Here is a 230686-nt window from a genome sequence, read left to right as displayed (position 1 = left end):
CAGCGGCTGCTGCTCCAGACCGCGTGGGAGACGTTCGAACGGGCCGGCGTCGACCCGGGCACCCTCCGCGGCAGCTCCACCGGTGTGTTCACCGGTGTGATGTACAGCGACTACGGCTCCCGCGCCCTGCTGCCGCCGGACGGCTTCGAGGGCTACCTCTTCAGCGGCAGCGCCGGCAGCATCGCCGCCGGGCGCCTGGCCTACACGTTCGGTCTGGAGGGTCCGGCGGTGACGGTGGACACGGCGTGCTCGTCGTCGCTGGTCGCCCTGCACCTGGCGGCGCAGGCGCTGCGCGGCGGCGAGTGCGACCTCGCGCTGGCGGGCGGTGTCACCGTGATGTCCACCCCCGTGGCGTTCATCGAGTTCTCGCGGCTGCGTGGTCTCGCGCCGGATGGCCGGTGCAAGTCGTTCTCGGCTGCCGCGGACGGTACGGGGTGGTCGGAGGGTGTGGGGCTGCTGCTGGTGGAGCGGTTGTCGGATGCGCGTCGCAGGGGTCATCGGGTGCTGGCGGTGGTGCGTGGGTCGGCGGTGAACCAGGACGGTGCGTCGAACGGTCTGACGGCTCCGAACGGTCCCTCGCAGGAGCGGGTGATCCGCCAGGCCCTGGCGAACGCGGGGCTCCAGCCGGGGGACGTGGACGCGGTGGAGGGCCACGGCACCGGCACCACCCTGGGTGACCCGATCGAGGCACATGCCCTGCTGGCCACCTACGGGCAGGGGCGGTCGGAGGATCGTCCGTTGTGGCTGGGGTCGTTGAAGTCGAACATCGGTCATGCGCAGGCGGCTGCGGGTGTGGGCGGGATCATCAAGATGGTGGAGGCGATGCGGCACGGTGTGCTGCCGCGGACGCTGCATGCCGATGAGCCGTCGGAGCACATCGACTGGGATGCGGGTGCGGTGCGGTTGCTGACCGAGGCGCGGGAGTGGCCGGAGGCCGGCGCCCCCCGGCGCGCCGGTGTGTCCTCGTTCGGCTTCGGCGGCACCAACGCCCACGTCATCGTGGAACAGGCGCCGGCCGGGGAACCGGCCGACGACCCGGCCGAGGAGCCCTCCGCGGCACCGGCGGATCCGGTCAGGCGGCCGTCCGTGCTCGCGTGGACGGTGTCGGGTCGGGACGAGGAGGGTCTGCGGGCGCAGGCGGGGCGGTTGGCGGAGTTCCTGGCCGGTCGGCCGGACGCGGATCCGGTGGACCCGGTGGACGTGGGGTTCTCGCTGGCGACCACGCGCGCTGCTCTGGACCACCGCGCCGTGGTGGTCGGTGCCACTCGTGAGGAGCTGCTTGCCGGGTTGGCGGGGTTGGCCCGGGGTGAGCTGGGCTCTGGTGTGGTGGCCGGTGGTGTGGTGCGTGGTGGCCGGGTGGGGTTCGTCTTCACCGGTCAGGGTGCGCAGCGGGTGGGTATGGGTGAGGAGTTGTATGGGGCGTTTCCGGTGTTCGCGGAGGCGTTCGATGCGGTGTGTGCGGTGTTGGATCCGTTGTTGTCGCGTCCGTTGCGTGAGGTGATCGCTTCGGGGGGTGGGCTGGATGAGACGGGGTTCACTCAGCCTGCGTTGTTTGCGGTTGAGGTGGCGTTGTTCCGGCTTGTGGAGTCGTGGGGGGTGCGGCCGGACTTTGTTGGGGGGCATTCGATCGGTGAGGTGGCGGCTGCGTTTGTGGCGGGGGTGTGGTCGCTTGAGGATGCGTGCCGGTTGGTGGCTGCTCGTGCGGGGTTGATGCAGGAGTTGCCGTCGGGTGGTGCGATGGTGGCGGTGGAGGCTGCCGAGGATGAGGTGAGCGCCCTGTTGGTGGGGCGTGGTGGGGTGGGGATCGCGGCGGTGAACGGGCCGCGTGCGGTTGTGGTGTCCGGAGAGCGGTCGGTCGTGGAGGAGGTTGCTGCGGCGTTCTCGGAGCGGGGGCGGCGTACGCGTCGTCTGTCGGTGTCGCATGCGTTCCACTCGCCGTTGATGGAGCCGATGCTCGCCGGGTTCCGGGAGGTGGCGGCGGGGCTGGAGTACCGGGAGCCGGTGATTCCGCTGGTGTCGGCACTGACCGGTGCTCTCGTGGAGCCGTCGGAGGTGACGGATGCCGAGTACTGGGTCCGCCACGTCCGCGAACCCGTCCACTACGCCCAGGCCGTACGCACCCTGGCGGCCGAGGGCGTCACCACCCTGCTGGAACTGGGCCCGGACGGCATCCTCACCGCGATGACCGCGAACGCCGTCGAGAACCCGGACGCGATCCTGGCCGTCCCCGCGCTCCGCGCCACCCAGCCGGAGCCGAGGACGCTGCTCACCGCGCTGGCCCACCTGTACACCCGGGGCGTCCGGGTGGACTGGGCGGCGTTCCACGCCGGAACCGGCGGACACCGTATCGACCTGCCCACCTATGCCTTCCGGCGCGACCGCTACTGGCTGAGCCCGGCCGTCCCGGCCACCGACGCGGCAGGCCTGGGCCTGACCCCGACCGGTCACCCGCTGCTGGGCGCGGCCGTGCGGCGGGCCGACGGCGCCCACACCCTCTTCACCGGCCGTCTGTCGCTCGCCACCCACCCGTGGCTGGCGGACCACGCGCTGCACGGTGTGGTGGTGCTGCCGGGCACGGCTCTGCTGGAGCTGGCGGTCCGGGCGGGGCAGGAGCTGGGCTGCGCGCGGGTGACCGAGCTGACCCTCGCCGCGCCGCTGGTGCTTCCCGAGCGCGGCGGTGTGCAGGTGCAGGCCGTGGTCGGCGCACCGGAGCCGGACGGCCGCCGCAAGATCGACGTGTACGGACGCACCGAGGCGGACACCGGCCTCGAACAGCCGTGGACCGCGCATGCGACGGGATGGCTGGCGGCCGGGGCCCCCGAGGGACCCGAGGCCCCCGACGCGCCCGCCGCCCCCGGTGCCCATGACCTCCCCGACGACCTGGTGGCCTGGCCGCCGGCCGGGGCGGCGGAAGTGCCACTGGACGACGCCTACCCACGCCTCGCGGACGACGGCTACCAGTACGGGCCGGCGTTCCAAGGGCTCCTGCGGCTGTGGCAGGACGCGGGAGGGAACCTGTACGCGGAGGTGGCCCTGCCGGAGGACCAGCGCACGGCGGCGTCCGGCTTCGCCCTGCACCCCGCGCTGCTGGACGCGGCACTGCACCCGTTGCTGCCCGGCATCCTGGCCGAGGACACGCCCAGCCGACTGCCGTTCGCCTGGTCGGACGTGGACGTCAGCGCCACCGGCGCCACCGGTCTGCGGGTCCGGATCGCCCCGACCGGGCCCGATACGGTGTCGCTGACCGTCGCCGACGACACGGGCACGCCCGTGGCCGCCGTCGGGTCCCTGACGCTCCGGCCACTGTCGCAGGACGCACTGCGCGCCGCCGGCGGCGCCACGCCCGACCGGCTGCTGCGGGTCGACTGGTCGCAGCTCCAGGGCCCCGGGACGCCGGGCCCCGGCCCCGACGCGACGTGGGCCGTGCTCGGCGACGACACCCTGGGCCTCCCCGGCGCCCAGGCCGTCCCGAGCCTTGCCGCGCTCCCGCAGGAACCGCCGGCCACGGTGGTCGTGCCCATGCTGCCGCCCACCGACGCCGGTTCGGACGCCGGCGCAGACGCCCAGGCGGACACCGACGTTGCGCTGGCCGCGCACACCGCGCTCAGCGAGCTGCTGGCGCTGGTGCAGGGGTGGTTGGCGGAGGAGCGGTTCGCCGGTGCGCGGTTGGTGGTGGTGACGCGTGGCGCGGTGGGTGTGGGTGTCGAGGGTGCGGGCGTCGAGGGTGCGGGTGTCGAGGGTGCGTGGGGTGGCCTGTCGGATCTGGCTCATGCGGGTGTGTGGGGTCTGATCCGGTCGGCGCAGACCGAGCATCCCGGTCGCTTTGTGCTGGTGGATGTGGAGGAGAGGGCGTCCGCGGATCTGCTGGTCCGGGCCGTGGTGTCCGGTGAGTCGCAGGTGGCGGTGCGTGGTGGGCGGTTGTGGGTGCCTCGGTTGGCGCCGGTGCCGGTGCCGGTGCCGGTTTCTGTGGGTGGTGAGGTGCCGTCGTGGGGTGAGGGGACGGTGCTGGTGACGGGTGCGACGGGTGCGCTGGGTGGGGTTCTGGTGCGGCATCTCGTTGCGCGGTATGGGGTGCGCCGGTTGTTGTTGGTGAGTCGTCGGGGTGCGGAGGCGTCGGGGGCGGCGGTACTGCGGGATGAGCTGGCGGGGTTGGGTGTGGAGGTCTCGTTCGCGGCGTGTGATGTGGCGGATCGGGATGCTCTGGCTGGGGTGTTGGCGGGTGTTCCGGAGGAGTTTCCGTTGCGTGTGGTGGTGCATGCGGCGGGGGTGGTGGATGACGTGGTGGTGTCTGCGTTGTCGGGGGAGCGGTTGGAGCGGGTGCTTCGGCCGAAGGTGGATGCGGCGTGGAATCTGCATGCGTTGACGTGTGGGGGTGAGCTGTCGGCGTTTGTGTTGTATTCGTCGTTGGCCGGGTTGTTGGGTACGGCGGGTCAGGCGAACTATGCGGCGGGTAATGCGTTCCTGGACGGGTTGGCTGCGTACCGGCGTGGGCTGGGGTTGCCTGCGGTGTCGGTGGCGTGGGGCCTGTGGGAACAGGCCAGCGATCTCTCCGGGCATCTGGGGGAGACGGATCTGCGGCGGTTGTCGCGGCTGGGTCTGCGTCCGTTGGCGTCCGATGACGCGATGCGCCTGTTCGACGCGGCGCAGACCGCCGACGAGCCCGTCCTCGCCGCCACCGGCCTGGACACCGCCGGTCTGCGCACCGGTGACCCCGCGCCGATGATGCGCGGCCTGGTGCCCGCGGCCCCGCGCACCGCGCGGTCCGCCGCCCCGGCCCCGGCCGACGGCACACCCCTGGCCCGCCGCCTGTCGGCGCTCCCCCCGGAGGAGCGGGAGCGAGCGGTGACAGAACTGGTGCGCACCCAGGTGGCCGACGTCCTCGGGCACACCGGGCCGGGCGCTCTCGACGCCGAGCGGCCCTTCCAGGACATGGGCTTCGACTCCCTGACCGCCGTCGAGCTGCGCAACCGCCTCGGCACCGCCACCGGACTGCGGCTGACGACCACGCTCGTCTTCGACCACCCGTCGCCGGCCGCCCTCACCGGCCACCTGCTGGAGCGGATCTCCGGGGAACAGGCCGCGTCGGCGGCCGTGCGGGCGGTCGCCGGTCCGTCGGACGAGCCGATCGCGATCGTCGGGATGGCGTGCCGTTTTCCGGGTGGTGTGTCCTCGCCGGATGATCTGTGGCGGTTGGTGGCGGACGGTGTGGACGCGGTGGGGGAGTTCCCGGCGAACCGGGGTTGGGACCTGGAGGCGCTGTACGACCCGGACCCGGAGCACCTGGGTACGTCGTACGCGCGGCATGGCGGGTTCCTGTACGACGCGGACGAGTTCGACCCCGGCTTCTTCGGGATGTCCCCGCGCGAGGCCCTGGCGACCGACCCGCAGCAGCGGCTGCTGCTCCGGACCGCCTGGGAGACGCTGGAGAACGCCGGCGTCGTGCCCGCCACCCTGCGCGGCAGCCGCACCGGCGTGTTCACCGGTGTGATGTACCACGACTACGGCTCGGGCCCCGGCCATGTCCCCCAGGACCTGGAGGGCTACCGGGCAGGGGGCAGCGCGGGCAGCGTCGCCTCGGGACGCGTCTCCTACACGCTCGGTCTCGAAGGTCCGGCGGTGACGGTGGACACGGCGTGCTCGTCGTCGCTGGTCGCCCTGCACCTGGCGGCGCAGGCGCTGCGGCAGGGCGAGTGCGACCTCGCGCTCGCCGGTGGCGTCACCGTGATGTCCACCCCCCAGGCGTTCGTGGAGTTCTCGCGGCAGCGGGGTCTCGCGCCCGATGGCCGGTGCAAGTCGTTCTCGTCGTCGGCGGACGGCACCGGCTGGTCGGAGGGCGTGGGCCTGCTGCTCGTGGAACGGCTGTCGGACGCCCGGCGCAACGGTCACCGGGTGCTCGCGGTGCTGCGCGGGTCCGCGGTGAACCAGGACGGCGCGTCCAACGGCCTCACCGCACCCAACGGCACCGCACAGGAACGCGTCATCCGGCAGGCACTGGCCAACGCCCGCCTCCAGCCCACCGACATCGACGCCGTCGAGGCACACGGCACCGGTACGACGCTCGGTGATCCGATCGAGGCGAATGCGCTGCTGGCCACGTATGGCCGGGGGCGGTCGGAGGATCGTCCGTTGTGGTTGGGGTCGTTGAAGTCGAACATCGGTCATGCGCAGGCGGCTGCGGGTGTGGGCGGGATCATCAAGATGGTGGAGGCGATGCGGCATGGTGTGCTGCCGCGGACGCTGCATGTGGATGAGCCGTCGGAGCACATCGACTGGGATGCGGGTGCGGTGCGGTTGCTGACCGAGGCGCGGGAGTGGCCGGAGTCGGGGGTGGGGCGGCCGCGCCGGGCCGGTGTGTCCTCGTTCGGGATCAGTGGCACCAACGCGCATGTGATCGTCGAGCAGGGCGATCCCGAGCCCGCCCCCACCGCCACGCCCATCCCCGACGAGCCGTTCCCCGTCCCGTGGACGGTGTCGGGCCGGGACGAGGAGGGCCTGCGGGCGCAGGCGGGGCGGTTGGCGGAGTTCCTGGCCGGTCGGCCGGACGCGGATCCGGTGGACCCGGTGGACGTCGGCTACTCACTGGCGACCACGCGTGCCGCTCTGGACCACCGCGCCGTGGTCCTCGGCACCACCCGGGACGACCTGCTCGCCGGTCTCACGGCGCTGGCCCGGGGCGAGCAGCCCACGGGCGTCGGCGCCGGCCTGGTGGCGGGCGAGGTGGTGCGTGGTGGCCGGGTGGGGTTCGTCTTCACCGGTCAGGGTGCGCAGCGGGTGGGTATGGGTGAGGAGTTGTATGGGGCGTTTCCGGTGTTCGCGGAGGCGTTCGATGCGGTGTGTGCGGTGTTGGATCCGTTGCTGTCGCGTCCGTTGCGTGAGGTGATCGCTTCGGGGGGTGGGCTGGATGAGACGGGGTTCACTCAGCCTGCGTTGTTTGCGGTTGAGGTGGCGTTGTTCCGGCTTGTGGAGTCGTGGGGGGTGCGGCCGGACTTTGTTGGGGGGCATTCGATCGGTGAGGTGGCGGCTGCGTTTGTGGCGGGGGTGTGGTCGCTTGAGGATGCGTGCCGGTTGGTGGCTGCTCGTGCGGGGTTGATGCAGGAGTTGCCGTCGGGTGGTGCGATGGTGGCGGTGGAGGCTGCCGAGGATGAGGTGAGCGCCCTGTTGGTGGGGCGTGGTGGGGTGGGGATCGCGGCGGTGAACGGGCCGCGTGCGGTTGTGGTGTCCGGAGAGCGGTCGGTCGTGGAGGAGGTTGCTGCGGCGTTCTCGGAGCGGGGGCGGCGTACGCGTCGTCTGTCGGTGTCGCATGCGTTCCACTCGCCGTTGATGGAGCCGATGCTCGCCGGGTTCCGGGAGGTGGCGGCGGGGCTGGAGTACCGGGAGCCGGTGATTCCGCTGGTGTCGGCACTGACCGGTGCTCTCGTGGAGCCGTCGGAGGTGACGGATGCCGAGTACTGGGTCCGCCACGTCCGCGAACCCGTCCACTACGCCCAGGCCCTGCGCACCCTGGCCGGGCACGGTGTCACGACCTTCGTCGAGATCGGCCCCGACGCCGTACTCAGCGCGCTGGCCGCCGGCACCCTCGACCCCGGCGACGACGGCACCGAGCACCTGGCGGTGCCGCTGCTCCGCCGCGAACGCCCCGAGCCCGGCACCCTCCTGCACGCACTGGCGCTCCTGCACACGCGCGGCGTGCCGGTCGACTGGGCGGCGTTCTACGCGCCCACCGGCGCCCGGCGCGTCCCCCTGCCCACCTATGCCTTCCGGCGCGACAGCTACTGGCTGACCCCGACCGCCGGCACCGCGGCGGGACCGGGGCTGAGCCCCACCGGCCACCCACTGCTGGGAGCGGCACTCCCCCTCGCCGGCAGCGACGACCTGGTGTTCACCGGGGTGGTCTCGGCGAGCACGCACCCGTGGCTGGAGCGGCACACCGTGCTCGGCAACGTCGTCCTGTCCGCCGCCGCCCTCGTCGAGACGGCCGTACGGGCCGGTGACGAGGTGGGCTCCACCGTGCTGGAGGAACTGTCGCTGAGCGCGCCGCTCGTCGTGCCCCCGCAGGGGGCGGTGCAGCTCCAGGTCAGGGTGGGCGCGCCGGACCCCGAAGGGCGGCGCTCCCTCACCATGCACGCCCGTCCCGGCGCGGCACAGGGCGAGGCGCCCTGGACCGAGTACGCACGGGGCCTTCTCGGCGCCCCCACGACGGCCGGGCACGACCACGCCACGGCCGGGGATGACGACGCCATGGCCGGACACGACGACGCCGCGGCCGGGGACGACCACATCACGGCCGGGCACGCCGGCCCTGCGGACGGCACCGTCCGCGAGGTGCGGCTGCCCGCCGAACTCGCCGAGCAGGTGGGCCTGTTCGGGCTGCACCCGGCGCTGCTGGACGCCGTGCTCCTCGGCCACCCGTTCGACGCGGCCGCGGGGACCGTGGCCGTGCCCGCGGCCTGGCGCGGCGTACGGCTGCACGCCACCGGCGCCACCGCGGTGCGGGCCGTGCTGACCGGGACCGGTGAGCGCACCATCGCGCTCCGGCTGACCGACGACCGCGGCCGGCCGGTCGCCACCGTGGACTCCGTGACCTACCGGGACGTTCCCGAGAAGGAGTTCGTCGCGGCGGGCGGCGGTGCCGACGCCCCGGCGCGGACCGCGCACCGGCCCGTGCTCGACCGGGCGGAGGCGGACCCGGGCCCGGCGGACGGCGCCGGCTCCCTGGCGCGGCGGTTGGCGGGCCTGGACGACGACGCGCGGCACCAGGTCGTCCGTGACCTGGTCCGCACGGAGCTGGCCGCCGTCCTCGGGCACGCCGACCCCTCCGCCGTCAGCCTCCGGCACGCCTTCCAGGACGCGGGGCTCGACTCCATCACCGGTGTGGAGCTGCGGAACCGGCTGGGCGCGGCCACCGGGATGCGGCTGCCCGCCACGGTCGTCTTCGACCACCCGACACCCGCGGCGCTCATCACGTACCTGCTCGCGGAGGCCGCCGCCGGGCAGGACCCGGGCGGCCCCGGGGGCACGCAGGCCCGGCCACCGCTCCTCGCCCAGCTCGACTGGCTGGAGGCGACCGTCGCCGAACTGCCCGAGGAGGCGCCCGACCTGGACCGCACCATGATCGGCGCACGGCTCCAGACGATTCTGCACAGGCTGGCCCCGCCCGGGGCCGAGGAGGGGCCGGGGTCCGGCTCCGCGGACGCGGCGAGCCGGCTCGCCGCCGCGTCGGCCGACGAGATCTTCGACTTCATCGACACCGAGCTCGGCCGCGGGTCGGGCCGATGACGGCTCACCGGAAGGAGAGCGGGCAGCACATGTCCAGCGGGGAGAACAGGACCAGCGGGGGCCACGAGTCCGGCGGGGAGCGCATGTCCAAGGAAGAGAAGCTGGTCGAGTACCTGAAATGGGTCACCGCCGACCTGGAGAAGACCCGCAGGCGCGTCGCGGAACTGGAGGGGAGCGCGCAGGAGCCCGTCGCCATCGTCGGCATGTCCTGCCGGTTCCCCGGCGCGTCGAGCCCCGACGAGCTGTGGCAGGTCGCCGTCCAGGGGCGGGACGAGATCTCCGACTTCCCCACCGACCGCGGCTGGGACCTGGACGCCCTCTACGACCCGGACCCGGCACGGCCCGGCAGCATCTACATCCGCCAGGCCGGCTTCGTGGACTCCGCCACCCGTTTCGACGCCGCCTTCTTCGGTATCTCGCCCCGCGAGGCGCTCGCGATGGACCCCCAGCAGCGGGTGCTGCTGGAGACCGCCTGGGAGGCGCTGGAGCACGCCGGCATCGACCCGCTCTCCCTCAAGGGCAGCCGCACCGGCGTCTTCGCGGGCCTCGTCGAGCAGAGCTACCTGGACCTGGACTGCCCCGAGGAGTTCGAGGGCTACCAGATGACCAGCAAGCTCAGCAGCATGGCGTCCGGGCGGATCTCCTACGTGCTCGGCTTCGAGGGCCCCGCCATCTCCGTCGACACCGCCTGCTCGTCCGCGCTGGTGGCGCTGCACCTGGCCGCGCACTCGCTGCGCTCCGGCGAGTCCACGCTCGCGCTCGCCGGCGCCTCGTACATCGCCGCACACCCCGGCGGCTACATCGACGGCTCCCGGCAGCGGGGGCTGGCCGTGGACGGCCGCTGCAAGCCGTTCTCCGCGGCCGCCGACGGCATCGGCTGGTCCGAGGGCGCCGGGCTGCTCGTCCTGGAGCGGCTCTCCGACGCGCGGCGCAACGGCCACCGGGTGCTGGCGGTCGTCCGCGGCAGCGCCATCAACCAGGACGGCGCGTCCAACGGCCTGACCGCGCCCAACGGCCCCTCGCAGGAGCGCGTCATCCGGCAGGCGCTGGCCGACGCCGGGCTCACCGCCGGGGAGGTCGACGCCGTGGAGGCGCACGGCACCGGCACCCGGCTCGGCGACCCCATCGAGGCGCAGGCCCTGCTCGCCACCTACGGCCAGGCGCGGCCCGAGGGCCGTCCGCTGCTGGTCGGCTCGCTGAAGTCCAACATCGGCCACGCGCAGGCCGCCGCGGGCGTCGGCGGCCTGGTGAAGATGGTGCAGGCCATCCGGCACGCCACGCTGCCGAGGACGCTGCACCTGGACGAGCCCACGCCGCTCGTCGACTGGTCGGCGGGCGACGTCGAACTGCTCACCGAGAACCGTCCGTGGCCCGAGACGGGAGCGCCCCGGCGCGGCGCGGTGTCCGCGTTCGGGGCGAGCGGCACCAACGCCCACGTCATCCTGGAGCAGGCCCCGCCACAGGACGCGCCGCGGGCCCCGGCACCGGACGCGCCGCAGAACGCGCCGCAGAACGCGCCGCAGGCACCGGCGCAGCGGGCGGCGCAGACCCCGCCGCAGGACGCGGCCGGGTCCGCCGGGCCGCCCGCCACGGGCACCGTCCCCGCGGCAGGCGCCGCGCCCACCGGCACCACGGCCGCCGCGCCCGGCCGTCCGGCCCTGCCTACCACCGCCCTCCCGTGGCTCCTGTCGGCCCGGTCCCCCCAGGCCCTGGCGGCGCAGGCGGCGCGCCTGGCCGCACACCTCCGCACCGGCGCCGACGACGGCCCCGCCCGGGACCGGCCGGACGGACAGGCCGACGACCGGCCGGACGGACAGGCCGACGACCGGCCGGACGCCACCGCCCAGGACCGGCCGGACGCCACGGCCCAGGACCGGCCGGACGCCACGGCCCAGGACCGGCCGGACGCCACGGCCCAGGACCGGCCGGACGCCACGGCCCAGGACCGGCCGGACGCCACCGCCCACGCCCCGTCGGACGCCACCGCCCACGACCGGCGGGCCGACTCCGCCCGCGACCGGCGGGCCGACTCCGCCCGCGACCTCCTGGACGTCTCCTTCTCGCTGGCCACCACGCGCGCCGCGCTGGAGCACCGGGCCGTCGTCGTCGGCGGTGACCGCGCGGACGTCCTCGCGGGGCTCGACGCCCTGGCCGCGGACGAGCCCGCGGAGCACGTCGTGCGGGGCGCCGCCCGCGAGGTCGGCAGAACGGTGTTCGTCTTCCCCGGCCAGGGCAGCCAGTGGGCCGGCATGGCGACCGAGCTGATGGCCGCCTCCGAGGTGTTCGCGGCCGGCATCGCCGAGTGCGCCGCGGCCCTCGCGCCGTACGTGGACTGGTCCCTGGAGGATGTGCTGTCCGGCGCCGAGGGCGCGCCCTCGCTCGACCGTCTCGACGTCGTCCAGCCCGCGCTGTTCGCCGTCCATGTGTCCCTCGCCGCGCTCTGGCGCTCCTGCGGGCTCCGGCCCGCCGCGGTCGTCGGGCACTCCCAGGGCGAGATCGCCGCGGCCTGCGTCGCGGGCGGGCTGAGCCTCGCGGACGCCGCACGCGTGGTGGCGCTGCGCAGCCGGATCGCCCTGAAGCTCCAGGGCACCGGGGGCATGGGCGCGGTCGCGCTGCCGCGCGCCGAGGTGGCGGAGCGCCTTGAGAAGTGGGACGGCCGGCTCTGCGTCGCGGTCGAGAACGGGCCGACGTCCGTGCTCGTCGCCGGTGAGCGGGACGCCCTGGGCGAGTTCATCGCCGAGTGCGCGGCCGACGGCGCACGGACGAAGCGGTTCCCCACCGACTTCGCCTCCCACTCACCTCAGGTCGAGGCCGTCAGGGACGAGATGCTGGCCGCGCTCGCCCCGATACGCCCCCGGGCGGGCTCGGTGCCGTTCTTCTCGACGGTGACCGGCGACTGGCTCGACACCGAGCGCCTCGACGCCGCCTACTGGTACGCCAACATGCGGCAGCCGGTGGAGTTCGCACGCTCCGTACGGGCCCTGGCCGCCCAGGACTTCGGGGTGTTCACCGAGGTCAGCGCGCACCCGGTGCTCACCTCCTCGCTCCAGGAGAACCTGGGCGACGGCCCCGTCGTCACCGGCACGCTCCGCCGTGACGAGGGCGGTGCCGGCCGCTTCCTCGCCTCCCTCGCCGAGCTCCAGGTGAACGGTGTGGCCATCGACTGGGACGCCGCCTTCGCCGGTTCCGGGGCGCGGCGCGTCCCGCTGCCCACCTACGCCTTCCAGCACGAGCGCTTCTGGTTCTCCGCGGGCCCCCGGACGCTGGACGCCGCGGGGCTCGGCATGGCGGCGACGGACCACCCGTTGCTGGGTGCCGCGGTCGCGGTGGCGGGCTCCGACGAGACCCTGTTCAGCAGCCGGGTGTCGCTGCGGACCCACCCGTGGCTGGCCGGCCACACCCTCGCGGGCGGCGCGGTGCTGCCGCCGTCGGCGCTGGTCGGCATCGCGCTGCGGGCCGGCGACGAGACCGGCTGCACCACCGTGGACGAACTGGACGTCAGGACGCCGCTGGTGCTGCCCGCGCAGGGCGGGGTGCAGGTGCAGGTCAGGGTCGGCCCACCCGGTGAGCACGGGCGCGCCTTCGCCGTGCACGCCAGGCCGGAGGAGAGCGACGCGGAGTGGACCGAGCACGCCACGGGCCGGCTCAGCCTGCGTGGCCCCGCCGCCACCGAGCCGCTCACCCCGTGGCCGCCGGCCCACGCGACAGCGGTGGACCCCGCCGCCGGGTACGAGGAACTGGCCGGCGCGGGCCTGGAGTACGGGCCGCACCTGCGGGGGCTGACGGGCCTGTGGACCGCGGCCGCTCCGGACGGGCACGGGGAGAACCCGTCCGGGGAGAAACCGTCCGGGGTGGCCGGTTCTGCGGCGACCGGTTCTGCGGCGACCGCGTCCGCGGCGACCGGGTCCGAGGCGGTCGGCCAGGTGGCTGCCGGGCCCGAGGGCGTCGGTACCGAGGTGTTCGCCGAGGTGTCGCTGGACGAGCAGACCGCGGGCGACGCGGCCCACTACGGGCTGCACCCGGCGCTGCTGGAGGGCGCGGTGCAGGCGGCCCTGCTGACCGGCTCGGGCACCGGCACCGGCACCGGCTCGGGCACCGGCACCGGCGACGCCCCCGGGGCCCGGCTCGCGACCCGGTGGGCCGGTGTGCAGCTGCACGCCACGGGCGCCACGGCCGTACGGGCGCGGCTCGTCCGGGCGGGCGACGGAACGTTCTCGGTGCTGCTGACCGACCGCACCGGGCAGCCCGTCGCGACCGTCCGCTCCCTCACCCTCACCCCGGTCGCGACCGGGGCGCTCGACCGCGCCCGCGCCAGGAGCCACGACGCCGTCTTCCACACCGACTGGACGCCCATCGCCCTCGACGCGCCGCAAGCCCCCGTCCGCTGGGCGGCCCTGGGCACCGGCGGGTACGGCGACATCGCCGAACTCGCCAAGGCGGTCGAGGCGGGCACCCCGGTGGACGCGGTCCGCCACGACATCGGCTCGCCCGCCGTGTCCGCGGCCGCCGGTCCCAGCGGATCCGCCGACGGCACCGATCACGTGGCCGCCGCCCACCGGCACACCCAGCGTGTCCTCGCGCTGGCCCAGGACTGGCTCGCCGACGAGCGGCTGGCCGGGGTTCCGCTGGTGCTGGTCACCCGGGGCGCGGTGGCCGCCGGCGGCCGGCCGGTGACCGACCCGGCGGCCGCCGCCGTGTGGGGCCAGATCCGCTCCGCGCAGTCCGAGAACCCGGACCGCTTCGTCCTGGTGGACCTGCCGGAGGACGCACCGGCCGCGTCGGCCGCGTCGGCCGCGCCGAACGCACCCGGCGCACCGGACACCCCGTCCGCGTCGTCCACACCAGCCGCCCCGCCCGCCCCCGTTCCCCTGGACGCGATCGTCCGCTCCGGCGAGCCGCAGGCCGCCGTCCGCGCCGGGCGGGTGCTGGTGCCCCGGCTGCGCAGGCTCCCCACCGCCCCCGCCGCGACGCCGTCCGGCCGCTGGCGGCCCGGCGGGACCGTGCTGATCACCGGCGGCACCGGCACCCTCGGCGCGCTCTTCGCGCGCCACCTGGTGACCGAACACGGCGTGACGGACCTGCTGCTCACCAGCCGCCGCGGCCCCGACGCGCCCGGCGCCGACCGACTGGTGGCGGAGCTGTCCGCGCTCGGCGCCCGGGTCACCGTCGCCGCCTGCGACGCCGCCGACCGCGCCGCGCTGGCCGGGGTGCTGGCGGCCGTCCCGGCCGACCGGCCGCTGTCCGGCGTCATCCACGCGGCGGGCATCATCGACGACGGGCTGATCACCGGCGTCACCCCCGAGCGGCTGGCCGGGGTGCTGCGGCCGAAGGTCGACGCGGCCTGGCACCTGCACGAGCTGACCCGCGACCTGGACGTGTCGGCGTTCGTGCTGTTCTCCTCGCTCGCGGGCACCATCGGCGGTGCGGGACAGTCCAGTTACGCCGCCGCCAACACCTTCCTGGACGGCCTCGCCGAGTACCGGGCCGGACTGGGGCTCGCCGCCACCTCGGTGGCCTGGGGCCTGTGGGCGCAGAGCGGCACGACCGGCGAGTTGAGCGAGGCCGACATGGAGCGCATCGCCCGCGCCGGCTATCCGCCCATCCCGTCCGACGAGGGGCCCGCGATGCTGGACGCCGCGCTCGCCTCCGACCGGGCCGGCGTGGTCGCCGCGCCCCTCGCGCTCCCCGCGCTGCGCGAGCAGGCCCGTCTCGCGCCGGCGGTGCTGCGCTCCCTGCTGCGGGTGGCCGTCCGCCCCGCCGCCCGCAACTCCGGTGCGGCCGTGGACTCGTTCACCGCGGGCCTCGCGGGGCTGCCGGAGGAGGAGCAGCGCGAGCGGGTGCTGGAGGTGGTCCGCGCGGAGGCCGGCGCCGTCCTCGGGCACGGCGACCCCGGCACCATCGACGTCGACCAGCGCTTCTCCGACATGGGCTTCGACTCCCTGACGGGCGTGGAGTTCCGCAACCGCCTCGGCGCCCTCACCGGCCTGCGCCTGCCCACCACGCTCGTGTTCGACCACCCCACCCTGGCGGACCTCGCCGGATTCCTGGTCGCGGGGCTGCGCGGGAGCGCACCGGACGGCGCGGCCGACGGCACCGCCGTGGACTTCGCCGCCGAGACCCGCCTCGCCGACGACATCGTGCCCGCGGACGAGGTGCACCGCCTCGCCGCGGACCCGCGCGAGGTGCTGCTCACCGGAGCCACCGGCTTCCTCGGTGCCTACCTGCTGCGCGACCTGATGCGCGAGACCACGGCACGGGTGCACTGCCTGGTCCGCGGCCGCGACGAGTCGGACGCCCGCACGAGGCTCCGCGCCAACCTGGACTGGTACGGCATCGGGGACCAGATCGACGAGGACCGTCTCACCGTCGTCGTCGGCGACCTCGCGGAGCCGGCTCTCGGCCTGGCCGACGAGCACTTCGACACCCTGGCCCGGACGGTCGACGCCGTGTACCACGTGGGGGCCGCCGTCAACTGGGTCCAGCCGTACGCCACGGTACGGGCGGCCAACGTCGGCGGCACGGAGGAGATCCTGCGCCTCGCGGCCCGGCACCGCACCGTGCCCGTCCACTACGTGTCCACGCTGGGCGTGTACGTGGGCCGGGACACCGGCGGGGTGCCGCTGCGCACCACGGACCCGACCGGACCCGGCGACACGCTGCCCACCGGCTACACCCAGAGCAAGTGGGTGGCCGAGCAGCTCATCGAGCGGGCCCGGGAGAGGGGCCTGCCGGTGTCCGTCTACCGGATCGACCTGATCGCGGGCGACGCGGAGACGGGCGCCTGCCAGACCCGTGACTTCGTGTGGCTCAGCCTGAAGGGCATGCTGCAGGCGGGCGCGGTGCCCGGCGACATCCCCGTCACCTTCCGCCTGATGCCGGTCGGCTACACCAGCGCGGCCGTCCTGTACATCTCCCGGGCCGGCGCTGCCGGGGGTACGTTCCACGTGTGCAACCACGACGGCCTGACCCTCGGGGAGATGATCGACGAACTGCGGGCCGCCGGGCACCCGCTGCCCGAGCGCGACTGGGACACCTGGCGCGACCTGGTGTCCGGCGACCCCGACAACGCGCTCCTGCCGCTGCTCGACGCCTTCGAGGTGATGGCGGCCCGCCCCGACTCGTTCTACCCGCCCGTCGACGACACGGAGACGGCGGCGGCGCTGGCCGGCAGCGGCATCAGCTGCCCGCCCGCGGACCGTGCGCTGTTCCGCAGGCACGTCGACTTCTTCACCCGCGCCGGGTACTTCGAGCGCCCGCCGGCCGCGTGACCCCTTCGCGGGCCGCTCCCACCCCGGGAGCGGCCCGCGCCCACCGGAACGGAACCCTTCCGCCCCCCGTGAAAGGTCAGCGAATGCACTCCAACGCCCCGACCAGTGAGTGGATCCGGCGTTTCCACCCGGCGCCCGAGGCCCGGCGGCGCCTGGTCCTCCTGCCCCACGCCGGGGGCTCCGCCAGCTTCTTCTTCCCCACCTCCCGCGCGCTCTCACCGGCGGTGGACGTGCTCGCGGTCCAGTACCCGGGCCGGCAGGACAGGCGCGACGAGGCGCTGGTGGACGACCTGGAGAGGCTGGCGGACGCGGTGACCGCGGAACTGGTGCCCTGGACGGACCGGCCACTGGCGCTGTTCGGGCACAGCCTCGGGGCCCTGCTCGCCTTCGAGGTGGCCCGGCGGCTCGAGGCCAAGGGGGTCGTGCCGCACAAGGTGTTCGTCTCGGGCCGCAGGGCCCCGGCCGACCTGCGCGACGAGCGGGTGCACCTGCTCGACGACGACGCCCTCGTCAAGGCCGTGCGGGACCTGGCGGGCACCGAGCTGGAGGTCCCGGACGACGAGCTGCTCAGGCTGCTGCTGCCGCCGGTGCGCGGCGACTACAAGGCGCTGGAGACCTACACGTACCGCCCCGGTCCGCCGCTCGCGGCGCCCGTGATGGCCCTGACCGGGGACCGGGACCCGAAGGTGACCACCCGGGAGGTCGGCAAGTGGGCCGAGTACACCACCGGGGGGTTCGAGCTGCGGGTCTTCGACGGCGCCCACTTCTACCTCGTCGACAAGGCGGACGAGGTCGTGGCCCTGCTCCGGGAGCAGTGCGCCTGAGCCACGCCGCACCCGCGCGGCCGACGGCCTCTCCCGCCGCCTCGGCGCACACCCCGGTCCGCCCGGCCCACGCCGGCCGCCCATCCCCAGCCCCGAGAGGACAGACCCGTGTCCGTGCCCGATCTGCTCCAGGCCGTCATCGCCGGTGCCGAGCCCGAGGAGTTACTCTCGCTCGACCTGCCGTCCCGCTACCGGGCCGCCTACCTGCGCAAGGACGAGACCGGCATGTTCGACGGCCGGAGTGAGAAGGACGTGCGCGCGTCGCTGCACGTCGGCGAGGTCGCCATGCCGGAGCCGGCGCCCGACGAGTGCGTCGTCGCCGTCATGGCGGCCGCGATCAACTTCAACACCGTCTGGTCGGCGATCTTCGAGCCGGTGCCGACGTTCGCGTTCCTGGAGAAGCTGGGCAAGCAGGGCTGGCACGGCGGGCGGCACGACCTGCCGTACCACCAGGTCGGCTCGGACGGCTCCGGGGTGGTCGTGCGGGTCGGGTCCGGGGTGCGGAACTGGAACGTCGGCGACAGGGTCGTCATCTCGCCGTCCTACGTGGACGAGGAGGACCACGCGTCCTACGACGACGGCATGATGACGGAGACCCAGCTGGCCTGGGGGTACGAGACGAACTTCGGCTCCCTCGGGGAGTTCTGCCTCGTCAAGTCCAACCAGCTGATCAGGAAGCCCGCGCACCTCTCCTGGGAGGAGGCGGCCTCCAACACCCTGTGTGCGGCGACGGCCTACCGGATGCTCGTCGGCGACCACGGCGCGCGGATGCGGCAGGGGGACGTCGTCCTGGTCTGGGGCGGCACCGGCGGGCTCGGCTCGTACGCGGTGCAGTTCGTCAGGAACGGCGGGGGCATCCCCGTGGCGGTGGTCGGCTCCGAGGCGAAGGCGCGGCTGGCGCGCGAACAGGGCTGCGAGCACGTCGTCAACCGCTCGGAGCTGGACCTGCCGGAGGGCGGCTTCCGGCATCCCGGGGCGGGACGGGTGCTCGGCGCGGCGATCCGGTCACTGGTCGGCGAAGACCCCAGGATCGTCTTCGAGTACCTCGGCGCGGAGACGTTCGGCACCTCCGTGTACGTGGCGGCGCGCGGCGGAAAGGTCGTCACCTGCGGCTCGTCCACGGGCTACCGGCACGAGTACGACAACCGGTACCTGTGGATGCGGCTGAAGCAGATCATCGGCTCGCACGGCTTCAACTACCACGAGGCGGTCGAGACGAACCGGCTGATCGCCCGGGGCATGATCCACCCGACCGTCTCGGCGGTCTACCCCCTCGCCGAGGCCGCGGAGGCGACCCGCGCCGTTCAGACCAACCAGCACATCGGCAAGGTGGCGGTGCTGTGCGCGGCCCCCACGGAACACCTGGGCATCGAGGACCCGGCCCGCCGCGCCCGTATCGGCGAACACCGACTCAACCTCTACCGAGGGTAGTCCGGCAGCCCGCCCGGTCGGCCGCGAGGCCCGGCCGGGCAGGGCCTCACACCCGCACGGGCACGTGCTTGCGGCCCCACGCCCCGAGCGGCTTGAGCGCCTCGTTGAGCGCGAGCCCGGGTGGCGTCAACGAGTACTCCACACGCATGGGCGTCACGTCGTGGATCTCCCGGTGCACGATGCCGTCCGCCTCCAGTTCGCGCAGATGCTGGACGAGGACCTTCTCGCTGACGTCCGGAATGGCACGCTTCAACTCACCGAAACGGCGGTGCTGCTCGGAGAGCGCCCACAGGATGACGACTTTCCACTTGCCGCTGATGACTTCCATCGCAGCATCGAGACCGCAGTGCGTCGGTCTGGTCCGCACGCTCACGATTCCACCCCCGCCGTTTTCACGAGCATCTCTTTCCCCGTCCGTGTGTCACGGCGCCATGCTAATCAGTGGCGAAGGTGGCGGCATAGCCCGGTTATCGGCCAACCGAGCAGGAATTATGCCATGGCGCGCACAGGGCCGGTGCTCAGCTGCGATGCAGGAAGAACGCTTCCGCCCGGGCTTTCGGAGGCCGACCGGAGCGGATTTCCGGGAAAGCCGGGTGCGCACTTCGCGGTAAGTACTTGAGGAGGAATCGGGCCCCGGGTTAGGTTGCCGGGAAATTCATGGGCGAGGGTCATCGTGCGGGTGGTACCCGGATCGTGTCCGCCCGTATTCCGATATGTGCCGGGGAGTGAGATCGTGGTGCCCGAGAACGAGCGTGCGCCCGTGACGGTGATCGGCCTGGGGATGATGGGGGCGGCACTCGCCGGCGCCTTCCTGGGGGCCGGGCATCCGACGACGGTGTGGAACCGCTCCGCGGACAAGGCCGACGCGCTCGTGGCGCAGGGCGCGACCCGCGCCGCGGACGTCGCCGAGGCGGTGGCGGCCTCCGACATCCTGGTGGTCTGCCTCGTCGACTACGAGGCCGCGCACGCCGTCCTCGACCCGGTGAGCGACGCCCTCGCGGGCAAGGTCATCGTCAACCTCACCTCCGGCCTGCCCGAGGACGCCCGCGGGGCGGCCACGTGGGCCGAGGGCGTCGGCGCCCAGTACCTGGACGGCTGCATCATGACGGTGCCGCCGGCCGTCGGCCTGCCGCAGACGCTGCTGTTCTACGGCGGGTCCAAGGGCACCTTCGACGCCCATGTGGACACCCTGAAGGTGCTCGGCGGCAACAGTGTCTACCTCGGCCCGGACGCCGGCATCGCCGCGCTGTACGACCTGGCCCTGCTCGGCATTCTCTGGTCCACGCTGACCAGCGCCCTGCACGGCTTCGCGCTGGTCGGCAGCGAGAAGGTGCCGGCGGCGGCGCTGCTGCCGTTCGCCGAGGCGTGGATCACGCACGTCGCGCTGCCCAGCATCAAGGGCGCGGCCCAGCAGGTGGACGCCGGTGAGTTCGGCACCAACATCTCCACCGTCGGCCTGAACGCCGTCGGCCTCGCCAAGATGGTCAAGGCCAGCGAGGCCCAGGGCATCCGGCCCGACCTCATGGTGCCGATCAGGGACCTCATGCGGCAGCGGGTCGCCGACGGACACGGCGCCGACGCGCTCGCCAGCCTGATCGAGGTCATCCGCAACCCCGGGTAGCCGGCGCACCTGCGCTGAGGGCACCTCGGCCCGCCCCTTCGGGTCGCCACCGGCCCGAACGGGGCGGTTTCCGCTGTGGCCGCGGGGCCCGGCCCATGGCCGGTAATCAGCCAGGCCCGTGACTCCATCTCGTCTCTTGAGACTTAAATTACTAGCCAGTACAGTCGGGCGGACCCGGCACGCCCCCGTCGGCCGGTGCCCCTGGGGGCCGGCGTGTCCGCCCCGTGCGTCGAGAGAGAGGTTTGTCATGTCCTCGCCAGATCGTCCGGTTCTTCCCACCGTGTTCATGGACGACCGGGCACTCGGCGAGTTCCTGACCGCAGCCATCTGCGAGTACCGGCTGATCACCGAGGACACGCCGCTGCCCTGTTTCGCGCTGGTCATGGGGACCTCGCAGCCGGACACGGTGCATATCCGGCGGGTGGCCTTCGCCCGCAACGCACGCGCCTACGATCCGGCGGCCCGCCGGGAGTTCGCCGAGTCGATCGTGCCGACCTTCGGCCGCGCCTACGAGAACGAGACCCGGGGCTGGTGGATCGACTCCGGTGACCTGCTGCGGTTATGGCGCGAGGCCGAGGCCGAGGGGATGGACATCGTGGGCTCCATTCACATGCACCCCGACTGGCACCGGCTGGGTCCGCCCCGGGAACGCACGGTGGTGCTGAACGAGCGCCCCACCCCGATGGACCGTCACCTCTACCGCAACACGGCCTGGCCGATCAACGTCATCTGCTATCTGGAGCGGCGCGCCGGGGACTTTTACCACACCCTGGCGGCATGGGCGCCCCCGCCCCTCGACCGGCCGGACGCCGACTGTGCCGAACTGCCCATCCGCATCCGCACCACCGACCGGGTGGGCGTGAGCGTGAAAGCCGGAGGTAAGCGATGACCACGCACGACGAACAGATCCGCGCCCTGTGGGACACGATGGCGGACGCCTGGGCCGAGGGCGACGCCGCGCGCTTCGGCACGGCCTTCGCCCCGGACTGCGACTTCACCACGGTACGCGGCGACCGATCGGCCGGCCGCGCCGGAATCGTGGCGCGGCACGACCACCTCTTCCGCACCGCCTACCGGTCCACCCGGCTCCGGGTGCGCATCGACGGCATCCGCTGTCCGGCGGCCGACCTGGCCGTCGTCCATGCCGGGTCCACCATCACCACGGCCGACGGAGCCGCGCTCGCCGACACCGACGCCCTCGCCCTGGTCCAGCGGGACCCGCAGGACGGGCAGTGGCGTATCGCGGCCTTCCACAACATGGTCCCGGCGACCGGTGCGACCGGTGCGACTGGTGCGACTGGTGCGACTGGTGCGACCGACCGGCCGGCCGAGGACGACGCCTCGCAGGAGGCGGCGCCCCCCTCCCGCCTGCGCCATCTGGCGATCGTCGTCCGCGACCCCGGCGGTCTCGCGGCGTTCTACCGGGACGTGTTCGGCATGGAGGTGTTCCACCGGGACCCCGACGGCAGCCACTTCCTCAGCGACGGATACCTCACGCTGGCCCTCATCCAGCACCGGCTCGACGGCGAGACGCCCCTGGGCATGAACCACTTCGGCTTCCACATCGCCGACACGGACGCCGTGACGGCCCTGCTGGTCGCCCGCGGCCTGCCGAAGCCGGCGGAGCGCTCCACCGGCCGACCGTTCGCGGAGTACCGCGCCATGGACCCCGAGGGCAACTGGTTCGACCTCTCCGAGCACGGCTTCGGCGGCCCGGCCCCCCGCCCGACGGCATAGGGCCGGCCCCGGCCCACCCGGCGGCCGGGGGAACCGCGCGACCGGCCACGACGGGACCGTCAGGTCGTCACCGGCCCGCAGGGGCGGTCTCCGCCGTCGCCCGACCACCGGGCCGGTGGGTGGTTGCTCGCGCAGTTCCCCGCGCCCCTTTGAGGCGGGGCCGCGCCCCGGCCTGCCCAGGGGCGGCAGCCCCGCGGCGTCAGGACGGCAAGTCCGCCCGGGCGGCGGCCTCCAGCACCGTGCGCCGCTGAGCGGCCGTCAGCCCGCCCGCGGCCACGCGGGCGTCCGCGACGCGGGTGACCGCGGCCACCAGGCCGCCCCGGTCCCGGAAGGGACCGAGATCCCAGACCTCGTCGAGGAACGTGCGCCCGTCCGCACCAGGACGGTTCTCCACCCCCGTGCCCGTCGCACCGAACACGATCTCCGGCTCGGCCCGCTTGAAGTACATGTGGTACGGCTCGGTCGTGTCGACGTAGAACGGCGCCAGCGTCAGCCCGCCCACGGTGAAGGTCATGGGTGAGCCGGCCGGCCGGAAGACCTTGCCCAGGTCGCGGCTGAGCGGGTAGTCCCGGTACAGCGTCAGGCTGCGGTAGGACGTCTCCGAGCTGCGGATCACCAGCGGCACGGGCCCGTACGCGACGCCCTGGGTGGCCGGGTCGTCCAGGGCGCGCTCGATGCGCAGGGTGAACGGGGCCGCGATCTCCACCCGGTCCCCGTCCCGCCAGCGCCGCCGCAGCGAGACGTACCGGCCGGGCGTGGCGTCCACCCGCTGCGGCACGCCGTTGAGCCGGACGGTGAAGCCCCGCTCCGCCCAGTACGGCACCCGCAGCCTGAGGTCCAGGTCCCCGCTGCCGGTGACGGTGAGCGTGCTGGTGCCGGACGGGTCGGTCGGGTACCGCGTGTCCTGGGTGACCGTCAGGCCCCGCTCCGGCCAGTGCAGGGTGGACGGCAGGTAGAGGTTCACATAGAGGGCCGAGCCGTCCGTGCTGCTGAAGTAGATCGAGTCCTGGAACTTCGCGTGGGTCTCCAGGCCGGTGCCGCCGCAGCAGGTGCCCAGGTTGCCGTACGAGCGGTGCGCGCCGGGGTTCACCGGCACGAAGTACGTCAGGAGCGGGTCGGTGTCACTGGAGGTGTTCCGCCGCGAGGCGAGGATCTGGCCGTACAGGGCCCGCTCGTAGTACTGCATGTACTTGGGGTCCGCGGTGTGGAAGAACAGGCTCCGGCTGAGCTTGAGCATGTTGTAGACGCAGCAGGTCTCCGCGTTGTCCTTCTGGATGGTCCTGGCGATGACGTCCCGCGCGCCGAAGATCTCCCCGGACCCGGCCATGCCGCCGTCCAGGTAGGTGCGGTGCGGCACCACCATGTCCCAGAAGTTCTTCGCGGCCGTGAAGTACTTCTCGTCCCCGGTCTGCTCGTAGATCTCCAGGTAGCCCTGGTACTGGGGGATGTGCTGGTTGGCGTGCTCGCCGTCGAGCGTGTCCTCGTTCGCGACGGCGGCCTCGAACAGGTAGGTGTTGTCGAAGCACTCCGCCGTCGTCAGGTACTTCTCGTCGCCGGTGAGCGCGTACAGGTCGGCCATGACCACCGGCATCGCGTTGTACTCGCCCGCGATGTAGATCTTCCACATCCGGTCGAGCTGGGTCCTGGGCAGGTGGCCGAGCCTGCTGTACGCCCAGTCGCCCATGCCGAGCACGATGTGCAGGGCCTTCTCGTTGCCGGTGTGCTCGTAGGCGTCGAGCAGCCCCCGCATGATCATGTGGCAGGTGTACCAGGGCGCCCAGATCGTCGGATAGGTCGCGTACTGCTCCAGCTTGACGAACTGCGTCTCCGGGTACGCCGCCAGGTAGCCGGCGTGGCTCGGCGCGGCCGGGTCGTCCGTGCCGACGAGCGCGGCGAGCGCGTCCTGGCACTCGCCGAGCGCGGTGACCATGTAGTCGGCCTTCTCCTTGTACGCCTGCTCGCCGGTGCCGGCGTGGGCGAGGCAGAGGGCGCTCAGGAAGTGCCCGGCGTAGTGGCCTCTGAGGTTGCCGTCCGCGGTCTCCCAGCCGCCGGGCGGCTGCGCGCCGTGCGTGTCGAGCCCCGCGTTGGTGCGGAAGACCGCCAGCATCCGGTCGGCGGAGTAGGCGCCGAGGAAGTTCAGCACCCGGTCGCGGTTGGCCGTGAACAGGCTGGGCGCGAGCGCCACTCGGGTGTTGTCGAACGGCCTGACCACCCAGGACTCGGGGACGGGCGGGGCGGCGCCCGCGGCCGCGCCCAAGACGGCACCCGCCCCGGCCGCCCCGGCCTCCGCCGGTGTCGCCGCCCCGGCCGCCGCCGGGAACATCGTCTGGAACGCCGGGATCGCGGTGGCCAGCGCGGTCAGCCGCAGCGCGGCGCGGCGCGAGAACCGTGCGGACCGCGAAGAGCGCGGAGTGCGTGAGGAGGGCTCAGAGGGTGAAGTGGGCTCAGAGGGCGCAGTGGGCCAGGAATCGGGCATGGTGATCTCCTCTGTGACGACGGAAGGCCGCGGTGGCCCGGACCGGCTCGGCCCGGCGTGGCGGGGGACGGGCCGCGGGGCGGGCGGTGCGTGTGCTGCCCGCCGGATCCCCGGTCGGGGCGGCGGGAGCGTGGCGTTCCGGCGAGTGCGTGCGGGGCGGGTACGGACGGGTGCGGGCGGGTCCGCGCAGGTACCCGCCGCACCGGTGGCGGCCCCTGGGTTCGGAAGCCCCCACAACGTTCGGTATTTCGACACACGTTCGAGATGCTGAGTGACAGTATGTGGGCGGTTTCCGGGGTGTCAATGGGAACGGAACCGGCGCCCCGGCGCGCCGGAAGGTCGCGCACGGTGTTCGTCCTGACGAACGACTTCGTACGGTATAGGGAACGCTACGGCCTGCGTACGACACCGCTCCCATCACGGCCTCGCGGCGCGCCGCCCGAGCGGCCTTAACGTCCCCGACCCGCCCGGGTAACAGGATGCGGCCAGGCTTTCTGCCGAACCTCCACCGCGCGGGCACGACCCGGACGACATCCGGAAGAGCGCACGGCAAACTCCCGATGGCGTGACCATTGACACGCCTCCGGAGCGGTCCTAGCCTCGCCGTGTTCGATCTACGGAACGGATGGTTCGTTTCCGTGTACCGCACTGAGAGGCTGATCCCGTATGGCCGAACGACGATCCGGGGAGCGGCCCGCGATACCGGCGGACACGACCGTGCGAGCACGGCGACGCGGACGCGTGCGGCGGCGCGCCGGGAGCGCGGGGGCCGCCGCGGCGGCGGCACTGCTGCTCGCGTCCTGTTCCACCCCGGGCTCCTCCGGATCCGACGCCTCCCCGAACACCCTGGTCGTCTCCACCCCCACCGAGCCCGACAGCCTCGACCCGACGCTGGCCAACACCTTCGCCGCGCGGCTGGTCTTCACCAGCTTCTGCGAGAAGCTCTACGACGTCGACGCCAAGCTCAGGATCGTCCCCCAGCTGGCCGCCGCCCTTCCCAGGGTCTCCAAGGACGGCAGGACGATGGACATCACCGTGCGCAAGGGCGTGCGGTTCAACGACGGCACCCCGCTCACCGCCGCCGCCGTCAAGACCACGCTCGACCGCGACCTCACCATGAAGGCGTCCGCACGCGCCGGTGAGCTGTCCGCGGTCTCCCGGGTCCAGGTCCGGGGCCCGCTGACGGTGCGTCTGGTGCTCAAGCACCCCTCGGCGCCGCTGCTCGCCCAGCTCGCCGACCGGTCGGGACTGGTGATGTCGCCGACGGCCCTGAAGAAGCTCGGCGACGACTTCGGCACGGCACCGGTGTGCGTGGGCCCGTTCAAGTTCCAGGACCGGGTCTCCGGCAACGAGATGGACTTCGTGAAGTCCCCGCTCTACTACGACGCCGACAAGGTCAGGCTCGACGGCATCCGGTACAAGTTCATCACCAACTCGTCCGTGGCCACCGCCAACCTGGAGTCGGGGGACGTCGACGCGGCCGAGCACATCGACGCCAACGACGCCATCACCCTCAAGGGGGAGTCCGGCACCCGGGTGCTGCACTCCGACACCATCGCCTACCAGTCGATCTCCATCAACGTCCGCAAGAACGCCGGCACCGCGCTGAGCCGCTCCGCCGACCTGCGCAAGGCGTTCGAGATGAGCATCGACCGCAAGGCCCTCAACACCGCGGTCTGGAAGTCCCAGAACGTGCCCGACTGCGGGCCGCTGCCCGCGCAGAGCCCGCTGCGCACCAAGCCGGTGTGCACGCCCTTCGACCCGGAGGCCGCCCGGGCCCTGGTGAGGAAGTCCGGCATCAAGTCCCCCGCCGTGGAGCTGATGGTCCCCACCGGGGCCGCGACCCAGCGCGAGGCGCAGGTCGTCCAGTCGATGGCGCAGGACGTCGGGTTCAAGGTCTCGGTGCGGCCCATCGACCTGGTCTCCGGGCTCGACCTCGCCCGCAACGGCAAGTTCGACGCGTTCCTGGAGGGGTGGTCCGGCCGGGTCGATCCGGACGGCGACACCAACGACATCATCACCACCGGAGGCTCCAACAACTTCTCCGGCTACTCCGACAAGACCGTCGACTCGCTGGTCGCACGCGCCGCGGGCACCAGCGACAACCGGCAGAGGGCGCGCTACTACGCCCAGGCGGTCGAGCGGGTCGGCGAGGCGCGGCCGCTGCTGTACCTGTACCACAACCGCTGGTTCCTCGGGACGACCACCAAGCTGCACGGCGTCGTCTACCAGCCGGACGGCCTGCCCCGCTTCAAGACGGCGTACCTCTCGCGGTGAGTCCAGTGAGTCTCGTGAGCCCGGTGAGTCCTGTGAGTCCCGTGAGCCCGGTGAGTCTCGTGAGCCCGGTGAGTCCCGTGAGCCCGGTGAGTTCCATGAGCCCGCCGCCCGCCCCGCGGCCCCCGTACCCCGCCCCGCCGGACGGTCGCCCCGTACCGGCCGCCCGTACCGGCCGGACCGCCCGGCCCAACCGTCCCCGGAAGATCCGGCAGGTCTCATGATTTGGTTCCTACTCCGACGCACGGGCACCGCGGTGGTGACGCTCTTCCTCGCCAGCATCGCCGTGTTCCTGGGGGTGCGCGCGCTGCCCGGCGACCCGGCCACCGTGCTGGCCGGCGAGAGCCCCACGCCCGAGGCGGTGGCGGCGATCAGGCAGCAGTTCGGCCTGGACCAGCCGCTGCCCGTGCAGTACGTCCACTACGTCACCCAGGCCCTCCAGGGCAACCTCGGCTCCTCGACACAGGACAAGGCGCCCGTCACGCACATCCTCGCCGAGCGTCTGCCGGTGACGCTGGAACTGACGGTGCTCGCGATGCTCGTCGGCATCGTCGTCGGAATGCTCGCCGGCATCGTCGCGGCCGTGCGCCGCGGCACCGCCCTGGACTACGCGGCCAACGCCTTCGGCCTCTTCGGCCTGTCCATCCCGCACTTCTGGCTCGGGCTGCTCGGCATCGTCGTCTTCTCCGTGCACTGGCACGTCCTGCCGGCCTCCGGGTTCGTCGGGTTCGCGGACGACCCCGCCGGCAACGTCGAGCGCATGATCATGCCGGTGCTCGTGCTGGGCCTCGGGCTGGCCGCGGTGATCATGCGGCAGACCCGGTCGTCGCTGCTCGGCCAGCTCTCCGCCGACTATGTGCGCACCGCGCGCTCCAAGGGCGTCAGCGGCGTCCGGCAGCTCGGGCACGCGCTCCGCAACAGCCTCACCACCGTCACCACCGTGGTCGGGCTCCAGCTCGCCGGGCTGATCAGCGGCGCCGTCATCACCGAGCAGATCTTCGTCATCCCGGGCTTCGGCAAGCTCATCGTGGACGGCGTCTCGTCCCGCAACTACCCGGTGATCCAGGGCGCGGTCCTCGTCACCGTCACCGGCTATGTGCTCGTCAACCTGCTGGTGGACGTCGCCTACGCCTATCTCGATCCCCGACTGCGCACGGCTGGAGCAGCGGAATGAAGAACGCGGACGCCTCCCTGGAGGGCGTGGCCCCGGCCGGCGGACCGCCGGCCGCGCAGGACCCGGGCGCCGAGGCACCGGCGGCCGTGCCGCAGTGGCGGCGCACCGTCCGGCGGCTGCTGCGGCGGAAGATGGCGGTGGCCGGCGCGGTCCTCGTCGTGCTGTTCCTGCTGCTCGCCCTGGTCGGCCCGCTGGTCACCGGCAGCCAGACCAGGCTCGGCCTCACCCATCTCCTCGCCGGGCCCTCGGGCGCCCACCCGCTCGGCACCGACGACCTCGGGCGCGACGTGCTCGCCCGGATCACCGGCGGCGCCCGGGTGTCGCTGCTCGCGGGTGTCGTCTCGACGGCGCTCGCGCTGGTGGTGGGCATCCCGCTCGGCCTCGCCGCCGGCTACTACCGCGGCTGGACGGACTCCGTCCTGATGCGCCTCACCGACCTGGTGCTCTCCTTCCCCTACCTGGTCTTCGCGGTGGGCATGGCGGCCATCCTCGGCCCCTCGCTGCGGAACGTGATCATCGCGCTGGCGGTGGCCGAGGTGCCCTCGGTGGTGCGGATCGTGCGCGGCGAGACGCTGGTGCTGCGGGGCCAGGACTTCGTGGCGGCCGCCGTCGCGGACGGCGCGCGGGACGCCGCCATCATGTGGCGGGCGATCCTGCCGAACATGACCAACACGCTGATAGTGAAGGCCACCGTGGCCATCCCGGCCGGCATCCTCGGCGAGGCCGCGCTCAGCTTCCTCGGGCTCGGCGTCCAGCCGCCGCAGGCGTCCTGGGGCGTGATGCTCACCAGCGCCCAGCAGTTCCTGTCCCAGGACCCGCTGCTCGCGGTCTTCCCCGGCGTCGCCATCGCCCTCACCACGCTCGGTTTCAACCTGCTCGGCGACGGGCTGCGCGACGTGCTCGATCCCAGGGAGCTGATGTGAGTCCTTCCCTCCGCCCCGTCCTCCAGGTATCCGGTCTGCGCGTCACGTACCAGACCGAGGACGGCCCCGTGTTCGCCGCCAAGGACGTCTCGTTCACCCTCGGGCGCGGCGAGATCCTGGCGCTCGTCGGCGAGTCCGGCTGCGGCAAGACCGCCACCGCCATGGCGATACCCCGGCTGCTCGACACCTCCCGGGCCGGCATCGGCGGCTCCGTGCTGCTCGACGGGGTCGAGCTGACCGGGCTCTCCGAGAAGCGCATGCGGCAGGTGCGCGGCAAGGACATCTCCGTCGTCTTCCAGGAGCCGATGACCTCGCTCAACCCGGCCTTCACGGTGGGCCGGCAGATCGCCGAGGTGATCCGGCAGCACACCACGCTCACCCGGCGGCAGGTGCGCGAGCGGGTCGTGGAGCTGCTCGACCTCGTCGGCGTCCCCGACGCCCGCCGCCGCGCCGGCTCCTACCCGCACGAGCTGTCCGGCGGCATGCGGCAGCGCGTGATGATCGCCACGGCGGTGGCCTGCGACCCGAAGGTGCTGATCGCCGACGAGCCCACCACCGCGCTGGACGTCACCATCCAGGCGGGCGTGCTCGACGTCATCCGCGACCTGCGTGAGCAGCTCGGCACCGCCGTCATCCTGATCACCCACGACCTGGGCGTGGTCGCGGAGATCGCCGACCGTGTCGTGGTGATGTACGCCGGGCGGCACGTCGAGCACTCGCCCACCGCCGCCGTCTTCGACCAGCCCCAGCACCCGTACACCATCGGCCTGCTGGAGGCCCTGCCCGCCCGGGCCGCGCTGCGCGGCGGACGGCGCCGGCTCACCGAGATACCCGGGCTCGTGCCGTCGCCCGCGTCCGACCCCGACGCGTGCCAGTTCGCCCCCCGCTGCCCCCGGGCCACCGGCGACTGCACGACGGCCCGCCCCGCCCTGAAGGCCCCGGCTTCCGCCGCGGACCACCTGGTGGCGTGCTACCACCCCGGACCCCGGGGGAAGATGTGAGCGGCGGGGCGGGCTTGTGCGTGGGGGTGGCCCCGGCTGACCTGAGGGGCGCGGGGAGCTGCGCGCGCGACCGAGGCGAAACTGTCGGATCGTCACCGTCGCGAAGGGGTGGTTTCTGTCGGTGCCGGGCCGCCGGCGGGTGGTGGGTTGCGCGCGCAGTTCCCCGCGCCCCTTTCGGGGTGGGCCCGTACGTGCGGCTGGCCCCGACTGGCCTCAGGGGCGCGGGGAACTGCGCGACCGGCCACGACGATGCCCGCGCGTCGTCACCGTCCCGAAGGGGCAGTCGCGTCCGTTTCCGGCCCACCGGCCGCCGGCACATACGGGCCCCTAGAGATCACACCGGTCCCAGGAGGGACACATGACCGACGACACCCCCGTCCTCGAAGTCGAGGGCCTCGTCAAGCACTACCGGGGCAGGCCGGGCACCGGCACCGGCACCGGCACCGTCCACGCCGTGAACGGCGTGGACCTCACCATCGGCCGCGGCGAGATCCTCGGCCTCGTCGGCGAGTCCGGCAGCGGCAAGTCCACCATCGGCCGGTGCGTGTCCCGGCTGACCACCCCCACCGCGGGGCGGGTCCGGCTGCTCGGCCGGGACATCTCCACCATGAGCCGCCGCGAGCTGCGCCCGCTGCGCCGGGACGTGCACGTGGTGTTCCAGGACGCCTACTCGTCCCTCAACCCCCGCGTGAAGATCGGCGACATCGTGGCGGGCCCGCTGCGCCAGCACGGCGAGGGCGACGCCCGGGAGCGGCGCGCCCGCGCCGCCGAGATGCTGGAAAGGGTCGGTCTTGGCACCCGCACGGCCACCCGCTACCCGCACGAGCTCTCCGGCGGCCAGCGCCAGCGCGTCGCCCTCGCCCGGGCGCTGATCATGCGGCCCCGCCTGGTGGTGGCCGACGAGCCGGTCTCCGCGCTCGACGTCTCCGTGCAGGCGTCCATCCTGAACCTGCTCCTGGACCTCCGCACCGACCTCGGCTTCTCCTGCCTGTTCATCACGCACGACCTGTCCGTGGTGGAGTTCGTCGGCGACCGGGTCGCCGTGATGTACCTCGGCAGGATCGTGGAGACCGCCACCCGCGAGGAGCTCTTCGCGCACCCCCAGCACCCCTACACCCAGGCCCTGCTGTCCGCGGCGCCCGTGCCCGACCCGGCGACGACCCGGAGCAGGGAACGGGTCGTGCTCCGCGGCGACCTGCCGAGCCAGACGAGCCGGGTCCCCGGGTGCGCGTTCCACACCCGCTGCCCGGTCGCCACGGACCGGTGCCGCACCGACGAACCCGTGCTCACCGGCGTCACCGCACCCGACCACCCGGTGGCCTGCCACCTCGTCACCCCCGAGACCGGCGGCCCCGACATCACCCAGGGAGAAGGCGGCATTGTTCACCACGCGTCCTGAGCTGACCGGCGACTTCGGCATGGTCGCCAGCACCCACTGGCTGGCCTCGGCGACCGGCATGAGCGTGCTGGAGCGGGGCGGCAACGCGGCGGACGCCGCCGTCGCCGCCGGCTTCGTCCTCCAGGTCGTCGAACCGCACCTCAACGGCCCCGGCGGCGAGGTGCCCGTCCTGCTGTGGGACCCGGCTGAGGAGAAGGTGTCGGTGCTGTGCGGCCAGGGCGTGGCGCCCGCCGCCGCCGGCGGGGAGAAGCTGGCCGCGCTGGGCCTCGACCTGGTGCCCGGCACCGGCCTGCTGCCCGCCGTCGTCCCCGGCTCCTTCGGCGCCTGGCTCCTGCTGCTGGAACGCTGGGGCACCTGGTCCCTCGCGGACGTGCTGGCGCCCGCCATCCACTACGCCGACCAGGGCCACCCGCTGCTCGGCCGGGTCTCCGGCGCCCTGGAGACGGTCGCGGAGATGTTCCGCGCCCACTGGCCCACCTCGGCCGAGACCTGGCTGCCCGGCGGGGCGGTGCCCGCGGCCGGCAGCCACTTCACCAACCCGGTGCTGGCCGGCACCTGGCGCCGCCTCGTCGCCGAGGGCGAGGCCGCGGGCGGCTCCCGGGAGAAGCGGATAGCGGCCGCCCGGGACGCCTGGTACCGGGGCTTCGTCGCCGAGGCCATCGGCGGCTACTGCGCCACCGCGGAGGTCATGGACACCTCGGGCCGCCCGCACGGCGGGCTGCTCACCGCGGACGACCTGGCGGCGTGGCGGCCGACCGTGGAGGACCCGGTCACCTACGACTACCACGGGCACACCGTGTGCAAGACGGGACCCTGGGGCCAGGGCCCGGTCTTCCTCCAGCAACTCGCCCTCCTGGAGGACTTCGACCTGGCCGCGATGGGCCCCGGCTCCGCGGACTGGGTGCACACCGTGATCGAGGCGGGCAAGCTCGCCTTCGCGGACCGCGAGGCCTGGTACGGCGACCCGAACCACACCGACGTCCCCCTCGACGACCTGCTCGACCCCGCGTACACGGCCGAGCGGCGCCGCCTGATCGGGGACACCGCGTCCCTGGAGCTGCGCCCCGGCGCGCCCGGCGGCCGGGCGCCCCGGCTGCCCCGCTACCCGGACGGACCCGGTGCGCCCGGCGCGGCCGCCGGTGACGGCGTCGTCGGCAGCACCGGCGCCGGTGAGCCGACCGTCGCCGCGGACCACCGGTCCGGCGCGGGCGAGCCGACCGTCGCCGCCTCCGGCGAGGTGCGCGGCGACACCTGCCACCTGGACGTCGTCGACAGCCGCGGCATGATGATCTCCGCGACGCCCAGCGGCGGCTGGTTCCAGTCCTCGCCCACCGTGCCCGGCCTCGGCTTCTGCCTGAGCACCCGCGGCCAGATGTTCTGGGTCGAGCAGGGCCTGCCCAACTCGCTGCGCCCCGGCGCCCGCCCCCGCACCACGCTCACCCCCTCCTTCGCCCTGCGCGACGGCAAACCGTGGCTGGCGTTCGGCACACCGGGCGGCGACTTCCAGGACCAGTGGTCGCTGCACTTCTTCCTGAACGCGGTGCACGGCGGGATGAACCTCCAGGAGGCCGTCGACGCACCGGAGTTCCTCACCAAGGCCGTACCGAACTCCTTCTACCCGCGCGACACCCACCCCGGCCACCTCCTCCTGGAGGACCGCTTCGACCCGGCCGTGGTCGCCGAGCTGCGCCGCCGCGGACACCGCGTGGAGACCGGCGACGCCTGGTCGCTGGGCCACGTCAGCGCGGTGGCCCGCGAGGACGGCTGGCTGCGGGCCGCGGCCAACCCCCGCGGCAACCAGGGCTACGCGGTGGGCAGGTGAACGGGAACATGATCACAGCCGAATACACCCTGCCCGGTATCCACGTGCGCGACCACGTGGTGCCCGTCCCGCTCGACTGGTCCGAGGCCACCGGCACCGCCGCGGGGAACCCCGCCTGGGCCCCCGCGGGGAACCCGGCCGGCACGCCCGCGCCGGCCCACGCGGGCGGCGGCCGGGAGCTCTCCCTCTTCGCCCGCGAACTGGTCGACCCGGCCCGCCGGGACGAGGACCTGCCCTGCCTGCTCTACCTCCAGGGCGGCCCCGGCGGAAAGTCCCCCAGGCCGCTCGGCCCCACAGCCGGCGGCTGGATCGGCCCGGCGCTGAAGGACTTCCGGGTGGTCCTGCTCGACCAGCGCGGCACCGGCCGCAGCTCACCCGTCGACGGCCACGTGATGGAGACCTTCGAGTCGGGCGCACAGGGCGCCGACTACCTCTGCCACTTCCGCGCCGACTCCATCGTGGCCGACGCGGAGTACCTGCGGCGCACCGTCTTCGGCGGCCGCCCCTGGGTCACGCTGGGCACGAGCTACGGCGGCTTCCTCACCCTGACGTACCTCTCGCGGGCGCCCGAGGGCCTGGCCGCCTGCCTGGTGGCCGGCGGGCTCGCGGCGATCCACCCGTCCGCCGAGGAGGTCTACCGCCGCACCTATCCCCGGGTCGAGGCCAAGAACCGCGTCTACCAGCGGCGTTACCCGGCGGACGCCGACGTGCTGCACCGCGTGGCCGACCTGCTGGCGGCCGGGGACGTGCGCCTCCCGGACGGCGACGTGCTCACGGTGCGCCGCCTCCAGCTGCTCGGCCTGGACTTCGGCATGAAGCCCGGCTTCGAGCGGGTGCACTGGATACTCGACGAGGCCTTCGCGGACGGGACGCGGGAACGCCTCACGGACACCTTCCTCGGCGCCGTGTGGGCGGCCACGTCGTTCGCCGACCGCCCCCTGTTCACCGTGCTCCAGGAATCCATCTACGGCAGCGGGCCGGGCGCCCCCACGGCGTGGGCCGCCGAACGGGAACGGGCGCGCCACCCGCAGTTCGACCCGTCCGCACGGCCCCTGCTGTTCACCGGCGAGATGATCTACCCCTGGATGTTCGAGGAGATCCGGGCGCTGCGCCCGTTCGCCCCCGCCGCCGAGGAGCTGGCGTCCCGCGAGGGGTGGACCGAGCTGTACGCCCCCGACCGCCTCGCCGCCAACGAGGTGCCGGTCGCCGCGGTCGTCTACCACGACGACATGTACGTGGACGCCGGTCTCCAACTGGACACGGCGGCCGCCGTCGGCAACGTCCACACCTGGATCACCAACGAGTACGAGCACGACGGCCTGTCCCAGGACTCCCGCGTCTTCGCACACCTCCTGGCGCACCTCCGGGACGAGGGCCACCTCCCGCGCTAGGACTGCGCCAGGACAGCACGGCCAGGTCCTGTCGCCGCCGCCCCCGGCGCCCCGCACCGCCGGGGCGGCGGGGGAGACGCACGTCACACACGCACTCCTGTCACATTCCGCCGAGTCGTTTCGTCAGGTTGGTGTAACCACCGGCAGCGGCGAAGGACAGGGAGTTCACCATGGACGCACGCTTGAACCTCTTCGGTAACCCGGTCGGAGCCACGTTCCTGCGGCACATCAACTCGGCGGGCAGGCCGCTTACGGATTCGACGCTTCCGGCCGCGACCCAGGAACTGGTGAAGATCCGCGCCAGCCAGATCAACGGCTGCGGTTTCTGCACCGACATGCACACCAAGGACGCCGCGCAGGCCGGGGAGACCCCGGTGCGCCTGGGCCTGGTCGCTGCCTGGCGGGAGGCCACGGTGTTCACCGACGCCGAGCGCGCCGCCCTGGAGCTGGCGGAGCAGGGCACCCGCCTCGCCGACGCGGCCGGCGGCGTCACGGACGAGGCCTGGGCGAACGCCGCCAAGCACTACGACGAGGACCAACTCGCCGCCCTGGTCTCCCTCATCGCCCTCATCAACACCTACAACCGCCTGAACGTCATCGTCCGGCAGCCCGCCGGCGACTACCAGCCCGGCCAGTTCGGCTGACGGCACGGCCGGCTCCTCGGCCGACAGATCGGCCGACAGATCGGCCGACCGTTCGGCTGACGAGGAGTACCCGGCCCGACTACCGCACAACCCGCGCCCACCCGCCCCACCGGACGGGTGGGCGCGCGCGTTCCCGACGGGGACCGCAAGCCGCCGGAGCTGAAGCGATTCCTCCGCTCATATCCCGGGAACCGCACTGTCCCACAGTGCGTTACCTCAGAACCGACTCCGCCCCGGAGGAGCCATGAGCAGACGGAGGCCACGCCCCCGAGCCCGTCGTCCCAGGGGCAGCCCGGACCGGCCCGCCCCGAAGGCGAACGTGCCTGTCGGCGAGAGCGCGCACGCGAGCGCCACCGCGCGTGCCACGGTGAACGCCGAAACGCCCGCGCCCGCGCCTGCGGATGCGCCCGTGCCCGCGTCCGTGTCCATGCCCGCGCCCGCGCCCGCGTCCACCACGGAAGGCCCGCTCTCCCGTTGGCTGCTCCCGCTCGCGTTCGTCGCCGCGATCCTCTTCGCCCTCTCCTCCTACCTCTGGAACGACTGGAGCACCCCCGAAGAGCGCGCCACCTACGGCACCGCCAGCCTCACCGTCGCCGGCGTCCTGCTGGGCATGCTGGTGGGCAAGGCCACGAACCTCACCGTCGGGTTCGTGGCCTCTCTCGTCCTCGCCCTGGCCCTCGTCTTCACCGCCGGCGGCCTGGCCGTCGCCTACTGGCGGAACCACCAGCCCATCGACGTGACCGACAAGGTCGTCCTCTCCGGTGGCGCGCACACCGTCACCGCCGGCCCCGGGGACGTCTTCGACGTCGTCGTGCCGCTCCCCGACGAGCGCGACACCCTGACGCTGACCTTCAGCGGGACGGATCTCGACCCGGACACCGGCTCGGACTGCGTCCCGGGCAGCAGTCTCACCCTCACGGGGCCCCCTCTCGCGGACGAGGTGGGTGTCCGGCTGGGCCGGAGCGTGTCCGTGCCGATCAGCCGGCGGCACGACACGGTACGGCTCCACGCCGAACTGGACACGGGCCCCGAGTGCCGGGTCCGCATCACCCCCGACCGCGTGGTCATCGACTCCTGACACCGCGGTCACCGGCTCCCGACAGTCCGAACCCGTACGCACCACTCGGATCCGAGCGAAGGAACAGCCGATGCAGCCCATGCCCTTCCTGACGCGCACGCGCCTCACCCCCTTGCTCCTCACCGCGTCCGCCGTGGCGTTCTGCGGCTGCGGCCCCACGTCGGAAGACCCGCCGGAGCCGGCCACGTCCACCGCCTCCGCGGCACCGGCCCCGGCGCCGGTGCCGAGCCGGAGCGGCCGGGTCTTCCCCAGGACGCTCGACATCGGCGTCAAGATCGAGCAGCCGGGCTTCAACGTGTTCGACCCGGCGGAGCACGCGTACGCCGGGTTCGAGAAGGAACTGGCCGACTACCTCGCCCAGAACCTCGGATTCCGGGCCGACTTCGAGGACGTGCCGTCGGAGGAACGCGAGGACAGCATCCTGCACGGCTCCGTCGACATGGTGATCGCGACCTACACCATCACGGACGAACGCCTCAGGAAGATCGACTTCGCGGGACCCTACCTCCAGACGAGGCAGGGCCTGCTGGTGCGGGACGACGACACGAGGATCAGGACGAGAAAGGACACGGTGGGCAGGTACGTCTGCACCGTGCGGGGCTCGACATCCAAGCCCGGCAAGGACAATCCGCTGGACAGCGGGGCGCACATCACCACGGAGAAGGACTACAACGCCTGCGTCAAGGCGCTCAGGGACGGCAACGTGGACGCTGTCTGGACGGATCTCGCGATCCTCTACGGCTTCACCGAGATCTACAAGGACGTCCGTGTGGTGGACAAGATCAAGGTCGGAAAGGTCCAGATGTACGGCATCGGTCTGCCCAAGCACCACAGGGAGCAGTGCCTCCGGCTGGCGGACCGGCTCAAGCAGTTCCTGAAGACGGAGTGGTACCCCACCTTCAAGCCCCGCTTCACCCGCCTCACCGAGGCCGACCCCAAGTTCGAGACGTCCTACAAGCCACAGGAGGCCGACATCGACCGGTACACCCGGTGCACGCCCTAGCCGTGCGGCTCCAGGGGAGGGGGCGCGGGGTGGGGTTCGCGGGGCGCGGGGTGCGCCGCGGGGCGCGTGGTCAGGTCCGGGGCCCGGTGAACGGGCCGTCCGCGGCGAAGGCCAGGGCGGCGAAGCGCTCGCCCATGCGGCGGTGCGTGGCGGCGTCCGGGTGGATGCCGTCGGGCAGCGGCAGCTCGGCGGAGTCGGCCTCGCCGTACAGGTCGCGGCCGTCCAGGTAGTGCAGGTTGGGGTCCTCGGCTGCCCGCCCCGCCACGATCCGGGCCAGCTCGTCCCGGATGACGGTGAGGGTCAGTTTCCCGCTCGCGCGCTCCGCGGGGTCGCCCATGGCCCGGAACCGCAGCTTCCCGGCGCCGACGTCGCCGAAGTCCGGGGCGGCCGGCCCGGGCGTGTCCTCGTGGACGGGGCACAGGATCGGCGAGACGACCAGCAGCGGCGTCGTGGGCCGGCCCTCGCGGATGGTGTCGAGGAACCCGTGCACGGCCGGGGTGAAGGCGCGCAGCCGCATCACGTCGGCGTTGACGATATTGATCCCGATCTTGACGCTGATCAGGTCGGCGGGGGTGTCCCGCAGGGCGCGGGCCGTGAACGGGTCCAGCAGGGCGCCGCCGCCCAGGCCGAGGTTGACCAGCTCCACACCGCCGAGGGAGGCGGCCACGGCCGGCCACGTCCCGGTGGGGCTGGTGGCGTCCGAGCCGTGGCTGATCGAGCTGCCGTGGTGCAGCCACACCCGCCGGCCCGCCGGCGGCAGCGGCTCGACGGGGGCGTCGGTGCGCAGGGCGATCAGCTCGGTGGTCTCGTTGTGCGGCAGCCAGATCTCGACGTCCTTGACGCGGCCGGGCAGGTCCGTGAAGCGGGCGGTGCCGGCCGGTCCCGGTTCCGTACCGGCGGTTCCGGCGGCCATGTCGATGGTGACGGTGTTGCCGCCGGGCACGAAGGTCCGTCCCGCGGGCCGGCCGTCGACGAGCAGGTCGTACAGGCCGTCCGGGCGCGGCGGGACGCCCACGTAGACCCGCTTGGTGGGCAGGGTGTCCAGTTCGACGACGGTGGCCCGGGTGCGGAAGGCCAGCCGCACGCCGGAGGGCTGGGACTCCGCCATGGCGAGCTGGGGGTCCGCGTACTGGGCGCGGGCCCGGGCGGGCAGCCGGTGCGGCAGCACGCCGTGCGCGGTGCGCTCCAGGTCGAGGGCGCCGCGCAGCAGGTCCGCGGTGATGGGCGTGGTGATCCAGTCGTGCTCGGTGTGCATGGTCTCAGCCTGTCGGTGGGTGTGTCGGTGTCACGGCGCGGGCCAGGTGCGCAGCAGCGCGTCGAGGGCGTCCACGATCCGCGTCCAGCTCTCCTCCGTGTCCGGGGCGCTGTGGCTGAACGCTCCCGCCGTCTCCAGGGAGACGTAGCCGTGGAAGACGCTGCCGAGCAGCCGGACCGCGTGCGTCTGGTCCGGCTCCGCCAGGTCGTAGCCGCGCAGGATGGCCCGCGTCATCTGTGCGTGTCGGACGCCGGCGCTGGCTGCGGCCGTCTGGGGGCTGAGCCTGAGCCGCGTCGCGGCGTACCGTCCGGGGTGCTCCCGGGCGTAGTCGCGGTAGACGTCCGCGAAGGCGGCCAGGGCGTCCTTGCCGGCCCGCCCCGCCAGGGCGTCGGCGGCCCGGTCGGCGAGTTCCTCCAGCGCGAGCAGCGCGATCCGCGTCCTGAGGTCCTGGGAGTTCTTCAGGTGCGAGTAGAGGCTGGCGACCTTGACGTCGAACCGCCTGGCCAGCGCCGAGACGGTCACCTGGTCGAAGCCGACCTCGTCGGCCAGCTCGGCCCCCGCCCGCGTCAGACGTTCCGCGGTCAGCCCCGCACGCGCCATGCCCCTCCTCCTTACGCTGTAGGAATGTGCCTAATAGCTTTAGGCAAATACCATACACGTATACCAGGTGCCGGGCACAGAAGAACGCGGCCACCGGCATGCTGCCGGTGGCCGCGTGGGCCGCGTGGGACGAGTCCGTCGGCGTCCGTCGCGTCCGTCGCGTCCGTGGGACCCGAAAGGGATCGTCAGGAGGTGAGGAGGACCGTACGGATGTTGGCCTTGCTCTGGTTCTGGTAGGCCTGCTCGGCGTCCTCCAGCGGGAAGGTCTCGACGATCGGGCGTACCCCCTTCAGGACCGCGAAGTTCAGCGTGTCCTCGCTGTCCTGCGCGACGCCGCTGTACCAGCCGGAGACGCTCAGCCGGTCGTCCGCGAGGGCGTGGCCGGTCACCCGGATCGGGTCCTGGCCCTCCAGCACGATCAGGCGTCCGTTCGGCCGAAGGCCCTTGACCAGGTCGGACTGGAGCTCGGCGCGGGAGACCGTGGCCAGGATGACCGCGGCGCCGCCCAGCTCGCGCAGCGCCTCGCCGGCGCTGCCCTCGTTGCTGTCGATGTACTCGTTCGCGCCGAGCCGGCGGGCCAGCTCCTCCTTGCCGCGCCCGCGGTTGATCGCGACCGTGCGGAAGCCCATCTTGTCGGCGAACTGGACGGCCAGGTGCCCGACCCCGCCGACGCCCTGGATCGCGACCGTGTCGCCGGGGCCCGCGCCCGAGTGCCGCAGGGCGTTGAACGCGGTGATGCCGGCACACATCAGCGGAGCGGCCTCCTCGAACGAGAGGCCGTCCGGTATGCGGGCGACCGCGTCCTGCGGTGCCACCATGTACTCGGCGTAGCCGCCGTCGTACGAGGTGCCGACGATCGTCCGCTCGACGCAGTTGGTGAAGTCGCCGCGCCGGCAGAACTCGCAGGTGAAGTCGCTGCCGCCGGACCAGCCGACGCCGACCCGGTCGCCGACCTGCCAGGTCCGCACGCCCTCGCCGACCGCGTCGACGACGCCCGCGATCTCGTGGCCGGGCACCCGCGGCAGCACCGTGCCGAACAGGCCGTTGCGCGGGATCGCGTCGCCGCCGCAGATCCCGCACGCGTGCACCTTCACGCGCACCTGGCCGGGCTTCGGCTCCGGTACCGGGATGTCGGTCATCACGAAGGGGCCGCCGGCCTCCTGGACCTGGGCGGCACGCATGGTCGCTGTCATGTTCTCCTGCTCTCTCAGTGCATGCCGCCGTCGGCTACGAGCTGCTGTCCGGTGATCAGCGCGGCCTCGTCGCTCGCGAGGAACGCCGTGACGGCCGCCACGTCCTGCGGTGTGCCGAGCCGTCCGATCGGCACCATCTCGATCAGGCTCTGCTTGTACGCGTCGTTGGCGGGGTCACTGAAGATGCCCGCGCCGTCGATCGGTCCGGGCACCACCGTGTTGACGGTGATGCCCCGGGGGCCGAGTTCCAGCGCCATGACGCGGGCGAGATAGCCCGTGGCGACCTTGCTGGTGCCGTAGAGGCCGACGCCCACCTGGGGAACGGTCGTCGTGTTGGACGAGATCGTGATGATCCGGCCGCCCTCGGCGACCCGCCGGGCGGCCTCGCGCAGCACGAAGTACGGGCCCTTGGTGTTGACCCGGAACAGCAGGTCGAAGTCCTCCTCGGTGACCTCGGCGACCGGCACGTTCACCTTCTCCATGCCGGCGTTGGCCACCACGACGTCGATCCGGCCGAACTCGGTGACCGCCGCGTCGTACAGCCGCTGGATCTCCTCCACCCGGGACACGTCGGCCCGGACGGCGATCGCCCGGACGCCCTCCGCTTCGGCGGCCTTTTGAACTTCTGCGGCGGCTGCCTCGTCTCTGGAGTAGTTGACGACGACGTTCGCACCCTGCGCTGCCAGGCGCAGCAGGATCGCGCGGCCCAGACCCTTGGAGGATCCGGTGACCAGCGCGGTCTTCCCCTTCAGTGACATACCCTCTCCAAACGGATGGTTGGACTTATGGTCAGACGAAACTCACCGGTAGGGGAAACAGAGACTTATTGGGGGGACACAAGTGACCGTTGTGGCCGGATCGGTCGTGGTGGCAGGATCAGTCGGGTGAACCTGAACCTGCGGCTGCTCGACGCCCTCGCCGTGGTCGCCGGAGAGGGCAGCATGACCCGTGCCGCGGGGCTGCTCAACATGACCCAGCAGGCGGTCAGCGGGCAGATCCGGCAACTGGAGCGGATCGTGGGGACACCGCTGGTACGCCGGCTGCCGTCCGGCGTGGAACTCACCGAAGCCGGGCATGTCGTGCTGAAACAGGGCGCGGCGTTGCTCACGGCGGCAGAGGTCATGGTCAGCGAGGCGCGGGTGGTCGGCTCTGGCCGCCCCGGCCCGCTGCGGATCGCCTTCAAGGCGCAGAGCACCGCGCACTTCATGCCGGAGATCGAGGCCGCGCTGCGCCGCGACGCGCCGGACCTGGAGGTCAGGCCGGTCGCCGTGCACACGCTGCCGGACGAGATCGAGGCCCTGGTCGACGGCACGGCCGACGCGGCGTTCCTGTGGCTGCCGATCGGCGACGACCCGCGTTTCGTCATCCACCCGCTGATCGACGAGCCGCGCTGGGTCGCGCTCCCGCCCGGGCACCCGCTCGCCACCCGCTCGTCCCTGACCGTCGCCGACCTCGCCACCGAGCCGGTCGTGGGCCCGCGCGACGGCATGCCGGAGGCGGTCGTCCGCTTCTGGTTCATCGACCCGCGCCCGGACGGCACCCGCGCGGTCTACGGCCCCCAGGGCCGCACGCCCGAGGAGTGCCTGCACCTCGTCGCCGCCGGCCACGGCTGCTGGATCGCCCCGTCGTCGACGGTCGCCTACTTCCCGTACCCCCGCCTGACCTGGCTCCCGCTGGAGGACGCGGAACCCCTCCGCCTCGCCCTCATCTGGCCCCGGCAGAGCACGCACCCCCTGCTCCACCTGCTGCTCCAGGAGAGCCGGAGGGTGGTGCGGCCTTCGCTGCCGGTGCGCTCGTGAGGCACGGGCGGCCGGTCCGGTCCCGGCCGCCCGTGCTGCCGCGGGCCCGGCTTCACACGCTTCGCCAGGCTGGACGCGCCCTCAGCCGGCGGCAGCGGTACCGGCGTCCGGCGCGTGGCGGACGCCCCACCGCGCGCGCTCGACGACACCGTTCGGCGTTGCCGAAACCTTTTCCCGCCGCGATCGGCGGACTGCCTGCCGTCCGCTATCCCCTCAGCCGGGTCGCGATCCGCGTGGCCTCGTCGGCGTCCAGGGGATAGGGGCTGCCGTACAGCAGCGGGCCGGTGATGACGGCCGGGCCGGTGACCGGCGGCGAACCGTGCTCGGCGGCGAGCCGGCTCGCCACGGCGTTGGGCTGGCCCGGCCGGGGCCGGCCGGGGCTCTCCTCGGCGTGCCACAGGGTCAGGTCGGTGCCGAGCTTGGTGGACCGTATGTGCTCCGAGCGCAGCAGGCGGGCCACCTCCTGTACGAGGTCCATCCCGAACGAGGCCGTCGCCACCTGCCGGACGCCGTTGTCGGTCACGAGCAGCAGCCCGGATGTGCCGCCGGTTGCCTCGCCGGTCGCCTTGCGGCGTTTGAAAAATGCCATGCCGAATCGTATGGGCGTGATCGCGTCACCGCTACGGCAGGACCGCACCCATCTCCCTCGCCGGGCCGCTTCGATGGAGCTGTTCCTGTCTCTGTCGCCACCTGAACGTGTGGCAGGACGGTATCCGGGCCGGTCGGCGGCCATGGGCGTGCTGGGCTGGTTGCCGTGAGCGAGCGCAAGCCCCGCACGACTTCCCGTCGGCCGGCGCGGTGAAGTACTACTTCTACACCTGGCGCGATGACGGTACCGACCAGACCATTCACGACCTGCTGCCCTGGCAGGTGCGTGAGAAGGTGCGTCGGAAGGCGGACCCGAGCCTGGTGGTGCTCGACACCAGAGCGTGCACGTGGCGGCCGGGGTGCCCGCGCGGACGACGGGGCGTGATGCGGCAAAAAGGGGTACCGGGCCGCAAGCGCGGCCTGGTCGTTGACGTGTTGGGCCCCGGATGTGCCGCCACGGGGAGGTGGCGGCACATCCGACAGGCGGGCCGCCGGCTCAGGCCGGTGTGAGCGGCCATTGCTGGTTGGCGCCGTTGTTGGCGGTCCACTGCACGACGGCGGCTCCGTCGTTCGTCGACTGGCCGTGCACATCGGCCGCCAGGCCGCTGTCGTGGCTGACGGTGGTGAAGTACCCGTCGCCGGTGGGCCGCAGGTACCACTGCTGGTTGGTGCCGCCGGTGGCGGTCCACTGCTGGAGCTGGAGACCTGCGGTCGAGGAGAAGCCGTTGACGTCGAGCACCTTGCCGGTGGGGTTGTAGCGCAGGGTGAAGGCGCTGCCCGAGGCGCTGAGGGTCCAGGTCCCGCCGCCGGTCTGCTGGACGGCCTTGGCGCCGTCGGCGGTGGAGTTGCCGGCGGTGGCCAGCGGCTTGCCGCTGTTGCGGTTGACGAGCCGTTAGGTGCCCGGCGCGGGGCTCGTGGAGCTGCCCAGGGTGAAGTACTCGACCGCGTCGCTGAACACGGTCGTCCCGGCTTTGCTGGTGGACAGGACGAGGTAGACCCGAGAGCCCCTGGACGGCGCGGTGAACGACACGGTCTGCGTCGCCTTCGAGCCGAGCGGGACGGTGAGGGTGGTGTTCCCGGAGGCGATCACCGGGCCGGTGGCGCTGTTGAGGTGGGCGCTCCAGGCGAAGCCCACGGCGGTGCCGGTGAAGTCGTCGTTGAACACCGAGATCGTACGGTTCACGGTGCTGTTGGCGGCGTATCCGGGGACCGCTTGCGGGAGCGGGAAGGTGCCGTTGGAGTCCGACACACCGGAGGCCGACCAGTAGGGCAGGTCGATCGCGGCGACCGGGTTGAACGCGGCCTGGACGCGCTGGATCTGCGGATTGCTCCACGGGTCGGAGAGGTTGTCGGCGCCGTAGACGGGGTGGCCGCCCTCTTCGGGGGTGAAGTCGGTGGTGCGGACGCCGGGTATGACGCCCGCCCAGGCGGACAGCAGGGTGTAGGGGCGCAAGTCGCTGGCGTCCTTGCCGCGCTTGGCCACCATCGTGGTGGCGAACCACTCGAAGCCCTGCTTGGTGTTGCACTTCGGCCAGATGTACTCGCCCTCGCCGTCGGGCCGGCCGGGCACCGACACGACCTTCTCGCCGTAGGCGCCGAAACCGTCCAAGTAGTGCCCGAAGACGTCGAAGTTGGCGTACGTCATGGTGGGGTAGGGGTTGGCCGGAGCGCCGACCCACGCGTCGACGCTGACCGGCCGGGTGCCGTCGTTGCCGTTCATCGCCGCGTACAGGTCCTTCTCAAACTGCTCCGAGTCCATACCGCTGCTGCCGGGCTCGTTGCTCTGGCTCCAGCGGATCACGGCCGGGTGGTTGCGGTCGCGCAGGGTCAGCGCGCGGGCGTGGTCGACCATGTTGTCGTGCCCGGCGACGAAGTCCTGAAGGCTGTTGGAGCCGCGGATGCCGGTCTCGTCGATGATCATCAGGCCCATCTCGTCGGCCACGTCGAGCATGTAGGGGCTGGCCGGCTCCTGATGAATGCGGACCACGTTGTAGTTCAGCCGCTGGTAGTTGTCGACCGCCTGCGGCCAGCCGCCGTTGCCCGAGGAGGGCGGGAGGAAGCCGGGCAGGGTGTCGTAGGCGTCGCCCTTGCCGCCGTTGTTGATGCGGTCGAAGTCCGCGCCCTGGAGGTTGTCGCCGCGGAAGTTCACCCGCACGCCGTTGAGGTAGTAGTACTCGCCGTTCTGGCTGCTCTCCCGGAATCCGAAGCGGTAGGTCGCGTCGCTGGTGCGGCCGTCGTCGGTCGCCGCGTGGACCGTCAGGCGGTGCAGTTGGGCGCGATACCCCTGCCGGTAGGGGACGTTGGGCCACCAGTACGAGGAGGAGCCCAGGTTCCACGTCACCGGCCCGACCGTCACCTTGGCCGTCGAATGGGCGGCCACGGTCACCGTGCGGCTGGGCAGCGCCGGGTAGTTGAACGACGCGCCGTTGTCCGATGCGAGCGAACCGGCCAGCGTCACCTTCCGCGCGGCGCCGGAGGTGTTGGTCACCGACACGTCGTAGGTGAGGGTCTGCTTGGCCACGGACGTACGGACGAACGTGTCGCTGACGTACACCGCCGGATACACGCGCAGGAACGCCGAACGGAAGATGCCCTGCGGTACGGCCTCGGCCCAGTCGGCCGCGTCGGGAATCAGGTACCTGCCGTTCGCGGGGTTCTTCAGGGCGCCCCTGCCCTTCACATCGACTGTGATGGTGTGCGTGGTACCGGGTGCCGCGTACGCGCTGATGTCGAAGTTCGACGGTGTGAAGGCGGTGGTCCTGGTCGCCACCGTCCGCCCGTCGACCGACAGGGTCGCCTGGTGGTTCACCGCGCCGAACTCGATCCACGTGGACTGCGGCTGCCCGGAGTCCGGCACGGTGATGGTGCGGGAGTACACCGCCTCGTTCACATCGGTGAAGCCCTGCTTGTACCAGCCGCCGCCGGGCACCGTGATCGACGTCGCCGACCGGCCCGCCGGGGTGAAGCCCCACGTGCCGGCCAGGTCGACCGAGGCGATCGCGGCGTTGCCCGCGGTGAAGCCGTCGACGTCCGCCGCCGACGCGGCGGGGACGGCCGCCGTGGACGCCGTGGGTCTCGGACCGGCCGCCGTGGCCGGGTGCATGCCCACTACAGCGGTGAGCAGCACCGCGGCGGCCGCTGTCACCGGCCTGAAGCGTCGACGGCTCCACAGCCGAATGTGTTGTCGCATGACGCGAGCTCCTTCGTTGAAGGGTGGGGAACCGTTGCTTTCTTCGTGCTGTTCGCGGTGCGACCTGGCCGAGGTGCGCGCCCGAGGTCGATGAGGGTGTTGTCGGAGTCCGGGACGTCGCACGGCACGGGGCAGGCGGTCGGGGTCGAGCGTTCAGGGAACCTTGACCCGCCAGGTGACCCGACCACGGGGTGACCTGATGGTCACCGGAAGGAACGTGGCCGGCGATGGCGTTGTGCCGGCCGGGGAGCAGGGTCCGGCCGGCCGCGGGGCCGTCGGGCCACGGGGTCATCGGTGCGACCGAGGTGCGGCTGCCAGGGGCGGCGAAGGTACTCGTCAGAACGCGGGCCGCCGCCGGCGACACGACACGCCCGCGGCCCCGACACCATCCCGCCACACCGAACACAGCCGTCGCCTGCCATTAGCTACTCCACTACGTTGTGGCGCCCGCCGGCCGGAGCTGGACGAGCTGGTGGCTCATGATGTGTCTGACTCATCAGTGGGACCAATCTGGCCGGTCAAGCGTCAGGCGACAACGCAAGCCGGTTTCAACCTCCGTAGCCCTGCGGCCATTCCGACTCCCCATGACAGCGCTCGGCCCTGCTGGACGTCAAGGGCAAGGGATCTGCCTATTTCAAGATCTTCGCCGCTGCAGACCCATCGGAGTCCAGGGGGCGGCTGATTTGCCTTAAATGAACCAACGGAGGCGCCAGATGAGTACGACTCATCGCCGCTTGACGCTCGGCATGAGTGGACGTTGCTGTCGGTCTGAGTACTACGATCGGGCCCGCGTGCCCGGCAACGCGGCCCGCACGACCGGGAGGTTGGTGCCAGATCTTCCGCGCCCCACCGGCGCTCGGCGTAGTCGTGGGCCTCGTAGGCGGGTGGGGCTCGAAGCCAGCCTGCTTCAGCAGTTCGACGTCGACGTCCCGGGGGGCCAGTGGGACGTTCACTATGACGGCGGCGACAACAGGTACTTCACCATCGCTCAACTCAACGGCTCCGAGACCACGCGGGCGGTGGTCTCGGTGGACAGGGTCTACGTGGATACAACGAAGGCCGACTGAGCGTCTTGGTGGTCGTGACGTGATCCAGGCCGGGAGGCGCCACGTGTGCCTCCCGGCCCTGCCCCTGTTCGAGAACGGTGTCTGACTGTTGAATCTCCGAGCCCGCTTACGTACCACTCCGGCTCTGTGGACCGCGCCCTTGTGGGCTGGCCTGGTCGTCTTCTACTTCTTTCACGCCCTCCACCTTGAAGACCCGTACGACGAGGTCATCGCGGGTCCCCTGTGGGCGCCTCAGCAAGTGGCGGAGTCCCTGTTCTACTTTTATGCCTTCGCCTATGCCATCACCTGCGGCCTCGCCGTGTGGGAGAGCGGGCGGCTCAAACGTGACGACGTGTGGGCACTGGCTCCGGGACGCTCTCGGTTCCGGGTCGCCACCGACGCCCTCGCCCCGGTGGTCGTTGCCGGGTGGCTGATCCTCGTCCTGCCAGTCGTGATGCGCCTGATCGAAACGCGCCTGGTCCCCACACCACAAGCGCTCGCGCCTCTCCTGCTCGGCATGGGACTGGTGGTCGCGTGGGCCGTGATCGGCTGTGCCCTCGGCCACCTCACGCCACGGCTGATCTCCGCGCCGCTGTCCGCCGTCTTCCTTTATTACCTGATCACGAAGACAGGTCAGGTGGAGCCGGTGTGGCTGCGCCATGTGGCCGGCGCCCCGGACACGTCCGTGGACTTCGGTGAGCAGTACAAGGCGCTCACTCTCCTCGTCCCGTTCCTGTTCACCGCAGTCGCCGCAGGGGCCGTGGCCGTGTGCTGGCTGCCGGCCGCACGTATGGCGCGGCGCGGTGTCCGTGTGGCAGCGGGGACGTCAGCCGTGGTGGTGATGGCCCTGTGCGCCCACACCGCCTCCGGCTGGGATTACGGCAACGGGCCGATCAGCGCTGGTCACGCTCCCGCCCGATGCACCGGCACCGCTCCGCGTGCGTGTATCGCGGAGACCGGGGGCGCGGTGGACCGGCTGAAGGAGGTGCGTACTGAGATCACCAGGTCCGTGACGAGGCTTCGCGAGGCCGGGGTGGAGGTCGTCATGCCCCGGACGGTGTCGGACAGCCTCCTCACCGGACGCCGGAAGAAGCCTTCGACTCAGCGCACCTGGTGGCTGCCGCTGTCGCAGCAGGCGGGAAAGAACGGCCAGGGCATGGTCGGGGTCCGCTACGGCGTCCTGCTCACCTCCGTGGAGTTCCCCTGCGCCTTCCCCGCGTCGTTCGCGGCCGGCCAGGGGGCGGACTGGGTGGTCAATCACGACGCGGCCATGCTGTGGGCCGCCCGACTCATCGCCGCCGACAAGCCCTACCTGGCCTGGCGCCGGGGTGAGTACGGCGGCGCCTTCCAGAACGCCGGCCAGGTGATGGCGGAAGTCGAGCAGCGAGCCGCGGACGCTCGCAGTCTCTCGCCGGACGGACAGCGGGCCTGGTTCCGGGCGGAACAGGAAAAGGCGTGCCGCCTCCTCCAGGAGGCCAGGCGGTGACCCTGTGGTTCAAGGTCCGTCGCGTGCAGGCCGTTCTCGCCCCGTCGCTGGCGGCGTTCGTGGTGATCGTTGCCGTAGGGCACGCCCAGTACGTCCAACTGCCGAGTCTGCTCGCTGCCGGGGCGAACCAGGTGTTCCTCATGCAGTTGGCGCCGCTCGTCATCACCTCCACGCTCGCGTACTGCCTTGCCCAGGCGGATCCCGAGGTCGAGGCGACCGCGCTACGCAGGGTGCGTTCCCTGGACGCGGTTCTGATCACTGCCCTGGTCGCGGTGGCTGCCCTGGCGGCCTTCGTCACCGGAGCACTCACCGGCTCGCAGGAGGCGACCATGGCGGGTCGCAATGTCGTGTTCCTCGTCGGACTCATGTTGGTGGCCCGTGCGGTGCACGAGCAGGCGGCCACCGCCCTCCCCGTCGGCTGGGTGTTCGCCGTCATGTTCGTCGGCTACCGCGATTTCCACCGCCCGTGGCCGTGGGCCGTCACCCTCCACCCCGCCGACTACCTGCCCACGCTCTGTTTCTGCCTCCTGGTCTGCGCTGCCGGACTCGCCGTCCACGTCCGCGCCCGCCGTTTCTGAAAGGGCCTGCCATGTCGATCCGCCTGGAGTCCTGCACCTTCGGGTACGGACGCAACAAGCCTCCGATCCTCAACGACCTCACCTACATCGTCCCCGACGGATTCACCGTCCTCCTCGGCCCGAACGGAGCCGGCAAGTCGACGCTGCTGAAGCTGGCAAGCGGCCTGCGCCAACCCCGCTCGGGTTCCGTCCGCCTGGGACGCCTGACGTCCCGCGATTCCGCCTACCTCAAGCAGGTCGCCTGGATGCCGCAGACCATCACTCCCATGACCGGGCTCACAGCCCGTGAACAGGTGGCCTACATCGGCTGGCTGAAGGGCATGGAAAAACCCGACGCCTGGCAGGCGGCGTTCACCGTCCTGGAGCGGGTCGACATGGCGGACCGAGCCGACGTCAGAGCAAAGGAACTCTCAGGCGGCCAGCTCCGCCGCGTCGGCGTTGCCTCCGCTCTCGTCCACGGAGCCGGTGTGCTGCTCCTGGACGAGTCGACCGCGGGCATGGACCCGACCCAACGGCGTGTGTTCCGTGACCTGATCGTCGGCCTCGCCACGGCTGAGGTGCGCGTGTTGATGTCCACCCACGACGTCGCCGACCTCGCGGAGGAGGCCCACCACGTCACCGTTCTCCAGGCGGGCCGGATCGCCTTCACCGGCCCCACCCGGGAGTTCCTTGCTCACGCTCCGCACGAAACTCCCGAGGCACGCCGCGCGGAGGCGGCCTACGCCGCGGTCTCCGGGCGGCTCAGCTCGGCAGGTTCGCCGCGTTCGCCGCGTGCGCGGTGAAGGCCGACCAGGCGGTGGGGGTGACGGTGAGGGGGCGGCGGGTGGTGTCCTTGGAGTCGCGGATGTGGACGGTGGTGGGGTGGAGGGCTACCTCTACGCAGTTGTCGCCGCCTCCGCCGCTGTAGCTGCTCTTGCGCCAGCTCAGGGCGATCTCGACGCAGTTGCCGCCGCCACCACCGCTGTAAGTGCTCTTGAACCAGTGGAGTTCGGTGCTCATAGCGCTCCTCGCATCTGCTCAAGCAGGCTGGCCGTGGCCGCGTGGCTCAGCGCCTGCGAGCGCATCTTCCCATAGCGCTGGAGCATGGCACTCACCCTTTTGGGGTCGGTGATGAGCATGCTGTTGTCGTGTCCCTCGACATAGCCGAGCCACTGGTTCGCAGTGTTCTCGGCAAGGTACTCCTGTCCCTCGAAGCCGGAATGATCCTCCTGCTGCAACGGCATGACTAGGATTTCGACGTTCCGTCGCCTGCCTTGAGCCAGGAGGTTGTCGATGACTTCGCGCGCCACGGACGGCCCACCCAGTCGCCGTTCCAGCACGGCTTGCTCGATCACGAACGAGAACGACGTGTTCGGACGTGTTTCCAGGAGCCGTTGTCGGTCTAGTCGAGCAGCAACGCGCTCGTCGATCTGTTCCTCTCTCAGAGGAGGAAGCTCACGGTCAGAGATGGCCCGCATGTAGGTCTCCGGCTGCAACAGGCCAGGTACCACCCTGCACTCGTACGCGTACAAGGAGATCGCTTCCTCCTCGATCCCCACCCACTGCTGGAACCAGGACGCCAGCCCAGGCCTGCGCCGCAGGCTGCGTACCGCCGCCGCGAGCACCTTGCGCGCCGTGGCACCGAGTACCGGCTCCACCCGCTCGGGCAAATCCTCCGGAGGAAACCGCTTCCCCTGCTCGAACTTGGCGATGTACGCCGTCGAGTACCCCAGCCGCCGCGCCAAGTCCTCCTGTGTCAGGCCCGCTGCCTCCCGAAGCGCCTTCAGGACCGCCCCGAACGTCTTGAGAGAGTCCGAGACTTCGGGTTCGCTGGTCGTACCGTCTCCGCAGTGGTCTGCTGCCATCGCCGCCCCCTTCATACCGAGCACCCCATCGTTACCCGCTGTCACCCCGCCGGTCCAGAGCGTGCACTGATACAACGTGTCCTGTATCGGCGTCGTTCCTGTTGAGGCCCCTGGCCGCCCGGAACGCTGGGCGCATGCCAGTCTCACGGGCCCAAGAGGCCGTTACCGTAAGTGTGTTCGTACAGCGGTTCTCGGCGACGCGCCGTGGCGCGCGGCTCGCGCGCCGGCTCGCCGTGCACCGGCTCGACCGGTGGGGCCTGCCGTACGGCTCCGACGTCTCGGACGCCGTCGCGCTGGTCGTGGCCGAGCTGAGCGCCAACGCCGTGCTGCACGGACGCGTCCCCGGGCGGGACTTCGAGCTGCGGCTGAGCCACGACCGGGCGGCCGGGGTGGTGCGCGTGGAGGTGTCCGACACGCACCCGGGGCGGCCGGAGGAGGCGCTGCGCCCGGCCGCGATGGCCGAGAGCGGGCGCGGCCTGCTGGTGGTCGAGGCCGTCGCCGAGCGCTGGGGCGTGAGCGGGCGGGAGGGGCCGGGCAAGACGATCTGGGCGGAGCTGGCGTGCCGTCCGGGCGGGCACCCCGATGTGACCTAGGGACCGCCGGTCCTCCGGCAGACCGGGCGGGTCCGGCGGCGTCACCAGTGCCCGCCCGACAATGGCGGGAGGCCATTACGGGAGTCGGCCAGGACAGGGGAGTGGAACGCATGGCACCAAGAGCCCACGAGGTGGGGGTTCTCGTCTTCGACGGCATGAAGATGCTCGACCTGTCGGGCCCGGCGGAGGTCTTCAGTGAGGCCAACCGGTTCGGCACCCACTACCGGCTGAGCATCGTCTCGGTGGATGGCGCACCGGTCCGTTCGTCCATCGGCATGCGGGTACCGGTCGACGGGACGGTGTCCGCCGCCGCGGCCTACGACACGCTGCTCGTGGCGGGCGGCGACGTGCTGCCCGGGTCCTACGTCGCCCCGGAGCTGAGCGCCGCCGCGAAAACGCTTGCCGAGGGGGCCGGGCGGGTGGCCTCGGTCTGTACCGGGGCCTTCATCCTGGGAGCGGCCGGTCTGCTGGAGGGCAAGCGTGCCACGACCCACTGGGAGCACACAGCGGTACTGGCCCGCCGCTGCCCCTCGACACGGGTGGAGCCCGACGCGATCTTCGTCAAGGACGGCACCACCTACACCTCGGCGGGGGTCACCGCCGGCATCGACTTGGCCCTTGCCCTGGTGGAGGAGGACCACGGGCCGGACCTGGCGCGGCAGGTCGCCCGCTCATTGGTGGTGTACATGCAACGGGCCGGCGGGCAGTCGCAGTTCTCCGCCTCGCTCCAGGGCCCGGCCCCGCAGACACCCGTACTGCGCCTTGTCCAGACCGCGGTCCAGTCCGATCCGACCGCCGACCACAGCCTGAAGGAGCTGGCCGCGCGGGTGCGGGTCAGCCCGAGACACCTGACGCGGATGTTCCGTGCCGAACTGGACACCACCCCCATGAAGTATGTGGAACTGATCCGCTTCGACATGGCGAAATCCCTGCTCGACGCCGGGCACAACGCCACGGAGGCCGCCGCGCTGTCGGGTTTTCCCAGTTACGAGAGCCTGCGCCGCGCCTTCGCACGCCACCTGGGGCTGTCCCCCACCCGGTACCGGCAACGTTTCGCCACCACCGAGCCCCGCTCCCGCACGGAAGCGGCCGCCCGTGAAACGGCATCCCGGGGCATGGCCGTCTCCTAGTGCCCCTCAGCGGACCCGACGGCCCTGCAAGCCTGTTCCTGCTGGTGGTAGGCAGCGCGGGGAGGGGGTGGGAGGCATATACGGCGGGCCCCGGCCGGTTGGCAGACAGTGCCTTGGTGGCGGCGAGCGCAGGACTGGATCGAGCCCCATCCCACCCGGCCGCGTTTCGCGGGGGATCCGACGTAAGGGCGTAGGGCGAGCGTTGGGTTCCCGCGAGGTTCTCCGGCGGCCGGTGGGGCCCGGGCCCCGGTCGAACGGGCCATCAGCGCCGGGCTTCCCGGGCGCTTCTGATGGGCTTGAGTGGTCCCTCCTCAGTGTGCGCAGGGCAGATGGAGGCGAGGACATGGAGGCGAGGACTGCTTGGACGAGGCTGGTGATGCCGGTTGTGCTGCACCACAGCTCGCGAAGCAGCGTCCTGTAGTTCCCTGCCCGGGGCACGAGGTAGCTCCGCCATCTCCGGGCGCGACCGCCCGCTGGCGTGCTCGCGTCGCTCTGGGGTCCGCAGAATTCAACTCCAGTTCACAGTGTGAAGAGGTCACGGCCCGACGCGTGATGAGTGTGGCGTTCGCGGCGGGCCTGTGAGGGCGTTACGGCGGATCACTGATAAATAGCTTCATATGGTTACATGTGCCTGGCACACGTTTCTTGATGGCTCGCTCACAAGAGATCGCCCAACGGGGTCCTGTAGATGGGTACAGGCGTAGCTGCCCGGCATGCCGGTGCGAGAGTACGCCGACGCGCCACCGCCGAGCCGATGGGCTCGCCTGATCCAGAGGATGACAGCAACGCGATGTCCGATTCCGAGAGGCGTTTGGCCCGGGGTGTACTCACAACCGCTGACTCCATCGCCATTTCCGTCACAGTCCTCGCGCCCGGCATGGCGATGCTACTCAATGTCCCCGGTGTGGCCGCGGTCGCGGGCGGCTCCACACCACTCGCCTTTCTCCTGGGCGGGGTCGCGTGTCTCGCTCTCGCCTTCGTCGTCGTGGGATTCACCCGGCGTATGACGTCGGCCGGTTACGCCTACACCTACGCAAGTCGTACGCTCGGCAGTACCGCTGGGTTCATGGCGGGCTGGCTCTACGCGTTCGGGCTGGTCTGCTTCGTACCCATGACCATGGCGGCGGTGGCCTACCTCGCCTGCGATCTCCTGCACATTCCGATGCACCGGTGGTTCTGGCTGTTCCTCGTCGGGATGGCGTTGCTGTTCTTGATGTCGGTCACCCATGTCAGGGTCACCACGAGGCTCCAGATGCTGGTTGGCCTGGTCACGGTGTTGGTCATCACCATCGTCAACGTCACCGTGACTGCCAAGGGAGGCGCGCAGGGGAACAGCCTGGCCCCCTTCACCTTCGATCACACCGAGAAGGGCGGGTTCTCGGGCGTCTTCTACGGGATCATCCTCGGCGTAACCTCCTACATAGGGTTCGAGACCGCGGCCGACTTCGGTGAGGAGACCGCCAGGCCGCGCCGTTCCGTTCCGATGGCGATCACCGCCTCCATCGTCTTCGCGACCGTGTTCTACCTATGGACCACCTACAGCCTCGCCATCGGTTTCGGAGTGACGAAGGGAAGTGCCTTCGCCACCGACCCCTTTGCTCTGAGGACGATCGCGGGCAGGTACGTGGGCTCATGGCTCGGCACGTCGGTGGAGGTGGGCGCCCTGTTGTCGGCGTTCTTCGTGTGCGTGGGCTGCGCGACGGCCGGCACCCGCACCCTTTACGCGATGGGCCGGGAAGGGGCGCTGCCGAGGTGGCTGGGCACCACCCACCGGAAGTTTCGGACGCCCGTCAACGCCACAGCGATCGTCGCCGTCTTCTCCACCGCGGTGGCCGCAGCGGTCGGTTTCGGTCTGGGCTCGGATGCTCTGGGCGGCCAGCCCACCACCGTGTACTACTTCTTCGCCACGCTCGGCACCCTCGCCGTCATCATCGTCTACGCGGGGCTCTGTGTAGGCGGAGCCGTCTTTTTCCGACGTACGCACCCTGAGTACAGTGTCATCCTGCACCTCGCGCTGCCGACGGCGGGCGTTGTGCTATTCGGCGCCGCCCTGTACGGGTCGGTCTATCCCACTCCGGTTCATCCCCTGAACCTGCCTGTCTACCTGACCGTCGGTTGGCTGGTGTTGGGACTCGTCGTCGTAACCGTGCTGCGGGCCAGAAGGCCCGACGCGGTACACCGCATCGGGTCCATTCTCGGCGAGGAAGGCGGAGAAACCGTGCTGGAGACGGCCCCACCCGCGAGGTGACGCAGTAACAGGTGGAAGCTCCCGGCGGACGGTTGGTCGATAGTGATCAACCTGTCCACCTGGAGCTTCGTGTGCTTGTTTACGCATCGGCGCTGGATCTGCCCAGCTCTGCCCTCCGGTCCCTGCCCGCTGCTGGCCGTCACACGTATGCCCCGCGTCGGCTTCCCTATGGAATGTGAATGTGCGGTGCGCGGCACCCTCACCTAGGTCGTTCTTTGTTCCGGCTGGAGCCGGACAACCCCCTTCGCGGCCGGCGGCACCGCCGGCCGAGCCGCATCTCGGCCCCACGTGCGGCGTGCGGCCGAGACGCACTCGGCGTGCGGGATGTCAGCGGCGTGTCCTCACCTGGCATCGGTACGAATCTCAAAGGGTTCTGTCCGGAGGTGCGGCGGATATCCGGCCGCCGGCCTCTGTAAGGTCGTCACCGGCCGGTGAGGACACCCCATGCCGAAGGGACAGCCGGAGCGGGGTCACCGCTCACAGCACGAACCCGTGGGGGAAGGGATCCGTGGGATCGAGGAGGTACGTCGCCGTCCCGGTGATCCACGCGCGCCCCGAGAACTCGGGGACCACCGCGGGCACGCCCGCGACCTCCGACGTGCCGAGGAGGCGCCCGGTGAACCGCGTCCCGATGAAGGACTCGTTCACGAACTCGGCCCCCACGGCGAGTTCCCCGCGCGCATGCAGCTGAGCCATGCGCGCACACGTGCCGGTGCCGCACGGCGAGCGGTCGAACCAGCCCGGCTGGATCGCCATCGCGTTGCGCGAGTGCCGCGCGTTCGAACCGGGCGCCAGGAACTGCACGTGCTTGCAGCCCTGGATGCCCGGGTCGGCGGGGTGCCGCGGCAGGTTCTGCTCGTTGACCGCCCGCGAGATCGCGAGGCCCGCGGCGAGGATGTCGTCCTTGCGGGCCCGGTCGAAGGGCAGGCCGACGCCGTCCAGGTCCACGATCGCGTAGAAGTTGCCGCCGTACGCCATGTCGTAGGTGACCTCGCCGAGGCCCGGCACGGACACCTTCGCGTCCAGTTCCAGCGCGAAGGCGTCCACGTTGCGGAGCGTGACCTGCTCGGCGACGCCGTCGCGCACCGCGACCCTGGCCTCCACGAGACCGGCGGGCGTGTCGAGCCGCACCACGGTCTCCGGCTCGGTCACCGCGACCATCCCGGTCTCCACCAGGACCGTCGCGACGCCCACCGTGCCGTGCCCGCACATCGGCAGGAAGCCGCTGACCTCGATGTAGACGACGCCCCAGTCCGCGTCGGGGCGGGCCGGCGGCTGGAGCAGCGCGCCGCTCATCGCCGGGTGCCCGCGCGGCTCGTCCATCAGGAACCGCCGCAGCCCGTCCAGGTGCTCGATGGCGTACGCGCGGCGCTCGGCCATCGTGGCACCGGGGATCGGCGGCACCCCGCCGGTGACGACCCGGGTGGGCATGCCCTCCGTGTGCGAGTCGACGGCGCTGATCGCGCGGGCGCTGCGCATCAGGCGGCCTGTCCCGCGGTCCGCGCCTTGATGGCGTCGATCGCGCGCCGCATCTCCGCCGTCACCTGCTCGCGGTGCTCGGGCACCAGCGGGCCGCGCGGCGGCCGGCACGGGCCGCCGAACCGGCCCACCATCTCCATGCCCAGCTTGATGGCCTGAACGAACTCGGTGCGGGAGTCCCAGCGGAACGCGGCCACCAGCGGCTCGTACAGCGCACGCGCCTCGGCGACGCGGCCCTCGCGGGCCAGCCGGAACAACTCGGCGGACTGAGCCGGGAAGACGTTGGGGAAGCCGGCGAACCAGCCCGTGGCGCCCATCAGCAGGCTCTCCAGGACGACGTCGTCGGCGCCCCCGATGACGTCCAGCGAGGGCGCCTTCTCCTTGATCTCCAGCACCCGGCGCACGTCGCCGGAGAACTCCTTGACCGCCTGGACGTTGTCGATGGCGGCGATCTCGGCGAGCAGGTCGGGCGTCAGGTCGACCTTGGTGTCGAACGGGTTGTTGTAGACCATCACGGGCAGCCCGACCGCGGCCACCGCCTCGAAGTGCGCGATGACCTCGCCCCGGTTGGCGCGGTACATCGTCGGCGGCAGGCAGAGCACCCCGTCGGCGCCGTCCTCCGCGGCGGCCTCCGCCCACCGCGCGGCGTGGTGCGAGCCGACGCCGTGCACGCCGACGATCACCTTGCCGCGCCCGGCGACCGCCGCTATCGCGGTACGGGCCACCCGGCGCCGCTCCTCGTCGGTGAGGGACGAGTACTCGCCGAGCGAGCCGTTGGGGCCGACGCCGTCGCACCCGTTCTCCACCAGCCAGGCGCAGTGCTCGGCATAGCGGTCGTAGTCCACGGCGAGCCCGGCCGGTGCCTTCGGGTCCTCCTGGTAGGGCAGCGCCGTCGCGACGACGACACCGGTCAGGGCGTGCTCCGTGGGTGTACTTGTGCTCATGAACGGCTCTCCTCAGCGGGAAGGTCCGGCCGGTGCGGTCGGTCACCGGCCGGTGGGTCGGGACGGTCGCCGGCCGGCGGCACCGGCGGCCGGGCGAGTTCGCCGAGCCTGATGGGGACGGCGAGGGGTCGGTGGTGGGGGCCGGGGGCGGCCGGTCCGGCGGGGCGGGCCGGTTGGGCCGGTTCGGCGGGGCGGGCCGGTTGGGCCGGTTGGGCTGGTTCGGTGGGGCGGGCCGCTTGGGCTGGTTCGGTGGGGCGGGCCGGTTGGGCCGGTCCGGCGGTTTCGGTGGGCTCCCCGGCCGCGGTCGTGGGCTCCGCGGGGTGACCGGGGCGCCCCGGGTGCGCGGGGCTGCCCGAGCGCGCGGAAGCGACGGCGCCGCGGTGACGCAGCTCGGCGATGGTGGGCCCGCAGACGCGGCCCTGGCACGGGCCGAGGCCCGCACGGGTCGCCAGCTTGGCCACCCCCGCCTCCGTGGCCGTCGGATCCCCGGCCGCCGCGCACACGCTCGCGTAGTCCGTCTCCTCGCACCGGCAGACGACGGTGTCCGGGCGGAGCCACCCGGGCCACGCGGTTCCCACGGGGTGCGCGAGGGCGAGCCGGCGGGCGAACGCGCGGCCCTGGTCGCGGCGCCTGCGCAGGGCGGCGAGCGGGCGCGCGCGGGGGCTGCCGCCCGCCGCGAGCCAGCCCGCGAGCACGCCCTCGGTACGGGCGGCGGGCGCCCCGGCGACGCCGGTGATCTCCCCGCACGCGAACACCCCGGGCGCGCTCGTGGCCTGGTCGTCGTCCACGTCGACGAAGACGTCCGCGGGGGCCCCGCCGGGGCCGGGGCGCAGGGCGCAGCCGGCGGCGACGGCGAGTTCCAGGCGGGGCGTGAAGCCGTGCCCGACGCACACCGCGTCCACTGGCACGGTCCGCTCGGTGCCGGGCAGCACGGACCAGTCGGCGCGCACCGCCGCGGTCACCACCTCCTCCACGCGGCCGTCTCCGCGCGCCGCCACCACGGCCCTGCCGAACCGGTACGGCACCCGGTGGCGGGCGAGCGCGGCCGCCAGGGCGAGGAGTTCGCCGCCCTTGCCGGCCTGCGCGCCCAGTTCCCAGGGGCGCCCCAGCCAGCCGCGCGCCACCCGGGCGCGCCCGCCCGCCTCGACCACCTCGGTCACGGTGGACCCGGCCTCCAGGAGCGAGACGGCGACCGGCAGCAGGAACGGGCCGGTGCCCGCGACGACCACCCGGTCCCCGACGGCAAGCCGCTCACCCTTGGCCAGCGCCTGCGCGGCGCCCGCGGTGACCACGCCCGGCAGGTCCCAGCCCGGGAAGGGCAGGACGCGGTCGTGGGCGCCGGTGGCCAGCACCAGCGCGTCCGGTTCGAGGACGTGGCGCTGCCGGGGGCCGCCGGGGGCCGGGGCGAGGACGTGCACCCTGGGGGGCGCGGGCCTGGCCGGTGTGCGCGGTGCGGCTGACGTCGTGGCGTGCGGGGCCGCCTCCGGGGCCGCGGTGGCGGGGTCGCGGCGCTCCAGCGCCCAGACCTCGGCGCCCGCCCACCAGGAGCAGCGCGGGTGACCGAGCACCCGGCGGACGCGGCGCTCGAAGGACGGGTAACCGTGCTGGACGGCCTCCGGGGCGCGGGCCTCGTAGGCCTCGGGCAGCATGCGGTGGTACTGGCCGCCGGGCCGGTCGGCGGAGTCGATCAGCGTGACGTCGGCGCCGGCCGCCAGCGCGCCCTCCGCGGCGGCGAGCCCGGCGGGCCCGGCGCCCACCACGACCACGGTGCGGCGCGTCACGACCGCTCCCGGGGGGTGGGGGTGCCGGGGGCGGCAGGGGTGTGCGGGGTGCCCGGGGTGTCAGGGGCGTGCGGGATGGCGGAGGTGTCAGGGGTGTCGTGCGTGTGGTCTGCGGCGTGGGGTGTGTCGGGGGCGGCGGGTGTGTCGGAGGAGTCGGAGGAGGTGGGTGTGGCGTGGGGTGTGTCGGGAGAGACAGGGGTGTCGGGGGAGGTGGGTGTGGCGTTGGGTGCGTCGGGGGAGGCAGGGGTGTCGGGGGCGGCGGGCGCGTCGAGCGTGGCGGGCGCGTCGGCGGGGGCGGGGGCGGTGCCCGTGGTGCCGTCGGCGCGCGACTGGGTGGTCACCGTGTCGCCGTCCCGGGCGCGGCGGGTGCACGCGCGCACGTCGCGCTCGCCGTTCACGGTGACCAGGCAGTCGAAGCAGACGCCGATCCCGCAGAACACTCCGCGCGGCGCGCCGGTGCGCCCGGTGCGCCAGGAGGTGCGGCCCGCGGCGAGCAGCACCCCGGCCAGGCTCTGGCCCGCGACGCCGCGTACCGGGGTGCCGTCCACGGTGACGGTCAGCGGGTGGTCCGTGCGGCGCACGGAGTCGTCCCGCGCGGGGACGAGCCTCGGGCTCATGCTCCCTCCTCGGGGGTGGGGGCCGGCGCGCCGGTGCGGTCCGGTGTGCCGGCGGGGGTGCCGTCCGCCGTGCCGGGCGCCATGCCGTCCGCCGTGCCCAGGACGGCCGGCCGGTCCACCCGGAACGGGTCCGGGTCGAGGCTCGGTTCCGCCCCGAGCAGCAGCTCCCGCAGCAGTCGCGCGGTGCCCACGGACAGTCCGATGCCGGCGCCCTCGTGGCCGCCCGCGTGCCACAGCCCGGCGAGCCGCGGGTCGGGTCCGATGACGGGCAGGTGGTCGGGCACATAGGGGCGGAAGCCGCCGTAGGCCCGCATCACCGGGACGTCCGCGAGCGACGGGAAGAGCCGCAGGGCGGTGGCGGCGACCGCGGACAGCACCTCGGGGCGCAGCCGGTCGTCGAAGCCGGTGTGCCGCCGGGAGGAGCCGAGCAGGACGCTGCCGCCGCGGGTGGCCTCCACCACGGCCGACGTCTGGAGCCCGGTGTCGTCGCTGCCGACGGCGCCCACGTAGTCGGCGTCGTACACCTTGTGGAAGACGGTGGGCGGCAGCGGCGTGGTCACCAGGATCTCGCCGCGGCGCGGCCGGACGTCCACCGGCGCGCCGAGGCGCGTGGACACCTCGCCCGACCAGGGCCCGGTCGCGTTGACGAACACGTCCCCGCCGACCGTCCCGCGGGTGGTGCGCACCGCGACGAGCCGTCCGCCGCGGGTGACGGCGCCCAGCACCTCGTGCCCGGTGCGGAGCCCGGCGCCGCGCGCCAGGGCGTCGCCGAGCAGCACCGTGGCGGCGCCGGCCGGCTGCACCTGGGCGTCGTCGGGGTAGTGCACGGCGGCGGTGTGGTGCTCGGTGAGGAAGGGCTCGGCGGCGCGCACCTCGTGGGGCTCCATCGGCTCGGCGCGCACGCCTGCGGCGCGCTGCGCGGCGGCGAACGCGGCCAGCCCCTCGGCGCCCTCCGGGGTGGTGGCCACGACGATGCCGCCCTTGGGGTCCCACTCGGCGGCGCGGGTCGCGTCCCCGGGGGTGCGGGTCGGGCGCGCGGCGCGGGCGGCGCCCGCGGTGGCGCGGTGCGCGTGCTCGGGGGCATGGCCCGAGTGGTCCGCGCTCGTGCAGTCCGCGCTCGTGTCGCTCGTGTGGTCCGCACTCGTGTGGTCCGCACTCGTGTGGTCCGCGCCGCGGGTGGCGTCCGACGCGGCGATCTCGGCCAGCACCTCGAGCCAGAGCCGCCGGGACAGCAGGGCGAGGTCCAGCTCGGGGCCCGGGCCCTTGTCGGAGACGAGGATGTTGCCCTCGCCGTGCGACGTCGTGCCCCCGGCGGCGCCGCCCCGGTCGAGCACGAGGACGTCGAGCCCCGCAACGGCGAGTTCGCGGGCACAGGCGGCGCCGATGATCCCCGCGCCCAGCACCACGACCCTCGTTCGGTGCACCCGCCCGCCTCCGTTCTGTATAGCGAACGATTTCAGGCTAGGGACCGTGGGCACGGGGTGTCAACGGCCGGGCGGGGAACCGTCCGGCGCGCGGGGTGCCGGGTGGGGGCGCGCGCCGGGCGCGCCCGGGCGGGGTCCGCGGGTGGCGCCGGCGGCCTAGTGCGGCGGATTCGGCGGTTCCTGGGGCTCGTTGCGCCCGGAGCGGTAGTGCAGCACCAGGACGGAGCGCACGGGTCCGTCGGGCGCGGAGTAGCTGTGCGGTAGCCATCCGTCGAAGGCGACGTAGTCGCCCGGGCCCAGCTCGACCCGCTGCCCGTCGACCTCGGCGAGCAGCGTGCCGGACTGCACGACGGTGTGCTCGGTGCCCGCGTGGCCGAGCGAGTGCTGCGCGCAGCCGGCACGAACCTGCTGGTCGTAGAGCTCCATGATGACGCCCCCGGACTCGATCCTGTTCAGCGCGCGCAGGTCGACCCCCTCGCCGCTGAGCACCTCGGTCTCCGCGCCGCGCACCACCGTCACGGCGTTCGAGTACTGGGTGTCCATCAGGTCGGAGATCGGCACCTCCAGGGCGCGCGAGAGGCTGAAAACCGTCTCGATGGTGGGGTTTCCGGTCGCCGACTCCAGTTGGGAGAGGGTCGCCTTACCGATCTTGGACAGCTGCGAGAGCTTGGAGAGCGACAGCCCGCGCCGGGCCCGCTCCCGCTTGAGATTGGCCGCAAGAACGTCCCGGATGGAACTGCTGGGGGACTTCACTCGGGACTCCTTCACCCGCCGATGCCGTTCGGTTCAGCGTACGACCTGCCGGCTTTTTTCGTTCGGAATACTGAACGTACACGGGGGGTGCGGGGAACGGAAACCGCGCCGGTGCGGAACGCCGGGCTCCGCCCGCCCGGCTGTCCGGCTGCCAGATCATTGGCGTCTTTGTAGTGAATAACGCTATTAACGATCATTACTGGTCATATGGTGGATGTGTGTGCGACAACATGACACTGGACCACTTCCGTGCCGCCGAGTACGGATACCTCGACGAGCAGCGCCATGTGTATCTCGACCACACGGGTGCCGGGCTCCCCGCGCGATTCCAACTGGCGCGGCAGGCGGAGCGAATAACCACCGGCTGCTTCGGCAACCCGCACTCCGACAACCCCACGTCGGCCGCGTCCGGAGAACTCCTCGACCGCACCAGGCGCGCGGTGTTGCGGCACTTCAACGCCGACCCGCGGCAGTACGCCGTCGTCTTCACGCCCAACGCCACCGGTGCGTTACGCCTCGTCGGCGAGGCGTACCCCTTCGGCAGGCACAGCAGTCTCGTCCTGACCGCGGACAACCACAACTCCGTCAACGGCCTGCGCGAGTACGCGCGGGCCCGGGGCGCGCGGACCGTCTACGTCCCGCTGGACACCCCCGGGCTGAGGGTGTCCGACGCCGCCGTGCACACCGCCCTCGCGGGGCCGGCGCGACGGCGCCCCTATCCCTGGGCCAGGACTCCGCGCCCGGCGGGCGGCGGTCGGGCGGCCTCCTCCCGGGGCCTGTTCGCGTATCCGGCCCAGAGCAACTTCACCGGGGTGCAGCACCCCCTGGACTGGATCGGGACGGCCCACTCCCTCGGCTACGACGTGCTGCTCGACGCCGCCGCCCACGTGCCCGCCAACCGGCTCGACCTCGGCGCCGTGCAACCCGACTTCGTGGCCGTCAGCTGGTACAAGGTCTTCGGCTACCCCACCGGCGTCGGCTGCCTCGTCGCGCGCCGCGCGGCGCTGGCACGGCTGCGCCGGCCGTGGTTCGCCGGCGGCACCATCCACGTCGTCAGCGCGCAGGGCCAGTGGCACCGCATGGCGGACGACGAGACCGCCTTCGAGGACGGCACCGTCAACTTCCTGAGCATTCCCGACGTCGAGGTCGGCCTCGACTGGATCGGGCGCGTCGGCATCGAGGCCGTGCACGACCACGTCACCGCACTGACCGGGTACCTGCTGGACGGCCTGCGGGAACTCAGGCATCCGTCCGGCGCGCCCATGGTCCGGCTGTACGGGCCCGCCGGCACCGAGCGGCGCGGCGGCACGGTCGCCCTCAACTTCCTCGACGCGCGGGGGCACGTCGTCGACGAGCGGATCGTGGCCCGTGACAGCGCCGCCCGCAATATCTCCGTGCGGACCGGCTGTTTCTGCAACCCCGGGGCCGGGGAGGCGGCGTTCGGCATCGGCATGCCGGCGCTGCGGCGCGCCGCGCGCGGCGGGAACGGGACCATCGACGAGTACCTGAGCGGGCTCGACCTGCCGTCCGGCGGTGCGGTGCGGGTCTCCCTGGGGCTGCCCTCCAACCGGGCGGACGTGGACGCGTTCCTGTCGTTCGCGGCGGAGTCGTACCGGGACCGGGTCCCGGGGGCCCGCGGCCTGCCGCCGCGACTGCGCTGTTGACGGTCGGCCGTCGGCTCCGGGCCACCGGCCGGTGGGTGGCCGCGCGCGCCCACGCGGCGGAGCCTCCCCGACTGCCTCAAGGGCGTGGGAGGCACCCCCACGACACAGCCCCGCGCCCCTGAGGCGGGCCCGGGGCCGGGGCCCACCGCACGGGCCCTAGCGGGGCGCGGCCCGGCACCTGCGGGCCAGTACCGCCCATGTCCCGGCCAGCAGAGCCACCGTGAAACCGGCGAGGACCAGCCAGCCCAGGGCGGCCGGGTGGCTGAAGCTGTCGCCGTAGGAGGCCAGCAGCGGGGGGCCGAGGGGCGCGCCGCCGTGCGCCCACAGGTCCGGCAGGCCCGCACCGCTGCCGAGCGCCTCGTAGGCCCAGCGGTTCGTCATCGCGAAGCTGATCACCGCGCCCGGCCACGCCATCTGCGGAACGGGCACGAACGCCCCCGAGAACAGCACCTGCGGGAAGCAGAGCAGCGGCAGCAGCAGCGTGGCCTGACCGGGTGCGGACACCGCCGCGGAACAGAGCAGCCCCAGCGCCAGCGCCGCGGCCGAGGACAGCAAGGTGGTGGTGAACAGGGAGCCGTACACGCCCCAGCCCGCCGCGGGCAGCCGGTCCAGCGCCCGCAGCACCGCGAGCAGCAGCGCGTCGGCCGCCGCGAGCACCGGCAGCAGCACGGTGAGCTTGGACAGCACATACGGGCCGACGCGGAGCACCGTCAGCCGCTCCCGGCGCACCACGGCCAGTTCGGTGCAGATCTGCAACAGGCCGTAGGTCAGGCCGAAGAAGAAGCCGCCGAACGCTATCCAGAACAGGATCATCGCGGACGAGCCCGGGTTGGGCGACCCCGGGTCGAAGGCGCCGGGGCGGAACAGCACCGCGAACATCGCCACGATCATCACCGGCGACCCGGCGAGCACGGCGAGACCGAGCCGGTCCCGGAGCAGGATCTCCGCGTTGCGGCGGGTGAGCAGCGCCCACTGGCGCACGGGGCCGAGACCGCGGGCTCCCCGCGCGGGGCCGGGCGGGCGGCCGGTCCGCGGTCCGCCGGCCGGGGGCGCGTCGGGCCGGCCGGACGGCCCGCCGCTCGGCTGGTCGGTCGGCAGGCCGCTCGGCTGGTCGGTCGGCGGGCCGGCCAGCCGAGCGGTCGGCGGGGCGCTTGGCGGATCGGACGGCGGGGCGCCCGTGGCTCCGCCGGCCACCGCGCCGTACGCCTCCTCGACCGTCCCGACTCCGAGCGCCGCGCACAGCCCTCCGGGAGGGCCGGCGTAGGCCGCCGTGCCGTGCGGTGACAGGAACAGCACCTGGTCGCAGCGGAGCAGGTCGGACGGGGTGTGGGTGGTCAGGACGACGGTCGTGCCCGCGGCGGCCACGTCGCGCAGCACCGACATCAACTCGGCGCCCGCGGCCGGGTCCAGGCCCGACGTGGGCTCGTCCAGGAACAGGACGCCTGGTCTGGTGAGCAGTTCGACGGCGATGCTGACCCGCTTGCGCTCGCCGCCGCTGAGGACTCCGACCGGTTGTCCTGCGCGCTCCCTCAGGCTGAGGGCGGCGAGGACGCGTGCGACGGCCGTGTGCACCTCCGTGGGCGGGGTGCCCGCGGGCATGCGCAGGCGGGCCGCGTACTCCAGCGTGCGCTGCACCGGCAGCCGGCGGTGGATGATGTCGTCCTGCGGCACGAACCCCATGCCGGGGTGGCTTCCGTCGGTTTCCGTCTGCCGGACGGTGGGGGGCTGGTCGCGCAGTTCCCCGCGCCCCTTGGAGGGCGCTTCGCGCCCCCGGGGCGTGGCGGGGTGGCTTCCGTCGGTTTCCGTCTGCCGGTCGGTGGGTGGTTGCTCGCGCAGTTCCCCGCGCCCCTTCAAGGGCGCTGCGCGCCCATCGGCCGGACCCGGCGGGCGCGCAGCGCCCGCTAAGGGGCGCGGGGAACTGGGGGCACCTTCCACGCCCTTGAGGCAGAGGGGGAGCGACCGTCCACGGTCGGAGGGGCAGGGCCCCGCACCCCCGTACCGGATCCATCCCTCCGCGGGCACGCGGACCCCCGCGAGCGTCTCCAGCAGGAGTGTCTTCCCCGCACCGCTGCTGCCCGCTATCACCGTCAACTCGCCGGGTCCGGCCCGCAGCGAGATCCCCCGCAGCACGGCGCGCCCCGCGTGCCCTCCGCGCGTCCGTACCTCTATGCCCTCGGCCGCTATGTGCAGCCCGGTCTCCTCGCCCGCCCCCATGGCTGTACGCACCGTGTCAGCATGCCATGCGGGTCCGTGCGCGCGTTCGGGTTTGGCGCGGCGTGCCGGGAACGTCCGGGCGTGACGTGGCAGCCTCCGGTGAGTCACTCATACACTGGCAAAGTGGACAGGGATCCTGCTTCCCGCCGGCTCGAAGCGGATCTGCGGGCCGAGCTCCCCACGGTCATGGCGCTCGGCGGGATGGGCGGCATCGTCTGTGACCTGCCGTCGGGACGGGCGTTCCTGGATCCGGGCGCGCTGGGGGTCTTCCAGCTGGAACCGTCCGCGTTCGACGGGCGTATGTCGACCCTCTGCGAGCGGATCCCCCCGAGCGAGTCGCAGAGGATCCGGCAGATCCTGGCGAGCCCGGCCCCTCAGGGGCCCGGCCGCCCCGCCGGGCCGCCCGAGTCCTCCTACGGCTTCCACTTCCAGCTCCGCTCGGCCACCGGCAAGGCGGACCGCTGGGCGTACGCCCACCTCCGGGTGGCGCGGGACGGCTCCGGGGCGGTGCGGCGGCTCGTCGGCGTCGTACGGGACGTGACCGCGGAACTCCAGCTGACCACCGACCGGGCGGCTCTGGATGCCGACCGCAGGCGTCAGAACGATGTGGTCTACACGACCACCACCGCCCTCGCCCACGCGCTGACCTCCGAGGACGTGCTGACCGCCCTCACCGGTGACGAGATCCTGCGCGCCGTCGACGCCGTCGGAGTGGCCCTCAGCGCGGTCAAGGAGGACGAGAGCCGGCTGCTCGCCACCAAGGGCCTGCCGGCGGCTTTGTTCGAGGACTTCCTGGTGATGGACGTGCAGGAGGCCCTGCCCATTCCGGAGGCGATCCGCGCGCAGCGGCCGCTCTTCCTGCGCAGGGCCGAGCTGGTGGCGGACTATCCGGCGCTCAGGTCCTATATCGAGGAGACGCGCCTCACCTCCGTGGCCATCATGCCCCTGGTGGTCCAGGGCCGGTCGACCGGCGCGCTGACCCTGCTCTACGAGGGCAGGGCCGGCTTCACCCCGGAGGAACGGAACCTGCTGCTGGCCCTCGGCGCGGCCGTGGCACAGTCCCTTGAGCGCGCCCGCCTGTACGACCAGGAGCACGCGGTGGCCATCGGCCTCCAGCGGGCGATGCTGCCGGCGCGCATCCCCCAGGTGGCGGGCGTGACGACGGCGGTCTGCTACCGGCCCGCCGGTGACAGCAGGATGATCGGGGGAGACTGGTACGACGTCGTCGCACTGCCGAACGGCCACATCGGCCTGGTGGTCGGGGATGTCGAGGGGCACGACATCGACGCCTCCGCCGTGATGGGGCAGCTCCGCACGGCCCTGCGCGCCTACGCCTCCGAGGGCCACCCGCCGGCGAGCGTCATGGCGCGGGCCTCCGCCTTCCTCCGCGACCTGGACACCGAGCGCCTCGCGACCTGCGTCTACGTCGCACTGGACCCGCGCACCGGGAACGCGCTGATCACCCGGGCCGGGCATCCGGGACCGCTGGTCCGGCACGCCGACCGGAGCGTCAGCCGGGTCGCCGTCGAGGGCGGGCTGCCCCTCGGCGTTCCGCGGCCCTGGAGCGAGTCGTTCCCGGCGACCCGGCACCGCATGCGGCACGGGGACACGCTCCTGCTCTGCACCGACGGGCTGCTGGAGACGCGCCACCTCGACCTCGCCGCCGGTGAGCGGCAGGTGGCGGAGATCCTGCGCACCGGTCCCGGCGACCTGGACGAGCTGGCACGCCACATCGCGGCCACCGTCGCGGGCCGCCACGCGCAGGAGGACGACATCGCCCTCCTCCTGGCGGCGCTGCCCGGCCCCGGCGGCTGACCCGGGAGCGCTGTCCGGCTCGGGCGGCTGACCCGGGGGCGCCGTCCGGCTCGGGTGGCTGACCTCGGCCGCTGTCCGGCTCGGGCGGCTGAGCGACCCGCAGCCCCCGGGCCCTTCGCGCCGGCTAGATGCGCCAGTGGTACCCGAGCGCGAAGTCCACCGCGACCGCGTACGTCAGGTACATGAGCCACAGGCCCGTGGCGATCCGCATCAGGCCGAGCGCGCGCTCCGCGAGGTTGATGCCCACGGTGGTGAAGAACTCGAAGAAGTAGACGGCGAACAGGCCCAGGAACACCAGGCCGACGGGCCAGTCCTTGGCCTTGAAGAACACCGTCGCGCCGATCGCCGAGATCACCATGTAGGCCACCGAGAGGCCGAAGTTGAGGCGCGGGTCGTTGCCGCGGTAGCGGTTCCAGCCGATCGCGAACCAGTGGACGCCGTACGCCGTGAAGGCGAGGGCGGCCATGTACATCGGTGGCTCCTTGAAGACCTCGAACCACGTCAGCCCCACGAAGAGGATGATGCCGGCGACGAACTGGCAGAACCCCGGCATCCAGATGCCCCACACGCCGAGCGCCCGGTCCACCCGCTCGTCCCGTCTGGGCCAGCCCACCAGCTCCGGGGGACCCCAGATCAGGTAGCCCGTGCCCAGGCCGAAGAAGCCGAGGGCCAGCGGGGGGAAGGTCGAGGGGGAGAACATTATTTCCATCTCGTCTCATCTCCTTCGGACGAGGGTGGTTCCCTTCGGACACGGGCGAGGGCGAGACGGGCGACGCACACCGGCATCCATACGGAACATAAGTCCCCCATGCTCCTTTCGCTCGTCCGGGTGTGCCGGTCGGAGCTGCGCGGTTGCGGCCGGACGGCCACCCGGTACCGTCGGGATCAGGCACGTGCCGCGTACGGTCCCGGACCCCCGCACGTGCCCCGTACCGTCCGGATCAGGCAGTGCCACCGCACCGAGGAGCAGGCGGATGGGCGTCAAACGGTGGATCCGCGCATGGCCCGTGTACCGGCAGCTCACCGGGCCCGACCCGCTGGGGCGGGGCAAGGCGGCCGAGTCCGCGCGGTCGGCCGGCCTCCAGCCCAGGACCGAGCGCGCCGATCGGGTGACGGACTCCGTCTGCCCGTACTGCGCGGTGGGCTGCGCACAGCGCGTCTTCGTGCGCGACGAGCGGGTCGTCCAGATCGAGGGCAACCCGCACAGCCCCATCTCCCGCGGCCGGCTCTGCCCGAAGGGCTCCGCGAGCAAGCAGCTCGTCACCGGGCCGCAGCGGGTGCGGACGGTGCGGTACCGGCCGCCGTACGGAACCGAGTGGCAGGACCTCGACCTGGACACCGCCATGGACATGGTGGCCGACCGGGTGCTCCAGGCACGGCGCAAGGGCTGGCAGGACACCGACGCGCAGGGCAACACCCTGCGGCGCACCATGGGCATCGCGAGCCTCGGCGGCGCCACGCTGGACAACGAGGAGAACTACCTGATCAAGAAGTTGTTCACGGCCCTCGGCGCCCTCCAGGTGGAGAACCAGGCGCGCATTTGACACTCCGCCACGGTTCCCGGTCTGGGAGCCTCGTTCGGCCGCGGCGGTGCCACGGACTACCAGCAGGACCTGGCCAACGCCGACTTCATCGTCATCATGGGCTCCAACATGGCCGAGGCCCACCCGGTCGGGTTCCAGTGGGTGATGGAGGCCAAGGCGCGCGGCGCCCGGGTCGTCCACATCGACCCGCGGTTCACCCGCACCAGTGCGCTGGCCGACCAGCACGTGACGCTGCGCGCCGGCACCGACATCGCCTTCCTCGGCGGCGTGATCAACCACATCCTCACCAACGACCTGTGCTTCCGGGAGTACGTGCGGGCGTACACCAACGCCTCGTTCCTGCTCAGCGAGCGCTTCAAGGACACCGAGGACCTGGACGGCCTGTTCAGCGGCTACGACCCGGCCACCGCCGCGTACGACGCGTCCAGCTGGGCGTACGAGAGCGTCACCGCCGAGGAGCGGCCGGGCCACCGCGCCAAGGAGCAGGCCGCGCCCGACCAGCACGGCTCCGGAGGGCCGGTCGTCGAGGGACCCCCGGGCGACATCGCCGCCGACCCCACCCTGGAGCACCCCCGGTGCGTGTACCAGGTGCTCAAACGGCATTTCTCCCGGTACACCCCCGAGATGGTCGAGCGGATCTGCGGGGTGCCCCAGGACCTGTTCCTGGACGTGTGCCGCGCCTGGACGGAGAACTCGGGCCGGGAGCGCACCGCCGCCCTGGTGTACAGCGTCGGCTGGACGCAGCACTCCGTGGGTGCCCAGTTCATCCGCACCGGGTCGATCATCCAGCTGCTGCTGGGCAACATCGGCCGCCCCGGCGGCGGGGTGTTCGCCCTGCGCGGGCACGCCAGCATCCAGGGCTCCACGGACGTCCCGACCCTGTTCAACCTGCTGCCCGGCTACCTGCCGATGCCGGACGTCACCCACCGGGACCTCGCCGCCTACCTGGGCAGCATCCGCAGCCGCAACCAGAAGGGCTTCTGGGGCAACGCCGACGCGTACACCGTCTCCCTGCTCAAGGAGTACTGGGGCGAGAAGGCGACCGCGGAGAACGACTACTGCTTCGACTACCTGCCGCGGATCAACGGCGACCACGGCACCTACCGCACCGTGATGGACATGGTCGACGGAAAGGTCTTCGGCTACTTCCTGCTCGGCCAGAACCCGGCGGTCGGCTCGGCCCACGGCCGCCTGCAACGCCTCGGCATGGCCAACCTGGACTGGCTGGTCGTCCGCGACCTGGCCATGATCGAGAGCGCCACGTTCTGGAAGGACGCCCCCGAGATCGAGACCGGCGAGATCGTCACCGAGCGGTGCCGCACGGAGGTGTTCTTCTTCCCCGCCGCCTCGCACGTCGAGAAGTCCGGCACGTTCACCCAGACACAGCGGATGCTCCAGTGGCGGGACAAGGCCGTCGAACCGGTCGGCGACCAGCGCTCCGAGCTGTGGTTCTTCCACGAGCTCGGGCTGCGCCTGAAGCGGAGGCTGGCCGGCTCCACCGACGAGCGCGACCGCCCCCTGCTCGACCTGGCCTGGGACTACGCGATGGAGGAGGGCGAGCCGTCAGCCGCGGACGTGCTGCGCCACATCAACGGCATCGACCTCGCCACCGGCCGCACCCTCAGCGGCTACACCGACCTGAAGGCCGACGGCAGCACCGCCTGCGGCTGCTGGATCTACAGCGGCGTGTACGCGGACGAGGTCAACCAGGCCCGGCGCCGCACATCCCGCTTCGAGTCGGGCCCGTACGACGCCGAGTGGGGCTGGACCTGGCCCATGAACCGGCGGGTGCTCTACAACCGCGCCTCCGCCGACCCCCAGGGCCGGCCCTGGAGCGAGCGGAAGAAGCTGGTCTGGTGGGACGCGGAACGCGGCGAGTGGACCGGGCACGACACCCCGGACTTCGAGCGGACCAAGCCGCCCGACTACCTGCCGCCCGCGGGGGCGTCCGGCCCCGCGGCGCTGCGCGGCGACGACCCGTTCGTCATGATGTCCGACGGCAAGGGCTGGCTGTTCGCGCCCGCCGGACTCGCCGACGGCCCGCTGCCCACCCACTACGAGCCGCACGAGTCGCCCCTGCGCAACCTCCTGTACGGGCAGCAGTCCAGCCCGGTGCGGAAGGTGTACGGGCGGCCCGACAACCCCTCCAACCCGGCGCCGCCCGAGCTGCATGGCGACGTGTTCCCGTATGTCTTCACCGCGGCCCGGCTCACCGAGCACCACACCGCGGGCGGCATGAGCCGGCAGCTCCCGTACCTGTCGGAGCTCCAGCCCGAGCTGTTCGTGGAGGTCTCCCCGGAGCTGGCGGCCGAGCGCGGCCTCAGGCACCTGGCCCCCGCGCATGTGATCACCAGCAGGACCGCGGTGGACGCCCGCGTCGTCGTCACCGACCGGATGGCGCCGCTGCGCGTCGACGGCCGCGTCGTCCACCAGGTGTGGATGCCCTACCACTGGGGTGGCACCGGGCTGACCGCCGGGGACGTGGTCAACGACCTGATCGGGGTCGTCGCCGACCCCAACGTGCTCATCCAGGAGAGCAAGGTGCTGACCTGCGACATCCGCCCCGGGCACCGGCCACGCGGCCGGGACCTGCTCGACTACGTCGAGGACTACCGCCGCCGGGCCGGGATCACCCCGCACACCGGCACCCGTATCGTCACGGTCGGCGAGCCGGAGGGCCCCGTCCACACGGAATCCGACCCGCCGGAGGGACCGTCATGAGCCACGAGCACAGCTTTCACGGGCCGCTCGCGGATCCCGCCGCCGACGCCGGTCACCTCGGCCACCCGCCGCGGACGGGCTTCTTCACGGACACCTCGCTCTGCATCGGCTGCAAGGCCTGCGAGGTGGCCTGCAAGGAGTGGAACAACGTGCCCGAGGACGGCATCGACCTGCTCGGCATGTCCTTCGACAACACCGGCATGCTCGGCGCGAGCTCCTGGCGGCACGTCGCCTTCGTCGAGCAGGAACGGCCGCTGGGCCGGCAGGACGCGGGACTCGCCGGCCTGCCCACCGGCTACTCGGGCACCGGCGCCGCGGTCGAGGCGGTGTCCCGCGCGCTGCCCGCCGCCGAGCGCGGCGGCGGCGACCTCGGCACCGCGCCCGTCCACCTCGGGTTCCCCTCCTTCGAGCTGCCCGGCGCCGCCACCGGCGCGGAGGGCCGCAGCGAGTTCCGCTGGCTGATGTCGTCCGACGTCTGCAAGCACTGCACGCACGCCGGATGCCTCGACGTCTGCCCCACCGGGGCGCTGTTCCGCACCGAGTTCAGCACGGTCGTCGTCCAGGAGGACATCTGCAACGGCTGCGGCTACTGCGTCTCGGGATGCCCCTACGGCGTCATCGACCGGCGCCCCGGCGACGGGCGCGCCTGGAAGTGCACCCTCTGCTACGACCGCCTGCGCGGCGGCCTCGAACCGGCCTGCGCGCAGGCCTGCCCGACCGACTCCATCCAGTTCGGCCCGCTGGACGAACTGCGCGAGCGCGCCGCGCTGCGGGTGGCCGAGCTGCACGACGCCGGGGTGCCCGAGGCCCGGCTGTACGGCCACGACCCCGACGACGGCGTGGGCGGCGACGGGGCGTTCTTCCTGCTCCTCGACGAGCCGGAGGTGTACGGGCTGCCGCCCGATCCGGTGGTGCCCACCCGGGACCTGGCGGAGATGTGGCGGTACGCGGGCATGGCCGCGGCGGGACTGCTGGCCGCGTCGGCGGCGGCGTTCCTGGGGGGAGCGCGGTGAGGGGGCGGCGGCGGGACCACGGGGTGCTGCGGCAGCCGGCGAGCGACGCGGACGCGGCCGACCGCGGGGCGCGTGTCTTCGGCGGGGGGCGTGGGGGTGGGCGTGGCGAGCGCGGGGGCCCGGGACGTGGGAGGTCCGGTGGGCCGGGCGGGTCCGGCACCGGGGGATCGGGTGGCCCGGGGGATGACGGGAGCCGGGAGCGGGCCGTCGTGCCGCCCGCCGAGTTCCGCTCCTACTACGGGCGGCCCGTGCTGAAGCCGCCCGTGTGGGAGTGGAAGGTCCCCGCCTACTTCTTCACCGGCGGCCTCTCGGCGGGCGCCGCCCTGCTCGCCGCCGGCGCCGACGTGACCGGGCGTCCGGTGCTGTGCCGGACGGGCCGTCTCGCCGGCTTCGGCGCGCTGCTCGCCAGCACCTACCTGCTGATCGCGGACCTGGGCAGGCCGGAGCGGTTCCACCACATGCTGCGGGTCGCCAAGCCCAGTTCGCCGATGTCCGTGGGCACATGGATCCTCGTCGCCTATGGGCCGGGCAGCGGGCTCGCCGCCGCGGCGGAGCTGCTGCCCGCCGCCGCCCGCGCCACCCGGCCGGGGCGCCTGCTGCGGGCGGCCGCCCGCCCGGCCGGGCTCTGCGCGGCGGCACTCGCCCCGGCCCTCGCCTCCTACACGGCGGTGCTGCTCTCCCAGACGGCCGCGCCGGCCTGGCACGACGTCCGCAGGGAGCTGCCGTTCGTCTTCACGGGGTCCGCGGCGGCCAGCGGGGGCGGAGTGGGGATGCTGCTGGCACCGGTGGCCGAGGCGGGGCCCGCGCGGCGGCTCGGCGCGGCGGGGGCCGCGGCCGAACTTCTCGCGTCCCGGCTGATCGAACGGCGCCCCGGCCTGGTGACCACGGCGTACACCACAGGGCGGGCGCACCGGCTGCGCAGGGCGGCGGAACTCCTCACGGTGGGCGGCGCGGTGGCGGCGGTCACCGTGGCCCGCCGCAGCCGGCCGGGTGCCGCGGCGGCCGGTCTCGCGCTGCTCGCGGGGAGCGTCCTGCAGCGCTTCGGTGCCTTCGAGGCGGGGGTCGCCTCCACGCGGGACCCCGCGTACGTGGTGGTGCCGCAGCGCGAGCGGTTGGCGCGGCGGTCGTGAGCGGTGCGCCCGGAAGGGGCGCGGGGCCGGGTTCGACATGCTCCGCCGCGTGGGCGCCCCCGCCGGCCGGTGGTCCGGGACGTCACGGCGCGGGGCCGGCTCAGTAGGGCCGGGGCCGGCGCTGGGCGTAGCCCTTGCCGATGAGGTACCACAGGACGCTTCCCAGGAAGGGTGCGACCACCACGAAGACGCACCACACGAACTTCATGCCCGCCGTGAAGCGCGACCTGAGGATGCCGACGAAGGCGCCGACGACGAAGAGGACGTACGCCACCGCCAGGGCGATGAAGAGGCCGGCTGCCACGAGGCCCAGACCGTTGTGCACGAGGTTCACCCGCTGTTCGTTTCCGCAGGCTGTCAGGGCTCCGCCCTGCTTGCACCCACGAGGCTAGGAGCGGGGCCGGGCACCGGGCGCCCGCCTCCGGCAGCATCTTCGGCGGCCCTGGCGTCGTACCGAGGGGGGATGCGTGTACCTCTCAGGTATATGTCCCGGCGGGGCTGCGCCGGCCGTCCGGCCACGTCGCACAGGCGGTCAACGCCGCGTCGCACAGGCGGTCAACGCCGCGTCGCACAGGCGGTCAACGCCGCGTCGCACAGGCGGTCAACGCCGCGTCGCACAGGCGGTCAACGCCGCGTCGCACAGGCGGTCAACGCCGCGTCACACAGGCGGTCAACGCCGCGTCACACTGGCCGTCAGGCCACCGCAGGGGGGTGAGCCCGCGGCCGCCGGGACCTGATCGTGTGCAGGCCGCGCCCGGTGCCGGGCGGGGCGTGGCCGTCCGGGGCCGTCAGCGGACGGGCCGTCGGGGGCCGGGTCAGCGGACGGGCCGTCCGGGGCCGGATCAGCGGACGACGAGCCGGTGCTCGCCCGCCGGTACGAGTTCGCCGATGACCGGGGCCCCGGGGACCTCCCCGGCGACCAGCAGCCCGCCGGAGGTCTGGGCGTCGGCCAGCAGCAGCCGGGTCGGCTCGTCCGCGCCGCCGAAGTCGGTGTGGGGGGCGACCCACGCCAGGTTGCGGCGGGTGCCGCCGCTGACGTAACCGTCCCGCACGGCCTGACGCGCCCCGTCGAGGAGCGGCACCGCGGAGGCGTCGACCACGGCGGTCACCCCCGAGGCGCGGGCCAGCTTGAACAGGTGACCCAGCAGGCCGAACCCGGTGACGTCCGTCGCGCAGACCGCGCCCGCCGCCAGGGCGGCCGCCGCCGCGCCGCGGTTGAGCGCCACCATGGTGGCCACGGCCTCCGGGAAGACCTCGCCGGTCGCCTTGTGCCGGTTGTTCAGGACACCGAGGCCCAGCGGCTTGGTCAGCGAGAGCGGTACGCCGGGCTTGCCGGTGTCGTTGCGCAGCAGCCGCCCGGGGTCGGCGGTGCCGGTCACCGCCATGCCGTACTTGGGCTCCGGATCGTCCACGCTGTGGCCGCCCGCCACATGGCAGCCCGCCTCGGCCGCGATGTCGAGCCCGCCGCGCAGCACCTGACCGGCCAGCTCGAACGGGAGCGCCTCCCGGGGCCACGCCAGCAGGTTCACGGCCACCACGGGGGAGCCGCCCATGGCGTAGACGTCCGACAGGGCGTTGGCGGCGGCGATCCGGCCCCAGTCGTAGGGGTCGTCCACGACCGGTGTGAAGAAGTCCGCGGTGGCGACGACGGCGGGGGCGCCCGGGCCGCCCGGCAGCCGGACGACGGCGGCGTCGTCGCCGCTGTCCAGGCCGACGAGCAGGTCCCCGGCCGGGGCCGTGGGCCCGGCGGCGAGGCCCGCCACGACCTCTTCGAGGTCCCCGGGAGGGATCTTGCAGGCGCAGCCGCCGCCGTGGGCGTACTGGGTCAGCCGGATGCCGTCCCGCCGGGGCGTGGCCGCCATCGTGGTCTCCTTTCCGCAGGGGGTCCGACGTCGTGTTGTCCAACGTCGTGTCGCCTGACGTCGTGTCGCCTGACGAGTTGTCGCCTGACGAGGGGTGTCGCCTGACGAGGTGTCGTCAGACGACATGTCGCCTGACGACGTGACCAACGCGCGCGACCCGCCCGGGGGAGTGGGAGGGGCCCCGGACGGCGTATCGCCGAGGCGCGCGGGGGTGTGTACTTGCGCGCCGGGGCGCGGCGCGTTGACTCCCGCACGCCCCCCGGTTTCGATGATGCTCGTCCGGGCCGGCGGGCTCGCCGCTCCGGCCCGGCGGGGAGACGTAAGGGTGCCTGGTGGCCCTCCCGGTCTTCAAAACCGAGGTGCCCGAGCAACTCGGGCAGGCGGGTTCGATTCCCGTCCGTCTCCGCGAGAGGCAGGCGCCGCCCCGCCGCGGCGCGCGAGCCGTGCCCCGGCGGACGGGCGCCGGTCACACCGGGCGCTCGCCCATCGCGGCGTACAGCCAGCCGAGGGGCCGCTGCCCGAGCAGCACGTCCGCGAGCCGCCGTCCCGTCGCGGTGACCAGCCGCTCGCGGCTGCTGTCGATCCACCGCTGTGCGCCCTCGTACCCCTGCGCCCGGTACTCGACGCCCTGCAACAGGCACTCCAGTTTGTCCGCGTCACGGGCGCAGACCGCCTCGGGCGACTCCTTCGCCTCGTACTCGGCGACCACGTCCCGGAGCGTCGCGGCCAGGGCTTCCGGCATCCCGGCCGTCTGGTCCGCGGTCACCTTCCCCGGATCCGCGGGAGGCGTGTACCGCTTGCCGAGATGGTTCACGTCACCCGTGCGGCTCTCCTGCGTGTCGTGCCACACGGCGAGGAGCGCGGCGCGTGCCGGGTCGGCCCCTTCGAGCCGGGCGATGACCGACGCGATCAGCGAGGTGCGCCACGAGTGCTCGGCGATGCTCTCCGGGTCCCTGACGCCTGCCAACCACCACCCGGTGCGGCGGGCGTTCTTCAGCGTGCCCGCCTCGTACAGCAGGCGCGCCACCGCGGACAGGTCGTCGGCCACGTCCGTCTCCTCTCCCTTCGCCGCCCGGGCAGCCTGCCCGCCGCTTCAGCCCGCCGCTTCAGCCCGCCGCTTCAGCCCGTCGCTTCAGCCCGCCGCACCGGCGCGTCCCTCAGGTGCCGGGGCCCTCACTCCCGCCGCCCCCGGTGGGCAGTGGCGCAACGCCCCGTCCAGACGCACCGTCCAGCCCCGCCGGTCCAGGTGCTCCAGCAACGGGATCGTGACCCGGCGGGTGGTGTCCAGGGCCCGCCTCGCCTCGCTCGCCGTGAAGGGCTGGGGCAGCCGGGACAGGAGGGCGGCGGCCTGCGTGTCGGCGCCGGGGAGGAGGACGATGCCGTCCGCGATCCTCAGCAGGGAGCCCGCCGCGGCCGCCGCGGCCAGCAGCCGGGGGGTGAGGCCGAGCTGCGCCAGCCGTTCGGCCTCGGGGGCGCGGAACGGGGCGCGGGACAGGTCGGCGCGCACGGCCGCGACGGCGGCCTCCGCGGCGGGCGGCAGCGCGGGGCGGGACCGGCTGCCGTAGAGGCGGCCGTCGCGCTGCCGCAGGGCCGGGTCCGCCGCGAGCAGGGCCTCGACGAGGCGGCGTTCGGGCAGGCCGAGCGCCTGACGGGCGGTCTCCAGCGGGAGGCCCGGCTCCAGGGGGTGCCGGACGGCGTGCTCCTCGACCGCGGCACGCAGCCGGTCGCGCAGACCGGCCCAGTGGGACGGGTCGGCCAGCCACTCGCCGGCCACCGGCCCGGACGGCGGGCTCGCCCCCATGGCCAGCAGGTCCGCGCGGCGCACCAGGCCGCGGCGGCGCAGCTCCGCGGCACCGTCCGCCCGGCCGGTCACCGCCGCGAGGTCCCGGGCCCGGGCGGCGGCGGCGCCGCGCCGGACGAGCGCGGGCGGGCGGACGTCCAGCACGGTCACCCCGGCCGGGACGCGGTGCCGTCCCGGGTCCCGCAGCAGTGCCCGGTCGCCGATCCTGAGCGGCAGCGCGGCGGCCAGCCGCAGGCGGGCGGTGTCCTCGCCCAGCGGACGGACCGTCACCGGCACGGCCGCGGAACCGGCGTGCAGGGTCAGCCGCCGCGGCAGGTCGCGGGCCGGGTCGCCGGTCAGCCGGACGTCCACGGTGTCGGTGGTGAGCCAGCGCCCCGGGGTGAGCAGCGCGTCCCCGCGGCGGAGGGCGTCCGAGCCCGGACCGTGCACGTTGACCGCGACCCGGGCCAGGGCGACCACCTCCCGCCGCGGCTCCTTGAGCGTCTGGAGGCCGCGCACCCGCAACGGCCGCCCGTCCCGGCCGCACGCGAGGTGGTCGCCCACCCGCAGGGTGCCCGCGCCGAGGGTGCCGGTGACGACCGTCCCCCGGCCGCGCACCGTGAACACGCGGTCGATCCACAGCCGTACGTCCGCGCCGGGGTCGGGCGCCGGCAGCGCGCCCGCCGCCCGCGCCAGCGCCGTCCGCAGCTCGTCGAGGCCCGCACCGGTCACCGCGCTGACGGCCACGGACGGCACCGTCCCGAGACAGGACTCCGCGATCCGGTCCAGCGCCTCCTTCCGCGCCGCCGCCGGGTCCGCCAGGTCGCTGCGGGAGACGGCGAGGAGACCGTGCCGCACGCCGAGCGCGTCCAGCACCGTCAGGTGCTCCTCCGACTGCGGCTGCCAGCCCTGGTCCGCGGCGACCACGAACAGCACGGCGGGGGCGGGCCCGGCACCGGCGAGCATGGTGCCCACCAGCCGCTCGTGTCCCGGCACGTCGACGAAGGCCACCATCCCGGCGCCGGCCAGCCGTGTCCACACGAAGCCCAGGTCCAGCGTCATGCCCCGGCGCCGCTCCTCCGCCCAGCGGTCCGGCTCCATCCCGGTCAGCGCCCGCAGCAGCGCGGACTTGCCGTGGTCGACGTGTCCGGCGGTGGCGAAGACGTGCACGGTCACCTGCCGGGGGTGGTGGGGGGTGTGGGTGCGGTGGGGGGTGCGGAGGCGTTGGCGGTGGTCCGGGTTGTGGGGGCTGTGGGGGCTGTGGGGGTTGCTGGGGCGCTTTGGGCGGTCGGGGCGGTCTGTGGGGCGGTCGGGGCGGTTGACGGGGGCTGTGGGGCGGTTGGCGGCTCGGCCGGCGGGGGCTGCGGGGCGGTCGGCGCCACCTGCGTGGTCCGTGTGGCGGGGGAGGCCGTGGCGGTCGGCTGGACGGGGGAGGCCGCGGCGGGCTGCTGGACGGGTGCGTGGCCGGCCACGGCGGGCGGTTGGGCGGGGGGCGTCGTAGTGGTCGCAACGGTCGGCTGGACGCGGGCCGTCGCGGCGGTTGGCCCGGAGGCGCCCCGGCCGTGGGTCCCGGAGGCGCCCCGGCCGTGGGTCCCTGAGGCGCGGCCACGGAAGGGGGCGCACGTCTGCCGGACGGCCGCCGCCAGCTCCGCGTCCGCCCCCTCCGGGACCGCCCGCAGATCCAGCAGGCAGCGCCCCTGCTCCACCCTGCCCATGACCGCGGGCGCCGCGCCCCTGAGCGGTCCCGCGCAGGACGCCGGCAGGGACACCGCCGCGCTCGGCAGCGTGACCCCGGGGGCGCCGCCGCCGCCGATCACGGCCTCGCTGTCCACCGCCCGGCTGTCGAGACCCAGCCCGCGCAGCTGTGCCGCGAGGCGTTCGGCGCGGGCGCGCAACCGCTCCGGGTCGGCGTGCAGCGCCGTGTGCACCGGGGTGGCGGGGCCCCGCAGGGTGGCCTCCAGGGCGGCGAGCGTCAGCTTGTCCACGCGCAGGGCCCGCGCGAGGGGGTGGCGGGCGAGCCGCCGCACCACGTCGGCGCGGCCGAGCAGCAGCCCGCACTGCGGGCCGCCCAGCAGCTTGTCGCCGCTGGCCGTCACCAGCCGGGCGCCGGCGCGCAGCCAGGTCGCCGCGTCCGGCTCGTCCGGCAGCACCGGGTCGGGGGCGAGCAGCCCGGAGCCGAGGTCCGCGACCACGGGGGCGCCCAGCCGCGCCAGGTCCGCGACGCCGACCTGGCGGGTGAACCCGGTGACGCGGAAGTTGGACGGGTGCACCTTGAGGACGAATCCGGTGTCCGGGCCCACGGCCGAGGCGTAGTCGGCGAGCGCGGTGCGGTTGGTCGTGCCGACCTCGCGGAGCCGGGCGCCGGTGGACACCAGCAGGTCGGGCAGCCGGAAGCCGTCGCCGATCTCCACCATCTCGCCTCGGCTCACCACGATCTCCCTACCCCGGGCCAGCGCGGTCGCCGCCAGCGCCAGGGCCGCCGCCCCGTTGCCCACGACGTGCGCGGCCGCGGCGGCCGGCACCCGCTCCAGCAGGGCCGCGACCACCGAGCGGCCCCGCCGGGCCCGCAGCCCCGTGGCGAGGTCCAGTTCGACGTCCGTGGTGCCGGCCGCGGCGAGCAGGGCCTCGCGGGCGGCGGCGGAGAGGGGGGCACGGCCCAGGTTGGTGTGGAGGAGTACGCCGGTGGCGTTGACGACCGGCCGGAGCCCGGAGGCGGTGGGGGGCAGCGCGGCGACGGCGCGTTCGGCGATCTCCGCGACGGGGATGTCCCCGGCGCGCGCCCGCGCCAGGACGCCGGCGACCACCCCCTTCACCACCCCCCGCCCCAGCCGCTCCACGGCGGCGGCCAGCCGGGGTTCGGCGAGCAGGACGTCCGTCCGGGGGAGACGGCGGCGGGGGTCGGCCGAAGCGGGACGGCGGTCGTCCGGTACGGGGTGGTGGTCCTCCCGTACGGCGCGGTGGCCGTCCGGTGCGGGACGGTGGTCGCCCGGCGCGGCGGGGGCGCCGCCCGGGGCGGGGTCGCCTTCCATCTGCCGCACCGTACGTCCGGCCCACCGCGCACGGCGCACGCCACACGGCCCGGTAGCGCGCATGCCTGGAACGATCCCCCGAACGCACCAGCACGCCGGTGCACGCACAGCGGACGGGCCGTACCCGGCACCCGCACAGGGGAGCCCTCCCGAAGCCGTCGGGCTAGCTTCTCCGGCCATGAGACGCATGGGAGGAACGGACGTGTCACTCAGGAGAACCCTGCTCGGCTGCGCCGCCGCGCTGGCCCTGCTCAGCCTGCCACTCGCGGCGCAGGCGGCAGGCCCGGGGAAACACGCGACCGCGGCAGGGGCGCCGGAACACGCGAGCGCGGCAGGGCCGGCGGAACACGCTCACGCGGTGGGCGCGGCGACCGCGGCACCCGCCCAAGGCCCCGGCGCCCACCCCGACGCGGCGCCGGCCTGCACCCGGCACATCACCGACCGGCGCTCGGCCACCGCGATCCAGCCGGGCGACGTCGTCTGCATGGACGATGTCGGGGACGACGACCGGCTGGAGATCGACAAGGGCGGCACCGCGGACAAACCGGTGACCTACTCGGGCGACGGCCGGCGGGTCGGCGGCATCGACATCGACGCCGACCACGTCGTCGTGGACGGCTACACGATGGACGAGCCGTCCGCCCCGGGCATCGAGATCCACGGCGACGACGTCACCGTGCGGAACAACACCGTCACGGCGCCGCGGGGCGGCGACGGCGACGGCCTGCGCTTCTTCGGCGACGACATCACCATCGCGCACAACACCATCTCCAGCACCGACAACGGCACCGGAGCGCACGCCGACTGCATGCAGACCTTCGCCACCGACGACGAGGACGTGGCCAGCCGGCACGTCGTCATCGACGGCAACCGGTGCCAGAAGATCGACAACATGTGCCTGATGGCGGAGGGCCCCGACTCCGAGGCCGGCGACGGCAGCGGCGAGGGCGTCTCCGAGGACTGGACGTTCAGCAACAACGACTGCCGGACCCGGGAGGCGTCCCAGGCCCTCATGGTCGACGACGTCCAGCACCTGACCGTCACGGGAAACACCTGGCAGGCCGGCCCCGACCACGCCATCGGCCTCCAGAACCACTCGACCGACGCCCACGTGAAGGACAACGAACTCGACCCGTCCATCGCCTGCGAGGTCGGCATCGACGACTCCTCAAGGCCCGGCTACGAGGGCCCCGAGCCGGGCTGCGACCCCTGAACACCTGGCGGGCGGGCCGCCTGCACACCGGGGCCCGGCGCGTGCACGCGCCGGGCCCCGGACTCCCGGTGAACCTCCGCCGGGGCCCTTCGAGGCTCTGCCGGAGGATCGAGCGGGCGGGCCCGCCGCCGGCTAGGACAGCGTGGGCGTCGTCCAGTCGCGCCACTGGGACAGGTTGCCCGCCTTGCTGGGGGCGATCCTGAAGACGGCGGGCGGACTGCCCGTGCCGAGCAGGAACTTCTGGATGCTCTGCTGCAACGGGGTCCGCCACTCGGACCGGACGGCGCAGTGGGTGCCGTCCTGGACGTCGGACCAGTAGCTGATGTTGCTGCCGGCGCCGAGGGCCTTGTAGACCTCGGCGCCGCCCAGCGCCGCCACGCTTCCCGACCTGGCGCCCAGCCAGTCCACGTGCGGGTTCTCCATGACGAACAGGCCGCGTGGCGCGACCATCGCCACGATCTCGTGGGTGTCCACGGGCAGCGAGTTCGGGTTGCCCGTGAAGGAGCCGAACGCGTCACCCAGCCACGGCTGCTCGCCGTAGGCGCTGCTCAGCGGCTGGGAGCCGGTCTCCCCGGGGATCCCGCGGAAGACGGGGGCGCCGCCGGTGCCGGACTCGATCGGCATGGTGAGCGCGATGCGCTGGTCGAACGCACCGGTGACGAACGCGCCCTTGCCGAACCGCGAGCACCCGGTGACGCCGGTCGCACCCGCCTTGAGGACGCTGCCGTCCGACTGCTCGATGACGTCGATGATCCGGCTCACGCCCCAGGCCCACGCCATCAGCAGGCCCGTGCTGCTGGAGGAGCCGTAGACGCTGTAGTACGCGCCCTGCTTGTTGGTCCGGGACGTGCCCTCTTTCCCGACCGCGTAGGGGTCGTAGGTGATGACGGCGGCGCCGGCCGCCTTGATGGTGTTCGTGTCGGCGCCGAACCCTCCGAAGACGACGACGGCGGGGAACGGGCCCGTGCCGCTCGGCAGGCTGACCGAGGCCGAGAAGCCGGCGCTCCTGCCCTGGTCCGACACGTTCACGGTGATGCCGGTCCTGGAGACCGTGCCCGTGACGCTCGCCGGCTTCGTGTGCTTCTCGCCGTAGACGTACTTCTCCGCGGCCTTCTTGATCTCGGCCCGGCGGCACCGCCAGTCCGACTTGGCCGTGATCCGGGTGCCGTTCAGCCGGGTGAAGGGGTCGGGGAGCCTTGAGTTCGCGGGTCCGGTGCCGGGGTCGGGCACGGCGCAGTCGGCGCCGTCGTCCTCGCCGCCGGCCTGGACCTGCGGGGCGGCCCGTAAGCCGCCCGCGGTGACCGCCCCCGCGCCGGGGGCGGCGGCCACGAGGCTCGCCACGGCCACGAAGACCGCGGCCGCCCACACCCGGGGCCGGTATCGGTGGAAGCGCATGCTGGGGACCTCCATAGGGAGGCGCGCAGACGACAGCGGCGGCCCCCGCCGGACGGCATGGAGTCACCTGACTGCCGGTACACGCCACATCGTGGGAAACACGCCGGGCCACGATGGCGTCGAAGCTGCCCCCAGGCCGCACGGTCGTCGGGGATGCCCCGGGCCCCGACCGTCGACGAACCTGCCCCAGGCCTCAACCGCGGCCCAGTACAGAGGAACCGTAGAAGGGCCGCGGTCGAACCCGCAACCCCGCCTCGAACGCCCGCACTTGAGACGGGGGACGTACACCCCGTCGCCGGACGGCCCGGCGGCCCCCCGGGACGACCCGGGGAACCGCCCAGGAGAAACGATCACGCTGCTGCCGCGCCGAGGACCACGGGAACGCGCTGGTGGCCGTTGGAGATGAGGCTCGGCAGCGGGCGGAGCTCGCCGGGCGCGACGGCCAGGCGCAGGTCGGGGAAGCGGGTGAAGAGCGCGGCGAGGGCGATGCACGCCTCGATACGGGCGAGTTCCGCCCCCACGCACAGATGCACGCCGTGCCCGAACGCGAGGTGCTCGCGGGCGGTGGCGCGGGTGACGTCGAAGGCGTCGGCGTCCTCGCCGTGCACCCCCGGATCGCGGCCCGCGGCGGCGAAGTTGATGGCGAGGGCGTCGCCCCGGGCGAAGACCAGGCCGGTGGGCTCGTCCACCACGTCGTGGACGGCGAAACGCAGGATGATGGTCGCGATGGGCGCCTGGTGGCGCAGCGCCTCCTCGACGACCTGCTCCCAGCGCACCCGGCCGCCGGTGGCCAGGGCGAGCTGGTCGGGGTGGGTCAGGAGGTCGACCACGGCGTGGTCGAGGAGGTTGACCGTGGTCTCGTGGCCGGCGCCGATGAGGAGCATCAGGCTGTCGGCGAGCTCCTGGTCGGTCAGCTCGCCCGCGGCGTGCGAGGCGATGAGCGCCGACGTCACGTCGTCCACGGGGTGGTCGTGCCTGTGCGCGATCAGCTCGCCGATGAGCCCGTAGAGCCGCACCGGTGCCGTGGCCGCCACCTCGGGGGAGAGGTCGGTGCGGAAGACGTCCCCGATCGCGTCGCGGAAGGCGTCGTGCAGGTGGTCGGGGACGCCCAGCACGCTGTTGACGACGAGCAGCGGCAGGCGCCAGGCGAACCGGGCCCGCAGATCCACGGTCTCGTCCGGGCCGGCCGCCGCCAGCTCGTCCAGCAGGTCCCGGGTGATCTGCTCGATCCGGGGGACCAGCGCGCGGACCCGGCGGGTGCTGAACGCGGCGGCCAGCGGGCGCCGCAGGCGCCGGTGCTCATCCCCGTAGGACCCGAGGGCGTTGCGGACGTCGACCCAGATCCGCAGCGGCCAGTCCTCCGGTATCTCGCCTTCGATGAAGGCGGGCCAGTGCTGGTGCGCGTCCCTGGAGATGCCGGGGTGCACCAGCAGGCGGCGTATCAGGTGCGGGTCGGTCACCGACCAGGCGGGCACCCCGCCGGGGAGCGTCACGCGGGTGGCCGGGCCGCGCGCCCGCAGGGCGGACGCCTCGGCGTGGATGTCGGAGCCGGCGGAATCGAGGTGATAAGGGCATGTGCTGTCCGGGGAGTTGACGGAGCCGGCGGTCATGGCGGTTCACCTTCCGGTAGCGACCATTCTGGTGTCGGGGCGGAACACCACGGGCAGCGCGGTCAGGCCGGTGAGGAACGTGCCGGGCCTGTTGCGCAACTCGGTGTCGGGTATGGCGAGGTCGAGGCCCGGTAGCCGGTCGAGGGCGCGCTCCAGGGCCGTCTCGGCGATGACGCGGGCCAGGTCGGGCGCCGGGCAGGCGTGCACCCCGGCCGAGAAGCCGAGGTGACCGCGGTTGCCGGCCCGCGCGGCGGGCGGCACCTTCAGGGCGGGATCGCCGTTGGCACCGGCGAAACTCACGAGGATGGGATAACCCGGCGCCAGGTGGACGCCTTCGAAGCTCTGTGGTCCGAGCGCGTAGAGAGGCGAGAGGTTGGAGACGGGAGGGTTCTCCCACAGAACCTCCTCCAGGGCGTCGGAGACCGGCCTGACGCCGTCGTGGACGCTCCCGGCGAAGCTCGGGTCGGTGAGGACCCGGCGCAGGCCGTAGCCGATGTGACTGCTGGTCGGAGGCGCGGCGGCGCCGATGACCATCAGGATCGTCTGGACCATCTCCGCGTCGGTGAGGCCCGCCTCGATCAGGTGGCTGGTGACGTCCCGCGCCGGGTGATCCCTCTTGAGCCCGGTCAGCTCCAGGCAGGCGGACTCCACCTCGGCGTTGGCCCGGGCGGCGTCCGCGCCGGCGTCCTGCACCCGGACGACGGCGTGCACGATGCGCTCGCCGAGCTCGGGCGGGCACCCGAACAGGTGGATCACGGTGAGCATCGCCAGCGGGTCCGCGTACTGCGCGACCAGGTCGGCCTCCCCGTCCGCGCCGAAGACGTCGATGAGGTGGTCCGCGATCATGGACACCGCCTCGACCAGGGCGTGGGTGTCGACGCGCGCCAGGCTGCCGGTGATCGCCTGGCGCAGCCGGGCGTGCTCGGCGCCGTCCTTGCACAGCGCGTTGTCGCGCGGCTGCATCATCATCACGGCCGGGCTGTCGGCCGGCACTTCGCCCTTCCGCAGGGCCTCCCAGTTGGTGGGGTCCTTGGCGAACCGCGCCGGGGTGTTGCGCAGGAGGTACACGGCCGCCCGATAGCTGACGGCCAGGTACCCGTACACGCCCGGGGAGATCTCCACGGGCGCGATGGGGCCCCGCGCCCGCAGCCGGTCGTAGGTGGCGTGCGGGTCGGCGCTGAAGGCCTCCCCGTGGATCGGCACCGGGTCGGCGGCCTCGGGCGGTGTACTGCGGGGTGGGGTCTGCGTGGTCACTGAGCCGACTCCGTCGTGAGGGTGAGCAGATGGGTGATGAGGACGATCAGCGCGTCGCGTGAACTGGCCCGGTCCCGGGCGTCACAGGTCACCAGCGGCGTGTCGGCGGCGAGGTCCATGACCTCGCGCAGGCGCCGCTCGGGGACGACGGGCGCGCCGTCGAAGAGGTTGACGGCGACGGTGTAGGGCAGACCGAGGTCCTCGACGAGTTGCAGGATGGGATACGTCTCGGCGAGCCGCCGGGTGTCCACGAGGACCAGCGCACCGAGCGCGCCGACGGCGAGGTCCTCCAGGACGGGGTAGAAGCGCGGCTGGCCCGGCGCGCCGAACAGGTACAGGACGAGGTCGTCGGTCAGCGACAGGCGGCCGAAGTCCATGGCCACCGTGGTCGTGGTCTTGTCCGGCAGGTCGGTGCTGTCGATGCCGGCGCCCGCGCTCGTCATCACCTCCTCGGTGCTGACGGGCGCTATCTGCGACAGGCAGTGGACCAGTGTGGTCTTCCCGGCGCCGAAGTGCCCGGCGACGAGGATCTTCGCGGTCCGCTCGTCGCCGCGCAGGACCGGCGGGGCTTCAGAGGCGGCGAAGGCCGGCAAGGACATCCTCCAGCAGCGTGCGGCGGTCGTGTTCGGGAGTGTCGGTGATGCGCGGCCCGGTGGTGATGTGCCCGGAGTCCATCAGATCGGCCAGCAGGATCCGGACCACGCTCACCGGCAGGCGCAGCAGCGCGGCCAGCTCGGCCACCGACTGGGCACCGTCGGCCAGCACCTGAAGGATCCGGGTGTGCTCCGGAGTGTGCTGGGCACGGCCGAGGTGGGAGGCGGCACCGGAGAGCGAGACGAGCGTGACGTGGTCGAAGTGGTTCCGGCTGGCGTGCGACCGGCCACCGGTGATGACATAGGTCCGCACCAGCCGGTCGCCGCCGCGCCGTGCCGCGCTCATGCGTGCTCGGCCTGCGGCTCACGGGGTGCGACCGCGAGTTCGGACCCGAGGCGTTCCACCATCTTGGCCATGTCGTACGAGAACGCGGAGACGTCGACCTCGGGCCCCGCGGACGCCACCAGGTAGGCCCCGTCGGCGGCGGCGATGACGAACAGGAAGCCGTCCTCGAACTGCACCATCGTCTGCTGCCAGGCGGTCGGCTCCTCGCTGACGAAGTCGCCGCCGTTGCGGCTGAGGGACTGCATGCCCGAGGCGATCGCCGAGACCCGGTCGGCCAGGTCCTGCTGCACGCCCGCGGAGGCCGCCCGCTGTAGCCCGTCGGCGGACAACAGCACCGCGTGGCGGGCGTGCGGCGCCTTGACCAGCTCGTCGAGGATCCAGCTCACGTCAGGGTTCTTGGTCACGATGTCTCCTCATCAGGGGTGCGGGCGGACTTGGTGGCGCGGACGAACGCGGCAAGGTTCTGGCCGGAGCCGGGGGACGGCGGTACGGCCGCCGGGCGGCTGGGGCGGGTGCCCTTGGTGCGGGAGCGGCGGCGCACCGGCAGGCCGTCCTCCGCGACCGGGTACTCGTCCGCGGTGGGCGCCACCACCGGGTCGTCCGCGGCCGGTGCCGGCGGCGGGGCGGTCTCGGCGGCCGGCACGGCGGGCTGCCGTGGCGTGGCCGGCGTGGCCGGCGCGGTCTGCTCGGGCGCCCCGTCGGGGTGCGGCGTGGTGAGCAGCGCACGGGGCAGATGCAGCACGGCACGCACCCCGCCGTGCACCGAGTGCTCCTCGTCGATGGAAGCGCGGAACCCGTACTTGGCGGCGAGCCGGCCCACCCCGAGGTGGCCGAAGCTCGGCGGCACCCGCAGCTCGGTCAGCCTGACCGGGTCCTTGCCGGCCAGCCGGCGCGCCGCCAGCTCGCGGGCCTCGGGGGCCATGCCGGGCCCGGCGTCGTGGATCTCGATGCTGACGCCGTGGTGGGCCTCCAGGAAGCTGACCTCCACGGGAGTGGTGGGGGCGCTGTGCCGGGCGGCGTTGTCCAGCAACTCCGCGACGGCCAGCACCACCGGCTCGACGTACCGGCTGGCGACCCAGTACGGCGATTCGTTGGGAACCTTGATCCGCTGGAAGTCGCGGATCCTGGAGACACCGCCGCGCACCGCGTCCAGCAGGGGCACGTCGTCACGCTGCCGGCCGGGCCACATGTCCGTCAGCACGCCCAGGATCTGCAGACGGCGGGCCAGTTGGTTGCCGGTGTGGTCGATGGGCTGGACCAGTTCGAGCAGCCGCTCGTCGTGCTCCGTGTCCAGCAGCTTGGTGATGGCAGCCTGCTGCTCGTAGACGAGGGCCTGGACGGAGCGTGTGACGGCCTGCACGGCGGCGCGGGCCGCCGCCTCGGCGCGCTCGGTGGCCGCCGCCGTCAGCGAGTTCACCTGCTCCAGCACGGCCAGGTACGCCTTGCCCGTCGTGGTGTCGGCCAGCTCCGGGTGGCGCGGGCCGCCGGTGGAGGAGAGGTCGCCGATGCCGTGCTGAAGCGTGTACACGAGGGCGGGCAGGCGGGACTCGGCCAGGTGTGCGGCCTCCTCGTCCCGCGCGGCCACCTGCCGCTCCGCCTCGGCCGCCCGCTGCTCGGCCGCCGCCGCTCTGGCCTCCGTCGTGGTCAGGAGGCCGGCGCGCACGACCGCTGTCCTGCGGTAGCGCAGCGCGGCCGCGGCGGTGGCGATCAGGCCGCCGGTCGGCACCCACAGCAGCACGTCGTGTATCAGAGGGGTCATCAGGTCCTCATGGGCTTGGGGGGATGGGGGGAGGGAGACGTCGGGGGATTGAGGAGGGGAGGGGAGAGAAGGTCGGCGGGCGTGGTGGGGGCCGCGTCGGCGGGGTGTCAGGAGTGGTGGGGGGAGGCGGGGTGGTGTCTGCGGGGGGACGCGGGGTGGTGTCTGAGGGCCGGTGAGGGTCCGGGCGGGCCCCCGGTGTCCCCGACGGCTCCGGTGTCTGCGGTGTCTCCTGTATCCCGGGCGTCTCCGGTATCCCGGGCGTCTCCGGCGGGGCCGGGTCCGGTCCGGCTGCCCGGTGTTCCGTGCGCCGGTCTCCGCGCCGGGTCCGGCGGAGCGCCGCGGCGGCCGGGGCGCCGGTGGGGCGCCGCCGCTTCCTGGCCGGCCCGCGCCCGGGCCGCATCGTCGTGTCCGGGCAGCGCATTCGGTTCGCCCTGGACGGGCCTCAGCTCGCCGGCGATGCCGTACATGATCTGCCGTTCCTCCGGTTGCCCGCACGGGCCGCAGCAGCGCAGCAGCCGGTTGCGCCGCGTGCACGTCTCGTCACGGTAACCGGTGTGCGCTCCTGAGGATAGCGTGGCCGCTGTGATCCGCAGCCGGGTGTGGCGGTACGTCCGCTTCGGCCCTCACGAACGGTGTGTCCGCGGTGCGGTGCGCCCCGGCAGGGGCGCGGGGAACTGCGCGCGCAACCCGCCACGGGCCGGTGGTCCGGCGACGGCGGGGACTGCCCCTTTGGGTCGGTGGCGACCTGCGGGTTGTGCCGTGGTTGGTCGCGCGGTTCCCCGCGCCCCTTCGGGTGCCGCCGCTGGAAGGGTGACCGCGGTGGTCGGGGCCGCGTGGGCGGGGGTGGACGGGTGGGGCGTACTGGTTGAATTCGCGCATGTCGCACCACCTCGACTCGCCCTTGGCCCGCCAGGACGTCCGCCTGGACATCACCGACCTGTACGTCTTCCGGGGCGAGACCGGCACCGTCCTGGTCCTGGACGTCTGCCCGTCCGCGGCCGGACCGGACGCCCCCACGGGCTTCCACCCGGAAGCGCGGTACGAGTTCAAGATCGATGCGGACGGTGACGGGGTCGAGGACGTCACCTACCGGTTCACCTACGGCGCCCCGGACGCGGCGGACCGTCAGGAGCTGCGGCTGCACCGCCTCGTCGGTGCCGAGGCCGCCGACGCCGCGGCCGAGGGCGTGCTGATCGTCAAGGGCGCCACCGGCACGGAGACGGCCGGCGAGGGCGGCCTGCGGCTCTGGGCGGGCCGGGCCCACGACCCGTTCTGGATCGAGCCCACCGTGCTGGGGGCCATCGGCGACGCGTTCGCGAACGGCACCCGGGTGGACCTGTCCGACTGGGACCCGCGCCGCGCGCAGAACGCCTTCGCCGAGAACGAGATCTACGCGACGGTGCTGGAGATCCCCGACCGCGAGCTGATCGACGCGACCGGGGGCGAGCGGCGCATCGGGGTGTGGGCCCTCGCCAGCCTCGCCACCGACTCCGGCGGCTGGCGCCCCGTCAACCGCGCCGGCGTCCCGATGGTCCACCCGCTCTTCACCCAGCACGACGAGGATCTCGGCGACCGGCTCAACGTCACGCTGCCCGCCGACGACATGGACCGCTACGGCACCTCCGTCACCGACATGGTCGCCGCCGTCGTCGCCGCCCACGGCAGCGCCCAGGACCCCCGGGCGCACGGCAGGGCCGTCGCCGAGCGGATCTGCCCCAACCAACTGCCGTACACGATCGGCACCCCCGCCGAGTTCGGCTTCGCCGGGTGGAACGGCCGCGCCCTCACCGACAACGCCCCCGAGGTGATGTTCTCCTTCGCCACCAACACGGCGTGCTCCCTCGGCATCGACCACACCGCGGTCCCCGTGCCTCCGACGACCGCCTTCCCCTACGTGCACCCCACGAGCTGACCCGCACGCAGACCCCGGGCGCCGCTCGCGCGAGCGCCCCGCTCCGCGCACCGGCGGCGCGGCCGCCCAGGGCAGACGGAGAGAGGGAGCGATGAAGGGCCCACACGTCCCAGGCGGCGGCTGGTCGGAGTGCGGCGGCTGGTCGGAGTGCGGCGGCTGGTCGGAGTGCGGCCGCCGGTCGCAGGGCCACGGCCGGTGGGAGGGCGACCGCCGGCCCGGGGACCGCGGCCTGCCCGGAGACGCCGACCCGCCGGGCGGCCCGCCGGGGGACGCCGTCCCGCCGGGGGATGCCGGCCAACCGGAGAACGCCGATCCGCCGGGAGGCGTCGGCCCATCGGGGGACCTCGACCCATCGGGGCACGCCGGCCAACCGGGTGACGCCAACCCGCCGGGTGACGCCGGCCCGCCGGAGAGCGTCGGGCGGTCCGAGGGGGTGGGGAGGGTGCCATCGGGGCTTGCGGCCGCGCTCCGCGGCGCCCTGCTGGAGGCCTCCCCCGTGGCCTTCGCCGTCTGGGACACCGACCTCCGCTGCGTCTGGCTGAACACCGCCGCCGCCGAGCAGTCCGGCGCCACCTGGGAGCGCGACGAGGCGGTCTCGCTCGGCGAGGCGGTGCGGGAGTTCGCCTCCGCCGAGGTCGAGCCCGTGCTCCGGCGGGTGCTCGACGACGGACGGCCGATCATCGACCACCAGTTCGTCAGGACGCCCCGCGACGGCGGTCCCCCGCGGACGTTCTCGGTCTCCCTCTTCCGCCTCGACGCCGCCGACGGCACCCCGCTCGGCGTCGCCACCGTCGGCTTCGACATCAGCGACAGCAGGACGCTGCAGCGGCTCGGCCTGCTCAACCGGGCGAGCCGGCGGGTCGGCACCACCCTGGACGTCATGACCACCGCCCAGGAACTCGCCGACGCCGCCGTGCCAGGCCTCGCCGACTTCGTCACCGTGGACCTGCGCGAGGACGTCGCGCACGGCGAGGTGCCGCGCGAACGCGCCGGCTCCGCTGCCTTCGGGGAGCCGGTGTTCCTGCGCGGCGGCCTCGCCTCGGTCACCCCGGGCGCGCCCGAGGCGGTCTTCGCGCCGGGGGAGCGGGTGTTCCTGCCGCCCGGCTCGCCCATCTCCCGGCCGCTTCGGACCAAGCGGTCCCACCTGGAGGCCGACCTCGACCACGGCACGCCCTGGCTGGCGGCCGACCCCGCCCGGGCGCGCGCCGTCCGGGCGGCGGGCATGCACTCCGCCATGTTCGTGCCGCTCGTCGCGAGGGGGTCGGTCCTCGGGGTGGCCGTCTTCGCGCGCACGGCGCACAACCCGGCGCCCTTCACACCGGAGGACGTGGCGCTGGCCGAGGAGGCGGTGAGCCGGGCCGCGCTCGCCATCGACAACGCCAGCCGCTACGCCCGTGAGCACGGCACCGCCCTCGCGCTCCAGCGCACCCTCCTGCCGCACCGGCTCGACGCCGGGAGCGCCGCCGACGTCGCCTTCCGCTACCTGCCCAGCGGGCGGCACGAGGGCGTGGGCGGCGACTGGTGCGACGTCATCCCGGGCAGGGGCGGCAAGGTCGCCTTCGTGGTCGGGGACGTCATGGGCCACGGCATCAACGCGGCGGCGGCCATGGGGCAGATGCGCACGGCCGTGCACACCCTCACCGCCCTGGACATGGCGCCGGAAGACCTCCTCGCGGGGCTCGACGTGGCGGCGCTGAGCCTGGACGGCCGGACCCACCTCCCGGACTCCCTCGAATCGGCCGTGCACTTCGCCACCTGCGTCTACGCCCTCTACCACCCGTCGGCGCGGACGATCACCATCGCGCGGGCGGGCCACCCGCCGCCCATCGTCGTCGCGCCCGACGGCACGCCCTCGATCCTGGAGCTGCCCGCGGACACCCCGCTCGGCCTCGGCCTCCGCTCCGCCTACACGTCCACCATGCTGCCGCTTCCCGCCGGCAGCGTCCTCGCGCTGTTCACGGACGGCCTGGTGGAGACCAGGTCCGCGGACATCGACACCGGGCTGCGGCGGCTCGCCACCGTCCTGCGGCGGCGCATGGACGACGACCTGGACGCCATGTGCGCACACGTCGTGGACGACCTGCGGGTGGGCGGCAGGAACGACGACGACGTGGCCCTGCTGCTCGCCAGGCCCCGCCCGGCCGGCGGCGGCGATCGAGCCGGTCTGGACGGTTGATCCAATCTGGACGTACAGTCCAGCCCATGGAGACCGCGGAGGAGGACGCCGACCCCCGGGTGCGCATGTGGGCGCCCGTGGGCCAGGCCGTCGCGCTTTTGCTCAGCCCGTACGCCGAGGTGGTGCTGCACGACCCGGACACGGACCGGATCCTGGCGGTCTGGAACCCGACGTCCGCGCGCGGCCCCGGCGACCCGTCGCTGCTCGGCGATCTCGACGCCCTCGATCCGGCGGCGCGGGACGTCTTCGGGCCGTACGAGAAGCTGCTCGCGGACGGCCGGCGCCTGTCGTCCGTGAGCGCCGTCCTGCGCACGGCGGACGGGACGGCCTCGGCGGTGCTGTGCGTCAACCTCGACCGGACGCCGTTCGAGCAGGCCGCGGCCGTGCTGTCCGCGTTCGGCGCACCCACCGAGGCACGCCCCGAGCCGCTGTTCGAGCGGGACTGGACCGAGCGCGTGCAGCACATCGTCGGCGCGTACGTGCGCGAGTGCGGCCGCCCGGTGGAGCGGCTGACCCGGGCCGACCGGCTGGCCGTGCTCGGCCGTCTGGAGGAGGCCGGGGTGTTCGCCGTGCGCCGCGCGGCCCCCGCCGTCGCCGCCGCCCTGAAGGTCTCCCGGTCCACCCTCTACGGCCTGCTCGCCGCGTGCAGAGCGGCGGGCGCGAAGGAGCACACGCGATGACATGGCTGCCCGACTTCCGGCTGGAGAGCTTCTTCTCCCGGTGGGAGTTCACCGCGCGTCACCACCTGACCGCCTCCGACGCCCAGACCATGACCCTCCCGGAACTGCTCGCCCTCGCCGACGCCGAGGACCGCGCCGCGTTCGAGGGCATGTCCCTGGGCTACACCCGGACGTACGGCGACCCGGCGCTGCGCGCGGCCATCGCCGCGACGTACGAGCGTGCGGACGCCGCCGACGTGCTCTGCTTCGCGGGCGCGGAAGAGGGCCTCTACCTGACGATGAACGTCCTGCTGGACGCGGGCGACCACGCGGTCGTGGTCACCCCCAACTACCAGGCCGCGGAGACCGTCCCGCGCTCGCTGTGCGAGGTCACCGGCGTCGCCCTGGACGCCGGGAGCGACTGGGCGCTGGACCTGGACGCGGTACGGGCGGCGCTCCGGCCGAACACCCGGGTCGTGTCGGTGAACTTCCCCAACAACCCCACCGGCAAGGTCGTCGGCGCCGCCGACTTCGCCGCGCTCGCGCGGCTCTGCGACGAACGGGGCATCCACCTCTTCAGCGACGAGGTCTACCGCGGCCTGGAACGCGACCCGAGCCGCACCCTGCCGCAGGCCGCGGACCTGTCGGAGCGTGCCCTGTCGCTGAACGTGACCTCCAAGGCCCTGGGCCTGCCGGGCCTCAGGATCGGCTGGATCGTCTGCCGCGACCGGGCCCTGCTGGGCCGCCTGGAACGGGCCAAGCACTACACCACCATCTGCAACGCCGGACCCAGCGAGATCCTGGCCCGTATCGCGCTCAGGGCCCGCGACACGATCCTGGACCGCAACCGGGCGCTGATCGCCCGGAACCTCCCGCTCTTCGACGCGTTCTTCGCGGAGCACGCCGACCTGTTCGAGTGGCGGGCCCCGGACGGCGGCTGCGTGGCCTTTCCCCGCTACCTCGGCCAGGAAGGGGTGGAGGAGTTCTGCGGCCGCCTGGTGGCGGAGGCGGGTGTCCTGCTCCTCCCGAGCGGCGTCTACCGCTCCGAGCTCACCCCGACCCCCACGGACCGCTTCCGCGTGGGCATCGGCCGAGCGAACCCGGAGGAGGGTCTGGCGGCGTTCGGAGGGTGGCTGCGTACGGCTCGCTGATCCCCCCGGTGTCCCGGACGGTGGGCCGCGCCCCCCTGGGGGCGGGGGGAACCGCGCGAGGAACCACGACGAGACCCCCGGATCGCGGCCGGCCGAAACGGGCGGCTCCCGTCGGACCGGGGCCGGGGCGGCAGCCGCACCCTCAGCGGCCCACCGCCCTGCTGAGCTGCGCCTTGGTCATGGAGGACCGCCCCTTCACGTTCTTCCTCCTGGCCTCCTGGTAGAGCTGGTCCTTCGTCGGGCTCTGCGGCCCGCGACGGGACCGCTCACCGCCCCGCTGGGACGCGGACTTGGGATCCCGGGTGGACGTCCTGCTCGCGGAGCGGGCCTCGCCGGTGCGGGCCCGTTCCTTGTTCACCGTCCGGGCCGCGATCTCCCGGGCCCGCCCCCTGGACGTGCCCCGGCGCTCGGCGCCCTCCTTGACGTGCTCGTACTGTCGCTCGCGTTTGCTGCTGGAGCCTGCAGGCATCGGAACCTCCTCGATCACGGAACGTCGCATCGTCAGCCGTCCGGATGCCCCATTTGCTCCCGGTCATTCCGCGGAACCGCCTTCCGCGGACGAGAAGCGCCCTACCGACCGTGACGGTAGCCGAAAATGACGGACTGATCGCTCAGAGTGCGCGTCGCTGCCGGGGCACCGTTTGCGCCGGTCGGCGGGGGGTACGCGGCGCCGCAGGCCGGCCCCCGGGGGGCCGTGCGCCGCACGGTGACGGGCGCCGGCACGGACGGTGAACACAGAGTCAGGAGGACGCGGACCATGCAGCAGCGCAGCACCCCATCCGCCCAGGCGGCCGAGGCACCCCAGGTCGCCGTGGAACCGGTGCCGCCGTACCCGAAGCAGCGCCAGCCGCATCCGGGCCTGGAGTCGCTGATGGAGCCCAGGCCCCGGTACCGGGCCGAGCGGTACCGGCCCGCCGGCAAACTCACCGGGAAGAACGCACTGATCACGGGCGGGGACTCCGGAATCGGCCGGGCCGTGGCGCTGCTGTACGCCCGCGAGGGCGCCGACGTGGCCATCGTCTACCTCCCTCAGGAGCAGAGCGACGCGGACGAGACCCGGCGCGAGGTGGAGGCGGTGGGCCGCACCTGCCTGCTGCTCCCCGGCGACCTGTGCGACCCGGACTTCTGCCGGCAGGCCGTCACCCGCACCGTCGAGACGCTCGGCGGGCTGAACGTCCTCGTCAGCAACGCCGCGTACCTCAACAGCAAGCAGGAGCTTCAGCAGCTCACGTACGAGGACTGGGACCGTACGTTCAAGACGAACGTGTACGCCTACTTCCACCTCGTCATGGCGGCGCTGCCGTACCTGGGCGAGGGCGACGCCATCATCGCCACGGGGACGGAGGAGGCCCTCAAGGGCAACGACATCATGATCGACTACGCGGCGTCCAAGGCGGCGCTCGTGGTCTTCACGAAGTCGATCGTGCCGCACCTCGCGAAGAAGGGGGTACGGGCGAACGTGGTCGCCCCGGGCCCGACGTGGACGGTGCTCAACATCGCCGACCAGCGCATGCCCGAGGACATGATCGCCCAGCTCGGCGCCGACGCGCCGATGGGACGGGTGGCCCAGCCCGAGGAGATCGCTCCCGCCTATGTGTACCTCGCCTCGGACGCCGACTCCAGCTTCACCACCGGTGAGATCGTCGCCGTGACGGGCGGCCTGACGGACACGCGCTGAGCGGCGGGTGAGCGGGCCCGCCGCCCCGCCGGCCCCCGGGATCCTCTCAGGGCCCGCCGCTCAGGGCCGCCGGCCGACCCCGGTCATGACCTCGCCCGCCCGTCCGCCGGGGATGCGCGGGGCGAGGGGCGCCGTGGGCAGGCCGGCGCTCTCCCTGAGTCCCGCCAGGAACTCCCCGAGCGCCTCTTCGGAGGAGTGGCGCGGCTGCCAGCCCAGCTCCCCCCGGGCGCGGCCGGTGTCCATCAGGGGCAGGCGCAGCACGGCGTCGAAGAGGTGCGGGGACGCGGGCACGAGGTGCAGGCGCCACACCGCCGACAGGGCCCGCCGCAGCGGCTGCACCGCGAGCGGTACGCGGCGGGCGCCCAGCAGCCCCGACAGCAGGCGGGCGTCCACGACGGGCTCGGCCGCGAGGTTGAACGCGCCGCGCACCTGCCGCACCACGGCGAGCCGGTAGGCCTCCGCGGCGTCCTCGGCGTGCAGCACCTGGAAGCGCAGGCCGGGCAGGTCGGGCACGGCCGGCACCGTCGCCGGCCGGACCAGCGCGTTCGGCACCAGCGGCCCCGCGAACAGCCGCCGCTGCTGAGACGCCGAACCACGCTGGAAGATGAATCCGGGACGCATGCGCACCACCCGCGTGCCGGGGTGGTCGCGCTCCAGTGTGTCCAGGACCCGCTCCAGGTAGGCCTTCTCCCGGCAGTAGGCGGCGTCCGGCCAGCCGTGGGTGGGCCATCCCTCGTCCACCGGCCGGTCCTTCGGACCGGGGGAGTAGGCGCCGACGGACGACGCGTACACGAGCGCCGGCACCCCCGCCGCCACGGCCGCGTCGAACACGCGGATGCTGCCGAGCACGTTGGTGCGCCACGTCGTCACCGGTTCGTGCGTCGGCTGGAAGAGCCAGGCGAGGTGGACCACCGCGTCCGCGCCCTCGAAGTGCCGGGCGAGTTCCTCCTCGGGTGCCTCGGCGACGTCGACGCCCGACCACCGGGTCCTCGGCGGGGCCCACCGGGGCACCCGGCGGGCCAGCCCGAGGATCGAACCCACCCGCGGGTCCTCGCCCAGCGCCGTGACGACGGCGGTCCCCACGTTGCCCGTGGCGCCGACGACGACCACGCGCAGGCCGGCGTTCTCCCTGTCGCTTGCCATGAGCGACCTCCCAGACGTGCCCTGCGCCCGGGCCGCTGGCGGGCACCAGATCCGCGCCGCCGGCGCCCGGAACGCGCCGGACGGCCGGGTGCCCGGCGGCGCGGGACACGAAACGGCACCACCCGCCCCGGTGCGGCGGCGGTCGCTTCGCCTGTTTCCCGGCGCCCGGCGTGGGAACTGCGGAGGTGAACGGCAGGCCGGTGCACGCGGCGGCAGGCCGGACACCGGGACGTGCAGCGAAGGAGGTGATCGCGATGCCGGCACGTGAGGAGTTGCCGTCGACGTTGCGGCGCTCGCCGCGGGAGGCGCAGCGCACCTGGATCAAGGCGCACGATTCGGCGGTGGACCAGTACGGCGAGGGTGAGCGGGCCCACCGCGTGGCCTACGGTGCCCTGAAGCACACGCACGAGAAGGTGGGCGACCACTGGGAGCGCAAGGAGAGGGGCCGCAAGGCACCCTCCGACCCCCGCTCGGCGCGGCCCCGCCAGCAGGGCGGACGCAGCGGCGAAGGGGTGGACGAGCGCGCGACCAAGCAGCGCCTGTACGACGTGGCCCGCCGGCTGGACGTCGAGGGCCGTTCCCGGATGAGCAAACCGGAACTGATCAAGGCGATCCGCAAGGCGAACCGCTCACGGACCCGCAGGGCGCGCGCCGGCTGAGCCCCCGGCGCCGGAACTCCCGGCCGCCCCGCACCCGGCGCCCCGCACCCGGCGCCCCGCACCCGGCGCCCGGCCGCACCGGCCGGGCGCCGGCGCGTGCGCGGGAACTCCGCCGTACCGGGACCCTGCTGGACCCCGCTCTACCGGGAGCCCGTGCCGTATGCCCGCAACCCGGGTGGTCGCGTGCACCCGGGTGGTCCGTGCACCCGGTGGTCCCGGCCCCCGGCCGGGTGCGCGCCGTGCCGCCGGGGGAGCGCCGCGCCACCCGGCGGCGACCCGCGTGAGCCCCCTTGCCCGGCACCGCCCCTGACGACACGTCAAGCGCCCTCGTCCGTCGGCCATCTCCTTATGCGGAACCGGTCGAGGACCCGTGAGCGCGATTCTCCGGGGGTCGGCAGGGTAGGCCGGGAACATGAGAGTCAGCGTGGTTGATGCAGGGTCGAACACCGTACGGCTGGTCGTGGCGGACGCGGAGGGCGGCGTGCTGCTGCCCGTGCACACGGTCAAGTGGAAGCTACGGCTGTCCGAGCGCACCGAGGCCGACGGCACCATCGGCGACGACGCCCTGCACCACCTCGTCAAGGCGGTGGCGGAGGCCGACGGCGCGGCCCGGCAGTGGGGCGCCGCGGGCCCGCTGGCGTTCGCGACCGCCGTGGTGCGCAACGCCCCCAACCGCCAGCGGGTCCTGGACGCGGTGCGGGAGGGCACCGGCATCCGGATGTGCACCATGCCGGGCGAGACGGAGGCGGAGCTGACGTTCCTCGCGGCCCGCCGCTGGATGGGCTGGCGCGCGGGCCCCCTCGCCCTGCTCGACATCGGCGGCGGCTCGCTGGAAGTGGCCTTCGGCCGTGGGCGGCTGCCCGACTTCGCAGCCTCCCTCCCGCTCGGCGCGAACCGGCTCACCACCGAGTGCTTCGGCGCCGACGACCCTCCGGCGCGTGCACAGGTGAAGGCACTGCGCCGCCGGGTGCGGCACGACCTGCGGGATGTCGCGGCCCGGATCCGCTGGGAGGACCCGCGCACCGCGGTCGTCACCTCCCGCACCTTCCAGCAGCTCGCCCGGCTGTGCGGTGCCGCGCCCGGCCGCCAGGGCCCGTTCACCGAGCGCCGTATGCGCCGCAAGGACCTGCGCAAGGCCATCGGCACGCTCGCCGCCCTGCCCGCGGCCGAACGCGCCCAGATGCCGGGCATCTCCGCGCCGCGCGCGGCCCAGAGCCTGGCCGGAGCGGTCGTCGGCCACACCGCGATGAAGCTCATGGGCCTGCGCCTCGTCACCGTCTGCCCCTGGGCCATCCGCGAGGGCGTCCTGCTGCGCTACATGGAGGACGGCGCCGACTGGTGGGCCGACCTCACCCGGGACACCGGCCCCGCCCCGGCCTCCGCCGAGCGCCTGCACGCCGCGGCATCACCGGCCTAGTACTGCAAACACCGTTGCAGTACCAGCGGGCTCCGCGGGCCCGACCGGGCCACCATCCGCCCGCACGTGGCGAGCCGTCCGGCCGACGCCCCGTCACCGGCCGTCTTCGCCACCGGGGGCCGGGGACATGCCCCGACCTGCCCGGGGTACCCGGCGGCGCATGACCACAGGAACAGGGGTGGCGAGCGGGTCGCGGGCGAGTCGGGAGCGGGGACACGGGGCCGTGGGACGGGCGTTGTTGCGCTGGGCGAACACCACCGATCACAAGGTGATCGGCGGCCTCTACATGGCGACCGCGTTCGGTTTCTTCCTCTTCGCGGGCGTGCTGGCCCTGCTGATGCGGGCCGAACTCGCCCGCCCCGGACTCCAGTTCCTCTCCACGGACCAGTACGACCAGCTCTTCACCCTGCACGGCACCGTGATGATGCTGCTGTTCGCGACGCCGATGTTCGCCGGGTTCGCCAACGCGGTGATGCCGCTGCAGATCGGCGCGCCGGACGTGGCCTTCCCGAGGCTGAACGCGCTGTCCTACTGGATGTATCTCTTCGGGGGCCTGATGGTGGTCTCCGGGCTGGTCGTGCCGGGCGGCGCGGCGTCGTTCGGATGGTTCGCGTACGCGCCGCTGAACAGCGCCGTGCGCTCGCCGGGCGCGGGCGGGGACCTGTGGACGATGGGGCTGGTCGTCACCGGTGTGAGCACCACCCTCGGCGCGGTCAACTTCATCACCACGATCCTCTGCCTGCGCGCCCCCGGCATGACCATGTTCCGGATGCCGATCTTCACCTGGAACGTGCTCTTCACCTCCGTCCTGGTGCTGCCGGCCTTCCCGGTGCTGACGGCGGCGCTGCTGGCGCTGGAGGCGGACCGCAAGTTCGGGGCGCACGTCTTCGACGCGGCGAACGGCGGCGCCATCCTCTGGCAGCACCTCTTCTGGTTCTTCGGCCACCCCGAGGTGTACATCGTCGCGCTGCCGTTCTTCGGCATCGTCACCGAGATCGTCCCGGTCTTCAGCAGGCGGCCGGTCTTCGGCTACGTGGGCATGGTGGGCGCGACCATCGCCATCACCATGCTCTCCACGGTGGTCTGGGCCCACCACATGTTCGCCACCGGCGCGGTGCTGCTGCCGTTCTTCTCACTGATGTCGTTCCTGATCGCGGTGCCCACCGGAGTGAAGTTCTTCAACTGGATCGGCACCATGTGGCACGGCTCGCTCTCCTTCGAGACCCCGATGCTGTGGGCGCTGGGCTTCATGGTGTCGTTCCTGCTGGGCGGCATGAGCGGCGTGCTCATCGCCTCCCCGCCGCTCGACCTGCACCTCACCGACTCGTACTTCATCGTGGCCCACCTGCACTACGTGCTGTTCGGCACCGTGGTCTTCGCGATGTTCGGCGGCTTCTACTTCTGGTGGCCGAAGTTCACCGGCCGGATGCTCGACGAGCGGCTCGGCAAGGTGCACTTCTGGACGCTGTTCCTCGGGTTCCACCTCACCTTCCTCGTGCAGCACTGGCTCGGCGAGTCGGGCATGCCCCGCCGGTACGCCGACTACCTGGCGGCCGACGGCTTCACCCTGCTCAACACCGTCTCGTCGGTGGGCGCCGCGCTGCTGGGCCTGTCCACGCTGCCGTTCCTGTACAACATGTGGCACACCGCGCGGTACGGGCGGCGGGTGCGGGACGACGACCCGTGGGGCTTCGGCCGCTCGCTGGAGTGGGCCACGTCCTGCCCGCCGCCCCGCCACAACTTCCACGCCCTGCCCCGGGTCCGCTCCGACTCCCCGGCGTTCGACCTGCACCATCCGGAGTTCCCGCGCACGGGCGGCGGTGCGGGGTCCGGCGGTGCGGGGCGGTCCGGCGGCGGGGCGTACGGCTCCGCCGGGGGCGCCGCGGGGTCCGGTGGCGGGGCGCCGCCCGCCGCGAGGGCGCGGGGTCAGTCGCAGGCGCACGGAGAGGAGTCGTCCCGCACATGAGGACCGAGGCCGTCCTGTTCGCCGGCGTCGCCGGCTTCTTCGCCGTCACCGGCACCGTCTACGGCTGGCTCTCCGCCGACCCGGCCGGCACCTGCGCGCTCGGCATCGCGTTCCTGATGGCGGCCCTGGTCGCCGGCTTCCTCGGCGCGCAGTACCGGCGCCGCGGCCGGCGCCCGCAGGACCGCCCGGACGCCGAGGTCGCGGACGCCGCGGGGCCGGTGGAGTTCTTCCCGCCGCACAGCCCCTGGCCGATCACCGCCGCGGCGGGCTTCACCCTGGCCTGCCTCGGCGTGGTCTACGGCCTGTGGCTCTTCCTGATCGGCCTGGGACTCGTCAGCCACGGGGTGTGCGGCATGGTGTTCCAGTACGCCGACCGCTCGGCACCGCGGTAGACCTGGTCCGGCCACGTGCCGGGCCACGCCGGTGCCCGGGGGCACCGTCCGCGCAGTTCCCCGCGCCCCTTCCGGGGGCCAGGGGGGTGCTCCGGCCCCCCGGAAGGGGCGCGGGGAACTGCGCGACCGGCCCAGGCCGGTCGTCAGTCCGAAGCGAGACCGCAGGGGGCAGGACGAGCCCGGAAAAGGGGCGCCGTAGGTGCATCAGGGGCGCGGGGAACTGCGCGAACAAGCGCCACCGGCCCGCGGGCCGAAACGAACCGCACGGGGCAGAACGTCCCGGCCCGCCGCAGGCGCGTGGCACGGAGTGCCGTACAAACCCCCCGCACCGAACCCGCGCGGTGAGCGCGCCTCACTGCTCGCGGAAGATCGCCTTGCTCACCTCGGCCGGCCCATCGAACTGCTCCCGCTTGTGCTGTTCGAGCTCCTGCGTGAGTTCCCTGGACGCACCGTTCTCCCGGGCGCACTCGGCCAGCTGCTCGCCGTTGGCCGGGTACCCGGCGCCGGACAGTGCCTGCTGAAGGTCGACGGGGCTGAAGGACGCCATGGTGTCCTCCCTGCGTGTAGGGGGTGCCGTTCGCCCGCCGGGTAACCACGCGGGGCCCGCCCATGCCCACCCCGCGCCGGGCACCCCCTTGCATGGTGCAAACATGGGTACCCGCCCGGACCAGGGCGCTGAACGGGCGTCCCGGTCTGTGTGCGAAGGGGTGACCCAGGTGGCCGGGGAACTGGTTCAGGGGCGGCGCGCGGCGGCCACGGTGGACGTGGCCGACCTGGCGGCGGCCCTGCGGGAAGCGGTGGACGGCGAGGTGCGGTTCGACGCGGGCAGCAGAGGCGCGTACAGCACGGACGCCTCGAACTACCGCCAGGTCCCGCTGGGCGTCGTGGTGCCGCGCGGTGTCGAGGAGGGCGCGGCCGCGGCCCGGGTGTGCGCCCGCTTCGGCGCGCCGCTGCTGTCCCGCGGCGGCGGCACCAGCCTCGCCGGCCAGTCCGCGAACGCCGCCGTCGTGATCGACTGGAGCAAGTACTGCGACGCCCTGGTCTCCGTCGACCCCGCCGGGCGCACCTGCGTCGTGGAGCCGGGGCTCGTCCTGGACGAGCTCGACCGGCGACTGGCCCCGCACGGCCTGCAGTTCGGCCCGAAGCCGTCCACGCACAGCCACTGCACGCTGGGCGGCATGATCGGCAACAACTCGTGCGGCGCGTCGGCGCAGGCGTACGGCAAGACCGTGGACAGCGTGCGCCGCCTGGAGGTGCTCACCTACGACGGGACGCGGATGTGGGTGGGGCCGACGACGGAGGACGAACGGGCCCGGATCGCCGCGGAGGGCGGCCGCCGGGCCGAGATCTACGCCGGCCTGGACCGTATCGCCACCGAGTACCTGGCGGACGTGCGGCGCGGCTACCCGAAGATCCCGCGCCGGGTCTCCGGCTACAACCTGGACGCACTGCTGCCGGAGAACGGCTTCGACGTGGCCAAGGCCCTCGTCGGCAGCGAAGGCACCCTGGCGACCGTGCTCCGCGCCGAACTCGACCTGGTGCCCGTGCCCGCCCGGCAGTCGCTGCTCGTGCTCGGCTACGACGACATCTGCCGCGCCGCCGACGACGTCCCCCACCTGCTGGAACACTGCTCCCCCAGCCAGCTGGAGGCGCTCGACGAGCGGATGGCGCAGCTGCTCCGCGAGGAGCACACCCACCTCGAATCGCTCGCATCCCTGCCGGAGGGCGGCAGCTGGCTGCTGGTGCAGTTCGGCGGCGACAGCCGGGAGGACGTCGACGAGCAGGCGCACGCGCTGCTGCGCGCCGTCGGCCGGAGCGAGCGGGACGCCACGGTCGCGTTCTCCGACGACCCCGAGCGCGAGCAGCGGATGCTGGGCGCCCGCGAGGCGGGCCTCGGCGTCACCGCGCGCCCGCCGGACGACCGGGAGACCTGGGAGGGCTGGGAGGACTCGGCCGTCCCGCCCGAGCGCCTGGGCGCCTACCTGCGGGACCTGAAGCGGCTGTTCGCCGAGTTCGACTACGACCACCCCTCCCTCTACGGGCACTTCGGGCAGGGCTGTGTGCACACCCGGATCCCGTTCGCGCTGCGCACCGCGGACGGCGTGGCCGACTTCCGGCGCTTCGTCGAACGCGCCGCCGACCTCGTGGTCTCCCACGGCGGCTCCCTCTCCGGCGAGCACGGCGACGGGCAGTCCCGCAGCGAGCTGCTGACCCGGATGTTCGGCGAGCGGCTGGTGGCCGCCTTCGGCGAGCTGAAGGCCGTGTTCGACCCGGCGGGCCGGATGAACCCCGGCAAGGTCGTCGACCCCCATCCGGTGGACGGGCAGCTGCGCCTGGGCTCCGCATGGCGGCCCGCCGACGCGGCGACCCACTTCGGCTACCCGGACGACGAGCACTCCTTCACCCGCGCGGTGCTGCGCTGCGTCGGCATCGGCAACTGCCGCAGCCGGCACGGCGGCGTGATGTGCCCGTCGTACCGGGCCACCAAGGAGGAGGAGCACTCCACGCGCGGCCGGGCCCGGCTGCTGTTCGAGATGCTCGGCGGCCACGACGACTCCCCGGTGACCGGCGGCTGGCGCTCCACCGAGGTCCGCGACGCGCTCGACCTCTGCCTGGCCTGCAAGGGGTGCAGGTCGGACTGTCCGACGGGGGTCGACATGGCCACGTACAAGGCCGAGTTCCTCGCCCACCACTATGCCGGCCGGCCGCGCCCCGCGGCGCACTACGCGCTGGGCTGGCTGCCGCTGTGGGCCAGGCTGTCGCGGCTCGCCCCCGCGCTGGCCAACACCGTCCTGCACGCGCCGGGACTGGCCCGGGCGGGCAAGCGGCTGGCCGGCGTGGACGGCGGCTACGAGGCGCCGCTGTTCGCCAGGGAGTCGTTCCTCCAGTGGTGGCGGGCCCGTGGCGGTGCCGCGCCCGACCCCGCCGACCCCCGGACGGTGCTGCTCTGGCCGGACACCTTCAGCACCTACTTCCACCCGTCCGTCGCCACCTCGGCCGTCCGGGTGCTGGAGGACGCCGGCTTCCGGGTCGCGGTGCCCACCGAACCCGTCTGCTGCGGCCTGACCTGGATCTCCACGGGCCAGCTCGACATCGCCAAGCGGGTGCTGCGCCGCACCACGGGCGTCCTGCGCCCCTACCTGGCGGCGGGCACACCGGTCGTCGGGCTCGAACCGTCCTGCACGGCCGTCTTCCGCGCCGACGCGCCCGAGCTGCTGCCCGACGACCAGGACGTGGCGCGGCTCGCCGGGCAGGTGCGCACCTTCGCCGAGCAGCTCGCGCGGCACGCCCCGGACGGCTGGCGGCCGCCCGCGCTGGGCCGCCGGGCCACCGTCCAGACCCACTGCCACCAGCACGCGATCATGCGGGACGACGCCGACCGGGAGCTGATGCGCGCCGCCCGTATCGACGCCGGCGTCCTGGACGAGGGCTGCTGCGGCCTGGCCGGCAACTTCGGCTTCGAGCGCGGCCACCACGAGATCGCGATGGCGGTCGGGGAACAGGGCGTGCTGCCCGCCGTACGCGCCGCCGACCCGGACACCCTGCTGCTCGCGGACGGCTTCAGCTGCCGCACCCAGATCGAGCAGGGCGGCACGGGACGCCGCGCCCTGCACCTCGCCGAGGCACTGGCCCTCGGCCTGGACGGCGCCCTCCCCGCCGAGCGGCCCGAACGCCTCGCCCGGCGGCCCGCCCCGCCCCCACGCGCCGCCCGCTGGGCGGCCACCGCGGGCGCCGCCGCCCTCACGGCGGTGACGGCGAGCGCCGCGGCAGCCGCCGGCCGCGGGGCGGCACGCCGCACGACCCTTCGGCGGTAGCGCCCCGCGCACGCCGCGCGGCCGGCCCGCGCCCTCATGAGAACGGCCCCGGCAGGGGAACGGCCCGTACGGGCCCGGCCCCCTCCCCGTACGGGCACGCCCCCCGTACGGGCCCGGCCCCTCCCCGTACGGGAGCGGCCCGCCCCCGTAACTGAACGGCCACCCCGTCCCGACGGAGAAGGTTCACGATGCAGAGGAAGGTCTCCGACAGCGAACCGCTCGTGGCGCGCGTGGAGAGCGCCGCCTACACGGTGCCCACCGACGTGCCCGAGGCGGACGGCACCCTGAGCTGGGACAGCACCACGCTGGTCCTCGCCACCGTGCACTGCGGCGAGGTCACCGGCCTCGGCTACACCTACGCCCCCGCGGCCACCGCGCGGATCGTCGACGACCTGCTGGCCGGCGTGGTCACGGGCGCCCCGGCACTCGACGTGCCGCGCCTGAACGAGGCCATGCGGCGTGCCGTGCGCAACGCGGGACTGCCCGGCGTGGCCGCCCAGGCGGTCTCCGCCGTGGACATCGCCCTGTGGGACGCCAAGGCCCGCCTCCTCGGCCTGCCGCTCGTGCGGCTGCTGGGAGCGGCCGGTCCCCCGGGCGGGGACGTGCCCGTCTACGGCAGCGGCGGCTTCACCACGTACGACGCGCGGCGGCAGGAGCGGCAGCTGCGCGGCTGGGTGGAGGAACAGGGCATCCCGCGCGTCAAGATCAAGATCGGTGAGTCGTGGGGGCGGTGCGAGGCGCGGGACCGCGAGCGCGTCGCCCGCGCCCGCGCCGCCATCGGGCCGGACGCCGAGCTGTATGTGGACGCCAACGGTGCCTACCGCGCCAAGCAGGCCGTCCGCGTCGCCGACGCGCTCGCCGGTGCGGGCGTGACGTGGTTCGAGGAGCCGGTCTCCTCGGACCACCTCGACGCACTCGCCGGGATCCGCGCCCAGGTCCCCATGGACGTCACGGCCGGCGAGTACGGCTACACCCTGCCGTACTTCGCGCACATGCTCGCCGCCGGGGCGGTGGACTGCCTCCAGGCGGACGTCACCCGGTGCGGCGGTATCACCGTCTGGCTGCGCGCCGCCGCGCTGGCCGAGGCCCGGGGCATCGGCATCTCAGGGCACTGCGCCCCGGCCGCCCACGCGCACGCCGCCGCGGCGGTGCCCAACCTGCGCCACCTGGAGTGGTTCCACGACCACGTCCGGGTGGAGCGGCTGCTCTTCGACGGCGTCCCGGACCCCGAGGGCGGCACCGTCACCCCCGGACCGGGCGGTGCGCCGGGCCTCGGTCTGACCCTGAACGCCGAGCGCGCCCGGCCGTACCGCGTGGCGGGGCCGGGAGGCGGGCACCCATGAGCGTGTCCTTCCCCCCGCACCCGCTGCACGACTACGCGCTGCTGGCCGACGGGGAACGCGGCGCGCTGGTCGACCCCGACGGCGCCATCGTCTGGCTGTCCGCGCCCACCTGGCACGACGAAGCCGTCTTCGCCGCCCTCGTCGGCGGCCGGGGCGGCTACGCCGTCACCCCGCGGGAGACGCACGTCACCGGCGGCTACTACGAGGAGGGCACCCTGATCTGGCGCAGCCGGTGGGTGACGGCCGGCGGGATCGTCGAGTGCCGTGAGGCGCTGGCCTTCCCCGGCGACCCCGACCGGCTGGTGCTGCTGCGGCAGCTGCGGGCCGTGGACGGACCGGCGTGCCTCGACGTCGTGCTCGACCCGCACGGCGGCTACGGCTGTGCGCCGCTCGACTGCGCCCGGCAGGGCGACGACGGCACGTGGCGGCTGCGTACCGGCCGCCACCGGCTGCGCTGGCAGGGGGCGCCGACCGCCCGCGCCGGCGAGCAGGGGCTGACGGCGACCGTCGAGCTGAAGCAGGGCGAGCGGCACGACCTGGTCCTGGAGTGCGCCGCCGGCCCCCTGCCCCGCGACCTGCCCCGCGCCGCGGAGCTGTGGGCCGCCACCGAGGACGCGTGGCGGCGGGCGGTGCCGGCGCTGGAGCACACCGCCACGCCCGGGGACGCCCGCAGTGCCTACGCCGTGCTGCGCGGCCTGACCACCCGCCGCGGCGGCATGGTCGCGGCCGCCACCACCAGCCTCCCCGAACGCGCCGAGGAGGGCCGCAACTACGACTACCGGTACGTGTGGATCCGCGACCAGAGCTACGCGGGCCAGGCCGCGGCCGCCGCCGGCGCGTACGACCTGCTGGACGCCGCCGTCCGGTTCACCACCGAGCGGCTGCTCGCCGACGGGCCCCGCCTCGCCCCCGCCTACACCGTGCACGGCTCGGAGGTCCCCGCCCAGCGGGAACTGGACCTGCCCGGCTACCCGGGCGGCTTCGACCGCGTCGGCAACCAGGTGCGCAGGCAGTTCCAGCTCGACTGCTTCGGCGAGGCCCTGCTGCTGTTCGCGGCGGCCGAGCGGCACCACCGTCTGGACGGCGCCGCCTGGCAGGCCGCCGCCGTCGCCGTGCGGGCCGTCGCGGAGCGCTGGCGGGAGCCCGACGCCGGGGTGTGGGAGCTGGACGCCCGGCTGTGGACGCACAGCAGGCTGGCCTGCGTCGCCGGGCTGCGCGCGATGGCCGCCGCGGCGCCCCGCCACCCGCTCGCCGCGGGCTGCGCCCGGCTGGCCGACACCATCCTCGCCGGCACGTCCGCCTGGGGCCTCAACCCCGACGGCCACTGGCAGCGCGCCCCCGACGACCCCGGGACGGACGCCGCGCTGCTGCTGCCCGCCGTCCGCGGCGCCCTGCCCGCCGACGACCCCCGCACCCGCGCCACCCTGGCCGCCTGCCGGCGCGAGCTGGCCCGCGACCACTTCGTGTACCGCTTCCGCCACGACGAGCGGCCGCTGGAGCAGGCCGAGGGCGCGTTCCTGCTGTGCGGGTTCGTGATGGCGCTGGCCGAGCACCGGCAGGGCGACCTGGTCGCGGCGCACCGCTGGTTCGAGCGGAACCGCAGTGCCTGCGGGGCCTCCGGTCTGTACGCGGAGGAGTTCGACATCGCCCAGCGGCAGCTGCGCGGCAACCTCCCGCAGGCCTTCGTGCACGCCCTCCTGCTGGAGACCACCGCCCGCCTCGCCCAGGAGCCGGGCCGGGACCACCCGGGCCACCCGGGTGGTCCGGGCCACCCGGGACACCAGGGCCACCCGGGACACCAGGGCCACCAGGGACACCCGGGCCACCCGGGCCACCCGGGCCACCCACATCCCCGAGAGCACCGGAAGAGGAGCTGACCATGGCCGTCACCGTCGTGATCACCGGCGCCAGTGCCGGCATCGGCCGGGCCACCGCCCGCCTGTACGCCCGGCGCGGCGCCGACGTCGTGCTGGTCGCCCGCGGCAGGGCCGGGCTCGACGCCGCCGCGCGCGAGGTCGAGTCCCTCGGCGGCCGCGCGCTCGTCCAGGTCGCCGACACCGCGGACGCGGAGCAGGTCGAGGCCGCGGCCGAGGCGGCCGAGCAGCGTTTCGGGCCCGTCGACGTGTGGATCAACTCCGCCTTCACCGGTGTCTTCGCCCCGTTCGACGAGATCACGGCCGAGGAGTACCGGAGGGTCACCGAGGTGACCTACCTCGGCTTCGTGAACGGCACCCGCGCCGCCCTGCGCAGGATGCTGCCCCGCGACCGCGGCACCGTCGTGCAGGTGGGCTCCGCGCTGGGCGAGCGCGCCATCCCGCTCCAGTCGGTGTACTGCGGCGCGAAGCACGCCGTCAACGGCTTCACCTCGTCGCTCCGCACCGAGCTGCTGCACCGCGGCAGCAAGGTGCGGGTGACCGTCGCGCAGCTGCCCGCGGTGAACACCCCGCAGTTCTCGTGGGTGCGCTCCCGCCTGCCCCGCCACCCGAGCCCCGTCCCGCCGATCTACCAGCCGGAGGTCGCCGCCCGCGGTGTGCTGCGCGCCGCGGACCACCCCGGCCGCAAGCAGTACTACGTCGGGGCCTCCACCCTGGCGACCGTCTGGGCCAACCGGCTCGCCCCCGCCCTGCTCGACCGCTACCTCGCCCGCACCGGCTTCGACGCGCAGCAGACGGACGGCGCGCCGCCGGCCGGCGCCGGCAACCTCTTCCACCCGGTGGACCGGATGGCGGGCGACGACCACGGCGCGCACGGGGCCTTCGACGACTCGGCGCACGCCCGCTCCTTCGAGGCCGCCGTCGCCCGGCACCCGGCCGCCGCGTCCGCCCTGGTGGCCGGGCTCGCCGCCGCGGCGACGGCGGCCCTGCGCCTCCGGTCGCTCCGCGCCCGGTCGCGGCGGTAGGGGGCCCCGGGCCGTGGAGCCCACCGGCCACCGGCCACCGGCCACCGCGGGCGGCCGACGTGCCCGACCGGCGGCATCGGCTTCCGGGGGAGGGGTACGCGGCACGTGAGCACAGGACCATCGAGACCCGACGGAGGGAAGTGCCATGGCCACCGAGACCCGGATGGGCGTCCAGGACAGGACGTACAACCTCGTCAGCATGCTGTACCACACGCTGAAGGAGTCGTCGACGCTGGAGTCGTACATCGAGGACGCGCGCGCGATGGGCGACGACGAGCTCTCCGACTTCATCCGGACCATCCAGGAGCAGGACCGGGAGCGGGCGCAGCGGGCCAAGCGGATGCTCGAAGGCCGCCTCGCCGAGGGCGGCGGCTGACCGCCACCTTCCTGTGCGGCCACGCCCCGGCCCATTTCGGGGGGCCGGGGCCGAGCCTCGCCCGCCCAGTGGGGAGGCTCCGCCGCGTGGGCGCGAGCAACCCACCGGCGGCGGGTGCTCCCGCTGCGACGGAGACTGCCCCTGCGAGGCGTCCCCCACCGCTTTGATGGCGCGGAAGGTGCGCGCGGAAGGTGCGCGCGGAAGGTGCCCCCGGAGGGGATGCGGCCCGTGAGGGCTCTGCGACCCGGGGCGGGCCGGCGCCTGGTCCGTGGTGGTGACGGGTGCGGCGTCGTGCCTCGGGCACGCCTGCACCAGCGGCGGAGGCACAGAGGCCACGCTCCGGCTTCGGCCCGTTCGCGGCCGGGGGGTGGCCCGCCGCGGTGGGCCGGGACACTCCTTGTGGCTGTAGTTCGTGGTACCGGCGATGCCGGCCCCGTGTGGATGTGGGACTCGTAGGGCTCACCGAACACATCCAGGAGGCCCTGGACCTGCGCGGTCCGAGAACGGCCGCAGCTACGCCCTGGACAGCACCGGCCTCGCCGAACGCCACTTCCTCATGGGTGATGCGACAGGTGCCGTCGGCTACGCCCGGCACGCCGTCGAGGCGGCAGCCCGAACCAGGTCCAGCCGTGTGCGGGCCCAGCTCAGCCAGCTCTATCCCTACACCCTCGGCCGAGGGGCCGCACAGGGGTGGTTTTCGGCGGTCAGGTAGGGGTCACCGACGTTGCGGCCGCAGGCATAGTCGGCGCCGTTGGTGGGCGTGGCCCCTTGTCGCTGGCCTTCTTCCCGCATACCCGGCGGCTGATGCCCGGCGGCCGCAGTGGCCGATGGAGAATGGCGCGGGGAGTTTCACCCGGAGGAGAGGAACGCTGACGTGACGGAGATATCGGGCGGGAGCGCGCCGCGAACCGCCGGGGATTGGCCTGGCTACTTGGTCGAGTACGGCGGCTTGTACGTGCAGACCGCAAATGAGTACGTGCGCCCACGCCTGACCGCCAAGCAGATCGAGACCCACTGGCTGGGCGCCGAGCCCGCGGACGAGCAGACCGTTGTAGCCACCGAGCAGCGCCTGGGCATCCGGTTCCCGCCCAGCCTGCGAGCCTTCCTGACCGTCACCAACGGCTGGCACGGCGTCGGCGGGTGGATCGACCAGGTCAGTTCATGTGCCGAGATCGACTGGCTGCGGAACACCGGCATTGGCACCGACCTGATCGAGATCTACACCGAGGAAGAGGTCGACGAGTTGGTCACGCTGTTCCAGCGTGCTCTGGTGATCGCCAGCGGCGAGGATCTATGGCTGCTTGATCCCGTCAAAGCTCACCCGGACGGCGAGTGGACCGCATACGAGTTCGCGCCCAAATATGGGGAGTCCTCGGAGTACGCCAGCTTCGCCGAGCTGTTCCACGCGAGCAAGGGGCTGATGATCAGGCTTGCCGAATCCAAGAAGTAAGTGGGCCCTGCCCGCCGGCAGTCCCACGGGAACCCCCGCAGACGTACTCGACTGCGCCTGCCTACTCCACCTCGCCGCACCTGACACCTGACACCTGACCAGACATCAACCGGAGCAGCGCCCCCGACGTCAACCCCCGAAGGACTTACGGAGCGGACCACCAAGGAAGCACCGTGGTCACCATCGCCGTCACCGGGCACATGGACCTGACAGAAGACAGCATCCCTCTTGTCCGCGACGGCCTGCGGGAGGCACTCAAGCCCTATGCGGAAGACCTCACCGGCGTCTCATGCATCGCTGCCGGTGCCGACTCACCGTTCGCAGAGACCGTGCTGGAACTCGGCGGGCGGCTCATCGCAGTGATCCCCCCAGGACTACCGTCAGAGGAAGGTGAAGCCAGAACACGCCGAGACCTTCGACCGGCTCGTCCGGCTTGTCGAGGGCGCCGCGGAGGCTGTCGTCCTGGAACACGAGAAGCGGAAGAGCAGGGCGACCACACCGGTGGTGCCGACCTCACCGGCGGGCGCCGCGAACCGGGTGGGCCGGCGCGCAGCCCTGCTCAGTGGCGGCTCGCATGTGGGCCGAGGGGCCGGGGGCGCGGGACTCGACATAGCCCCCCGTGACCGACTGCCGTACCTCACCGGTCTCCTCGCCCTCCGTGAGCCGTTCGTGGCCGGACGCCCGCAGGGCGTGGCAGAGCCCCCGGGTGACCGCGAACGCGACCGGCGGCAGCACCACGAAGGCGATCCGGAACACCCAGGTCAGCGCGTTCAGCGAGAGGTGGAGCGCGTGGGCGATCACGTCGTTGCCGCCGGCGGCGAGGAGCACCGCGTAGCACGCGAGGCCCGCCACGCCGAGGCCGGTGCGCACGGGCCGGTCCCGGGGCCGGTCGCACAGATGGTGCTCGCCCGTGTCGCCGGTGAGCCACCGCTCGGCGAACGGGTACGCGTAGAGCACCGCGAACAGCCCGAGCGGCAGCACCACCGCGGGCAGCAGGACGTTCCACATCAGCGTGTGCCCGGCGACCGTGGTCTCCCACGGCGGCACCAGGCGCAGTGAGCCCTCCAGGAACCCCACGTACCAGTCCGGCTGGGAACCCGTCGAGACCTGGTCGGGACGGTAGGGCCCGTACACCCACACCGGATTGACCTGGCCGACCGCGGCGAGCAGCGTCAGCACGCCGGAGGTGGCCAGCATCAGCCCGAGGGAGGAGGCCATGAACTGCGGGAACAGCGGCTTGCCGACCACGTTCCGCTCGGTCCTGCCGGGGCCCGCCCACTGGGTGTGCTTCAGGTAGAAGACGAGGATCAGATGCGCCGTCAGCAGCGCGAGCAGCAGCCCCGGCAGCAGCAGGACGTGCAGGGAGTACAGGCGCGGCACGATGTCCTGCCCGGGGAACTGAGCCCCGAACACGCCCATGCTGAGATAGGTGCCCACCACCGGCACGGACAGCATGATGCCCTGCGCGATCCGCAGTCCGGTGCCCGACAGCAGGTCGTCCGGCAGGGAGTACCCGGCGAACCCCTCCGCCAGCGCCAGCGCGAACAGCGTGACGCCCAGCACCCAGTTGATCTCCCGCGGCCTGCGGAAGGCCCCCGTGAAGAACACCCGCAGCAGGTGCAGCCCGATCGCGGCCACGAAGACCAGTGCCGCCCAGTGGTGCACCTGCCGGATCAGCAGTCCGCCGCGCACGTCGAAGCTGATGTGCAGCGTCGAGCGGTACGCCTCCGACATCCGGGCGCCGTCCAGCGGCCGGTACCGCCCGTGGTAGACGACCTCCGTCATGGCGGGGTGGAAGAACAGCGTCAGCCAGACGCCCGTGACCAGCAGCACCACGAAGCTGTACAGCGCCAACTCGCCGAGCAGGAACGACCAGTGCTCGGGGAACGCCTTGCGCAGCAGGCCCCCGCCCTCGGACGCCGGGAACCGCCGGTCCAGGGCGTCGGCGAGGCGCGTCGCGGTGCCGTTCCGCGCCGCCGCGCCGCCGTCCCCCGGGGACCTCCGCCCAGCTCCCGTGCCCGGGGCCGCACCGGGTCCGGTGCCCGGGGCCGTCCCGGTGCCCGCCGCCGCACCGCCCGCCGCCGCACCGTCCGCCGGACCGCTCGCACCCGCCGCCTTCCACGCACGAGCAGCCGCCCGGGCCCGCTTCATAGGAGAGAACACCGGGCACGGGTGCCCCGCCCGCGGGAGGGGGAAACCGAGGGTCACCGAGCGGCGACGCGCGTACGGGGGCGGACACCTGGCACCGGCTCCGCGCCCCCGGTTCCCCGGCGTCTTGGACCGGAGCCCCCGTACCGCGGCCCGTACCCGGACGGTCGCGTGCCGGAGCCCCCGTACCGCGGCCCGTACCCGGACGGTCGTGTGCCGGAGCCGCCGCACCGCGGCCCGTACCCGGACGGTCGTGTGCCGGAGCCGCCGCACCGCGGCCCGTACCCCGGACGGTCGTGTTTCGCCCGGCCGTGTGCGGCAAGGCGCATCTGCACCGAGGCGGACGGGGGGAACTCAGGCGGCGGACGGAGGCGGCGTGGCCGACGGAACGACCAGCGAGCCCAGGGGACGGCATGCGCGGCAAGGGCGCCGGGCCGAGGCGGGCGACCGCCCCGCACCGAGCCGGCGGAGCATCCTCGCCGCGGCGGTACCGGCGGCGCTCGGCACGGCCGGCCTGCTCACCGGGTGCGGCGGTACCGGCGAAGCGCAGGGGTCGCCGGGCGGTACGGCCAGTCGTTCCCAGGGGCACCGCCCCTCGTCGCCCTCGCCCTCGCCCTCGCCGACCCGCACCCGGCGGCCGCCGGAACTGCCCCGCGGCGGGCGGACGCTGTTCCCCGCCCACCGGCTCTTCGGCTACTGCGGCCTGCCCGGCGCCACCGCGCTCGGCCGGCTCGGCACGGGCGACCCCGAGGAGCGGGCCGGCGAGATAGCGGAGAGGTCCCACGCCTACGCCGGCGGCCGGGCGCCGCTGCCGGTGTTCGAGCTGCTGGCCTGCGTGGCCGACGCCGTCCCCGGCCCGGACGGCACCTACCGCACCCGGACGCCGTCCGCCACCATCGCCCGTTTCCACGACCTCGCCCGCCGGCACAGGGCGATGCTCCTGCTGAACATCCAGCCCGGCAGGGCGTCCGTGCTCGACGAGGTCAGGGCGCTGCACCGCTGGCTGGTGCACCCCGACGTGGGCGTGGCGCTCGACCCGGAGTGGGAGATGGGCCCGGGCCAGGTGCCCGGCCGCACGTACGGGCACACCGACGGCCGTGAACTGGGCGCCGTCGCCCGCTATCTGTCGGGCGTCGTCGCCGGCCACGACCTGCCCGAGAAGCCGCTCGTCTTCCACGAGGTGGCGCCGTCCGTGGTCGGCGACAGGGCCGCCCTGCGGACGTATCCGGGCGTCGTGCCCGTCATGAGCGCGGACGGCATCGGCTCGCCCGCCCTGAAGCGGGCCACGTGGCACCGCCTGGTGCGGGACATGCCCGCCGGGCTGCACACCGGCTTCAAGCTCTTCTACGACGAGGACACCAGGGGCAGTCGTCTGATGTCCCCGAAGGAGGTGCTGGCCCTCAGGCCGCAACCCGAGTACGTGATGTACGAGTAGGCCGGGGCACGGGCTTGTGCCCGGCCGGGGCCGCTTCCCGGCTGCCGCGGCCGGTGGGGGTGTGTTGCGCGGGTCCCCGTGCCCCGTGCCGGGTTGTGGTGGGGTCCTCGTGGGTTCGTTGCGGGCTGTCGGCCGGTGGGGGTGTGGCGCGCGGGTCCCCGCGCCCCTTGTCGGGTTGTGGTGAGGCTCTTGTGGGTCCGTTGCGGGCCGACGGCCGGTGGCTCCGCCGGGATCCGGGCGGCCGCCTGTCCGGCGGGGGCGCCGGAAGCCGTGATTCTGGTCGGTCCCGCCGGGGCACGCTGTGTTACGTTCCGGGAATGAAACCTTTCATACCCGAGGCGGGGCACGCGTTCCTGACGGTGCGTCCTTCTCCTTCCACAGCGGGCCGGTTCCGGGCCTCGGGGGTCTGGCGCGACGGTGACTACCTCGCCGATCTGGACCACTGGCGCAGCACCACACCCGACGCCCCCGCCGTCTTCGCGTACACGGCCGCGACGGGCACGACGACACGCGTGAGCTACGCGGAGTACGGCGGATACGTCGAGCGGTGCGCCGACGTGCTGCGCGGGCTGGGCGTAGGACCGGGCCAGGTGGTGGCCGTCCAGCTGCCGAACTGGTGGCAGGGCAGCGCGCTGATGCTCGCATGCCTCCGGGTGGGTGCCGTCATCGCGCCCGTGTCGCCCACCCTTCGGCAGCGGGAGCTGGAGCGCGTCCTGCGCGTGCTGCGGGCCACGGTGTGCGCCGTCCCGGACACCTGGGCGGGCTTCGGCCACGCGGCCGCGCTCGCGGAACTGGCCCCGCGCCTGCCGGATCTGCGGCACAGACTGGTACTCGGGCGGCAGCTCTCCGAGGGGGACGTCGACTTCTTCCGCCGCGTCGCGGCGGCTCCCGGGAACGGGACCCGCCCGGCGGCCTTCGCGGAGCCCCCGGTCGATCCGGACCGGGTCGCCCTCGTGCTGTTCACCTCCGGCACCACCGGAGAGCCCAAGGCCGCGCTGCACACCCTCAACATCCACTACTCCACATGCCGTCCCTATGTCCGCTCCGAGAACTACGGCCCGCGGGACGCGTTCTTCACCCCTCACGCGCTCACGCGCAGCGCCGGCCTGTGGGCCGGCATCGGCCTGCCGCTGCTCACCGGCGGGGCGGCCGTCCTCATGGACGTCTGGGAGCCGCGCGCGGCGCTCGGTCTGATGGCCGAGTCGGGGTGCGGCATGCTGACGGCGGCGCCCCCCTTCCTCACCGCGCTGGCCGCCGAGGCCCGCCGGCACGATGTGCCGCTGCCGGCGCTGAGGACGGTGATGACGACGGGCGCGGCGGTCTCCGCGGAGCTGCTGCGGGACGTCGCCGAGGTGTTCGGCCTGACGCTGCGGGCGATCTGGGGGATGACGGAGGCGTCCGGCACCGTCACCGGAGCCGGCGACCCGCCCGACTGGGCCCTGCACAGTGTGGGCCGACCCGTGCCGGGCACGGAGCTCGACCTGCGTTCCGACCGGGAGGTGACCGACGAGCGGCCCGGTCGGCTGCACATCCGCGGCGGCTCTGTCTGCCTCGCGACGCTCGGCCGGGACACCGGCGAGCTGACCGTGGTCGCCGACCACGACGACGGCTGGTTCGACACGGGCGACCTGGCCGTCCCGGACGGCCGCGGCGGTATCCGCCTGGTCGGCAGGGCCGCCGACCGCGTCGGCAGCAAGTTCATGATCCCCGTCCTCGACGTCGAGCAGGCACTGCTCGAACTGGAGGGCATCAAGGACGTCGCCGTCGTCGGATACCAGGACGGGACCGGCGCCGAACTCGCCTGCGCCATCACCGTCCAGGACGGCGTCCCCCTCGACCTCCGCGCGGTCCGCGACCACCTGCGGACCATCGGCATGACGGAGTGGTACTGGCCGAGCCGCCTGGAAACGGTCCCCCGCCTTCCGAGGAACTCCTTCGGCAAGGTCAGAAAGGAACTCCTCAGGAAGTGGCTCAGGGGAGAGGCGGACCTGACGGAGGAGGACTGACGCTGGAACCGGCCTAGGCGGCCGGGGCCGGATCTGGCCGAGGAGGACTGATCCGGAACGGGCCGAGGAGGACGTGACGGATCCGGCCGAGGTGGACTGAGGCTGGAATCGGCCGAGGAGGACGTGACGGATCCGGCCGAGGGGCCGGGGCGGATCCGACCGAGGGGACCCGTGTTGGAACGGGCCGAGGGGCCGGGGCGGACCTGACCGAGGGGTCCCGGGCTGGAACGGGCCGGGGAGCCGGGGCGGATCCGGCCGAGGTGGGCCGAAGCAGGCCGGGGGGCCCGAAGCGGCTGCCCCCCACCGTCCCGGCCCGACCTCATGACGGCCCGCGTCCCCGCAGGTCAGCGGCCGGGACGTCCCCACATACCGTCACCTGGCTCCGTTCCGTGGCACCGCCGGCCGCCCGGCTCGCACGATGGCCTCACCGCGGGCCGGACACGCAGAGCCCGGCCCTCGTACGGAAGGAACCCGGCAATGGTGACGCACTCTCTGAAACGATCCGGCGCGCTCGGCGGCGCCCTCCTCATGGGCGCCGCGCTCGCCGTGGCGGGCGCCGTCCCCGCGTCGGCCTCGGCCGCGACGGACGACAGCTTCCCCGTCTTCACGGGCCCGTCGCCGCGCTGTGCCCACTACGGCGGCGCCTCGTTCATCGACTACGACTCCCAGTACGGCGACGACACCGTCGGTGTCTTCGACACGTGCCACGACGGCGTCGGCATCAAGGCCTGGATCTGGATCAACGGCAAACTGAAGGGCGCCCAGCGCAGCGGCAGCGGCGGCGCGGTGTACGTCGACATCAGTGTGAAGGCCCACGACTCCGTGGGAATCAAGGTGTGCGCCCAGGACGGCCCGAACGGCACGCCGTTCGCCTGCGGCTCCGACACCGAGGAGAGCGCGGACGGCTGAGCGCCGGCGCCGCACGGTGAGCGGGCGGCACACCGTCGTCCGCACCGCACCACACCACGGCACGGGAAGGAGACCGGCTCGCGCGCGGGCGGCCGCCACGGGGGTGCGGCCGGGCGCGGGCCGGCTCATGGTGGTGGTGCACACCACGGTCGCGTGCGGCGGCGCCGGCACCCCCTGCGGGACGGTGACCGGGTGGCGCGCGGGCGAGCTGCGGAAGGCGGGCGGAGATGCCGAAGAGCGGTCCGGAAGAGGAACGGCACGGTGGCCGGGTGCCCCGCGCCGACTACCGGGCCGAGCTGCGGCGGCTCCAGGTCGAGCTGGTCAGGATGCAGGAGTGGGTGCGGGCCGAGGGCGCACGGCTGGTGGTCCTCTTCGAGGGCAGGGACGCGGCGGGCAAGGGCGGCGTGATCAAGCGGGTCACCGAGCGCCTCAACCCGCGGCTCGCCCGGATCGTGGCCCTGCCCAGGCCCACCGACCGGCAGCGCGGCCAGTGGTACTTCCAGCGGTACGCGGAGCAGTTGCCCACCGCGGGCGAGATCGTGCTGTTCGACCGGAGCTGGTACAACCGGGCGGGAGTCGAGCACGTCATGGGCTTCTGCACCCAGGAGGAGTACGAACGGTTCCTGCGGCAGTGCCCGGTGTTCGAGCGGATGCTCGTCGAGGACGGCATCCTGCTCCGCAAGTACTGGTTCTCGGTCAGCGACGCCGTCCAGGAGCAGCGGCTGCGCAGCCGCCTGGAGGATCCCGTGCGGCGCTGGAAGCTGTCCCCTCTGGACCTGGAGTCCATCACGCGCTGGGAGGCGTACTCGCGCGCCAAGGACGTGATGTTCGCGCACACGGACATCCCGGAGGCGCCGTGGTACGTGGTCGAGAGCGACGACAAGCGCGCGGCCCGGCTCAACATGATCGCCCACCTGCTCTCCACCGTGCCCTACCGCGAGGTCACGGCCCCGGCCCTCGCGGTCCCGTCCCGGCCGCCCGCCACCGGGTACCGGCGGCCGCCCCGCGACACCCAGACGTACGTGCCCGATCACGCCGCCCGGGTACGGGGCGCGCCCGGGTAGGGCCGCCTCGGATCCCGCGCCGCCCGACTCGCCGGATGGCGGTGGGCGGGTGAGGATCGGGACAGCGGGGCCGGGCGGCGGTGCCGGGCCCCGGGCGGCCCGCGCGACCCGCGAGGGGTGCGCCACACGCGCACGAGGGGTGCGAGAGGTGACAGGCCGGTGGACGGACGGCAGGCCGGTGGTGGTCGGGACCGACGGGTCCGCCGCCGCGTGCGCGGCGGCGGACTGGGCCGTGGACGAGGCCGCCCTGCGCGGCCTGCCGCTGCGCATCGTGCACGCGGCCGTGTGGGCGCACTACGAGGGCCCCGCGCTGCCGCTCGCCGACCGCGTCACGCACGAGGCGGAAGCACGGGCCCGCGCCCGCCGGCCCGAGGTCCCCGTCTCGACGGAGGTCCTGCTGCGCGATCCGGTGCCCGGCCTGCTGGCCGAGGGGGAGTCGGCCGCCCTGCTCGTGCTGGGCCGCAGGGCGCTGGGGCCGCTCGCCGGGGCGCTGCTCGGGTCCGTGAGCCTGCCGGTGGTGACCCGGGCGCCCTGCCCCGTCGTGGTGGCCCGCGAGCTACCCCCGCCCGCGGGCGGAGGCGGGGCCGGGGGCGGGGGCGGGGGCGGTCCGATCGTGCTCGGCGTCGGCGACCACGGCGACGCCCTCGCCGCGGCCTCGTTCGCCCTGACGTCGGCCGTCGCGCACGGGTGCGCCGTACGGGCCGTGCACGCGTGGCGGGTGCCCAGGGCGGAGGAGGCCGCGGCGCACACCGGGCAGCCGGACGGCGCCCGGCTCGCCCGGCGTGCGCAGGCCCGGCGGCGCCTGGACGCCGTCATGGCCGCCGTGCGGGGGGCGACTCCCCGGATCGAGACGTCCTGCGTCCTCGCCGAGGGACGGGCCGCCGACGTCCTGCTGGCGGCCGCCGCCGACGGTGCCCTGCTCGTCGTCGGCACCCACCGCGACGGCCACCACCGGGGGCACCGCCTCGGCCCCGTGCTCAGGGCCGCGCTCCGCCACGCACCCTGCCCCGTCGCGGCCGTCCCGCACGTCTGAGCGTCCACGTCGTCCACGTCGTCCACGTGGTTGCCGCCGCGGTCCGCCCGGTGGCCGGGCACGGCGAGGAGCCTCACCAGCCCACCGCCGAGCCGTCCTTGCGGTGGTCGGAGGCCGCGCGGTAGACGCCGTTCACGGGGCCGTCGGGACCGGTCGGTGCGGGGTGGTCGCCCTCGTGCTCCGGGGTGAAGAGGACGGCCTGGTAGCCGCCCATGGAGGAGGTGTCGGGGTCGGTGAGGTGGTGACCGAGTGCCTTCAGGCCCGCGCCCACCAGGTCGTACAACTCGGGCTCCAGGCCGAGGGAGTTCTCGTACTGGTTGTGGGCGAAGCGGGCCGCGTCGGCGGCGGCCTGCGGGTTCATGCCGAGGTCGATCATGTTGACCAGCTCGGTGGCCTGGGCCTGCGGCTGCTCGGCGCCGCCCATGTTGCCGAAGGAGAGGACGGGGCGGCCGTCCTTCATCACGAAGGCCGGTATCAGGGTGTGGTACGGGCGCTTGTGCGGGGCCACGATGTTGGGCGAGGCGGGATCGAGGTTGAAGAGGGCGCCGCGGTTCTGGAGCGGGAAGCCGTACCCCGGCACGGTCACGCCGGAGCCGAAGGTGTCGAAGATGCTGTAGATGAACGACGTCATGTTGCCCCACCGGTCCGCGGTGGTGAGGTAGACGGTGCCGGAGATCACCGAGCCGGGGTAGCGGGGGGTGCCCGCCTTGTCCGGGTCGATCCGGGCGCACAGCTCCTTGGCGTAGGCCTTGGACAGCAGCCTCTCCAGGGGCACGTCGGTGAAGCGGGGGTCGCCCTGGTAGCGGTTGAGGTCGTCGTAGGCGAGCTTCTTCGCCTCCACCAGCAGGTGCCAGAACTGCGGGGAGCGCGGGCCCAGTCCGGCCAGGTCGTAGCCGAGGACGGGGCCGATCTGCTCGATGATGTTGAGCATGAGCAGGGTGGCGAAGCCCTGGGTGTTGGGCGGCAGTTCACAGACGTCGTAGCCGTGGTAGTTCACCGTGATGGGGTCGACCCACTCGGCCTCGAAGTCCGCGAGGTCGGCGGGGTCCATGGCGCCGCCGGCGGCGCGTATCTTCCGTATGACGGCGTCGGCTATCGCGCCGCTGTACATGGCGTCCCGGCCCTCGCGCGCGATCAGGCGGTACGCGGCGGCGAGGTCGGGGTTGCGGAAGATGCCGTACAGCTCGGGGGCCTTGCCGCCGGTGAGGAAGACCCTGGCCGAGTCGGGGTCCTTCGCCAGCAGGTCGACGGCGCCGCTCCACTGGTGGTGGATGCGCTCGGTGAGGCCGAAGCCCTGCTCCGCCAGGTCGATGGAGGGCTTCAGCAGGGTGCCCAGGTCCCGGGTGCCGAAGCGGTCGACCAGCCGGTGCCAGCCCTCGACGGCGCCGGGCACGGTGATGGTGTGGACGCCGTGGTCCGGCATGCCGGTCTGCTGTGTGTAGCCGTGGTCGCGGAAGTAGCCGGGGGTCCAGGCCGAGGGGGCCCAGCCGCTGGAGTTGAGGCCGTAGAGCCTGCGGCCGGCGGCGTGGTAGTGGATGGCGAAGGAGTCGCCGCCGATGCCCGCGCTGTTGGGCTCGACGAGGCCGAGCATGGCGGCCGTCGCCACGGCGGCGTCGGCGGAGTTGCCGCCCTCCTGGAGGATGCGCAGCCCGGCCTGGGCGGCGACGGACTGGCTGGTGGCCACCACTCCGTGCCGGGCCAGCACCTCGGCGCGGGTCTGGCCGCCCCAGCCGCCGTCCCTGCTGCCGCGCACGGCCTTGATGGCGACGCCCGGCTCGGCCGCCGACGCGGTGGGCCGGCCGAAGGGGGTGGCGCTGGCCTTCGTCGTCACGGGCCCCCGGGCGGCGGTGCTCGCCGCGGCACGCGGCGCGGCGCCCGTCGTGGCGGCGCGGGCCGGGGCGGGGATCGCGAACTGCGCGCCACCGAGGGCGGCGGCGGCCACGGCTCCGTTCAGCACGGTTCTGCGGGCCGGGCCCGGGGCGGGGGTGGCGGCAGAGGCGGGGGTGGCGGCGGGGGTGGCGGGGGCGCTGTCCCGGGGGGTGTCCTGGGAGGGGGTGGGTGCGTCACTCACGGTACGGACCTTCCTGTCGACGGACTTTCGACAGACGGGGACTTACCGGGGGCGCCCGACCCGGATGCGGCTCCGGGACGGGCGCAGAAGCAGCCACGGGTCTACCACTTGGCTATTACACCTACAAGACCGCGCTGTCCGAAAACGCTCTGCCGCTCCCCTTGACACGACGCATCACGGCACGTCAGACGGGTACGGCGAGGACATCCTTCGCCGTGTCCGCACCATGTGAAAGATGGGCCGCCCGCACGCAACTGCGGCGGTTCGAGCGGCCCCCGGCCTGGGCCTGCGCGAAGTCCCGCACCCCGGAAGCGGCCGGCGGATGGACCCGGCTGGTCCGTGCTGTCTACACGCAGTAACGTCCGGGGCGACCGCCGGCGGCCGACCGGCACCACCTATGAGACAATCCCAGCCCACCGAGCCGGTCCTCCGGCTCGCGTCCGACGCAACCCTCGGCACGTTCGCCCACAGGCTGGCCTGTCCCGGCCGAGCAGCTCACAGGCTGCCCGCCCGCGTATCCGGAACCCCCCACCCCGCTTCCGGACGACCATCAGGCCGAAGAACGCCCTTCCCGCCCCATGCCGCGATAGGCGCACAGTCTGCGCACCGGACACGGCGGAACGGCGAACGGGAAGAATCCACCACCCCCAGAACCCCGCTGCACCGGCAGAGAACCAAGTAGGGGTGGCTCCGCACGGATTTCCCTTCTTCTCGCCTTCATGTAAACCCGGATGAAAGAACAATTTGCGATGTCACAGGCCACGATCGCGCGAGCCGTTCCGCCCCCAGAGGTGGAAGCGACGCCAGGCGAGAGCAGGGTGCGTGCAACGGCCCTCGGACTCATAGTCGCGCTGTCCGCCATGCTTTACCTGTGGAACATAGACTCCACGGGACATGGCGACGCCTTCTACGCCGCTGCCGTGAAGTCGATGTCCAAGAACGCGACCAATTTCCTCTTCGGGGCCTTCGACCCACTCGGACTCGTCAGCATAGACAAACCACCCATGGCCTTGTGGCCGCAGGTACTCTCCACCGCGGTCTTCGGGTACCACGGATGGAGCCTGCTGTTGCCGCAGGCGCTGGAGGGGGCCGCCTCGGTTTTCCTGCTGCACCGGATCGTGCGGCGTTGGATGGGCGACAACGTCGCTCTGCTGGCCGCGTTGATCCTCTGCCTCACGCCGATCACCGTCGCCGTCGATCGGGACAACAGCACGGACACCCTGCTCGTCCTGTGGTGCCTGGCCGCCGTCTACGCGTTCACCCGGTCGGTGGAGGCTCATATCGAGCCCCGGAAGGCCACGGCATGGCTGATGTTGGCGGCGTTCTTCATCGGCTGCGGCTTCGTCACCAAGTTCCTGGCGGCGTGGCTGATCGTGCCGTCACTCTGCATCGCCTACCTCGTCGGCCGCCGCGCGGGGTGGGGTCGGCGACTGCTCGACCTGTTGGGCTCCGCCGTGGTCCTCATCGTGTCATCGCTGTGGTGGGTTGCCCTGACCACGTGGTGGCCCGGTAAGAAGCCCTATATCGCGAGCACCACCGACAACTCCACCTGGGACCTCGCGTTCGGATACAACGGTTTCAGCCGCCTTCTGGGCCAGGAGACGGCCGCCGGCGGGAGCGGCGGCGGGCACGGAGGCTTCCACGGTCCCCCGCCGTCCGCCGCGGAGATGCACCTCATCTCCCTGGGCAAGGCCATCGGCAGCGCTTTCGCGGGGGGACCCGCCGGCATCGGCCGTCTGTTCGCGGAGACGGTCGCCCCGCAGATCGGCTGGCTGATGCCCTGGACCGCTCTCGTACTGATCACGGCCGCGACCGTCGGCGTCGTGGCGTGGCGTCGTAAGCTGCCCGTCGACCGCGTCCGCAGCGCCGGCTGGGTGCTGTGGAGCACATGGCTTGTCACCATGGCGGTGATCTTCACCTACGAACAGGGCACCTTCCACGCGTATTACACCACCGAGATGGCCCCGGCGATCGCCGTCCTTTCGGCCGCCGGCCTGCCCCTGCTGTGGCGCCTGCGCCGCGCGTCGGACGCCGCCTGGCTGCTGCCGGCCCTGGGGGTCGTCGCCACCGGGGTGTGGGCCTGGTTCCTGGTCTCCCGCGACACCACGTACAACGGGTGGCTGCGGTACGCCGTCGCTGTTCTCACCGTGGTCACCGTCGCCGGCCTGGCCGTGCACCGGTACCGGCCCTCCTGCCCCCGACGCTTCACCTACGCGCTGGCGGCGTGCGGAACAGCCGCCGCCCTCGTAGCACCCGCCGTGTGGTCGGTGAACACCGCGCTCACCTCGATGTCGAACGGCGTCAAGGGCTACATCCCCAGTGCCGGGCCCGTCAGCGCGTCGTTCGGCGGCGGCGCGAGGGTTCCCGGCTCACTGCGTGAGTTCCTGCTCTACGGCCAGCTGCCGGGCGGCAGCCTGATCGGAACTGACCGGCTGGCCCCCAAGCAGGCGAAGATGCTGGACTACGTCACCCGGCATGCCGGCGGCACCGAGGTCGCTCTGGCCGTCGAAGGCGGCGCGCTGCGCTCCGCGCAGTACACACTGAGCACTGACGCCACCGTCATTGGCCTGGGCGGCTTCAAGGGGGATGACCCCGCGCCAAGCGTCAGGGAACTCTCCACCTTGGCACACCACCATGAGCTGGCGTTCGTGCTGAGCACGCCGGCGCATGGCGGTGCCTTCCCCGGCGGCTTCGGTTCCTCCCCCGGTGCCCTGGAACGCCGGAAGTGGGTGCAGAGCACGTGCACCCCGGTCTCTCCGGGCGCCTACGGCGTACCGGAGGCGGCGCCGTCCGCCGCGGCAGGGCTCGCCTCGCAGATCGGCCTCGGCGAACAGACTCTGTACGACTGCAGGGGGTGACGCCCGGCACGCTGCCCGACCGGCATGCCGTTCCTCAGTGCCAAGTGCGCGTGTCGTCGCGTGGTCGGTGCGTTCGGGGATGACAGCCCGGATGCCCCGGCCCCGCAGGCCGGCGCGGGGCCGGCCGGCGGGGCCGGCCGGCGCGGGCCGGGGCCCCGCAGGCCGGCGCGGATGCCCGGGTGGATTCGCCTTGTCTCCCAGGACCCGTACGGGCCGGGTCCCGGGCCCGCCCACACGTGATCACTGTCACCAACCTCAGTGGACAGAACAGCTAGGCCCACGGCAGGCCGGACCGGTGCCGCCAGTACGCGGGGGCCGGCTCGGCCAGCGTCGACAGGCGGGCGGCGTCGGCGTCGGTGAGGTGGACCTCCGACGCCGAGACGTTGCCGGCGAGCTGGGCGGTGGTGGCGGCGCCGGAGAGGACGACGTCCGCCCACGGCTCGCGCAGCACGGCCGCCAGGGCCAGGGCGTCGGGGGGCCTGCCGGTCTCGTCCGAGAGGCGGCCGAGGGGGGAGCCGGCCGCCTCGTACACCAGGCGGCCGTTGGCCAGTGCCTCCTTGACGATGACGGTGCGTCCCGCGTCGTGCGCCTCCGCGAGGGCGGGGCCCGCCGAGGGCTCCAGGAGGTTGTAGGTGGCCTGCACGCTGGAGAAGAGCGGGACGCCCGCCACGGTGACCGAGAGCGCGGCGCGGATCGCGTCCGGCTGCCCGGGGCCGCTCGTGCTCACGCCGATGGTGACGCCCTCGGCGGCGAGCGAGGCCAGCCCGTCCTGCAGCGCGCGATCCGTGAGGACGGGGCTCTCGGGCGTCACGGAGTGCACCTGGTACAGGTCGAGGCGGTCGCCGAGGAGGCGGCGCGTCTCGGCACGCTGCCGGTCGAAGGTGGCCCGGCTGTGGTCCTTGACCTCCTGCACCTTCGCGTCGACGCGCCAGTCGGCCGTGTACGTGTAGCCCCACTTGCTGCCGACCACGACATCGTGGGTCTCCGGGCGGCCGCGCAGCCAGTCGGCGAGGAACTCCTCCGCCCTCCCGTACGAGCGGGCGACGTCGAAGTACCGCACTCCGTGCGCGTACGCCGCGTCGAGCACCTCGTGGGCTCGGGCCTCCATCGCGGCGACGGTCCGCTCGGCGGGCAGGTCACGGTCCCGGCCGAGGGTGATGTAGGCGGGCCGCCCGAGGGCGGCGAGGCCGAGCCCGATCCGGCCGGCCGGACCGGCGGGGAGACGTTCGAACGGCACGGTCACATCCTCCGGCGAGCTGGGCTTCGGCCGTACGGCGTCACCGTACAGGGTGACCGACGGGGGCGCCTCGCGGAGGGAGGCGGGGTCTCGGTGGGGACGGCGGGTGCCTCATGCCCCCCGGAAGGCGCCCCGCGGTGAGGCGCGGGGCCCGGCGCGGCCCCGTCCGCCCCGGCCCCGACCGCCCGGTTTGAGCCCGGCCCCGGGGGTACTCAGCACACGGTCCCGGGCCAGCGGGCGGAGCAGCTAGCGGCGGAGGCACCCATGGCGGGAACGGAGACGGCCGGCATGCAGTTCGGCATCTTCACCGTCGGTGACGTGACCCCCGACCCGACCACCGGCCGCGTCCCCACCGAGGCGGAGCGCATCCAGGGCACGGTCGCGATCGCCAGGAAGGCCGAGGAGGTCGGCCTCGACGTCTTCGCGACCGGTGAGCACCACAACCCGCCGTTCGTGCCCTCGTCCCCCACGACCCTGCTCGGCCATGTCGCCGCGCAGACCGAGCGGCTCATCCTCTCGACGTCGACCACGCTGATCACCACCAACGACCCGGTCAAGATCGCCGAGGACTTCAGCGTGCTCCAGCACCTGTCCGGCGGCCGCACCGACGTGATGCTCGGCCGCGGGAACACCGGCCCGGTCTACCCGTGGTTCGGCCAGGACATCCGCAACGCGGTGCCGCTGACCGTGGAGCACTACGGCCTGCTGCGCCGGCTGTGGCGCGAGGAGGCGGTGGACTGGGAGGGGAAGCTGCGCACCCCGTTGCAGGGCTTCACCCTCGTGCCCCGCCCGCTGGACGGCGTCCCGCCGTTCGTGTGGCACGGCTCCATCCGCACCCCCGAGGTCGCCGAGCTGGCCGCGTACTACGGCGACGGGTTCTTCGCCAACCACATCTTCTGGCCGCCCTCCCACACCCGGAGCACGGTGGAGCTGTACCGCAGGCGGTTCGAGCACTACGGCCACGGCACCGCCGCCCAGGGCATCGTCGGCCTCGGCGGGCAGGTCTTCATGCGCCGCAACAGCCAGGACGCGGTGTCCGAGTTCCGGCCGTACTTCGACAACGCGCCCGTCTACGGGCACGGCCCCTCGCTGGAGGAGTTCACCTCCCTGACACCGCTCACGGTCGGCTCCCCGGCCGAGGTGATCGAGAAGACGCTGGGGTTCCGCGCCTACGCCGGCGACTACCAGCGGCAGTTGTTCCTGATCGACCACGCCGGCCTGCCGCTCAAGACCGTGCTGGAGCAGCTGGACCTGCTCGGCGAGGAGGTGGTGCCGGTGCTCCGCAAGGAGTTCGCCGTGGGCCGTCCCGACGAGGTGCCCGACGCGCCCACCCACCGGTCACTGCGCGCCGCCGCGGCCGCCGAGGCCGCCGGACCCGGGGCCGGGACACCGCCGCGGGCGTCGGGCGAGCACGACGAAGGGGGGCCGGTGACGCCATGACGAAGCTGACGGTCATCACCGGCGGCCTGCGCGAACCGTCCTCGACCAGGCTCCTCGCCAACCGCCTCGAAGCCGCCGTCCGCGCGGACCTCGGCGCGCTGGGGCACGGCGTCGAGTCGTCCTTCGTGGAGCTGCGTCCGCTGGGCCGCGCCATCATGGACGCCCTGCTGACCGGGTTCGCCACCACACCCCTGGAGGAGGCCTTCGAGACGGTCGCCGACGCCGACGGCGTCATCGCGGTCACGCCCGCCTTCAACGCCTCCTACAGCGGGCTCTTCAAGTCGTTCTTCGACGTGCTGCCGGAGGAGACGCTCTCGGACATGCCCGTGCTCATCGCCGCGACCGGCGGCACGGAGCGGCACTCCCTCGTCCTCGAACACGCGCTGCGGCCGATGTTCTCCTACCTGCACGCCATCGTCTCCCCGCGGGGCGTCTACGCCGCCACCGACGACTTCGGCTCCGAGGGCGCCCGGGGTGCCGGGGACGCCGGGGGCACCGGGACCGGGGAGGCCGCGGAGGGCTCCGTCCTCGGCCGGCGCATCAGGGACGCCGCGGCCGACTACGCCCGCCTGGTGCACGGCTGCGGAAGCCGCGAGCGGCGCGACGCCTTCGCCGACGACCTGGAGTCGATGCAGCGGCTGCTCGGCGAGGCGCCCTGAGGCGAGGCGCCCTGAGGCGAGGCGCCCATGAGGCGAGGCGCCATGAGACGGGTGCGTCCGGCGCACCGCGGGCCACCGCGCTCAGCCGTGGGTCACCCGGGCCTGGAGGCGCACGAGTCCCACCACTCCGAACTGGAGCACGATCGGCAGCGTGCCCTGCCGCGTCACGCCATGGCTGCGGGTGACGCCGATGCGCGGTCCGCCGCGGGTGCCGAAGCCGGTGCTGCCGCCCGGCAGGATCTGGATGCCGGAACTCGTCATGGCGCCGTCCCTCTCGCCCGCCCCACCGGTCAGGGTGCCCCGGCCGCCGCCGGGCGTTCCGACCATGTCCAGGTGCTCCGTGACGCTGCCGGAGTTCCGGACGGTCATGGACAGGCTTCCCGAGCCCGAGGCGTCCAGGTGTGCTTCCGCACGGTTGATCCGGAGATCCACCCCGTTCGCCTCGACGTGTATCCCGCCCCGTGGGCCCTGCCCGGTGTCGGGCGGCTGGGGGGAGGGCGCGCTGGTCGGGTGCCCGCAGCCGGCCAGCAGGGCGGCCAGAGAGGTCGCGGCCGCCATGGCCGCCACGGCCTGCCGGGCGCGGGTGAAGCCGTTTCCGTTCATTGCTGCATGATTCACCAACGCCTGCCGCGGCCTGCACGCAGGTGGCCGCACGGCCGGCGGGGCGGGTCGCCGCACGCCGGGGGGACACGGCGCCGCGCGAGGAGGGGACACGGCGCCGCGCGAGGAGCACGAGGAGGGGACAGGGCACCGCGCAGGGTGGCTCCCCGGGCGTCCGCCTGCCGCTGGGGCACGGTGTCTCCCCCCAGACCGAGGACCAGGCGGGCGGGCAGGGACCCGGGGCGGTGCGGCCCGGGAGTCGCAGGCGCCGTGGGGAGGGCCGCCGGCCCGGCCCGCCCCGGTGGTCTGATGATTATCATCGGCATGGTGTGAGCGATCCACGTTCGGCGTAGGAGCCGCAGGCCGGCCCGGGCCGTGCCGGGCCCGGCCCACCGACCGCAGGACCCAGGAGTGTGCCCGTGAGCGACATCGAGTTCCGCGACGACCGGGAGGCCGGCCGCCTGGACGCGGTCGAGGACGGCGAGGTGGTCGGCCACATCGAGTACTTCGTGCTGGAGTCACCCGAGCGCGCGCTCGTCCCCGTCCACACGATCGTGGAACCGGACCACCGGGGAAAGGGCATCGCCGGCTCCCTGGCCCGCGAGCTGTACGGCATCGCCCGTGGGGAGGGCGAGGCCGTGGTCCCGCTCTGCCCCTACGTCGCGAAGTGGGCCCACCGCCACCGGGAGGAGGCCCCGCCGGCCACGCCCGAACTCCGCCACGCCGCCGAGCGGTGGCTGGCGGCGCACCCCGGGCGGCTCTGAGGGTCGGATCCACCTCCGTCACGCCTCTCCCGGCGAAGATGACGAAGGGACATGTCGCACGAGGTGTCCCGGAGGAGACGGAGGGCCCCGTGGAGCTGGACGCTGTCGCCGACGAACTGTACGGACTGCCGCCCGGGGAGTTCACCGCGGCCCGTGACGAGCGGGCCGGGGCGGCGCGCGCCGCGGGGGACCGGGCGCTGGCCGAGCGGATCCGTCGCCTGCGCCGCCCGACGCTCGCGGCGTGGGCGAGCAACCTCCTGGTCCGCGAGCTGCCCGAGGAGACCGACGCCCTCCTCCGGCTGGGCGAGGCGCTGCGCCAGGCCCACCGCGAGCTGGACGGCCGGCAGCTGCGGGAACTGTCGGCCAGGCAGCGGCAGATGATCTCCGCGCTGGCCCGGCAGGCCGGGCAGCTGACCGACCGGGCGGGACAGCGCATCGGCGAGGACGCCCGGCGGGCCGTCGAGCAGACCCTCCACGCGGTGCTGGCCGACCCGCAGGCGGCACGCGCGTGGGCACGGGGCCGGCTGACGAAGCCGCTGGCCGCTCCCGCCGGCTTCCCCGCCGTCGCCCCGGCCGAAGAGACCCGGCAGGCGGAACGGGCCGGACAGCCCCGGCGGGTCGGACGCGCCGCCCCGGCCGAACGGGCCGCCCCGGCCGCGCGCCGGGGCAGGAAGGGTGCCGGTGAGGAGGTCGCCGACCTCGACGCCGCTCGCGCCCGCCGCCGCGAGCAGCAGGAGGCGGCGCGGCGGAGGGCCGCGGAAGCCGAGGACGAGCTGCGCGCCGGCGAGGCCGAGCTGGCCGCGGCCCAGGACGACCAGCGCAGGTCGGAGGACGAGCGGCAGCGGGCGGAGCGGCGGGTGGCCGAGCTGACCCGGCAGCTGGAGGAGGCGGAGAGCGAGCGGCGGCAGGCCGGGAGCGCCGCCAGGCAGGCCCGTGACCGCACACGGAAGGCCGACCAGGCCCTGGGCAGGGCCCGGCGCCGGGCCCAGGACGCCGCGGCGGACGTCCGGGACGCCACCGGCAGCGGAGGACCGGCCCGGCGCACCCGGCATCAGGGCCGGCGCCCGGCCCCTGAGTGACATCGGCCCCGGACCGCCGGGCCGCGCGAAGGCGCCGGCCTCCGGCCACGCGGGCGCGGGCCCGTGAGTCACATCGGCCCCGGAACCACGCGAAGGTCTCGGCCTCCGGCCGGACCGGCCGCGGAAACGCCGGCGTCCGGCCGCGGAGGCACGAAGACGTCGGCCTTCGGTCACGCGGGAACGCCGACGTCCGACCAGGCCGCCGAGGACGTCGGCCCCCGATCACGTCGAGGCGCCGGCCTCCGTCACCCGCAACCGCACGAAGCCGCCTACGCGCAGGACGGGCAGAGCCCCCGGTAGGTGACCTCCACCTGGGAGACCGTGAAGCCGAAGCGTTCCTCCGCGGGGAGGTCACGGAGCGGATCGCCGGCGGGGTGGACGTCGCGGATGGTGCCGCAGCCGGAGCACACGAGGTGCTGGTGCGGCTGGTGGGCGTTGGGGTCGTAGCGCTTGGCGCGGCCGTCGGTGGAGACCTCTATGACCTCACCGAGCAGCACCAGCTCGCCCAGGGTGTTGTAGACGGTCGCCCGGGAGATCTCGGGCAGCCGCTGCGTCGCGCGGGCGTGCACCTCGTCGGCCGTGAGGTGTACGTGGTGGCCGTCGAGGACCTCGGCAACGACACGCCGCTGGGAGGTCATCCGCCAGCCACGCCCTCGCAGTCGCTCCAGCAGGTCACTCATTTCGGTTCACCTATTCAGGTTCGGTGGGATACCCGAAGTTTACTCGTGGACGTCCGGGTTCCGATTCAGATAGGGATTTGGCGGACTTCTTGACCTGGACTCTGTCCATCGTAAGATCGCTTCCGGCGATAGCCAAGGGACAGGAAGACTCCAGCACGGCAGGAGACAGAGACGTGACGGGACCACCGCCGAGGGGTTGCGCGGTGCCGGCCCGGTGGGTGTACGGCCGCCCGCGTCACGCCGTCCGAGAGCGTCCGGGACGGTGACCGTCCCGATGCCGGGGCGCTCGCCCGCGGGGTACGCGACCGCGTGGGCCAGGTCTGTCTGCGCGCCGTGGGGGAGGCACGCCGGGTGTGCACCGCGGCGGGGGCCGTTCGCCGTGCCGAACCGGCCGGCGGTCCGGCCCCGTTCGGGGCCGGGGGTCCGTGCCCCGGCCGTTCCGTCTCCCCATGGGTCTCATTCGCCCCGATTCCCCCGTTTCCCCCATACCCCGCAGCTCCTGAGCAGCGTGACCGCATAGTCCGGAAGGATTCCCCATGTCCGAGAACCACGACGCAATCGTCACAGACGCGAAAACGGAGGGCGGAGGTGGCTGCCCGGTCGCGCACGGGCGGGCCCCGCACCCGACGCAGGGCGGCGGGAACCGCCAGTGGTGGCCGAACCGGCTCAACCTGAAGATCCTCGCCAAGAACCCCCCGGTGGCCAACCCCCTCGGCGCGGAGTTCGACTACGCCGAGGCGTTCAAGTCCCTCGACCTCCCGGCGGTGAAGCGGGACATCGCCGAGGTGCTGACGACCTCGCAGGACTGGTGGCCCGCGGACTTCGGCCACTACGGCCCGTTCATCATCCGGATGGCGTGGCACAGCGCGGGCACGTACCGGATCAGCGACGGCCGCGGTGGCGCCGGCGCGGGGCAGCAGCGCTTCGCGCCCCTCAACAGCTGGCCGGACAACGGCAACCTCGACAAGGCCCGCCGCCTGCTGTGGCCGGTCAAGAAGAAGTACGGCCAGAGCCTGTCGTGGGCCGACCTCCTGATCCTCGCGGGCAACGTCGCCCTGGAGTCGATGGGCTTCGAGACCTTCGGCTTCGCCGGCGGCCGTGAGGACGTCTGGGAGCCCGAGGAGGACGTCTACTGGGGCCCCGAGACCACCTGGCTCGGCGACCAGCGCTACACCGGCGACCGCGAGCTGGAGAACCCCCTCGGCGCCGTCCAGATGGGACTGATCTACGTCAACCCTGAGGGCCCCAACGGCACCCCGGACCCGCTCGCCGCGGCCCGCGACATCCGCGAGACGTTCCGCCGGATGGCGATGAACGACGAGGAGACCGTCGCCCTGATCGCGGGCGGCCACACCTTCGGCAAGACGCACGGCGCCGGCCCGGCGGAGAGCGTCGGCCCCGACCCCGAGGCCGCCCCGATCGAGGAGCAGGGCCTCGGCTGGCGGAACTCGTACGGCACCGGCAAGGGCGCGGACGCCATCACCTCCGGCCTCGAGGTCACCTGGACCGCCACGCCCACCCGGTGGAGCATGGCCTTCTTCGACAACCTCTTCGGCTACGAGTGGGAGCTGACCCAGAGCCCGGCCGGCGCCCACCAGTGGAAGCCGAAGGACGGTGCGGGCGAGGGCACGGTGCCGCACGCCCACGACTCCTCGAAGAAGATCGCCCCGGGCATGCTCACCACGGACCTGGCGCTGCGCTTCGACCCGGTCTACGAGCAGATCTCCCGCCGCTTCCACCAGAACCCCCAGGAGTTCGCGGACGCCTTCGCGCGGGCCTGGTACAAGCTGACGCACCGTGACATGGGCCCGAAGTCGCTGTTCCTCGGCCCGGAGGTCCCGCAGGAGACCCTGCTGTGGCAGGACCCGCTGCCGGAGCCGGAGGGCGAGGCCATCGGCGCCGCGGACGTCGCGGCCCTCAAGGCCAGGATCCTGGACTCGGGCCTGACCGTCGCGCAGCTGGTCTCTACCGCCTGGGCGTCGGCCTCGACGTTCCGCGGCAGCGACAAGCGCGGCGGCGCCAACGGCGCGCGCATTCGCCTGGAGCCGCAGCGCGGGTGGGAGGTCAACGACCCCGACCAGCTCACGGCGGTGCTGGGCGTCCTCGAGAGCATCCAGCGGGAGTTCAACACCGGCGCCAAGAAGGTCTCCCTGGCCGACCTGATCGTGCTCGGCGGCTCCGCGGCCGTCGAGAAGGCCGCCAAGGACGCCGGCTTCGACGTCGAGGTGCCCTTCACGCCGGGCCGCGTGGACGCGACGGAGGAGCACACCGACGCGGAGTCGTTCGCCGCGCTGGAGCCCTCCTGTGACGGGTTCCGCAACTACCTCGGGAAGGGCAGCCGGCTGCCGGCCGAGTACCTGCTGATCGACCGGGCGAACCTGCTGACCCTGAGCGCCCCCGAGATGACGGTCCTCGTCGGCGGTCTGCGCGTCCTGGGCGCGAACCACCAGCAGTCGCCGCTCGGCGTCTTCACGTCGAACCCCGGCACCCTGACGAACGACTTCTTCGTCAACCTGCTCGACCTGGGCACGACGTGGAAGGCGACGTCCGAGGACGCGACCACGTTCGAGGGCCGCGACGCCGCCACCGGCGAGGTCAAGTGGACCGGCAGCCGTGCGGACCTGGTCTTCGGGTCGAACTCCGAGCTGCGGGCGCTCGCGGAGGTCTACGCGAGCGACGACGCGAAGGAGAAGTTCGTGACGGACTTCGTCGCGGCGTGGGACAAGGTGATGAACCTCGACCGGTTCGACCTCGTCTGACCGCGCCGCTCGGCCTCGTCCGAGCACGGCGTCCGGGCGCCGCCCGACCACGTCGTCGGGCGGCGTCCAGCCACGGCGCCGGGCGTCGTCCAAGGACGACGCCCGGCGCCGTGCGCGCATGACACCGCCTCCGGGCCGGCCCGCGCCGGCCGGCCCGGACGTGCCCCCTCCTGTCGGGCGACCGCCCCGAAGGGGCCACTCCCGCGCACGTCTGCGTACTCCCGCGCTCGCGCGTACCCCGGCGCGCTCCTGACGTCCCGTGGCCGATCCCGCCGGCGCCTGTTTGGGGTGGCCGCGAGCGGGCACAGGGGATGCGTTCCGTCCGGTGGCCCGGCCGTATGGCCGGCCCGCCACTCGACGCACTCGTTCGTCAAGGAGGTACCGCGGTGTTGCTCGCCCATCCAGCAGTTCTCCACGACCTCGTCGAGCAATACGTCACGCTGCGCGCGCTGCACGCCGAGAACGGCTCACCGGAGGCGCGTCAGCGGATGGACGACGTCGCCTACACCCTGTGCATCTCCACCGGTACCGGGGACGTCGACGCGGCCATCATCGCCGCGCGGGAGCGCCTGCCCGGCGCGCGGCCGCTCGACGACTCCCTGCTCGCCGGGTGAGACGGCCCTCCGGGACGAGACGGCCCTCCGCCCTCCGGCACGAGACGGTCCTCCGCGTGAAGCGGCTCTCCCTCCCGCACCCGCACCGCTGCCCCCGCCCCGCGCACCGCATGCGCCGTGCGCGGGGCGGGGGCCTGCCGGTGAGTGCCGGGGCACGGCCGGCGTTCCCGTTCAGCGGTTGGGCTCTGCGGCGCTGATGTCCGCCAGTGCGCTGCGCGAGTCCTGCTCGACGGCGAGGTCACCGATGCTGACCACGCCGACCAGCTTGTCGTTCTGGACCACGGGCAGCCGCCGCACGGCGTGCTCGCTCATGGCCCGGACCGCGTCGCCGATGGGGGAGTCGGGCGAGCAGGTCACCAGGTCGCTGCTGCACACCTCCCGGGCGGCCGTCTGCTGCGGGTCGCGCGCGTCGGCCATGACGCGCACCACCAGGTCGCGGTCGGTGATCATACCGCGCAGCCGGTCGTTCTCGGCGACGATCACCTGACCGATGTCCTCCTCACGCATCAACTGTGCGATCTCGGCCGCCGGGGTCTGCGGCGAGACGGACATCGGGTCGGCCGTCATGACTTCGCTGACCTGCTCGGCCATGGTCGGACCTCCTTCGCTGCCGGCGCCGCGGGGCGCCGGCTCTCGACGTTCACGACCAGCACCGAGTACCCAGTGACGTCCGGAAAGTCCCGGAACGGGCAGGGTTTTCATCGGTCCGGCCGCCCCTGCGGCCCCGGCGTCGTCCGGGCCCGGCGCCCGCTGGCCCGCCGGGGCGCCGGGGCGCCCACCGGGCGCCCGCCGGACGGCGGCGCGGGGCGCCGGGCGGCCGAGTGCCCAGGTCGCGCCCGTGCGAAACGGGACCGCCGTGCCGTGCCCGGCGGACGGCGGCGTGCCCACGCCCGTGCCGTGGCGCGGGAGAAGGCGGCCGATGGGGTGGCGCGGTGTGGCAGACGGGCGGGTTCGCCGCCGGCGGCGGTGGTGCCGTGGAGGCGACGGATATCCATCGGGCCGATGGCCGTGAGTACCGCCGCCGAACGGAGTCGTGATGGGGTTCAATCCGCTGGAGCACCGAGGCATTCCGCTGGAGCGGCAGGTGCGGTCGTGGCGTGAGCTGAACGTGGCGCCGATCGATCCGGACCACTGCGATCCGTATACGCGGTGCCGGATCATCACCATGAACGGCATCGAGGTCGAGGCGATCCTCTTCAACCACCACCTCGCCCGGCACTGCCCCGACCTGAACCTCAAACGGCAGCTCGCGCAGGTCCGCTACAGCGAGGCGCAGCAGCAGAAGGCGGTGAACTGGCTGCTGCCCGGTGTCGCCTCGGTGCTGGAGACGACGATCGCGTACGAGCAGGTGGCCGTCGACCTGACGGCGTGGGTGGCGCGGATGGAGCCGGATCCGTACCTGGCGCAGGCCTACCGGTTCGGTGTGCTGGAGGACTTCGACCATCTGTACCGGTACGCGAACCTGTTCGAGATGATCGAGCACCGCAAGGCCGAGTCGATCGTGGACGGCCTCACCGAGGTGATGCCCGGCCGTCCCACGCCCCGGCACCACCGCCACCCGGTGGACAACGTCCGCGAGCCCTACGACCGGCGCGGTGCGAACCCGCTGTCGAAGCTGCACGCGCTGACGATCATGTCGGCCGAGCAGCAGACGATGAACTTCTACATGAACACCGGACCCACCTATGTGGAGCCCATCGCCCGGCAGCTCTACCAGGAGATCGGTCTGATCGAGGAGGAGCACGTCACCCACTACGAGTCCCTGGTCGACCCGGGCGAGACCTGGTGGGAGATGCTCGTCAACCACGAGTACAACGAGTGCTACCTCTACCACTCCTTCATGGAGCAGGAGAGCGACTCCAGGGTCAGGGCCATCTGGGAGCTGCACCTGAACATGGAGCTGGAACACCTGCGCCTGGCGTGCGACCTGCTGCGCAGCAAGGACGGCCGGGAGCCGCAGGAGATCCTGGCCCCCGAACTGCCCAACGTGCTCACCTTCGAGCCGAACAAGGCCTGGCTGCGGGACGTGATCGCCGACGAGCTGGACCTGACCACGCTGGGCACGGGCTACGTCCGGGAGGCCCACGAGCGGTTCCAGCAGATGCAGGACGCCCTGATGGGCGGGCAGACCGCACCGAGCGACCAGGTCATCGACATGCACCGGGACATGCTCGGCCGCGAGTACCGGATGGAGACCGAGGGCCCTCATCCGGTGGCCGCCCTGCGCGAGCGCTGACCTGACGCCCGTACCCCTCCCACGGCACCGCGAGCAAGCGAGGCACCATGACCGGAACAGCCACTCCCGACGTCGACGCGGGACTGGGGATGCCCTCTCCCGACGAGGACGTCGTGGCCCTGCTGATGGCCCAGCACGGCGAGATCCGCAACCTCTTCGACGCGGTCGAGCACAGTGCCGGCGACGAGCGCCGCGCCGCCTTCCGGGAGCTGGTGCGGATGCTGGCCGTGCACGAGACCGCCGAGGAGGAGGTGGTCCACCCCTACGCACGGCGCTCCGTGGAGGGCGGCCCCGAGATCGTCGCCGAGCGTCTGGAGGAGGAGCGGAAGGCGAAGGAACTCCTCGCCCGCCTCGACGGCATGGACCCCTCGGACGAGCAGTTCATGCCGCTGCTGCTGGACCTGCGCACCGCCGTGACGGAGCACGCCCGCGCCGAGGAGCGCTACGAGTTCGCGCAGCTGCGCCGCATCCACGACCGGCAGGCCCTGGCGACCATGGCGCAGGCCGTCAAGGCGGCCGAGGCCACCGCTCCCACCCGGCCCCACCCGGGTGTGGAGAGCGGAGCGAAGAACGTCGCCGTCGGCCCCCTCGCCGCCATCGCCGACCGCGCCCGTGACGCGATCCGCAGGGCCACCGGCAGGGGCCGCTGACCCGGAAGGACGGCGGCCGGGACCCGCGTCCGAGCGGGGACCGCGGCCGGTCACGAGCCGCAGCAGCCGCCTGGGGCAGCCGGCTCGGTGGCCGCCTCGGCGGCCGCCGCGGGAGGCTCCCCCGCGGCCGCCACCGCGGCCGGGGCGCCGAGCGGGACGAGCCGGGGCGCCGGGGCGCAGCAGCCGCCGTCCGCGGGCTGCCCGGCCCCCGGGTCGTCGAACAGGCCCGAGCCTCCGCACACGCCGGTCTCCGGCAGGGTGAGCTCGACGCGGTCGGCGGAGGCGAGGTCGCCGGCGATCGCGGCGGCGACGGAGCGGACCTGCTCGTGTCCGGTCATGGCCAGGAAGGTCGGCGCACGGCCGTAGGACTTCATGCCGACGAGGTAGATCCCCTGCTCGGGGTGGGCCAGCTCGCGGTGGCCGTGCGGCGGGACGGTGCCGCAGGAGTGCTGGTTGGGGTCGATCAGCGGGGCCAGGGCGGCGGGTGCCTGGAGGCGCTCGTCGAGGCCGAGGCGGAGCTCGGACAGGAACGACAGGTCCGGGCGGAAGCCGGCCAGCACGATCACCTCGTCGACCGCGCCGAGGCGGCGGCCGTCCTCGGCGACCAGGACGAGCCGGCCGTCCGCGTCCCGCTCGACGGCCTCGGTGCGGAAGCCGGTGACCGCTTCCGCGCGGCCGTCCGCGACGGCGGCCCGGGCCGCGAGGCCCAGCGCGCCGCGGGCGGGCAGCTGGTCCGCGGTGCCGCCGCCGAAGGTGGCCTCGGAGATGCCCCGGCGCAGGATCCACACCGCCTGCGTGCCGGCGCCGTCCCGCGCCTCGGCGAGGTCGGCGAGGTGGGCCAGCGCGGTGAAGGCGGAGGCGCCCGAGCCGAGCACCGCGGTGCGCTTCCCGGCGAAGCGGGAGCGGACGGCCGGGTCCCTGAGGTCCGGGACGCGGTAGGTGACCCGGTCCGCGGCGGCGCGCTCGCCGAGCGCCGGCAGGCCGTTGCCGCCGGCCGGGGCCGGCGTGCCCCAGGTGCCGGAGGCGTCGATGACCGCGCGGGCGAGGATCCGCTCCTCGTGGCCGCCGGCGTACGCGACGTGGACGACGAAGGGCTGCTGCTCCCGGCCGGCGTCCACGACCCGGTCCCGTCCGCGGCGCGAGACGCCGGTGACGGTGGCACCGAGGCGCACGCGCGCACCGAGGACGTCGGCGAGCGGCCGGAGGTAGCGCGCGACCCAGTCCCCGCCGGACGGGTGGACCGCCGGGTCGGGCCTGGTCCAGCCGGTCGGGGCGAGGAGCTTCTCGGCGGCCGGGTCGACGACCTCTGCCCAGGGTGAGAAGAGCTTCACGTGTGACCAGGCGCGCACCGCGGCGCCGGCGGCCGGGCCCGCCTCCAGGACCAGCGGCTCGATGCCGCGGTCGACCAGGTGGGCGGCGGCGGCCAGGCCGACGGGCCCGGCCCCGACCACGACGACGGGCAGCTCGGTGGTGGCGGGCGGGTGCGGGGCGACTCCCACGGTGACTCCTAGCTTGTTTCGACATCTGTCGATGGCCTTGTGTCTGCCAGCATGGCACCTGCTTTGATGAGCGTCAACATAGACATTCATCGAATTATCGAACTGCCGGCCGTCAGTGCAGACGGTCATCGACTGATGTGCGGGCGGGCGTCGAGGCGGGGCCGGCGGGGGCGGGGCGTGCGCCTTCCTGGGGATGTGTGCCCTGCTGGGGCCCGCACCTGGTTCGACATATGTCAACATAGATGCATGTCGAACATCTCCGGCGCGAACGTGCTGCCGCTGCTCCAGCCCGCCGACGGCCCGTCCGTGGTGCCGTGCTGCCCACCGCTGACCGAGCGCCCGATGACCGCGGAGGAGGCCGAGACGGCCGCGCGGATGTTCAAGGCGCTCGGCGATCCGGTCCGGCTGCGGCTGTTCTCCCTGGTGGCCTCGCACGAGGGCGGGGAGGCGTGCGTGTGCGACATCTCCGACGTCGGCGTCTCCCAGCCGACGGTCTCCCACCACCTGAAGAAGCTGAAGGAGGCCGGGCTGCTGAGCTCCGAGCGGCGCGGGACGTGGGTGTACTACCGCGTGGAGCCGTCCGTGCTCGCCGCCATGGGCCGGCTGCTGACCACCGCGCCCACGGCGGCCTGACGCCGCCCCGCGGCGGCCCGCTCACCGCAACGGGCGCTCCGCGGCGGCCCGCTCACCGCAACGGGCGCTCCGCGGCGGCCCGCTCACCGCAACGGGCGCCCCGCGGCGACCCGCTCACCGGAGCGCGCCCGCGGCCCGTTGCCACGCCCTCTCGCGCAGCAGGCGCAGGCCGTTGAGGCCCACGACGACGGTGGAGCCCTCGTGGCCGAGGACGCCCAGCGGCAGCGGAAGGTGTCCCACCAGGTCCCAGACGACCAGGACGGAGAGGAACGCCGAGGCGATCACCAGGTTCTGCACGACCAGCCCCCGCGCCCGGCGGGAGAGGGCGACCACGGCGGGGACGGCGGCCAGTTCGTCGCGGACGACGACCCCGTCCGCGGTCTGCAGGGCCAGGTCGGAGCCGGCGCGGCCCATGGCGACACCGCTGTGCGCGGCGGCCAGCGCCGGGGCGTCGTTGACCCCGTCGCCGAGCACCAGCACCCTGCGGCCGCCGCGCTGCAGGGCGTGGACCCGATCGGCCTTGTCCTGCGGCAGGAGCCCCGCGTGCACGTCCTCCTCGGCGATCCGGGCCTCGGCGGCCAGCCGGGCGGCGGCGCGCGGGTTGTCGCCGGTCAGCAGCAGCGGGCGGGAGCCCGTCAGCGCGGCCAGCGACGTGACCGCGGCGGCGGCGTCGGGCCGCAGCCGGTCGTCGACGCCCAGCACGCCCACCGGCACCCCGTCGCGCGCGACGAGCACGGCCGTGCGCCCCTCGTCCTCCAGCTCCGCGGCCACCCGCAGGGCCGCACGGCTCCCGGCGTCCCCGCGCCCGGCCGCCAGCCGCGCCGGCGCGCCCACCGCGAGGGCGTGCCCGGCCGCGGTGGCGGTCACGCCCACGCCTGGGGTGGCGGCGAAGTCCTCGGCGGCCGGCGGCTCCAGGGCGCGCTCGCGGGCCGCGGCCACGATCGCGCGGGCCAGCGGGTGCTCGCTGGGGTGCTCGGCGGCGGCCGCCAGCGCCAGCAGCCCGTCCTCGTCCAGGCCGCTGCCGGGCAGCGGGCGGACGCCGGTGACGCGCGGGGTGCCCTCGGTCAGCGTGCCGGTCTTGTCCAGCGCGACGGCGTCGACCCGGCCCAGGCGCTCCATCACCACGGCGGACTTCACCAGCACCCCGTGGCGTCCGGCGTTGGCGATCGCGGACAGCAGCGGCGGCATGGTGGCCAGCACCACCGCGCACGGCGAGGCGACGATCATGAACGTCATCGCCCGCAGCAGCGAGTCGGCGAGCCCCGCGCCGAGGGCCGGCGGCACCGCGAACACCGCGAGCGTGGCGGCGACCATGCCGAGGCTGTACCGCTGCTCGACCTTCTCGATGAACAGCTGGGTCGGGGCCTTGGTCCGCGATGCCTCCTCGACCATGGCGACGATGCGCGCGAGCACCGAGTCCGACGGATCGCGTGTCACCTTCACCCGCAGGGCACCGGTGCCGTTCAGGGTGCCGGAGAACACCTCGTCGCCCGGCTGCTTGGCGGCGGGCAGCGGCTCGCCGGTGATGGTGGCCTGGTCCACCTCGCTCACGCCGTCCAGCACGCGGCCGTCCGCGCCGACCCGCTCCCCGGGCCGGATCAGGATCACCTCGCCCACCCGCAGCTCCCCGGCGGGCACCGTCTCCTCGTCACCGGCGTCGCCGAGGCGGGTGGCCGTGGCGGGCGCGAGGTCCAGCAGGCCGCGCACCGAGTCCCGGGTGCGGGCGGTCGCCAGCGCCTCCAGCGCCCCGGAGACGGCGAAGATGACGATCAGCAGCGCCCCGTCCATCACCTGCCCGATCGACGCCGCGCCCAGGGCCGCGACGATCATCAGCAGGTCCACGTCCAGGGACTTCTCCCGCAGCGCCCGCAGGCCGGCCAGGGCGGGCTCCCAGCCGCCGGCGGCATAGGCGAGCGCGAACAGCGGGCCCCACGCCCACACCGGGGCTCCCAGCAGATACGGCGGCAGGGCGGGCAGGAACAGCAGCAGGGCGGCGAGCGCCCAGCGGGCCTCGGGCAGCGCCAAGGCCCGCAGCGGAGCCGGCGCCCGGCGCCGCGCGGATCCCGTGGCCTCCCGCTGCGCCGGGGTGCCGAGTGCGGTGGTGGACATGCGGAGCCTCTCTCACGCGGGCATCAGAGCGACCCGACCACTATAGGGGAATGAGTGAACAGTAATTCACGCATTCTCGGTAGACTGGTGTCATGGGCCATGGAACGACGACCGGCAGCAGCGTGCGCGAACGTCTGGACGTGGTCGGCGCGGACAGGGTCGCCACCACCCTCCAGGCCCTGGCGACCCCGTCACGGTTGCTGATCCTGGCCAGGCTGCACGAGGGGCCGTGCGCGGCCACCGAACTCGCCGACGCGGTCGGCATGGAGCGCTCCGCCTGCTCCCACCAGTTGCGGCTGCTGAAGAACCTCGGCCTGGTCACCGCGGAACGCCGCGGCCGCTCGATCGTCTACTCCCTCTACGACAAGCACGTCGCCGACCTCATCGACCAGGCCCTCGGCCACATCGAGCACCTGAGCTCCGGCCTGATCGACGATCCCGAGTCCCCCGCGGCCACCCCGGCCCCCTGACCGCCGCGAGGTCCGCGTCGCCGAGTGGGAGGCCGGGCGGACGGCGCGAACTGATCACCCGTCAGGCGTGCGTTCGGTGTGTCCGGCGCCTTCGCGATGGCCGACGAGCGTGCGAGGACCGGTCACAAGTGCGGGTCCACCAAGATCGAAACCACTCTTTCGGGTGAATAAACGATCTGAAGTGGAGTGATGACGCCGAGTGAGAAAATATGACGGCGTCAAAGCCGTGGCGATCGCGCTGTTCCCGGCGGCGGCGCTCACGGCCCCATGCCAGGAGGGGTTTTCCCATTTTGCACAACTCGCACAGTCTCCGCTCCCGCGTGCCCGCGTTCCGGGCCTCCGCCATCGGCGCCGCGGTGGCCCTCGCCGCGGGAACGCTCGCCCTCGGGCCGGCGTCGCTCGCGAGCGCGACGCCCGCCGCGGGCCAGGGTACGGGTACGGCCGACGCGGTCGTCCTGAAGACCGGCCTCGGCGTCTCGCTGGTGAACAAGACGGCGGAGCTTCCCCTGCAGGTGTCCCTCGACGAGGTGCACGCCCCGGCCGACGCGGCCAAGTCGCTGCTGACCGCCAAGCTCGACGGCGTCGACAGCGGCCGGCCCTTCAGCGTCCTGCGCGCCGACGTGGCCACCTCGAAGGCCACCGCGGACAAGACCAAGTCCGAGGGCTACGCGAACGTCGCGAAGGCGACCGTCCACGTCCCGGGCCTGCTCGGCCTGCTGAAGGTCGACGAGGTCACCTCCAAGGCGACCTGCGCCGTGGGCGAGGCGCCCACCGCGAGCACCAACTTCGTCGGTGACGTCACCGTCCTCGGCAAGAAGGTCTCGGTGCGCGCCGGCGGCACCAGCAAGGTGAACGTCTCCGGTGTCGGCGAGGTCAGCCTGGAGCTCGCCAAGACGGTCAAGACGTCCAGCACGGCCGCGTCGACCGCTCTGGAGCTGAAGATCGACGTCAACCCGGGCAAGCTCAACGTCGCCCAGGTCACCGGTGACATCACGCTGGCCAAGGCGAGCTGCGAGACGCCGGGCGGCGGCGACGGCGGCACGTCGGGCGGCGCGTCGTCCGGCGGTGGCGACAACGGCGGCCAGGCCAACGGCGGCTCGTCGAGCGGCGGTTCGTCCACGGGCGGCGCGTCGAACGGCGGGACGACCGGCGGCGACACCTCGGGCGCCACGTCCGGCAACGGCGGCGGCACCGAGCCTCAGAGCGGCTCCGGTCACGACCTGGCCGAGACCGGCGGCAGCTCCGCCACCCCGTACATCGCCGGCGCCGCGGCCGTCCTGGTCGTCGCGGGCGGCGGCGCCGTCTACCTGAGCCGGCGCAAGAAGGCGCAGGCGTGACGCGCCGGCGCGGCGCACAGGCGTGAGACACCGGCGGGACACGTGGGTGTGGCGCCCGGGTGTGACGCACCGGTGTGACGCGCGGGTGTAGCGCACCGGTGTGACGCGCGGGTGTGACGCACCGGTGTGACGCGCAGGTGTGGCGCACGGGCTTAACGGCCCCAGGTGTGGCGCACGGGCGCGGCGCCCGGGTACGCAGTGCGGCCGAGAGTCGCTGCCGTGGGTGCCGGCCGCTGAGGCGGTCGGCACCCACTCGCGTGTCCGGCCCCGGGTCCCGGTGCCGCGCCAGGGCGAGGAGAAGCAGGGCGGGTTGCTTAAAACTTTGACCAAATCCTGCGCACGAGCCTCTCCCGTCCCGCCTCTCGTGATCAGGTCTTCCCGAATGACCCGACGCTGTACTCACCTTCGGGGAGGGAACACTTGTCAGCATCGAGACAGGGAAGACGGTGGCTCGCGGTCTGCGCCGTCGCCGCCTCGGGTGTGCTGGCGGCCGTGCCCGCGGTCGCCGCGCCCGGCGGCAAGGCGAGTCCGTTCGGCGCACGCGAGATGAAGGCGCAGGCCCACGAGCGGGCGTCCTCCGCCGACCGGCTCAGCGCCGACGTGGACGGCGACGATGACGACGGCAACGAGTCCGAGGAGATCGCCGAGGGCGCCGCGCAGTACGCCGAGGCCCGCACGGCCCCCGGTGTGGTCGCGCCCGGCGCCTTCGGGGCCGCCTGGCAGAGCCTTACGGACCTGCCGAGCGCCGGCGGCACCTGGAAGAACATCACGAACCTGCCGTACGACTCGGACGACCCCCGCTACCGCGACACCGACTCCAACTCCGGTGGCGGCTCCGGCCTGGTGACCGGCCGTATGGCGGCGATGGCCGCCGACGACGACGGCTATGTGTACGCGGGCAGCGCGGGCGGCGGCGTCTGGCGGTCGAGCACCGGCGGTGGGCACTGGACGCCCATCAGCGACACGCTGCCCACCCAGTCCACCGGCGCCCTGGCGCTCGACGGGGCGGGCCGGCTGTGGCTCGGCACCGGCGAGGCGACCACCAACGCGGACGCCTATCTCGGCAGCGGCGTCTATGTGCTGTCCGACCCGCACCGCGGGGCGTTCTCGCCGCGCACCCGGGTCGGCGGGGACGAGCTGGAGAGCACCACCATCCACGAGCTGCGGTTCGGCGCCGGCAAGGTGTGGGCGGCCACCAGCGAGGGCGTGTGGAGCCACTCCACCAGGGACCTGTCGGGCCACTGGAAGCTGGAGTACGCCCCCAACCCCGACTACCTGCCCGGCCACCCGAAGGCGAACGAGCCCGAGGCCGCGTACAAGAACATCACTAACGACATCGCCGTCGACCCCAAGGACCCCGGCAGGGTCCTGCTCGCGGTCGGCTGGCGCAGCGGTGACGACTACAACGGTTTCTACGCCAAGAAGGACGGCACCTGGCAGAAGGTGACGACCGGCCTCGGCGCGCTGCCCTCGGACCCGGACCAGATCGGCGAGGTCACCTTCGCCCCTTCCGCCGACGGCTCGCGCTACTACGCGATCGACCAGTCGCCCGAGGAACTGGAGGCCAACCCGGACAGCTCGCTGGAGGGCGTCTACGTCTCCAAGTCCGGCTCCCCCTTCGGCCCCTGGACGAAGATCGCCACCTACAAGCAGTTCGCCGCCTCGGGATCCGCGCTGACGGAACCGGGCTACATGCCGGGCGTGCAGGCCTGGTACAACCAGTTCCTCGCCGTGGACCCGGCGGACGCCGACCATGTGTACGCCGGCCTCGAAGAGGTGTACGAGAGCAAGGACGGCGGCGCCAAGTGGTCCACCGTCGGCCCGTACTGGAACTTCGACTTCCCCTGCTGGAGCATCGACCCGAGCAAGCAGACCGGTGACTGCCACCCGACCACCCACTCCGACCAGCACGGTGTGGCGATCGGGCGCTACCACGGCAAGACGTACGTGTACGTCGGCAACGACGGCGGCGTCTACAAGCGCCCCGTGGCCGGCTCCCAGGACGCCGACGGGCACGCCACCGACTGGACGTCGCTGAACGACGGCACCATCGACACCCTCCAGTACTACTCGGTGGGGGTCGGCAAGGACCTCGACAACGGCGGGGTCTCGGTCACCGGCGGCCTCCAGGACAACGGCCAGTCGGAGCTGCGCGGCAACGACACCGTGATGGGCTCCAACTTCGGCGGCGACGGCACCACGACGATCACGGATCCCGCCAACGGCTGCAACATCGCCCAGGCGTACGTCTACCTCCAGATCCAGGTCACCCAGAACTGCGCCGTCAACGACGGCTCCTGGGTGGACGACCCGAGCAAGGCCACCTCGTACTCCGTCGCCCCGCCGGACAACGAGACCGGTGAGGCCCGCTTCGTCGCGCCGATGTCGGCCGACATCAAGGACGGCTCGACGTGGGTCGCGGGCGGCCGGCACGTGTGGGTGCAGACCCACGGCTACGCCATCCGCAGCGGCGACGAGTGGACCGACGCGTTCGACCTCGGCGAGGGCCACACCGCCACCGCGGTCGCGGCCTCCGGCGGCAAGGTGTACGCCGCGTGGTGCGGTCCCTGCGACAGCCAGGGCTTCGCGCGCGGCATCGCGGTCGGCAACGCGGACGGCACCGGCTGGCACCAGATCGGCCTGCCGGCCGACGCCACCGTGCCCAACCGCTACCTGAGCGGCTTCGCCATCGACCCCGGGAACGCCGATCACGTCTACCTCACCGTGGGCGGCTTCTCGCGGCAGTGGACGGAGGGCCCTGGCGCCGGCGTCGGCCACGTCTTCGAGTCCACCGACGCAGGCACCACCTGGAAGGACATCTCCGGCAACTTCCCGGACGTGCCCGCGGACTCCGCGGTCGTCACGCCGGACGGCGGCCTGGCGGTCGCCACGGACCTCGGCGTCGTGTACCGCGCCGCGCACTCCGCCACCTGGAAGCGGGTCGGCACGCTGCCGGCGGTGGCCGTGCTCCAGCTTCAGACCGGCCCCGACGGCAAGCTGTACGCGGCCACGCACGGCCGCGGCATCTACACCGTGCGCCTCGGCGACCTGCGGTGACGCGGACGGCCTGAGCCGACACGGCCCGTGCCCGGCGCCCCGCCCTTGGGCGGGGCCGCCGGGCACGGGCCGTTCCCGGAAGGCAACGACCGGTTTGCGGACGCGGTGGACGTCATCGTGTATCTCCTGGCCGGCGGACTCGGCTGGGCGGTCACCCCGGCCATCGCACTGGCGGTCTTCCTCCTCCTGCCTCTCTTCTACGTCGCCACCAGCGAAGGCATCCCCCGCCCTCACCGGCGCACGCCGAGACGGTGACTGCGGCCCGTCCTGCACGCTCCCGATACGTACTTCGCCGTCCAGACATGAGAACCGGAGACTTAGTGTGTGCGGAGGGAAGAGGCAGCCGGAATTCCGGCGAAGTTGCGGAAGTCGGGCGGGACGCTAGCATCAGTTCCAGACATCACCGGTCGACTCGCAGACCGCGCCCCAGAGCCTCTCATCCCGCCGGAGGCCCGGTTCATGCCCTCCACCGGCCCGCCCAGGGCGACCACACCTTCGGTGATCCTCCGCAACAGCCTCCTGGAGTTCGTCCTGGCCTTAGGGGGCTTCTGATGGATCTCCGTGGCGTCGCGACGCCCGGCACGCTCCCCCACGCTCGGCTGCTCCCCCACGCTCGAACGGGCTCGCGCGGGGGCACCCCCACGCGCGGGGGCACCCCCACTCGCCGCACCGGGCACAAGCCCACGTACGCCCAGTACGAGGACGTGCACCCGGCACTCCCCCAAGCTCTTCGAGCAGGGGGCACCCCCAGAGCACGCACTGGGGGCACCTCCCACGCCTTTGAGGCAGTGGGGGAGCCGCTCCTTCTCCCACGGAGATCCATCAGAAGCCCCCTAGTCCTGCTCTTCGGCGTGACCACGATCGTGCGATGGGTGGTGGGTCCCTCGCCCATCTCCGCGGCGATTCCGCTCCTGGGAACGCAACTGTTCATCGTCGGCGCGGGAGTCGGGGTACTGCTCTCAGGACTGATCCTCAGCCCGGCCGGCCGGGCCTCCGGAGGTCACGTCAACCCTGCCATCACCCTCACCATGTGGCGCTTCCGGGTCTTCCCCGGGGGTGTCCGTGGTGCCGTACATCGTGGCCCAACTGGTCGGGTCGCTGCTCGGCGTGCTGGTTGCCCGCGGTGTGTGGGGCGCCGTGGTAGACAGCCCTCCCGTGAGCGACGCCGCGTTGCGCCCCGGTTCCGGTTGGACGGGTCTTGCCCTCTTCCCGGCGGAGGCGGCCACCATGGCCGTCATCGTGCTGCTCGTCGGCTGGTTCCTGTCGGTGCCGAAACTGGCTCCCTTCGTACCCGGCCTGGTCGGATTGCTCGTCGGCCTGGCCATCGCCCTGCTGGGCACGATCACCGGAGGCTGCGCCAACCCGGCCCGGCAGTTCGGTCCGGCGCTTGTCTCGGGCCGGCTGGAATTCCTCTGGGTCTACCTGGTCGCCCCGATGGTCGGCGCATTTGTGGCAGCCGCCCTGCGCGGGCTCGTCGCCGGGCGCCGGGTCCTCACCCACCGGCTCTGCGGGACCCATGCGGACAAGTCACCGCTGCGATGAGCGTCGGCGTCGGCGGACGGCCGGCGGAGCGGACCGGCCCGGGAGTGAGAAGTGCGGTTGCCGGGCCGGTCGTGGTCACCGGCGGTGTGTGGTGGTTCCGCGGGGTGGACGCCCGCGGTGTGTCACCGCGGGTACGGGGCCGCCCCGCGGTGTGCCGTCAGGTGGTGCGGTAGGCGTTGAGGATGGTCTGGGTGAGGGTGGCTCCCCGCCGTCCGTCACCCGGGCGCGGAGCGACACCGTGCCGCCCTCGGCCGGGTTGGCGACGCTGATCCGGCCGTCGGTGACGGGCGCCTCGGACCAGGTGCCGCCGCCGTCCGTGGACACCCAGACGGCCGGTGACCCGGCGCCGTCCCCGCCCTCCACGCCGACCGGTATCCGCACCGTCCGGCCCGCCGGGGACGCGCTGTCCAGGGTGAGCTTCGGGGCGAAGCGCACGGAGGCCGAGGCCAGGGGGAGCGGCTCACCGCCGGAGACGGACGCGGAGGTGAACGTGTACGAGGACGTGACCTCGGTGCTCACCGCCGTGGCCGTGGAGCCGCGGTCGAGCGTGGTCACCAGCTCGTAGCCGGACTCGTCCGGTGGCACCGTGAACCGGGCGCCGTTCAGGTACCCGTCGTACGCGGCGTACTCCTCGCCGTCGCGGTAGAGGGTGGTGTGAGCGGTCTCGGAGATGACGTTGCCCAGGTGACCGGCGCCGTCCCGCACCCGCAGGCCCTTGCCGTAGAGGGTGTCACCCTGCCGGAACACCCCCTCGCCCGCGCCGGTCCTGGGACCGAACACGGGTGTGCTGAACCTCTCCTCGTACGTCCTGCCCGACTCGACGTCCCGCCCCGGGGACCAGAAGGCCGCCACGGTGGAGTCGCGGCCCTCCAGGAACTCCTGACTCCACGCGCCGGCCGCCGCCTGCACGTACACCTCCCGGGTCGCGGGCAGGTCCAGCGGGAGGTCGGCGAGCACCGCGGACTGGTACGGGGAGGGCGTGACCAGGAAGCCCACCTGGTCCGGCACGGACGTGCCCAGGCGTGTGGTGATGCGGGCCAGGCCGCTCCTCGGCACCCGCTCGTCGAGCCCGGAGAAGAGCGCGCCCTCCTGGCTGCGTGCCAGGTGGTACTCGGTGTCGCCGGCGACCGACACGGACGTCACGGTGCTGTGCAACGCCAGCCCCGCGGGCACGGAACCGAGTTGTGCGGTGCGCAGTCCCCCGGGCAGGCGTCCCACGTACCACTCGGCGCCCCAGCCGACCCCCGTGCTCTCGTCGGTCATCCCGTACGCGAGGTCGGTGCTGAGGGTCTCGGCCCGTTCGTCGGGGACCGGTCAGGCTGAACGGCTTCGCCTCCCCGGCGTCGAAGACCACCGTGGTGTCCTTCGTCATCGCCACCTCCGGCTGGAGGAAGGCGTCCATGGTGTCCGTGCCGGTCCGGGAGTTGGTCGTGAGGGTGGCCTGCACGGTGTAGTCGCCCCTGGGCACCCGGACGGTGAGCGCGCCGTCCGGCGACGTGCTGATGAGCTGTACGTACCGGCCCGTCTGCTGGTCGAACACATAGCCGAGCCAGCCGACCTTGGGGTTCCCCTCGCGGTCGAGCGTCTTGACGGTGAGTTCGTACTCCTCCTCCTCGCGTACCACGGAGCCGGCGGTGCGGACCGTCTGGCCGCCGCCCGTCGCGGTGAAGGCGGCGGCGTAGGCGCCGCGGTCCCCGCCCGCGCTGCCGACGTCGGCCGTGGCGTGCACGGTCGCGGTGCCCCCGGCGGGGACGGTGACCTCGTCGGCGTCGAGGGTGAACATGCCGTCCGGGGCCGCGTTCCCCTGCGGGCCCGTACCGGTCACCGACAGGCCCAGTGTGACGTCCGCGGTGCCGAGGTTGCGGTACGTCAGCTCCCTGACCACCGGAGACTCGTCGTCCCCGACCGCGAACCGCCCGAAGGCCAGCGACGGCGTCTCGGCGATCACGGTCTGGGCGAGCGCGTGCCCAGAGGACGGCCCGCGAAGTAAACGGATCGAACACGTCCAGTCGCCGGCCGCCGAGCACCGCCGCCGAGCCGTCCACTCGCCGGCCGCCGCCGACCGCCGTCCCGTCACCCCCACCGCCGTCCGTCCGGTCACCGCCCACCGCCGTCCGTCCGGTCACCGCTCACCGCCGTCCGTCCGTCCGCCCACCGCCGCCGCGCCGTTCGGGTGGACGCCCGCGCGTGGACAGTGCGGTCGGCCGCGCGGGGCGGAAGATGGTCCTCATGGCGGTCCGGGGCAGCCCCGACGCCGGCACCGCGCCCGGCGTGCCGTCCGGGCGGGGCGTGCGGGCCGGCCGACGGTGCCGCCCCCCGGTCGGGTCACCAGGGTGAGGACGAGGAGTTCGACATGCCCGGAGCAGACGCCGAGGTGCCGGTCCTGATCGTCGGAGGCGGGCCGGTCGGGCTCACCGCCCGGGCGCTCCTGGAGCGCTGGGGCGTGCGGTCCCTGCTGGTCGAGCGGCACACCGAGTTGTCCCCCTTCCCCCGGGCCCGGCTGGTCAATGTGCGCTCGATGGAGATCTACCGGCAGCTCGGGATCGCCGACGGGATCACGGCCGGCGCGTTCCCGCCGGAGTACGGCCGCATCCGCTTCCGCGACACCCTGCGGGACCGCGACTTCGCCACGGCGGCGATGGTCGGGGTCAACGCACCGGTGCCCGAGAGCCCCATGCTCGGCGTGGCCACCTCGCAGGACCGGCTGGAACCCATCCTGCTCGGCGCGGCGGACGCGCAGGTGCGCTTCGGGGTCGAACTCGTCGGCTTGGCCGAGGAGGACGAGGCCGTCGTGGCCGTCCTCGCCGACCGCCGAAGTGGTGCGCGGAGTCGCGTCCGTGCCCGCCGCGTACTCGCCGCCGACGGGGCGAACTCCACCGTCCGGCAGCTGCTGGGGGTCGGCACGGCCGGCCCCGGGGCGATGGCGGGCTTCACCACCGTCGTGTTCGACGCCGATCTCAGCCGCTGGTGCGCCGACCGGCCCGCCGGGGTCTACTTCACCGCGCACGGACTGTTCGCCCCGCTCTACCCCGAAGGGGGCTGGGCCTGGTTCGTACCCACCCCCGAGGGCGCCGCGGGCGCCGACTGGCCCGGCCTCGTCTCGCGTGCCCTCGGCCCGGGCGTCGGCGTGCACGTCGATGTGCTGCGGGTGCAGCACTGGGTGATGAACGCGTTCGTCGCCGAACGGTTCGGCCACGGCCGGATCCTGCTGGCCGGCGACGCGGCGCACGCGATCCCCATCGTCGGCGGCCTGGGCATGAACGCCGGCATCGCCGATGTCCACAACCTCTGCTGGAAAGTGGCGGGTGTCCTCCAGGGGTGGGCCGGACCGGGCCTGCTGGACACCTATGAGACGGAACGGCACCCGGTCGCCCACCGGACCCTCCGCCAGGCGGTGACCAACACCGAGCTCATGCTCGACGTCCAGAACCGGCGGCGTGCCCAGCTCCGGACCGGCGAAGCCGTGCGGGACCGGATCGAACTGCCCTGGTCGGACCGGTACTTCGCACAACTCGGTCTCGTGCTCGGCGTCGCCTACCGCTCCGCAGCCGTCCGCAGCGGCGACGGCACCCCGCCCGAGCCGTCCGACGGGGGCACGGACTACGTCCCCACCGCGGAGCCGGGCCACCGCATGCCCCACCTCCGGCTCGCCCGCCGCCGCTCCACGCTCGATACCTTCGGCGAGTGGTTCACCCTGCTCACCCCCGACCCCGCCCGCTGGGAGCGACAGGCCACCGGGGCCTGGCCGCTGCACATCGAGACGCTTCCCGACGAACACCTCGGCCTCTGCGGCCTCGGCCCGCACGGCGCACTGCTCGTCCGGCCCGACGGCCACATCGGCGCCCGCTGGCGCGAGGGCCCGCCCGGCGCCGCCGCCCTCCCCGACGCCCTCGCCGCGATCACCCGCCCGCCCCCGGACCCCACCGGCCGCCGGCCGGACGCCGGCGCCCGGTAGCGTGCCGGACGGCGCGGTGCGGCTCGGCGGCGGGCCGGGCGGGCGCGGGGGCGGCCGGGCGGGCGCGGGGGCGGAGCCGCTCGGGCCCCGCAACCTGCCGGCGTGGGGCACCGCGCCACGTGCACCGGGGCGGCGGGAGGTCAGAGCGTGCCGAAGGCGGTGAGGACGTGTTCGGCGCGGGCGATCTCCTCGGTGAGGGGGTGGTCCTCGGCGATCATCGGGATTGCCTCGCCGGCGATGCGGAAGGCCTCGGCGACGGCGGCGCCGCGGAGTTCGGCGCCGCCCATCCTGAGGGCGCGGACGGCGCCGATGAGTTCGCAGGCGAGCACCGTGCGGTAGGCGTCGACGGCGGCCGTGGTGCTGCGTGCCGCCTGGGTGGAGAAGCTGGCGTGGTCTTCGAGGCCGCGCGAGATGACGGCCGTGCCCAGCGTCACCGGCGCGGCGGCGTGGCGGAGCTGGCTGAGGGCGTCATGGGCGACGTATTCGAGGATCATGATGCCGGAGCTGCCCGACGGGCCCTTCGCGAGGAACGGGCTGAGGCCGGTGAGGTCGGGTTCGACGAGGTCGCCCAGGCGTGCCGCGGAGAGTTCCGCGACGTGGTGCAGCGCGGCCCGCAGGTGGTCGAGGGCGAGCGCCAGGTAGGCGGTGGAGAAGTGGCCGTGGTGGTAGGCGTCCTTGGTCTCGATGTCGATGAACGGGTTCTCCGCGGCCGCGTTGAGGTCGATGGTGAGGATGCCCTCCAGCGTGTCCACGGCGTCCAGCGCGGGGCCCTGGACCTGGGGGAAGGCGCGTAGCCCGAACGGGTCCTGGAGCCGGCTGCCGGGTGCGGGCTCCCCGTCGCCCCACAGGATACGGCGCATCTCGGCGGCACACCGCAGGGCGCCGGGGTGGGGGCGCTGGGCGTGGACGCGTTCGGAGAGGGCCTCGGGCGAGCCGTGCAGCGCGCAGTAGGACAGGGCGGCCACCGCATGGCTGGCGTAGAGGAGTTCGCGCAGGTCGTGCCAGGCGAGGACGGCTTCGGCGAGGGTCGCGGCGTTGCTGGAGATGAACGCCAGGGCGTCCCCGGGGCTGATGGGCACCGGCTCCACCGAGCCGACCTCCCAGGGGTGGTGTCCCGCGAGGGTGAGGGCGATGTCGGCGAGCGCGGTGAGGTCGCCGGTGCCGATGGCCCCGCGGGTGTGCATGCGGGGGACCGCGCCGACCCGGAGTGCGGTCTCCAGGGCGCGCAGCAGGCGGGGGTGGACGCCGCTGCCGCCGGCGGCGAGTTGGTTGAGCCGGATGAGGAGGGTGGAGCGCACGAGACCGGCGGGGGCGGCCGGCCCGGTGCCTCCCGCGTGGCTGCGCAGCAGGCGCAGGCCGTGCTGGTCGGCCGCGTCGGGGTCGACGACATGGTGCCGGTTGGCGCCGACGCCCGTGGTGCGGCCGTACACGGCTCGTTTGGCGCCGATGTCCGCGGCGACGGCGTACGCCTCGTGGGCGCGCCGGAGCGCCGCCGGATCGAGTCGCGCCGAGGCGCTGAACCGGGCCACGCAGACGACGTCCCGGCAGCTCAGCCGGCGGCCGTCCACGTGGACGTGGCTGCTGTCGGTCATCTCCCTCCCCTTGACAGCCATCTATTCACTTCTGAGGCTGCATGAAACACGTCATTCAGCCGGGTCGCAAGGGGTCCGGAGAAGACCGGAGAAGAGGGGACCGGTCGCGTCCAGGGCCCCCGGCGTACGGATCCTCCGTGTCGGTGATCGCGCCGGCCGCGCTGCTTCCCCGCGCCCCTGCGGGGCGCGGCCCACGCGAGGCAGGCCTGCGGGGTGCGGGGCTGTGCGTGGGGGGCTGACTTTATGTGGCGGAGGCGTCCAGGGAGGCGGCCAGGCCTCGCAGGGCGCGCTGGAGAGCCGTTGCCTGCTCCGGGGTCAGGCCGGCCGCCGCGTGGATCCGTGCGGGGACGTCCTTCGCCCTCTCCCGCAGCTCCCTGCCCTGGGGCGTCGGGCGGACGATGACGGAGCGTTCGTCGGCGAGGCTGCGGGTCCGGGACAGCAGGCCCGCGGACTCCATGCGCTTCAGCAGCGGGGAGAGCGTGCCCGAGTCGAGCCGGAGGAGTTGCGATATGCGCTTGACCGGCAGCTCCTCGTGCTCCCACAGGGTGATCATCACCAGGTACTGGGGGTAGGTCAGCCCGGTGTCGCGCAGCACTCTCCGGTACACGTCTCCGAAGGCCCGGGAGGCGTTCTGCAGGTCGAAACAGAGGTGGAGGTCGAGGCGGAGCAGGTCGTCCTCCGCCTCGACCTCTTCAGGTGTGGTGCGTGAACCGTCGGACATGGATTCAGCGTACTACTGAATTGTGCGCAATCTTCTTGCCCGTGTAGCGCCCCTGGTGTGGACGGGTTCACTTCACCGTGGCGCGAGCTGCCTGCTCGATCACCCTGGTCACGACGTCCGGGTGCGACACGGACACGGCGTGCGAGGATGCCACCGTGGTGACGTGGGCGTGGGCCCGCTCCGCCATGAACCGCTGGGCGGCCGGCGGGATGTTGAGGTCCTGCGTGGTGATCAGGTCCCAGCTCGGCTTGGTCTGCCACGCGGCCGACGTCGCCTTCTCGTCGAGGGCCGCCTGGGTGATGGGGCGCTGGGTGGCCGCCATCAGGGCCGCCTGGTTGGCGGGCACGTCGGCCGCGAACTGGTGGCGGAACTTGTCCGCCTGGATGTACAGGTCGGTGCCCTTGGTTCCGTCGGGCAGGGTGTACGGGACCGGGTCCAGGGCGTCGCCGAGCGTGCTGCCGGGGAACTTGCCGGACAGTTCGCCCGCGCTCTCCCCGGGGGCCGGCAGGAAGGCCGCCGCGTAGACCAGCGCCTTGACCTTGGGGTCGTTCACGGCGGCCTCGCTGATGACGGACCCGCCGTACGAGTGGCCCACGAGGACGACCGGGCCGTCTATGTGGTCCACCACACCGCGCAGGTAGGCGGCGTCACCGGCGACTGAGCGCAGCGGGTTGGCGGCCGCGACGACCGGGTATCCGTCGCTCTCCAGCCGTCGGACCACGCCGTTCCAGCTCGATGCGTCGGCGAAGGCGCCGTGCTCCAGCACGATCGTGGGCTTCTTCTGGACGGGGTGCGGGTCGGTGGCCGACGCGGTGGTGCCGAGGGTGAGGACTCCGGCGGCTGCGAGGGCCACGAGACCCGCGCCCGCGGCGGCGGCCCGGCGGAGGGGCGTGGAGTGCTTCAGCGACGCGACGTTCATGGTGCGTTCCTTCCCGCGGTGTGACGGACGGGTGCCGGGCCGGGGCCGGCGTGTGGCCGCCCTGTCTCGGTTGCAGGCATTAAAGTAGCGCACAATTGAGTTGTGTACAACTAAAGAACCGCGTTGTTCGGTGCGGGCTGGGTGTCTGAGCGGTGCCGGCGGCGTGGTCGTCCTGTTGACGCTGTTTCATGCCGCGCGTGGGGGCGAATTCATGCCGCGCGCGGGGGCGAAAGTTCCCCCTGTCCGAAGCTCGCGGGTGTCCGCGGACCTGACGGTCTCGTCGTGGCTCGTCGCGCTGTTCCCCGCGCCTCTTCGCCGCGGGGCCGCGCCCCGACGGGGGTGCGGGGGTCGTGCCGGTACGGGGCTCCGCCGTGGGGGTGTGGGCGACCGCCCGTCGGCCTGCCGGCGGAGAGGGCGGGCTGGGGTCGGTCAGTGGGCGTCCGCGGTCTGGACGCGCTTCTTGCGGGCGCGGTACGCGGCGGCCTTGATCTTGTTCCCGCAGGACTCCATGCCGCACCACTGCCGGCGCATACCGCGCGAGCGGTCGATGTAGACGCGGGTGCACTCGGGGTTGCCGCACTCCTTGAGCAGCGGCACGTCCGGGCCGCTCAGCAGTTCCACGGCGTGCCGCGCCACGGTGGACAGCGCCTCGTCCTGCGTCGCCTTCGTCCACCGCCCTGACGGGGTGAGCTGGGGCGCCGCGGGAGGCTTGCGTGCCGCGGCGTTCAGTACGGTCAGCGCCTCGTCGTCGTACGCCTCGCCGCGCCGGCGTGCCGTGACCAGCTGGTAGACGGCCTCCCGCAGGGCCGTCGCCCGCTCGACGTCGGACGGCCCGCCGGGTGAAACCGCGTCGACGATGCCGGACTCCAGGTACCAGGCGTCCAGCCTGTCCGGCGTCACGAACATCTCGAACCGCGCCGACCGGCGCGCTCGCAGGGTCGCCGCGAAGTCCAGGGCCGGGTTGCCGCATACGAAGACGTGATTCAGGTCCACATCACCATCCTGACAGGTGACTACCGCACCCGCAAGGATTCGTCACTGTCTTGACGGGTGACGGTGTCGTGGCTTGGTGGGGTCGCCGCTTCGGCAGGGGGCTGGCGCTGTCGTTCATGCGTCACCGGTTTGACTGGTGACGCGATGGTGTGCGAGATTCATCGCGGACGCGGACCGTGACGCCGTCGCGAACGGTCACGCGCCTCGATCCCCGTGCCCGCACAGGCCGGCCGTGCCCGCACAGCTCACCCCCCACCACCTCCGCAGACCCCGCCACGACGGAAGGCTCCGACATGTTCAACAGGCGTACCTTCGGCAAGGCCCTCGGACTGGGCACGGGCGCGGCCGCCGCCGCGCTGACGGGCCTGCCGGCCCTGCCCACCGCCTCGGCCGCGCCGCGCAACGCGACCCGGCCCCCGGCCCGGCGCACCCGGACCCGCCGCCCAGGCGGGCGGGCCTGACCGGTGCCACACTGACGACACGGAGGCGATCGCCGCCGAGGCCCCGCGCCCCGATCGCCGCCGAGGCCCCGCGTGACGTGTGGACGGTCACCGGCAAGGGCGCCGGCGAGCGGTCTGCCCGCGGCGGGCGAGCGTGCGGGTCTCCTCGACCGAGCGCCGGCCCGTACGAGCGGAGGCACCTGATGGGCACCTATCTGGTCAACCACCTGCGCATCCCGGGCGGAGTGCCCAACGAGGAGGGCCTCTCCTACCTCGAACAGGTGGAGAGCACGGTACGGGCGCACGGCGGCCGGTGGCTGGCTCAGGGCGAGGCGGAGGTCCTGGAGGGCGCGTGGCCCGGCACGGTGGTCCTGATCGAGTTTCCGGACGGGCGCACGCGCACGCCTGGTACCACTCCACCGAGTACCAGCGGATCATTCACCTGCGGGTCGACAACTCGATCAGCGACATGATCCTCGTGGACGGCGTGGGTCCCGGCTTCACCGTGGCGGACCTCGCCGGGAAGATCCGTGAGGCGCTGGCGGGCGGTGGGCGGTAGCGCGGGTGCGGCTCATCCGCCGGCCGCGGGAAGCCTCCCCTCTCCCCGGGGCGTGCGGACGATCAGGCGTGCCCGGCGGTCGGTGATGAGGTCGCGGAAGGCGGGATCGGTGAGCAGGACCACCGGGGCGATGCTGTGCGGGTCGTCGGAGTGCCAGTGGGAGAGCGCGTGGCGCACCGCACTCCAGGCGGCCTCGTCCTCACCGGCGGCGACGTGGTGCCGGGCGTGCGCCAGGGCCCTACAGAAGTGCTCGGGCTCGGCGAGGACGGGCGGCACGAGGGCGGCCCGGCGGGCGAGCCAGTACTCCCGGGCGTCCGGACCGGTCGGGGAACCGGTGCCGGCCTCGGGAAGGAAGTCCTTCACCATCGGCAGGTAGTGCTCCGGCCGGGCGCCCGGATCGGCCTCGGAGGCGCGGAGGAACAGCGGGACCGCTTCGGCGTGTATCCGTACCGGACCGACCGCGGCCAGGACGTGCGGCTTGAAGAGCACGTTGTTGCGGAGCGTGTGGTGGGCCGTCCTGAGGTCGAGGAACGCGTTGAGGATCGCCTTCAGGTAGAGCCCGGCGCCCGAGCCCTGCACGATGGCACGGTCGAACGCGGCCAGCGCGGCGTCGACGTCACCGCGCAGGGCCAGCGCCCTGCCCTCGGCCACCGCTTCCTCCGCGTCGTCGCGCCGGACCGGGCGGCCGTCCTGGCCCCAGAGCTCCTCGCGCAGCGTGCGTTCCTCGATCACGAGGGCCGCGAACGACGGGTACGCATCGCTCAGGAAACCCCAGCTGGACCAGGTGTACGCGGCCCACTCGCCGTCCGGCGACACGGTGCCCGGATCGAGGAACCAGAACTCCGCGTCCCCCTCGCGGGAGATCAGCAGTGCCCGGTTCACGAGGGCGCCCAGCTCGTCGTCGCCCTCGCCGAGGATCTCGCACGTCTCCTCGTCGGCGTCCCGGAACCAGTCGACCTCCTCGGTGGTCCGCATCTCCCACATGGAGGAGCTGATTTGGTGCCAGCCGTTCGAGGTGGCCAGGAACGCGCGGTAACTGGGCGGCAGCTTGGCGCCCAGCCTGCTCTCCAGCGCAGTGATGTCCGCCTCGCCGGCGCCCTCGAAGCCCAGCCAGCCCCGCGCCGCCTGCTCGTCGGTGATGTTGTAGCGCTCGTTCTCGTCGGCGACGCGCAGGAAGTCGGCGCTGTACTCGGTGAGGAAGGCACGCCACCCGTCGACCGTCGTGAGGCGCGGGCCGGCCGCGGGCCCGGCGGGGCCGGCCGGAGCGGCGGGCACGGGGGCGGAGCCGGACGCCTTGGCGGGCACGGCCGGTGACTTGGGCGTGGCCGGTGACTTGGGCATGGCCGGGCTGGCGGGTACGGCGGCGTTCACCGGGTTCGCCACCACCGTTTCCGACGAGCCCGCCGGTGACGCGGTCACCACCCCGAACGGGACCGTCAGGGTGCCGAGGAACGCGCCGAGCCCGGGGTGCGGGGCGGGCCTCGGCTCCCCGCCGGCGCCCGGCTCCGCGCCCGGCTCCGCGTATGTCTCAGCGGCCGTCCCCCGGTACTCGGCCGGCCCCTCGCCGCCCCGTTGGCAGAAGCCCGTGAAGCCGAGGGCCGGCACCCCCGCCTCGAAGAACCGGACCTGGGCCAGCTGCACCTCGTGGCAGCCGGTCCGGGTGATCCGCACCCTCAGGTGGCGGAACGCGGTGCCGCCCACGAAGGTGAAGCCCCGGGGCTGGTGGCGCTCGGTGAAGGACACCCCCGTCCGCGAGTCCAGGACCGTCCAGCTCCGCATGTCGTTCGAGCCTTCGAGGGTCCAGTCGCGTGGATCGCGGTCGGCGAAGTCGTTCGCCGAGACGAACACGTAGTGCCGGACGGTGACCTGCCGGTCGAAGGAGAACAGCAGGGTCGCCCGGCCGCTGAAGGCCAGCCACTTGCCGTGCCGGGCGCCGTCGAGGAGGTTCTCGGCGATCTCGCCCGCGGGCCGGTTCTCCAGGTCCGCCCGGACCTCGGTGACGAGCCGGGTCAGCTCGCCCCGCCCGGCGTCCGGTGGCGGCATCCGCAGCGCTATGGATGCCGAGTCGTCCCGCTGGTCGCGCCAGGTGACCCGTTCCAGACCGCCACCGCCGTCCTCGACCAGCAGCCGCAGCTCTCCCGAGGCCCGCCAGCCGCCGTCGTGGCCCTCCTGGGTGTGGAAGCGGTGCACGACGAGGCCGTCCGTGCCCGTCGGGAACACCTCGCCGGAGGCGAGCCGGCCGCGGAACTCCGCGATGCGGCCGTCCGCCGTGCGCCGGTGCCCGTAGAACCCGGCCATCCCGCTTCGGAAGGCGACGGCCGCCTCCGATCCGTCCGTGTTCCGCCACGCCAGCTGCCGGAACTCCACGGGCCCCTCGCGGTCCAGGTGGACCAGGAGCGGCCGGCCACCGAGCCAGGCGCCGTCGCCGGTGCGGGACTGCGTGTGGAACGTGAAGACCGACCGCGGTGCGCCGGCCTCCTCGATGGCCCGCAGCGACCGTCCCGGTTCGTTCGAGGCGTCCAGGGTGATCCGGTGCAGCCTGAGCGTGCCGGGCGCGTCGGGGGCGGTGTGCAGCCGCAGGGTGTTACGGCCGGGCAGCAGCCGGTCGGGGGGGATGCCGAGGGTCATCCGCGAAGGAGCGTCCGTCTGGGACACGATGGCCGAGTCGTAGAGCGTCTCGCCGTTGACGAGCACCTCCGTGCGGAGGTAGCCCCACGGCTCGTCGTCCACGGGGACCCAGGAGGTGACCTCCAGGGTCGCACCGTAGGCGAGGTCCTCCTCCCGCAGGTCGAAGGTGAACTCGACGAATCCGTCGGCGCGCAGGGCGAGGTGGCCGTCGCCCTGCGCGCCGCCTTCGTACCTCGATGTCAGGTGTCCCAGCTTGACGGGGGACGCGGTGAAGTCCGCGTAGATCGGTTGCACGTCTGTTCCTCGAAGTGTCGTGGGTCGGCCTTCGGGCGCGACCGTAACCGAGGGGTGTGACACTGGGGTTGCCTCCGCGGGACCGGCCAGGGCCGTGGTCGACGCGCGTCCGGCGGCGACCGGCCGTCGAACGCTCTGACGGGGCGCCGCTGGCTTGGCCGGATCGCGCCCGGCATGATGGGACTGCCAACGTTGGGCATCCCGGGCCGCGGGCCACCGATGTCCGTTAGAGGAGGATTTCGCGCGTGTCACGCCAGGTACTGACGGTCGGCCCGGGAAGGCCGGATGGCTATCCAACGATCGGCGAGGCCCTGGCCAGGGCACGGAGCGGCGCGGTGATCAGCGTCCTTCCGGGAACGTACGCCGAGAACCTCACCATCACCACCCGCGTCACCATCGTCGCGGAGCAGGCCCGCGGCAGCGTCGAGATAGCCCCGCGCCGCGGCAGCGCCGTGACGCTCATGGCCGACGCGGTCGGCCTCACCGACCTGGTGCTGCGCGGCCGGGACGACGAACTGCCCGTCATCGACGCGCCCCGCGGGCAGCTGGCGATGGACGGCTGCGAGGTCGCCGGCTCCGCCTGGACGGCCCTGCTGGCCCGCAGCACCGGTTCCCTGGCCATGCGGGACTGCCGGGTCAGCAACCGAGGGGGCGCCGGAGTGGTCGTCACGTCCGCCGTGGAGAGCTCCGTCGAATCCTGCACGCTCGAACACTTCGGGACCTCCGGTGTGGTGGTCAGCGAACAGGGCCGGGCCACGGTGCGGGGCTGCACCATCCGCGACGCCCGCGGCAACGGCGTGCTGGTCAACGGCGAGGCGCAGGGATCCATCGAGGACTGCGACATCTCCTCGACCGACAAACCGGCCATCGCCCTGGAGGGCCACAGCACGAACCAGGTGCTGCGCACCGTCGTGAACGACGCGGGCACCGGCGTCCACCTCAGCAGCGGGACCCGCAACACGCTGGAGGACATCAGGATCTCCGGCACCGCCGGACCGGGCATCGTGCTGAGCGGTGGTACCGACCCGCTGTTGCGCCGCTGCCGCACCGCCCGCACCAGGAACCACGGGCTGCTGGTCGCCGACCAGTCGCGCGGCACCTTCGAGGACTGCTGGCTGGAGGGCGCCCAGGAGGCCGCCCTGCGCGTGGGCGGCTCCGCCTCGCCCGTTCTGATCGGCCTCACGATCCGGGACTGCCAGGCGGGCGCGGTGCTGCTGGAGGAGGAGTCGACGGCCGAGTTCGACCGGCTGGAGATAGTCGACGCCAACGGAGCAGGTGTCTCCATACGTACCGGAGCCAATCCGCTGGTGCGCCGGGCCCGTATCAGCGCGCCGAGCGGCCATGGCGTGGAGGCACTCAAGGGCGGCCGGGGCAGGCTGGAGGACTGCGAGATCGACCGGCCAGGCGGTTCGGGCGTCCGGGTCGAGGACGACGGCAACGTCTACGTCGGCGGCGGCACCATCGCCTCGCCGGGCGGGGCCGGCCTGTCGGCCGGCCCCGATGGCACCCTGACGGCACGGGACTGCGTGGTCCAGGACGCCGCGGAGACCGGAGTCACCGTGGACGAGCGGGGAGAGGTGACCGCCACCAGGATCCAGGTGCGCTCCAGCGCCCAGCACGGGGTGCTGATCGCCGACGGCGCCCGGGGATCCTTCAACGCGTGCGAGGTCAGCGGCAGTGGCAAGGACGGATTCCGTATCGAGTCCACCCAGCCCGTCTCGGTTATCAACTGCACGGCACGCGACAACGCCGGGGGCGGGCTCATCCAGGCCAAGGTCGCCGACCGGGTCGTCGTCGAGCACCTGACGAGCACCGGCAACGGGAAACGGGACGCCTGGGGCCTCGGCGACGCCGAGGGCACCGATCCGGCGGCCTCGCCCGGCATCGAGGCCGACGACGCCGGGCTCAACGGCGACGAGGGACCGCTGGCCGAGCTCGACTCCCTCATCGGCCTGGAGAACGTCAAGCACCAGGTCCGCACACTGGTCAACCTGACCCAGCTCGCCCAGCGCCGGGCCCGGCTCGGCATGTCCGCGCCGCCGATGAGCCGCCATCTGATCTTCGCGGGCCCGCCCGGCACCGGCAAGACCACCGTGGCCCGGTTGTACGGCACCGTCCTCGCCAAGCTGGGCGCGCTCCGCTCGGGGCACCTGGTGGAGGTCTCCAGGGCCGACCTGGTGGCACAGGTCATCGGCGGCACCGCCATCAAGACCACGGAGACCTTCCAGCGCGCCCTGGGCGGTGTGCTGTTCATCGACGAGGCGTACACCCTGCTGTCCGACAGCCGGGGCTCCGGAGCCGACTTCGGGCGGGAGGCGGTGGACACCCTCCTGAAGTTGATGGAGGACCACCGGGACGACGTGGTCGTGGTGGCCGCCGGCTACTCCGCGGAGATGCAGTCGTTCCTGGCCTCCAACCCCGGTCTGGCCTCACGCTTCTCCCGCACCATCGAGTTCGAGAACTACTCGGTGCCGGAGCTCGTGGCGATCATGGAGAACATGTGCGCCCAGCACCAGTACGAGCTGGAGGACTCCACTCGCAAGGCGCTCACCGTGCACTTCGAACGGATGCCGAAGGACGCCACCTTCGGCAACGGCCGGGCGGCCCGGCAGGTGTTCGAGGAGATGGTGGACCGGCAGGCGTTCCGGCTCGGCGGCATGACGGACATGACCGAGCGCGACCTCGGACTGCTGCTGCCGGAGGACGTCAGCGACGCCGCGGCCGCCGCGGTCTCCGCGGCGCCGGGGGAGGGACAGCAGGAGAGCGACCCGCTGGCCCGCCTCGGCGACCTGGTCGGCCTCGCCGGCGTCAAGCGGGATGTGACCGACCTCGTCAACCTGCTCTCCACGGCCAAGCGGCGGGAGGCCGCCGGACTGCCCGCCCCCCGTATCAGCCACCACCTGGTCTTCACCGGCTCGCCCGGTACCGGCAAGACCACCGTGGCCCGTCTCTACGGCGAACTGCTGGTGTCGCTCGGCGTGCTGCCACGCGGTCAGCTGGTCGAGGTGTCCCGCGCGGACCTGGTGGGCCGGTACGTCGGGCACACCGCCCAGCTCACCCGCGAGGTCTTCGAGCGAGCCCTCGGCGGTGTGCTGTTCGTGGACGAGGCGTACACCCTCACACCCAGGGGTTCCTCGGGGAGCTCCGACTTCGGCCAGGAGGCGGTGGACACCCTGCTGAAGCTGATGGAGGACCACCGGGACGAGGTGGTGGTCATCGTGGCCGGCTACACCCAGGAGATGGAGCGCTTCCTCGCCTCCAACCCCGGCCTGTCGTCCAGGTTCTCCCGGCGGGTGGAGTTCGCCGACTACTCCTCCGACGAACTGGTCACCATCGTGCGGCAGCACGCCCTCGCGGCGGGCTACGAGTGCGCGACGGGCACCGGGCAGTTGCTGCGGGAGTACTTCGACACGCTGCCGCGTGACCGTTCCTTCGGCAACGCGCGCCTGGCGCGGCAGGTCCTCGAAGGCATGATCACCCGGCAGGCCGGCCGGCTGAGCGCGATGGCCGCACCCGGGCTTGAGGACCTGAGGACCCTCCTTCCGGAGGATGTGGCACGCGCCTGACCGGACGTTCCCGTTGTGAAGGGACAGTTGATGTCGGGTCGGCCCCCGGCCCACGCAGGGGCGCGGGGGCTGCGCGAAGAGGGGCCACCCAAGGGGCCTAGGATGCGGCCATGCGTGGTCCGACTCTCAAGTGCGCCCTTGCGGTCCTGCTCCCGTCGCTGCTCACGGCTACGACGATCGGCTCCGCCGCTGCGGCGTCCGCTGCCCCGCACGAGGCCGTGAAGCTGCCCGTGATGCCGTCCCGGCTGGATCCCGGCGACTCCTGCACGGGGGCGTCCACGAAGGTGGCGGCGGCGGCGCCGTGGGAGCAGCGCAGCCTCGAACTGCCCAGGACCTGGCAGTTCGGCAACGGTGCCGGTGTGAAGGTGGCGGTCGTCGACACCGGTGTGTCCACGACGGCGCCGGCCCTGGCCGGTGCGGTCACTCCGGTCGGTGCCGCGGCCCAGGACTGCGTGGGTCACGGCAGCTTCGTCGCCGGGCTGATAGCCGCGGCCCCGGTGAAGGGCGTCCACTTCGCGGGGGTGGCCCAGCGGGCGCGCATCCTGGCGGTACGCGGGACCGACGAGCGGGGGAACGCCACCGCCGCCACGGTCGCGGCAGGCATCCGGTCCGCCGTGGACGCCGGGGCGTCGGTCATCGACGTCTCGCCGGCCCTGACGGAGAATTCGGCCCAGCTGAAGGCCGCCGTCTCCTATGCCGAGGATCAGGACGCACTCGTCGTGGCCGCCGCGGTGCCCGACGCCACCGGTCAGGCCGGCACGGACGAGCCGCCGCCCCGCGACTACTGGCCGGCGGCGCAGTCCGGTGTGCTGTCCGTGGTCGACGTCGACCAGAACGGCCAGCGCCCGCGGAGCGGGCTCAACCCCCTGCACGCCGACCTGGCGGCGCCCGGTGTCGGTGTGATCGGCATCGGCCCCAAGGGCAAGGGCCACTTCCTCGGCGTGGGTGCGTCGCTCGCGACTGCCTACGTCGCCGGTACCGCCGCCCTCGTACGGTCCGCGTACCCCCGGCTGAGCGCCGCCGAGACCGCGCGGCGGCTGACGAGCGCCGCCTATCCGGCTCCCGTTCCCCGCCTCGACCCGTACGCGTCCGTCACCTCGGTCGGTGACGCCACCGCACACCGGCCCGAAGAGGCCGCGCGGCACGCCGCTCCGGTCAGGCTGCCGTCATCGGCCGCCGGCGACCGGGCGACCCACCAGGCGTTGCTGCTGGCCGCCCTCGGTGCCGCCGTGGTCCTGCTGGTCGGCTGGGCCTCGGTCATCGTGCCGCGCGGCCGGGCCCGTCGCTGGCGCCCCGCACGGGACTGAGCGGGCCGGCGCCGGGGACCCGCCCGGGCCGCGGCTGCGGCGGGCGGTCCCCCCAGAGGCGTGAGGTGTGTCCCGGGGGACTTTCCCCCGCCCTTGGCGAGGTGGGGAGGCTTCCGGCCGCGTGGGCGCGGGCAACCCACCACCGGCTGTTCCCCACTGCCGCGATGGGACTGACCTGACGGCGTGGGAGGTACTCCCGCCGGGCACGGCAGGAACGGTGCCCTCGGGACGGTGGCGACCCGGCGGTCCCGTCGTGGCTGAGCGCGGGGGTTTCCCCGCCCCGTAAGGGGCGGGGAAACCCCCGCAAGGGGTTCACACCCCGCCGACCGGCGCCTCCAGCAGCGCCGTCTGGATCAGGGTCGCCTTGCGGCGGGCGATGTACTGCCCGCGGCCGGCGGGCAGGTTGCGCGGCTTGGTGTTGCCGAAGACATAGCCCTCCGACGGCGGGCACGACATCAGCAGACCCGGTGTGTTCACCTCGTCGAGGCGCCGCAGCAGCTGGTCGTTGAGGCCCCGGCCCGCCCCCGTCGCCGAGCGCACCACGACCATGTGCAGACCCACCTCGTGTCCGAGGGCCAGGTACTCGAAGAGCGGCGCGAAGGGGTGGTCGAAGGCGTTGCCGCCGCCGAGCATGTCGTAGTCGTCGACCAGGACGAACAGCCGGGGACCGCTCCACCAGTCGGCCCGCCGCATCCGGGCGGGCGTGATGTCCGGGCCCGGCAGCCGGGTCTTCAGGGCCCGCGCGGAACCGTCCACCAGCTCCCGCAGCGGGTCCAGGGACACCGCGTGCCCCAGCCGGTACTCCTCCGGCACCGCCTCGACCAGCTCGCGCCGGTAGTCGACCACCAGGATGCGCGCCTCGGCTGGGGTGTACCGGGCCGTGATCGCCGCGGCGGCCAGCCGCAGCAGGTTGGTCTTGCCGCTCTCGGTGTCGCCGACCGCGACCAGGTGGGGCGTCCGGCTGAAGTCGTGCCAGACCGGTGAGAGCGACTCCTCGTCGAGTCCGATCGGGACGCGCAGCCCTTCCCCGAGCTCCGCCTGTGGCAGCTCGGCGACCGGCAGCCGGTGCGGCAGCATCCGCACCTTCGGGGCGGCGGGCCGGGACCAGTTGGCGGCCACCTGCTCCACCATGTGCGCCACCCCGTCGGTGAGGTCCTCTGCGCTCTCCCGGCCGTCGATGCGCGGCAGCGCGGACAGGAAGTGCAGCTTGCCCTCGACGGTCAGGCCGCGGCCGGGGTCGCGGGGCACGGTGGCCGCCTTGCGGACGTTGACCACCGAGTCCATGGGATCGCCGAGCCGCAGTTCGAGCCGGGTGGCGATCTGGTCGCGCACCTGTGCCGACATCTCCATCCACCGTGCCGCGGCGATGACCAGGTGGATGCCGTAGTTCAGGCCGCGTGCCGCCAGCTGGTTGAAGTGGGGCACGAGGGCGTCGAAGTCCTGACGGAGCGTTGCCCAGCCGTCCACCACCAGGAAGACGTCCCCGTGCGGCTCCTCCGCGAACTCACCGGCCGCACGGCGCCTGCGGTAGGTCGCCATCGAGTCGATGTTGTGGTCCAGGAAGAACTGTTCCCGATGGGTCAGGATGGCGTTGACCTCAGCCACCGTACGGCTGATCCGCTCGCCGTCCAGTCGCGCCGCCACCCCGCCGACGTGCGGCAGCCCGGACAGTGCGGCCAGCGTGCCACCGCCGAGGTCGAGGCAGTAGAACTGCACCTCACGCGGGGTGTGGGTGAGCGCGAGCGAGGTGATCAGGGTACGCAGCACCGTCGACTTGCCGCTCTGCGAACCACCGGCGACGCCCACGTGCCCGCCGGCCGCGGACAGGTCCACGACCAGCGGATCGCGCCGCTGCTCGAAGGGCTTGTCCACCAGGCCGACCGGCACCCGCAGCCGCCCCACCTCCGGCCACCCGGTCGCGGTGAGCCCGCGCTCCGGATCCGTGGTGATGCCCGGCAGCAGCGCGTCCAGAGCGGGCGGCAGCCCCAGCGGCGGCAGCCACACCTCGTGGGCCGGCGGGCCGGAGTCGCGGAGCCTGTCCAGCGCCACCGACAGCAGGGACGGACCGTCCTCGCCCTCCTCCTCGACCGGCTCCGGGTCCGGCACCTGTGCGGGGGCCCGGGGCACCACGTAGTCCGCCGTCCACGGCACCACCTGGCTGGCCACCCGGGCCTGCGCCACCGAGCCCCGGCGGCGCCGGTAGCCACCCGACACGTACGCCGCCCGGAACCGGGTCAGCGCCTCGACACCGCTCTTCAGGTAGCCGCTGCCGGGCTGGGAGGGCAGCTGGTAGGCGTCCGGCACACCCAGCACGCCCCGGCTCTCCATGGCGGAGAAGGTACGCAGGCCGATGCGGTACGACAGGTGGCTCTCCAGCTGGTGCATGCGCCCCTCGTCAAGGCGCTGCGAGGCGAGCAGCAGATGCACCCCGAGAGACCGGCCGAGGCGGCCGATCATCACGAACAGGTCCATGAACTCCCGGTGCGCGGCGAGCAGTTCGCTGAACTCGTCGACCACCACGAACAGGCTCGGCAGTGGTGCGAGCTGCGTCCCCGCCGCGCGTGCCTTCTCGTACTCCAGGGCCGAGCTGTAGTTGCCGGCTGCCCGCAGCAACTCCTGACGGCGTATCAGCTCACCGTGGAGCGCGTCCTGCATGCGCTCCACCAGGGCCACCTCTTCGGACAGGTTGGTGATCAACGCCGAGGTGTGCGGCAGCTCGTCGAGTCCCAGGAAGGTGGCACCGCCCTTGAAGTCCACCAGGACGAAGTTCAGCGTCTCCGAGGAGTTCGTCAGCGCGAGCGCCAGCACCAGGGTGCGCAGCAGCTCGCTCTTGCCGGAACCGGTCGCCCCGATCAGCATGCCGTGCGGCCCCATGCCGCCCTCGGCGGACTCCTTGATGTCCAGCTCGACCGGCCGCCCGTCGGCCCCCACCGCGACCGGCACCCGCAGCCGGGCCGCCGCGGAGCTGCGCCTCCAGAGCGAGGCAGGATCGTGGCGGTACAGGTCGGGGATGCCCAGCAGGGTCGTCAGCTCCACGTCGGTGGCCAGCGGCTCCGCGGCGTCGGCGGACAGCCCCATCCGGTACGGCGACACCATCCTGGCGAGTGCCTGGGCACTGGCCAGACCCATGGTGTCGGGCCGTCCGAGAACGGTCGTCTGCTCCTTGCGGGTGCGGTCGGTGCGGACCAGCTTGAGGGCGTTCGGCTGTACGTCGAGCCGCAGGGTGGTGCGTCCCGGCCGCCAGGAAAGCGCCCCGGACAGGTCGACCACCACCGAGTTGCGGAAGCCCTGGCCGTCCATGCGGTGACCGGCGGGCACCGTGACGCCGTCCACCACGATGACGGTGAACGGTTCCTCCCGGCCGGGCGGTTCCTCCGGATCGAAGACCGGCCGCTCCCCGAACTCCGCGCCGAGCAGGTCCTCCATGTCGTTGAAGGCCGACGAGATCATCCTCGCCGGCCCCGCTCCGTCCTGCTCCTGCGGGTGCAGGTTGTGGGGCAGCCACTTGGCCCACTCCCACTCCGCCCGCCGCTCGTCCGAGACGCACAGCACGATCCACAGCTCGTCCGGTGCGTGGAACAGGGCGAGCTGGCACAGCGCGGCGCGCACCAGGCTCCTGGCCGCCGCTTCGTCGCCCCGCAGCAGCACCCGGGAGAACGACCGCAGGTACAGCGCGATCGGCTGGTCCGGCACGGTGCTGTAGGCCCGGACGAACCGCCGCAGGGAGTGCGCGGAGAGCGGGTCGAGGTCCTCCACGGGTTTGGTGGCCAGCGGGGTCAGCCGCATGCCCAGCTGCTGGTCGCCGACCGCGACGCGGACCTCGGCGAAGTCCTCGTCCTTGGCACGGCGTTCCCACAACCTGGTGGTGCGCACCATGGAGCGGAGCGCGACCGGGGCAGGATGGCGCCAGGCGAGCGCTGTCTGCTGCTCCACCACCGCCCTGTGCACCTTGGCCCGGGTCTGTGAAAGATACCGCATGTAATCCCGGCGCTCCCCGACCAGCCGCTGTTTGCGCTCACCGCTCTTCCGCATGAACTGGCCGACGAGCATGGCGATGGAGGCGATGATGAGAACACCGAATGCCATGTAGGTGAACACACCGCCTCCGCCGGGGCGGAGGAACATCATCATCATGGAGAGGGACATCATCGCCATCGGGAGATAAGTCCAGACGGCGGTGTTGTCCGGCACCGTCTCCGGCAGTGTCGGCGGTTCCTGAAGGCTCAGTTCTCCTTCCGGCATCTCAGGACCGCGACGGCGGGCTGGGCGGCGAAACAGCACAACACTCAACTAACCGGCTCCCTTTCGGCGGATCTGCCGCCCTCTGATTGTCTGGCGAGCCCGTGAAGAATAAACAAGGGCCGGTTTCCGGCCTCGGGCGGCATCTGTAGTCTGCATGCCACCCCCACCCGCTTCCAAGCGGATCCCGTGCTCTTCAGGGAAAGCGTGAGTCTCCACCATGTCTGAAAGTTCAGTGGCGAGTCTGTGCCGGCTCACCGTGCGCGCCCCCGCCGCGTCACTCGACCTCGCGGTACCGGCGGACGTACCCATCGCCGACCTCCTGCCCACCCTGCTCAGGCACGCGGGTGCGGAACTGGAGGAGAACGGTCTGGAGCACGGCGGCTGGGTGCTGCAGCGTCTCGGTGACCGGCCGCTCGACGACGAGGGCACCCTGGAGACACTGGACGTCAGGGACGGCGAGGTGCTGTACCTCCGGCCGCACACCGAGGCGCTGCCCGAGGTGCGGCTGGACGACCTGGTCGACGGGATCGCCAACGTCACCCGTGAGCGCCTGCACGGCTGGACCCCCGACGCCAGCCGCCGGCTGCTGCGCGGCTGGGTGGTGGTCCTCCTGCTCACCGTACTGGTCATGCTGGCCTGGCCCGGCGGAGGCGATGTGCAGGTCCGGGCGGCGGCGGCCGGTGTGACGGGTCTGCTGCTGCTGGCCGGGGCCGGCTCCGCGAGCCGCGCCGTGGGCGACGCGGCAGCGGGCGCCACCCTGGGGTTCATGGCGGCGCCCAGCCTGGCACTGGCCGGCTGGCTGCTGCCCAGCGGGGAGATCACCGGCCCGCAGGCCTACCACGTGCTGGGCGCCAAGCTGCTGGCGGCCGGCGCGGCCGGCGCCGGTGGTGCCGTGCTCGCGCTCGCGACGGCGGCCGTGTACGCACCGCTCTTCCTCGCCACGGCGACGGTGGTGATCGCGGCCACCGTCGCCGGAGCCCTGATGAGCGTGTTCGACCTGCCGGCGGACAGCGCCGCCTCCGTGGTGGCCGCGCTGTTCGTGCTCTTCGGCGGCTTCGTACCGGCGCTGTCCTTCCGGCTGGCAGGGATGCGGATGCCCGCGCTGCCCACCACCGCACGGCAGCTGCAGGAGGGCATCGAGCCCTACAACGGCCGGGACGTCGCCGTCCGCACCGAGCTGGCGAGCGGCTGGATGACCGCGCTGTACGGGGCGACCGGTGTCGTCTGCGCCGGCTGCCTGTTCACGCTGGCCAGGCGCCCCGACCTGCCCGAGGTGCTGACGGCCGTCGCCCTGTCGCTGCTCCTGCTGCTGCACGGCCGGGGTATGGTCAACGTCTGGCAGCGGCTCACCCTGGTGCTGCCGGGCGCCGCGGGCGTCCTCCTGCTGCTCCTGGGCACGGCCGTGAGGCTGGCCACGGACCAGCGTCCGGGGTTCGTGGCGGCGCTGCTGGCGCTGGCGGCCGTGCTGGCGATCGTCTCGTGGACCGTTCCGGGCCGGCGCATGTCGCCGTACTGGGGCCGCGCGGCCGAGCTGCTGCACTCCCTGCTGGCGATCAGCGTGCTGCCGCTGACCCTGTGGGTACTGGGCGTCTTCGGTGCCCTCCGGGCCCTCAACGGCTGACGGCGGGGGAGGAAAGCCATGCGGTCGAAGCGCGACCAGGTCCAGGCGCACACCTTTGTCATGAGCCGGTTGACATCCGGCATGCTGCTCGCCGACCCGGACGCCCCGGAGTCACCCCTGGGGCGCACCACCCGCGGTGTGGTGATCGGCATCGTCATCGCCGTGGTGGTGGCGGCCGGGTCCGTGGTGTACGGGCTCATAGCACCCGGGGGCAACGACTCCTGGCGGAACTCGACCAGTCTGGTCGTCAACCGTGACACCGGAGCCCGCTACCTGTACGTCGGCAACCGGCTGAGGCCCGTGCGCAACTACGCCTCGGCCCGGCTGATCGGCGGCAGCGACCTCAAGGCCACCGACGTGGGCACCGCGTCGCTGGCCGACACGCCGACCGGCACCCCGATCGGCATCCCCGGCGCCCCCGACTCGGTGCCCCCGGCGGGCAACCTGGAGAGCGGGGCGTGGGAGATCTGCTCCACCGTACGGTCGGTGGAGACGGACGGTGGGAGTGTCACGCGCACACCCGTCACCGCGCTGGTCGCGGGTGCCCCCGTCGAGGCCGACGGGCTCGACTCCGGGCAGGGCCTCGTGGTCAGGGGGCCCGACAAGGCGACGTACCTGGTGTGGCAGGGCAGCCGGCTACGCCTCGACACCGCTTCCGGCGCCGCCAGTTCCCTCGGCTACGGCGCCGTCACGCCACGGCCGGTGTCCGCGGCCTTCCTCAACTCCCTGGTCCCCGGCCCCCGCCTGGCGCCGCCCGCGGTGCCGGGGCGGGGCACCCCGGGACCGTCGCTCGACGGCCGGGCCAGCGTGGTGGGCCAGGTGTTCCAGGTGCGGGTACCGGGTTCCGACACGCACTACTACCTGCTGCGCGCGGAGGGCCTGGTACCCATCACGGCCACCGAGGCCGCCCTGGCGCTCGGTGACCCCGCCACCCGGCAGCAGGCATACGGTGGTGCCGCGCCCAAGGCTGTGGCGGTGGGCGCGGCCACGCTGAAGGAGCACCAGGCCCCCGGGACCGCGGGACGTTCCCTCTCGGCGGCCGGGTTGCCCGCCTCCCCGCCCCGCGCCGTCGAGGTGCCGAGGGGCTCGGCGGCCTGCGCCCGGGTACGGCCGGGCGGGGACGGCACCGAGGTCACCACCGTCCAGGTGCCGATCAGCGAGTTGTCACCGGCCGCGCAGCCGGCCGACGAAGAGGTGGCGAAGGCCTGCCTGCCGGTCGACGTGGTGGTGGTGCGCCCGGGGCACGCCGTGCTGGTGCGGGCCCTCGCCTCCGGTGGCACGACGGTGGGCAACACGACGTACTTCGTGACGGACACCGGGGTCAAGTACCGCGTCACGTCGGCCAAGGCCCTGCAGTCGCTCGGTTACACCGAGGGCGCCGTGCAGGCACTGCCGTCACCGCTGCTCCAGATGCTGCCCTCGGGCCCCGACCTGAGCCCGGAGGCAGCCGCCGGCGGGGTGCCGGTGACCACACCGCCCAGCTGCGGGAAGGAGACCGCGGGCCGGCGGGATCTCGCCGCGACGGCAGGCTCTCCGGGGACCGGAAGTAACGCTTCCGTACCGACATCCCGGTGAAATTGAGAGCTAGTTGCGGAAGAAACTAGTCCTTTTCTAGGCTCCCACCAACATCAGCGATCAAGAAGGTAGGTAACGCCATGCCAGGCACGGGGCACGTCCAAGCTTCGACTCAACAGGGGACCCAGGCCGGTATCCACGCCCTGGAGAGCGCCCTTCAGGGCGTCCAGAGGGCTCGTGCGGACGTCCGGAGCACCAAGGAAAACCTCACCCAGGGCTACCAGGGCGCAGACGGCAGGCAGTACACACAGCTCATGGAGGCGTGGGACGCGCAGGCCGAGATCATCAAGCAGAACCTGGAAGAGATGATCCAGGTGCTCCAGCACGGCGACCAGGAGCACAGGAAGCAGCAGAACGCCTCCAGCGAGGCCATCAACCAGGCCTCGCAGCGGACCGCAGGCGTCTTCGACGGCGCGAGCCCCATGTCCGCGGCGACCTACAGCGCGCTGACCCCTGGCGTCTAGGCCAGGCGACTCCCCACGCACTGACCCGGACCCGGGCCCCCGCACACCACACCTGACCGCCACCACCTGAGACGAGACGATCGATGCCTGTTGACCCCGGTAACCTGACAGATGGTCAGATTTACGTTGCCTACAACCACATGGACAACGCCGCCGACGACATGGTCCAGCAGACCAAGGCGATAGCGCAGACCCTGGAGTCGCTGGAAGCGGAGCTCGGCGCCCTCAGGCAGAGCTGGGAGGGTAACGACGCCCTCGAGTACGGAAAAAAGCAGAAGGCATGGGACAACGCGGTGCATGCCATGGAGCAACTGCTGAACAACAACGCCCAGCTGCTGACGGACATCTCCCAGAACTACAACTACAGCGAGAACTCGCTGGCTCAGATGTGGTCCGAGGTCCAGATCGGCCGCTGAGCCGCTTCAACCACCCCTGATTCTCACCCCCCATAGAGTCCGCCGCCCGGCCGTCGGCCGGGCGGCTGATGCAGATCCGGAGGAAGCCATGGCGGACTTGACCCATCTGGACTCCCAGCACCTCAAGCAGTTCAAGGACAACGACCTCGCCGACTTCCTCAAGGACCTCGATGCGATCCGCGAGGACGACCCCGCGGGGGTCAAGTCGCTCAAAAGCGTCCTGGCGGGGCTCCTGGTCACGGGCAGCACCTTCGGCGAGGTCTCGAACCCGCTGGTGATCGGCCTGATGGGCAGCGACGACACCGTCTCGGGCCAGTCCCTGAACAAGAAGACCAATGCGGCGGCCCAGGCCGTCGACGAGATCCTGCTCTCGCAGAAGACGCTGTTCAAGGACATCGACAAGGACCTTCAGGAGACGCTCGACACCTTGCTGAAGACCCAGCACGACAGCCTCGAAAGCATCGACGGAGCGAAGGCCCTGGACATCTTCTCCAACGTGGACGGCGATATGGGCGACAGCTCGGGGGGCTCCAGCGGCTCGGGCGGCTCGGGCGGTTCCAGCAGCTCAAGCAGCTCTAGCGACGACAAGAACTAGTTCCTCGAAGCGTCCTCCTCCGTCCGTCCTTGTCGAGCAAGGTCCGAAGGGTTCTGTCATGGCAGCAAGTTACGGCCAGAACGACGTCTGGGGTCAGGCGATCAACCTCCTGACGGGGTACCCCATGCCTGACAGGAAGACGATCTTCGACAAGATCAGCAGCGATCCTGATAAGATCCCGCTCTTCCGGATGGACATCCAGCAGGTTAACTCCACGTACACCACGGGCGGACCGATGTCCGTCACCACGACGGACTTCAGCGCCTTCGACGCAATCGTCAACAACAGATGGCTGCCTAAGGGAGAGACTTACGACCTTCCTTTCTACGTCAAGGGGAAGGGCGGTACCGCCTGGCTGCGCAAGGCCAGGCTTGTCTTCATCGGGGTCCCCCTCGACGCCTCGGGTGCGGTCAACCTGCAGGACGACGGCGAGATGAGCGAGGGTGGCCCGTTCAAGGGCAGCTACACCCACACGGACTGGGACACCGGCCCGATGTCGCAGTACATCAGCGGGGCGAAGGCGGCCCTGGACAAGCTCGTGAACGACCACACCACGTACAACCTCGCGTACAGCGGCGCCACCGTGCCCCACGAGGACAGTGTGGACCTCAACGCCTTCGACGACATCGCCAGGGCCTTCGACAGGGCCACCAAGTTCTTCGTCGACCACGGCAAGACGCTCGCCGCCTGGGAGAAGTCGATGGGCGGTGAGAACGCGGCGTGGCAGGGACAGGCCGCGAGCGTCTTCCGGAACCTGCTCCACAAGCTGAACAAGAACTACGAGAGCTACGTGGATCAGCTCGGCGGTGAGAAATACGCGGCTTCGAGCACCACCATCAACGGCTACACCCCCGCGTCCAAGTACGCCGACAGCATGGCGCAGGCGCAGCAGAACCTGTACCAGCAGGCGAAGGCCCTCCAGTCGGCGTGGAGCCAGTGGGCCACCGGCTACGGGGCGCACTGGCCGCACCGGTGGCTGCTCAACGTGCTGTCCGACCTCACCGACTGGGTGATCCAGAACAACGCCACCCAGGTGCTGCGCAGCGGTCAGACCACGGGGCAGTTCACCTCGGTCCACCCCCAGTACGGGGACCTCAACGACATCCAGAGCTGGAAGAAGGTCGGCGAGGACGCCGTCCAGCGCTGGAACCAGCACGTGGAGTCCGTGCTGGTGCCGGCGGCGGGACAGGCGCTGACGACCCTCAAGAGCGACTGGGTGGACGCGAGTGAGAACTTCGCCCAGCCGCTGGAGACCAAGGACACCACGTCCCTGACGGACCAGTTCAACCAGGACCAGGCCAAGAAGGCGCAAGACGACGCCAAGAAGGCGCAGGACGACGCCAACAAGACGCTCAACGACAGCCTGAACAACATCAACAAGGGCCAGGGCGCCCTCAATGACAGCCTCAACGACATGAACTCGGGGCTGAACGACAACCTGAAGGGCATCGGCGACGGCCTCAACGACGCTCTGGGCGGGGCCGGCGGCGGGGCCGGTGGCCTCAACGACCTTCTGGGCGGGGCCGGCGGCGGCGCCGGTGGCCTCAACAACCTCCTGGGCGGGGCAGGGGCGGACGGCGGTCCGGGCGGGACGGACGGTCTGGGCGGGACGGACGGTCTGGGCGGGGGGCCCATGAACCCCAACCTCATGGGCCTCACCGGGCTGACGGGAGGTGGACCGGGCGACTCCGGAGCCAAGGGCCCCCTCAACAACCTGACCTCCGCAGGTTTGCCGGACGACCTCACCGGAGCCGGAGGCCCCGGCGGAGTGGACAGCATCACCAATCCGGACGGCAGCACCACGAAGCTGAACGGCGACGGGTCGCTGACCACCACGTCCCCCGACGGCGGCACCACCACCTTCAACCCGGCCACGGGCATGCTGAACAGCCTGTCCCCGGACGGGAAGTCGAGTCTGACCGATCTGGGCTCGAAGGGCAGCGTGACCAATCCGGACGGCAGCAAGACCAAGCTCAACGACGACGGGTCGCTGACCACCACGTTCCCGGACGGCAGCAGCACCACGGTCGACCCCTCCACGGGGAACGTCACCACGACCAACGCGGACGGCTCGACCAGCAACTCCTCCCTCAACCCGGATCTGGGCTCGTTCAGCACACCGGACGGAGGGACCGCGCACCTCAACCCGGACGGGTCGCTGTCCACCACGCTGCCGGACGGCAGCACGCAGCAGATCAATCCGGACACGGGCACCGTCACCACGACTTCGCCGGACGGCAGCACGCACACCTCCCACCTGGACGCCGGCGACAGCATCACCAACCCGGACGGCAGCACGACCAAGCTCAACCCCGACGGGTCGCTGTCCACGAAGTTCCCGGACGGCACCACCCAGCTCCTCAACCCCGACGGCACCCTCCAGACCACCAACCCGGACGGGACGACCAGCACCACCGATCTGCTGAACGGCGGCCAGAACTCGGGCGGCCTCGACACCAGCGGCCTCAACGACACCCTGGACCACCTCAACGGCCTCGACACCAGCGGCCTCGACCACACGCTGAACCACCTCAACGACCTCGGTTCCGGCAACGGCCTGCACGTGCCCGACGTCGGCACCTCCGGTCACGGGCTGGGCGGCGGAGGGCTGGGGGACTCGTCGGGTGCCCTCAACCCGGGCCTGTCGTCGGGTGGTTCCGGTGGTTCGGGTGATCTGGGCTTCGACGACCTCCAAGACCCCGAGTTCACCGGGGGCACGCTGGGTGCCCCTCCTGCCGGCGCCGCGGGCGCTGCCGCCGGCGGGGCCCCACCCGGTGGCATTCCGCTCAACCCGGGACTGGGTGGCATGGGTGGCATGGGCGGCGGCATGGGTGGCGGCGGCATGGGTGGCGCCGGCGGCTCGTCCAACGGCGAGCGGGTCCGCACCGTGCACGGGGACGGCGACGGCGCCTCTCTGGGCAGGCGGTCGCGTCGCGGAGAGGCGGTCGAGGAGGGGGAGGACCTCGCCCCGCTCCGTCGCACCGCCACCACCAGCAGCTCCGGGGCGCCCGGTGCCGCGGGGTCCGGCGCCGCGCAGGGCGGCAGGTCCACCCAGAGCGGCAACCAGCCCCGGCCCAGCTACGTGCTGGAAGAGGAAGAGGATGTCTGGGGCAGCGAGGACGGCGGCGCACCGGCGGTGATCGGCTGATGGCACGTGAGTCGAGCGAGTCGTGGGCATCCGGCGCCGATTCGATCAGCGACCGCCTGGCGCGCGCCATGGCCGAGCTGGAGCAGACCGAGGCCGCGGTGGCCAAGGCGGAGGAGGAACTGCGGGGCGCCTCCGTGACCTTGCGGTCCAAGGACCGGGCCGTTGAAGCCACGGTCACCGCGCAGGGCGAGCTGACCGGGCTGCGTTTCCTGGAGAACAAGTACCGCACCATGGCGGCCTCCGATCTCGCGGCCAGTGTGCTGGAAGTGGTGGGGCGGGCGAGGATGCAGATGGCCCGTCGTGTGATGGAGACCTTCGAGCCCTTCACCCAGCCCATGGCGCCGACACCGGAGCTGTCCGGTATCGATATCGACTGGGTCAAGATCTTCGGGCCGGGCGTGCTGGAGGACGAGGAAGAACCCACCGCCGCCCGGCGCAGGGGGCGCCGGGGGCTTCGTGACGAAATCATCGAGGATCCTGAGGACTAGGAGGACTCATGGCCGGTAACGACGCGGACTCCGGAAACGCTTACGCTGCGGACCCCGCGCGTCTGCACAGTGGTATACGGCAGATCGAGAGCATCACTTCCTTCGCCCAGTCGATGCTGAAGGACTTCATCAACGAGGTGAACGAGACCAAGGGCTGGCCGGGCGAGAACGACAGTTTCGCCAAGCAGGTCGGCCCGCGTGAGGTGAAGGAGCGCGAGGGCTCGATCGAGACCCTCCAGTCGATCTCCGACGCCATCGGCTCCATCGCCGACGGAACCACCACCAACCTCAAGAACATCACGGGCACTCAGGACGGGAACCTGGCTGCCATCCACGACTCGGCTCGTGGTGCGAACCAACGCGGAAGGCACTGAGACACTCCCATGGCCATCATGGCTTCGAAGAAGCTGAATGACCTTCTGTTCGTCCTCATCGGGGAGAGGCTCCTCCAGGCGAACGAGGATCTGGCCTTCGACAGCCATAAGCCGCTCAAGGCGCTCAGCGGTAATGCCCGGGACCTGTCCGACATCATCGAGCAGTCCGTCCTGGGCACGAGCCGGTCCCTGCCGCCCCAGGTGGGCAGGCAGTACAGAAAAGCGATGAACCTGTTCGTGCAGGACGGCGGCACGAACCACCTGAAGGAGTTCGCCGACCAGGTCGACGAGATCGCCGACAGCCGGATCGCCACCTCGCTGAACATCGCCGAGTCCAAGCGGGCGATCATCGCCGAGGTGATCCGGCTGATGATCGAGCTCCTCATCGACGCGGTGCTCGCCGTCTTCAGCGGAGGGGCGTCGGCGGGCAGGGCGGCGGTCGCCAAGGCCCGCAGCAGGATGCTCGTTCTGACGGTCCTGGACACCCTGTTGTCGCGGACGCATCTGCTGCCCACGTTGAGTGAGGCGTTCGAAGAGGCGTTCATGGCGTTCGCCGTGCGGCTCTCCATGTTGCTGGCGCCGCCGAAGGGTGTCAGGCCCAAGGGGTTCGACTGGAAGTCGATTCTCCAGGACGGCGCGTTGGGCGGCCTGGCGGCGATCTTCCACGGGGGGATATCCAAGGCCCTCGGCATCGACGACCTGTTCAAGAAGGTCGCCAAGGGGGACTTCAATCTCTTCAAGGACTTCCCGGGCGACGTCTCCTCGAAAGTGGACGTCCCACGGGGAATCGGTGGGAAGAACTCGTCCGACCTCGGCGGGAAGAACTCGCCCGACATGGGTGGGAAGACGTCTGCCGCACCGGATGCCGACGTCTCGTCGTCCCCCCACTGGGGGGACTCGCCTGGCGCCGATCTGGGCAAGGGGCCGGGGCAGGTCGGGAAGAACACGCCGGGTGTCCCCGACACCACCCCCTCTCCGTCCAGGCTGGACAGGTCCGCCGGCCGGGCCTGGTCGGAGATCAAGGACTTCCTCGCGGGGGGCGGCTCGGAGGCCCTCGCGGAGGGTGCGCTGCTCGGCGGGATGAGCTGGGAAAGCTTCGTAGGCGCGGGCGTCAGCGACAAGGCCATGCAGGTGCTGAGCGCCGGTACGCAGAGCGCGGGGCAGTGGCTGAACAAGACCTTCTCCCTCGGCGACTCCCCCGTTCTGTCCGGTGTCGACGGCATCGGCAGCGACGCGGACGGCGCGCCTCGGGGCGCGGGGGGCACCGCAGGCGCTGGCGCGCCCTCGGGCACGCCGGCCGCCGGAGCGCGCGGAGCGGGATCCGCCGGCCGCCCGGACACCGGCGAGGGCACGCAGATCGACGACGTGCAGGTCGGCGGCTCCGGGGTGCGCACCACCAGCATCGACGCCCCGGACGCGGGCACCGCGAACTCCCAGCGGTCCGACGTGCCCGGCGCGGATTCCACCGACGTCGACGCCCCGCACGTCAACACCCCCGCCCCGCACGCGGCGGCCGGCCAGGGGCCTGCCACCCAGGTTCCTGGCACTTCCAACACGCACGCCTCGGCCGGCCAGGGGCCTGCTACACACGCTCCCGGCACTTCCAACACGCACGCGGCATCCACCCAGGGTCCCGCGACCCACACCCCCGGCACCTCCAACACCCACGCCCCGGACGGCAGCACAGCGCGCAGCGGGGGCGGCAGGCCGGCCACCGTGTCGGACGACCCCGCTCAGGATCAGACGCACGGGCACGTTCCGGCGAGGAGCGTGGGGGACGAGACGTCCCCTCTCGGCGGCAAGGGCGCTGGCACCGGCAGCAGCAACGACGGCGACGTCAGCACAGGCGGCGACACCGTCGTCGACGCGGATCAGGCGAACGGGACGCTCGGGGGGGACCAGCCGGCCGGGAGTGGGTACACCTCCCAGCACGGCAGCACCGACGTCCCGGCGTCGGACGTGACCGTGGAACAGGGGCGGCCGGTCGACTCCCCTGCCACCCCGGACACGCCGGCTCTCGCAGGCGGCGACACCGTCGTCAACACGGATCAGGCGAACGGGACGCTGGGGGCGGACCAGCCGGCCGGGAGTGGGTACACCTCCCAGCACGGCAGCACCGACGTCCCGGCGTCGGACGTGACCGTGGAACAGGGGCGGCCGGTCGACTCCCCTGCCACCCCGGACACGCCGACGTCCCTCGAGCCGGCCCCTCCCGCGACGTCGCCTGTGGGCCCGGCGGTGACGCCTTCGGCAGCACCCACATCGACATCGTCGGCCACACTCACCCCGGCCACAGCGCCCTCCACACCTGCGCCCGCCACTGCATCCTCGCCGTCACCCGCACCCGTCACCTCCGTTTCGCCGTCGGCCACACCCACCCCGGCCCCGGCGCCTTCCACACCCCACACCTCATCGGTGGCCGGCGGCACCCCGCCCCGCTCGGGCGCCGATGGCGCCGAGTCCGCACGCTCCAGGCCGGCCGACCGTTCCGGCAAGGTCTCCGAAGGGAGCCTGCCACCCGGCGAGATCGCTACCGAGAGCGCAGCCGGGCTGTCCGAGACCATTGGTCAGATGCCGGAGGCGGAGGCCGCGACGACGGCACCCGCATCCGATGCGGAGAACGAGACCACGGACGCCGCACAATCCGGCCCCGTACCGGTCTCCCGTCCCACCATGGAGTCCGCACCTGCCGTGGTGAGTTCCGGCCCAGCGGACGACGGCCCCCGGAAGTCTCCATTCGAATCGGCCATCGAGGCGCCGAACAAGGGCGGCGAGCACACGCGGGCCTTCGATTTGCTCGGCGAAGCCGGCCATCACACCGACAGTGTGAAGGCTCCTCTTGGGGCAGGGGGTTTGTCGAAGTCGTGGGACAAGCTGGGAGTGCGGTACCAGCAGGAGATAGTGCAGCTGGTTGGTAAGGGCCTTGGGCGGGCCGCCGACGAGGACCTGGCGGAGCGGGTAGCGGAAGGCTACGAGGCTCTTGACCCCGCGTGGCACGCCCAGCCGCTGACACGTCGGGCGGATCTGGTCACGACGTGGGTGGCCACAAACGGCAGGACGCACTTCGTCGGAGTGGGGGGCGCCCCTAGTAAGAAACCGAAGGCGGAGGTGGCTGCCGGGGCGGGTGGCAGTGGTTCTGGTGGGCGGGCTGCCGGTGGGTCGAGGGCCGGTGCTTCTGGTGCGCAGGGTGTTCCTGGTGTGCAGGGTGGTTCGTCGTCGGGTGGCGTGCGGTTGGTTCCGGTGGCTGAGGCTCGTTTGGGGTCTTTCTCGCGTCAGCCTGAGGGTGTGGGCATGGTGGGTGTGGTGCCGGCGACGTTGGACGGGCCGCCGCTCCATGAGATTGCTGAGCGTTATGTGTCGGGGTTCGCTGGTGGTGAGCGGGAGGCTCGGAAGAAGTTTGCCCTGGTCATCGGTGTCAATGTGTGGAGTGGTGAGCGGGACGCTCAGGCGCGGGTGGCGGCGAAGGTCAGGGAGTTTCAGCAGAATTGGAAGGGTGATCGTTTTCCGGTAGCGGTTGCTGGGTTCGTGTGGTCGAGTCCGAAGGTGAAGTCTGCTTCGGATATTCAGCAGACGACGATTCCGTATGGGGAGATCAGGCAGCATGTGGTGAAGCAGGGTGCTGTCGCTGATTTCGTGAACAGTATGCGGGCGGTGGATGATTCCCGGGATGTGTATCTGCATACGGGGGATAGTGATACTGCTTCGTTTGTGACTCATGATGGTCCGTTGTTCACGGGTGCGGGAGGTTATCTTGCGGGTTCGCCGCGGGATGTGCTGAGTGGTGGTTATCGGGCGCCGGATGATGCGAATGCGTTGGTGAAGCTTGCTGCTGATGCGGATCTGGCGGTGCGTGATGTGTTGTCGGCCGAGGTTCCCCGGGCGGTTTACTACCCTGAGCCTAATACTTTTGTGAAGATCCCTGTTGGTTACGCGGGTCTTGAGGACGGGGTGGGCTTTGGATCGGGGAGTAAGGAGGGGCAACAGCTAACGGACTCTATTTTTGAGGCGCGTTCTCATTCCGCTGTGTGGGATGGTGCGGAGTTCCGTTCGGGTATGGCGATTGCCACGGATATGGGTCGTATCGGTCGGAAGGTTGGGCATTTCGCGGCGGGTTCGCCTGTGACGGACGAGACTTTGTCGAAGGTTTTCGAGCTGACTCAGAGTCATGCGAACCCGACGGAGTGGGCGGGCCGGATGGTGGCGTCCTATGGGTTGCCCAATGATCACAAGATTCCGTTGACGGAATTCTTCAGGCGGCATGCGACGGAAGCGGCCAAGATTTCCAGTTGGCATGCCGGGGGGAAGGCGAAGGGTCCGGCTGCGTTGCGGAAGGCCCTGCGGAAGCAGGTCGAGAATGATTTCGACAGGTCTCCGGTGCTGAGTGGCTCGCAGCAGAGTCATATGTTGCGGGAAGTGGCGGTCGAGAGCAAGGTTGCGCTGCTGGAGAAGCTGGTCGAGGGGTATGGCCATCTGACGGGGACGGCTGGAGGGCAGCAGGGCGGGCAGCCGTCACACGGTGGTACACCACGGCGGCATGAGTCGAGTGGCAAGCGGCCTGCGCGAGAAGTCCGGCACGATCCGAAGCCGGTCACTGAGAGCCCGTCGGCGGGTCGTACTGATGGCAATTCTTCGTCGAGGAGCTCTAGCCATTCTCGGCCGTCTCAGGGTGGGCAGTGGCAGGAGTCGGGTAGGGGTGGGGGTTCTTCGTCGAGGAGCTCTAGCCATTCTCGGCCGTCTCAGGGTGGGCAGTGGCAGGAGTCGGGTAGGGGTGGGGGTTCTTCGTCGAGGAGTTCCAGTCATTCTCGGCCGTCTCACACGGGGCAGTGGCAGGAGCCGCGTGGTGGTGTCCCGGTTGGCGGGGGTATAGAGACCGAGGGGGAGACGCCGTTGTCGGCGTTTCTTCCGGAGAACCAGTGGTGGCGCCTTTTCATCGATCCTCGTCATCATGGTGCTGCGTTGCGTGCGTACCGGGCTGATCCGCGTCGGTATCGGGATGTGGGTCGGTACTACGACGTGGGGTCGGAGTCGGGGGAGGTCACTCCTGGCTGGCAGGAGAGCATGACGGGAGCCTATCGGGCCGTTTTGAATGATGTGCGTGCGCTTGAGATGCGGTTGGATTCGCGGGCGTACAAGCGTATGCATGAGCGGGTTACGCGTCATGTGCCGCAGGAGTTCTGGTGGTCGGGTGCGGGCACGGGGTCGACTTTCTTTCCGGTCCGTGCGGAAAGCTTGGCTCCCGATTTGCTTGAGGAGAGGCTGCTCGGTCGTCCGCTCGTTGTGGATCCGCTGACGTATGCGTGGGGGCGAAGGGACAACCTGCCGCTGGTCTACCTGGAACGTCGCAGGTGGAAGGGGCAGTTGACTCTCCAGACTGTCTACGGTCAGAGTGAAGCTGCGCATCTGGTGGACGCAGTCTTCGACCGGTATTACCAAGAGGTCGCGGCCGCTAGGAATGACGATATGCTTCTGGCTGCTATCGCCAGGACTATTCGCGCTCTTCAGGTGATCCATCCGTTCTCTGATGCGAATCGCAGGCTTAATGTTCAGCTTTTGCTGCCGAGGCTGCTGTTGTCTCATGGTCTGCCTCCGGTCATCTCGGAGGATTTGCACGTTCTTTTCCAGGGTGGGCTCACTGTCCCTCAGATGGTCGCCTCGCTCAAACAGTCGCTGAGAATGTGGGAGGGCGACGACACTAATCCGACTACTGAGAGCGCGGAGTCGGAGTACGCAGGGGATCCCGGGGTGGGGGCGTCCGTTCCGGGGGCTCTTTCGACGGTTGGATCCACCGCGCCCACCCTCGACGCCGACGCCGACGCCGACGCCGATGCGGATGCGGATGCCGGCTCTGCGCTGGTGTCGCGTGTGGTGATGCGGCCGGTCGGTGGTTCCGACGCGGATCAGGAGTCGGTACGGACCCTTGACGGCCGCACGGTGCCGGATCGGTTGGTGCGGCGTTATGCGGTGCTGGAGGGGCAAGGCGAGAGTGCCCGTCTTGTCGGGATGGGCTCTCATTCGGCACTTGAACAGGCAGAACGTGCTGACCGGGTGCCGGTGGTGGTGGATGCCAAGGAGTACCTGGATTACGACCCTGTCCTCAAGGACCTCGGTGGGTCGGTCCGGCCCCGGGCTTGGGGCGATGACGTGTCCTACTGGTTCGGGCATGGCGCTGGTGCCGGGATGCGGTTGGCCCGTGAGGATGGCACGAGTGAGGATGTCGGCGGTGCGGAGTTCGCGCGTGCTCTGACGCGGTGGAGCGATCTCGGGCCGCGGGAGCGGCAGATTGTGCTGTACTCGTGTAAGGCTGGTCGGCCGCCTGAGCGTGGTGGAGTGCCTGTCGCGCAGCATGTGGCGAATGTGACGGGGCGTGTGGTGCATGCTCCGACAACTGATGTGGGAACGGCCGTGGACGAGACCGGCAGGGTCCGGCCCGTCCTGCACCTGGACGAGAACGGCGTACCCGGCTCCTGGGCCGTCTTCACACCGCGACCCTCGAACGAACAACTCGACCAGCCTGCGCACACCACCGGACTGGGCGAGGACCCGGGCCCGGCAGAAACCCCGCACGACCAAGCCCCACTTACCAACCTGACCGCCCACAACACCCCCACCCGCACCGCGACCGACCCGTCAAGCCAACAGCGCGCCGAGGCAGACTCCGGCCATGACCGGACGCGGTGGGGTGCGGCGCCCGCGCCGGACACCGTTGCAACGGCCACCCCGTATGGGCGTGCACACGCCGTGGTCAGTGAGGCCCCGAAACCTGAAGGCTCTCGCCGCGATCCGTGGCGCCCGGTGAGCACGCAGTGGACCGAGGTTTCCGGGGGCCGGACACGTACGATCGGCCGGGATTACAGGCCGCCGTCTCGCCGGCGGAATGAGAGGGAAGATCTTCCCCTCGAGATGGATTCTTGGGCGATCGTGGGAAGCGACGAGAGCCGGGGAGAAGCGAAGGCAGAGGTAAGTCTGAGGAAGGTGCCGTGGTCGAGTGCGGCATCTCCGTTCTTCGTCAGGGCGTCGGGCGATCCAGACGGTGTCTGGGTGGCGCGCGGTGATAATACGTCCAAGAAGTTGAGTGCTGAAGATTTTGCGGATGTTCTTGCTCGTGATCCCGATGTGGGGAATTTGCCGCCCGGTGCGCCGATAGTTTTCGTGATGCCGTTTGGTGGTGCCCAGGACCTTGTCCTGCCGCGTGCGATAGCGGCCAGGACAGGACGCGACGTCTGGTCGTTCAGCGGCGATATGCGTGTGACTAACCTCCCTGGTATGAGGCGTAAGGCGCTGGCGGTCACCCTGGACGACGGCCAGCCGGTCGGGGACTGGATTGTCAGCCGACCGGGAGACCTACCTAGGACAACGGCGGGTCGGGGTGGCCCGGCTGCTCGCGGTGACGCAATCCGCACGTTGGAGGGGGGCTTGGTCCCGGACAACGCCGTCCACACCGTCACCATCGTCGACAAGGACGGACGTTCGGTGGGCCGTGCCTCGTTCACCGCGAACGAGCTGGTGAAGCGTGAGCCAGCGCACCGAATGCTGCATAAGGCTACGAAGTTCGTGCCGTACGAGGCAGACATGACGGTGTCGGAGATCGGCAGGGTGCCATGGGCCGACGCCGGGTTGACTCCCTACTTCTGGAGTGGCCACGGACAACCGGATTTTGTGGAAGTGGTGCTGCGTGACGGCAGCAAAGCACAGATGGACGGCCGGGAGCTCGGCCGCCATCTGAAGCGGCGCCCCAGCCTTTCCAGGCTGGATAAAGAGGGCAAGAAGGCCCCGATTGTGCTGCTTTCCTGCAATACGGCGAAATCGTTTCTCGGTATGCGGCCGGTAGCGTCGTTCGTTGCCGAAGAGACCGGGCGTGAGGTGTTCGCGCCGACCGGTGAGATGAATTCCTATCTCCATTTGATGCCTGGTACCCGGTGGGAGCGGTTCGCGCCAGAAACGTCGGCTACTCCTTCAGTGGAATCGTCCGGTCGGGGACTGTCGCGCAGGTTCCATAAGGACGCTTCTCGTACGGGTACGGAATTGGCCCAACTGCTGTCGGCCCAGTTGATGGGGGTGCCGACCGCTGACCGGGCCAAGCTGGTGGAGAGGTGGACGGGATCGTCGTCGAAACATCGTCTGTTCGATGACTGGAACCGATTCGCAAAAAAGAATTCAGACGTTGCCAAGGACGTTCTCATCGAGGCGCGCCGCCAGGTTCCGGTAGAGCTCGGTTCCATGGAGAACGTGTTCAAGCTGGCTTATGTCCAGCTTGGGGATCGGGAACGGCGTCTGCCTGCCAGGCAGCAGGCCGATCTGCTTGTCAAGCTGGCGCTGGCTGGACGTAAATACGTCATGGATGGCGGGGCGCCCACCGAAGGTGACTCCACGCTGCGGCTGGTCATGCCGGAGGAGGCCCCGGCCGCTTTCGAGCCCGCCCTCGACGAGTTGAGCGAGAGCGGCGAGGATCGGTGGAGCCGTGAGCCGACTGGCGGTGCCCCGCACCGCTCGGATGCCGGTGCTGCCTCCGGGGCGCCTGGGAGGGGGGCTACCACCGCTTCTCCGCCTCAGTCGTGGGATGAGTTGTCGCCGGAGGACCGCCAGAGCCTGCGGGACCTGGTCGGGGACATTCTCTTTGATGACGACGACGACCTGATGGCTGCGGTCGAGGCGGGATACAGGGCTCTCGGCCCTGAGTGGTACGCGCAGTCGTTGCAGAAGCGGGCACAGCTGGTCGCGACGTGGGTGGCCACGAACGGCAGCACGCATTTCCTCGGGGCCGAGGGCGCGGGGCAGGACGAGGGCCGGCCGGCTGGGAGCCCCCGTTCCGGGAATGACGAGTCGCTGCTCGGCGGACCCCTCTTCGACGAACCCACGGTCCACGACGATCCGCGGACGTTGTCCTCCGGATTCGACGACGATGACGACATCGGCGGGCCCGCGGTCGATGACCCGGCAGTGCACGATGATCCGCGAATGTTGTCTTCCGGACTCGATCAGGACGATGACGACATCGTCGGAGGAATCGCGGCCGACTCTTCCCCGGCCGCCGACTCGTTCGAGAAGTTCGTGAGGCTCGTGGAGCCGCTGCGCACATATCTCATGGACAGCGAGGACCCGTTCACACGGGACATCCAGCTTGTGGTGATGGCCCGGCCAGGCGGGTCGACCCTCGCGGAGTTGTGGAACGGTCATGTGGGCCATGCCTCCGTCGGCATCCTGTTGCCGGGGCGGGCGGATCCGGTGGTCATCGGCTTCTACCCGGCGGTGGAGAACGGCGTCTTCTCCGTTCCCGGCACCGTCATCGGCGAGCAGGACGGCCTGCTCCTCGACCCGCATGTCCGGATCCTTCAGACCCACTCGATCAACGCTGACCAACTGCTGCGTGTGTTCCACTACGTCTCGCGTAACTTCGAGACTTCCTACGACCTGTTGCGCCGCAACTGTGTGGGTTTCGTCAAGGGGGTCACATTCGCCGCGCTGGGGCGCGGCCAGTCGGGTCTTCGAGGGAACACGCCGAACGGTCTCATCGGAGAGTCACGGGCCTCCGACTGGCGGTGGGCGGACAGCGCGGCGCCGGTCACCGAACTCCGCCCGGGCGAAAGGTACGCGTTGTCCGACGCGAACCTGTACATGCAGATGATCAGGCGGACCGATGACTCGCTGCACGACCGGGCGATGGCCTGGGCACGGACGCGGGTTGCGCTGGAACACCAGCGTCCGCTGGTCATCGGCACGCCGACCGAGGTGCAGCAGGCGCAACTCGACCTCCTGGGCTCCTTCAGCACATTGATCGCCCACCAGCTGGTGGTGAGTGAGGACGAGGAGTCCGCACAAGCTCTGTCCCGGCGCCTCGGCGAGGCCTACGGCACCCTGCGGCCCGATTTCGCCGCCGCCACGAAATCCCCGGAGACACTGGACGAGCTGTGGCGTGACCAGAACGGCGTACCGGTCCCGGCCCTGAAGCCCCACGACGAGTCGCCGGCCCCCTTCAACCCCGACGACGCCGACGACCGGGAAGTACTCTTCGACGCCGAGGCGCAAGACTCGCCCCCCGGCGAAACCACCACACCCGCGAACGTCCCGGCCGACATCTCCGTGGACACGGCCGATGAGGCACCGGAGGCCGAGGCCCAGGAGACTGCAACCCCCGAGGTTGAAACCCCCGAGGTTGAAACCCCCGAGGTTGAAACCCCCGAGGTTGAGGACCCGGGAGTTGGCCGCCATCCAGACGCCCCCGCCGTGCAGGAGTGGGGGGGACCCGGCGGCAACACGCTCCTGGATGACGAGGCATTGCGCAGCGTGGTCCTGCCTGACACGGACGGCACCCGGGGAGATGTCCGGGCAAGCGTGGCCCTCACGAGCGAGCACGCCGATGCGGTCCTCGCGGCCGCACGCAGGCAGTCCGCCGCGGGCATCATCCCGCAGGAGTCGGTGGACGGGCTCGTGGAGTTCGTGAAGCTCGTGGAACCGTTGCGGGCCCATGTGATGGACAGCGAGGACCCGTACTGGCGGGACATCCAGATGGTCGTGATGGCCCGGCCGAGTGGGTCGACTCTCGCGGAGTTGTGGGACGGTCATGTGGGTCACGCCTCCGTCGGCATCCTGTTGCCGGGGCGGAAGGACCCGGTGGTGATCGGCTTCTATCCGGCCGTGGACAGCGGTGTCTTCTCCGTTCCCGGCACCGTCACCGGTGAACGGGACGGGCTCCTCTTCGACCGGGGCACTCGCATCACCCACGTCCAGTCGATCAACGCGATGGAGTTGGCTCAGGCGCTCGTCTACACCGCCAAGAACTTCGAGGCCTCCTACAACCTGGCGCTCTACAACTGCGTTTCGTTCGTCAAGGGGTTCACCACCGAGGCACTCGGGCGGGACCTGTTCAACCGGCAGATCCACGCACCCGACCAGCTCATCGCCTCGACGCGCAAGGCTTCGCACTGGCGGTGGGCGGACAGCAAGGCGCCGGTCACCGAACTCCGCCCGGACGACAAGGCGATGTTCAACGAGGCCGACCGGTACATGAAGGTCGCCGACCCGGACGACCGGTTCACACAGGCGGTGAGCTGGGCGTGGAACCGGGTGGCGTTGGAGCACCAGCGTCCGCTGGTCATCGGCACGCCGACCGAGGTGCAGCAGGCGCAACTCGACCTCCTGGAGTCCTTCACCACGTTGCTCGCCCACGAGTTGCTCACGGGGAACGAGGCCTCCGCAGAGGCCCTGTCCCGGCGCCTGGGCGAGTCCTACGGCACCCTGCGGCCCGATTTCGCCGCAGCCATGGAGCCATCGCGCATACTGGACGAGCTGTGGCGTGACCAGAACGGCGTGCCGGTCCCGGCCCTGAAGCCCCACGACGAGTCACCGGTCGCCTCCAACCCCGACGACGTCGGCGAACGGGAAGTACTCTTCGACGCCGACGCGGAAGACCCGACCGGCAACGAGACCACCACATCCGCGAACACCGCCGCGGACACGGCCCGCCCGGGCGCCCCGGCGCCGTTCACACCGGACTCCGACCCCGAGGTTTCCCACACCGAGGACTCCGACCGCGAGCGCTCCGACACGGCCCAGGACTCGGACTCCGACTCCGAGGACACCGGCTCCTTCTCGGACCACCTCGTGGACTCCGCGGCCCCCGGCTCCCGGCGGCCCGCCCCACCGGTGTCCGCCACCACCTTCACACCGGCCGCCACACCAGCACCCGGCAACGTCGAATCCGGCCCGGTTCCGGACAGCGCCTCCCCGGTGGAACCCAGCCGCGAGGTCCCTGTGTCCGAACCCGCGGGGGGTGCGCTGAGCGGGAGTGGCGGCGCGGCACAGGAGCCCGATTTCGAACTGGCCCGCACGGACGACCCGCTGGACGGGCAACAGGCCGAAGCGGTCCTCCAGGGTGCCCTGGACCTCGTGAAGATCGGGCAGTTCAGCGCTGCCCGGGTGATGGTGCAGAGGCTGGGCGAGCGGGCCGAGAGGCTCGCCGGACAGGCCGGCCACGCCGATGCGATGGCCCTGCACCAGCAGGCTGCAGGGTCGGTCGCCGGTGTCACCGAGCTTTACCAGCAACCAGGCATCGCGGACGAACTGGGTCTTCGCGAGCCACCCAAGGCTCTCAACTTCTTCTGGGCAGGCCGGCCCATGGAGCCCGCCACCGTGCGGAACATGACGCAGTGGGCGGAGAAGGCCCGCCGGTCCGGCTGGCAGATGCGGATCTGGACGGACACGGCGCCCGGGCCCGGCGGGCGGGCGGTCAGCACCTGGGACTCCCAGGTGAGGGCCGATCTGATCGCCCGGGGCGTTGAGTTCAAGGAGATCGCCGAGGTACTCCCGCTCAAGCAGCCGGCGCGAACGGGTGTCTTCGGTGCCTTCGGTCGGAAGCCCACCGACGACATCGCGGATCCTTCTCTGGCCAAGCTGCGCGACATCTACGCGAACGCCCGTACGGAGCGGGGGGCCCTGCCGGTCGCCTCTGACGCCGCCCGTTACGCCGTCTTGAAGGTCGGCGGTGGTTTCTATGCGGACGTGCACATAGCCCCCGGGTCGGTCGATCTCGACCAGCCGCCGCGGAAGACGGGGCCCGACGACGTTCCCATCGTCGGGCCGATGATCCGGGACAGCCGCGAGTTCCTGCGGATCCGGAGCGAGGTCGCGGAGAAGCTCGGCACCTCCGCCGACCAGGTCGCGATGGAACAGGTCGCGGCACACCTGCTCGCGAACGGCGAGTTCGGGAACCACTTCTTCGGCGTGCCGCCGCGATCGCGGTTCGTCGATCGCGTCATCACGGAGATCCCGGATTCCGCCCGGGACTTCGCCGGACCTGAGCTGGTCGGCAACGGTACGGCCCTGACCGGGGCCCACGTGCTGGCGAGGGCCGCCTACAGGCACGTGTCGTCCTACGGTCTCGGCGACGTGACCGCCACGGAGCTGGGAGCCGCTCTCGACCCGGTCGAGGTCTCGCGGTGGGCCGCTCTCGACTGGGTGACGGCCGAGAGCGACAACCACGGGTACGAGCAGGGCACACCGTCGCGGATCCCGGCCGAGGCCGGGCCGCCTGACGACGCCGGGACGCGGTCGCGCACGGCGTCCGCGCCGGACGACGTTGCGACAGCCGCCTCGTCCGGACCCGCCGAAGGGGACGCCACGATCCGGCTGGTCGCGCCGGAGGAGGCCCCGGCCGGCTTCGAGCCCGGCTTCGACGAGTTGACCGAGAGCGGCGAGGAGCGGCAGGACCGTGAGCTGGCCGACAGCGACCTGACCGAGGACATGCGGCGCCGGCTCGACCGGCGCGAGGTCCTGGAGGCCACGGTGCGGGTCCGGGACCTGCGCGGGCTGCGGTTCACCGCCGAACCTCACTGGCGTTCGGACACCCGGGTCCAGGTCGGCTCGCTGAACCTGAGCCACCTGGACCGGGCGACGCTGGTGATGCAGGCGCGGGGCCTCGACGACGACCTGGCCGCCGCGCTGTACAAGCGGCTCGACGACGAGGCAGCAGCTCCCGTGCGGGTACTGGTGCAACCGGGGTACGCCTCGGGGGACCAGTTCGGTGTCGCCGCGGCCCTGATTGCTGACCCGAACCTGCACGTGGTTCTGGTCGGCGGGGCGGAGGGCAAGCCGGATCGGAGTGATGCCATCGCCGCCTTCTACCAAGGAAGCGGCATTCCGGCGTCGCAGGTGTTCCGGGTTGCAGCCAACCGGGGTGAGACGGCCGTCATGGCGGGCAACAGGGCGGCGGAGCAGTTCCTCAACTCCACCAGTCCCCATCTGTCTTCCAAGCAGAAGAAGAAGGCCACCCTCAGTGTGGCAGGCAGCACGCTTTGGGTAGCCCGCAACTTCACCGTCGGTGTACGTCGGGCGGTGCGCAAGGCATGGCAGGTAGATGACGCCGGGTTCCCGCGGCGAACCCAGGAGGCGGTCGGAGCATGGCTGGGCGCCCAGGGAGTGGTGCCGTCGAAGCAGCGGGACACGATCGTCCTGTGGTCGCGGTTCAGCGGCAAGACGGGCGACGCGCACCCGGAGCACGACACGTCCTACGAGGGTATGCGGCAGATCCTGAAGCGGCTGGCGGCAGAGTCGGCCGACCGCGGACAACGGCCGCTGGTGGTGATCGCGGGCGACGCGTACGCCAACCCGAGGAGCAAGGACAAGTACCGGGAGATGGCCTGGATGGCCCGCCGGGAGGGCCTGGAAGTACGTGACCTGACTGATTTCTGGAAGAGTGACAGGAGGGCCCTGCGGACGTGGGGCGGCGATGACCGCATCGGTCAGCTGAAGCTCTACGAGTACCTGCACCGGCACAGCCGCAGCCTGCGCCACCTGGGGTTCCGCAGCGGGAACCTGGAGGCCCTCGCACTGGTCGGTCACACCGTCCGGTACATGGAGGAGCCGAACAGCTTGGGTGGCGACCGGATGGTGGCCTGGCACGCTGCCACCAATTCGACGCGCACCGAACAAGGAGCGCTGGCCACCGGGTACGAACGCCTGTTGGTGGCAGAGCTTCCCACCCGCACTGGGAAGTGGATGAAGCGGGGACAGGCCATGGCCATCCAGATGCTGTCCGCCGCCCCCCGGAACAACAGACTGCCGGACCTCAGCCATCCGGCGTGGCTGCATGGGCCCAGCATGCAGCCGAAGCCCTACAAGGAACTCGCCCAGCTCGAGAAGGGGTTCGGCCGGGAGGACCTGCGGCAGATCACCGAGTACCTGCTGCCCAGGCGTACCCGCACCGCGACGGTCGGCCATGGCGTGCCGGGGCACGATCGCACCCATCCCGGCGAGCCCTCTTCGTCCGGGAGCGGGAACCACAACAGGTCACATGGTGGTGCGCGGGCGAACGAGCCGTACACGAGTGGGGTACGCCACGGCGCGGACCAAGGCGGTCGGCGGCAGGAGCCGAGCAGGGGCGGGGGCCGCCACGGTTTCGAGTCGATCAGTGAGGGCCTGGTACAGAGGCCTGCCGGGCGGGGGGCGGCAGAGGGGCGTGTGGAAGGGCGCGAGGAGGGGGCGTCCCTTACGGGAACCCTCTCGTCGGTCGGGTCCCTGGCGTCTGCTCCCGTCTCAGGCGCGGACTCCGCAGTGCTGTCGCGCGTGGTGATGCGCCCTGTGAGTGGCTCCGGTGCGGGTGAGGCGTCGGTGCGGACGCTGGACGGCCGCTTGGTGCCGGACGTGGTGGTGCGGCGCTATGCGGTGCGGGAGGGGCGGGGTGAGGGGGCCCGTCTGGTCGGGTTGGGTTCGCATTCGGCCTCTGATCAGGAGCAGCGTGCGGAGCGGTGGCCACTCGTGGTGGCCAGTGGGCAGTTCGCGCACTACGACGGCGTCAAGAAGAGTTTTGTCGGGGACGGGCCCCGCGACTGGAACGGTGATGCCACGCACTGGTTCGGCCATGGCACTCCTTCCGGGATGGAACTGGCCCGCGAGGACGGCACGAGCTTCGCCGTCGGCGGTCCGGAGTTCGGCCGTGCCCTGCAACGCTGGGTGGACCTCGGGCCGCGGGAGCGGCCGATCGTGCTGTACTCGTGTGAGACCGGCCGGCCGCCCGAGCGCGGCGGACTGCCTGTCGCGCAGCACGTGGCGAACGTGACGGGGCGTGTCGTCCATGCTCCGACGACCGACGTGGGAACGGCGAAGGACAGGACCGGCAGGGTCCGGCCGGTGCTGTATCTGGACGAGAACGGCGCGCGGGGCTCGTGGGCCGTCTTCACACCGGAAGCCTCGGGCGAACGGCTTGACGAGCCAGCGCGCGCTGCCGGGCCGCACGAGGGCCCGGCGGCCGTGGACGTTCCGCGGGACCACGCCACGTCCGCCCCTCTGACCGCCCCCGACGACACCACCTCTGGCGACGCCACCTCCACGAGCTCCGTCCCGGCGCGCGAACATGCCTCCGACGCGCAGCCCACCCAGGGACACGACGAGAGCGTCGACGGGCACGTCGAGAGCGCCGAGGACGGCCCGTCGGTGCACACGGCCGAAACCGCGGGCGCCTTCGGAACCATCGAGCAACTGGCACCGTCGGGCCGCCGACCCGGCCTCGACGTGCTTGAGGTCGCGCCGGGTGGGGACGGCTTCTTCACCGCCGTGATCGTCAGCGCGGCGCGGCAGCACCCTGACTCCCCACTGGGCGAGACCACGGTGGGCGAGTTGCGGGAGAAAGCGGCGGATTGGTTCGCCGGGTCCCAGGCGCGCGCGGAGATCGACGCGCTGGGCACGGACCCACTGGAGACACTGCTCCAGGATCTCGACACGGCCACTCTCCGCCACGTCCTGAACAGCCCGGACCTGCCACAGCTGAGCTCCGAGCAGCGGGCCGGGATCGCGGACGGCGTCACCCGGCAGGTGGAAGGGGACCGTGCGGCCGGACGCACCACCGACCTGGAAGCGGTGCGGGCCCGGCTCACGGATCAGGCCCACAGGGACCTGCTGCGCGGCCAACTCCGGTTCGAACTCAGCCTGGGAGGCCCCGGGGCACAGCGGCACTGGGACCGGATGCTCGACGCCGCCTACCCGCGGTGGGCGGCGGACGGCATGGCACCGACCCTCGACGAGATCAGGGGTATGTCCACGGCGGACCTGGTGGAGCGGGCCATCCGCGACGCCCGCCTGTGGAACACACCGTTCTTCGACGACGCGATAGCGGCGGTCGCCGGATACACGAACATGCACGTGGTGGTGGCACAGGACGATCCTGTGCGGGACATATCGCTGGGCGACACCGCGAGCAGCACCCTGTACGTGCACTACAACGGGATCGACCACTACTCGGCCGTGGCCCTGTCGGCCCGTCAGGGCGGCTCGGCGCCGTCGACATCGGATGCCACCCCCGACCCGGGGCCGGTCTCCGACCCCGAGCACCCAGAGGCACACGAGGAACCCGAAGGATCCTCGGACTCGTCCCCCGACTCCAAGGACTCCGCCCCCTCCCCGGACCACCACTCCGCGCGCGCCGACCACCGGCAACCCGTCCCGCCATCGCCCGCCACCACACCCGGACCGACAGCACCGAATCCCGTGCAACAGGTCGGGTTCGACGATGACCCCCTGGCCGAGTCGGAGCAGGACGCCGACTCCCCGCCCGGGAACCGTCCCCTGGCACCGGCCTTCGACGCGCTGAGCGAGAGCGGTAAGGAGGGGGAAGGCCATGAGCTGGCCGACAGTGACCTGACGGAGTACATGCGACGCAGGCTCGACCGGCCGCGTGTGCTGAACACCGTGGTGCGGGTCCGGGATCTGGCGGGGCTGCGGTACACGCCTCAGCCCGGTTGGCGTCCGGACACGCAGGTCCGGGTCGGTTCCTTGAGCCTGAGCCACCTCGACCGGGCCCTTCTGGTCCTGCGGACGCCGGGGATCGACGACGACCTGGCAGCCGGCCTGAGCAGGCGGCTGGACGACTCGGCGCCGGCGCCCAGGAGAGTGCTGGTGCAGCAGGGTTTCGCCACCGGGGACCAGTTCGGTATCGCCGCGTCGCTGATCGCCGATCCGAACCTGCACGTCGTGATCGTCGCCGGGCTCGGGAAGCCCAGCAAGACCCAGTCCGTGGCCCGGTTCTACCGGGACAGCGGCATCCCCGGCGAACAGATCCACGTGGTCGAGGCCAACGGGCGCCGTCCCGACGAGGTGGGACAGCGGGAAGCCGAGAAGATCCTGGGCCGCAAGCTGCCCGGCCGTTTCAGTGACCACAGTGACGTCCTGATGCGGATCAGGGGCGGCACGCACTGGGTCGCCCACAACTTCACCGTCGGTGTCCGCCGGGCGGTACGCAAGGCGTGGCGGGTGGACGACGCGGGGTTCCTGCCGAACGTCCAGGACGCGGTCGGCAGGTGGCTGGGCGCCCAAGGGGTCGTGCCGTCGAAGCAGCAGGACACGATCGTCCTGTGGTCGCGGTTCAGCGGCAAGACGGGCAACGCGCACCCCGAGCACGACACGTCCTACGAGGGCATGCGCCAGATCCTGAAGCAACTGACGGCACGGTCGGCCGAAAGCGGGGAACGCCCACTCGTGGTGATCACGGGCGACGCGTTCGGCGATCCGGAGCACAGGGACAAGTACCGGCAGATCGTGCGGGAGGCCCGGCTCAAGGGCCTGAACGTCCGCAACCTGACCGACTTCTGGAAGGGTGACAAGGAGGCCCTGCGGACGTGGGGCGGCGACGACCGCATCGGTCAGCTGAAGCTCTACGAGTACCTGCACCGCAACAGCCGCAACCTGCGTCACCTGGGAATGCGGAGCGGGAACCTGGAGTCGTTCGCGCTGATCGGCCACACCGTCCGGTACATGGAGGAGCAGGACGCCGTGGACGGGGTCCGGATGGCGGAGTGGCACGCCGCCGAGAACTCGTCGCGCACCGCGTGGGGGGCGCTTGCCCCGGGTTACGAGCGGATCCTGCTCAAGGAGCCGCCGACCCGGACGGGCAAGGTGATCGCCCGACAACGTGCGTGGAACGTGCAGACGGGCAACCCCAATGCGCACACCTGGTTCTCACCGTCGACGTTCGTCAGGCCGCCGTGGATGCTCGGCACGCCTCATCGGCAGCCCAAACCCGCGAAGTTCTTCGACCGCGCCCGCAAGGGGTTCTCGGGCCGTGACCTCCAGCAGATCACCGACTATCTGCTGCCGCCGCGGGCGGGTTCGGGAGGGCACGGTCAGGCTGTGCCCGGCCCGGTCCCTCCGGTCGCGTCGCCGTGGTACGGCAGCAAGGGGCACGGCCAGCCGTCGTACGGTGCCTCGTGGGGCACGGCGGGGACTCCGGCAACCGGTATGTGGGTTCATGCCAAGCCGGCCGACAGCGGCCTGCTGGATCGCCTGTTGCGCAGCCTCAACCTGTCCGGGGAGCCGGGCGCCGTGGGGCCTCGGGAACACGGTCGGGAGACGTTCGGACCGGCACCGGAGAGCCCGGTCACGCCGGTGGCGGCCCATCGTGCCGACGCCCTGACCGATGTCGAGGACCCCTTCGATGCCGATCAGGCGCGGCGCTCGAAGATCCGCAAGCTGAGCACCGAGATCGGCAAGGTGCTGGACGATCCCGCTCTCGACCCTGTGCGGCGCCAGGTAGAGGCGGCCCGGTTGGCCGCCCAGGTGGCCCGGCTCAGGGAGGCCCTGCTCGACACCGACCTGACGGCGTTCCTGACTAGTCCCGACGCCGAGCTGGAACTGGGTCTCGAAGACCGAAAGGAGCGCATCCGCACCCTGCGCAACTCCCTGGCCGGCCGGTCACCCGGCAGCCGCCACTTCCAGGACCTGGCGGAAGAGCTGGCGGTGTTGCAGGCCGAGGCCGCCCGGATCCGTGCCGAGCAGAGGCTGCGCGAGGACGGGGCCTCGCACACCCAGCGGATGGTGCCCGGTGCCGTGGACAGGCGGATCACCAACCTGTTGCTCTCGGGGGAGGACCCCGAGGACGCGCTCCAGAAGATGTGGTCCGAGATCTCCAGTCTGTCGGCGCAGAGCCGACGTCTTGCCACCACAGAGCGGGGCGGAACGCAGCCGTCGGACGGTAACCGTCAGGAGCGCCAGCTCGTCGAGAAACGCTTGCAGCGCGCCGAGGAGGACGAGCGCGTCTACAAGGCGCTGGCCCGGCGGCAGGGCGTGTGGAACCGGGTGGACGAGGCCTTGGCCCTGAACCTGGTGTTGGCCGAGCGGCGGGCGAGGAGGTTCGGGTCGCGGGACATGCTCGCGGCCCGTGACCGGATCACCTCCGCCCCGGCCACGGCTCAGCTCTACCCCCTTCAGGACGCCGATGCCGAGTCGTTCCTCGCAACCGTGCACCAGCATCTGGCGGAGGGTATGTCCCTCGTCAGCAATGTCAGGCTGGACAGCAGGGTGGGCGGGCGCTCGCTGCTCTCCGCGCTGACCGCCGGGCCCGATGTGGCGGTCGGTGAGGTGCTGGCGGGCGCCGCGGGCGCGCCGCCGGTGGACAAGGCCGACAAGCGGACGCTGCCGGCCGCGCTGGTTTCCACGCGGTTCCAGCAGGGTGGCGTCCGGCGTCTGGGCGGCGCGGTCATCCACTGGAAGCCGGAGGTCCGTGGGCGGACCGTCCACACTGCCACCGCTGACGGTGTCCACGGGCCTGCGGGCCCCGGTCACGGCGCGACGTTGTCCTCGCTGTATCCCCTGCTCTCCCATGGCGACTCCGACGCCGTACGCCTCGCCCTCGCCGAGGCGACGGACTTCGCGTCCGACCGCGAGCTGCGCCGCCGGTTCGCCGCGCGACGGCCGGCCACGGACGCCCACTTCGGGGCGCTGATCCACGGTGATCTCCGCTGGCGGGACGTGGCGAAGGTCGTGCTGACGCACTCGGACGCGGCGTCCGAGCAGCAGGCGCGGCTGGACAAGCAGCAGCTGGAGCAGTTCGCCCAAGGGCACGGCCTGCGTCTGCGGGTCGAGCTGAGGCGTGTCCCGGCCGCGCGGCCGGAGGCTTCCGGGCCCCGGCAGGATCCGTCGCAGCCGGCGAGCACACCGCTGACGGCGAACACCGCTCGCGGGACGCGGACGATCGGCCGGGACTACACACCGCTCACCGAGCGCGAGGAAGGGGGACTCGACGGGCTCGTCACGCACGAGGTGATGATCGCGAAGGAGCGGAAACAGGGCTACACCTTCACGAGGTCCCGGGCGCCCTGGTCGGCCCCGGACGCCCCTCCGCCGTTCATCGTCAAGGCCCTGGGCACTCCCCAGGGCATCACGGTCCAGCTCGGCAACGGCACGACTGAGACCTTGAGTCCCGGGGAGTTCGCCGACCGGCTGGCGGCGGACCCCGACCTGCGGCGGGCGGGGCAGGGTACGCCCCTCGTCCTGGCCGTGCCCTTCGGCGGCGCGCACGGGCTCGAACTGCCCCGTCTGGTGGCGGCCAGGACTGGACGCGAGGTGTGGTCGTTCAGCGGGCCGATCGAGGTGCTTCCCGCTGATGGCAGGGGATGGATTATCACGCAGTTCCAGCCGGCCACCAAGGTGGAACCGGTCGGCAGCTGGATCGTCAGCAGGCCGGGCGACCTGCCGCGCCGGGACGGCGGGGCGGTCGGCACTGCGCCGTCGCGCGGTGTCCTCCGCACGATCGACGGAGCCGCGGTCCTGGACACCGATGTGGTCACCCACACGATCATCGGTCCCGACAACCGTTCGATGGGCCGTGCCTCGCATGATCCGGCCAGCCTGGCAGAGCGCGAGGAGGACCTTCAGCAGTTGTACAAGCTTGACAGCTTCCGCCCGGCGAAGCTGGTCGACGGCAAGTTGAAAGTCACCACGCGGCAGTACCAGAAGCTGCCTTGGGCAGGCCGCAAACCGTACATCCTCAATGCCCATGGCACATCGACTTCGGTGTTCCTCGAGACGGCCGTCGGGGGGCGGAAGCAGGGACGGGGCCGCTCCGCGTTGCGTACCGTGCAGGTGGACGGCAGGGTGCTCGGCCGTTACCTGCGGCGGCGCCCGAGCCTGTCCAGCCTGTCCCCCGAGACACCCGTCGTGCTGATGTCCTGCTTGACGGGAGACGGGACGGCGAACGGCGAGTCACCGGTGGCGCAGCTCGTCGCCGACGAGACCGGCCGGGTGGTGTACGCCCCCACCGGGCCGTCAGACGTAACCGGCAATGTGGCACCGGGGATGAAGAAGCTCACCCCCGGCTGGGAGCGGTTCGACCCGCGCACGGGGCCCGTCCCGGGTGCGGCGAACGCCGGGCCGTCCCGCGCCACCGCCACACGAAACACTCCGGCGCGCGGTGCGCATCACCGGCCCGCCGACCTCGTGCTCACCGACCCGGAGGCCGATTGGCACCCCGCCGGGCAGGACACGGAGGTCAGCACGCCCGACGGCGCAGTGCCGACGCCGCCGGACGAGACCTCCGAGCCCGCGGGCCAGGAACCCGTGGTATCCACGGACCGGCGATTGGAAGGAACAGCGGAGCCGGAATCGGAGCCGGAGCCGGTCGTGCCGGCGGACACCGCGCAGGAGTCGGACCCCGACCAGCAGGCGGACCCTGCACAGGACGCGGACCCTGCACAGGACGCGGACCCCGCCCCCGACCAGGACCCGGAGCCGGCCTACACCCTGTCAGGACCCTCCGAACTGACCGCCGGAGACGGGACCCTGCTGGAGATTCGGGAGGCCGAGGGCGCGGGCAACGGTTTCGTCGACGCGCTGGCCGAGACCCTCGGGCAGGACGAGCAGCGGTTGCGCGGACTTTCCCGGCAGCCGGGGGAGACCGTCGCCGACACGCTGCGGCGCACCCTGTCGGACGGGCTCAGGGAGACCGACCTGCCGCTGGACGCTCCGCTGCCTCTCGACGGTGTGGTGGTCTCCGCCGACACGCTTGCGGCGGCCGGGATCCCCCTGGGACCGACCCAGCGTGCCCAGGCCGCGATGCTCGGAGACCGGCTGCCCCTCGCCGAGGCCGGGCTGACCCCTCACCAGCAACTCGCCGTCCTGCTGAGGTCACCCGACAACTGGAACGACACGGTGACCCAGGTGGCCGCGAGCGTCGCGGCCAGGACGCTGCCGGTCGGCCTCGACCTGGTGGACACCCGCAGCGGTGCGGTGACGCGCTTCCCCGGCGCGGACGGGCAGGCGCCGGTGGTGCTGGCGACGGACGGAAGCGGCTTCCGGTCGGCCTTGCCCAAGGCCGACCGGCACAGTCCCGAGGCACCTCCGGTGTTCCACACGATCAGGGACACGGACGGCCGGGTGATCGGTGCGGCGAAGCTGACCGAGACGGAGTGGAGGCAGACGGGGAAGCTGCTCGGCAGCCTCGCCAAGGCCCAGCGGTTCCGGACCAAGAGCGCCGAGGGCACCGGCTCGGACCGCACCTGGGCACTGCCCTGGCGGCGGGGCGGTACCGACAAGGAACCGTTCTTCGTCGTCGCCCACGGCGACACGCTGCTCCGGGAGGACGGTTCCGTCGACCCGGACGACGCCTCCTCGGTGGGCAGAGAGCTGGGCAAACTGCCGGATTCCACGCCCATCGTGCTGGTCGCCTGCGACTCGGGCGCGCAGCGGCGCGACTCGTCCGGGTTGGTCTCCCCGGCACGGGCCCAGACGATCGCCGATGTCAGCCGCCGCCCGGTGTTCGCGCCGACGGTCAACGTGGGTGTGGAGCGCAGGGCCGACGGCAGCACCATGCTGTATCTGAGGGCGCTCGGCGCGGATGACGGGGAAGCCCGGTTCCGGCTGTTCAAGCCGGGGGCGGGCACGACGTCCGACCGGGCGGGTGGCATGGACGTCGAGACGGACGACACGGGTGCCGTGCTGGACGACCCGTCCCAGGAGATTCTGGAGTCGGCGGAGTTCCCGGACGTACTCCCGTCCTACTGGCCCGAAGGCTTGTCAACGCCAGTCCTGGAGATGATCGCTGGTCCGGCAGGTCCACAGCCGATGATGGTCGCTGGTCCGGCTGATCTGTACGGGATGACGCTTCCTGGCCCGTATGGTCTAACCCAGTGGATGGTCACTAATCCGTACGGTGAGCTGGTCCAGGTGAAGGCCCCAGGCCCCCTTGGTCTGGTCCCGATGAAGTTCGTCGGTCCGCACGGCACAAGACTGGTGGACGCCGTCGGTCCGAATGGTAAGCGAATGCAGGTGATGGTCGCTGGCCCGAATGGTTCGTTCCGGGTCCCGACGAAGCCGAAACACAAGATGACGTACAACGACGATGACTTCTCGGACGCCGAGGTGGAGGACACCCATCCGGATGACGGGTCATACAAGGAGCCAGAGTCGGACGATGCGTACTATTCGGCGATGGACGAATATCCCAGGAAGGTCACGAAGCAGCCGCAGCCGACGGCTGGCTTCGGCAAGAGCCGATACGGACTACACCCGGATAAGTTGCCCGTGTTCCGGTGGAGCGGGCCAACGGACTTGCCGATCATGTACCGCGCGGACAGGGAACTGCTGTACAGGTATGACACCCGTCACTGGGACACCATTTTCAATGACGGCTTCGAGTCCTGGACCGAAAAGCGTCCGCGAAGTCTGGCGCACTATCGGGTGCACCTGGTGAAGTCTGGCTTCGTCAGCACCTCCAGAGGGAAGAACAAATTTATCCCGAAGTGGGCTGAAGTAGCAAAGGGATCGCATCAGTTCTATCGTTACGTCATCGATGCACCGGGCGGAATTGACCTGGTGGCCACCATGAAGAAGTGGCAAGGCTGGCTCTTCGAGCAGGAAGTGATGTTCTGGAAGGGCGTTCGTCCGAGGTACATCAAGCAGGTCGACGTGTTGGAGTATTCCGGCCCCGAAAAGGTCAGCCCCACAAACAAGCCCCGGGTGCTCAAGACAATCAAGCGTGAAGATTGGTTGCAGCAGTTCGAGAACGGGGGTCGGACTATGCCGGACCACTCCTGGCGCGGCCCGAGTGGGCTGAAGCTGAGCAGCGATAACAACCGGGAGGCAAAGTTCTTCCACGACAAGCTGCGCAGAGTCGAACCGGTGATCGACCGAAAGATGCACAAGGCTTACTCGAGATGCACTGGCGGCTTCACTTACTTCAAAACCCTTATGGAAAAGAACAAGGTGAAACTCCACCTGGCATTGCAGTTTCACGAGAACCCCAAACTCTCCATTCGGCAGGCCAAGCGTGGAGTCCGGAACGCGATCAGCTTCACGGTCGAGTCCAGTCACGAGGACAGGTACACGTCGCACGTCGACGAGATGGTCGATCAGATGAAACGCATCGGGTTCGAGCCGGTGTCCTACCAGAATGCGTGGAATTCACCCCGAAGTGGGGGGTTCGTAACCATCTGGCGCGACACGGAGAGTGATATGTTTTTCGAGGTCAAATTCCACACGCCGGCCAGCTATCGAGCCGGCCGCCGGACGGAGAGCCTGACCGAGAAGTCCCTTCTCCCCCGGACAAGTGCGGCGGAACTGAAGTCAATTGAGGAGCAATGCATTGAGGTTTTCAGGCATGTCAGCGTGCCACGGGGCGCGCGTCATTTGAAGCTGTGAGCACGGTGCGGGAGACGCTGTACCGGCCGCGTAAAACCAGAAGCAAGGTGCCCGTGTCGCCACCCGGTCGGGACGTGAACAAACCGGAACCCGGTGAACTGTCAGGCGACCACCCTCAGGTGGCGCCCGTCGCGGTGACACCGCATCAATGATGTGCAAGGAAGGAAGGGCCCGTCGTGAGCGGCCAGACAACGGAAGCGGCTCCCGAGCCGGAACACAAGCCTGAGACTTCTCGGCCGCCTCGGGCCGAGGAGGCCGAAGCCGTCGAGGCGGCCGTGGACGCCGAAGCCGTCGCAGACGAGGGCGCCGAAGACGAGGGCCTGGCCGGGTGGGCGGCGCGGCTGCGTGCCGTACCCGTCGACCCGGACACCGAGCGTGAGGTCCCCGGCGACGCCGTGCCCCCGGACATACCCGATGACGTCCGCGAGGTGGCCCGGCTGGTCCCCGACCACTGGCTGGGCGTCGTGGACCCGATGTGGGACGACGAGAAGGACCCTCCGGCGTGGGCGATCATGGGGCAGTGGCGGTCGGACGCCGACGGCGAGGTGGTGGAGTGGACCGACAACCCCGACTACCGTCCCTCGCCCGCGGTGCTCGACTGGGACGAACCGGAGGACGCCCTCGACGCGGCGGTCCAGCTGGCGGCCACCGGGTACGGTCCCGCGGAGGACGTCACGCGGGTACTCGCCTCGGCCGAGGTCGCGGTACTGGTGGACGCGGCCGACTCACCGGTCACGGCGTCGGCGCCGGACGGCACGGCGGTGGTGCCGGTCTTCAGCTCGGAGCCGCATCTGACGAAGTTGGGCGCCTTCCGGCACAGGGTCGTCACGGCACCGGAGCTGGTCGGGCAGATCCCCGAAGGGCACCGGCTGTATCTTAATCCGGCGGGTCCGGTCGGGTTCGTCGTCGACCACGACGCGCTCCTGGAGGCGATCCGGGCGTCAGCCGCCCAAGGTGAGGCGTCAACCGCCTGAGGCGCCCACCCGCGCCATCCGGCCGCTGCCCGGGAATCCAGGCAGCGGTTGCTGCCCAGGTCATGACAGGCAAGGACGAGGACCAGATGCAGACACCCCACACACCGCCCGGGGAACCGGCCGCCCGGCCGGGGGATCCCGCAGCTGCGGTGCCGGGTTCCGAGGTGGGACATGACGGCCCACCGGTCTCCGAAACGCCCGCGCCCCAGTCGGTCGAACCTCCCAGGGAGATGCCGCCGGTGCCCGACGACATCCGCGAGGCGGCCCGCCTTGCCCCCGACCACTGGCTGGGCATGGTCGACCCCGGGTGGACCGACGAGGAGCCGCCACCGGACTGGGCCGTCATAGGGGAGTGGCGGTCGGGCCTGACCGGAGAGGTCGAGGAGTGGCAGGCCAACGAGGACTACCGTCCTTCCCCCCGGATGCTCGGCTGGCCGGCGCCCTCCGACCCGGTGGACGCCGCCGTCCAACTCGCCGTCACCGGCTACGGGCCGTTGGAGGACGCCGTCCGCGCGCTTTCCACGGCCGAGGTGGCCGTGTTGCGAGCGCCCGATGGCGGACCACTGGTCGCCGTCGGCCCGGACGGAAACCCGGTCGTGCCCGTTTTCACCTCCCCATCCCATCAGATGTTCGCCCAAGGGCTGGCCCATGACAGGGTGGCCGTCCGCGAACTCGCCCACCGGTTGGCGGCGGACGGCACCGCGTTCGGCGTCAATCCCGCGGGCCCGGCCCACCTGGCCGTGGGCGCCGACGAGGTGCTGGGTGCCCTGGACGGCACCGCCCCCGACGACGCCCCCGGCACCACGGGGCCGGCGGCCGCATCCCACCCCCACCTCCCCACTTCCACCGGAAGGACTCCATGACGGCTTCCGCCTCGCCACCGCACGGCAACGGACGGGGCCCTGCCCCGCCCGCGGAGCCCCGGCCCGCTGACACCGCACACACCGAGTCCACATCCCAGGCCTCCGCCCAGGCGGAGAGCGCACTCCTCGCCGCCGAGGAGACCCCCAGCGCTGCGCCGAAGACCGCTGCTCCGGCGGCCGAAGGCCGACTGGAGCAGCGAGAAGAGGGCACAGCCAGGACCAGCTCTCCGAAGGCTGGACCCGGGTCCGAAGCCAAATCCGAACCCGAACCCGACGCCGACGCCGACGCCGAAGCCGAGGCCGAGGCCGAGACCGAGGCCAGGACCGAAACTGAGGCACCCGAAGCCGAGACCTCTGCGGAGGCCGAGGCGCCCGCGGAGGCCGGGGCGTCCGGGCAGGCCGCGGGCGGTGAGGCCGCCGAGGGCGGTACCGAGGGCGGCGGGGAAGCGGAGGCGCGCGCCGCCTCCGACGAGGAGGCCGCCCCGGAGGCGCTGGCCGCCGGCGCCGCCACCACCGAGGCCGCGACGGCGGCCGAGCCCGCACCGGGCAGGCCCCGCAAGAGCATGCTGGCCGGCGCCGCCATCGTGGGTGCGTTGCTGATATCCGTGCCGTTCCTGCTGACCGGGAACGACGGCGGGAGCGGGAAGGCGGCCCGGTCGGACGCGCCCGCCGGGACCGTGCTCCAGGACGGGCAGGCGGCCGGTTCGTCGTCCGGTGTCTTCAGCCCGGATTCACCGTCCCCCGACGCCGGCCGGCACTCCCACCCGGCGCACCCGGGCACGGGATCGGACAAGACGCCGGACGGACACGGGACCGGCACCGGCGGCGACGGGAAGAAGGGCGGCACCGGCGCCGGCAAGGACACCGGGACAGACAGCACCCACCACCACGCGTCCTCGGACCAACCGGCGAAGACCGGCACACCGTCCAGGACCACGCATGCCGGCGGGTCCTCCGGCTCGTCCTCCGGCGGTTCCGCCGGCAACTCCGCCACGGTCCAGTCCGTCATGCGGATCAGGGGCCATGCGTCCGGCCGCTGCATCGACGTCCTGGACGGCCAGAAGGCCAACGGCACACCTCTGCAGGTGTGGGACTGCGGTGGCGTCGCCTGGCAGCAGTGGAGCTTCTACTCCGACGGCACCGTCCGCACGATGGGCAAGTGCATGACGCTGGCGTACGCGTCGACGGCGGACGGCACCCCGCTCGCGCTGTCCGACTGCAACGGCAGCTGGACGCAGCAGTTCCGCCTGGTCGCGGCGCAGGACCTGGTCAATCCGCACGCCGACAAATGCGTCGACGCGAAGGACCAGGGGACCGCGAACGGAACCCGCTTGCAACTGTGGACCTGCAACGGCCACGACAATCAGAAGTGGAGCAGCTTCTGAGCGGCGGCGCCACCAGACGCCGAGGGGCGTCCCCTTCGGAACGGGGACGCCCCTCGGCGTTCGTCGTCACTTGAACTCCAGTTCCGTTCCCTTCGGGACGATCTGGATGTCGAGGTCGATCCGGACACTGGAGCCGACGACGGCGATGCCCCGTGCGAGCATGGACTGCCAGTTGATCGTGTAGTCCTCGCGGTGGAGCTCGGTCGTCGCCTTCACGGCCGCGCGGGTCTCGCCCTCCATGCCGACGCGTATGCCCTGGTACTGGGTGTCCAGGGTCACCGTGCGGGTGACACCGTGGAGCGTCAGGCCCCCGGTGACGGCCCAGCGGTTGCCGCCGCGGTGCACGAACTGGTCGCTGTAGAACTCGATGGTCGGGAAGCGCTCCACGTCCAGGAAGTCCGCCGACCGCAGGTGGTCGTCGCGCATGCGGACGTTGGTGTCGATCGAGGCCGCGTCGATGACGACGTGCATCGCGGAGTCCTCGATCGCGTCGCCCACCCTGATGGCGCCCGCGAAGTTGTCGAAGCGGCCGTACACCTGGGCCAGACCGATGTGGCGCGCGGTGAACCCGATACGGGTGTGCGCCTGCTCGATCTCCCACTCGCCCGGGTCGGGCAGGGGCAGCGTCGGAGCGATCTGCAGGGTGACGTCGCCCAGCGAGACGACCTTGCCGCCTTCCAGGAGGGAGACGCCGCCCCGGTAGGGGCTGTAGCTGTCGGCCGACACCGACAGCCGGTACTCGCCGACCGGCACCATCGCCACGATCCCGCCGAAGGGGTCGGTCTCCCCGCCGGCGACCTTGCGGCCCTGACCGTCGCTCAGCGTGTACTCCGCCTGCTTGACCGGCTCACTGACCGGGTCGATGACTCGGCAGGTGAGGAGTCCGGCGGTCGGCGGCACCGAGAGGCCGGACAGCGGGCTGGTCTTTCGGCTCGCGGCGGTCCTCCGACCCAGCAAGCGACTGATCATCGTCTAGTTGTCCCTGTGCGTTCGGTACGGCGTGGAGAGCGACTCACCGCTCACGGCGAGGGGGAGTGGGCGAAACGGAGTTCGACCACCGTGCTCAGTGCCACGCCAACATAGCCTGGTCGAGCCAGGGGCACACACCCCCGGGGGGCCCGGACCGGAATGACACCGTGGCTCCTCGGTGGCCGGGATGCCCCTGTCCGGCCGGGTGGCCGGGTGCGTTCCCGTCCGGTCGGGTGCGTTCCCGTCCGGTCGGGTGCCTCCCGTCCGGTCGGGTGTGGGCGCGGTGGTGCCGCCGGGCCGGCGGGCCGGCGGTCCGGCCGGCGGCACCTTTCACGCGCGCACGGTCAGTGGTGGGTGCCGGAGAAGTAGTCGGGCTGGGTCTGGACGTTCAGCTCGTCCAGGTGCACCCGCTTCGCCGGGTCGGTGCGCCGGTCGTCGAGCTTCAGCACGTCGAAGCCCTTGATGATGTCGTTGGAGTAGATGTAGCCGTTGTAGTAGTAGGCCGACCAGGCACCGCCGATGGTGAGGGTGTCCGCCGAGAGCGGGCCGCGCTCGAAGTAGGCGATCTCCCTGGGCTTGGTGGAGTCGGTGAAGTCCCACACCGAGACACCGCCCTGGTACCAGGCCTGCACCATCAGGTCGCGGCCCTTGACCGGGAGCAGCGAGGCGTTGTGCGCGACGCAGTTCTCGGTGTCCGCCTGGTGGCGGGGGATCTTGTAGTAGCCGCGGAAGACGAGCCTCCGCGCGTCGCCCTTGCCGACGATGTCGTAGATGCCGTCGGCACCGCGGTCAGGGCCGACCGTCGTGTTGCAGGTCGGCGCGCCACCACCGCCGAGTTCGTCGGTGAAGACCACCTTGTCGGCCTTCTGGTTGAAGGTGGCCGAGTGCCAGAAGGAGAAGTTGACGTTGTCCTCGACCCGGTCGATCACCCTGGGCTGTTCCGGGTTCTTGATGTCGAACAGGATGCCGTCGCCCATGCAGGCCCCGGCGGCGAGGTCCTCGGACGGCAGCGTCGTGATGTCGTGGCAGCCGGTGGTCGCGGAGACTCCCGGGTTGGTGGGGGCGCCGGGGTTGCCGCCGTCCGGGAAGAGCACGGGGAAGCTGACGACCCTGGCCTGGGCCGGGGCCTTGCGCGGCACCTTGATGACGGAGATTCCGTCGTGCGGGGGCTGGCAGTCGGGGAACGTGGCCCTGGGCGCGTACGAGGACACGTAGATGTACACGTCGTCGCGCTCGGGGACCAGCGTGTGGGTGTGGGACCCGCAGGACGTCTCGACGGCGGCGACATATCGGGGGTTGCGCTTGTCGCTGATGTCGAAGATCTTCATGCCCTCCCAGGAGGACTTCTCGGTCGCCGGCTGGGAGGTGCTGGCGCAGGAGTTGTCGCTGCGCGACGAGTCCGTGGACAGGAAGAGCAGGTCACCCGAGACGGAGACGTCGTTCTGCGAGCCGGGGCAGAGGACCTGGGCCACGCTCTTCGGGGCCTTCGGGTTGCCGATGTCGAAGATCCGGAAGCCGTTGTAGTTGCCCGCGAAGGCGTACCTGCCCTGGAACGCGAGGTCGGTGTTGTACTCGGTCAGGGCGTCCTTGGGGACGGTGGCGAGGTGCGTGATGTTGGAGCTGTGGACGACCTCGTCCACGGCGGGTATTCCGCCGTTCTCGATGGCCGCCTCGGTCTCGGCGGCCTGCGAAGCGGAGACGGTGTGCCCGGCGGCGCCGCCGGGCCCGGGTATGGCCAGCGCGGGCCCGGCGGCGAGCACCGTCGCCAGGAGCCCGGTCGCGGCAGCGGCCACACCCACGTGTCTGCGCCGCCTGCGGATGGTGAAGGGGATCACTTCGTCCTCCTTGGGACCGTTCAGGACCGAACGGGGTCTTGCTCCCGGCAGTATCGTCCTTACATGTACATCTCAATAGATGGCGGGAGAGACGCGTTGGGGGCTCAGCCCGTCCGGCGGGGAAGTGTCCCGTCGCGCTCCTCACGCCCCACGCCGCAGGAGGCAGCCGTGCTGATCCCGAGCAGACATCCGCGCGCCGCCGCCGGCGCGGTCCTCGCCGCCGCCCTGCTGTTCACCGCGGGCTGCGACTCGGGATCCCGGGGGAGCGACACCAAGGGGCGGGATGCGGCGGGTGCCGTGGTGGCGCCGGGCAAGCCCGGCGAGCCGGCGAGGACGCTCTCGCCCGGGCAGGCGGCGAAGGCGGTCCCGGACAACAGCCCCGACGACGCCGACGTCGCCTACGCGGAGATGATGATCACCCACCACGGCCAGGCGCTGACGATGACCGGCCTGGCCGCGAAGCACGCGCACGCGGACGCCGTCAAACGGATCGCCCGGCACATGGCGGCGACCCAGCGGCCCGAGATCGAGGCGATGCAGGGGTGGCTGGACCGCAACGGCGTGTCCGGCGGCGAGAGGGGCCATATGCACATGACCATGCCCGGGATGGCCACCGAGGCGCAGCTCGCACGGCTGCGGGACGCCCGGGGAGAGGCCTTCGACGCGCTCTTCCTCAAACTGATGATCACCCACCACGAGGGCGCGGTCACGATGGCCACCGACGTCCTGTCGCGGGGCAGGAACGTGCAGATCGAGGAGATGGCCACCGATCTGATTGCCCAGCAGACCCGCGAGGTGAACCTGATGCGTGAGCTGTGACGCGGGGCGCCGTGGGCAGCGGCGGCCGCGCGGGCCACCCGCGTTCCTCCGTGCCGCATCCCTTGACAGCAGGCTCGTACGCCACGAACCTCTCGGCATCCCGTCTGTGGATCAATGGTCCGCCTGCCCAGCAGAGGAGCCGCCATGACCACGCGCGTCCCCACCCACGTCCCGGCCGCCCCGCACCGCGGCCAGCGCACTCGCGCGGTGATCGCCAGCACGGTGGGAACGGCCATCGAGTGGTACGACTTCTTCCTCTACGGCACGGCCGCGGCCCTCGTCTTCCCGCACCTCTTCTTCCCCGGCCACTCCCCGTACGTCGGCGCCCTGGCCTCCTTCGGCACCCAGTTCGTGGGCTTCGCCGCCCGACCGGTGGGAGCGGCGATCTTCGGTCACCTCGGCGACCGTGTCGGCCGCAAGTCGACCCTGGTGGTCACCCTGCTCCTGATGGGCCTCAGCACCTTCCTGATGGGGCTGCTGCCGGGCTATGGGTCGATCGGTTTCGCCGCCCCCCTGCTGCTCGTCCTGCTGCGCATCGTCCAGGGGATCGGCGTGGGCGGTGAGTGGGGCGGCTCCGTGCTGCTCTCCATGGAGTGGGGCTCGCGGCGCCGGCGCGGCTTCATGACCAGCTGGCCGCAACTGGGCGTGCCGCTCGGCCTGCTCGCCTCGACGGGCATGGTCAACCTCATGGACTCCGTGGCCGGGGGCGACTTCGAGAGCTGGGGCTGGCGGGTTCCGTTCCTCGCCAGCATCGTGCTCGTCGGGATCGGTCTCTACGTGCGGCTGAACGTGCTGGAGAGCCCGGCCTTCGACGAGGTCAAACGGGCCCGCGCCGTGGTGCGCAGGCCGGTCCTGCGGGTGCTGCGCGAGCAGCCCCGCGAGGTGCTGACCTCCGCCTTCGTCCGTCTCTCCGAACAGGCGCCGTTCTACCTCTTCATCACGTTCGTCCTGACGTACGGCACGCAGCAGGTCGGCCTGCCGCGTCAGGACCTGCTCGACGACACCCTGGTGGCGGCGGCGGTCGGACTGGTCAGCGTGCCCCTGTGGGGGTACGTCTCGGACCTGGTCGGCCGTCGCCTGACGTACGGCATCGGCATCGTCTGCGTCGGGGTGTTCGCCTTCCCCTACTTCGCGCTGCTCGACACCGCGGACTCCGGACTCGTGCTGCTGGCCATCGTGCTCTCGCTCTTCTTCCACGACATGCAGTACGGGCCGCAGGCGGCCCTGATCGCCGAGGGCTTCGAGGCGAACCTCCGCTACAGCGGCGCCGGCCTCGGCTACCAGCTGGCCTCCGTCATCGCGGGCGGGCCGGCACCGCTCATCGCCGCCGCGATCCTGGAGAACACCCACTCCAGCACCGGAATCAGCTGGTACATCGTGGGCTGCTGCGCCGCCGCCCTGATCGCCCTGGTCCTCATGCCCCGCCCCGGCACACCCCGGCCGGACGGCCCCGCCCCGGACGGAGACCCGGCCGGGGCCTGAGCCGGTTGCGGAGGGATGATGCCGGGCCGGTTGCGGAGGGATGATGCCGGGCCGGTTGCGGAGGGATGATGCCGGGCCGGTTGCGGAGGGATGATGCCGGGCCGGTTCCGGGGCGGCCGGGCCGCGCTTGACCTTGTCGCGGCGACAAGGTTTCTACTGGGCGCATGCGGATCGGAGAGCTCGCCGCCCTCGTCGGCGTCACCACCCGTGCCGTGCGCCACTACCACCGCGTCGGCCTGCTGCCCGAGCCCGCGAGGCAGGCCAACGGCTACCGCGCGTACTCCCTGCGCGACGCCGTCGAACTGGCCCGGATCCGGCGGCTCACCGAGCTGGGACTCGGCCTCGACGACGTACGGGACGTGCTCGCGGACGACGCAGGCAGGGACCTGGCCGAGGTGCTGGCCGAGCTCGACGCCGACCTCGCCCGGCAGGAGGAGGCCATCCGGCGGCGCCGTGCCCGGCTGGCGCGGTTGCTGGAGCAGGCCGAGGCCGGCGGCCCGCCGCCCACCGGGGCGCCCGTCTCCCCGGAACTCACCGCCCTCTTCCAGGACATGGCCCGTGCCTCCGCGGCCCTCCCCGGCCCGGAGCCGGCCATGGCGGCCAAGGAACGCGAGCTGCTGGCGCTGCTGGAGACCGGCGGCGGCGACCGCGGCTGGCTCGACGGGCTGCTCCACGCGCTGCGCGCGGATCCCGGTGCGATGCGCCGCGCGTACGCCGTCTACGCCCGGCTCGACGAGCTGGCGGAGGCCGCCGAGAGCGACCCGAGGGTGGAGTCCACGGCGCGCGCCATCGTCGACGGCATCCCCCCGGGAGCCCTGGCGGTCCCGGAGGGCGAGGCGGCGGACGGCGGCTTCGCGGACGCGTTCTTCGCCGACTTCCCGCCGGCCCAGGCGGCAGCCATCCGCAGGGCGATCGAGCTGCTGAGGGAGCGCGACCGATGAGGACGGTCCGCAGGGCCGTCCGGTGGTCCTGCGCGGCTCTGCTGCCGGGCGAGATCGTGCTCGTCGTGTGCCTCGCCGGCGGCGTCCGGATCGCACCGGGCGTCCGGCTCGCCACGGAGGCGGCGGTGCTCGCGTGCGCGGTGGCGGCCGGCATCCTGCTCACGCTCGACCACCGCCGGCACCGTGCGGCCGGACTCGCCCGGCGGGCGGCCCTGCTCGCCGCGGTCGCGGACACCGTCCCCGCCGCCGTCGTCAAGCTCACCGCCCACGAGCTCCGCCTCGCCACCAGCTTCCTGCGCTGGATCGTCCGGCGCGGCCCGCACGGCGCCCGGCGGGGCGATGTCGCGGTGCGCTACGCATCCGGGCAGACAGCCGTGATGTACGCCTTCCTCTTCGTGTGCGTCATGGAGACCGCGGCGCTGCACCTTCTGATCCCCTGGCCATTGGTGCGCGCGGTCGTGACCGTCCTCGACCTCTGGGGCGTCTACTTCGTCGTCGCCCTGCACGCCTCCTGCGTGGTACGGCCGCATGTCGTCGGAGCCGACGGCTCGCTGCGGCTGCGCTACGGGGCGCTGCTCGACATCCGCGTCCCCGCCGCGCGCATCGCGTCCGCGCGCGTCGAACGGGCCTTCACCGGCGGACGGCTCGGCGCGGTGGGCGCGGGCGGTACGGCGGACCTCGCCGTGGCGAGCCAGACGACGGTCACCGTCGAGCTCACCGAACCGGTGTCCTTCGTACGGGCGCTGGGGAAGCCGGCCGAGGCGCGTGCGTTCCGGTTCTACGCCGAGGACGCGGCCGCGGCGGTGGCCGCGCTGACCGCGGGCCCGGCCCGGACACCGGGTGGGGCACAGCGGTAACACCCTTGACACACCGCAGCGATGACGCGTTCTGATGGAAATCATATGATCCGTCGTTGTCGGCTCATCTCCGCGCCCGCGCACCGTCCCACCGCGTACGCGCGACCGCCGCCCGTCGTCGCCTCGCCGACGGCGGCCTGGGCCGCTGCCCGACCGGCACCATGCACCACCCCCGTACCCACCACCTAGGGAGGAGCATGTGATAAGACGTCGCGCGGCCGCCTGGGCCGCCTCAGCGCTCGTCACCGCCTGCACGTTGACCGGCACGCTCATCGGCCCCGCCGGCACGGCGCAGGCCGGGACGGCGGCGGTCGCCACCGCCACCACGCCCGTCACCCACGAGGAGAACGACCGCGTCCCGGAGGGCTCCGTCTGGACGCAGCACTACTTCCCGTCCTCGGACCACTCCGGCACCGAACTGCACGCCGACGTCCTGCTGCCCGAGCACCTGGCCGAGAACCAGCGGGTACCCGTCATCCTGTCGGTCGGCCCGTACTTCGGGCACTCCGGGCAGAGCTCCTCCGAGGGCTGGACGCACACCGGTCCCTCGGCCCGCTTCCTGGACTTCATCGAGGGCACCGACCTTTTCGCCCACGGCTACGCGTTCGTCATGGTGGACCTGCGCGGCTTCGGCGGCTCCACCGGCTGCCTCGACTGGGCGGGCCCCGGCGAGCAGGCCGACGTCAGGGCCGCGATCGACTGGGCCGCGAGCCGGCCGTGGTCCACCGGCGCCGTGGGCATGTACGGCAAGTCGTACGACGCCGTCACGGGCCTCATCGGCAACGACCTGGACCAGCGCGCGCTCAAGGCCGTCGTCGCCCAGGAGCCCGTGTGGGACATGTACCAGTACATCTACTCGAACGGTGTGCCCCGCCCGAACGTCACCGGCACCGCCGGCGCCTACAACGGCATCGCCACGCTGGACCAGTTGCCCGACGACGACGCGCACTACCTGGCCAACGCCCAGTACGAGCAGGCCCATCCCGAGTGCGTCACCGAGAACTCGGCCGGCTACCGGATAGCCGACCAGGGGGACGAGCACTGGACCTCCCGCGACCTGGCGAGGATGGCCGAGGGCACGGACACCCCGCTGTTCGTCACCCAGGGCTTCATAGAGAACAACACCAAGCCCGAGGAGATGCAGGAGTACCTCGACAACCACAAGGGCCCCGAGCGCGGCTGGCTCGGCCAGTGGGAGCACGTCCGCGGCGGCGATCGCGCCGGCGACGGGCGCCTGTCCATGGGGCGCGAGGGCTGGTACGACGAGACGCTCTCGTTCTACGACCGGTACCTCAAGGGCGCCGAGCCGACGGTCCGCTACCCGGCCTACGCCATCGAGGACTCCACGGGCGCCTGGCGCGCCCAGGACACGTGGCCCGTCGTGGAACGGGCCGTCACCCTCCCGCTCGGCGGCGGCTCGTACGTGGACGACGGCGGTGCCTCCGCGGCGGCGGCCCTGGGCGCGCCCGGCGGTGCGGCGCCGCAGGCACACGGCGGGCCGTCCGGAGAACCGTCCGGGGAGCCGTCGGGCAGAGCGCCGGGAAAGGACTCCGGCGAGTGGGACATGGAGCACGCGCCCACGACCGACCGGGTCGCACCCGAGGGCCTGGCCCGGCAAGAGGTGAGGCGCCAGAAGGCCGGTGAGGTCACGTCCAGCTTCTTCGTGTGGTCCAGGCCGGTCGGCCGGGCGGTGCGTGTCACCGGCACCCCGCAGGTCTCCCTGACCGCCAAGGGAGAGGGCAACGTCATGCTCAAGCTGTACGACGTCGCCCCGGACGGCACCGCCGCCATGTTCGACGAGCAGGTCTCCCTGGTGGACCCGGGCCGGCTGACCGTCGACCTCAAGGCGACCGACTGGACCCTGGCGGCGGGGCACGTCCTGGCCGTGGAGATCGGCTCCATCCAGACCGGCTCGTGGCGTGACACGCCCTCCGGGGAGACGATCAAGGTCAGTGGCGCGCGGCTCGGGCTGGCCCTGGACGACCCGGCCGACGACGCCGCCACCGCCGGCGACCGCTCACCGTACCTGGACACCTACCTGCGCCAGTACACGGTGGACCTGCCGCCCGGTCCCGCCACGTTCACGGTGATCCCCGGCGGCCGCCTCTGACCCCGGGGCCGGCGTCGACCACAGGAGTTTCCGGATACGGCCCGGAGGAGGGATTCCGGGTACCGGCTCGGAGCAACGCTTCCGGGCACCGCTCGGGACAACGCTTCCGGGTACGGCACGGAACGCCGGTCGACGCCGGCCCTTCAGGGGGCCGTGCCCCCAGGCCGCCGCCGGGGGCGCTGTCCCGAGCGGCCGGTCAGCGGCGGTCAGCCGCCGGGTGCGGGCACGGCTTCGCCCCGGGGAACCGACCGGCGCGGGACCGTGCGCGTGGGCCGGCCGCCCGGTGCGGGGGCGGCTCCGGCCGCCGGGCGCCCGCGCGGGACTCCCGCCGTCACCTCGGGCGCACGGGGGAGCGTCCGTCGTGGAGGATGGTGACCATGACCGATGTCCCGGAACTCGTCACGCGCCTCGGCCTCCAACCGCATGTCGAGGGCGGCTGGTACAGGGAGACCTGGCGAACGGCCGCCGAGGCGGAACCCGGTGGCTACGGCGGCGCACGCGCCTTCGCCACCGGCATCTACTTCCTGCTGCACCCGGGCGAGGTGTCGCGCTGGCACCGGGTCCGCTCCGACGAGGTGTGGCTGTGGCACCGGGGCGGACCGCTGCGCATGCGGACGGGCGGGAGCGGCGCCGCGCCCGACGAGGCGGCCGCCGCGACCGTCCTGCTGGGCGACGGCGTCGAGCGCGGCGAGACACCGCAGTTCGTCGTCCCCGGCGGTGTCTGGCAGAGCGCGGAACCCGTCGGCGACCAGCCGGTGCTGGTGACGTGTGTGGTCGCGCCCGGCTTCGACGTACGGGACTTCGAGATGCCGTGACGGACCGGTCCCGCGGCGCGGGGCCGGCGGGGGCCGGGCACCGCTCCGGTAAAATGGACCGATAGGTCCAGTATCAGGAGGAGCGCAGGCCATGGCCAACGTCAGGACGGGCACCGGACCGCGGCTGACCCCCAAGGGCGCGGCGACCCGGCGCCGCATCATCGAGGGCGCGGCCGCCGAGATCCGGGAGCGGGGAGCCGCCACGACCACGCTCGACGACATCCGCGCCCGGACCTCGACCAGCAAGAGCCAGATCTTCCACTACTTCCCCGGCGGCAGGGACGAGTTGCTGCTCGCCGTCGCCGCCCTGGAGGCGGACCGGGTGCTTCAGGACCAGCAGCCCCAGCTGGGCGACCTCGGCCGGCTGGACACCTGGCAGGCGTGGCGCGACTGGCGCGACGCCGTCCTGCGGCGCTACGAACTCCAGGGCGTCAACTGCCCCCTGGGCGTGCTCATGACCGAGCTGGGCCGCACCACGCCCGCCGCCCAGGCGGTGACCGGGCACCTGCTCGCGCAGTGGCAGTCCGCGCTGCGGGACGGCATCCGGCGCATGCAGGACGCCGGGCGGATCGACGCGGGCCTGGACACCGACCGCACGGCCGCCACCCTCGTCGCCGCCGTGCAGGGCGGGGTGACCATCCTCATGTCCACGGGCAGCATCGCGCACCTGGAGGCGGCCCTGGACACCACGTTGGCGCTGCTTCGCTCCCACACGTCCGCCGCCGGGGAGTGACGGAAGCCGAAGAGGGCACGCCGTGGGATGGGGGAATGACTCGAACGGTCTCAGGCGTGTCGACTTCACCGGGTCAGAGGAGAGGGGCCAGATCATGGCGTGGCCGGCGACCGCCCGCTACGAGATCGACTCCGCTCGGCTCGGCCTGGGCCTGGTACAGGACCTGCTGAACACCGTCTCCGTCAACAAGCCCGGGAAGACCGACCTGCTGGACGACACCGGCGCCCGTCCCGGCGACCCGGACGCCGACGGCGTCCCCCTGCCCTCCGTGCACGTCGCCGCGGTGGCACTGCGCCTGCACACCCACGGCCACGTCGCACTCGATGATTCCCTGGACGGTGTCGACCGGACGCCGCCTCACTCCGGGGCGCCGCCGGTGCCGCGGTAGGCGGCGAGCAGATCGCGGGAGAGGTCGGCGACCACCTCGGACACCCGGGTGCGCAGGTAGTGGTGGCCGCCGGGGTGGTGGTGGACCCGGGCGCCGGAGGCCGTGCGGGCGCCCCACTCGTGCAGTGCGCCGGCGGCGACGATCGGGTCGTCGCGTCCGCCGAGGACGCTCAGCGGCGCGCGCAGCGGTGGATGTGCCTGCCGCGTGTGTTGCAGCAGCGCGACCGCGTCCGCCAGGAACGGCGTGTAGACGGCCCGTGTGACCGCGTCGTCGGCCGGCTGCTCCCAGCCCATGACCTCGGTGATCGCGGCGATTCCGGAGCCCGGGTTCCGTGCGATGTAGTCGCCGAGGCCCTCGCGCTGCGGTGCCGCAAGGCCGGACACCGCGAGCAGGCCCGGTTCGGCGTGCCACACGGACCTCAGCCGGTGGGTGGCCTCATAGGCGAGGAGCGCGCCGAAGCTGTACCCGAAGACGGCGTGGAAGCCGTCGGCGGGCGGCCGGCTCCGCAGGTCCCCGGCCACCGCTTCCGCGTTGCCCGCGGCGGCCCAGGCGATGTCGGTGATCGACGGTTCCCCGGAGCGGGCGCCGCGGCCCGGCAGGTCGACGGCGGCCAGGTCGACCAGGCTGGAGAGGCCGGTGACCCACGGCAGGAAGAAGCTCGACCCGACGCCCGAGGGCGGCACCCAGTAGAGCCGGATCCGGGCGCCGGGCCGGTCGGTGAGGCGGGCGAGCCGCACGGTGGGGAACGGCGGATCCGCCGTCATGGGCCCCGCCTGACGCGTCCCAGGACGCGCGGGGCGAGCTGCCGGACACCGCCCGCGGTGGCCAGTTCCATCGCGGGGACGACGCAGCCGAGCCTGCGGTGCAGCACCGAACTGAGTTCGGCCGCCATCAGCGACTCCAGGCCGAGTTGGTCGAACCGGGCGTCGGGGTCGATCCGCTGCGGCGGCATCTGGAGCACCGACGCCAGCGCGGCGACCAGTGCGTCGGTGACCAGGCGCAGTGCCTCGGTCCCGTCCGCCGAGCGCACCAGCTCCCGTAGGTTCCCGGCGGTGTGGTCCGCGTCGGCGTCCGGCGGGGGCAGCACGTCCGCGAAGCGCGGCGCGGCAACGGTGGCCAGCAGCTTCGCCGTCTGCGGCCAGTCCGTGTCCCCCACCATGATGACGTCCGCGTCGGGGTCGGCGATCAGCTCGCCGAGGATCCGGGTGCCGGTGCCCGAGTCCAGCTCCCCGAACCCGGCACGTCCCATGGTCTCGACCATGCCGGCCCGGTCGGCATAGCCGGTGTCGGAGATGGCGCACCACTCGACGGCCAGTCCGGGCAGCCCGGCGGCCCGCCGCCGCCGGATGACCGCCTCGCCCGCCAGATTGCCCGCGGCGTAGGTGCTCTGCCGCAGATTGCCCGCGAGCGCGGCGATGGAGCTGTAGAAGACGAAGAAGTCCAGCGGCAGGTCCCGGGTCAGCTGGTCCAGGTTCATCGTCCCGCCGAGTTCGGGGCCCACCACCGCCCGGGTCCGGTCGTCGTCCAGCTCCACCGCGGTGGCGCCGTCGAGGACGTCGTCCAGCGCCATCGCGGAGTTGACGACACCCCGCAGCGGGTGGCCGGTGGCCGCGATGGCGTCCAGCAGCTCCCGCACGGCCGCGCGATCGGTCACGTCGGCGGCGTAGGCGGTCGCCCTCGCCCCCTCCCCGGCGACGAGGCCGAGGACGGCGTCGGCTTCCGGGTGGGCGGCGCCGCTGCGGAGGCGAGGGCGAGGTGCCGCGCCCCGCGCCGGGCCAGCCACACGGCGGTGGCCGGTCCGGGCCAGCACGGCGACCCGTTCACGGTGGTGCCCGCGGCGCACACAGCCGGTGAACGCCATGTCGTAGAACGCGTCGGTGGCCCGGAGCGCCGCGGCCGTGCGGGTGACGGCTGCGGCGAGCCCCTCGGCGGTGGCCGCCGAGACCACCACCGGCAACGGCGCGGTCTCCGGCGGCGGCGCGGGAACGGAGGGCGCCGGCGGCGGCCCCAGCACGGCGTGGGCGTTGGCCCCGCCGAAACGGAACGAGTTGACGGCGATCACGCCCGCGGGCAGCGGCCGCGGCGCCGTCACCGGTTCCAGGCCCAGCGCGGGGAAGTCGATGGCCGGGTTGAGCGGCCGGGCGCCCAGTGACTCCGGGACCACCCCGTGGCGCAGCATCAGGACGCACTTGAGCAGGCCCGCGATGCCCGAGCCCGACTCCAGGTGGCCGAGGTTCGACTTCACGGAACCGATCGGCAGCGCCCTGCCCCGGCGCGCGCCGAGCGCCCGGCCCAGCGCCAGACACTCGACGGGGTCGCCGGCCTGGGTGCCGGTGCCGTGCGCCTCCACATAGGACACGTCCTCGGGCCGCACTCCCGCCCGGTCGTGCACCCGGCGTATCAGTTCCTCCTGGGCCGTGGCGCTGGGCAGCGAGAGGCCTGGGGTGCGCCCGTCCGCGCCCACGCCCGTGCCGAGGACCACGGCGTGCACGGTGTCCCCGTCCGCGCGCGCGTCGGCGAGGCGTTTGAGCACCACCGCCGCACCGCCCTCGGCGCGGACGTATCCGTCGGCAGCCGAGGAGAAGGGACGGCAGCGACCGCTCGGCGACAGCATGGACGCCTTGGAGAACCCGATGAAGTCGCCCGGGTTCAGCAGCAGGTTGATCCCGCAGGCGAGGGCGAGCACGCCGTCCCCGGCACCCAGCTGCGTACAGGCCTGGTGCAGGGCGACCAGGGACGAGGAGCAGGCGGTGTCCACCGCCATGGACGGCCCCCGCAGGTCGAACAGGTGCGAGATCCGGTTGGCGGTGTTGCCCAGTGCCGAGCCGGCCATCGTGTAGGCCGTGACCGTCTCCGGGCGGGCGTGCTGGAGCTGCCCGTAGTTGCCGTTGCTCACCCCCACGTAGACGCCGGTCCCCGAGCCGGCCAGGGCCGCGGGATCGATGCCGGCGTCGTCGAGGGCTTCCCTGGCCATCTCCAGCAGCAGCCTCTGCTGGGGGTCCATCCGGCTCGCCTCGCGGGGAGACAGGCCGAAGAACGCGGCGTCGAACCCGCTGATGTCGTCCAGGAACCCGCCCGCCGCCGTGTACGCCTTACCGGGGCGCCGCGGATCGGCGTCCACGAACCTCCGCGCGTCGAACCGGTCCGCCGGTACCGTGCCCACCAGATCGCGGCCGGCGGCGAGCGCGGACCACAGCTCCTCGGGCGCCGTGATGCCACCCGGCAGCCGGCAACCGAGCCCCACGACGGCGATGGGGCAGGCGTGCTCCGCGCTGCCGGACCGGGCACTCCGCTCGACCACACCCCACCCCTCCCCGCTGCCACCGGTGGAGCACCGCCCCGACGAGGGCGCAGGGGCGCTCCGATGGCGCACACGGAGTGCGCGCAGACGACAGCGCCCCGACCGGGCGCGCACGGTCCGCGGCCGCACCGCCCCACGCCCAGGCGGGCGCCGCCACGCCCAGGCGGCCGCACCGCCACGCCCCGGCGGCCGCGGCGTCACGCCGCACGGCCGCACCGCCCCATGCCCGCAGCCGCGGTGTCACGGCCGCATGGCGCACCGCCCGCCACGCCCCCCACAGCCGCACCGCCACGCCCCCCACAGCCGCACCGTCACGCCATACGTCGCACCGCCCGCCACGCCCCACGGCCGCACCCCCCACGCCCCCCCACAGCCGCACCGTCACGCCGCACGCCGCACGCCGAACCCGCACGCCCCACGGCCGCACCGTCGCCCGCCCGTTCGCCGCGGATCACGTCCGATGTGCCGCACATCGGACGGCCGTATCCCAATCCGCACGGCTGTTAACTCCGATGTCGTGCGCCATCAACGATCGCCGCCTCGGGAGTTCCCCCTCCTCGCAGAGGGTCACAGCATGGTGATCACCTCCCGGCAGCGCACCGGACTGACGCGTGTCGCGGCGGCAGCGGCCGCCGCACTGAGCCTCGTCCTCGTCCCGACCCACCACGCCGACGCCACCGGCCCGGCCCTTCCACTCGGTGACGCCGACCTCACCGAGACGCGGAGCGTGCAGACCCTGGCCGACGGCGTCACCCTGACCCGTATCGTCCGCGGGACCGAGCCCGCCCCGGCCGACCAGATCAACACCACACGGCGTGGCCCCTGGGTGGTCAACGTCCTGACGATCGACCCCCGCAAGACGCACGGGCACCTGGAGGCCACCTACGGGCCGGACCTTGCGTCCACCGAGCCGGTCACCGACCTGGTCCGCGCCTCGGGCGCCCTCGCCGGTGTCAACGCCTCCTTCTTCACCTACACCGCGAGCGCGCAGTACCCCGGCGACCCGGTGGGCCTCGGCTTGTACGGCGGCAAGCTGCTCAGCGAACCCACCACCGACCCGACCGAGGCCGACTTCGTCGTGGACGCCGGCAGCAACCGGGCGCTCATGGGCCGGCTGACGTGGTCCGGCAGCGTGCGGAACCGCCAGACCGGCGACACCCTGCCGCTGGAGTACATCGACCACCCGCCGGTGGTGCCGGCCGCCTGCGCGGACCTCACCGACCAGACGCAGTGCACCGAGCCCGGCGACGTGGTCCGGTTCACCCCCGAGTTCGCCGACTCCACCCCGGCGGGGAACGGAGTGGAGGTCGTCCTCGACCGGAACGGCTGTGTGGTGCGGACGTCGGCGACCCGTGGCACCCGGCTGACGTCCGGCCAGACGTCGTTGCAGGCCACCGGCCGGGACGCGGCGACCCTGCTGCACGTGGCCGGCAAGGGGTGCGTCGGCACGACGTCCACGCTGACCAACGAGCAGGGGGACACGATCCCCGCGAGCCCGGGGCTGTTCGGCGTGACCGGCCGCTACCGTCTCCTCGCCGACGGGGCGGTCGTCGTACCGACCGGCACCGGCAGCATGTTCGACCGCAATCCCCGGACCATCGCCGGCACCACACGGCAGGGCGACCTCGTGCTCGCGACGATCGACGGCCGTATGGCCACGAGCGTCGGTACCACGATGGACGAGACCGCCGCCGTCGCGGGCGCGTTGGGCATGGACAACGCGGTCAACCTCGACGGTGGCGGCTCCACCACGCTGTCCGTCAGGGGTGATCTGATCAACCAGCCGAGCGGGCCCCTCCGGGCCGTCGGCGACGCCCTGGTCTTCAAGGACAGCCGTTACCGCGGCGCCGGCGGCTGACGCCCCCCACCACCTGACCGACGGGCCCGGAACCGAGGGCCCGGACCCGTCGGTCAGCCCCTCGGGAGGCGCCCCCCGCGGCGGCCCGGCCGGGCCGGCGAGCCGCGGGCTACCCTGCGGGCATGACCGAGCCGACGATCACCCAGCTCCACGCCATGCCCGAAGACTGGCGGCGCGCCCTCGCCGTGGTGGCGCATCCGGACGACCTCGAGTACGGCTGCGCGGCGGCGATCGCCCAGTGGACCGAGGCCGGCCGTGAGGTGGCGTACGTCCTGGCCACCCGCGGCGAGGCGGGCATCGACACGCTGGAGCCCGCGAAGGCGGGACCGCTGCGGGAGCGGGAGCAGCGGGCCAGCGCGGCCGTCGTCGGGGTGTCCGTGGTGGAGTTCCTCGACCACAGGGACGGTGTCATCGAGTACGGCACCGCGCTGCGCCGTGACATCGCCGCCGCGATCCGCCGGCACCGGCCCGAGCTGGTGATCACCCTCAACCACCGCGAGACCTGGGGCGGTGTCGCCTGGAACACTCCGGATCACGTGGCCGTCGGCCGGGCCACGCTGGACGCGGCGGGCGACGCCGGCAACCGGTGGATCTTCCCCGAGCTGGCCGAGCAGGGCCTGGCGCCCTGGGACGGCGTGCGCTGGGTCGCGGTCGCCGGTTCCGCCACGCCCACCCACGCGGTGGACGCGACGGACGGCCTGGACCGTGCGGTGGCGTCGCTGCTCGAACACCGCGCCTACATCGAGGCGCTGACCGGCCAGAAGCCCGCCGAGGAACGCACCAGCCCCGAGGAGTACGCCCGGAGCCTGCTGACCGGGTTCGCACAGTCCACGGCTCCTCGGTTCGGCGGGCGGCCCGCCGTGCCGTTCGAGCTCTTCGCCCGCTGAGACCGCGGCACGTGCGGCGGTGCGTTCGGTGGTCTGCCCGGCGGCATACCAGAACGCGCCGGACGAGAGGGCGGAGCGGACGCACCGCATCGGCGGCATGGCGGCGCACCACGGTGCGACGGTCGGGGGAGCCGTGTCGCGGTTCCCCCTCGCGCATCCGGTCGCCGCCACCGCCGTTCCCGGCGCGACCCGGCCGAGCCGTGTCGGGGGGATCGGGAAGCCGTCCGTCAGAGGGGGTGTATCCCGTGCGGGGGAACGAGCGGTCCGCCGAGGTGGTGTGGAGCGGACGGTTCACCCCGGAAGGCGCGAGCGAGGCCGAGGTGGTGGACCTCTTCACCGGTATCTTCCGCGACGGCCTCGACGCCCTGCACAAGACGGTCACCGGATAGCGCGCGAGGGCTCTGCCCCGGTCGGCCGGGAGCGGACGGCGCCGCGTGCCGCGCTCCCGGCCGTCGGACGCGCACCGGCTCCCGCGTGCCGACGGGAGCCCCGGCGGAGGACCGCCCTCACTCAGGTCGCGCGTCGTAGACGAGAAGGCCGTCCTCACGCAGGCGAGCGCCGGCCGTCGGCACATGGGGGCTGATCCGGCCATCGTGCATGAGGTGGTGGGCCGGTACCGCGCGGGCGAGCATGGTGAAGTCGGCGATGAGCCGGCGGTGGCAGCGCCACCAGACCGCTTCGCTGCACATGACCGCCGTACGGACGGCGGCCGCCTCGCGCAGCAGGCGGTCCACGGCGGTGACGAACTCGGGCGAGCGGGTGTGTGCGGCGTAGCCGCGGAAGGCGGCGTTGCGCCAGACGGTGTCGGGGCTGTCGGACGGGGGCTTGCGGAATCCGCCCAGGGCCGGCTCCCACCGGTAGGCGATGCCGCTGTCCGGCAGCCACTCGGCGAGCCGGTGCCTGTGCACGTCAGGGTTCCGGCGGCTGCCGGGGGCGGTGCGCACGTCCACGACCGCCGCGACGCCGGCGTGCCGCAACAGGTCAGCGATCCGCGCCCGGTCCGCGGTGCCGTGCCCGAAGGTGATCAGAGGCGTTTCCATGGCGTCGAGCCCCACCTCCCGGCGACTGCCGACGGTTCCGTGCGAACCTACCCGTCCCAGGGCACGGAAGGAGTCTTCGACTCGTCGAGTGGCATCAGGTGGCCGGTGCGGCTGCCCGAGTGGCGGCCGGTGCGGGTGCCGAGGGGCGGCCGGACCGCCCGGCGCGCCGGTGCCGTCACGTCCGCGGCGCGCTGTCCGGCGCGTCCTCCTCCGTCGTGGCGTCCGGGAACACGCGGGCGCTCAGCAGCGCCAGGACCTCGGCCGCCGCCACGATCTTCTCGGTGCTCACGTCCGCCAGGTACTCCGCGAGCATCGCGTCCATCGTCGTCGTCACCCGCCGCAGCGTGTCGAGGCCCAGTTGGGTCGGCTCGACCAGCTGCACCCGGCGGTCGCCGCCGCCGACCCGCGCCAGCAGCCCCTGCTCCGCCAACTGCCGTACCTGCCGCGTCACATGGGGATGGCGGACGTCGAGGCGTGCCGCGATCTCCCCGACCCGCAGCGGTGCCGACTCCTCCGCCAGGGTCCGCAGGACGGCGAGTCCCGGCCGGTCGATCGGCATGCCGGCCGCCGCCACGAACCGCTCGTGCAGCCGTCTTCGCGTCAGCCTGTAAGCCAGTGCGCTCAGTACGGACTGGAGCGCCTCGACGGCGTCCGCCCGGGCCGGTGTGGTCTTCACAGGGGCATCATGCCGGACCGCTCGATTCCGGCCAACCATGTGCCCCAGGCCCGAGACGCCATTGCACGGCCGGCCTCTGTGGAGGTACTACGTACTTAGAGTACGTAACGTATTCGCTCCCGGTTCCATAGGAGAACGCCATGCACCTCGAAATCGATCAGGAACGGTGCTGTGCCGCGGGCCAGTGCGTGCTCGCCGCGGACGACGTGTTCGACCAGCGCGACGAGGACGGCGTCGTGGTCCTGCTCGACGCGGACCCGGAGGGGCCCGCGGCGGCTCGCGCGGCGGAGGCGGCCGCGCTCTGCCCCGCGGGCGCCATCACCGTCGTCACCTCGTGACGAGGCCGAGCCGCCCCCCAACCCCCCAGCATCCCTCTCCGTCAGGAGCGCTTCGCATGACAGAGACCACGACCGCCCCCGCGACCACCGAGGCCCCGCTCGACTACCCGATGTCCCGCGCGTCCGGCTGCCCCTTCGACCCCCCGCCCCAGCTCGCGCGGCTGCGTGAGGAGGCACCGTTCTCCCGGGTGCGGATCTGGAACGGCACCACCGCCTGGCTCGTCACCCGGTACCAGGACCAGCGGGCCATCCTCGGCGACGAACGGTTCAGCGCGGATCCGCTGCGCCCCGGCTACCCCGTGCAGAGCGCCGGCAACGAGGCCCGCCGCACCCACGGCAAGCGGCTGCCCTTCATCTTCATGGACGACCCGGAGCACAACCGGGTGCGCCGCATGTTCACCTCGTACTTCTCCGTCAAACGGGCCCGCGCGCTGCGGCCCAGGATCGAGGAGATCATCGGCGACCTGCTGGACGGCATGGTGGCGGCGGGCCCGCCGGTGGACCTGGTCTCGTCGTTCGCGCTTCCACTGCCCTCGCTCGTGATAGCCGAGATCCTGGGCGTGCCGCGCGAGGACCAGCCGCTCTTCCAGCGTGAGTCGAGGGTGCTCATCACCATGAGCTCCGAGGTCGACCGGGTCCTCAAGGCCGTCGACACGCTGACCGAGTACCTGGAGGGGCTGCTCGACGCCAAGGAGCGCGACCCGCAGGACGACCTGCTCAGCCATGTGCTCGCCGACCATGTGCACACCGGCGCCACCAGCAGGGACCAGCTGGTGCAGGACGCGATCCTGCTGCTGATCGCCGGCCACGAGACGACGACCAACATGCTCGCCCTCGGCACCCTCGCCCTGCTGCGCAACCCGGAGCAACTGGCCGCCGTGCGCGACGCCGACGACCCGGCGCACACCGCACTCGCCGTCGAGGAACTGCTGCGCTACCTGTCCATCGTGCACACCGGCAGGCGGCGCGTCGCGCTGGTGGACGTGGAGGTGTCCGGACAGCTCATCCGCGCGGGCGAGGGCGTCATCCTCCCCAACGACTCGGCCAACCGCGACACGGCCGTCTTCGAGGACCCCGACCGCCTCGACGTGACGCGCCCCAACGCGCGGCACCACGTCGCCTTCGGCCAGGGCACCCACCAGTGCCTCGGCCAGAACCTGGCACGCACCGAACTCCAGCTCGCCTACCCGGCGCTGCTGCGCCGCTTCCCGACGCTGCGCCCGGCGATCGAGGAGGACGCCATCCGCTACAAGCACGACGCGGTGGTCTACGGCGTCCACGAGCTGCCCGTCGCCTGGTGACCGCCCGCGCCGCCGGCCGCCGTCCCGCTCCCGTACCGGGACGGCGGCGGGCGGCGCCCGACCGACATCAGGTCCGTGGCGGGCGCAGCAGCCCGTCACCTGTTGAGAGGCGAGAACACATGCGCGAGCACATGAGAGGTGCCGCCGGTCGGGACACGACCGCCCCGGTCCGTTCCGCGCCCACCGCCGGGAGGATGGCGTGAACCTTCGCAGGATCGTGGTCGTCGGCGCGTCCGCGGCGGGCAACACCGCGGCCCGGACGCTGCGCGACGAGGGCTTCGACGGTGAGATCACGGTGGTCGGCGCCGAGGACCTGCCGCCCTACGACCGGCCCCCGCTGTCCAAACAGCTCCTGGAGGGCAGATGGGAGCCGGACCGGGTGAGCCTGCCGCCCGCCCCGGAGGTGTCCTGGCGGCTCGGCGTCGCGGCCACGGCCCTTAACGCAGGGGCCCGCCGGGTGTCGCTGTCGGACGGGTCCGTCCTCGGCTACGACGGCCTGGTCATCGCCACCGGCGTGACACCGCGGCACCTGCCGTCCGGGCACGGCCTCGCGGGCGTGCACACCCTGCGGACGCTTCCGGACACCCTGGCGCTGCGCAAGGAACTCCAGGACGCCGCGGACGTCGTGATCGTCGGCGCCGGCTTCCTCGGCGCGGAGGCCGCGGCCACGGCGCGCGCCCTCGGCAGGACGGTGACCCTAGTCGACCCGCTGCCCGCGCCCATGGTGCGCCAGTTCGGCCCCCGGCTCGGCGGGCGGCTCGCGCGGCTGCACACCGAACACGGTGTCGCCGTGCGCACCGGCACCGGCGTCGCGGAGCTGACCGGCGACGGCGGCCACATCACGGCGGTGCGGCTGACGGACGGCACCCGGGTCCCCGCGGACGTCGTCCTGGTCGCCGTCGGCTCGGCGCCCGCGACCGGCTGGCTTTCGGGCAGCGGGCTCTCGCTGAGCGACGGTGTCGACTGCGACGAGTCGTGCCGCGCGGCGCCCGGCGTGGTGGCCGCGGGCGACGTCGCGAGCTGGGTGCACCCCGGCGTCGGCCGCCGGATCCGTCTGGAGCACCGGATGAACGCCACGGAACAGGCCATGGCGGCGGCACGCACACTCCTGGGCACGGGGACCCCGTTCGCACCCGTGCCCTACTTCTGGACCGACCAGTACGACGTGAAGATCCAGGCCTACGGCGCCTGGACCGACCGGGCCGTGTTCGAGGCCGTCCACGGCGACCTCGACGCCGACCGGTTCGCGGGCGTCTTCCGCGAGCACGGCACCGTCACCGGCGTACTCGGCTGGAACCTGCCCCGCGAGACCCGGACCCTGCGCACCACCTGGCTGCACCCGCACGGCGCCTGACCGCGCATGGCGTCCCACCGGCGGTCCAGGGGGCCGGGTGCGCACCGGCCGGTACCGGTGCACTCCGCCGAGTTGGACGAGCGTCGTCGCTACCGGGGCACACCGCCGAGTCGGACGAGCGTCGCCCCACCGGCGTCGACGGGTTCCCCGCAGTGTGCGCACACTGCCCTGGTGCGCAGCTCGGCGCCGCAGGAGTGTTCCCAGACCGTCGGTGCCGGGCCCTCGGTGACGTATCTGTCGCCCCACTGCATCAGCTCGTGGAGGACCGGCCGGAGGGCGCGGCCGGCCTCGGTGAGGACGTACTCGTAGCGCGGCGGGTGCTCCTCGTACTGCTCCTTGGCCAGCACGCCGTGGGCGACCAGTTTGCGCAGGCGGGTGGCGAGGATGTCCCGGCTCGCCCCCGTGTTGGCCGCGATCTGGTCGAACCGCCGGTGACCGAACATCACCTCACGCAGCGCGAGCATGCTCCACCGCTCGCCGATCACATCCAGCGCGTTGGCGATCGAACACGTCCGGGGAGCCATGACCACCTCCTGGTCTTGTTTTCCAACCTAGCATGTGACATGGTCGGTTGGAATTCACAACCCACCAGGAGGGCCCGTGTCCGAGCTGCCGCGCAGGATCGCCCGGCACCCGTCCGTGCAGAACGTCCTCGCCCGGGAGAAGCCGGCGGCGCCGGAGGTGATCGACGCGACGTGGCTGCGTGAGCTGTGCCTGCGGGCCGGTGCCGACGACGTCGCGGCCGTGCCGCTCGACCATCCGGAGCTGGCCGGCGAGCGGCCGTACGTGTCCGAGGCCCTGCCCGGGACCCGCAGCCTGATCTCCCTGGTGGTGCGCATGAACCGGGACAACGTGCGCTCTCCCGCCCGCAGCGTCGCCAACCAGGAGTTCCACCGCAGTGGCGAGATCATCAACGAGGTGGCCCGGGACATCACCCGTGCGCTACAGGACGCGGGCCACCGGGCCGTCAACCCCTCGGCGACGTTCCCCATGGAGATGGACCGCTACCCGGGCCGCATCTGGGTGGTCGCGCACAAGACGGTCGCGGTGGCCGCGGGGCTTGGCGTCATGGGCATCCACCGCAACGTCATCCACCCCCGTTTCGGCAACTTCGTGCTGCTCGCCACGCTCCTCGTCGACGCCGAGGTGAGCGCGTACGGCCGGGCGCTCGACTACAACCCCTGCCTGGAGTGCAAGCTGTGCGTCGCCGCGTGCCCGGTCGGCGCGATCGGCAAGGACGGGGCGTTCGATCCGGCCGCGTGTGCCACGCACAACTACCGCGAGTTCATGGGCGGATTCACCGACTGGGTCCAGACGGTGGCCGACAGCGAGGACGGCGCCGACTTCCGGTCCCGGGTCACCGACGCGGAGAACGCGTCGATGTGGCAGAGCCTGTCGTTCAAGGCGAACTACAAGGCCGCCTACTGTATGGCGGTCTGCCCGGCCGGCGAGGACGTGCTCGCGCCGTACCTCGACGACCGCAAGGGGTTCATGAACACCGTGCTGCGGCCCCTCCAGGACAAGGAGGAGACCGTCTACGTCGCCGCGGACTCACCCGCGCGGGAGTACGTGGAGCGCCGGTTTCCCCGGAAGACGGCGAAGGTGGTGAGCCGCTGGCGGTGAGCGGCGCGCGCCGGCGCACACGGCGCCCGCCCCCGCCCGTCACTGGCCCGCCCCCGGCTCGTCACCGGCCCGCCCCCGCCCGTCACCGGCCCGCCCCCGGCTCGTCACCGGCCCGCCCCCGCCCGTCACCGGCCCGCCCGCCGCCGGTTCCGGGCGCCGCCGCGGCGCTTCCGTCGGCCGGACGCCGGGGAGCGGGTGTGAGCCCCTTGCGCGGGGCGGGAGTTGCCGCCACCGTGGTCGGGGTGGGGCCGGTTGGGCGACCGGCTCGCTCCGTACGGTGACGGGAGTCGGCGTGACCGCGTTCTCTGTTCTGCCCCATGCACTGCACGGCGACGGCCCGCACAAGGTGATCGCGGTGCACGGCTGGTTCGCCGACCGCTCCGCCTACGACCCGGTGCTGCCGGATCTCGACCTCGCGTCGTTCCAGTACGCGGTGGTGGACCTCCGGGGGTACGGGGAGGCGAGGGACGTCAGCGGTGCGTACACCACGGCCGAGGGCGCCGCGGACGTGGTCGCGCTGGCCGGCCGGCCCCGGCTTCTGGGCCGTCACCCGGCACCACGACGCCGTCCGGGTCCTGCGGCCGCACCG

Annotated in this window: 151 protein-coding genes, 1 tRNA gene and 5 pseudogenes (1 of these 157 only partly in view); 101 read left to right on the top strand and 56 right to left on the bottom strand. The window is 72.7% G+C overall.

The window, feature by feature from the left end; genetic code table 11:
- The 4 genes from ACSMXW_RS12620 to ccrA form a co-directional block, all read left to right on the top strand.
- Window positions 1-9276, top strand: partial view of a type I polyketide synthase gene (locus tag ACSMXW_RS12620; protein WP_485806180.1) — the 3' portion only. The gene continues 369 nt to the left of window position 1, outside the view; only the last 9276 of its 9645 coding nucleotides appear in the window; its start codon lies beyond the left edge, outside the window; the stop codon is at window positions 9274-9276.
- A gap of 29 nt (window positions 9277-9305) precedes the next feature.
- Window positions 9306-16544, top strand: coding sequence for a thioester reductase domain-containing protein (locus tag ACSMXW_RS12615; protein WP_485806178.1), 7239 nt, complete (start codon window positions 9306-9308; stop codon window positions 16542-16544).
- Window positions 16545-16627: 83 nt separating this feature from the next.
- Window positions 16628-17368, top strand: a complete 741-nt coding sequence (locus ACSMXW_RS12610; protein WP_485806177.1) for a thioesterase II family protein — start codon at window positions 16628-16630, stop codon at window positions 17366-17368.
- 114 nt (window positions 17369-17482) lie between these two features.
- The gene (gene ccrA, locus ACSMXW_RS12605) at window positions 17483-18799 is read left to right on the top strand and encodes a crotonyl-CoA carboxylase/reductase (protein WP_485807982.1); all 1317 of its coding nucleotides are present in this window, start codon (window positions 17483-17485) and stop codon (window positions 18797-18799) included.
- 46 nt (window positions 18800-18845) lie between these two features.
- Here the strand turns inward: ccrA and ACSMXW_RS12600 are convergent, their stop codons facing one another.
- Window positions 18846-19127, bottom strand: coding sequence for a winged helix-turn-helix transcriptional regulator (locus tag ACSMXW_RS12600; protein ID WP_485806175.1), 282 nt, complete (start codon window positions 19125-19127; stop codon window positions 18846-18848).
- A 405-nt stretch (window positions 19128-19532) separates the two neighbouring features.
- Between ACSMXW_RS12600 and ACSMXW_RS12595 the strand changes: the two genes are divergently transcribed.
- The 3 genes from ACSMXW_RS12595 (at window position 19533) to ACSMXW_RS12585 (ending at window position 22157) form a co-directional block, all read left to right on the top strand.
- On the top strand, window positions 19533-20420 hold the full coding sequence (locus tag ACSMXW_RS12595) for an NAD(P)-dependent oxidoreductase (protein ID WP_485806174.1): 888 nt from the start codon (window positions 19533-19535) through the stop codon (window positions 20418-20420).
- Between the two features lie 286 nt (window positions 20421-20706).
- Window positions 20707-21309: an MPN domain-containing protein gene (locus tag ACSMXW_RS12590; RefSeq protein WP_485806172.1), complete on the top strand. Its 603-nt coding sequence runs from the start codon at window positions 20707-20709 to the stop codon at window positions 21307-21309.
- Window positions 21306-22157 carry an SgcJ/EcaC family oxidoreductase gene (locus ACSMXW_RS12585; RefSeq protein WP_485806170.1) on the top strand — a complete coding sequence of 284 codons (852 nt, stop codon included), beginning with the start codon at window positions 21306-21308 and terminating at the stop codon, window positions 22155-22157. The genes ACSMXW_RS12590 and ACSMXW_RS12585 overlap by 4 nt, the downstream gene beginning before the upstream one ends.
- 199 nt (window positions 22158-22356) lie before the next feature.
- Here the strand turns inward: ACSMXW_RS12585 and ACSMXW_RS12580 are convergent, their stop codons facing one another.
- Window positions 22357-24633, bottom strand: coding sequence for a beta-L-arabinofuranosidase domain-containing protein (locus ACSMXW_RS12580; RefSeq protein ID WP_485806169.1), 2277 nt, complete (start codon window positions 24631-24633; stop codon window positions 22357-22359).
- Window positions 24634-25299: 666 nt separating this feature from the next.
- On the opposite strand from ACSMXW_RS12580, the gene ACSMXW_RS12575 reads away from it, so the two are divergent.
- The 10 genes from ACSMXW_RS12575 (at window position 25300) to ACSMXW_RS12530 (ending at window position 37342) form a co-directional block, all read left to right on the top strand.
- Entirely contained in the window at window positions 25300-26910 is a 1611-nt protein-coding gene (locus tag ACSMXW_RS12575; RefSeq protein ID WP_485806167.1) for an ABC transporter substrate-binding protein, read from the top strand.
- Window positions 26911-27127: 217 nt separating this feature from the next.
- Window positions 27128-28081 (top strand): ABC transporter permease, encoded by a 954-nt coding sequence (locus ACSMXW_RS12570; protein ID WP_485806166.1) that lies wholly within the window; start codon window positions 27128-27130, stop codon window positions 28079-28081.
- Window positions 28078-29004 carry an ABC transporter permease gene (locus tag ACSMXW_RS12565; protein WP_485806164.1) on the top strand — a complete coding sequence of 309 codons (927 nt, stop codon included), beginning with the start codon at window positions 28078-28080 and terminating at the stop codon, window positions 29002-29004. The genes ACSMXW_RS12570 and ACSMXW_RS12565 overlap by 4 nt, the downstream gene beginning before the upstream one ends.
- A complete protein-coding gene (locus tag ACSMXW_RS12560; RefSeq protein ID WP_485806163.1) occupies window positions 29001-30005 on the top strand; it encodes an ABC transporter ATP-binding protein in 1005 nt (334 codons plus the stop codon). Before ACSMXW_RS12565 ends, ACSMXW_RS12560 begins: the two co-directional genes overlap by 4 nt.
- A 358-nt stretch (window positions 30006-30363) precedes the next feature.
- A complete protein-coding gene (locus tag ACSMXW_RS12555; protein ID WP_485806162.1) occupies window positions 30364-31404 on the top strand; it encodes an ABC transporter ATP-binding protein in 1041 nt (346 codons plus the stop codon).
- Window positions 31385-33226, top strand: coding sequence for a gamma-glutamyltransferase family protein (locus ACSMXW_RS12550; RefSeq protein ID WP_485806160.1), 1842 nt, complete (start codon window positions 31385-31387; stop codon window positions 33224-33226). The genes ACSMXW_RS12555 and ACSMXW_RS12550 overlap by 20 nt, the downstream gene beginning before the upstream one ends.
- An 8-nt stretch (window positions 33227-33234) precedes the next feature.
- A complete protein-coding gene (locus ACSMXW_RS12545; protein ID WP_485806159.1) occupies window positions 33235-34617 on the top strand; it encodes an alpha/beta fold hydrolase in 1383 nt (460 codons plus the stop codon).
- A gap of 170 nt (window positions 34618-34787) precedes the next feature.
- Entirely contained in the window at window positions 34788-35261 is a 474-nt protein-coding gene (locus tag ACSMXW_RS12540; RefSeq protein WP_485806157.1) for a carboxymuconolactone decarboxylase family protein, read from the top strand.
- Between the two features lie 409 nt (window positions 35262-35670).
- Entirely contained in the window at window positions 35671-36339 is a 669-nt protein-coding gene (locus tag ACSMXW_RS12535; RefSeq protein WP_485806155.1) for a hypothetical protein, read from the top strand.
- 70 nt (window positions 36340-36409) lie between these two features.
- On the top strand, window positions 36410-37342 hold the full coding sequence (locus ACSMXW_RS12530) for a transporter substrate-binding domain-containing protein (RefSeq protein WP_485806154.1): 933 nt from the start codon (window positions 36410-36412) through the stop codon (window positions 37340-37342).
- A 70-nt stretch (window positions 37343-37412) separates the two neighbouring features.
- Here the strand turns inward: ACSMXW_RS12530 and ACSMXW_RS12525 are convergent, their stop codons facing one another.
- The 4 genes from ACSMXW_RS12525 to ACSMXW_RS12510 form a co-directional block, all read right to left on the bottom strand.
- On the bottom strand, window positions 37413-38597 hold the full coding sequence (locus ACSMXW_RS12525) for a GDSL-type esterase/lipase family protein (RefSeq protein ID WP_485806152.1): 1185 nt from the start codon (window positions 38595-38597) through the stop codon (window positions 37413-37415).
- A gap of 30 nt (window positions 38598-38627) precedes the next feature.
- Window positions 38628-39197 (bottom strand): TetR/AcrR family transcriptional regulator, encoded by a 570-nt coding sequence (locus ACSMXW_RS12520; RefSeq protein WP_485806150.1) that lies wholly within the window; start codon window positions 39195-39197, stop codon window positions 38628-38630.
- A 185-nt stretch (window positions 39198-39382) separates the two neighbouring features.
- Entirely contained in the window at window positions 39383-40390 is a 1008-nt protein-coding gene (locus tag ACSMXW_RS12515) for an alcohol dehydrogenase (RefSeq protein ID WP_485806149.1), read from the bottom strand.
- A gap of 14 nt (window positions 40391-40404) precedes the next feature.
- A complete protein-coding gene (locus ACSMXW_RS12510; RefSeq protein WP_485806147.1) occupies window positions 40405-41148 on the bottom strand; it encodes an SDR family NAD(P)-dependent oxidoreductase in 744 nt (247 codons plus the stop codon).
- A gap of 126 nt (window positions 41149-41274) precedes the next feature.
- On the opposite strand from ACSMXW_RS12510, the gene ACSMXW_RS12505 reads away from it, so the two are divergent.
- Complete coding sequence (locus ACSMXW_RS12505) at window positions 41275-42189, top strand: LysR family transcriptional regulator (protein ID WP_485806145.1); 915 nt, start codon at window positions 41275-41277, stop codon at window positions 42187-42189.
- 205 nt (window positions 42190-42394) lie between these two features.
- On the opposite strand, the gene ACSMXW_RS12500 is transcribed toward ACSMXW_RS12505, so the two are convergent.
- Complete coding sequence (locus ACSMXW_RS12500; protein ID WP_485806143.1) at window positions 42395-42778, bottom strand: hypothetical protein; 384 nt, start codon at window positions 42776-42778, stop codon at window positions 42395-42397.
- Window positions 42779-42936: 158 nt separating this feature from the next.
- On the opposite strand from ACSMXW_RS12500, the pseudogene ACSMXW_RS12495 reads away from it, so the two are divergent.
- A pseudogene (locus ACSMXW_RS12495) lies at window positions 42937-43218 on the top strand (IS5/IS1182 family transposase); the annotation flags it as partial.
- A gap of 55 nt (window positions 43219-43273) precedes the next feature.
- Here ACSMXW_RS12495 and ACSMXW_RS12490 read toward each other — a convergent pair.
- Together ACSMXW_RS12490 and ACSMXW_RS12485 are read right to left on the bottom strand one after the other, a co-directional pair.
- Window positions 43274-43657: pseudogene (locus ACSMXW_RS12490) on the bottom strand (RICIN domain-containing protein); the annotation flags it as partial.
- A gap of 12 nt (window positions 43658-43669) precedes the next feature.
- A complete protein-coding gene (locus ACSMXW_RS12485; RefSeq protein ID WP_485806142.1) occupies window positions 43670-45967 on the bottom strand; it encodes a glycoside hydrolase family 2 TIM barrel-domain containing protein in 2298 nt (765 codons plus the stop codon).
- An 884-nt stretch (window positions 45968-46851) separates the two neighbouring features.
- Between ACSMXW_RS12485 and ACSMXW_RS12480 the strand changes: the two genes are divergently transcribed.
- From ACSMXW_RS12480 to ACSMXW_RS12465, 4 genes are all read left to right on the top strand, one after another.
- Window positions 46852-47034 carry a hypothetical protein gene (locus ACSMXW_RS12480; RefSeq protein ID WP_485806140.1) on the top strand — a complete coding sequence of 61 codons (183 nt, stop codon included), beginning with the start codon at window positions 46852-46854 and terminating at the stop codon, window positions 47032-47034.
- Between the two features lie 139 nt (window positions 47035-47173).
- The gene (locus ACSMXW_RS12475) at window positions 47174-48499 is read left to right on the top strand and encodes a hypothetical protein (RefSeq protein WP_485806138.1); all 1326 of its coding nucleotides are present in this window, start codon (window positions 47174-47176) and stop codon (window positions 48497-48499) included.
- The gene (locus ACSMXW_RS12470; protein WP_485806136.1) at window positions 48496-49077 is read left to right on the top strand and encodes a hypothetical protein; all 582 of its coding nucleotides are present in this window, start codon (window positions 48496-48498) and stop codon (window positions 49075-49077) included. The genes ACSMXW_RS12475 and ACSMXW_RS12470 overlap by 4 nt, the downstream gene beginning before the upstream one ends.
- An 11-nt stretch (window positions 49078-49088) precedes the next feature.
- Window positions 49089-49859 carry an ABC transporter ATP-binding protein gene (locus ACSMXW_RS12465; protein WP_485806134.1) on the top strand — a complete coding sequence of 257 codons (771 nt, stop codon included), beginning with the start codon at window positions 49089-49091 and terminating at the stop codon, window positions 49857-49859.
- Here the strand turns inward: ACSMXW_RS12465 and ACSMXW_RS12460 are convergent.
- Both ACSMXW_RS12460 and ACSMXW_RS12455 read right to left on the bottom strand, forming a co-directional pair.
- Window positions 49819-50076, bottom strand: coding sequence for a DUF397 domain-containing protein (locus tag ACSMXW_RS12460; RefSeq protein WP_485806132.1), 258 nt, complete (start codon window positions 50074-50076; stop codon window positions 49819-49821). The genes ACSMXW_RS12465 and ACSMXW_RS12460 overlap by 41 nt on opposite strands.
- Window positions 50073-50921: a helix-turn-helix domain-containing protein gene (locus ACSMXW_RS12455; RefSeq protein ID WP_485806130.1), complete on the bottom strand. Its 849-nt coding sequence runs from the start codon at window positions 50919-50921 to the stop codon at window positions 50073-50075. The genes ACSMXW_RS12460 and ACSMXW_RS12455 overlap by 4 nt, the downstream gene beginning before the upstream one ends.
- A 173-nt stretch (window positions 50922-51094) precedes the next feature.
- On the opposite strand from ACSMXW_RS12455, the gene ACSMXW_RS12450 reads away from it, so the two are divergent.
- The 3 genes from ACSMXW_RS12450 to ACSMXW_RS12440 all read left to right on the top strand — a co-directional run bounded on the left by ACSMXW_RS12450 (window position 51095) and on the right by ACSMXW_RS12440 (window position 54892).
- Window positions 51095-51514 (top strand): ATP-binding protein, encoded by a 420-nt coding sequence (locus tag ACSMXW_RS12450; RefSeq protein ID WP_485806128.1) that lies wholly within the window; start codon window positions 51095-51097, stop codon window positions 51512-51514.
- A 110-nt stretch (window positions 51515-51624) separates the two neighbouring features.
- Complete coding sequence (locus tag ACSMXW_RS12445) at window positions 51625-52644, top strand: GlxA family transcriptional regulator (RefSeq protein ID WP_485806126.1); 1020 nt, start codon at window positions 51625-51627, stop codon at window positions 52642-52644.
- 790 nt (window positions 52645-53434) lie between these two features.
- Entirely contained in the window at window positions 53435-54892 is a 1458-nt protein-coding gene (locus ACSMXW_RS12440) for an APC family permease (RefSeq protein ID WP_485806125.1), read from the top strand.
- 477 nt (window positions 54893-55369) lie between these two features.
- Here the strand turns inward: ACSMXW_RS12440 and ACSMXW_RS12435 are convergent, their stop codons facing one another.
- The 6 genes from ACSMXW_RS12435 to ACSMXW_RS12410 all read right to left on the bottom strand — a co-directional run bounded on the left by ACSMXW_RS12435 (window position 55370) and on the right by ACSMXW_RS12410 (window position 61890).
- Window positions 55370-56371, bottom strand: a complete 1002-nt coding sequence (locus tag ACSMXW_RS12435) for a proline racemase family protein (protein ID WP_485806123.1) — start codon at window positions 56369-56371, stop codon at window positions 55370-55372.
- Window positions 56371-57315: a dihydrodipicolinate synthase family protein gene (locus ACSMXW_RS12430; protein WP_485806121.1), complete on the bottom strand. Its 945-nt coding sequence runs from the start codon at window positions 57313-57315 to the stop codon at window positions 56371-56373. The genes ACSMXW_RS12435 and ACSMXW_RS12430 overlap by 1 nt, the downstream gene beginning before the upstream one ends.
- Window positions 57312-59096, bottom strand: coding sequence for an FAD-dependent oxidoreductase (locus ACSMXW_RS12425; protein WP_485806119.1), 1785 nt, complete (start codon window positions 59094-59096; stop codon window positions 57312-57314). The genes ACSMXW_RS12430 and ACSMXW_RS12425 overlap by 4 nt, the downstream gene beginning before the upstream one ends.
- Window positions 59093-59713, bottom strand: a complete 621-nt coding sequence (locus ACSMXW_RS12420; protein WP_485806117.1) for a (2Fe-2S)-binding protein — start codon at window positions 59711-59713, stop codon at window positions 59093-59095. Before ACSMXW_RS12420 ends, ACSMXW_RS12425 begins: the two co-directional genes overlap by 4 nt.
- On the bottom strand, window positions 59710-61137 hold the full coding sequence (locus ACSMXW_RS12415) for an NAD(P)/FAD-dependent oxidoreductase (protein WP_485806115.1): 1428 nt from the start codon (window positions 61135-61137) through the stop codon (window positions 59710-59712). The genes ACSMXW_RS12420 and ACSMXW_RS12415 overlap by 4 nt, the downstream gene beginning before the upstream one ends.
- A 156-nt stretch (window positions 61138-61293) precedes the next feature.
- Window positions 61294-61890, bottom strand: a complete 597-nt coding sequence (locus ACSMXW_RS12410; RefSeq protein WP_485806113.1) for a helix-turn-helix domain-containing protein — start codon at window positions 61888-61890, stop codon at window positions 61294-61296.
- A gap of 230 nt (window positions 61891-62120) precedes the next feature.
- Between ACSMXW_RS12410 and ACSMXW_RS12405 the strand changes: the two genes are divergently transcribed.
- Window positions 62121-63554, top strand: a complete 1434-nt coding sequence (locus ACSMXW_RS12405) for an aminotransferase class V-fold PLP-dependent enzyme (RefSeq protein WP_485807980.1) — start codon at window positions 62121-62123, stop codon at window positions 63552-63554.
- A 156-nt stretch (window positions 63555-63710) separates the two neighbouring features.
- Here ACSMXW_RS12405 and ACSMXW_RS12400 read toward each other — a convergent pair whose 3' ends face one another.
- Window positions 63711-65768 carry an ATP-binding cassette domain-containing protein gene (locus ACSMXW_RS12400; RefSeq protein WP_485807978.1) on the bottom strand — a complete coding sequence of 686 codons (2058 nt, stop codon included), beginning with the start codon at window positions 65766-65768 and terminating at the stop codon, window positions 63711-63713.
- Window positions 65769-65891: 123 nt separating this feature from the next.
- Here ACSMXW_RS12400 and ACSMXW_RS12395 point away from each other — a divergent pair, with 123 nt between their 5' ends.
- Entirely contained in the window at window positions 65892-67583 is a 1692-nt protein-coding gene (locus ACSMXW_RS12395; RefSeq protein WP_485806111.1) for a PP2C family protein-serine/threonine phosphatase, read from the top strand.
- Between the two features lie 124 nt (window positions 67584-67707).
- Here ACSMXW_RS12395 and ACSMXW_RS12390 read toward each other — a convergent pair whose 3' ends face one another.
- Complete coding sequence (locus ACSMXW_RS12390; protein WP_485806110.1) at window positions 67708-68292, bottom strand: hypothetical protein; 585 nt, start codon at window positions 68290-68292, stop codon at window positions 67708-67710.
- 265 nt (window positions 68293-68557) lie between these two features.
- Here ACSMXW_RS12390 and fdh point away from each other — a divergent pair, with 265 nt between their 5' ends.
- The 3 genes from fdh to nrfD all read left to right on the top strand — a co-directional run bounded on the left by fdh (window position 68558) and on the right by nrfD (window position 73991).
- Complete coding sequence (gene fdh / locus ACSMXW_RS12385; protein WP_485806108.1) at window positions 68558-71848, top strand: formate dehydrogenase; 3291 nt, start codon at window positions 68558-68560, stop codon at window positions 71846-71848.
- Window positions 71845-72861 carry a 4Fe-4S dicluster domain-containing protein gene (locus ACSMXW_RS12380; protein WP_485806107.1) on the top strand — a complete coding sequence of 339 codons (1017 nt, stop codon included), beginning with the start codon at window positions 71845-71847 and terminating at the stop codon, window positions 72859-72861. Before fdh ends, ACSMXW_RS12380 begins: the two co-directional genes overlap by 4 nt.
- Window positions 72862-73070: 209 nt before the next feature.
- Complete coding sequence (nrfD, locus tag ACSMXW_RS12375) at window positions 73071-73991, top strand: NrfD/PsrC family molybdoenzyme membrane anchor subunit (RefSeq protein ID WP_485806106.1); 921 nt, start codon at window positions 73071-73073, stop codon at window positions 73989-73991.
- A gap of 100 nt (window positions 73992-74091) precedes the next feature.
- On the opposite strand, the gene ACSMXW_RS12370 is transcribed toward nrfD, so the two are convergent.
- Both ACSMXW_RS12370 and selD read right to left on the bottom strand, forming a co-directional pair.
- Entirely contained in the window at window positions 74092-74325 is a 234-nt protein-coding gene (locus ACSMXW_RS12370) for a PLDc N-terminal domain-containing protein (protein WP_485806105.1), read from the bottom strand.
- A gap of 508 nt (window positions 74326-74833) precedes the next feature.
- On the bottom strand, window positions 74834-75853 hold the full coding sequence (selD, locus tag ACSMXW_RS12365; RefSeq protein ID WP_485806103.1) for a selenide, water dikinase SelD: 1020 nt from the start codon (window positions 75851-75853) through the stop codon (window positions 74834-74836).
- A 313-nt stretch (window positions 75854-76166) separates the two neighbouring features.
- Here selD and ACSMXW_RS12360 point away from each other — a divergent pair.
- A tRNA-Sec gene (locus ACSMXW_RS12360) sits at window positions 76167-76259 on the top strand.
- 60 nt (window positions 76260-76319) lie between these two features.
- On the opposite strand, the gene ACSMXW_RS12355 is transcribed toward ACSMXW_RS12360, so the two are convergent.
- From ACSMXW_RS12355 to selA, 3 genes and pseudogenes are all read right to left on the bottom strand, one after another.
- Window positions 76320-76901 (bottom strand): HD domain-containing protein, encoded by a 582-nt coding sequence (locus ACSMXW_RS12355; protein ID WP_485806102.1) that lies wholly within the window; start codon window positions 76899-76901, stop codon window positions 76320-76322.
- Between the two features lie 84 nt (window positions 76902-76985).
- Window positions 76986-78803 (bottom strand): SelB domain-containing protein, encoded by a 1818-nt coding sequence (locus ACSMXW_RS12350; RefSeq protein WP_485807976.1) that lies wholly within the window; start codon window positions 78801-78803, stop codon window positions 76986-76988.
- 452 nt (window positions 78804-79255) lie between these two features.
- Window positions 79256-80500, bottom strand: a pseudogene (gene selA / locus ACSMXW_RS12345) (L-seryl-tRNA(Sec) selenium transferase); the annotation flags it as partial.
- A gap of 364 nt (window positions 80501-80864) precedes the next feature.
- Here selA and ACSMXW_RS12340 point away from each other — a divergent pair.
- Window positions 80865-81875, top strand: coding sequence for a right-handed parallel beta-helix repeat-containing protein (locus ACSMXW_RS12340; RefSeq protein ID WP_485806100.1), 1011 nt, complete (start codon window positions 80865-80867; stop codon window positions 81873-81875).
- Window positions 81876-82007: 132 nt separating this feature from the next.
- Here ACSMXW_RS12340 and ACSMXW_RS12335 read toward each other — a convergent pair whose 3' ends face one another.
- From ACSMXW_RS12335 to ACSMXW_RS12305, 7 genes are all read right to left on the bottom strand, one after another.
- On the bottom strand, window positions 82008-83270 hold the full coding sequence (locus ACSMXW_RS12335) for a glucuronyl esterase domain-containing protein (RefSeq protein WP_485806098.1): 1263 nt from the start codon (window positions 83268-83270) through the stop codon (window positions 82008-82010).
- A 350-nt stretch (window positions 83271-83620) separates the two neighbouring features.
- The gene (locus ACSMXW_RS12330) at window positions 83621-84880 is read right to left on the bottom strand and encodes a cytochrome P450 family protein (RefSeq protein WP_485806096.1); all 1260 of its coding nucleotides are present in this window, start codon (window positions 84878-84880) and stop codon (window positions 83621-83623) included.
- 6 nt (window positions 84881-84886) lie between these two features.
- Window positions 84887-86134: a cytochrome P450 family protein gene (locus tag ACSMXW_RS12325; protein WP_485806095.1), complete on the bottom strand. Its 1248-nt coding sequence runs from the start codon at window positions 86132-86134 to the stop codon at window positions 84887-84889.
- The gene (locus ACSMXW_RS12320) at window positions 86131-86733 is read right to left on the bottom strand and encodes a GTP-binding protein (RefSeq protein WP_485806093.1); all 603 of its coding nucleotides are present in this window, start codon (window positions 86731-86733) and stop codon (window positions 86131-86133) included. Before ACSMXW_RS12320 ends, ACSMXW_RS12325 begins: the two co-directional genes overlap by 4 nt.
- On the bottom strand, window positions 86705-87073 hold the full coding sequence (locus ACSMXW_RS12315; protein ID WP_485806091.1) for a DUF742 domain-containing protein: 369 nt from the start codon (window positions 87071-87073) through the stop codon (window positions 86705-86707). The genes ACSMXW_RS12320 and ACSMXW_RS12315 overlap by 29 nt, the downstream gene beginning before the upstream one ends.
- Complete coding sequence (locus ACSMXW_RS12310; RefSeq protein ID WP_485806090.1) at window positions 87070-87477, bottom strand: roadblock/LC7 domain-containing protein; 408 nt, start codon at window positions 87475-87477, stop codon at window positions 87070-87072. Before ACSMXW_RS12310 ends, ACSMXW_RS12315 begins: the two co-directional genes overlap by 4 nt.
- Complete coding sequence (locus tag ACSMXW_RS12305; RefSeq protein ID WP_485806088.1) at window positions 87474-88832, bottom strand: ATP-binding protein; 1359 nt, start codon at window positions 88830-88832, stop codon at window positions 87474-87476. The genes ACSMXW_RS12310 and ACSMXW_RS12305 overlap by 4 nt, the downstream gene beginning before the upstream one ends.
- 877 nt (window positions 88833-89709) lie before the next feature.
- Here ACSMXW_RS12305 and ACSMXW_RS12300 point away from each other — a divergent pair.
- The 4 genes from ACSMXW_RS12300 (at window position 89710) to ACSMXW_RS12285 (ending at window position 94730) form a co-directional block, all read left to right on the top strand.
- Window positions 89710-90744 (top strand): DUF4331 family protein, encoded by a 1035-nt coding sequence (locus tag ACSMXW_RS12300; protein WP_485806086.1) that lies wholly within the window; start codon window positions 89710-89712, stop codon window positions 90742-90744.
- Between the two features lie 442 nt (window positions 90745-91186).
- Window positions 91187-92920, top strand: coding sequence for a SpoIIE family protein phosphatase (locus tag ACSMXW_RS12295; RefSeq protein WP_485806084.1), 1734 nt, complete (start codon window positions 91187-91189; stop codon window positions 92918-92920).
- A gap of 26 nt (window positions 92921-92946) precedes the next feature.
- Window positions 92947-93600, top strand: coding sequence for a helix-turn-helix transcriptional regulator (locus tag ACSMXW_RS12290; protein WP_485806083.1), 654 nt, complete (start codon window positions 92947-92949; stop codon window positions 93598-93600).
- The gene (locus tag ACSMXW_RS12285; RefSeq protein WP_485806081.1) at window positions 93597-94730 is read left to right on the top strand and encodes an aminotransferase class I/II-fold pyridoxal phosphate-dependent enzyme; all 1134 of its coding nucleotides are present in this window, start codon (window positions 93597-93599) and stop codon (window positions 94728-94730) included. Before ACSMXW_RS12290 ends, ACSMXW_RS12285 begins: the two co-directional genes overlap by 4 nt.
- A 142-nt stretch (window positions 94731-94872) precedes the next feature.
- Here ACSMXW_RS12285 and ACSMXW_RS12280 read toward each other — a convergent pair whose 3' ends face one another.
- On the bottom strand, window positions 94873-95199 hold the full coding sequence (locus ACSMXW_RS12280) for a plasmid stabilization protein (RefSeq protein WP_485806080.1): 327 nt from the start codon (window positions 95197-95199) through the stop codon (window positions 94873-94875).
- A gap of 288 nt (window positions 95200-95487) precedes the next feature.
- Here ACSMXW_RS12280 and ACSMXW_RS12275 point away from each other — a divergent pair, with 288 nt between their 5' ends.
- A complete protein-coding gene (locus ACSMXW_RS12275; RefSeq protein ID WP_485806078.1) occupies window positions 95488-96408 on the top strand; it encodes an SDR family oxidoreductase in 921 nt (306 codons plus the stop codon).
- 60 nt (window positions 96409-96468) lie between these two features.
- Here the strand turns inward: ACSMXW_RS12275 and ACSMXW_RS12270 are convergent, their stop codons facing one another.
- A complete protein-coding gene (locus tag ACSMXW_RS12270) occupies window positions 96469-97551 on the bottom strand; it encodes an NAD-dependent epimerase/dehydratase family protein (RefSeq protein ID WP_485806077.1) in 1083 nt (360 codons plus the stop codon).
- A gap of 254 nt (window positions 97552-97805) precedes the next feature.
- On the opposite strand from ACSMXW_RS12270, the gene ACSMXW_RS12265 reads away from it, so the two are divergent.
- From ACSMXW_RS12265 to ctaF, 4 genes are all read left to right on the top strand, one after another.
- Window positions 97806-98210 carry a ChaB family protein gene (locus ACSMXW_RS12265; protein WP_485806075.1) on the top strand — a complete coding sequence of 135 codons (405 nt, stop codon included), beginning with the start codon at window positions 97806-97808 and terminating at the stop codon, window positions 98208-98210.
- Window positions 98211-98622: 412 nt separating this feature from the next.
- The gene (locus tag ACSMXW_RS12260; protein WP_485806074.1) at window positions 98623-99627 is read left to right on the top strand and encodes a Ppx/GppA family phosphatase; all 1005 of its coding nucleotides are present in this window, start codon (window positions 98623-98625) and stop codon (window positions 99625-99627) included.
- A 160-nt stretch (window positions 99628-99787) separates the two neighbouring features.
- The gene (gene ctaD, locus ACSMXW_RS12255; RefSeq protein ID WP_485806072.1) at window positions 99788-101593 is read left to right on the top strand and encodes an aa3-type cytochrome oxidase subunit I; all 1806 of its coding nucleotides are present in this window, start codon (window positions 99788-99790) and stop codon (window positions 101591-101593) included.
- Window positions 101590-101985: an aa3-type cytochrome oxidase subunit IV gene (gene ctaF / locus ACSMXW_RS12250; protein ID WP_485806071.1), complete on the top strand. Its 396-nt coding sequence runs from the start codon at window positions 101590-101592 to the stop codon at window positions 101983-101985. The genes ctaD and ctaF overlap by 4 nt, the downstream gene beginning before the upstream one ends.
- A gap of 352 nt (window positions 101986-102337) precedes the next feature.
- Here ctaF and ACSMXW_RS12245 read toward each other — a convergent pair whose 3' ends face one another.
- A complete protein-coding gene (locus tag ACSMXW_RS12245) occupies window positions 102338-102532 on the bottom strand; it encodes a DUF2795 domain-containing protein (RefSeq protein ID WP_485806069.1) in 195 nt (64 codons plus the stop codon).
- A 103-nt stretch (window positions 102533-102635) separates the two neighbouring features.
- On the opposite strand from ACSMXW_RS12245, the gene ACSMXW_RS12240 reads away from it, so the two are divergent.
- The 6 genes from ACSMXW_RS12240 (at window position 102636) to ACSMXW_RS12215 (ending at window position 111868) form a co-directional block, all read left to right on the top strand.
- Entirely contained in the window at window positions 102636-105800 is a 3165-nt protein-coding gene (locus ACSMXW_RS12240) for an FAD-binding and (Fe-S)-binding domain-containing protein (protein ID WP_485806068.1), read from the top strand.
- A 188-nt stretch (window positions 105801-105988) separates the two neighbouring features.
- Window positions 105989-107143, top strand: coding sequence for an enolase C-terminal domain-like protein (locus ACSMXW_RS12235; RefSeq protein ID WP_485806066.1), 1155 nt, complete (start codon window positions 105989-105991; stop codon window positions 107141-107143).
- A complete protein-coding gene (locus ACSMXW_RS12230) occupies window positions 107140-109020 on the top strand; it encodes a glycoside hydrolase family 15 protein (protein ID WP_485806065.1) in 1881 nt (626 codons plus the stop codon). Before ACSMXW_RS12235 ends, ACSMXW_RS12230 begins: the two co-directional genes overlap by 4 nt.
- Before the next feature lie 2 nt (window positions 109021-109022).
- Complete coding sequence (locus ACSMXW_RS12225; protein WP_485806063.1) at window positions 109023-110042, top strand: SDR family oxidoreductase; 1020 nt, start codon at window positions 109023-109025, stop codon at window positions 110040-110042.
- 145 nt (window positions 110043-110187) lie between these two features.
- Window positions 110188-110418: an acyl carrier protein gene (locus ACSMXW_RS12220; protein WP_485806061.1), complete on the top strand. Its 231-nt coding sequence runs from the start codon at window positions 110188-110190 to the stop codon at window positions 110416-110418.
- Window positions 110419-111292: 874 nt separating this feature from the next.
- A complete protein-coding gene (locus tag ACSMXW_RS12215) occupies window positions 111293-111868 on the top strand; it encodes an SMI1/KNR4 family protein (protein ID WP_485806060.1) in 576 nt (191 codons plus the stop codon).
- 513 nt (window positions 111869-112381) lie between these two features.
- Here ACSMXW_RS12215 and qcrB read toward each other — a convergent pair.
- Window positions 112382-114019 (bottom strand): cytochrome bc1 complex cytochrome b subunit, encoded by a 1638-nt coding sequence (qcrB, locus tag ACSMXW_RS12210; RefSeq protein WP_485806058.1) that lies wholly within the window; start codon window positions 114017-114019, stop codon window positions 112382-112384.
- A 373-nt stretch (window positions 114020-114392) separates the two neighbouring features.
- Between qcrB and ACSMXW_RS12205 the strand changes: the two genes are divergently transcribed.
- The 5 genes from ACSMXW_RS12205 (at window position 114393) to ACSMXW_RS12185 (ending at window position 120463) form a co-directional block, all read left to right on the top strand.
- Window positions 114393-115451: a hypothetical protein gene (locus ACSMXW_RS12205; protein WP_485806056.1), complete on the top strand. Its 1059-nt coding sequence runs from the start codon at window positions 114393-114395 to the stop codon at window positions 115449-115451.
- A 317-nt stretch (window positions 115452-115768) separates the two neighbouring features.
- Complete coding sequence (locus tag ACSMXW_RS12200; protein WP_485806054.1) at window positions 115769-117457, top strand: AMP-binding protein; 1689 nt, start codon at window positions 115769-115771, stop codon at window positions 117455-117457.
- A 477-nt stretch (window positions 117458-117934) separates the two neighbouring features.
- Entirely contained in the window at window positions 117935-118366 is a 432-nt protein-coding gene (locus ACSMXW_RS12195) for a hypothetical protein (protein ID WP_485806053.1), read from the top strand.
- A 227-nt stretch (window positions 118367-118593) separates the two neighbouring features.
- A complete protein-coding gene (ppk2, locus tag ACSMXW_RS12190; RefSeq protein ID WP_485806051.1) occupies window positions 118594-119430 on the top strand; it encodes a polyphosphate kinase 2 in 837 nt (278 codons plus the stop codon).
- Window positions 119431-119578: 148 nt separating this feature from the next.
- Entirely contained in the window at window positions 119579-120463 is an 885-nt protein-coding gene (locus ACSMXW_RS12185; RefSeq protein WP_485806049.1) for a universal stress protein, read from the top strand.
- A 73-nt stretch (window positions 120464-120536) separates the two neighbouring features.
- On the opposite strand, the gene ggt is transcribed toward ACSMXW_RS12185, so the two are convergent.
- Entirely contained in the window at window positions 120537-122534 is a 1998-nt protein-coding gene (gene ggt, locus ACSMXW_RS12180; protein ID WP_485806047.1) for a gamma-glutamyltransferase, read from the bottom strand.
- Window positions 122535-123394: 860 nt separating this feature from the next.
- Between ggt and ACSMXW_RS12175 the strand changes: the two genes are divergently transcribed.
- On the top strand, window positions 123395-125392 hold the full coding sequence (locus ACSMXW_RS12175) for an ArnT family glycosyltransferase (protein WP_485806045.1): 1998 nt from the start codon (window positions 123395-123397) through the stop codon (window positions 125390-125392).
- Between the two features lie 271 nt (window positions 125393-125663).
- Here ACSMXW_RS12175 and ACSMXW_RS12170 read toward each other — a convergent pair whose 3' ends face one another.
- Complete coding sequence (locus tag ACSMXW_RS12170) at window positions 125664-126629, bottom strand: aldo/keto reductase (protein WP_485806043.1); 966 nt, start codon at window positions 126627-126629, stop codon at window positions 125664-125666.
- Between the two features lie 288 nt (window positions 126630-126917).
- On the opposite strand from ACSMXW_RS12170, the gene ACSMXW_RS12165 reads away from it, so the two are divergent.
- Both ACSMXW_RS12165 and ACSMXW_RS12160 read left to right on the top strand, forming a co-directional pair.
- Window positions 126918-128069 (top strand): CE1758 family FMN-dependent luciferase-like monooxygenase, encoded by a 1152-nt coding sequence (locus tag ACSMXW_RS12165; RefSeq protein WP_485807974.1) that lies wholly within the window; start codon window positions 126918-126920, stop codon window positions 128067-128069.
- Complete coding sequence (locus ACSMXW_RS12160) at window positions 128066-128728, top strand: CE1759 family FMN reductase (protein ID WP_485806041.1); 663 nt, start codon at window positions 128066-128068, stop codon at window positions 128726-128728. Before ACSMXW_RS12165 ends, ACSMXW_RS12160 begins: the two co-directional genes overlap by 4 nt.
- Window positions 128729-128809: 81 nt before the next feature.
- Here the strand turns inward: ACSMXW_RS12160 and ACSMXW_RS12155 are convergent, their stop codons facing one another.
- Window positions 128810-129331 (bottom strand): hypothetical protein, encoded by a 522-nt coding sequence (locus ACSMXW_RS12155; RefSeq protein WP_485806039.1) that lies wholly within the window; start codon window positions 129329-129331, stop codon window positions 128810-128812.
- A gap of 416 nt (window positions 129332-129747) precedes the next feature.
- Here ACSMXW_RS12155 and ACSMXW_RS12150 point away from each other — a divergent pair, with 416 nt between their 5' ends.
- Both ACSMXW_RS12150 and ACSMXW_RS12145 read left to right on the top strand, forming a co-directional pair.
- Window positions 129748-130092 carry a GNAT family N-acetyltransferase gene (locus ACSMXW_RS12150; protein WP_485806037.1) on the top strand — a complete coding sequence of 115 codons (345 nt, stop codon included), beginning with the start codon at window positions 129748-129750 and terminating at the stop codon, window positions 130090-130092.
- A gap of 89 nt (window positions 130093-130181) precedes the next feature.
- A complete protein-coding gene (locus tag ACSMXW_RS12145) occupies window positions 130182-131171 on the top strand; it encodes a hypothetical protein (RefSeq protein WP_485806035.1) in 990 nt (329 codons plus the stop codon).
- 269 nt (window positions 131172-131440) lie between these two features.
- Here ACSMXW_RS12145 and ACSMXW_RS12140 read toward each other — a convergent pair whose 3' ends face one another.
- On the bottom strand, window positions 131441-131851 hold the full coding sequence (locus ACSMXW_RS12140) for a Fur family transcriptional regulator (RefSeq protein ID WP_485806033.1): 411 nt from the start codon (window positions 131849-131851) through the stop codon (window positions 131441-131443).
- A gap of 536 nt (window positions 131852-132387) precedes the next feature.
- Between ACSMXW_RS12140 and katG the strand changes: the two genes are divergently transcribed.
- Both katG and ACSMXW_RS12130 read left to right on the top strand, forming a co-directional pair.
- A complete protein-coding gene (katG, locus tag ACSMXW_RS12135; protein ID WP_485806031.1) occupies window positions 132388-134610 on the top strand; it encodes a catalase/peroxidase HPI in 2223 nt (740 codons plus the stop codon).
- Window positions 134611-134996: 386 nt separating this feature from the next.
- A complete protein-coding gene (locus ACSMXW_RS12130; protein ID WP_485806029.1) occupies window positions 134997-135224 on the top strand; it encodes a DUF5133 domain-containing protein in 228 nt (75 codons plus the stop codon).
- Window positions 135225-135395: 171 nt separating this feature from the next.
- On the opposite strand, the gene ACSMXW_RS12125 is transcribed toward ACSMXW_RS12130, so the two are convergent.
- The gene (locus ACSMXW_RS12125; protein WP_485806027.1) at window positions 135396-135815 is read right to left on the bottom strand and encodes a CBS domain-containing protein; all 420 of its coding nucleotides are present in this window, start codon (window positions 135813-135815) and stop codon (window positions 135396-135398) included.
- A gap of 445 nt (window positions 135816-136260) precedes the next feature.
- On the opposite strand from ACSMXW_RS12125, the gene ACSMXW_RS12120 reads away from it, so the two are divergent.
- Window positions 136261-137460, top strand: coding sequence for a hypothetical protein (locus tag ACSMXW_RS12120; protein ID WP_485806025.1), 1200 nt, complete (start codon window positions 136261-136263; stop codon window positions 137458-137460).
- 47 nt (window positions 137461-137507) lie between these two features.
- The gene (locus tag ACSMXW_RS12115) at window positions 137508-138110 is read left to right on the top strand and encodes a hemerythrin domain-containing protein (protein ID WP_485806023.1); all 603 of its coding nucleotides are present in this window, start codon (window positions 137508-137510) and stop codon (window positions 138108-138110) included.
- A 50-nt stretch (window positions 138111-138160) separates the two neighbouring features.
- Here ACSMXW_RS12115 and ACSMXW_RS12110 read toward each other — a convergent pair whose 3' ends face one another.
- Window positions 138161-139609, bottom strand: a complete 1449-nt coding sequence (locus ACSMXW_RS12110; RefSeq protein WP_485806021.1) for an NAD(P)-binding domain-containing protein — start codon at window positions 139607-139609, stop codon at window positions 138161-138163.
- Between the two features lie 255 nt (window positions 139610-139864).
- Between ACSMXW_RS12110 and ACSMXW_RS12105 the strand changes: the two genes are divergently transcribed.
- Window positions 139865-140242 carry an ArsR/SmtB family transcription factor gene (locus ACSMXW_RS12105; RefSeq protein ID WP_485807972.1) on the top strand — a complete coding sequence of 126 codons (378 nt, stop codon included), beginning with the start codon at window positions 139865-139867 and terminating at the stop codon, window positions 140240-140242.
- 114 nt (window positions 140243-140356) lie between these two features.
- On the opposite strand, the gene ACSMXW_RS12100 is transcribed toward ACSMXW_RS12105, so the two are convergent.
- A complete protein-coding gene (locus ACSMXW_RS12100; RefSeq protein ID WP_485806019.1) occupies window positions 140357-142351 on the bottom strand; it encodes a heavy metal translocating P-type ATPase in 1995 nt (664 codons plus the stop codon).
- A gap of 92 nt (window positions 142352-142443) precedes the next feature.
- Between ACSMXW_RS12100 and ACSMXW_RS12095 the strand changes: the two genes are divergently transcribed.
- The 5 genes from ACSMXW_RS12095 (at window position 142444) to ACSMXW_RS12075 (ending at window position 148757) form a co-directional block, all read left to right on the top strand.
- Window positions 142444-142821, top strand: a complete 378-nt coding sequence (locus tag ACSMXW_RS12095) for an ArsR/SmtB family transcription factor (RefSeq protein WP_485806017.1) — start codon at window positions 142444-142446, stop codon at window positions 142819-142821.
- Window positions 142822-143141: 320 nt separating this feature from the next.
- The gene (locus ACSMXW_RS12090) at window positions 143142-144158 is read left to right on the top strand and encodes an SCO1860 family LAETG-anchored protein (protein WP_485806015.1); all 1017 of its coding nucleotides are present in this window, start codon (window positions 143142-143144) and stop codon (window positions 144156-144158) included.
- Between the two features lie 420 nt (window positions 144159-144578).
- Window positions 144579-147215 (top strand): beta propeller repeat protein, encoded by a 2637-nt coding sequence (locus tag ACSMXW_RS12085; protein ID WP_485806013.1) that lies wholly within the window; start codon window positions 144579-144581, stop codon window positions 147213-147215.
- 105 nt (window positions 147216-147320) lie between these two features.
- Entirely contained in the window at window positions 147321-147470 is a 150-nt protein-coding gene (locus tag ACSMXW_RS12080) for a hypothetical protein (RefSeq protein ID WP_485806011.1), read from the top strand.
- A gap of 810 nt (window positions 147471-148280) precedes the next feature.
- Entirely contained in the window at window positions 148281-148757 is a 477-nt protein-coding gene (locus ACSMXW_RS12075; RefSeq protein WP_485806009.1) for an aquaporin, read from the top strand.
- A gap of 75 nt (window positions 148758-148832) precedes the next feature.
- Here the strand turns inward: ACSMXW_RS12075 and ACSMXW_RS12070 are convergent, their stop codons facing one another.
- Window positions 148833-150020: a hypothetical protein gene (locus ACSMXW_RS12070; RefSeq protein WP_485806007.1), complete on the bottom strand. Its 1188-nt coding sequence runs from the start codon at window positions 150018-150020 to the stop codon at window positions 148833-148835.
- 1090 nt (window positions 150021-151110) lie between these two features.
- Here ACSMXW_RS12070 and ACSMXW_RS12065 point away from each other — a divergent pair.
- Window positions 151111-152712, top strand: a complete 1602-nt coding sequence (locus tag ACSMXW_RS12065; RefSeq protein ID WP_485806005.1) for an FAD-dependent monooxygenase — start codon at window positions 151111-151113, stop codon at window positions 152710-152712.
- 140 nt (window positions 152713-152852) lie between these two features.
- On the opposite strand, the gene ACSMXW_RS12060 is transcribed toward ACSMXW_RS12065, so the two are convergent.
- The 4 genes from ACSMXW_RS12060 to ACSMXW_RS12045 form a co-directional block, all read right to left on the bottom strand.
- A complete protein-coding gene (locus ACSMXW_RS12060) occupies window positions 152853-154304 on the bottom strand; it encodes an aromatic amino acid ammonia-lyase (RefSeq protein ID WP_485806003.1) in 1452 nt (483 codons plus the stop codon).
- A gap of 241 nt (window positions 154305-154545) precedes the next feature.
- Entirely contained in the window at window positions 154546-155025 is a 480-nt protein-coding gene (locus tag ACSMXW_RS12055) for a MarR family winged helix-turn-helix transcriptional regulator (RefSeq protein WP_485806001.1), read from the bottom strand.
- 67 nt (window positions 155026-155092) lie between these two features.
- Window positions 155093-155944: an alpha/beta fold hydrolase gene (locus ACSMXW_RS12050; RefSeq protein WP_485805999.1), complete on the bottom strand. Its 852-nt coding sequence runs from the start codon at window positions 155942-155944 to the stop codon at window positions 155093-155095.
- A 429-nt stretch (window positions 155945-156373) separates the two neighbouring features.
- Window positions 156374-156937, bottom strand: coding sequence for a CGNR zinc finger domain-containing protein (locus ACSMXW_RS12045; RefSeq protein ID WP_485805997.1), 564 nt, complete (start codon window positions 156935-156937; stop codon window positions 156374-156376).
- 293 nt (window positions 156938-157230) lie between these two features.
- Between ACSMXW_RS12045 and ACSMXW_RS12040 the strand changes: the two genes are divergently transcribed.
- Together ACSMXW_RS12040 and ACSMXW_RS12035 are read left to right on the top strand one after the other, a co-directional pair.
- Window positions 157231-157398 carry a hypothetical protein gene (locus tag ACSMXW_RS12040; protein WP_485805995.1) on the top strand — a complete coding sequence of 56 codons (168 nt, stop codon included), beginning with the start codon at window positions 157231-157233 and terminating at the stop codon, window positions 157396-157398.
- 182 nt (window positions 157399-157580) lie between these two features.
- Window positions 157581-157807, top strand: a pseudogene (locus tag ACSMXW_RS12035) (DUF1330 domain-containing protein); the annotation flags it as partial.
- A 141-nt stretch (window positions 157808-157948) separates the two neighbouring features.
- Here ACSMXW_RS12035 and ACSMXW_RS12030 read toward each other — a convergent pair.
- Complete coding sequence (locus ACSMXW_RS12030) at window positions 157949-160858, bottom strand: SMI1/KNR4 family protein (RefSeq protein ID WP_485805993.1); 2910 nt, start codon at window positions 160856-160858, stop codon at window positions 157949-157951.
- Window positions 160859-161103: 245 nt separating this feature from the next.
- Between ACSMXW_RS12030 and ACSMXW_RS12025 the strand changes: the two genes are divergently transcribed.
- Both ACSMXW_RS12025 and ACSMXW_RS12020 read left to right on the top strand, forming a co-directional pair.
- Window positions 161104-164424 carry a right-handed parallel beta-helix repeat-containing protein gene (locus ACSMXW_RS12025; RefSeq protein WP_485805991.1) on the top strand — a complete coding sequence of 1107 codons (3321 nt, stop codon included), beginning with the start codon at window positions 161104-161106 and terminating at the stop codon, window positions 164422-164424.
- A 110-nt stretch (window positions 164425-164534) separates the two neighbouring features.
- The gene (locus ACSMXW_RS12020) at window positions 164535-165731 is read left to right on the top strand and encodes a S8 family serine peptidase (protein ID WP_485805989.1); all 1197 of its coding nucleotides are present in this window, start codon (window positions 164535-164537) and stop codon (window positions 165729-165731) included.
- Window positions 165732-166043: 312 nt separating this feature from the next.
- On the opposite strand, the gene eccCa is transcribed toward ACSMXW_RS12020, so the two are convergent.
- Window positions 166044-169973: a type VII secretion protein EccCa gene (gene eccCa / locus ACSMXW_RS12015; protein WP_485805987.1), complete on the bottom strand. Its 3930-nt coding sequence runs from the start codon at window positions 169971-169973 to the stop codon at window positions 166044-166046.
- Window positions 169974-170190: 217 nt separating this feature from the next.
- On the opposite strand from eccCa, the gene eccD reads away from it, so the two are divergent.
- The 12 genes from eccD to ACSMXW_RS11955 all read left to right on the top strand — a co-directional run bounded on the left by eccD (window position 170191) and on the right by ACSMXW_RS11955 (window position 206770).
- The gene (eccD, locus tag ACSMXW_RS12010) at window positions 170191-171594 is read left to right on the top strand and encodes a type VII secretion integral membrane protein EccD (RefSeq protein WP_485805986.1); all 1404 of its coding nucleotides are present in this window, start codon (window positions 170191-170193) and stop codon (window positions 171592-171594) included.
- Window positions 171595-171612: 18 nt separating this feature from the next.
- Window positions 171613-173169 (top strand): type VII secretion protein EccB, encoded by a 1557-nt coding sequence (gene eccB / locus ACSMXW_RS12005; RefSeq protein ID WP_485805985.1) that lies wholly within the window; start codon window positions 171613-171615, stop codon window positions 173167-173169.
- An 80-nt stretch (window positions 173170-173249) separates the two neighbouring features.
- Window positions 173250-173633, top strand: a complete 384-nt coding sequence (locus ACSMXW_RS12000) for a hypothetical protein (protein WP_485805984.1) — start codon at window positions 173250-173252, stop codon at window positions 173631-173633.
- An 83-nt stretch (window positions 173634-173716) separates the two neighbouring features.
- Entirely contained in the window at window positions 173717-174049 is a 333-nt protein-coding gene (locus ACSMXW_RS11995; RefSeq protein ID WP_485805983.1) for a WXG100 family type VII secretion target, read from the top strand.
- Window positions 174050-174137: 88 nt separating this feature from the next.
- A complete protein-coding gene (locus ACSMXW_RS11990) occupies window positions 174138-174644 on the top strand; it encodes a type VII secretion system-associated protein (RefSeq protein ID WP_485805981.1) in 507 nt (168 codons plus the stop codon).
- A gap of 58 nt (window positions 174645-174702) precedes the next feature.
- Window positions 174703-177792: an AAWKG family protein gene (locus ACSMXW_RS11985; protein ID WP_485805979.1), complete on the top strand. Its 3090-nt coding sequence runs from the start codon at window positions 174703-174705 to the stop codon at window positions 177790-177792.
- The gene (locus tag ACSMXW_RS11980; protein ID WP_485805978.1) at window positions 177792-178280 is read left to right on the top strand and encodes a YbaB/EbfC family nucleoid-associated protein; all 489 of its coding nucleotides are present in this window, start codon (window positions 177792-177794) and stop codon (window positions 178278-178280) included. Before ACSMXW_RS11985 ends, ACSMXW_RS11980 begins: the two co-directional genes overlap by 1 nt.
- Before the next feature lie 8 nt (window positions 178281-178288).
- Window positions 178289-178654, top strand: a complete 366-nt coding sequence (locus tag ACSMXW_RS11975; protein WP_485805976.1) for a hypothetical protein — start codon at window positions 178289-178291, stop codon at window positions 178652-178654.
- Window positions 178655-178672: 18 nt separating this feature from the next.
- Complete coding sequence (locus ACSMXW_RS11970) at window positions 178673-203548, top strand: lonely Cys domain-containing protein (RefSeq protein WP_485805974.1); 24876 nt, start codon at window positions 178673-178675, stop codon at window positions 203546-203548.
- A gap of 176 nt (window positions 203549-203724) precedes the next feature.
- A complete protein-coding gene (locus ACSMXW_RS11965) occupies window positions 203725-204522 on the top strand; it encodes a type VII secretion system-associated protein (protein ID WP_485805972.1) in 798 nt (265 codons plus the stop codon).
- A 230-nt stretch (window positions 204523-204752) separates the two neighbouring features.
- Complete coding sequence (locus ACSMXW_RS11960) at window positions 204753-205385, top strand: type VII secretion system-associated protein (RefSeq protein ID WP_485805970.1); 633 nt, start codon at window positions 204753-204755, stop codon at window positions 205383-205385.
- The gene (locus ACSMXW_RS11955; protein ID WP_485805968.1) at window positions 205382-206770 is read left to right on the top strand and encodes a ricin-type beta-trefoil lectin domain protein; all 1389 of its coding nucleotides are present in this window, start codon (window positions 205382-205384) and stop codon (window positions 206768-206770) included. Before ACSMXW_RS11960 ends, ACSMXW_RS11955 begins: the two co-directional genes overlap by 4 nt.
- A gap of 66 nt (window positions 206771-206836) precedes the next feature.
- Here ACSMXW_RS11955 and ACSMXW_RS11950 read toward each other — a convergent pair whose 3' ends face one another.
- Together ACSMXW_RS11950 and ACSMXW_RS11945 are read right to left on the bottom strand one after the other, a co-directional pair.
- Complete coding sequence (locus ACSMXW_RS11950; RefSeq protein ID WP_485805967.1) at window positions 206837-207739, bottom strand: YceI family protein; 903 nt, start codon at window positions 207737-207739, stop codon at window positions 206837-206839.
- A 344-nt stretch (window positions 207740-208083) separates the two neighbouring features.
- Window positions 208084-209574 (bottom strand): LVIVD repeat-containing protein, encoded by a 1491-nt coding sequence (locus ACSMXW_RS11945; RefSeq protein ID WP_485805965.1) that lies wholly within the window; start codon window positions 209572-209574, stop codon window positions 208084-208086.
- Between the two features lie 168 nt (window positions 209575-209742).
- On the opposite strand from ACSMXW_RS11945, the gene ACSMXW_RS11940 reads away from it, so the two are divergent.
- The 8 genes from ACSMXW_RS11940 to ACSMXW_RS11905 all read left to right on the top strand — a co-directional run bounded on the left by ACSMXW_RS11940 (window position 209743) and on the right by ACSMXW_RS11905 (window position 217719).
- Window positions 209743-210393: a DUF305 domain-containing protein gene (locus ACSMXW_RS11940; protein WP_485805963.1), complete on the top strand. Its 651-nt coding sequence runs from the start codon at window positions 209743-209745 to the stop codon at window positions 210391-210393.
- 144 nt (window positions 210394-210537) lie between these two features.
- Entirely contained in the window at window positions 210538-211875 is a 1338-nt protein-coding gene (locus ACSMXW_RS11935; protein WP_485805961.1) for an MFS transporter, read from the top strand.
- Between the two features lie 164 nt (window positions 211876-212039).
- Window positions 212040-212816 (top strand): MerR family transcriptional regulator, encoded by a 777-nt coding sequence (locus tag ACSMXW_RS11930; protein WP_485805959.1) that lies wholly within the window; start codon window positions 212040-212042, stop codon window positions 212814-212816.
- Window positions 212813-213673 (top strand): hypothetical protein, encoded by an 861-nt coding sequence (locus ACSMXW_RS11925; RefSeq protein WP_485805957.1) that lies wholly within the window; start codon window positions 212813-212815, stop codon window positions 213671-213673. The genes ACSMXW_RS11930 and ACSMXW_RS11925 overlap by 4 nt, the downstream gene beginning before the upstream one ends.
- A gap of 199 nt (window positions 213674-213872) precedes the next feature.
- Window positions 213873-215783 carry a CocE/NonD family hydrolase gene (locus tag ACSMXW_RS11920; RefSeq protein WP_485805955.1) on the top strand — a complete coding sequence of 637 codons (1911 nt, stop codon included), beginning with the start codon at window positions 213873-213875 and terminating at the stop codon, window positions 215781-215783.
- Between the two features lie 377 nt (window positions 215784-216160).
- Entirely contained in the window at window positions 216161-216598 is a 438-nt protein-coding gene (locus ACSMXW_RS11915) for a cupin domain-containing protein (RefSeq protein WP_485805953.1), read from the top strand.
- A 91-nt stretch (window positions 216599-216689) separates the two neighbouring features.
- Window positions 216690-217331: a TetR/AcrR family transcriptional regulator gene (locus ACSMXW_RS11910; protein ID WP_485805951.1), complete on the top strand. Its 642-nt coding sequence runs from the start codon at window positions 216690-216692 to the stop codon at window positions 217329-217331.
- 94 nt (window positions 217332-217425) lie between these two features.
- Window positions 217426-217719, top strand: coding sequence for a hypothetical protein (locus ACSMXW_RS11905; protein WP_485805949.1), 294 nt, complete (start codon window positions 217426-217428; stop codon window positions 217717-217719).
- Here ACSMXW_RS11905 and ACSMXW_RS11900 read toward each other — a convergent pair.
- Both ACSMXW_RS11900 and ACSMXW_RS11895 read right to left on the bottom strand, forming a co-directional pair.
- The gene (locus ACSMXW_RS11900; protein WP_485805947.1) at window positions 217689-218483 is read right to left on the bottom strand and encodes a thioesterase II family protein; all 795 of its coding nucleotides are present in this window, start codon (window positions 218481-218483) and stop codon (window positions 217689-217691) included. The genes ACSMXW_RS11905 and ACSMXW_RS11900 overlap by 31 nt on opposite strands.
- Window positions 218480-221020 (bottom strand): beta-ketoacyl synthase N-terminal-like domain-containing protein, encoded by a 2541-nt coding sequence (locus tag ACSMXW_RS11895; RefSeq protein WP_485805946.1) that lies wholly within the window; start codon window positions 221018-221020, stop codon window positions 218480-218482. Before ACSMXW_RS11895 ends, ACSMXW_RS11900 begins: the two co-directional genes overlap by 4 nt.
- Before the next feature lie 574 nt (window positions 221021-221594).
- Here ACSMXW_RS11895 and ACSMXW_RS11890 point away from each other — a divergent pair.
- From ACSMXW_RS11890 to ACSMXW_RS11880, 3 genes are all read left to right on the top strand, one after another.
- Window positions 221595-222878 (top strand): phosphodiester glycosidase family protein, encoded by a 1284-nt coding sequence (locus tag ACSMXW_RS11890; protein WP_485805945.1) that lies wholly within the window; start codon window positions 221595-221597, stop codon window positions 222876-222878.
- 122 nt (window positions 222879-223000) lie between these two features.
- Entirely contained in the window at window positions 223001-223765 is a 765-nt protein-coding gene (locus ACSMXW_RS11885) for a PIG-L deacetylase family protein (protein ID WP_485805944.1), read from the top strand.
- A 245-nt stretch (window positions 223766-224010) separates the two neighbouring features.
- On the top strand, window positions 224011-224154 hold the full coding sequence (locus ACSMXW_RS11880) for a hypothetical protein (protein WP_485805942.1): 144 nt from the start codon (window positions 224011-224013) through the stop codon (window positions 224152-224154).
- Window positions 224155-224271: 117 nt separating this feature from the next.
- On the opposite strand, the gene ACSMXW_RS11875 is transcribed toward ACSMXW_RS11880, so the two are convergent.
- Window positions 224272-224805 carry a DUF488 domain-containing protein gene (locus ACSMXW_RS11875; RefSeq protein ID WP_485805941.1) on the bottom strand — a complete coding sequence of 178 codons (534 nt, stop codon included), beginning with the start codon at window positions 224803-224805 and terminating at the stop codon, window positions 224272-224274.
- Between the two features lie 175 nt (window positions 224806-224980).
- Window positions 224981-225481, bottom strand: a complete 501-nt coding sequence (locus tag ACSMXW_RS11870) for a MarR family winged helix-turn-helix transcriptional regulator (protein WP_485805939.1) — start codon at window positions 225479-225481, stop codon at window positions 224981-224983.
- Window positions 225482-225621: 140 nt separating this feature from the next.
- Here ACSMXW_RS11870 and ACSMXW_RS11865 point away from each other — a divergent pair, with 140 nt between their 5' ends.
- From ACSMXW_RS11865 to ACSMXW_RS11855, 3 genes are all read left to right on the top strand, one after another.
- The gene (locus tag ACSMXW_RS11865; RefSeq protein WP_485803775.1) at window positions 225622-225819 is read left to right on the top strand and encodes a ferredoxin; all 198 of its coding nucleotides are present in this window, start codon (window positions 225622-225624) and stop codon (window positions 225817-225819) included.
- A 56-nt stretch (window positions 225820-225875) separates the two neighbouring features.
- Entirely contained in the window at window positions 225876-227120 is a 1245-nt protein-coding gene (locus ACSMXW_RS11860; RefSeq protein ID WP_485805937.1) for a cytochrome P450, read from the top strand.
- A gap of 199 nt (window positions 227121-227319) precedes the next feature.
- On the top strand, window positions 227320-228474 hold the full coding sequence (locus ACSMXW_RS11855) for an NAD(P)/FAD-dependent oxidoreductase (RefSeq protein WP_485805935.1): 1155 nt from the start codon (window positions 227320-227322) through the stop codon (window positions 228472-228474).
- 89 nt (window positions 228475-228563) lie between these two features.
- Here the strand turns inward: ACSMXW_RS11855 and ACSMXW_RS11850 are convergent, their stop codons facing one another.
- Window positions 228564-228998 (bottom strand): winged helix-turn-helix transcriptional regulator, encoded by a 435-nt coding sequence (locus tag ACSMXW_RS11850; RefSeq protein WP_485805933.1) that lies wholly within the window; start codon window positions 228996-228998, stop codon window positions 228564-228566.
- Between the two features lie 76 nt (window positions 228999-229074).
- On the opposite strand from ACSMXW_RS11850, the gene ACSMXW_RS11845 reads away from it, so the two are divergent.
- Both ACSMXW_RS11845 and ACSMXW_RS11840 read left to right on the top strand, forming a co-directional pair.
- A complete protein-coding gene (locus ACSMXW_RS11845; RefSeq protein ID WP_485805931.1) occupies window positions 229075-230097 on the top strand; it encodes an epoxyqueuosine reductase in 1023 nt (340 codons plus the stop codon).
- 277 nt (window positions 230098-230374) lie between these two features.
- A pseudogene (locus ACSMXW_RS11840) lies at window positions 230375-230626 on the top strand (alpha/beta fold hydrolase); the annotation flags it as partial.
- Window positions 230627-230686: the final 60 nt, after the last annotated feature.

Source organism: Streptomyces sp. DSM 116793, from assembly GCF_057320905.1.
Note: the sequence above shows the minus strand (reverse complement) of the source record. Positions and strands in the feature narration are given on the sequence as shown.

Excerpts from the sequence above, each read along its gene's own strand:
- ACSMXW_RS12315 (WP_485806091.1), bottom strand. The coding sequence starts at position 87,073 with ATGAGCGCGGCACGGCGCGGCGGCGACCGGCTGGTGCGGACCTATGTC.
- ACSMXW_RS12380 (WP_485806107.1), top strand. The coding sequence starts at position 71,845 with ATGAGCCACGAGCACAGCTTTCACGGGCCGCTCGCGGATCCCGCCGCC.
- ACSMXW_RS12160 (WP_485806041.1), top strand. The coding sequence starts at position 128,066 with ATGACGAAGCTGACGGTCATCACCGGCGGCCTGCGCGAACCGTCCTCG.
- ACSMXW_RS12455 (WP_485806130.1), bottom strand. The coding sequence starts at position 50,921 with ATGGCAGCAGACCACTGCGGAGACGGTACGACCAGCGAACCCGAAGTC.
- ACSMXW_RS12115 (WP_485806023.1), top strand. The coding sequence starts at position 137,508 with ATGACCGGAACAGCCACTCCCGACGTCGACGCGGGACTGGGGATGCCC.
- ACSMXW_RS12200 (WP_485806054.1), top strand. The coding sequence starts at position 115,769 with ATGAAACCTTTCATACCCGAGGCGGGGCACGCGTTCCTGACGGTGCGT.
- ACSMXW_RS12335 (WP_485806098.1), bottom strand. The coding sequence starts at position 83,270 with ATGCGCTTCCACCGATACCGGCCCCGGGTGTGGGCGGCCGCGGTCTTC.
- ACSMXW_RS12460 (WP_485806132.1), bottom strand. The coding sequence starts at position 50,076 with ATGAGCACCGAACTCCACTGGTTCAAGAGCACTTACAGCGGTGGTGGC.
- ACSMXW_RS12225 (WP_485806063.1), top strand. The coding sequence starts at position 109,023 with ATGGCCGTCACCGTCGTGATCACCGGCGCCAGTGCCGGCATCGGCCGG.
- ACSMXW_RS12285 (WP_485806081.1), top strand. The coding sequence starts at position 93,597 with ATGACATGGCTGCCCGACTTCCGGCTGGAGAGCTTCTTCTCCCGGTGG.
- ACSMXW_RS12555 (WP_485806162.1), top strand. The coding sequence starts at position 30,364 with ATGACCGACGACACCCCCGTCCTCGAAGTCGAGGGCCTCGTCAAGCAC.
- eccCa (WP_485805987.1), bottom strand. The coding sequence starts at position 169,973 with ATGCCGGAAGGAGAACTGAGCCTTCAGGAACCGCCGACACTGCCGGAG.
- ACSMXW_RS11980 (WP_485805978.1), top strand. The coding sequence starts at position 177,792 with ATGGCACGTGAGTCGAGCGAGTCGTGGGCATCCGGCGCCGATTCGATC.
- ACSMXW_RS11990 (WP_485805981.1), top strand. The coding sequence starts at position 174,138 with ATGGCGGACTTGACCCATCTGGACTCCCAGCACCTCAAGCAGTTCAAG.
- ACSMXW_RS12155 (WP_485806039.1), bottom strand. The coding sequence starts at position 129,331 with ATGAACGGAAACGGCTTCACCCGCGCCCGGCAGGCCGTGGCGGCCATG.
- qcrB (WP_485806058.1), bottom strand. The coding sequence starts at position 114,019 with ATGAAGCGGGCCCGGGCGGCTGCTCGTGCGTGGAAGGCGGCGGGTGCG.
- ACSMXW_RS12175 (WP_485806045.1), top strand. The coding sequence starts at position 123,395 with ATGCTTTACCTGTGGAACATAGACTCCACGGGACATGGCGACGCCTTC.
- ACSMXW_RS12275 (WP_485806078.1), top strand. The coding sequence starts at position 95,488 with ATGCAGCAGCGCAGCACCCCATCCGCCCAGGCGGCCGAGGCACCCCAG.
- katG (WP_485806031.1), top strand. The coding sequence starts at position 132,388 with ATGTCCGAGAACCACGACGCAATCGTCACAGACGCGAAAACGGAGGGC.
- ACSMXW_RS12545 (WP_485806159.1), top strand. The coding sequence starts at position 33,235 with ATGATCACAGCCGAATACACCCTGCCCGGTATCCACGTGCGCGACCAC.
- ACSMXW_RS12220 (WP_485806061.1), top strand. The coding sequence starts at position 110,188 with ATGGCCACCGAGACCCGGATGGGCGTCCAGGACAGGACGTACAACCTC.
- ACSMXW_RS11995 (WP_485805983.1), top strand. The coding sequence starts at position 173,717 with ATGCCTGTTGACCCCGGTAACCTGACAGATGGTCAGATTTACGTTGCC.
- ACSMXW_RS12585 (WP_485806170.1), top strand. The coding sequence starts at position 21,306 with ATGACCACGCACGACGAACAGATCCGCGCCCTGTGGGACACGATGGCG.
- ACSMXW_RS12430 (WP_485806121.1), bottom strand. The coding sequence starts at position 57,315 with ATGAGCACAAGTACACCCACGGAGCACGCCCTGACCGGTGTCGTCGTC.
- ACSMXW_RS12300 (WP_485806086.1), top strand. The coding sequence starts at position 89,710 with ATGTCGCACCACCTCGACTCGCCCTTGGCCCGCCAGGACGTCCGCCTG.
- ACSMXW_RS12485 (WP_485806142.1), bottom strand. The coding sequence starts at position 45,967 with ATGCGACAACACATTCGGCTGTGGAGCCGTCGACGCTTCAGGCCGGTG.
- ACSMXW_RS12240 (WP_485806068.1), top strand. The coding sequence starts at position 102,636 with ATGGGTACCCGCCCGGACCAGGGCGCTGAACGGGCGTCCCGGTCTGTG.
- ACSMXW_RS12100 (WP_485806019.1), bottom strand. The coding sequence starts at position 142,351 with ATGTCCACCACCGCACTCGGCACCCCGGCGCAGCGGGAGGCCACGGGA.
- ACSMXW_RS11935 (WP_485805961.1), top strand. The coding sequence starts at position 210,538 with ATGACCACGCGCGTCCCCACCCACGTCCCGGCCGCCCCGCACCGCGGC.
- ACSMXW_RS12610 (WP_485806177.1), top strand. The coding sequence starts at position 16,628 with ATGCACTCCAACGCCCCGACCAGTGAGTGGATCCGGCGTTTCCACCCG.
- ACSMXW_RS11985 (WP_485805979.1), top strand. The coding sequence starts at position 174,703 with ATGGCAGCAAGTTACGGCCAGAACGACGTCTGGGGTCAGGCGATCAAC.
- ACSMXW_RS12405 (WP_485807980.1), top strand. The coding sequence starts at position 62,121 with ATGACACTGGACCACTTCCGTGCCGCCGAGTACGGATACCTCGACGAG.
- ACSMXW_RS12330 (WP_485806096.1), bottom strand. The coding sequence starts at position 84,880 with ATGACCGCCGGCTCCGTCAACTCCCCGGACAGCACATGCCCTTATCAC.
- ACSMXW_RS12570 (WP_485806166.1), top strand. The coding sequence starts at position 27,128 with ATGATTTGGTTCCTACTCCGACGCACGGGCACCGCGGTGGTGACGCTC.
- ACSMXW_RS12000 (WP_485805984.1), top strand. The coding sequence starts at position 173,250 with ATGCCAGGCACGGGGCACGTCCAAGCTTCGACTCAACAGGGGACCCAG.
- ACSMXW_RS12270 (WP_485806077.1), bottom strand. The coding sequence starts at position 97,551 with ATGGCAAGCGACAGGGAGAACGCCGGCCTGCGCGTGGTCGTCGTCGGC.
- ACSMXW_RS12095 (WP_485806017.1), top strand. The coding sequence starts at position 142,444 with ATGGGCCATGGAACGACGACCGGCAGCAGCGTGCGCGAACGTCTGGAC.
- ACSMXW_RS12260 (WP_485806074.1), top strand. The coding sequence starts at position 98,623 with ATGAGAGTCAGCGTGGTTGATGCAGGGTCGAACACCGTACGGCTGGTC.
- ACSMXW_RS12070 (WP_485806007.1), bottom strand. The coding sequence starts at position 150,020 with ATGACCGACGAGAGCACGGGGGTCGGCTGGGGCGCCGAGTGGTACGTG.
- ACSMXW_RS12420 (WP_485806117.1), bottom strand. The coding sequence starts at position 59,713 with ATGAGCCCGAGGCTCGTCCCCGCGCGGGACGACTCCGTGCGCCGCACG.
- ACSMXW_RS12065 (WP_485806005.1), top strand. The coding sequence starts at position 151,111 with ATGCCCGGAGCAGACGCCGAGGTGCCGGTCCTGATCGTCGGAGGCGGG.
- ACSMXW_RS12305 (WP_485806088.1), bottom strand. The coding sequence starts at position 88,832 with ATGACCCCTCTGATACACGACGTGCTGCTGTGGGTGCCGACCGGCGGC.
- ACSMXW_RS12615 (WP_485806178.1), top strand. The coding sequence starts at position 9,306 with ATGTCCAGCGGGGAGAACAGGACCAGCGGGGGCCACGAGTCCGGCGGG.
- ACSMXW_RS12165 (WP_485807974.1), top strand. The coding sequence starts at position 126,918 with ATGCAGTTCGGCATCTTCACCGTCGGTGACGTGACCCCCGACCCGACC.
- ACSMXW_RS12040 (WP_485805995.1), top strand. The coding sequence starts at position 157,231 with ATGTTCAACAGGCGTACCTTCGGCAAGGCCCTCGGACTGGGCACGGGC.
- ACSMXW_RS12390 (WP_485806110.1), bottom strand. The coding sequence starts at position 68,292 with ATGGAAATAATGTTCTCCCCCTCGACCTTCCCCCCGCTGGCCCTCGGC.
- ACSMXW_RS11860 (WP_485805937.1), top strand. The coding sequence starts at position 225,876 with ATGACAGAGACCACGACCGCCCCCGCGACCACCGAGGCCCCGCTCGAC.
- ctaD (WP_485806072.1), top strand. The coding sequence starts at position 99,788 with ATGACCACAGGAACAGGGGTGGCGAGCGGGTCGCGGGCGAGTCGGGAG.
- ACSMXW_RS12320 (WP_485806093.1), bottom strand. The coding sequence starts at position 86,733 with ATGTCCTTGCCGGCCTTCGCCGCCTCTGAAGCCCCGCCGGTCCTGCGC.
- ACSMXW_RS12055 (WP_485806001.1), bottom strand. The coding sequence starts at position 155,025 with ATGTCCGACGGTTCACGCACCACACCTGAAGAGGTCGAGGCGGAGGAC.
- ACSMXW_RS12195 (WP_485806053.1), top strand. The coding sequence starts at position 117,935 with ATGGTGACGCACTCTCTGAAACGATCCGGCGCGCTCGGCGGCGCCCTC.
- ACSMXW_RS12590 (WP_485806172.1), top strand. The coding sequence starts at position 20,707 with ATGGACGACCGGGCACTCGGCGAGTTCCTGACCGCAGCCATCTGCGAG.
- ACSMXW_RS11925 (WP_485805957.1), top strand. The coding sequence starts at position 212,813 with ATGAGGACGGTCCGCAGGGCCGTCCGGTGGTCCTGCGCGGCTCTGCTG.
- ACSMXW_RS12525 (WP_485806152.1), bottom strand. The coding sequence starts at position 38,597 with ATGCACACCGAGCACGACTGGATCACCACGCCCATCACCGCGGACCTG.
- ACSMXW_RS12280 (WP_485806080.1), bottom strand. The coding sequence starts at position 95,199 with ATGCCTGCAGGCTCCAGCAGCAAACGCGAGCGACAGTACGAGCACGTC.
- ACSMXW_RS12050 (WP_485805999.1), bottom strand. The coding sequence starts at position 155,944 with ATGAACGTCGCGTCGCTGAAGCACTCCACGCCCCTCCGCCGGGCCGCC.
- ppk2 (WP_485806051.1), top strand. The coding sequence starts at position 118,594 with ATGCCGAAGAGCGGTCCGGAAGAGGAACGGCACGGTGGCCGGGTGCCC.
- ACSMXW_RS12245 (WP_485806069.1), bottom strand. The coding sequence starts at position 102,532 with ATGGCGTCCTTCAGCCCCGTCGACCTTCAGCAGGCACTGTCCGGCGCC.
- ACSMXW_RS11950 (WP_485805967.1), bottom strand. The coding sequence starts at position 207,739 with ATGATCAGTCGCTTGCTGGGTCGGAGGACCGCCGCGAGCCGAAAGACC.
- ACSMXW_RS12060 (WP_485806003.1), bottom strand. The coding sequence starts at position 154,304 with ATGACCGACAGCAGCCACGTCCACGTGGACGGCCGCCGGCTGAGCTGC.
- ACSMXW_RS11905 (WP_485805949.1), top strand. The coding sequence starts at position 217,426 with ATGGCGTGGCCGGCGACCGCCCGCTACGAGATCGACTCCGCTCGGCTC.
- ACSMXW_RS11955 (WP_485805968.1), top strand. The coding sequence starts at position 205,382 with ATGACGGCTTCCGCCTCGCCACCGCACGGCAACGGACGGGGCCCTGCC.
- ACSMXW_RS11975 (WP_485805976.1), top strand. The coding sequence starts at position 178,289 with ATGGCCGGTAACGACGCGGACTCCGGAAACGCTTACGCTGCGGACCCC.
- ACSMXW_RS12500 (WP_485806143.1), bottom strand. The coding sequence starts at position 42,778 with ATGGCATTTTTCAAACGCCGCAAGGCGACCGGCGAGGCAACCGGCGGC.
- ACSMXW_RS12565 (WP_485806164.1), top strand. The coding sequence starts at position 28,078 with ATGAAGAACGCGGACGCCTCCCTGGAGGGCGTGGCCCCGGCCGGCGGA.
- ACSMXW_RS12440 (WP_485806125.1), top strand. The coding sequence starts at position 53,435 with ATGTCCGATTCCGAGAGGCGTTTGGCCCGGGGTGTACTCACAACCGCT.
- ACSMXW_RS12445 (WP_485806126.1), top strand. The coding sequence starts at position 51,625 with ATGGCACCAAGAGCCCACGAGGTGGGGGTTCTCGTCTTCGACGGCATG.
- ACSMXW_RS12580 (WP_485806169.1), bottom strand. The coding sequence starts at position 24,633 with ATGCCCGATTCCTGGCCCACTGCGCCCTCTGAGCCCACTTCACCCTCT.
- ACSMXW_RS11865 (WP_485803775.1), top strand. The coding sequence starts at position 225,622 with ATGCACCTCGAAATCGATCAGGAACGGTGCTGTGCCGCGGGCCAGTGC.
- ACSMXW_RS12020 (WP_485805989.1), top strand. The coding sequence starts at position 164,535 with ATGCGTGGTCCGACTCTCAAGTGCGCCCTTGCGGTCCTGCTCCCGTCG.
- ACSMXW_RS12510 (WP_485806147.1), bottom strand. The coding sequence starts at position 41,148 with ATGTCACTGAAGGGGAAGACCGCGCTGGTCACCGGATCCTCCAAGGGT.
- ACSMXW_RS12125 (WP_485806027.1), bottom strand. The coding sequence starts at position 135,815 with ATGGCCGAGCAGGTCAGCGAAGTCATGACGGCCGACCCGATGTCCGTC.
- ACSMXW_RS12235 (WP_485806066.1), top strand. The coding sequence starts at position 105,989 with ATGCAGAGGAAGGTCTCCGACAGCGAACCGCTCGTGGCGCGCGTGGAG.
- ACSMXW_RS12515 (WP_485806149.1), bottom strand. The coding sequence starts at position 40,390 with ATGACAGCGACCATGCGTGCCGCCCAGGTCCAGGAGGCCGGCGGCCCC.
- ACSMXW_RS12520 (WP_485806150.1), bottom strand. The coding sequence starts at position 39,197 with ATGGCGCGTGCGGGGCTGACCGCGGAACGTCTGACGCGGGCGGGGGCC.
- ACSMXW_RS12575 (WP_485806167.1), top strand. The coding sequence starts at position 25,300 with ATGGCCGAACGACGATCCGGGGAGCGGCCCGCGATACCGGCGGACACG.
- ACSMXW_RS12530 (WP_485806154.1), top strand. The coding sequence starts at position 36,410 with ATGCAGCCCATGCCCTTCCTGACGCGCACGCGCCTCACCCCCTTGCTC.
- ACSMXW_RS12400 (WP_485807978.1), bottom strand. The coding sequence starts at position 65,768 with ATGGGGGCGGGCGAGGAGACCGGGCTGCACATAGCGGCCGAGGGCATA.
- ACSMXW_RS11850 (WP_485805933.1), bottom strand. The coding sequence starts at position 228,998 with ATGGCTCCCCGGACGTGTTCGATCGCCAACGCGCTGGATGTGATCGGC.
- selD (WP_485806103.1), bottom strand. The coding sequence starts at position 75,853 with ATGGCGGCCACGCCCCGGCGGGACGGCATCCGGCTGACCCAGTACGCC.
- ACSMXW_RS11885 (WP_485805944.1), top strand. The coding sequence starts at position 223,001 with ATGACCGAGCCGACGATCACCCAGCTCCACGCCATGCCCGAAGACTGG.
- ACSMXW_RS11900 (WP_485805947.1), bottom strand. The coding sequence starts at position 218,483 with ATGACGGCGGATCCGCCGTTCCCCACCGTGCGGCTCGCCCGCCTCACC.
- ACSMXW_RS12230 (WP_485806065.1), top strand. The coding sequence starts at position 107,140 with ATGAGCGTGTCCTTCCCCCCGCACCCGCTGCACGACTACGCGCTGCTG.
- ACSMXW_RS12435 (WP_485806123.1), bottom strand. The coding sequence starts at position 56,371 with ATGCGCAGCGCCCGCGCGATCAGCGCCGTCGACTCGCACACGGAGGGC.
- ctaF (WP_485806071.1), top strand. The coding sequence starts at position 101,590 with ATGAGGACCGAGGCCGTCCTGTTCGCCGGCGTCGCCGGCTTCTTCGCC.
- ACSMXW_RS11960 (WP_485805970.1), top strand. The coding sequence starts at position 204,753 with ATGCCGCCGGTGCCCGACGACATCCGCGAGGCGGCCCGCCTTGCCCCC.
- ACSMXW_RS12290 (WP_485806083.1), top strand. The coding sequence starts at position 92,947 with ATGGAGACCGCGGAGGAGGACGCCGACCCCCGGGTGCGCATGTGGGCG.
- ACSMXW_RS11915 (WP_485805953.1), top strand. The coding sequence starts at position 216,161 with ATGACCGATGTCCCGGAACTCGTCACGCGCCTCGGCCTCCAACCGCAT.
- ACSMXW_RS11970 (WP_485805974.1), top strand. The coding sequence starts at position 178,673 with ATGGCTTCGAAGAAGCTGAATGACCTTCTGTTCGTCCTCATCGGGGAG.
- ACSMXW_RS12265 (WP_485806075.1), top strand. The coding sequence starts at position 97,806 with ATGCCGGCACGTGAGGAGTTGCCGTCGACGTTGCGGCGCTCGCCGCGG.
- eccD (WP_485805986.1), top strand. The coding sequence starts at position 170,191 with ATGTCTGAAAGTTCAGTGGCGAGTCTGTGCCGGCTCACCGTGCGCGCC.
- ACSMXW_RS12600 (WP_485806175.1), bottom strand. The coding sequence starts at position 19,127 with ATGGAAGTCATCAGCGGCAAGTGGAAAGTCGTCATCCTGTGGGCGCTC.
- ACSMXW_RS11910 (WP_485805951.1), top strand. The coding sequence starts at position 216,690 with ATGGCCAACGTCAGGACGGGCACCGGACCGCGGCTGACCCCCAAGGGC.
- ACSMXW_RS11930 (WP_485805959.1), top strand. The coding sequence starts at position 212,040 with ATGCGGATCGGAGAGCTCGCCGCCCTCGTCGGCGTCACCACCCGTGCC.
- ACSMXW_RS12540 (WP_485806157.1), top strand. The coding sequence starts at position 34,788 with ATGGACGCACGCTTGAACCTCTTCGGTAACCCGGTCGGAGCCACGTTC.
- ACSMXW_RS12120 (WP_485806025.1), top strand. The coding sequence starts at position 136,261 with ATGGGGTTCAATCCGCTGGAGCACCGAGGCATTCCGCTGGAGCGGCAG.
- ACSMXW_RS11890 (WP_485805945.1), top strand. The coding sequence starts at position 221,595 with ATGGTGATCACCTCCCGGCAGCGCACCGGACTGACGCGTGTCGCGGCG.
- ACSMXW_RS11875 (WP_485805941.1), bottom strand. The coding sequence starts at position 224,805 with ATGGAAACGCCTCTGATCACCTTCGGGCACGGCACCGCGGACCGGGCG.
- ACSMXW_RS12465 (WP_485806134.1), top strand. The coding sequence starts at position 49,089 with ATGTCGATCCGCCTGGAGTCCTGCACCTTCGGGTACGGACGCAACAAG.
- eccB (WP_485805985.1), top strand. The coding sequence starts at position 171,613 with ATGCGGTCGAAGCGCGACCAGGTCCAGGCGCACACCTTTGTCATGAGC.
- ACSMXW_RS12140 (WP_485806033.1), bottom strand. The coding sequence starts at position 131,851 with ATGAGTGACCTGCTGGAGCGACTGCGAGGGCGTGGCTGGCGGATGACC.